Here is a 164,435-nt window from a genome sequence, read left to right on the forward strand (position 1 = left end):
GCCGTCAGAAGAGGCTGAGCAAAGCCTCCGCCGGGTCCGTCAGGCCCGTTTCGCCGTCCGGCAGGGGGAGTTCGAACCAGACCGTCTTGCCTCGCGGGGTGCGCCGGGAGCCCCAGGCCGCGCTGAGCAGGCCGACGAGTTGCAGGCCTCGGCCGCCCTCGTCGGTGTCCCGGGCCCGGCGGCGGCGGGGCTGGACGAGCCCCGCGTCCCAGACCTCGCAGACCAGGGTGCGGTCGAGCAGGAGGCGGAGCCGGATGTCGCCCTCGCCGTATCTGAGGGCGTTGGTGACCAGTTCGCTGACCAGGAGTTCCGTGGTGTCGACCAGGGGCTCCAGGTCCCAGTCGAGGAGTTGGCGCCGGGCGTGCTCCCGCGCGCGGCCCACGCTGCGCGGCTCGCGCGGCAGCGTCCAGTCGCCGACGGACTCCGCGGGCAGGCCCTGGACTCGGGCCATGAGCAGCGCGATGTCGTCCTCGCCGTGGTGGGTGTCGAGGGTGTTGAGGACGTGGTCGCAGACGTCCTCCAGCGGGCGGCTGGGATCGGTCAGGGCCCCGACGAACGCCTGGAGGCCCTCGTCCAGGGGGTGATCGCGGCTTTCGACCAGTCCATCCGTGTAGAGCGCGAGCAGGGCGCCTTCGGGCAGTTCGACCTCCACCTCCTCGAAGGGCTCGCCGCCCACGCCGAGCGGCATCCCCGGCGGCACGTCCAGCATCAGCGCGTCCTCGCCGGGTTCGACCAGGACCGGCGGGAGATGGCCGGCGTTGGCGAAGGTGCAGCGGCGGGTCACGGAGTCGTAGACCGCGTACACGCAGGTGGCCAGGTACACCTCGGACAGGTCGGCCTCGCGGGGGCGGCGGGCCGCCCGGGTCGCCTGCTGGACGCCGCCCGGGGCGCCGAGCCCGCGGGCTATCTCGTCCAACGCGCCCAGTACCTCCGCCGGTTCGAGGTCGAGCAGGGCCAGGGTGCGTACGGCCGAGCGGAGTTCGCCCATCGCCACCGCGGCACGCAGTCCGCGTCCCATGACGTCGCCGACCACCAACGCGGTGCGGTGACCGGGCAGTTCGATCACGTCGAACCAGTCGCCGCCGACCTCGCTGGGCCGGTCCGGGGAGGCGTTGCCGGGCAGGTAGCGGCAGGCGATGTCCAGGCCGGAGGCGACCGGGTCGCCCGGCGGCAGCAGGGACCGCTGGAGTATCAGGGCGCGTTCGTGCTCCCGCCGGTACAGCCGGGCGTTGTCGATGCAGACCGCCGCGCGGGCCGCCAGTTCCACGGCGAGGTCCCGGTCCCGGTCCCCGAACGGTTCGCTGCCCTTGGTGCGCGAGAACTGCACGAGTCCGACGACCGTGTCGTGGGCGACCATCGGCACGGCCAGCGTGGACTGGACGAGGCCGCCCTCCTCGGCGGGCACGAACCGGGGCCGGGCGGTGCGCAGGGCGTCCGCGCACGGGGAGTTGAAGGGGTAGTGGTGGACCGCGCCGATCGCGACGGTGGCGCCGCCGCCGAGGAAGGGTGCGTCGGAGACCGCGCTGGAGTAGGCGACCCGGCGCAGTTCCGCGCTGCCGTCGGCGAGCCCCGGCGGGGTCTCGTCGCCGGCCAGCAGCCCCTGGTAGAGGTCGACGGTGGCCAGGTCGCAGAAGCCAGGGACGACGACGTCGAGCAGTTCGCGGGCCGTGGTCTCCAGGTCGAGGGAGTTGCCGATCCGGGCGCCGGCCTCGTTGAGCAGGGCGAGGTTGCGCCGCGCGGCGGCCGCCTCGCGGGCGGCGGCCCGGCGGGCGGTGATGTCGGTGCCGAGCCAGGCGATGCCGATGGGGCGGCCGGAGCCGCTGTGCACCCGGTAGAGGTTGACGGACCAGTGCCGGCGTTCGTCCGAGTCCGGCAGGAAGCCGGTGACGTGCATGTCCGTGATGGAGTCGCCGGTCTCCAGGACCCGGCGCAGGGTGGCGGTCACCCGCTCCGCCTCCGGCCTGGGCAGATAGTCCTGGACGCCCTTGCCCCGGTGGTCGTCGGGGGTGCCGCCGAACAGTGAGGCGAACCGATGGTTGGCGCGGCGGACCCGCAGGTCGCTGTCGATCAGCAGGAACCCGAAAGGAGATTGACCGAAAATGGCCTGCGAGGCGGCGAGGTCGGTCTCGATCCGGCGCAGGGTGCGCACGTCGACGACGATGCAGACGGCGGCCTTCTCGCCCTCCTCGGTCCGCGTCGGCATCACGTAGACCTCGGCGAGGGCCTCCTCCCCGCGGCCGTCCGGGTCGGCGTCGGCGCCCGTGTCCCGCTTACGGAAGGGGACGACGCCGGTCCACTCCCTGCCGTCGAGGATCTCGGCCATCTTCCGGTGGCCCAGCTCGCGCCGGTCGGGGTCGATGAACGCGGCGATCGGGTCCATCCCGACGGCGCGGTCGGCCGGTATCCCGAAGAGCTGCTCGGCGCGCAGGCTCCACTGGTCCACGAGGCCGTCGGGGCCGATGGAGAAGGACGCGACGCGGATGTAGTCGTACATGGAGCCGGGCGGACTGCTCTGCCACATGGCGTCGGCGAGCGGCGACTCGCCGTCGCCGTGGGCCCGCGTCGCATCGGCCGCCGCCACCGCGGCAGCCGCGGTCCCAGCCCTCGCGCCGCCCGACGGGTCCTCGGACTCCGTGGCCTTCGCTGGTATCTCGCTCACGCGAACCGTCCCCTCCAGCTCACCGCGTCCGGCACCGGTCACCGAAAGGCGGCTGCCCGCAGTATCCAGCACTACGGCGCCGCACAACACGGTGTTCACGATCACAGCACGTTCCCGATCGTTTCTGGACCGGACCGTGGAAACACTTCCAGTCTTCTAACCAGCCAACACACTGTCGAATCACACCCTTCGACAACCGCCAGTGGCCTGAACCGACCGGTCGACGGGACCACCGCGGCCGTACAGCGCGTGAGGGCCCGGTTCAGGGCACCGCGAGTTCGAACCAGACGGTCTTCCCGGCCGCCCCGGGGCGGGTTCCCCAGCGGCGCGAGGAGTGGGCCACCAGTTGCAGGCCGCGGCCGCTCTCGTCCTCGGGACGGGCGACGCGTTCACGCGGCAGGTCCGGGATCGGGTCGGATACCTCCACCCGCAGCACCCCGTCGAGGCGGGACGGCCGGACCAGGCGGACTCCGATGGGGCCGGTGGCGTGCCGCAGGGCGTTGGTGACGAGTTCGCTGACCAGGAGTGCCGCGATGTCGGCGAGGCTCTCCAGGTCCCAGTCGTGCAGCCGGCCGCGGACGGCGGCCCGGGCGGCACGAACGGCACCGGGCTCGGCGGAGAAGGTCCACTCGACACAGTCGCCTTCGGTGTCGGTCACACCGATCACTTCCCGGGCAGCAGACCCACCGAATGTCCGGTTTCGTGGGGTTAATGGGCACATACCCGATAATCGGGAGCCTCTATCGCCTCGGCGGGAGCACTGTGGCACGAACGGCGTACGCGGCGCACGCGCCCGTGCGCGCCTCACGCCAGCCGGGCCGCCACCTCGCGCACCGCCGGCACGTCCTGCTCCAGCCACGGGACGTCCCACAGTTGCGCCGGGGTGAGCCAGCGCAGTTCGTCGTGGTCCTGGAGCGGCTCGGGCGCCGGGGAGTCCGGGAGGAGCCGGGCGGTCCAGACCCGCAGGGCGTACGGGGAGCGCAGCGGCCACTCCCCCGGGACGCGCTCGACCGGCTCGGTCTCCACGCCCAGTTCCTCGCGCAGTTCGCGGACCAGGGCCGCCTCCGGGGTCTCGCCCGGTTCGACCTTGCCGCCGGGCAGTTCCCAGCGGCCGGCCAGTTCGGGGGGGTGCGCTGCGGCGCGCGGCGAGGAGGCGGCCGTCGTCCAGCAGCGCGGCTCCCACCACCACGATCGGTTCGGTCATGCGCCGGAGCCTACGGGACCGAGGAGGCCGCTCAGTTGGCGGTCGCGCTGCCGCCCTGGCCGATCCGCTCGACCCAGTAGAGCTGCTTGTGCCCGCGGGAGTCGAGGCTGTCGGCGATCTTCTGGGCCTCCGCCCGGGTCGCGAACCGGCCCACGCGGTAGCGATTGCCGTTGTCGTCCTGTCGTATGACGAGCCAGGGAAGTGTGATCGTGCTGTCGTTCATCGCGCCCCACCGCTCCTTCCCGCCCGCGGCCTGTGCCGTGCCCCGTCCGCTAAGGAAACCGCAATCCGCATATGCCCGAGCCTACGCCTAACCTTCACGCAGCGAATACGCCTTTTCACAAAGAGGTACGCAACCGGCCAGGACGCAGGGGGCGCACGTCATCGCACGCGCCGTCCGCGCACCTCGATGCGTCCGGTCAGCGGCATGGTGGACGCATCGGTGACGACCTGCGAGAACGACCAGATTCCAACCCCGGTCGGCGCGGCTCCGGTTGAGCCGGCGCCGGGGGCAACCGCCCCGGAGTTGTGCGCTACTTCACGGGGAGGTGGTAGGAGACCCGGTACCGGTCGGCCGGGACGACCACGTCGGCGGTCTCCACGGGGCGTCCGGAGGCGTAGTACGTGCGCTGGATGACGAGGACGACATGGCCGGGCACACCGCCCAGGGCGTGCAGTTCCTCGGCGAGGCCGGGGCGGGCGCCGACCTCCTCGGTGACGTTGTCGACGACGAGGTCGATGGCGCGCATCCGCTCGACGACGCCCATGCCGCCCAGCGGGCCCTCCTCGGGCAGCATCACGGGGGTGCGGCCGGTGACGGCGAGGGGCTCCCAGGAGGTGGAGAGCATCATCGCCTCGCCGGCCTCCCGGAACAGGTATCTGGTGCACATGACCCGGTCGCCGGGCTTGATGCCGAGCCGCTCGGCGACCGACACCCCCGCCTCCGTCTGGAGGCTGCTGGACTCCCAGGTGCCGCGCGCCTCGCCGTCGGCCTGCTCCTGCCGGAAGGGGGTGGCCCCGCCGGTCGGACGGAAGCCGGAGCGGGCGATCCGGCGCGGCACCGGACGCTCGCGCACATAGGTGCCCGATCCCGAACGGCCCTCCACCAGACCCTCGGCCATCAGCACCTTGCGGGCCTCCAGGGCGACGGTGTCCGAGACGCCGTACTCCTCGCGGATGCGGGCCTGGGACGGCAGCCGGGTGTGCGGGGGCAGTGAACCGTCGACGATCTTCTTGCGGAGATCACCCGCGACGCGCAGGTAGGCCGGCTGCTCACCGAATGTCACTGGCCGCTCCCATCAGGTTGTACAGACAGCAACAGCGTGGCAACCGTGGGTTGTGCCGTGCAAGCAAAGGCCAGAGAATCACTCGATGTGATGACTTGTGGTTGCTGCGGGCTCTACGCAGGCACTTTCTCCCCGTTATCGTGGCGATCACACATCGAGTTCCCCGCCGTCCGCGATCTCCCCGCCCTCCTCGTACTCCTCGTCGTAGGACGGCACCGTGGTGGCGAGGCCCAGAGCCTCGCGGGCGGTGACCGTGGTGGGGCCGTCGACATAGCCGTAGCCCGTGTCGTAGTGCTCGTAGAAGGTGTCCACGTCGTCCGTGGCGGCGGCCTTCGCCCAGTGGGCGCGGGCGTCCTCCATCTCCGCGACCAGGTCCGTGACGGCCTCCTCGGCGCCGCCCCGCCAGCCGTGCCCCTCCAGCGCCTCGATCTGCTCGCCGAGCACGGCCTCGACGTCCTTCGCCCAGGAGGTGTTGGCGGCCAGGTCGTCCTCGGGGTAGTCCTCCGGCTCCTCGTAGAGGACCTCGTCCACGGCGTTGACCGCCTCCAGCAGGGCGATCTGGTCCGCGTCGAGCGTGGTCCGGTCGCTGCGCAGGGAGCCGGTGAGGGTGCCCTTGTCGTCGAGGCTGCCGTACAGACAGGTGATCTCGCGGTCGCCGAAGGCCCAGCCGTCCCGGGACGGCACGAGGTAGTAGACGCCGACGTCCTCCGGTACGGCCCAGGTGTCCATGGCGTACTCGGGCTCCAGGACGAAGCACTTGTCCTCGGCGGTCCGGGTCACCGAGTCGTCGCCGGGGAAGCGTCCGCCGGGCAGCGTGATCACGGCGAAGACCTCGCCGTCGTGCCGCTGGGCGCAGGGCACCTCCGTCACGTCGTAGGTGACCCCCTCCAGGGAGTCCTGCGGGGAGTCGAAGCAGTCGCCCTTGGCGAGCGCGTAGGCGGTGCCCTCACCGCTCGCCGCCTCCTCGACGGCGTCCACGGCGTCGGAGACGACACCGGTGGACAGGGTCACCGTCCACAGCACCAGGCCGACGGTGGACACCACGGCCCCGGCGATGGCCATGCCCCTGCCGCGCTCGCCCCTCTTCCGGATCTGGGCCAGCGCGACCAGGCCGAGGAGCAGCCCCACGGCCGGCAGGAAGCAGAGGATGCCGAGGACCAGGGCGGCGATGGCGAGGCCGTTCACCGGCGCGGGCACGCCGTACGGGCCGTAGGGGTGGTACGGGTAGGGCGCGTAGGGGCCCGGCGGATACGGTCCGTGCGGTCCCGGGGGCTCCTGGGGCCCGTGCGACGGAAGGGGCCCGGGGGGCGGGGGTATGGACACGAGTACCGTGCTCCTGGTTCGGGCGGCGGTGCCGGGGTGCTGGGAACTGACGTACGAAGCGACGCACGCATGGTAAGCGGGGCGGGGGCGGGGGCGGAACGCGGTTTTCCACTCCGGTCGCGGACTCCTCCCCGCCCGCCGGAAACGCGGCTCGCCCCCGCCGCGGGCCGGGTCGGGGACCCGGGCTCCTGCGACGAGGGCGAGTGCGGCCGACCCCTTCGGGGCGCCGTCAGAGCGTCAGAACTGGAGCGCCCAGGCGTCGATGCGCCCGGTGTCCAGGTTCGCGTTGTCGCTGACTCTCAGCTTCCACGTGCCGTTGGCGACCTCGGAGGAGGCGTTCACCGTGTACGTGGTGTTGATGTTGTCCGAGCTGCCGCCGGTGCCGTACGCCTTCAGCGTGTACGCCGAGCCGTCGGGGGCGATCAACTGGACCTGGAGGTCACCGATGTAGGTATGGATGATGTTGACCTGCACCGCGAGCGCCGAGGGGGCGTTGCCGGTCACGCCGGAGACGGTCACCGGGGACTCGACGGTGGAGTTGTCGCTGATCGCGTAGTCGCCGGTGTTCTCGAAGCGCGGTCCGGGCGGGGTGGTGGTGCCGCCGCCGACGTAGAGCAGCCGGTTGGGCGAGCCGGTGCCGGGGCTGGTGACGACGTTGGGGGTGGCCGCGGTCGTCAGCGCCGTGGAGACCTGCGCGGGGGTGGCCGTCGGGTTGGCGGCCAGGTGGAGCGCCGCCGCGCCGGCCACGTGCGGGGTCGCCATCGAGGTGCCGGAGATGGTGTTGGTGGCGGAGTCGCTGGTGTTCCAGGCCGAGGTGATGGACGAGCCGGGCGCGAACAGGTCCAGGACCGTGCCGTAGTTGGAGTAGCTGGCCTTGGCGTCGGTCGAGGTGGTCGCGCCGACCGTGATCGCCTCCGTCACCCGGGCGGGGGACCTGGTGGAGGCGTTCGTGGACTCGTTGCCCGCCGCGACGGCGAAGGTGACGCCGGAGGCGATGGCGTTGCGGACCGCGGTGTCGATCGCGGTGTCCGCGCCGCCGCCGAGGGACATGTTGGCGACGGCCGGCTTGACCGCGTTCCGGGCGACCCAGTCGATACCGGCGACGACCTGGGCGGTGGTCCCGGAACCCGAGTTGTTCAGCACCCGCACCCCGACGATCCGCGCCTGCTTGGCGACGCCGTACGCGGTGCCGGCGACGGTGCCGGCGACATGCGTGCCGTGGCCGTGGCCGTCCTGCGCGGTGTTGTCGTTGTCGACGGCGTCGTAGCCGTAGGAGGCACGGCCGCCGAAGTCGCTGTGCGTGATGCGCACACCGGTGTCGATGACGTACGCCGTCACGCCCTGCCCCGCCGAGTCGGGGTAGGTGTAGGAGCTGTTCAGCGGGAGGGCCCGCTGGTCGATGCGGTCCAGGCCCCAGGAGGGCGGGCTGGGCTGCGTCCCGGCGATGCTGAAGGTGCGGTTCTGCACGACCGAGGCGACGGCCGGGTCGGCGGCGAACCTCTTCGCCTCGGCCGCGGAGGCCTCGACCGCGTAGCCGTTGAGCGCCTTCGTGTACGTGCGCTCGATGTCGGCCCCGTACTTCTGGGCGAGTGCCCGGCCCTCGGCGGAACCGGCGCGGGCCGCTTCCGGCTTGAGGGTCACGATGTAGCTCTCGGCGACGGCGTTGGCCGCGCCGGAGTACAGGACACGGCCCTCTTCGGCGGTCGGGGCGGCGCCGGCGGGGAGGGCGGAGACGAGGCCCGCGGTGAGCACCGCGGAGGCGGTCAGGCTGATCGCGGCCAGTCTTCGCCGGGTGGAACGCATCACTGCCATCTGAGGGATCCTCCTCAATAGGTGGTGCGCTGGTGGGGGGTGGTGCGGGCATGCCCGAGCCCGCCCAGACTGGGCGTGATCATGTCAAACTAGGCCTGGGCGAACTCTGTGCACCAGCCGAAAGATTGAGGCTTCCACAGGAATTACACAAGGGCCCTGCACGGACGTAACACAGGTGCCATGAAGCCGACATGACCCGCCGTCACCTCCCGTGCGGGTCAGCGGCGGCCTATCTGGCGGCTGATGGTCACGTCCGTGATCTCCGTGTCGGCCGCCAGCAGCAGCGCCTTGCTGAGGATCAGGGAGAGGCGCTCGTCCTCGAAGGGCAGGAACACCCCGCCGCCGCCCCCGCTCCCCCGGACGGCGGGGACGACGCACAGGTAGGCGCCGTCCGGGTCCATCAGGACGTTGGCCGAGCCGAGGTGGATGCGGTAGGTGCGCAGATCCCCGCGGACCACCAGGAAGCGGCCGTCGAGCGCACAGCGGTCGGCGATCCTCAGCCGGGGCACGATCCGCTCCAGGACCTCGCGGCGCGCCTCGGCGCTCGGGGTCAGCTCGCCGAACGAGGCCCGTTCCCGGTAGGCGCGCCGGGGACCGCCGTCGCCCCAGTCGGGGTCGGTGGCGATGGAGGTGACCCCGACGAACAGGTCCACGTCGCGCATGGCCTCGCTGAACACCAGCTCGGGCACCTCCGCGAGCGGCACCTCGCGCCAGCCGTCCCCGGGGCGGTCCTCGTCCCGCGCGCGCCGGTCGAACCGCACCTGGTCGGTCACCGCGAGTTCGTCCTCGCCCGACAGGTCGGACCAGTAGTGGTGGAAGCGGATCCGCCACTCACCCGCCGCCAGCACCCGGTCGGCCGCGTCCCCGTCCCCGGCGTCCCACGGGCCGAGCCGACGGCTCGACCAGCCGCGCGCGCGGAACAGCGCGAACAGCCGCCGGTAGTGGACGATGTGCCCGGCGAACCGGCCGGAGCGGACACGGCTCTCCTCCTCGGCCGGGGTCGGCCGGTAGATCTCCCGGAACGCCTGCTTGAACGGCTGTCGCAGCCGCGCCTCGGTGAGCAGGTCCCGCCACTCCCGGACGGCGTCGGCGTCGGACCTGAGGGGGTGCCAGAGACGCACCGCCGCGTCGTCGGGCGCCTCGGGCAGCCCGTCCGCCGTCGCCGGGAGCACGGCCCGCCAGTCGCCGGGCGCCACCTCGACCTCCCAGATCAGCCGGGCGACGACAGCCTTGGCCAGTGGGTGCCCGGCCAGCTCGTCCCGCCACCGCCCGTACGGGGGGACGGAGTCCACCGTGAAGCCGCCCTCCAGCGCGCGGGCGAGGGTGCGGAGCTGCGCGTCCACCCGCTTGACCAGTTCACGCACCTCCGTCACCAGCGCGGGGTGGTCACGGCGGACCGGTGCCGGGGTACCGCGCAGCGGGCGGCCGTCCTTCTCCCAGGTCAGCGCGGCGCTCTCGGTGACGGTGACGACGGCCGTGCAGGCGCCCGCGGTCCGGCGCAGGACGCCGTCGTCGCCGAAGTCCAGCCGGGGCAGGCGCAGTGCCACGTCGGTGCGCTCGGCGAGGGCCGCCTCCGCCTTCTTGAGCATCTTGTCCAGCTGTTTGGGCACGCCCGCGTGCCGGACGGCGCGGCGCACGGTGCGGACCGTGGTGATCAGCTCGGGCGTCGGGAAGTCCTGGGCGCAGCGCATCAGTTCGTAGAGCATCGCCTGCGAGGGCAGGGTCCGGGCCGCGGTGGGCGCGAGGGCGACGCCGGGCAGCAGCCGGTCGAACAGGGCGGGCAGCCAGGGCTCGTCGCGCAGCAGCGCCACGCGGGCGGCCAGGCCGACGGCGATGACCTCCCGGTCGGTGAACGCCTTGTCCGCGCGGTAGGGGATCTCCCCCGACCGGATGGCGTCGGTGCGGTCCGCGGCGGCTTCGAGGGCGCGCCGGGCGAAAGCGACGTAGGCGGAGGTGCCGGCGGCCGCGCGCCAGGCGTCCTCGGACGGCGGGGTGCCGAACGCGTGGTCGCGGTCGACGGCGACGAGCGGGAGCTGTTCGGCGAGGGGCAGCGCGGCGACCACCGCCGTCTCGTCCGCCACGATCGGTCCCGCGTCCCGGACCAGGCGGTCCACGGCCGCGCGCAGGGTCTCCTCGCCCCCGAGCCGGGCGACCGCGAGCAGCGCGTACGGCAGGCTCACCCGGTCCTCCGCGAGCCTCGACGCGACCAGGGCGCGGACCGGCCCGGTCAGGTCGGGCAGCGGGCCGGTGCACCGCTCCACCGCGGACAGGCCCAGGGCGAGGTCCGCCGCGGTGCCCGACTCGGTCCGCGCGAGCAGCGCCTCGAACATCCGGCGGCACGCCTCGGGCGTGTACCGCGGCCGGCGGGCCTCGGCGGCCCGCTCCACGACGGCGCGGGCGCTGGCCGCGGCCCCCGTCCACTCGGTGACCGCCTGCAGGGCGGCGACCAGCGCGCCGAGTTCCGCGTCGTCGATCGACGTCGGATCGGGCGACGCGTCCTCGTACGCGGAGTCCGGGTCGGTCAGCGCGTTCATCAGCCGGTCGGCGAGGTTCATCGGCGGTGCCTCTCGTGGAGCCTGCACGGATCATGGCAGCCGCCACTGACAACGGCCTCAGCTTCGCCGGGCTGGACCCGATGACCGCCTCCGAGCTGCTCGCCGACCTGACGGAGGTGACCGCGCGGTAGGGGGAGGCGCGGTTGGGGTAGGCGCGGCGCCTCACGTCCCGGACCCGCGTGCGCGGCGGTTGCGCAGCCAGGTGACCAGCCACAGCACGTTGATCCCGCCCAGGACGACGAGGACGGCGACCGCGTCGGCGTTGCCCGCGAGGCCGTGTTCCGGGCCCAGTCCCCGGGCCGCGCGGACCAGCAGGACGAGGTCGGCGGGGAGCGTGACGGCGGCCATGAACGCCAGGCAGGCCGCCGTGCCGGTCACGAGGACGGTGCTGTAGAGGCGGACGGCCCGCCGTTCGTGCGGGGGCAGCCGCAGGCTCGGGTCGGCGGTCCGGGCGGGGCGCGGCCACCGCACCGTACGCCGGAACACGTACCGGGCGTGGGCGAGGCCGTCGCCGTACAGGTCACGGCAGCCGGTGAGGTCCTGGAGGACGAAGTAGAGGTCGGTGCGGGTGAACAGCAGGCACTGGAACGGCAGGGGGAGCAGCGCCAGCAGGAGGGCGGCGGCCAGCAGGCGGTGTGCCGTCGAGCCGGTGTCCGTCACCGCCAGGGCCAGGACCAGGCAGGAGGCGACGGTGAGGTTGAGGGCGATGCCGGAGAGGTAGGCGGTCAGCCGGTGGCGGCGGGGGGCGAGTTCGATGCCGCTGATGTCGGTCTGCATCACGAGGAACTGGAGCCGGGTGCCCAGCCGCATGCGTCCCGGTACGCCGGTCGCGCGGGCGGTGACGAGGTGGGCCAGTTCGTGCGCCAGCAGCAGGACCCACCCGGCGGCGGCTCCGCCGACCAGCACCAGGCTGCCGTGCGGGCTCCACAGCAGGTCACGGTAGTGCGGGACCAGCTCGGGGCGCCGGATCAGGACGGCGACGGCGGAGGCCAGCAGGAGGAGGACCAGGACGGGGAGGGCCGGGTGGAGGGACCAGCGGACGTGGTGGGGGCGCAGCCGGGGCAGGGACGCGCGCGGCGGTTCGGCCTCCGGGACGGGCCGCTCCCCGATCCGCGCCACGAAGCCCAGGGCGGTCAGGTCGCCGACGAACTCCGCGATGCCGAACTCCTCGCCGGTCTCGGCGCGCAGTTCCCGCTCCGTCGCCGCCACGCTCCTTCCCTGGCCGAGGAGTTCCACCGCGCGTGCCCCGGCGGCCGGCAGGGCGACGAAGGTACGGGTCGCGGCGCGGCCGACGATCCACTCGTCCCGGTCCCGGCGCACCGCCAGCTCGTGCAGTTCGACTCGGGTCGAGGGCTCGATCCGGGGACCGTCGTTTTCGGCGGCGGTGCCGGTCATGGGCCGCTGCCCGGTTCCGAGCGGGGCCGCTCGGGAACGGCCGCACCGGGGTCGGCCCGCCCGGAGGACGCCCGCCCGGAGGCGGGGGTATCGGAGACGGCCCGCTCGGCGACGGCCCGCTCGGAGGTGGCCCACGCGGGGACGGTCGGATCGGGGGCGGCCGGATCGGAGGTGGCCCGCGCGCGGACGGCCGCCCGTGCGGGGGCCGTCGTCGGGCGGGGGCCGCAGGCGGGGCAGTCGGGGCGGCGGGGCGTGCGTTGCAGGACCGGGTCGCCGGGGACCATCAGGTTGAGGCCGTACCGGAAACCCGGTTCGGTCCGCGGGATGTCGCACAGCAGCATGTGGGCGGCGTGTGCGAGCAGGCCGCCGGACAGGCCCGCCGTCACGGCGTTGACCGGGTTCCACGGCATCCGGGGTGAGGCGACGTCCTCGTCCTGGCCGGGCGCGAGCCGCAGGTCGCGGCGTTCGATCTCGGCGTCGCGCAGGCACTCCCAGCACGCGCCCCGTCCCGGGGTGAACACCCCGACGCCGACCAGCGGGCCGCGGTAGCCGGCCTCCGCCCACGGCGTGCCGGAGGCGAGACAGACCTGGTTGGCCCAGCGGCGGATCACCGCGGGCCGGTCCGCGGCCAGCAGGAGTACGTCGTAGGCGGGCCCGCCGCCGTGCACTCCGCCGCCGGTCAGCAGGTCCTCCAGGTCGGCGGGGCCGCGGACCTCGCGGCGCTCCGCGGTCACCGTGGTGTCGGAGTTCAGGGCGCGCAGCGCGGCCAGGGCCGCGTCGGCCTTGGGGGTGCCGACGTCCTGTTCGCGGTAGAGGGTCTGCCGGTTGAGGTTGGACAGTTCGACGACGTCGGGGTCGACGCAGTGCAGCCGCCCCACCCCGGAGGCCACCAGGTCGCGCGCGGCGGCTCCGCCGGTGCCGCCGACGCCGATCAGCAGGACCCGGGAGCGGCGCAGGCGCAGTTGCGGTTCCCAGGGGCTCTCCCTGGGCCGCAGGTCCATCCAGCGCAGCAGGGTCATGCCCCGGCCGTAGCGCTCGCGTTCCCGTTCGGACAGCCCGGCGGGCGGCGGGGCGCCGGCGTCCTCCACGTATCCGGCCTCGGTGAGGTCGGACAGGGCGGCCGTGATGTCCGGTGCGGAGAGGCGCAGTTCGGGATGGACGCGGGACACCTCGTCGACGACCTCCGCGGGGCTCCGGCTGCCGTCCAGCGCGCCGACCAGTGTCCAGAGCCATCCGTCGGGGTCCTTGACCTCGGCGCCGATGCCGAAGACGACGCTTCCGATCCTGATGTTCCCCTCGACCGTGCGGTACGCCCGGTGCTCCGGCTTGATCCGCGGTCTCCGCATCGACTGCACCGTCACCTTCGCGCCAATCTCGTCAGCCCCAACTCCCTCAGTGGCAACGCACGTTGACAACAGTGACCCGATGAGCGAACGCTGGCAAGAGCACATCCGATCACCGCACGCCCACCCCACCGAAGGGACACGGTATGCCGAACAAGATCGAGATCCGTCCGCTGGACAAGAAGGAGACCACAGGCGACTCCGGGGGCAACGGCGGTTCCTGACCGGACACGGCCGATGGACCGATATCCCACGGTCGCGGAAGTGACCGAGTCGGCGCGGCGGCTGGTGGACCGGTTCCCCGGAACCGGCCGCCTGCGCCGGGTCGGGACCTCCCGGGCGGGCCGTCCGCTGCTGATGCTGTCCGTCGGGCACGGGCCCCGCCATGTCCTGGTGGTGGGCCGGCCGCACCCCGACGAACCGGTCGGCGGCGCCACGGCGCTGGCGGTGGCGGAGCTGGTGGCCCGCGGTGACGGGCCCTCCCCCGCGACCGATCCCACCTTCGCCACCTGGGACATCCTGCTCTGCCTCGACCCGGACGGCGCCGCGCTGAGCGAGGGCGTCGCCCGTGTGTCCTCCGGCGGCGCCTCCCCCACCCTGGCGGGCTACTACCGCGCGGCCTTCCGTCCGGTGGCGGCGGAGCAGCCCGAGTGGGCGCCGATCGTCGAGCGGCAACTCCCGGAGAGCCAGGCCCTGTTCCAGGTCATCGACGAGGTCCGCCCCTTCCTCCAGTGCTCGCTGCACAGTGTCGACGCGGGCGGCAGCTGGACGCAGTTGACCCGCGACCTCCCCGAACTGGCCGCGCCCTTCGCTAAGTCCGCCCGCGCCTTGGGCGTCCCGCTCCAGCACGGCACCTACGACGCCCTGTACTGGGACAACCCCGCCCCCGGGGTCCATGTGCTGCCCCCGCCGGGCAGCACCGCCCGCCTGGCGGCCGGTTCGGAGAACTTCGAACGGTCCACCTGGTGCGCGCCGGCCCGGTACGGCGGAGCCACCGCGATCATCGAGGTGCCGATGTGGGCGACGGACCTGGCCGACGACACCTCCGCGCACCCGGACGCCGCGCGCGCCCTGCGGAACCTGTCCGGCCTGGTGCGCGAGGGCGGACGGCGGGTGACGGCCGTGTTCGACAAGGCGCGCGGATTCCTGCCGCCCGCCGGGGAGAGCCCCCCGCGCCGGGTGCTGGAGTGGATGGCCGAGGACCTCTACGACCTGGTCGCCGACTCCTGGGCGCCCCTCGCCCGCCGGGCGGCGGACCCCGCCGGGGGCCCCGCGCACCGGCTGACGACGGCCCAGGTCTGCGCCCTCGACGTGGTGGCCCGCCGTCAGCCGCTGCGCGCCGCGGGGCTGTTGCTGCGCCTGCTGGAGGAGGCCGACGACCGGTCCGCCCCGGCGCTCCACCGCGAACTGGAGGAACTCTTCACCACCTGGTGCGCTGAGTTCGAGCAGGCCCTGGACCTGCGCTGGGTCCCCGTCGCCACCCAGGTCGAGCACCAGACCCGCACGGTCGTGGCGGCGGCCGACAGCGCGCTGAGGGCGCTGGGCCACCAGGGGGCCGGGCCGGCCGCCGGACCCCGGGCTCAGGCCAGCTCGTAGAAGCCCTCGCCGTCCAGCCAGCGCGTGGTCAGCGCGTCGCGGGCGACGGTGGCCGCGGCCTCGTGCAGGAGGTAGACCCGCATGGGGAAGGTCCAGTCGTCGGTGGAGGGCAGCACGGGGTCGCCCGGGTGGGCGCGGAACAGCACGTCGTGGAAGCTGTCCAGGGCGCGCAGCTCGGCCAGCCTGGGGTAGGAGGCGAGGGTGCCGCCCCGGGGGGCCACCATGTTGACGATGCGGGCGTGCCGGCCGACCCGGTAGTCCTCGTCGGCGGCGGCCAGGAAGGCGTCCGGCTCGGTGCAGGCGTCGACGGTGAGGTCGAGCTGGCTGCTGCCGAGCGCGGCCGTCACCGGCACATGGACGTCCGCTCCGCACACCCGCGCGCCCGTCTCGACCAGCCGGGGGCCGTCCGGGGTGAGCTTCAGTTCGGTGTGCGCGGGCCCGTGCGCGATGCCGAGGGCGTCCAGCACCCGGAAGGTGTGCTCGACCAGGCTGTCCTGTTCCGGACCGCGCCGGGGCAGCAGTTCGGCGCCGGCGGCCAGTTCGGCGACGCCGTTGGCGCTCAGCGTGTGCATCTTCCAGATGTCGGAGACACGGTGCACGCCGTCCCGGCTGACCGTGTTGACGATGTACTCGTGGCCGACCAGGTACTCCTGGGCGAGCACGGCGTCGTTGGACTGGCCGAGCACGCTCGTGGTGCCGTGCAGGGCCCGGAAGGCCGCCTCGACCTCCGCCGCCCCGGAGCAGTAGTAGACGCCGTCGCTGCCCGCGCTGCTGACCGGCTTCAGCACGACCCGGCCGCCGTCCGTCTTCTCGTACCAGCGCAGCAGTTCGTCCCGGTCGGAGGTGTGGAGCTGCTCCACCGCGGGCAGGCCCGCCGCCCGGACCGTCTCGATCATGCGGTACTTGTCGCGGCGGGCCGGGCTGAGCGCGGTGCCGTTCGACGGCAGCCCGAGCCGCTCGCCGAGGGCGTCCGTCAGGAGCACCGCGCGTTCGACGCCGGCGACGAGGGCGACGGGCCGGTGCGCGCTCAGCGCCCGCAGCGTCTCGTCGAGGTCGCCGTCGTGGACGAGGTGCGCGTCGAAGTCCTCGGGACGGTAACCGCGCGTGTAGTTCGCGGGGATGTCCGGGGTGCTCTGAAGGTGCACGCAGCTGTGGCCGCGGGCGCGGAAGAGCGGTGCGAGACAGCGTGCACTGGCGTAGGCGTCGACGATGACGACCACCGGGGCGCTCGCAGCATTCATGGGTACCTCACGGGTGTGGTGGCTCGGGACGCGGGTCTCAGGCGGCGGGGCTGGTCCGAATGCGTACCCGGGCGGCCGCGGCCTCGGCGCGGTCGACCGCTTCCCCGGCGTCCCGGCCGACGGCGATCACATCGCCGCACAGGCGTTCGGCGGACCAGGTGACCTGCGGTATCACCATGCCGGGCTGCGCCTTCACGCCGAGGGTGACGCCCTCCAGACCGTCCGCGGGCAGGTCGACGTCGGTCACCACGCCCGGCTCGGCGGACAGGAACCGGATCGCCGCGCCGCCGACCGGGGCGGGGACCTCGTTCTTCCAGGGTTCCAGTCCGAGCGGGACCGCGACCGCGGCGCGGACCAGGTCCACTCCGTAGGCGAGCCGGACCAGTTCGGGGATGTTGTCGCCGCCGGCCCGGTTGTGGGACTCGATGACCCGCAGCCCGTCGGCGGTGATCATGATCTCGGTGTGGGAGGGGCCCTCGACCAGGCCGACCGCGTCCAGCAGCCGCCCGGTCAGCTCCGCGATCTCCGCACGGACCCGCTCGTCCACGGTCGCGGGGACGGAGTGGCCCGCCTCCACGAACCCGGAGCCGAGCAGCTTGTCGGTGACGGCGACGACGGTGTGCGCGCCGTCCGCCGAGAAGCCCTCCACGCTCACCTCGCGGCCGGTGAGGAACTCCTCCGCCAGCATCTGCGCGCGCCCGGCGGCTTCGACCAGGGACCAGATCCCGGCGGCGCGGTCCGGACCGTCGACCTTGTGCACATCGCGGCTGCCGCCGAAGTCGAGGGGCTTGACGATGCCGGGCCCGCCGATCTCCGCCAGGAACGCGGCGAGTTCGGCCGCGTCCCGCACGACCCGGAACCGGACCGGGGAGAGGCCCACCTCGGCGAGCCGGGCGCGCATCGCCGCCTTGTCCTTCAACAGCGTCACCGTGCGCAGGGAGTTGCCGCCGAGCGCGAACTCCTCGTTGAGCCGGGCCGCGACGACCAGTCCCAGCTCCGCCGGTGAGAAGAACCGGGCCACGGGCAACCGGGCGTGCAGCGCGCGCCCCGCCTCCAGAACCGCCCGCTGGTCGCCCAGGTCCACCTCGACCACCTCGGCGCACCAACGGCTGGAGACCTCCGGGTCGTACATCCCGGGTTTGGCGAACTGGACGATCTCGCAGCCGAGTTCCGCCGCGGACCTCAGCACGCTCGGGCGCCCGCCCAGCAGGGCAATACGCGGAGCCATCTCTCGTACCTCTCCGATCTGTTCGTGGGGGTGGCCGGCGGCTGCCGGAGCGGTCACTGGCCGAGCAGGGTCACGTTGTCGCCGAAGCGCATCAGCGGGCGGTAGTCGGCGGCGCGGGTGTGCCGCATGGTGCGCAGCATGGCGATGGCGCTGCCCCCCGCGTCGTCGGCCGCGATGATCGAACTGTCGTCGCCGACCAGGGTGGCGGTGATGGTGATGTGCTGCTCGATGTCCTGGAGGTCGGCCTCCAGGAGCGCGTCCCGGGCCAGCGCCACCTCGGGGGCGTTGGCGGCGAGCTTGTCGAAGGAGTCGGTCCACGTCCTGGCCAGGGTGCGCATGGCCTTGCGGAAGGCCTTGTGCTCCGGCTGGGTGCGTCCGGTGAGCGCGGCGGGGACAGCGGGCGGGCTCATGGTGGGCCGGACCTCGGCGTCGTAGCAGGGCGCGGACATGTCGCCGGAGTGCATCATCGCGGCGGTGAAGGCGCGGACGTACACCGCCGCCTCGCGCAGCGCGTCCCGGGCCGCCTCGGTCTCGCCGTCCTTGTTGCGGGCGAGCGCGCGGGTCACCGCCTCGGCGGCGGCGAGGTTGAGCACGAAGTAGAAGTGGTGGGTGATGACCCAGCGGGTCAGCTCGTCCTGGGCGGGCACGACGGGGGCGGGGCCGGCGGGGGTCTCGGGCGAGGCGGGGTCGCGTTCGGCGTCCCGGGGGGCGAGGCCCCGCAGCACCTGGATCACGGAGAGGACCTCGGCGGCCTGCTGGTTCAGCGTCAGGCGCGCGATGCGCAGGTCCGCCAGGGCGCGGGCGAGGACGACGGTGACCTCGGAGACGAGCCGGGCGTCGTCCAGCGGGGCGGTACGGACGCCGAAGTAGTCGTGGTTGGGGACGATCGGGGTGAGCGCCGCGGCGTCCGTCGGTTCCACCTGGGCGAGCGCGGCGAGCCGCTCCGTGGCCGTGACGGCGCTCTCCAGGGCCGCCCGGATCTCCTCCGGGCGGGCGCCCCGCGGGTTCAGCAGTTCGGTGTGCAGGGCCTCCAGGGCGGTCACGGCGTCGTCCAGGGCGGCCTCGACGGGCGCGCACGGCCGGGACCCCGCGCGGACCAGGTTGTTCGCGGGGAGGACGACGAGGGGGAGGTCGGGGCAGGCAGCAGACATGTCGGACACCTCGGTGCGTCGTGGCGTGGAACGGTGGAAGAGGGGGGGCGCCCGGTGCTCGGCCACGCGCCTCGGTGGGCTCGGCCGCGGGCGTGGCCGCGGGCTCGGCCGCGGTCGCGGTAATCGGCCGCGCGCCTCGGTGGGCACGGCCGCGCGCCTCGGTGGGCACGGCCGCGGGCCTCGGTGGGCTCAGCCGCGCGCGTGGCCGCGGGCCTCGTTGAGGAACTGCCCGAGGTAGCCGTCGTGCGGCAGGTACGGGTCCTGCCACCACCGGGCGACCGGGCCCTCGACGACGGTGCGCACACCGGGCAGGGCGAGTGCCTCCTCGACGAGGTCTGCGTCCGCGGTGAGCAGGCCGAGGGCGAGCGAGTCGTCCAGCGGCGCCGTGCCGTCGGACTTCCGCCAGGGCGCCACCCAGGCGCAGGGGAAGGGGAGTTCGGCCCCGAGCGCCGGATGGTCCGGGCGGTCGAGGACGAACACGGCGGGGTGCAGGGCGACGGCCTGCGCGCCCACGGAGGTCAGGGCCCCCTCGGGGAGCCGCGCGGCGACGAGGTCGGGAGCCGGTCCGGCGGCCGCGGCCGCGGCGGCGCGCAGCGCCTCCGCCTCGGGCCGGGGCCGCACCGGCAGCACCGCGCGGGCGTCGGTGACCGGGTGGGCGGGGAGCGCGGCCAGGCGCTCGGCGAGCCGCTCGGCCAGCAGCCGGTGGTCGCCCGAGGTCAGGACGGCGGTCGTGTTGGTGCAGCGGACTCCGCCGTCCCCCGCGATCTCGGCGACGAGATGGTCGAGGAGGGCCTCGTCGGCCTCGGTGTCGACGAGGATCTTGCTGCGTCCCGGCCCGCGCACCAGGACCCGGTCGTTGCCGCGCAGCCGGGCGACGGTGTCCTCGCCGCCGTAGACGAGGGCGAGGTCGCCCGCCTCGGTGAGGGCGTCCGCGGTGGCGTGCCCGCCGGGGAGCAGGGCGACCCAGTCGGGGTGGAGGCCGGCGGCGAGCAGGGCGCGGACCAGGCGCAGCGGGGTGAACGGGTCCCGGCCGCCGGGCCGTACGGCGACGCGGTAGCCCATGGCGATGGCCTGGAGCCAGGCGCCGTGGGTACCGGGGTGGTTGCTCGGCGCGACGACGGAGAGGATCGTGCCGCGGCGTACCCAGCGTGCCGTGGCACCGGCGCCGGCCGGGATCTGGCGGCGGACCGTCTCCCCGAGCGACTGCCCGTCGCGGGCCACGCGCTCCAGCACCCCGCGTGCCACGGAGACGGGCACACCGGAGGCGAGCGCCTGGAGCCGGCAGTACTCCTCGGGGCTCTGGCCGCCGAGGGTCGCCTCGGCGAAGAGCCGGCCGGCCTCGGCGAGCACGGCGAGGCGTTCGGAGAGGTCGAGTTCGGGCGAGCGGCGCATGGCCTTGACCGTCAGCCGGGCCACCAGGGGCGGGACCTCGTGCACGGTCGCCAGGGGTTCGCCGGTGACAGCACGCAGGACGCGGGTGTCGCGGGAGGTGCGTTCCTCCCCGGCGCGCAGCGCGGGAACGGATTCGCGCAGAGCGGGAACGGATAACAGCACGCGATCAACTTCCTTGTGTCCGGGCTCGGTTCGGCGTCTCTCCGGCCGGCCCCGGGCGGACCGGGACCGGCGGTGGAGCGGGTGCGGTCGGGTCAGAACGGCCAGCCGTCGAAGACCACGGCGCGGGCGGGCGCGGCCTCGACGTCGGCGACCTTGATGGGCAGCGCCATCAGCTGGACGACGGGGTTGGTGATGCGGCCGAGGTTCTGGATGTTCTCCAGGATCGGGATGCCGGCGGCGAGCAGGGCGCGGTGCACCTGGCCGCTGCGGTCGTCGGGCCGCTCGGTGATGCAGTCCATGCCGACCAGCACGGTGCCGTTCTCGGCCATCCACTCGGCCGCCGACACGGTGAGGTACGGGGGCTTGTCCCAGTAGTCCTCGCGTCCGAGGTAGCGGTCGGGGTGGTCGGTGCGGATCAGCAGGCGGTCCCCCTCCTGCCACACGTCGCGGACGGCCTTCTCCAGGTCCTCGCCCGTCACCGGTTCCAGGTCGCCCTTGTGGGAGAGGTCCGCGACGACGGCGCGGCCGACGAAGGTGCTCAGCGGCACCTCGTCGATCTTCTCCCGGTCCTCGAAGAAGTGGTACCCGGACTCCACGTGCGTCCCATTGTGGGGAAATATGTCCAGATTGGAGAAGGTCCTCCCGATCCCGGACGGGTCGGAGGCCGGCGTCATGGCGCGCCGAATGTGGAATTTCGGATACCACGGGGCGTCATAGGAGGGCATGCCCTCGGACCAGCCCTGACTAATGTCGATCAGCTCCACACCGCACTCCGTCACCTGGGCGAAATTAATCCCGCCGGGACGACGGGACCGGGGAGAAGGTAGCACGCCGAGGAGAAAACTCCAGAAGAAATATATTGGCTGAACGTTCAACGGAATGGGGATTCTTTAATTCCGGAAAGATGGCCATCCCAATGAGGCGCAATATTGGTTGAGCCTTTACCGATCTCCCCCAGCTTATTACTTTTCCTTTACTGTTGATGCTTAAATTTGTTCCGATTCGCCCCACTTGGGCGGTTGGTCTGCCGTGATACGCACTCTTTACACCTTCAAAACGGTATACGCGCAGGGATACACATTGATGACTAAAGATGCTTGATGTACCTTTTGCGCACTTCATGACGTTCCGCGGCTCTCCAGATTCCCGCTTGCGGGTCGGCGACAGGCTCGGCTACTGTCACCGACGGCTCAATAAGGGAAACGTGCAATTAGCTCATGGAAGGCCAATTCCGTGATCGTGATAATGGATTCGACGGCACCCCGAGAAAGTGCCGACAACGTCGCCGATACCCTTTCGAGAAACGGAATCGAAGCTTTCTTAACGATTCTCGACAAGGCCGCGGTACTCGTTTCGGAGAGCGCCGGCACACCGGAGCTGGCGGCCGCGGTGAGCGACCTCCCGGACGTCGCCCGGGTCCTGCGGGTCCCGGGGCCGCAGCGGCTCACCAGCCGGATCTTCCGCGAGGAGAACACCCGCGTCAGGGTCGGGAAAAACGTTCAGGCCGTTTTCGGCGGGACGGATTTCGTCGTCGTCGCGGGACCCTGCGCGGTGGAAAGCGCCGAACAGATGACCGGAATCGTCGACCTGGTGCAGGCCGCGGGCGCGATCATGCTGCGCGGCGGCGCCTTTAAGCCCCGCACCTCGCCGTACAGCTTCCAGGGGCTCGGACTCGCCGGGCTCGCGCTCCTCGCCGAGCAGCGCCGGCGCACCGGACTGCCGGTGGTCACCGAGGTCGTCACCCCGAAGGACGTCGAGTGCGTCGCCGAGGAGAGCGACATGCTCCAGATCGGCGCGCGCAACATGCAGAACTTCGAGCTGCTGCGCGAGGTCGGCGCGGCGGGCCGGCCCGTCCTGCTCAAGCGGGGCATGTCGGCCACGATCGAGGAGTGGCTGCTGGCCGCCGAGTACCTCCTGCACATGGGCAACGACGACGTCGTCCTGTGCGAACGCGGTATCCGCAGCTACGACCGCAACACCCGGTTCACGCTCGACCTCAGTGCCGTCGCCGAGGCCAAACGCCTCACCCACCTCCCGGTGATCGTCGACCCGAGCCACAGCACGGGGAAGCCGCACCTGGTCGGCCCGATGTCACTGGCCGCTGCCGCCGCCGGCGCCGACGGGCTCATCATCGACGTGCACAACGACGCCCGCGCCGCGCTGTGCGACGGCGCCCAGGCTCTCGACGGCGCCCAGTTCGCCACCGTGATGGACCAGTTGAGCCCGCTCCTGGAAGCCGTGGGCCGCAGGCTCGCACCGACCGCCCACCCCGCCGGTTCCCTCGCCTCGGCCTGACACCCGACTGGAGACCCCAGCATGTCTCGCCCCACCCACGACCCCTTCACCGCGGACCTCGCCCCGGAGGAGTTCGTGCCCGCCGCGATGCGGTGGCACTTCTCACCCGAGACCGGCTCCCCGTTCTGGCTCAAGCGCGCCGACGACCTCGGCTTCGACCCGCTCACCGACATCCGCACCTGGGACGACCTCGACCTCTTCCCCGACGTGAGCGAGGAGTGGCGCGCCGTCCCCGTCGACGACCTCGTACCGGCCGGAACCGCCGCCGAGCCCTGGGAGTTCCAGGTCTTCGACAGCGGCGGCACGACCGGCTCGCCCAAGCGCATCGTGGAGTCCCGCTCCCGCCGCAACGGCGTCCACTGGGTCAGCGAGGTCCTCGCCGAGCACGGTGTACCCGGCCACGGCGCCGGCCACTGGCTGCACATCGGCCCCACCGGGCCGCACATCGTGGGCCGCTCCGTCGGTCTGCTCGCCCAACTGCGCTCCACCTTCTGCCACTACATCGACTTCGACCCCCGCTGGGTCAAGAACTGCGTGCGCGAGGGCCGGGGCGAGGAGGCGGGGCGCTACGTCAAGCACATCCTCGCCCAGGCCGGCGACGTGCTCGCCACCCAGCCCGTCTCCGTGCTCTTCGCCACCCCGCCGGTGCTGGAGGCGCTCTGCGCCGACGACGCCCTCCTCGACCTGGTCCAGCGCAAGGTACGCGGCATCGTCTGGGCCGGCACCAGCGTCAGCCCGGAGACCCTGCGCGCCTTCGAGGAGGACCTCTTCCCCGACGCGGCCGTGGTCGGGCTGTACGGCAACACCATGATGGGCATCGCCCCGCAGCGGCCCCGCGAGAGCGACGACAGCCACCCGTGCGTCTTCGTCCCCTTCCACCCGTACAGCCGGGTGAAGGTCGTCGACCCCGAGCGGCCCACCGAGGAAGTGGCCCACGGGGAGCGCGGACAGGCCCGTATCAGTCTGCTCTCCCGCGACCTGCTGGTTCCCTGGACGCTGGAGCGGGACTCGCTCGTCCGGGTGGCCCCGACCGCGCGCTACCCGCAGGACGGGCTGGCCGACATCCAGGTGCACGCCGGTGACAGCGGGAAGACCGTCATCGAGGGGGTGTACTAGGCATGACCGTGGACACCGCGGCGGCACCCGCCGCGTTCACCCTCACCGCCGACGAGCACACCGACCTCGTGGACGTCTGCCGCGCGGGCGTCGAACGGGCCCGCGCCACCGGGCGCCACGCCCTCGTGAGCTGGGCCCGTCCCTGCGAACTCGCCGATCCCCTCGCGACCTGGGCGGGGGCCCGCACCCGCACCGGACGCTCGCTCTACTGGCGGTCGGCGTGGGACGGCACGACCGTCCTGGCCTTCGGCAGCGCCCACGACCTGCGCGGCACCGGCGCGGGCCGGCTGCCCGCGATCCGCTCGGCGTGGAACGCGCTGGTGCGCGAGACGGTCACCGGCGGTCTGCCCGGCCTGGGCCGAGGGCCGCTCGCCGTCGGCGGTTTCGCTTTCGCCGGACCCTCCGACGCCGGCCCCGGCGCACTCCCCGAGGCCCTGCTCTGGGTCCCCCTGCTGCAACTGCGCCAGTCGGCTCCGGCCGGCGCCGCGGACCCGGCCCCGCCCGGCACGACGGAACTGCGGCTCAACGCCCTGGTGGACGGCAGTGACGACCCCGAACTCCTCGCCCAGTCCCTGACCTTGCGGGCCGAGCGCTGCCTCGCCGCCCGGGACGGCACCGGACCGCGCACCGCGCCCCGCCCGGTCGCCAGCGTCGAGACGCCCGCCGCCGAGGAGTGGAAGGCCCTCGTGCGCCGCGCCACCGACCGGATGCGGGCCGGCGACTTCGAGAAGGTGGTGCTCGCCCGGCGCCTTGACGTCACCGCCGACCGGGACTTCGACGTGCCCGGGGCGGTCCGCCACCTGCTGGAGACGTACGCCGGGACGACCGTGTTCGCGCTCGGCCACGGCAGCACGACGTTCCTCGGCGCGACCCCCGAGTACCTCGTCCGGGTCGAGGACCGGGAGGTCGAGGCGCTCGGCCTGGCCGGCACCACTCCGCGCGGGGCCACCCCCGAGGAGGACCTGACGCTGGAGGGCGAACTGTCCGGCAGCGCGAAGCTCCGGCACGAGCACGAGGTCGTGGTGCGGATGCTGAGCGAGGCGCTCGCCGAGTCCTGTGTCGGCGTCACGGCCGACACCGAGCCGCGGGTGCTGAAGCTGGCCAACGTCCAGCATCTGTCCACCCCGGTGCGGGGCCGGCTGCCCGAGGGCTCGGCGGAGGGAGCCCTCGACCTCGCGGCCCGGCTGCACCCGACACCCGCGCTCGGCGGCCACCCGCGGACCGAGGCGCTGGAGTGGCTGGCCCGCAACGAGGGCTTCGACCGCGGCTGGTACGCCGGGGGCGTCGGCTTCACCGACGGCAGGGGCGACGGCCAGTTCGCCGTGGCCATCCGGTCCGCGCTGGTCCAGGGCGCCTCGGCCGCGCTGTACGCGGGGTGCGGACTTGTCGCCGGGTCCGACCCCGAGACCGAGTACGCGGAGACCTGCGCCAAGCTCCGTCCGATGCGCACCGCTCTCGGCCTCGGCCTCGGCTGATCCACACGGGCCCGGCGCGGTCCTCCCGGCAGGAGGCCGGCGCCGGGCCCCCTTCCCCTTCACGCCATCCGCCCTTCGGCCCACGAGAGAACGGTCACCGTGACCCTGGAGAACATCGTCGTCGTCGGCGGCGGGCTGGCCGGCGCGCACACCGCCGCCGCACTGCGCGCCCGCGGCCACCGAGGCGCGCTCACCCTCGTCGCCGCTGAGCCCCATCCGCCCTACGACCGCCCGCCGCTCACCAAGACGGTGCTGGCCGGTGCGGAGGAGGACACCTCCTTCCCCACCGACTGGGCGGCGCTCGGCGTCGAACTGCGCCTGGGCGAGCGAGCCGAGGCCCTCGACCTGCACGACCACGCCCCGGGCGGCGTCCTGAAGACCTCGGCGGGCGCCCTCGCCTTCGACGGACTGGTCCTCGCCACCGGCGCGGAGCCCGTCCGGCTGCCCGGCACCGGGCGACAGCACCTGGTCCGTACCGTGGACGACGTCCGCGCGCTGCGCCCGCTGCTGCGCCCCGGTATCCGTCTGGCGCTGGTCGGCGCCGGGTGGATCGGCGCCGAGGTCGCCACGGTCGCGGCCGCCCAGGGGTGCCGGGTCACCGTGGTGGAGGCCGGACCCGCCCCGCTCGCCGCGGCGGTGGGCGCCGAGGTCGGCGGCCGGACCGCCCCCTGGTACGCGGCGGCCGGCGTCACCCTGCGCTGCGGCACCGCCGTCACCTCGGTCGACCCCGGTGGACTGCGCCTGGCGGACGGGGAGTTCCTCGCCGCGGACGTGGTGGTCGTGGGCGTCGGCGCCCGGCCCGCGGTCGACTGGCTCACGGACTCCGGGCTGGAGATCGCGCGCGGCGTCGTGGTCGACGAGTCCCTGCGGACCGGGCGCCCCGAGGTGGTGGCGCTCGGCGACTGCGCCGCCTGGTGGTCACCGCGCTACCGGCGGCACATGGTGGTCGAGCACTGGGACACCGCGCTGAAGGCGAGCGAGCAGGCCGCCGCCGCCCTGCTCGGCGAGGACGTCCGCCACGACCCGGTCCCGTACTTCTGGTCGGACCAGTTCGGCCGCACCGTGCAGTACGCGGGCGATCACCGGGACGCGGACCGGACGGTGCTGCGGGGCTCGCCGGAGGACCCCGCCTGGGCCGTGCTGTGGCTGGCGGGCGACCGGCTGTGCGCCGTGCTCGCCGTGGACCGCCCCCGCGACCTGGTGCAGGCGCGGCGCGCCCTCGCCCGGGGCTGCGAGGTCGACCTCCCCGCCGCCACCGACCCCGGCACCGCGCTGCGCGACGCCCTGCGCGCCGCCTGAGAACCACGCCGCCCGCTGTCCGCGCGCCCGGTGACATCCGCGCCGCCTGCGAACCCGGAGAGGACACCCCGCAGATGACCACCACGCACCAACCACCCCGGTTCCGTACGGCACTTGACGGGCTCACCGGCTATCGGCCCGAGGAACCGGCCCGCTCCCCCGACGGCCGTTCCTACGCGCTCGCCGCCAACGAGACACCGTTCGGCCCGCTGCCCGAGGTGGCACGGGCGATCCAGGAGGCGGCCCAGGGCATCAACCGCTACCCGGACAACGGCGGCCGGGCCCTCGCCGCCGAGCTGTCCACCCGCTTCGGACTCGACCCGGAGGGCATCGCGCTCGGCTGCGGTTCGGTCGGCGTCACCCAGCAACTGCTCACCGCAGTCGCCGAACCGGGCGCCGAGATCCTCTACGCCTGGCCGTCCTTCGAGGCGTACCGCCTGCTGACCCGGCTCGCCGGGGCCACCTCCGTCGAGGTGCCCCTGCGCGAGGGCCGGCACGACCTCGCGGCGATGGCGGAACGGATCACCGGACGCACCCGGCTGGTCTTCGTCTGCAACCCCAACAACCCGACCGGCACGGTCGTGGGCGGCGCGGAGTTGGAGGAGTTCCTGGACCGGGTGCCGGCCGACTGCCTGGTCATCCTGGACGAGGCGTACCACGAGTACGTCCGCGACCCCGAGGTCCCCGACGGCCTGACCCTGCTCCCGCGCCACCCCCGGCTCGTCGTCCTGCGCACCTTCTCCAAGGCGTACGGGCTCGCCGGACTGCGCATCGGCTACGCGGCCGGACATCGCGAGGTCATCGGCACCCTGCGCAAGGCGTACCTGCCCTTCAGCGCGGGCAGTGTGGCCCAGGCGGCGGCGATCGCGGCACTGCGCTCGGGGGACGAAGTGGCCAGGAGGACGGACGTCATCACGGCGGAGCGCGCTCGCGTCACCGCCGCGCTCACCGCGCACGGACACCCCGTGACGCCGAGCGAGGCCAACTTCCTGTGGCTGCCGCTCGGCGAGAGCGCCGCCGCGTTCGGGGCGCACTGCGCGAGCGCGGGCGTCTCGGTACGGGCCGTGGCGGGCGCCGGTGTCCGCGTCACCCTCGGTCTGCCCGCCGACAACGACGCCTTCCTCGCGGCCGCCACCGTCTTCCCGCCGACCTGATCTGGCCCGACCCGGGCTGACCCGGGCTTACCTGATCCGACCTGATCCGACCTGACCCGTACCTGTTCGTATGCGAGCGACGAGCCGGCGGCGCCCCGGCTCGCTCTTGGGAGATGTATGTCCTTCCTCCGTCCCCGGTTCCCGGGCGAACGCGCCCTGGTCTCCGGAATCGCCGTGGACGCGGTCGGCTCCGGCATGTACGTGCCGTTCAGCCTGGTGTTCTTCGCCCATGTGACGGGCCTGCCCCTGCCGCTGATCGGCCTGGTCCTCACCGTCACCGGACTCGTCGGCATCGCCGCCGTCCCCCTGGTGGGCATCGTCGTGGACCGGTTCGGCGCCCGGGTCACCCAGATCTCCCTGTACGTCGTGCGCGGTGTCAGCTTCGCCTGCTTCCCGCTCGCCGACACGCTCCCGCTCTTCGTCGTGGTGGCGCTGCTCACCTCGGTCGGCACCCGCGCCTTCCGGCCCGCCCAGGACGCCCGGCTCGCCGAACTCGCCGAGGGCACCGACCGCGACCGGCTCCAGGCGCTCAGCCGCAGTCTGAGCAACGCGGGCCTCGGGGCGGGCACCCTGATCGCGTCCGTGGTCATCGCCACCGCGGGCGACTTCGGCTACACGGTCACCGCCTGGGTCAACGGCGCGAGCTTCCTCGCCGCCGGCTTCCTCGCCTCCCGCACCCCGGCCGCGCCGCCGCGCGCACCGGCAGCGCCGCGGGCCCGCGGCGGCGGCTACCGGGTCGTCGCCAAGGACCGGCCCTTCCTGACCCTGGTCTGCGCCAACCTGCTCGTCGCCCTCGGCTTCTCGGCGCTCACCTCGCTCCTCCCGCTGTACGCGACGGGCTGGCTGGACCTGCCGGAAGGGCTCCTCGGCAGCGCCTTCCTGCTCAACACGGTGGTGTGCGCGACCCTCGGCGTCCCCGTCGCCGCCCTCGCCCGGCGCCGCTTCACCTCCCGGACCCGGGCCGCCGCGGCCGGCGCCGCGCTCTTCGCCGTCGCCTTCCTCGCGCAGGCCGCGCTCGGCACCGTACGCCCGGACGGCGTTCCGCTGCTCATGGCCGGGCTGCTGGGCGCGGTGCTGGTGATGACGGTGGGCGAGATGCTGTACAGCCCGTCCTCCGGTGCGCTGTCGCAGTTCGCCGCGCCGCAGTCGCTGCGCGGCCGCTACCTCGCCACCTACCAGCTGTCCTGGTCGCTGGCGTACGCCCTGGGCCCGACTGTGTTCACCTCGCTGCTCACCGTCGACGGACGGCTGCCCTGGCTGCTGGTGGCGGCGACGGCGGCGCTCGGCGCGCTGCTGATGCTCCGTCTGGAGCGGCGTCTGCCGGCCGACGCGGTCGCCTTCGTCCCCGCGCCCGCACCCGGCAAGCCGGCCTCCACCGCCACCGCCTGACCCCGAATCCGCCACCGCCACCGCCTGACCCCGAATCCGCCACCGCCCGACCCCGCCCCCGGAACCGCCCGACCCCGCCCCCCGCACCACGATATGGAGAGTAGACATGGACCGCGTCACCCTGACCGAGGCATACCTGGCGGAGTTGGAGTCCGCCGGGCTGTCGAGCGAGGAGTTGCTCGGCGGCCTGCCGCAGAACAAGATCCTCAACAGTGACAAGCCGAACGGGATGGGCCTGTGGCTCGCCCGCCCGGTCTTCCTCGGCGGCGAGGAACTCGCCCGGCTCGCCGGGGACCTCGACCATCTGCTGACCGCGCTCGACAGCCTGCCCGAGAAGCTGTTCGGCGGTGACTTCGGCGCCTTCGCGCGCGCCGTCGGGCTGAGCGAACCGCAGGTCGAGGCGGTGCTCCAGAACCGCGGCGAGCGGATGACCCGGCAGAGCCGGGCCGACCTGGTCTGTGACGGCGACGGCTTCAAACTGCTCGAACTCAACATCGGCAGCGCGATCGGCGGCGTGGACAACGTCGACGTCTGCCGGGAGCTCCTGGAGGTCCCGGTCCTCGCCGAGTTCGCCGAGCGGCACGGGCTGACCTTCGTCGACTCGCTGCGCGAGCAGGTGCACAACATCCTCACCGAGACCGGGTTCTCGGCCGGGGACCACCCGGTCGTCGCGCTCACCGAGTGGCCCACGGCCTTCTCCGACGAGCTGCCCTACATGACGCAACTGTGCGAGCGCTGGAACGAGTTGGGCCTCGACGCCACCCCCTGCCACCTCGGTCAGCTGGAGGTGCGCGAGGGCCGGGTGTGGCTCGGGGACCGGCCGGTCGACATCATCGTGCGCACCTTCCTCATCCGGGACGTGACCACCCCCGACGCCCCCGCCCTGACCGGCCCGGTCTTCGACGCCGCCCGCCGCGGCGAGGTGAAGGTCTTCACGCCGCTGGACACCTCCGCCTACGCCAGCAAGGCGGCCCTCTCGCTGCTGTCGGAGGAGGGCAACCGCCATCTGTTCGCGCCCGAGATCCTGGAGAGCCTCGACCGCATCCTGCCCTGGACCCGCCGGGTGCGCCGCGAGGAGGTGACGCTGGAGAGCGGCGAGCGCGTCGACCTCGTCGAGTACGCCCTGACGCACGCGGAGGACCTGGTCCTGAAGCCGACCTCCCTCTCCGGCGGCAAGGGCGTCGTCCTCGGCTGGGCGGAGGACCTCACCCCCGAGGCGTGGCGTGCCCACGTCCTGGCCGCGCTGGACAGCCCGCACGTGCTGCAACGCCGGGTGCGGCCCGCGCAGGAGACCGTCCCGGTGCCGGGCGGCGGGGTGGACCGGTTCCGTCCGGTGTGGGGGATCATCACCGGCGTCAACGGCTTCATCGGCGGCAGCGTCCGGGCCATCCCGTCCGCCGCCGGTGACGTGGTGGTGAACGTCGCCAACGGCGCCCATGTCGGCGCGCTCCTGCACGAGGCGCCCGCCCCGTCCGTCTGACCCGGGGCCCGGCCCCCTCCCCCAGCCCGTCCTTCCCAGGGAGACCACCGTCATGAGAGCAGCCGTATTCCACGGCAGGCGCGACATCCGGGTCCAGGAGTGGCCCGACCCGCCGGCCCCCGGGCCCGGGGAGATCCAGCTCGCCGTGGTGCGCGCGGGCATCTGCGGTACGGACGTGGAGGAGTTCGCCTCCGGCCCGCACCTCATCCCGCTCACCGCGCCGCACTTCGCCAGCGGCCACCAGGGGCCGCTGGTCATCGGCCACGAGATGGTCGGCGAGGTGGTCGCGACCGGCCCCGGCGTCGACACCTTCCGGACGGGGGACCTGGTCGTCCCCGGTTCCGGGGTGTCGTGCGGGCAGTGCCGCTGGTGCCTGCGGGGGCGGACCAACGTCTGCGGGCGCTACTACACGCTGGGCCTGCACGTCGACGGCGGTCTCGCCGAGCGGGTCAACGTCCCGGCGCGGATCAGCCGTTCGGCGGGTGGCCTCGACCCGGACGTCGCCATCATGGCGCAGCCGCTCGCCGTCGCCCTGCGGGCGGTACGCGGCATCGCGCCCGAGCCGGGCCGTACCGTCGTGGTGATCGGCCTGGGCAGCATCGGGGCCCTCGCGGTGGCCGCCTGCGCGGCCAGGGGCGTGGAGACGATCGGCGTCGACGTCACGGCCGGCCGGCTGGAGACGGGGCGCCGGGCCGGTGCCGGGCTGCTCGTCGACGCCTCGCGGGAGGACGCCGCCGCGGTGATCAGGGCGGCCACGGACGGCCACGGCGCGGACGTGGTGATCGAGGCGTCGGGCGCCACGGCCGGTCTCGCGACGGCGATGAACGCGGTGTGCCGGGGCGGGCACGTGCGCCTGGTCGGCCTGCACCGCGACCCCTCACCGCTCGATCTGACGCGGCTCGTGCTGGAGGAGATCACCCTCGACACCTCCAAGGTCCACATCTGCGACCAGGACCTGCCCGAGGCGCTGGCCCTGCTCACCGCGCACCCGGAGATCGCCACGACGGCGCTGGACGACGTGATCCCCCTGGACCGCCTGGTCCCGGACGGCTTCGCCCGAGTCGAACGGGGTGACGTGGCGGGCAAGGTGGTGGTCCGGCCGATGTAGTCGACGCCGGGTGCGAGCGGCCCGCCCGCACCCGGTGACGACGAAGTCCCCGTCCGCGTCGTTCAGTTCGGGCGGGCGCCCAGCAGTTCGTCGATGTCGTTCAGTTCGGGCGGGCGCCCAGCAGTTCGTCGGCGACGGAGGTACGCGCGTACAGCACGGACCGGCCGACCCGGTGCGCGCTGACCAGGCCGGCGTCCCGCATCGCGGTGAGGAACTGGGATACCCCGGCGGGCGAGATACCCGTACGGCGGGCCAGTTCGGTGGTGGAGGCGGGCGCCTCCAGCTCGGTCAGCAACAGGGTGCGCGAACGGCCGAGCACGGCGGCGACCGCGGCGGACCGGGAGGGCGCCGACCGCTCCCACAGCACGCCCACCCCCCGCGCCGGGTAGGCGAGTTGGAGCGGCTCGGCGTCACGGACCACCGTCAGCAGACCCGGTCCGGCGAACACCGACGGGATGAGCAGCAGCCCCGCCCCCTTGGTGGCACGGTTCAGCGTCTCCGGCCGGCGCACCAGGCGCAGCGTGTTGTCGTCCCAACTGACCTTTTCGTGCAGCCCGTTGAACAGGGCTCCCGCGCCGTGCTCGGCGACCTGCCGGGCCCGGTGGAAGACATCGGCGTCCAGAACCGTGCGCATCCGCTGCCAGTACGGCGCGAGCGCCAGCTCCCAGTACTTCTGGATCTCCGCGGCGAGGTCGGCCAGCCGGTCCTCGGGGTCCGCTTCCAGGGAGCGCCGCCGCGCGGAGGGCCCGCCCACGTGCCGCTCCAGATGGTCCAGGTCCCGGCGCACCGTCTCGGCGGCCGATCCCCGTACCGCGTCCAACTCCTCTTCCAGCGTGGGGGCGTGGCCGGCGGGGACGGGGTTGAGGAAGTCCGGGAGGTAGCCGCTCGGGGGGATCAGCGCCGCCAGCCAGCCGCGGTCCAGTTCGGCCGCCGCGAGCCGCGGGCGCACCTGCTCGACCCAGGGGAAGTGGACCGCTGCCGTACGCGCGGAGCGCAGCAGCCGGTAGCTCGTGACGACCTCCCACATGGGTGAGATCGCGAACCGCATCCGAGCCAGGTCGCTGGCCGAGAACTCCATCTCCGCCAGGGCGGATCGCCTCCCGCATTCAGTCACCACTGAATCATTTGTCGGGCTAGCGCGGGGCCGCACATCATGCGGCCATGTTCTCCTCGTACAAGGGCCTGCCCCGCACCGCCTGGGTCATCTTCGGCGGCGTGATCGTGAACCGCCTGGGCTTCATGGTGGTGCCGTTCCTAGTTTATTACCTCGGCTCACGGGACGTCAGTACGTCCCAAACCACCTGGGTCCTGGGCTGTCTTGGCATCGGCACCCTCGTCGGGCCGCTGCTCAGCGGGGTGCTCGCGGACAGTTGGGGCCGCCGCTCGACCATGGTCACCGGGCTGGTGGGCACGGCCGTCGCGCACGGTCTGCTGTTCGCCGCGCCCAACCTGGTGACGCTCGCGCTGGCGGCCTCCGTGCTCAGTGTCTGCGGCACGATGGTCAGCCCCTCCGCCAACGCGCTGCTCGCCGAGTCCGTGGACGCCGAACGCCGTCGCAACGCGTTCTCGCTCGTCTACTGGGCCGTCAACATCGGCAGCGCCGGCGCCGGCATCCTCGGCGGCTTCCTCGCGGAGAACGGCTACTGGCTGCTCTTCACGGTCGACGCGGTCAGTTCCCTCGCCTTCGCGGTGATCGCGGTGAGCCTGCTCCCCGCGGGCAAGCGGTCGACGCCCGCACCGGCCGGGCAGGGCGGGGGCTACGGCGTGGTCCTGCGCGACCCGCTGATGCGCGGGCTGCTGCCGCTGTTCGGCGTCACCCTCGCCATCTACTCCCTGACCGAGGCGGGCCTGCCGCTCGCGATCCGCGACGACGGCCTCTCCCCGAAGGTCCTCGGCGTGATGGCCACCCTCAACGCGGTCCTGGTGGTCGTCCTCCAGCCGCTCGCCACGACCGTCCTCGCCAAGGCCCGCCCGCTCGTCGTGTACGTCTTCGCGGCCGGCCTGATAGCGATCGGTGTCGCGCTCACCGGTATCGCCGACGACATGTGGACCTACGGCGCGACCGTCGCGGTCTGGTCCCTCGGCGAGGCCGCCATCGGCGGCATCCACTCGGCGACGGTCCAGAGCATCGCCCCGGAACACGCGCGGGGCCGCTACCAGGGCGCGTTCCAGTGGCTGTGGGGCTCGTCCCGCTTCCTCGCGCTGACCGTGGGAACGGCCGTCTACGCCCACGCGGGCCCCGCGTACCTGTGGTGGTTCTGCGCGGTGGCGGGCATCCTGGCCCCCCTGGGCGTCCTCGCCCTGGCCCCGGCCATCGACCGGCGCACGGCGGAGATCGAGAAGGCGAAGGCGGAGGAGGCCGAGGGGGCTGCGGCGGTCGCGTCGGACTAGGACCTGACGCCCCCTGCATCCGGCGGTGCGTACGCTCAGTCAGCGTACGCGCACGTTCGGTGGACCGTACGTGTCACCGTCGGCGACCATGGCCGAAGTCGAAGCGGTCGGGCGGCGGGTGGCACAAGGAGGTGTCCGGCGGTGGCTTACGAGAACACGGGGGCGGCGGGCGGCAGCACGGGCGCGGAGGTGTCGGACAGCCTGCGCACCTTCGGCGCGGTCGTCCAGGCCTTACGGGAACACGCGGGCCTGAGCCGAGAGGAGTTCGGCGCGGTCATCGGCTACTCGAAGCACACCGTCGCCTCCGTCGAACAGGGCCGCCGCATGCCCGACCGCGACTTCGTGGAACGAGCCGAACCCGCACTCGGCGACACCGGAGCCCTGCGCAGAGCGGCACCGCACCTCTCCCGACAGGCCGGACTGGCCAGCTGGTTCCGCCAGTGGGCACGGCTGGAGGCACAGGCGGTGACCCTGTGGACGTACGAATGCCGGGTGATTCCCGGCCTGCTCCAGACCGAACGGTACGCGCGAGCGGTGACGGAGAGCGTGCCGCCCGTGAAGGACGAGGAGCAGGTGGCCAAGCAGGTCGCGGCCCGACTGGAACGTCATCAACTCTTCGACCGCAGGCCGCCGATCGCCTTCAGCTTCATCATCGAGCAGGCACTGATCGAGCGGGGCACCGGAGGCCCCGAGGTGACGCGGGAACTGCTGGACAGCCTCCTGGAGAGGTCGTCGCAGTTCAATGTGGAGTTGCAGGTCATGCCGAGCTACCAGCCCGAACACGCGGGCTTCGACGGTCCGTTGATGCTCCTGGAGTCTCCGGACAACCAGTGGTTCGGCTACGCCGAAGGACAGCGTGGCGGGATGCTGATCACGAGCTCCAAAGAGGTCAGCATCATGCTCCAGCGGTATGCGAAACTGCGTTCCCAGGCTCTCAACTCGGACGATTCCAGGAGCCTGCTGAAGCGACTGCGAGGAGCGCTATGAGCAGCATCGACGAACGGGCCTGGTTCAAGAGCAGCTATAGCGGCTCGGACGGCGACGCCTGCGTCGAGGTCGCGACGAGCACCGCGGCGATCCACGTCCGGGACTCCAAGGACCACCGCAGCCCCGAACTCGCCCTCTCCCGCACGGCCTGGCAGGAATTCGTCACCCACACCGCCCGGAGCTGACCGTCGGCGGTGCCGTAGGCCGACCCGCTAGCCGACCCCGGCGGACGCGCCGCCCCTCATGCCCAGGCGTGCCTGCTCCTCCTCGACGATGCGGCGGGCCAGCTCGGTGTCCGAGACGTCGACCGCGTCCGGGGTGGCCTCGGCCACGGCGCTGCGGCGGGCGTAGGCGTCGAACAGGCGGGTCTTGTCCTCCAGCATCCGCACCATGCGTTCGTCCACTCCCCCGGTGGCGAGCAGGCGGTGCACGCGGACCGGCCTGACCTGGCCCATGCGGTGGGCGCGGGCCACCGCCTGGTGCTCGATGGTCGGCTTGATCTGCGGTTCGCAGATGATGACGACCGAGGCGGCCTGCATGTTGAGGCCGACACCGGCCGCCTGGATCTGCGCGACGAGCACGGCCGGCCCGGGGACCCCGGCGAAGTCGTCGACGATCTGCTGCCTGCGCGCGGCGGCGACACTTCCGGTGAGCGGACCGAAGACCGGACCGAGGACCGCGGTGCCGGACGCCGGGCTCTCCTCCAGTGCCGCCTTCACCACACCCAGGACGTCCTTGAAGTAGGAGAAGACCACTGTCTTCTGCCCGTTCTCGCCGGCCTCCTGAACGATCTCGCGGAGCCGGTCCAGCTTGGCCGACTTCTCGGGGCTCAGGTACGCGGCCCGGCGCATCGCCATGAAGTTGCCCGCGCGCACGGCGTCGCGGTACGCCTCCTCGTCCGCCGCGCTCAGCTCCTCCCACTCGTCCGTGTGCTGAAGACTGGGCAGTTCCGTCAGGACGTCCTCCTGGTTGCGCCTGAGATAGACCGGGGCGACGGCCTTGCGGAAGGCGACCGAACCCGCCAGCGCGTCCCGCTCGCCCAAGGAGTCGGCGACCCCCGCGTCGAGCATCCGCACCAGGTTGCGGAACTCCGCGACCCGGTTCTCCATCGGCGTCCCGGTCATGAACAGGCTGCGCTCGCAGCGCTCCGTCCACAGCGCGACCGACTGGGACCGCTTCGTCTTGGGGTTCTTCACCGAGTGAGCCTCGTCGACGACCAGGAGTCCGACCTCCCCGCCCCCGGGCGCCGGAAAACCGCGCAGGGCGTCGAACGTGGTCACCCCCACCCCGCCGCGCCCCTTCCAGTCGGCGAACGCTTCGTGCCGGTCGGGACCGTGCAGCACCGTGACGCGCAGGGCGCTGCGGGCCTCGATCTCCCGGGTCCAGTTCACGAGCACGCTCGCCGGGCAGACGACCATGAAGTGGCTCTGACCCTCGGCGGCCAGGTGGGCCAGCACCGCGATCGCCTGGATGGTCTTGCCCAGGCCCATCTCGTCGCCGAGGATCACCTTGCGCTGCGCGAGCGCGAACCGCGCCCCGAACGCCTGGTAGCCGCGCAGGGAGACCCGGCGGTGCGTGTCGTCGAGGTGCTGGGTGCGCACCCGCTCGGCGATCTCGTCCGGCAGGAAGCCCTCCGCGGCGGCCGCGTCGGGCAGTCTCCCGGAGATCTCGGCGAGCAGGCTGTAGTACTCGGCGGAGCGGAGTTCGAAGTCGACCCAGGCCGCGATGTCGGACGGGGGGCCGCGCAGCAGGTCCACCGATGCCTGGGCGATCAGTTCGGGCAGGCCCGCCCGCTCCGCCTCGTCCGCCAGCGTGCGGATGCCGTCGACCGCCGCGAGGGCGCGGGCCCGCTTCTCCTGGCCGGCCAGCAGCATCCTGAGGCGCCCGGCCGCGGGCCTCGCGTCGGACAGCAGCGGGCCGATCCGTTCCGCCAGGTCCGCGGCCCGGTCCACGGCGCGCCGGGCCTCCGGTCCCGCTTCCACCAGGACGTGCAGGGCCGTGACGAGTGCGGTGGTGCTCGGCTCGGGCCGGTCCACGTCGATGTGGACGGCCACCGTCTCGTGCACGGCCTCGGAGAGCCGGCGGGCCGCGGCGAGCATCTGGTCGACCGTGCGCTGACCCACGCCCGGAATCTGGCGCAGCCGGTACGGGCCGGCGTCGAGGACACGGCCCACCGTGCGCAGGCCGCTCTTCTCCACGCTCCCGAGCCGCAGACGCCCTTCGGTGACGTCCTGGAGCCGGGCGACGGGAATGGCGTCCAACTCCCGTGCGACCGCGGCGTCGTGGATCGGCCTGAGCGCCGCCCGCACCGCATCGACCGCCCGGGTGTGGTCACCGGCCACCGCCAGCGCCGCCTCGTGGAGTCGCGCGCCCCTCGCGACCGTCTCCCGCTCACCCCGCCCCACGTGCCCGCCCCTCTCTCACCGTCCCCGCATCCTCCCACCACGCAGCCCGTCCGGTACGCCGCCCAGGGCGCCGGGGTCGCTCCGGCCCCGCACCCGCCTTCCGCCGCTCACAGCGCCCAGGCGGTCAGGAGATCGCCGGGGCCGTAGGCGGCGTCGAGCCCCGGGCAGTCGACTCCGCTGCGCGAGACCGCCACGACGGGAACAGGACCGTCGGTGAGGGCCGCCCGGTGTCGGTGGAGGGCCGCCAGGTCGTGCCGGTCGAAGGGCGACCTCTCCAGCCACTTGACGGAGCCGACGAAGAGCAACTCCTTGGCGACGGGGGCCCGGTCGGCCCCGACGATGTCGATCTCGACGTCGTTGGTGCGGGTCCAGTAGCCGCCCACCGCGGGGGCCGCGGGCAGCTCGCCGTCGGGCAGGATCCGCGCCAGGGCCTCGCGGACGAGGGGTTCGACGGCCCGTCCGCGCCAGCTGGTCCAGCTCTCCCGGATCCGCGCCAGGGTCAGATCGCCCCGCCCGCGCTCGATCTCCTCCATGGACGGGCCGAGCAGGTGCAGCCAGAACCGCAGATAGGGATCCGCCACCCGGTAGCGACGGTCCTTCGACGGACGGAGCGACACGGGCAGTTCCGCGGCGACGATCCGCTTGTCCGTGAGCGACTCCAGCGCGCGTTGCAGGGGCGTGGCCCCGATACCTCCGGCCGCGCGGGCGATGTTGGTGAAGGTGCGCTCGCCGCTGCCGATGGCCGCCAGGACCCTGCGCGCCTGGGCCTGCGGGGGGAACTCGGCGGCCAGCGAGCGCTCGGCCGACACCAGCAGGGCCGAGACCGGGTCGCTCAGCGCCTCGCCGAGGAAGTCCCAGAGCCCCGCGCCCCGTGGCCACTCCGCGCAGATCAGCGGCAGCCCGCCGGTGACCAGCGCGGCGTCGAAGGCGTCCGGCGGAGCCAGCCCGAGCATCCGCCCCACCTCGGCGGGGTTGAGCGGCCCCAGCACCATCTCCCGGCCGCGCTGGTGGAAGGGGCGCCCATAGCTGTTCAGCGCCTCCATCATCGACAGGTCGGAACCGATGAGGACCAGCAGCACCGGCTTGGTCTCCAGCACCCGGTCCCAGGCCCGCTGGAGCATCCCCTCGAAGGCGCCCTCGGCATCCATCAGATACGGCACCTCGTCGATGACCAGCACGCTCGCCCGGTCGGCGGGCAGCGCCGCGGCCAGCACGTCGAACGCGGCGTCCCAGCTCTCCGGCCGAGCGGCCGCCACCAGCCCCGCCGAAGGCAGCGTGGACGCCTGGGCGTCCCGGGCCAGCCGCGCCAGATCGTCCCTGGGGGACGCCCCGGTCGCCGCGTAGAACAGGAACGGGGCCCCGGAGTGCTCCGCGAACCGTTCGACCAGTCGCGACTTGCCCACCCGGCGCCGCCCGCGCAGCATCACGCACCGCCCGGGCCGCTCCCCACCGACCCCGGCCGCCACCTTCCGCAGCTCCCGCTCCAGCGTCACCAACTCCTGCCGACGCCCCACGAACTCCACCACGCCCGCCGACCTCCCCGCATGACACTAACAATGATGTTACTAACGTTTACGTTAGCATCATGGACGGCAACGCAAAGGGTCCGACCCCTCAGGAGTCGGACCCCAGCAGCGACGCGCCGTCGGCTAGACGTTGAAGCGGAACTCCACCACGTCCCCGTCCTGCATCACGTACTCCTTGCCCTCCATGCGGGCCTTGCCCTTCGCGCGGGCCTCGGCGACCGAGCCGGTTTCCACCAGGTCGGTGAAGGAGATGACCTCCGCCTTGATGAAGCCCTTCTGGAAGTCGGTGTGGATGACACCGGCCGCCTCGGGGGCCGTGGCGCCCTTCTTGATGGTCCAGGCGCGGGATTCCTTGGGGCCGGCCGTGAGGTAGGTCTGGAGGCCGAGGGTGTTGAAGCCGACGCGGGCGAGGGTGGCCAGGCCGGGCTCCTCGGCGCCGACCGACTCCAGCAGCTCCATCGCGTCCTCCTCGTCCAGCTCGGCGAGGTCCTGCTCCAGCTTGGCGTTGAGGAAGATCGCCTCGGCGGGGGCGACCAGCGCGCGCTGCTCGTCCTTGAAGGCGTCGTCGGTCAGCTCGTCCTCGTCGACGTTGAAGACGTAGAGGAACGGCTTCGTCGTGAGCAGGTGCAGGTCGTGCAGCAGCTCGGCGCGCTCGCTGCCCTGGACGATGCCCGCGGAGAACAGGGTGTCGCCCTTCTCCAGGATCTCCTTGGCCTCCTCGACCGCCTTCACCTTCGGGGCGATGTCCTTCTTGATCCGCGAGTCCTTCTGGAGGCGCGGCAGGACCTTCTCGATGGTCTGGAGGTCGGCGAGGATCAGCTCGGTGTTGATCGTCTCGATGTCGTCCTTGGGCGAGACCTTGCCGTCGACGTGGACGACGTTCTCGTCCTTGAAGGCACGGATGACCTGGCAGATCGCGTCCGACTCACGGATGTTGGCCAGGAACTTGTTGCCCAGGCCCTCGCCCTCGCTCGCGCCGCGCACGATGCCCGCGATGTCGACGAAGTCGACGGTCGCCGGGAGCACGCGCTGGGAGGAGAAGATCTCGGCCAGCTTCGTCAGACGCGGGTCCGGGACGCCGACCACCCCGACGTTCGGCTCGATCGTGGCGAACGGGTAGTTGGCCGCCAGCACGTCGTTCTTGGTCAGGGCGTTGAACAGGGTCGACTTGCCGACGTTGGGCAGACCGACGATTCCGATCGTGAGCGACACGTTGTTTCCCGTACGTGAGAGGAGAGGACTGGGGGCGGGTGGGGCCGATCCACCAGTCTACGGCGTGACCCGCCCGGCACCGGCTGCGTATCGAACGCTTGGCCAAGGTGGCCCCCTCGGCGTGTCTGAAGGGCGATTCGGCACATAAACAGACCTAAGTTGGTCCAGTGGAGCAACACAGGACGCGACCTGCCCAGGACCGACCGCGACGCGGCGGCTCCGCCCTGCCTCCGCAGGCGGCCCGCGGGGGCGGCAACACGGCGGCCGGCCGGGGTACGGAGGGCGCCCCGCCCCGTACCGTACGGCCCCGGCGCCCCCAGGCCCAGCGCGACGCCGGACCGCGGCGGCCCGCGGCGGCGCCCCGGCGGCCCACCGCCCCGCTGCCGAAGGCGCTCGGCCGGATGCCCAACCCCCGTCTCACCGGGCTCGGCGTCGGACTGTTCTGCACGGTCCTGATGCTCACGCTCGGTTCCCTGACCGCCCTGCTGTTCGGCTCCTCGCTCACGGTCTACGGCGTGCTGTTCCTGCCCGTGTGCGCGCTGACCGCGCTGTGGGTGCGCCGGGCGGACCTGGTCACCGCGGTCATCATCGTGCCGATCGCCTTCGCGGTCGGGCTGGTCCCGGTCGCCGACGGCGGCAGCGGCACCGGGGACCGGCTGATGAGCCTGTTCACCGCCCTCGCCACCCAGGCCGGGTGGCTGTACGGCGGAACGCTGGTCACGGGCCTGCTGATCATCGCCCGCCGGACGCGGCTGGTGGCCCACCGGGCCGCCGCCCGGCGAGCGGCGGCCGAGCAGCCGGGGCCCGGCGGGACCCCGACCCGCTAGGTCACGGACAGGGCCCAGGACCGGCCTACGACTCCTTCGCCGCCCGCATCGCCGCGCCGACGATGCCCGCGTTGTTCTGGAGCTGGGCGGGGACGATCTCCGCCCTGATGCCCTCGATGTGGGGCAGGAACTTGTTCGCCTTGCGGCTGACGCCGCCGCCGATGACGAAGAGTTCCGGCGAGAACAGCATCTCCACATGGGCGAGATACTTCTGCACCCGGTGCGCCCAGTGCTCCCACGTCAGCTCGTGGTCCTCCCGGGCCTTGCTGGAGGCGCGCTTCTCGGCGTCGTGGCCGTGCAGCTCCAGATGGCCGAGTTCGGTGTTGGGGACCAGGACGCCGTCGACGAACAGGGCGCTGCCGATGCCGGTGCCGAAGGTCAGCAGGATCACCGTGCCGCTGCGGTCCCGTCCGGCGCCGAAGGCGATCTCGGCGACGCCCGCCGCGTCCGCGTCGTTGACGACGGTGACGGGCAGGCCGCCCAGGCGTTCACCGAACAGCGCGCGGGCGTCGGTGTCGATCCAGCTCTTGTCGACGTTGGCCGCCGTACGGATCGTCGATCCGCCGGTCACCACGCCGGGGAAGGTCAGGCCGACCGGTCCCGTCCAGCCGAAGTGGTCGACGACCTCTTTGACGCCGTCGGCCACCGCGTCGGGCGTCGCCGGATGCGGGGTCAGCACCTTGTGACGCTCCTGGGCGAGGTCGCCCCTGTCCAGGTCCACAGGGGCGCCCTTGATGCCCGACCCGCCGATGTCCACGCCGAAGATCTGCATGGCTCCACGTTACGACGGAGGACTGACCGTCACTCCCGGGAGGCGCCCTTGCGCTCCGCGATCAGGGCCGCGGCCTCCTCGCGCAGGTCCCGGCGCAGCTCCTTGGGGAGCGAGAAGGTGATCGACTCCTCGGCGGCCTTCACCAGCTCGACATCGCCGTAGCCGCGCTGGGAGAGCCACTCCAGGACCTCCTCGACGAGGACGTCCGGTACGGACGCGCCGGAGGTGACGCCGACCGTGGTGACGCCCTCCAGCCAGGCCTCGTCGATCTCGCTCGCGAAGTCCACGAGGTAGGCCTCGCGGGAGCCGGCCAGCTTGGCGACCTCGACCAGCCGCACGGAGTTGGAGGAGTTGCGCGAGCCGACCACGATGACCAGCTCGGCCTCGGCGCCCATCTGCTTCACGGCGAGCTGACGGTTCTGCGTGGCGTAGCAGATGTCGTCGCTCGGCGGCGAGATGAGCTGCGGGAACTTCTCCTGGAGGGCGTCGACGGTCTCCATGGTCTCGTCGACGGAGAGGGTGGTCTGCGACAGCCAGACGACCTTGGAGGGGTCGCGGACCTCGACCTTGGCGACGTCCTCGGGGCCGTCGACCAGCTGGATGTGGTCGGGGGCCTCGCCGGAGGTGCCGATGACCTCCTCGTGGCCCTCGTGGCCGATCAGCAGGATGTCGTAGTCCTCGTTGGCGAAGCGGACGGCTTCCTTGTGGACCTTGGTGACGAGCGGGCAGGTGGCGTCGATGGTGGCGAGCTGTCCGCGCCGGGCCTCGTCGTGGACGACGGGGGCCACGCCGTGCGCGGAGAACATCACGATGTTGCCCGGCGGCACCTCCTCCGTCCGCTCGACGAAGACGGCGCCCTTCTTCTCCAGGGTCTGGACGACGTACTTGTTGTGCACGATCTCGTGCCGGACGTAGATCGGAGCCCCGTACTGCTCCAGGGCTTTCTCGACGGCGATCACGGCGCGGTCCACACCCGCGCAGTAGCCCCGGGGGGCGGCGAGCAGGACACGGCGGCCAGGCGAAGCAGTCATGCGTCCCATCGTAAGGCCGCGTTCGGCGGCCCGAAGATCGCGTCGGGGACGACCACTCAGGACGATGGCGGCATGTCCGACATTGGTACGGCGTCCGCTACGCCCGCCCCGGAGGGCCGCCGCGGGGTGGCGGGCCGGGCGGGGGTGAGTCGGGTGCCCGTGCCCGGGGGACGGTTCCGGGCACGTCAGGGGGCGGTTCGATGTCGGTGGGGGCGGATACGCTCACCGGCATGGCGCTCAACACGTCCGCGGAATCGCCGCTGCCCGTCGGTGAGGTGTCGCGGCTCATCGGAGGGTGGATCGACCGGCTCGGGGCCGTGTGGGTGGAGGGGCAGATCACCCAGCTCTCGCGGCGGCCGGGCGCCGGCGTGGTGTTCCTGACGCTGCGGGACCCCTCGTACGACATCTCGGTGAGCGTGACCTGCTACCGGCAGGTCTTCGACGCGGTCGCGGACGTGGTGAGCGAGGGCGCCCGGGTCGTCGTGCTGGCGAAGCCGGAGTGGTACGCCCCGCGCGGGCAGTTGTCGCTGCGGGCCGCCGAGATCAAGCCGGTCGGCGTGGGCGAGCTGCTCGCGCGGCTGGAGCAGCTGAAGAAGGCGCTGGCCGCGGAGGGGCTGTTCGCACCGGAGCGGAAGAAGGCACTGCCGTTCCTGCCGCAGTTGGTCGGCCTGGTGTGCGGGCGGGCCTCCGCCGCCGAGCGGGACGTGCTGGAGAACGCCCGGCACCGCTGGCCCGCCGTCCGCTTCGAGGTGCGCAACGTCCCCGTGCAGGGCGTGCACGCGGTGCCGCAGGTGGTGCAGGCGGTGAAGGAGCTCGACGCGATGGACGACGTCGACGTGATCATCGTGGCGCGCGGCGGCGGCAGCGTGGAGGACCTCCTGCCGTTCTCGGACGAGCAGCTGGTGCGGACGGTCGCCGCGTGCCGTACACCGGTGGTCTCCGCGATCGGGCACGAGCCGGACAACCCGCTGCTGGACCACGTCGCCGATCTGCGCGCCTCCACGCCCACCGACGCCGCCAAGAAGGTCGTGCCGGACGTGGGCGAGGAGTACGAGCGGGTCCGGATGCTGCGCGACCGGGCCCGGCGCTGTGTGCGGGCGGTCGTCGAGCGGGAGGAGCGCGGGCTCGCCCACGCCCTGGCCCGGCCGTCGATGGAGGACCCGCACCGGATGATCGACGAGCGCGCCGACCAGGTCGCGGCCGTCCTGGAGCGGGGCCGCCGCACCCTCGGCCATCTCCTGGACCGCGCCGACTCGGAGCTGACGCACACGCACGCGCGCGTGGTGGCCCTCTCCCCGGCGGCGACCCTGAAGCGCGGTTACGCCGTGCTCCAGCGGGCCGACGGGCATGTGGTGCGCGATCCGGACGAGGTGAGCGGCGACGAGGTGCTGCGGGCGCGGGTCGCCGAGGGTGAGTTCAGTGTCAGAGTCGATTCTTAGGGTGAGGGCATGACCGGCAAGGTGGATGAGGCGCTCGGCTACGAGCAGGCGCGGGACGAGCTGATCGAGGTCGTACGGCGGCTGGAGGCCGGCGGTACGACGCTGGAGGAGTCGCTCGCGCTGTGGGAGCGCGGGGAGGAGCTCGCGAAGGTGTGCCGGCGCTGGCTGGACGGCGCGCGGGCCCGGCTGGACGCGGCACTCGCCGAGGAGGGGGCGCGGGAGGAGGCCGAGGGCGAGGAGTAGCGCCCCCTTCGCCTTCGGCGCTCCGTCAGCCGCCGCACGGGGCCCGGTGGTCCGCCCTGTGAAGCGGATCACCATACTCCAGTTTTTGTTGAACATTGAACATCACTCGCCTATGGTCGTGATGTCAGCCGATCCGGCACCCCGGATCCGACGCACACCCCGAGAAGGTTCACGCATGTCTCTCGTTCTTGACCCCGCCGCCCAGGACCTGCTGTTCCGCGAGGCCCGCACCGCGAACACCTTCACCGACGAGCCGGTGACCGAGGAGCAGGTGCAGGCGATCTACGAGCTGGTCAAGTTCGGCCCGACCGCCTTCAACCAGTCGCCGCTGCGCGTCACCCTGGTCCGCTCCCCCGAGGCCCGCGAGCGCCTGGTGCGGCACATGGCCGAGGGCAACCAGGCCAAGACCGCCACCGCCCCGCTGGTCGCGATCCTCTCCGCGGACAACGAGTTCCACGAGGAGCTGCCGCAACTCCTGCCGCACTTCCCGCAGGCCAAGGACGCCTTCTTCAGCGAGCGCCCGGTCCGCGAGGGCTCCGCCACGCTGAACGCCGCCCTCCAGGCCGCGTACTTCATCATCGGCGTCCGCGCCGCCGGCCTGGCCGCCGGGCCGATGACCGGCCTGGACTTCGAGGGCCTGCGCAAGGAGTTCCTGGACGACGACCACACCCCGCTGATGGTCGTCAACATCGGCAGGCCGGGCGAGGACGCCTGGTTCCCGCGCTCCCCGCGCCTGGCGTACGACGAGGTCATCACCACCGTCTGAGCCCTCGCACGGACATGACGAAGGCCCCTGGCTCGATCGCCGGGGGCCTTCGTCATGTCCGCGTGGACGGGTGAGGGCCTCACTCCGTCCTGAGCGCGCCCGCCATCTCCGCGAGCTGCCCGAACGAGCCCGTGCCCGCGACCACGGTCGTGGAGCCGTCCGCCTTCAGCACCAGGGCGTCGTAGCGGCCGCCCGCGTAGCGGGTCCAGGTCTCGCCGCCGATCTCCTGGGTCGCCCTGGTCTCCTTGGCGCCCTGGGTGGCCTCGTCGATGAAGACCTTCGTCTTCTCGTGAGCGGACTGCTCGACCTGGACGTACTCCCCGTCGGGAGCGTGGTAGCCGAGGTGCCACAGGTCGGCCTCGTCGCCCCGGAACCGCACCGAGGTCGCCTTCCACTCCTGGGCCAGGCCCTCGGGGGCGGCCACCGGGTACGACGCCGCGCGCCGGGCCGTGAGCAGCTCGACCCGGTAGTCGACCCGGGGGACGTCAGGAGCGGAGTCGTCGTGCGGAATGAAGACGTAGACGACTCCCGCCGCGAGGATGGTCACCGCGAGGGAGAGGACCATGTTCCGGACCGACTGCTTCTTAGCGTTCGTACCTGCCACGCCCCCTATCGTCGCAGGTGCCCCGGTCCGCTCATCCGTGGGGCCCCCTGCTCATTTTGTCGACCTGACGATAGAGTCTGGGCCACACCCTCATCCGGCCGTCGTCGTATCAGAAAGGTGCGCTCCGATGACCGAAAATCATCATCTGCCGTCCGAACTCGATGTCCCCTCCGAGGCTCCCGACCGCAACCTGGCCCTGGAGCTCGTCCGGGTCACCGAGGCGGCCGCCATGGCCGCGGGCCGCTGGGTCGGGCGCGGCGACAAGATCGGCGCCGACGGTGCCGCCGTGCGCGCGATGCGGACCCTCGTCTCGACCGTGTCGATGAACGGCGTCGTCGTCATCGGCGAGGGCGAGAAGGACGAGGCGCCGATGCTCTTCAACGGGGAGCGGGTCGGCGACGGCACCGGCCCCGAGGTGGACATCGCCGTCGACCCGATCGACGGCACCACGCTGACCGCCAAGGGCATGCCCAACGCCATCGCGGTCCTGGCGGCCACCGAGCGCGGGGCGATGTTCGACCCGTCCGCCGTCTTCTACATGGACAAGCTGGTCACCGGCCCCGAGGCCGCCGACTTCGTCGACATCGACGCCCCGGTCTCGGTGAACATCCGCCGGGTCGCCAAGGCCAAGCGCGTCACGCCCGAGGACGTCACCGTCGTCATCCTCGACCGGCCCCGCCACGAGGGCATCATCAAGGAGATCCGGGAGGCCGGCGCGCGCATCAAGCTGATCTCCGACGGCGACGTCGCCGGATCGATCTACGCGCTGCGCGAGGGCACCGGCGTCGACCTGCTGCTCGGCATCGGCGGTACGCCGGAGGGCATCATCTCGGCCTGTGCCGTGAAGTGCCTCGGCGGCACGATCCAGGGCAAGCTGTGGCCGAAGGACGACGAGGAGCGGGCCCGCGCGGTCGACGCCGGGCACGACCTGGACAAGGTGCTGACCACCGAGGACCTGGTCACCGGCGAGAACGTGTTCTTCGTGGCGACCGGCATCACCGACGGCGAGCTGCTGCGGGGCGTGCGCTACCGCTCGGAGACGGCGCTCACCGAATCGATCGTGATGCGCTCGAAGTCGGGGACGGTCCGCCGGATCGACTCCGAGCACCGGCTGAGCAAGCTGCGGGCCTACAGCGCGATCGACTTCGACCGGGCCAAGTAGCGCCCCTGCCACGGGGGCCGCGGTGCGGCGCGGCAGAGGAGTGGGGCGCCCCCGGTGCGGTGGGGGCGCCCTTTTCCCTGTTGGTGGGAGCCGTCGGGTCCTCGGCTCAGCCGGCCTGCGCTATGCGGTCGGCCGACCTGGCCGCCTTCTTCAGCTCCACGTCCCGGCGCCGCCGCCGGGCGAGGACGACCCGGCGCTCGGCCGCGGTCAGGCCGCCCCAGACGCCGTACGGCTCGGGCTGGAGCAGGGCGTGCTCGCGGCACTCGACCATGACCGGACAGCGGGCGCAGACCCGCTTGGCCGCCTCCTCGCGGGAGAGCCGTGCCGCTGTGGGCTCCTTGGAGGGGGCGAAGAACAGGCCGGCCTCGTCGCGTCGGCACACCGCCTCGGTGTGCCACGGGGCTTCTTGGTCCCTGTCTCGCACCGGCTCCCGCTGGGCCGGAACGGCGGCTACCTGCAGGGACGAATGCGGCGGTTGCAGCACGGTCTACTCCTGACGACGGCTTCGCGAGCGAGAGACGATGCAGCAAGGTCTACCCGCTGTACGCGTGCCTATGCAGTCAGTTCCGAACCGCCGGCCCACGGGACCGCGGAGCGGACGGACGGGCGGACCGGCCGCCCTCGCCCCGGCTCCGGTTCGCGACCGTCAACGGCCCAGGTGCTTGCGCAAACTCCGGTCGACCTTGTCGTGGACCCGGTCGAGGATGTCCGCCACCAGCTTGCCGCGCCGGGCCCGGCCCTCGACGCTCCCCAGCACGGCCCACCCGTCCACGTAGACCACCGGCGCCGCAGGGTCCTCCGCGTCCAGGCTGTCCACCTCGAAGCTGCCGAGGACACCGCCGCCGGCGCCGCGCAGCGACACGTTCTCCGGGACGCGCACCTCGACACTGCCGAAGACCGCGAACGCCTTGATGACGACCTGCTGGTACTCGAAGATCGCCTCGCTGAGGTCGATCTCGACACTGCCGAAGACGGCGTACGCGTGGATCCGGCGCCCGGCGCGCCGGCGTCCTCTGCGGACGGCGCTGCTGAAGACGGCCACGGCGTGGTCGTCGGGGTCGTCGGGGAGGTTGCCGGGGCGGTTCGGGACGGAGGTGTGGGTCGGCCCGGTGCGGGGGGCGTGCGCCGCGGGCAGGTCCTTGATGAAGACCTCCAGCTCGCCCACCGTCTTGGCGTTCAGCACCCCCTCGACCCGCTCACCGTGCTCGTCGGGGGTGAGGCGCCCCTCGGCGAGGGCCTCGCGCAGGATGTCGGCGATCCGGTCGCGGTCGGCGTCGGAGGCGCGCAGGTCGGCGGAGGAGGCGGTGGTGGGCGCGGTCTGCTTCTGAAGGTCCACGACAGCAGCGTACCCAAACACGATAGATCGCGATAGCCCCCGCCGGCCCGAGCCCCGCTCGAACTGAGCCTTACCTCACAAGCCCGGCGCGGACGGCAGGTTCTACGCTGGTGGGCGCTGCCCAATGGAGGGCGGTCGCCGCATCAGTCGAGTGAGGAATGGCATCGATGCCTGAGTTCGCGTACACCGACCTGCTCCCCATGGGAGAGGACACCACCCCCTACCGGCTGGTGACCTCCGAGGGTGTCTCCACCTTCGAGGCCGACGGGCGGACGTTCCTCAAGGTCGAGCCGGAGGCGCTGCGCAAGCTCGCCGCGGAGGCCATCCACGACATCCAGCACTATCTGCGCCCGGCCCACCTCGCCCAGCTCCGCCGGATCATCGACGATCCCGAGGCGTCGAGCAACGACAAGTTCGTGGCGCTGGACCTGCTGAAGAACGCGAACATCGCGGCCGCGGGCGTCCTGCCGATGTGCCAGGACACCGGCACCGCGATCGTCATGGGCAAGCGCGGACAGAACGTGCTGACCGAGGGCGGCGACGAGGCGGCCCTGAGCCGCGGCATCTACGACGCCTACCTCAACCTCAACCTGCGCTACTCGCAGATGGCTCCGCTCACCATGTGGGAGGAGAAGAACACCGGCTCCAACCTGCCCGCGCAGATCGAGCTGTACGCCACCGACGGCGGCGCCTACAAGTTCCTCTTCATGGCCAAGGGCGGCGGCTCCGCCAACAAGTCCTTCCTCTACCAGGAGACCAAGGCCGTCCTGAACGAGGCCTCCATGATGAAGTTCCTGGAGGAGAAGATCCGTTCGCTCGGTACGGCCGCCTGCCCGCCGTACCACCTGGCGATCGTCGTCGGCGGCACCTCCGCCGAGTACGCGCTGAAGACGGCCAAGTACGCCTCCGCGCACTACCTCGACGAGATCCCCGCCGAGGGCTCCCCGCTCGGCCACGGCTTCCGGGACAAGGAGCTGGAGGAGAAGGTCTTCGAGCTGACGCAGAAGATCGGCATCGGCGCCCAGTTCGGCGGCAAGTACTTCTGCCACGACGTGCGGGTCGTGCGGCTGCCGCGGCACGGCGCGTCCTGCCCGGTCGCCCTCGCCGTCTCCTGCTCGGCCGACCGGCAGGCCGTCGCGAAGATCACCGCCGAGGGCGTCTTCCTGGAGCAGCTGGAGACCGACCCGGCCCGGTTCCTGCCGGACACGACCGACGAGCACCTCGCCGCGGGCGACGACGACGTGGTGCAGATCGACCTGAACCAGCCGATGGAGACGATCCTCGCCGAGCTGACCAAGTACCCGGTCAAGACCCGGCTCTCCCTCACCGGCCCGCTGGTCGTGGCCCGTGACATCGCGCACGCCAAGATCAAGGAGCGGCTGGACGCGGGCGAGGAGATGCCGCAGTACCTCAAGGACCACCCGGTGTACTACGCCGGTCCGGCGAAGACGCCCGAGGGGTACGCCTCCGGCTCCTTCGGCCCGACCACGGCCGGCCGCATGGACTCCTACGTCGAGCAGTTCCAGGCGGCGGGGGGCTCCAAGGTGATGCTCGCCAAGGGCAACCGGAGCAAGCAGGTCACGGACGCGTGCGGGGCCCACGGGGGCTTCTACCTCGGGTCGATCGGCGGTCCTGCGGCCCGGCTCGCCCAGGACTGCATCAAGAAGGTCGAGGTCGTCGAGTACGAGGAGCTCGGCATGGAGGCGGTCTGGAAGATCGAGGTCGAGGACTTCCCGGCGTTCGTCGTGGTCGACGACAAGGGGAACGACTTCTTCCAGGATCCGGCTCCGGCGCCTACGTTCACCTCCATTCCGGTGCGGGGGCCTGGGCTGGTGTAGTGCCGCGGGGGCGGGCGGGGGTGGGTTTTCGCCCCCGCCGCCCCTTCCCTTCCCGTCCCTGGGGGCTGTGCCCCCAGACCCCCCTTCGGCCCCTAAAGGGCCTTGTCCTCAAACGCCGGACGGGCTGAGAGATCACCCCGGACGGGCTGAATGAGACCCGTCCCGGAACATCCGGGACCCGTCGGTCGCTGTATCGGGTATGAGCGACGACTATCGCATCGAGCACGATTCCATGGGTGAGGTCCGGGTTCCCGTGGGCGCCAAGTGGCGGGCGCAGACGCAGCGGGCCGTGGAGAACTTCCCCGTCTCCGGGCAGCGGATCGAGCGGGCGCACATCGAGGCGCTGGCTCGGATCAAGGGCGCCGCGGCGAAGGTGAACGCGGAGCTGGGCGTGCTCGACAAGGACGTGGCCGCCGCCATCCAGGAGGCCGCCGCGGAGGTCGCCGAGGGCCGGTGGGACGAGCACTTCCCGGTGGATGTCTTCCAGACCGGTTCCGGCACCTCGTCCAACATGAACACCAACGAGGTCATCGCGACCCTCGCGAGCGAGCGGCTCGGCCGGGACGTGCACCCCAACGACCACGTCAACGCCTCGCAGTCCTCCAACGACGTCTTCCCCTCCTCCATCCACATCGCCGCCACCGCCGCCGTCACCCGCGACCTGATCCCGGCCCTGGGCCACCTGGCCGCCTCCCTCCAGCGCAAGGCGGAGGAGTTCTCGGACGTGGTGAAGTCCGGGCGTACGCATCTGATGGACGCCACGCCCGTCACCCTGGGGCAGGAGTTCGGCGGGTACGCGGCCCAGGTGCGGTACGGCGTGGAGCGGCTGGACGCCTCACTGCCCCGGCTCGCCGAGCTGCCGCTGGGCGGCACGGCGGTGGGCACCGGGATCAACACCCCGCCCGGGTTCTCCGCGGCCGTCATCGAGGAGGTGGCGCGGGCCACCGGGCTGCCGCTCACCGAGGCCCGGGACCACTTCGAGGCGCAGGGCGCCCGGGACGGGATCGTCGAGGTCAGCGGGCAGCTGCGGACGATCGCGGTGGGGCTCACGAAGATCGCGAACGATCTGCGGTGGATGGCCTCGGGGCCGCGCACCGGGCTGGCGGAGATCTCGCTGCCCGATCTGCAGCCCGGCTCCTCGATCATGCCCGGCAAGGTCAATCCGGTCGTCCCGGAGGCCGTGCTGATGGTCGCCGCGCAGGTCGTCGGGAACGACGCCACCGTGGCGACCGCGGGCGCCGCCGGCAACTTCGAGCTGAACGTGATGCTGCCGGTCATCGCCAAGAACGTGCTGGAGTCCGTGCGGCTGCTCGCGAACGTCTCCCGGCTGCTCGCCGACCGCACGGTCGACGGCATCGTCGCCCACCGCGAGCGGGCCCGCGAGTACGCCGAGTCGTCACCCTCCGTGGTCACCCCGCTCAACAGGTACATCGGGTACGAGGAGGCGGCGAAGGTCGCCAAGAAGGCGCTCGCGGAACGCCGGACCATCCGTCAAGTCGTGCTGGAGGGCGGATATGTGGAACGCGGCGACCTCACCCTCGCTGAGCTGGACGAAGCCCTGGATGTCCTGCGGATGACACGGCCGTGACGTTTTCCGTCGCGACCGCGAACCGTGACGTTCGCCGCAGCGTCGTCCGGGGGTGACACCTAATATCTGTGCATGGCAGACGGCGGAGCGATGACGACGACGGAAGCGGGCGGATCCACGACCTACTGGGCGCCCGGGAGTCACATCCTGTGGCGGTACCGGCAGAACGCCGGTGCGCGCTTCCACATCGTGCGCCCGGTCACGGTGGTGCGCGACGACGCCGATCTGCTCGCCGTGTGGCTCGCGCCGGGCACCGAGTGCCTCAAGCCCACCCTCGCCGACGGCACCCCCGTCCACCAGGAGCCGCTGCGGTCGCGCTACACCAAGCCCCGCACGGTGCAGCGCGACCGCTGGTTCGGCACCGGGGTACTGAAACTGGCCAGACCCGGTGAGCCCTGGTCGGTGTGGCTGTTCTGGGAGCCGGGCTGGCGGTTCAAGAACTGGTACGTGAACCTGGAGGAACCGCTGGCCCGTTGGGCCGGCGGGGTGGACTCCGAGGACCACTTCCTGGACATCTGCGTCTACCCGGACCGCAGTTGGGGCTGGCGGGACGAGGACGAGTTCGCGCAGGCCCAGCAGGACGGCCTGATGTCGGCACCGGCGGCCGAACGGGTGCGGGAGGCGGGCCGGGCCGCCGTGGAGACGATCCGCGCCTGGGGGCCGCCTTTCTCGGACGGCTGGCAGCACTGGCGCCCGGACCCGTCCTGGGCTGTACCGTCTCTGCCGGAGGACTTGGACCGTACGCCCGCGCACGTGTCCTCATGAGACCCTTGATGCGCCCCCGGGCAGGAAACGTAGGATCGTCCTCCGCAAGAGCGCGCGGTGGCAACGACCGGAGCGCGTACTGGGCTTGACCGATCGTCACCGAGGGGCGGCAGGACGTGAGCGAGGGGTACGAGGGCAACACCGGTACGGGCGGCGCACAGCCCGCCGGCGGCACAGGAACAGCCTCTGACCACGCGGGAATCCCGTTCCCCGGGCACGTATTGCGGGTATCGGGACTTCGGCGGGACGAACCACACGGCCCGGACGGATGGATGCGACACGCGTGACGGAGCAGCCGACCTCCTTCGAGCGCCCCCCGGGCGCCGACCCCGCGGACGCACGCGGGGGGCTTCTGCGCGCCCCGAGTCCCTCCCGCGCTTCCGCCGGCGCCGCGTTACCCCCGCAGGCGCGTACCGGCGAACCGCCCTCCATCCCGGGCACGACCGCACCGTCCGGCAACGACAAGGCCCTCGTGAGCAACGGTCCCGAGCATGCGCAGCCCTCCTCCGCCACGGAGGCGGACACCCACCGTCCCCGGCCGGTCCCGGAGGCCATTCCGGCCCAGCCGGGCACCGACCAGGACCCGGCGGCCGCCGGTCAGGAGCGGCGCACCGGGCAGTCCCTGACACCGGGTCGGCCCACGCCGATGCGCCGGGACGGCGACCGGCTGCGGTTCGTGGGTGCCGCGACCCGGCGGATCGCCCGCGGCCTCGATCTCGACGAGATCGTGATGGGCCTGTGCCGGGCCACCGTGCCGACGTTCTCCGACGCGATCCTGGTCTACCTGCGCGATCCGCTGCCGGTCGGCGACGAGCGGCCCACCGGACCGGTCGTGCTGCGGCTGCGCCGCACCGACCGGATACCCGAGGACCGGGACACGGAGAGCGGCTTCCTGCCCGCGCAGGGCGTGCCGGAGCCGACCGAGCTGGCCGAACTGTCCGCCGTCACCGCCGAGTTGTGCGAGGTACAGCCGGGCGGCGCGCTCGCCGAGGTGCTGCGCGGGGTCCGTCCGGTGTTCGCCGACGCGCCCGCTGCCCGCGCCGCGCTGCCCGAACTCCTCGGCAGCGACGGGGAGTCGGTGGTGCCCGAGGGGCAGCGCGCGATCCTCGCGCCGCTGCGCGGCCGGCGCCGGGTGATCGGCGCGGCCCTGTTCCTGCGCCGCCCGGAGCGCATCGCCTTCGAGGCGGACGACCTCCTGGTCGCCGCCCAGCTCGCCACGCACAGCGCCCTCGGCATCGACAAGGCGGTCCTGTACGGCCGTGAGGCGTACATCGCGGACGAGTTGCAGCGGACCATGCTGCCCGAGAACCTGCCCCGGCCGACCGGGGTCCGGCTCGCGTCCCGTTATCTCCCGGCCGCGGAGACCGCGCGGGTCGGCGGCGACTGGTACGACGCGATCCCGCTGCCGGGCAGCCGGGTGGCGCTGGTGGTGGGCGACGTGATGGGCCACTCCATGACGTCCGCCGCGATCATGGGGCAGCTGCGCACGACCGCCCAGACCCTCGCCGGCCTGGATCTGCCGCCGCAGGAGGTGCTGCACCACCTCGACGAGCAGGCCCAGCGGCTCGGCACCGACCGCATGGCGACCTGCCTGTACGCCGTCTACGACCCGGTCTCGCACCGGATCACGATCGCCAACGCCGGCCACCCGCCGCCCGTGCTGCTGCACCTGGGCGGCCGGGCCGAGGTGCTGCGGGTGCCGCCGGGCGCCCCGATCGGCGTCGGCGGTGTCGACTTCGAGGCGGTGGAACTGGACGCGCCCGCCGGGGCCACGCTGCTGCTGTACACCGACGGGCTGGTGGAGTCGCGGCTGCGGGACGTGTGGACCGGGATAGAGCAGCTGCGGGAGAAGCTCGCCGCGACCGCCCAGCTCACCGGCCCGGACCATCCGCCGCCGCTGGAGGCGCTCTGCGACGAGGTGCTCGACATGCTCGGGCCGGGCGACCGGGACGACGACATCGCGCTGCTCGCCGCGCGGTTCGACGGGATCGCGCCGAGCGACGTCGCCTACTGGTTCCTGGAACCGGAGGACGCGGCCCCGGGCCGGGCCCGGAAGCTGGCCCGGCGGGCGCTGTCGCGCTGGGGCCTGGAGGAACTCACCGACTCGGTGGAGCTGCTGGTGAGCGAGGTCGTCACCAACGCGGTGCGGTACGCCTCCCGGCCGGTCACGCTGCGTCTGTTGAGGACCGATGTGCTGCGGTGCGAAGTCGGCGACGACGTACCGCAGTTGCCTCGGCTGCGGCAGGCCAGGGCGACGGACGAGGGCGGCCGTGGGCTGTACCTGGTGAACCGGCTCGCCCGGCGGTGGGGAGCCACCCGCCTGAGCACCGGCAAGGTCGTCTGGTTCGAGCTGAACCACGGCTGACCGCACCGCGCGGCGACAACGGGACGAAGAGGAAGGGCGCCCGGTGATCACCGGGCGCCCTTCGGCTATCTCTCCTCGTCCGGTTCGACCGGGTCCTCCGGGATGTCGTCCGTGGGAGGTGTCGTCGTCGGCGCCTCGGTGGTCGGCTCCTCCGTCGGCTCCCCGGTCGTCGGGGTGTCGGTGGGCGTCTCGGTGGGCGTCTCGGTCGGGGCCTCGGTCGTCGGGGCCTGGGTGGTCGGCTCCTCGGACGGCGTCTCGGACGGCTCCTTCGTCTTCGTCGGCGTCCAGGTCGGCTCCACCGCCGCGCCCTGGTCGGTGTCGAGGTCGAACTCGGCGTCCGGGTCGGTCACCCCGAACATGTAGGCCGCCCAGACCTGCGCGGGCAGTCCGCCGCCGTTGACGCGTCCGGTGCCCGGCAGGGTGCCCGTGGCGCCCTTCATGTTGACCTGGTTGCCCGTCTTGGCGTCCTCGCCGAACAGCCCCACCGAGGTCACCAGATCCGGTGTGTAGCCGGTGAACCAGGCCGAGCGGCCGAAGTCGGAGGTACCGGTCTTGCCGGCGACCTCCTGGCCGTCGCGGGCCGGGTTGTCGCGCACCGAGGTCCGGGCCGTACCGTCGTCGACCACACCGGTCAGCACCGAGGTGACGGTGTCCGCGGCCTCGCGGCTGATCACCTGGTCGCCGATCGGGTCGGGCATGGTGACCGTGCGGTTGTGCTGCTCGGCCGACTTGATCAGGGTCGGGGTGACCTGCTTGCCGTGGTTGTCGAGGGTGGCGTAGACCCCGGCCATCTGGAGCGGGCTCGCGCCCATCGTGCCGAGCGTCTGGGCGGGCACCGCCTGGAGGTCGTCGTCCATGCCGAGGGCGGCGGCGGTGTCCATCACGTCCTGCATGCCGACGTCCACGCCCATCTGCGCGAAGACCGAGTTGACGGACTTGTTCATCGCGGTCTGCACGGTGACGTCGCCGTAGTCGACGTCGTCCTCGTTCGGCGGGGAGAAGCCGACCTTGTTGCCGTTGGCGTCGACCACCGGGCGCCTGCTGGTGCCGTCGTAGACCGTCTTGGCGCCGATCAGGTCGCCGTCCTGGGTCTCGGCCTCGTTCTCCAGCGCCGCGGCGAGGATGACCGGCTTGAACGTGGAGGCCGGCTGGTAGTCGACCCGGGTCGCGTTGGAGCGGTAGTGCTTGAAGTAGTCCTGGCCGCCGTACAGGGCGACGATCTTCCCCGTCTTGGGGTCGACGGAGACGGCGCCCGCCTGGATGTCGGCGTCGACGGAGCGCTTCTTCGGGTTCAGCTTGCTGGTCAGCTGGGTCTTGGCCGCCTTCTCCAGCTGCGCCTGCTTCTTGCGGTCGATGTTCAGGGTGATCGTCCAGCCCTGGCTCTTGACCTGGGTCTCGGCCTCGGAGCGGGAGATGCCCTCCTGCTTCATCAGCTGTTCCTCCAGCTGGCTGTTGGCGAGGTCGACCAGGTAGCCCTTCTGTCCGTCGAGGCCGGCCACGGCCTTGGGCTCCTCGGGCACCGGGAACTTCATCGACGCGCGTTCGGATGCGTCCAGCCAGCCCTCCTCGACCATGTTGTCCAGGACGTAGTTCCAGCGCGCCTTGACCAGCTTCTTGCCGGTCTCGGAGGCGACCGCCCAGTCGTACTGGCTCGGCGCCTGGAGCAGGGCGGCGAGGTAGGCGCCCTGCTCGATGTCGAGGTCCTCGGCGTCGACCCGGTAGTACGCCTGGGCGGCGGCCTGGATGCCGTAGGCGTTGCGGCCGAAGTAGCTGGTGTTGAGGTAGCCCGCGAGGATGTCGTCCTTGGACAGCTGGCGGTCGACCTTCAGCGAGATGACCAGCTCCCGGAGCTTGCGGGTGACCGTCTGCTCCTGGGTGAGGTAGTAGTTCTTGACGTACTGCTGGGTGATCGTCGATCCGCCCTGCGCGCCCTTGCCGCTGAGGGTGTTGACCACGCCGCGGGCGGTGCCCTTCAGGTCGACGCCGGAGTCCTTGAAGAAGGTCTTGTTCTCGGCGGCGACGAAGGTGTACCGGACGTCCTCGGGCACCTTGGAGAGGTCGACGATCTCGCGGTTGACCTCTCCGTCACGGGCCAGGACCGTGCCGTCGCTGTACTTGTAGACGTTGCTCTGGAGGCGTGCGGCGGCGTTCCCCTTGGGGATGTCGACCATCATGTACAGGACGATGAAGCCGCCGATGCCGAGCAGGCAGAGCCCGAGGAAGGTGCCGAGCACCTTCTTCCAGGTGAACAGCCGGCGTATGAGGCCGCGGCCGTCCGCGTTCGACGAGCGGCGACGCCCGGGGGCGGCGCGGCGGCCACCGCGCTGCCGTGCTCGTCTCTCTTCCGCTCGTCCCATGAGTCCGATCCGCTCCGCTTCGCTCTGGTGTGCACTCGTGCCACACAGGTTCGCCGCTCAGGTCAGCTCAGAAAACTAACACCGAGAGATGTGACAAAGGGCCGCCGATCCGGTCTTTTACGGACGTGACAATCAGCACCCGTTTCACCGGAACCGACCACCGAGAGGTGCGGAGGGTTGCCTCGGCGATTAATGTGATATCACTTGGCTAGGAACTAGCTAGTATCTGAAACGGGGGACACACTCATGCCCGACCACCAGACGCCCGTCGCCGCCGACCTGCCCGAGATGCCCGCCCCGCGGGTGCGGGAGTTCGCCGCGCACAGCATCGGCGGCGGCCTCGCCCTGCTGCTCGGCCTGCTGGGACTGGCCGCCGGGGCCGGCTGCGTCGTCGCCGCGACCGCCATCGACGCGACCGGCGTCAAGGCCCTGCTGATCACCGGCGGCGTCCTGGTCGCCCTCGCCGCCTTCCTCGCGATGTGCGGACTGAACATGGTCGCGCCGGGCGAGGCCCGGGTGGTCCAGCTCTTCGGGCGGTACCGGGGGACGATCCGGCAGGACGGACTGCGCTGGGTGAACCCCTTCACCTCGCGGACGAGGATCTCCACCCGGGTGCGGAACCACGAGACGGCCGTCCTGAAGGTCAACGACGCCTACGGCAACCCGATCGAGCTGGCCGCGGTCGTGGTCTGGAAGGTGGAGGACACCGCGCAGGCGAGCTTCGAGGTCGACGACTTCCTGGAGTTCGTCTCGACCCAGACCGAGGCCGCGGTCCGGCACATCGCCATCGAGTACCCCTATGACGCCCACGACGAGGACGGCCTGTCGCTGCGCGGCAACGCCGAGGAGATCACCGAGAAGCTCGCCACCGAGCTGCACGCGCGCGTGGAGGCGGCCGGAGTGCAGATCATCGAGTCGCGCTTCACGCATCTCGCGTACGCTCCCGAGATCGCCTCGGCGATGCTCCAGCGGCAGCAGGCCGGGGCGGTCGTGGCGGCCCGGCGGCAGATCGTGGACGGAGCCGTCGGAATGGTCGAGGCCGCTCTCGTGCGGATCTCCGAGCGGGACATCGTGGAACTGGACGACGAGCGCAAGGCGGCGATGGTGTCGAACCTGATGGTGGTGCTGTGCGGGGACCGCGCGCCGCAGCCGGTGCTCAACACGGGGACCCTCTACCAGTGACGACCGCTCCCCAGGGCCGGCCGCAGCGCAAGCAGGTGCTGCTGCGGCTGGACCCGGCCGTCCACGAGGCGCTCGCCCGGTGGGCCGGCGACGAGCTGCGCTCGGCCAACGCGCAGATCGAGTTCCTGCTCCGCAAGGCCTTGGCCGACGCGGGGCGGCTGCCCGGAGGGGCCGGGCCGATCCCGCGCCGCGGCCGTCCGCCCGCGGAAGCGGCGGCGCCGGTGGAGCAGGCGAAACCGGTGGAGCCGGCGAATCCGGCGGAGCCGATGAATCCGGCGGATCTGCCCGAGTCCCCGTAGCCCCCCGATCGATCCCCCGATCCCCGGTAGCAGAACCGTGACAATCGGCCCCCACCTGGGCCGCCGCACTCAGCGCCCCGGGCTGTGCACTCGGCGTATACACACCGCGTATACACCCCGTGTAGAGTTCCCGTCATGTCCATCGGTCACACCCTTCTGGGGCTCCTGGAGTCGGGCCCGCGTCACGGCTACGACCTGAAGCGGGCCTTCGACGAGAAATTCGGTCACGACCGGCCGCTGCACTACGGCCAGGTCTACTCGACGATGTCCCGCCTGCTGAAGAACGGACTCGTCGAGGTCGACGGCATCGAGCCCGGCGGCGGCCCCGAGCGCAAGCGGTACGCGATCACCGACGCCGGCGTCACCGACGTCCAGCGCTGGCTGGCCACGCCCGAGAAGCCCGAGCCGTACCTCCAGTCCACGCTGTACACCAAGGTCGTCCTCGCGCTGCTCACACGCCGCGACGCCGCCGACATCCTGGACACCCAGCGCGCCGAGCACCTGCGGATGATGCGGATCCTCACCGACCGCAAGCGCAAGGGCGACCTCGCCGACCAGCTGATCTGCGACCACGCCCTGTTCCACCTGGAGGCCGACCTGCGCTGGCTGGAACTGACCGCCGCGCGGCTCGACAAGCTGGCGGAGGTGGTGGTCAAGTGACGGCCCCTGCGGGTGCCCTGCTCGCGGCCCACGAGCTGCGCAAGGCGTACGGTCCCACGCTCGCCCTCGACGGCGCCGAGTTCTCGGTCCATCCCGGAGAGGTCGTCGCCGTGATGGGGCCGTCCGGCTCCGGCAAGTCGACGCTGCTGCACTGTCTCGCCGGGATCGTGCCCCCGGACTCGGGGTCGATCCTGTACGCGGGGCGCGAGCTGGCCACGATGAGCGACGCCGAGCGCAGCGCGCTGCGCCGCTCCGAGTTCGGTTTCGTCTTCCAGTTCGGCCAGTTGGTGCCGGAGCTGACCTGCGTGGAGAACGTGGCGCTGCCGCTGCGGCTGAACGGCGTCTCCCGCAAAGAGGCCGAGCGGGCCGCGGTGTCCTGGATGGAACGGCTGGAGGTCGACGACCTGCGCGGCAAGCGGCCCGGGGAGGTCTCCGGCGGTCAGGGGCAGCGCGTCGCGGTGGCCCGGTCGCTGGTCACCGGCCCGCGGGTGGTGTTCGCCGACGAGCCGACCGGCGCGCTGGACTCCCTCAACGGCGAACGCGTGATGGAACTGCTGACGGAGGCGGCCCGGTCCACCAACGCCGCCGTCGTCCTCGTCACGCACGAGGCGCGGGTGGCGGCCTACTCCGACCGCGAGATCGTCGTACGGGACGGGCGGTCCCGGGACATGGAGCGGATCGTATGAGGTCCGGACGCTGGGCCGGGGACCTGGCGATGGGGATGCGGTTCGCCTTCGCGGGCGGCCGCGAGGGCTGGACCCGGGCCGTGCTGACGGCCGTCGGGGTGGGCCTCGGCGTGGCGCTGCTGCTGCTGACGACGGCCATCCCGAACGCGCTCTCCGCCCGGGACGACCGGGGTAACGCCCGTACCGACATCACCTACAACCCCGACGTGCCGCCCCGGGCCGAGAACACCCTGCTCGTCGCGGACGCCGACACCCGCTTCCACGACCAGGACATCCGGGGCCGGGCGCTGGAGCCGGAGGGGCCGCGGGCGCCGCTGCCGCCCGGCGTCGACCGGTTCCCCGCGGTGGGCGAGATGCTCGTCTCCCCCGCGCTGAAGCGGCTGCTGGAGTCCGACGGCGGAGCGCTGCTGCGCGAGCGGCTGCCCGACCGGATCGTCGGGACCATCGGCGAGGCCGGTCTGATCGGCTCGGCCGACCTGGCCTTCTACCGGGGTGGCGAGGACCTCGCCCGCTGGGCCGACGGCGCCCAGGTGGCCCGTATCGACCGCTACGGCGATCCGAACCCGTACCGGGAGAAGACCGATCCGGTGCTGGTGCTGCTGATCCTCGTCGTCCTCGTCGCGCTGCTGCTGCCGGTGGCGGTGTTCATCGCGGCGGCCGTGCGGTTCGGCGGCGAGCGGCGCGACCGGCGGCTCGCGGCACTGCGGCTGGTGGGCTCCGACAGCCGGATGACCCGTCGCATCGCGGCCGGCGAGGCGCTGGCGGGAGCCCTGCTGGGGCTGGTCCTCGGCACCGGATTCTTCCTGATCGGACGTCAGATCGCGGGCTCGGTGGAGGTGTTCCGGTTCAGTGTCTTCCCGAGCGACCTCAACCCCTCCCCCGCGCTCGTCCTGCTGGTGGCCCTGGCGGTGCCCGCGGCCGCGGTGCTGGTGACGCTGCTGGCGCTGCGCGGGGTGGTCATCGAACCGCTCGGCGTGGTGCGCACGGCGAAGCCACCGCGGCGCAAACTGTGGTGGCGGCTGCTGCTGCCGCTCGGCGGACTGGCGATGCTCGCGCCGATGATCGGCCAGGGCAACGACAACGGCGACTTCAACCAGTACCTGGTCATCGGTGGCGTGCTGTTGCTGCTGGTCGGTGTGACCGCGCTGCTGCCCTGGGTGGTGGAGACGGTCGTCGGCCGCCTCGGCGGCGGCTCGGTCGCCTGGCAACTGGCCGTACGCAGGCTTCAGTTGAGCAGCAGCACGGCGGCCCGGCTGGTCAACGGCGTCGCGGTCGCGGTGGCCGGCGCCATCGCCCTTCAGATGCTGTTCTCCGGGGTGGAGAGCGAGTACACCAAGGACACGGCGTACGACCTGAGCAAGGCGCAGATGCAGGTGACCGTGGGCGGCGGGGTCGAGGTCGACCGGGTCGCCGAGCGGTTGCGGGGCACCGAGGGGGTGCGCCGGGTCGTCGCCCACTCGGAGAGCTACCTGGGCGACCGGCGCAGCGACCCCGAGCACAGTGCCGCGGTGACCGTCGGCGACTGCGCGGCGCTGCGCGAGATGGCGAAGCTGCCCTCGTGCCGGGACGGCGACGTCTTCGCCGTGCGCGACGCCGAGTACGACACCGACACCCCGGAACTCGCCACGTCCGGACGGACCTTGTACGTGGACCCGAGTTACCAGGGCTCCACTCCGGGCCGCGAGGTCGCCTGGCGGGTGCCGTCCGGGATCCGCCTGGTGGCGGCGCGCGCCGACCTGAGCGGTATGGAGCGCGGCGGCTTCCTGCTCACCCCGAAGGCACTCCCCGAGGCCGCTCTGCCGACCCTGACCGGCCGGGCGTACGTGGGGCTCGACCCCGCTGTGGCCGACGGCCGTGAGCTGGTGCGCAACACCGCGGCCGGGCTCGGCCCGCTGGTGCGCTCCCAGGACTGGGCGGCGACGGAGCGGTCCGACCGCTACGACTCCATCCGCACCGGGCTGTTCGTCGGCGCGGTCTGCGTGCTGGTGCTGATCGGGGCGAGCCTGCTGGTGTCGCAGCTGGAACAGCTGCGGGAGCGCAGGAAGCTGCTGTCGGCGCTGGTCGCCTTCGGCACCCGGCGGCGCACGCTGAGCCTGTCGGTGCTGTGGCAGACGGCGATCCCGATCACGCTGGGGCTGCTGCTGGCCTCGGCGGTGGGGCTGACGCTGGGCGCGGTCCTGCTGCGGATGACCGACACCGCGGTACGGGTGGACTGGGCGAGCCTGCTGTCCATGACCGGCGCGGCGGCCGGGGTGGTCCTCGCGGTGACCCTGCTGAGCCTGCCGCCGCTGCTCAGACTGATGCGGCCGGACGGACTGCGCACCGAGTGAGGGACGGGCCCCCCGCCGTGAAGTCGGCGGGGGGCCCGGTCCGTTCACAGCCCGTACTCCTTCACCACCCGCCTGACCTGGGCGAACAGCATGCCCACGTTGACCGACTTGCGGCAGACGACCACGGCGACGACGTCCTGCTGCTCGCTCATCCGGATGAACAGATGGGTGAGGTTCTCGCTGTTGACGAGGATCTCCTCGAAGAAGTGCCGGTCGGTCTCGATGCCCCGGCGTTCCTTGAAGACGTCCTCGATCATCACGACCGTCCGGCCCTGGAAGAGGTCGAGGGTGGCGCCGGCCAGCAGGTCCAGGACCTCCGGCGGATGGTTGTCGACCGTCTCGTAGGACAGCAGCATGCCGGTGCTCATGTCGACGACGCCGGAGGCGACGCAGTCGGGGGCATCGGTGCGCAGGGACTTGACCAGTCCCATCACCTGGTCGGAGAAGCCGGCGGTCATGCGTTTGGTCGCCATCGGTTCAGACACCTTCCGTCGCTTTCTCGCTGCGAATGACATCGCCGCTGTTCAGATCGGTACTGTTCGGTGCGCCGGCGGCCGGGTCGGTGCCGGTCAGGATCGAGTCGATGCGGCGCAGGGCCGGCTGGGACTCCTGGTGCAGCCGGTCGAGGTCGAGCCCCTCGTCGCCGAGGACGGCCATCAGCGCGGTGTCGCCGACGGCGTAGACGACCGCGCAGCCGCCGCTGCCGTGGGTCACCGCCCGGCGCAGGGTGCCGCGTCGCGCGGCCTGCGCGGTGCGCCGGGCGAGGCCGAGTCCGGCCGCGGCGAGGGCGGCGAGCGGCTCGGGGTCGATGGAGTCGGCGGTGTCGGCGGCGATGAGCAAGCCGTCGGCCGCGGCCACCACGGTGTCGGTGATTCCGGTGACCTGTTCGCGCAGACCGCGCATTTCCCGCGCCAGCGCTTCGTGGTCCATGTCGTCAACTCCCCTGTTGCTGTGCGTTTCTGTTCATGGGTCTATCGGGCCGTTCCGTTCCGCAGGCGGAAGAACCATTTCCGGTTCGCTTCGGGGCCTTCCGGGGCGAGCGCCTCGGGGTCCTCCGGGACGGCGAGCGCCTCGCCGATCCCGCTGGCGCCGGGCCGTCGGCGGGGCAGGGTTGCCGGCGCGGGCGGTTCCTCGGGGGGCGGCGGGGGGAGCGCCGGGGCTCTGCGGCGGACGCCCTCGGAGGGGGTGCGGACCCGGACGGGCGCGGGGTCCGGGGCGCACTCCAGCTGTCCTTCGGCGAGCATCCGGGCCACCTCGACGGTGACGGTGTAGACGCCGCGCCCGGTGCGGAAGGCGAGATCGCGGGCGGTGCTGCGGCCGTCGGCGTGGGCGAGCAGCTCGGCCTGGAGCGGGGTGAGCGGGTCGGGCCGGCGCGGTGCGGGCTGTGGGCGTTCACGGTCGGGGTGCACGGGGTGCGGCAGCGTCCGGAGGGCGGCGATCCGGCGGGCGGTGTCCTGGAGCAGCCGGGTCGGCCGCTCCCCGACCGCGAGCGGGGCCGTGGGGCCGGGTCCGCCGGTGGCGCGCAGGCAGTCGTCCACGAGGCCGGCGGCGACGGCGAACACCGCGTCGTGCAGCGCCATCAGGCAGACCACGCGCAGGGTGGCACCGCCCACGTGCCCGTGCGCGACGAGTTCCGCGACCGGCCAGGGCGCGCCGCCGGACTCCCGGGTCAGCTCGGCCCACTGCTCGCCGCTGACCCGCCCGGAGCGCAGCAGCAGCGCCTCGGGGCCGGGCGAGCCGGGTGACTCGGCGGCGACGACCAGTCCGTTGCTGAAGTGGACGGAGCCGCCCGGGGTGCCCGCGACGCGCAGTGCCCCCGTGAATCCCTCGCGACCGCACCCGGCCAGGGCCGGGGCCAGCTCGTGGTAGCCCGACATCACTCCCCTTGGCCTTTCGTACACACGCCTGACGCGTAGCACTGAGGGGTGAAGGTCTAGCAGCCGGGGCGGGAGTTGCGACGGTGGATTACCGAGCTGCCCCTAGTTGGCGGAAGTTGAAGTTCCCGGCCGTTCAAAACTCTTTGTTCGGCGCTCATTTGACCGAATGGGAATGCGGTTCCTGATTCAGTCGCCGCCGTCCAGCACCCGTACCGGCAGCGGTTGCAGGGCCTCGCGCAGGGCCGTCGCGAGTTCCCGGTACTCGGTGCCGCGGGCCGCGCCGGTGCGCATGGCGAGGGCGATCCTGCGGGTGGGCGCGGGATCGGCGAAGGAGCCCGTCATCAGCCGGTCGCTGCGGGTCGTCTCGACCCTGACGGCGGTGCGCGGCAGCAGGGTGACGCCGAGTCCGCCGGCCACCAGCTGCACCAGCGTGGCCAGTCCGGCGGCCGTGGTGGTGACCGGGGCGTCCTCGCGGCCGGCCTCCCGGCAGATGTCCAGGGCCTGGTCGCGCAGACAGTGCCCCTCGTCCAGGAGCAGCAGGTTCAGCTCCCGCAGCGCCTCGCGGGGGATGCCGGCCCGGCCGCCGAGTTCGTGGTCCAGCGGGGTGACCAGGACGAAGTCCTCGTCGAAGAGCGGGAGTTCGACCACTCCGGGCACGCCGAGCGGTACGGCGAGCAGCAGCAGGTCGAGGCGGCCGGTGTGCAGCCCGTCGATCAGGGAGGCGGTCTGCTCCTCGTGGACCTGGAGGTCGAGGTCGGGGTAGCGGTCGTGGACCAGCCTGAGGACGGTGGGCAGCAGGTAGGGGGCGACGGTGGGGATGACGCCGAGTCGGAGCACCCCGGTGAACGGCGCCCGTACCGCCTCCGCCTCCGCCATCAGGGCGCCGACCTCCTCCAGTACGGCACGGGCGCGCACGGCGAGGCGCTCGCCGGCCGGGGAGAGCAGCACCTTGCGGGTGGTGCGTTCCAGGAGGGTGACGCCGAGGGTCTCCTCCAGCGCGGCGACGGCGCCGGAGAGCGCGGGCTGGCTCATCCCGAGGGCGGCGGCCGCGTCCCGGAAGTGCAGGTGGTCCGCGACGGCGGCGAAGGCCCGCAACTGGGCGAGACTGGGCAGCCTTCGCCTGGCCGAACCATTACTGACGGTCACTGATAATCGCCTCCGATCAACACCTCCGAGTGTAGCGATTTCTCTAATCAATGCACCTTGTGCCAGCATCGGGCCCGTCCAACCCAAGGGAAGCGTCCGCGATCCGGACACTTCCTCGCTGCAAGGAGAGCGTGTGCTCACTGTTGGTGACAAGTTCCCCGAGTTCGAACTGACCGCCTGTGTCTCGCTGGAGAAGGGCCGGGAGTTCGAGCAGATCCACCACAAGTCCTACGAGGGCAAGTGGCTCGTGGTCTTCGCGTGGCCGAAGGACTTCACCTTCGTGTGCCCGACCGAGATCGCCGCGTTCGGCAAGCTGAACGAGGAGTTCGCCGACCGCGACGCGCAGATCCTCGGCTTCTCCGGCGACTCCGAGTTCGTCCACCACGCCTGGCGCAAGGACCACCCGGACCTGACCGACCTGCCGTTCCCGATGATGGCGGACTCCCGGCACGAGCTGATGCGGGACCTCGGCATCGAGGGCGAGGACGGCTTCGCGCAGCGCGCCGTGTTCGTGGTCGACCCCAACCGCGAGATCCAGTTCACGATGGTCACCGCCGGCTCCGTGGGCCGTAACCCCAAGGAGGTCCTGCGGGTCCTCGACGCGCTCCAGACCGACGAGCTCTGCCCGTGCAACTGGAGCAAGGGCGACGAGACGCTGGACGCGGTCAAGCTGCTGGCCGGGGAGTGACCTGACGTGTCACTCGACTCCCTGAAGTCCGCCGTCCCGGACTACGCCAAGGACCTGAAGCTGAACCTGGGTTCGGTCATCGGCAACTCCGACCTGCCGGCGCAGCAGCTGTGGGGCACCGTGCTGGCGACCGCCATCGCCTCGCGCTCCCCGATCGTGCTGCGTGAGCTGGACCCGGAGGCGAAGGCGAACCTGAGCCCCGAGGCGTACACCGCGGCGAAGGCCGCGGCCGCCGTCATGGCGATGAACAACGTCTTCTACCGCACCCGGCACCTGCTGTCGGACCACGAGTACGGCTCGCTCCGGGCCGGCCTGCGGATGAACGTCATCGGCAACCCCGGTGTCGACAAGGTCGACTTCGAGCTGTGGTCCTTCGCGGTCTCCGCGATCAACGGCTGCGGCATGTGCCTGGACTCGCACGAGCAGGTGCTGCGCAAGGCGGGCCTGGAGCGCGAGGTCGTCCAGGAGGCGTTCAAGATCGCCTCCGTGATCCAGGCGGTCGGCGTCACGCTGGATGCCGAAGCGGTCCTCGCCGCCTGATCCCCCGTGCCCCGTGGGCCCCGTTCACCCTTGGTGGGCGGGGCCCTCGGCGTTCTCGACGGCAGGCTCCGAGGTCTCGGGCGCCGTCTGCGGAGGCGCCTGCTCCTGCGCGTAGGCCCGCAGATAGCCGACCACGGTGTTCGTCACCGCGACCAGCGGCACCGCCACCACCGCGCCGCCGATGCCCGCGACCATGCCGCCCGTCGCGACCGCCAGCACCACGGCCAGCGGGTGGACCCGCACCGCGCGCCCCAGGATGAACGGCTGGAGGATGTGCCCCTCGATCTGCTGCACCGCCAGCACCACCACCAGCGTCATGACGGCGGTGAACACCCCCTGGGTGACCAGCGCGACCACCACGGCCAGCGCCCCGGAGGCCACCGCGCCGACGAGCGGGATGAAGGAGAACAGGAAGATGAACACGGCCAGCGGCACAGCCATCGGCACATCCAGGAAGTAGATGCCGATACCGATGAAGACCGCGTCGATCAGGGCGACTATCACCGTGCCGCGCACGTACGCGGTGAGGGTGCGCCAGGCGGCCGGGCCCGCGCCCGCCACGCCCGGCCGGGCCGCCGCGGGCACCAGCTTCAGCGACCACTCCCAGATCCGCTTGCCGTCGTAGAGCAGGAAGAGCGTGGAGAAGGCCGCGAGGAGGATGCCGGTGAGCGCCTCGACGATGACCGTGACGCCCTCCAGGCCCGCCGAGGTGATCTCGTCGGTGTTGGCGCCGACCGCGTCGCGCAGGTTCTCCGCGATGTCGTTGATCTGCTTGTCGGTGACGTGGAAGGGGCTGTTCAGCAGCCAGTTGCGCAGTTCGTCGATGCCGTCCTGGACCTGGTCGGAGAGGTTGTCGAGGTTCTCCATGACCTGCCAGGTGACGAACCAGCCCATCAGGCCCATCACCACGAACCCGAGGATCGCGGTGAGCGCGGTCGCCAGCCCGCGCGGAACGCCGTAGCGCCGCAGCCGGGTCACCGTCGGCTCCAGCAGCGCGGTGATCAGCAGCGCCGCGACGAAGGCGAGCACCACCAGCTGTACGGCGCTGATGACCCGCATCAGCACCCAGACCGTGCCGGCCAGCACCAGCAGCCGCCAGCCGGCCTCGGCGGCGACCCGCACGCCCCACGGCACGGCCAGCGCCGGATCGGGCCGTTCCGGATGGGTGGGCAGGGAAGGGGCGGTCGGGGGGACCCGTTCGGCGGGCCGGGGCGCGGCCTCGCCGGCGCTCTCGCGCTCCACCTCCGCGCGGCGCTCGTCCAACCGCTCACCCATCTGCGTCAGTCCGGTCCCGATCCGGCCGAGCCACTTTGGCACTCGCGACATGAAGCGTCCTCTTCCCCCGTCTTTCCCCACCACTCCCCCCGGAGTCGTCCGCTCCGAACCGTACATGGCGACAGCCCCTCACCGTAGGACGGTGAGGGGCTGTGCGAGGTTGAGCGGGGGCCGGCTCAGTACCAGTGGTTGGCCTGCCAGAACGACCAGGCGTCACAAGGACTGCCGTAGCGCTCGTTCATGTAGTTGAGGCCCCACTTGATCTGAGTGGCGGGGTTGGTCTGCCAGTCGGCTCCGGCGGAGGCGTACTTGCCGGCCGGGAGAGCCTGGAAGAGACCGTAGGCGCCGGAGGACGGGTTCACGGCCTGGTAGTTCCAGCTGGACTCGTGGTCCACGATGTTGCTGAAGCACTGGTACTGACCGGACGGCACCATCTGCTGAGCCATCGCCTGGATCTGCGCGATCGTGTACGAGCTCTGCACCGGGAAGCTGGAGGAGGACCGGGAGGCCTTCGCCTCGGCCTCTTCGCGCTCCTTGGCCTCCTCGGCCGCCTTGGCTTCCTTGGCCGCCTTCTCGGCGGCCTCCTTCTTGTCGATCGCGGTCTGGGCGGCCGCCTTGCGAGCCGACTCCTCCGCGTCCTTCTTGGCGCTGGCGTCCGCGGCGATGGCCTGGACGTTGGCCTGCTGAGTCAGGGACGCGGTCTGTACCTGGGCCTGCTGACCCGTGGGTATGTCCGCGAGGAGCGTCGCGTCGGCTGCCGTCGCCTGGGCGTCGTTGTTCTGCGCGGTGCTGCCCGAGGCAACGCCGACGACGCTTCCGACAGCGGTGACCGCGGTGGCCGAGGCCACTGCGAATCCCCGGACCGAGATCCGGCTCACACGGTTTCCTTCCAGCATCGCCCGCTTCGGTGACCCTGGCGGACGCAATCGTGCCCCTGGCACTGGCCTCCAACTGCGGGGTCACAGGAGGCGCGGGCCCGGTGGGCAACTCCCCCGTGGGGAGCGCCGCGTGGTGCGCGGGCGGCATACGACGACTTTATGGAGTTGGCGGTGCTTCTCAAGTGGTCCCGTACCGCTGGGGGTACGGATGTGCCGTATGCGGGGCCTGACAGGAGTGAGACTCTGCCGTACCCGGACACCGCAAGGCAATTCTGTGTTGCGTGTGAAAGCTCACATCCTGTTTGCCCCTGGGAGTTCTGAGAAACAGCGACGCGCGAAGGCGCCGCCCGGCTAGGCTCTCGGCCTTTGCCCGACGGCGCCAACTCGACGGTAGCTATCCCAAGTTCGACACTCGGGTCAGATCTGCCCGTCCTCCAGCATTTCGGTCACAAGCGCGGCGATCTGGGACCTCTCGGACCGCGTCAGCGTGACATGGGCGAAGAGCGGATGCCCCTTCAGTTTCTCCACGACGGCGACGACACCGTCGTAGCGCCCGACCCGCAGATTGTCCCTTTGCGCCACATCGTGGGTCAGAACGACCCGCGAGTTCGCGCCGATTCGGGACAGAACGGTCAGCAGGACGTTCCGCTCCAGCGACTGCGCCTCGTCCACGATCACGAACGCGTCGTGCAGCGAACGGCCGCGGATGTGGGTGAGCGGCAGGACCTCCAGCATCCCCCGAGCGGTGACCTCCTCGATGACCTCACGGCCGGCGACCGAGGACAGCGTGTCGAAGACCGCCTGGGCCCAGGGGCTCATCTTCTCGGCCTCGGTGCCCGGCAGATAGCCCAGCTCCTGCCCGCCGACCGCGTACAGCGGCCGGAAGACCATCACCTTCTGGTGCTGACGGCGCTCCAGCACCGCCTCCAGACCCGCGCACAGCGCCAGCGCCGACTTTCCGGTGCCGGCCCGGCCGCCCATGGACACGATGCCGACGTCCGGGTCGAGCAGCAGATCCAGCGCGATGCGCTGCTCGGCGCTGCGGCCCTTGATGCCGAACGCCTCCCGGTCGCCGCGCACCAGACGGACATTGCCCTCGGCCGTCACCCGGCCCAGCGCCTTGCCGCGCTCGGACTGGATGGTGAGCCCGGTGTGCACGGGCAGGCCGGCGGCTTCGGGCACATACGCGTGCCCTTCCTCGAAGAGGATGTCCACCTGTTCGCCGGGGAGGGTCAGCTCGGACATTCCGGTCCAGCCGGAGGAGTCCGTGATGGCGAGTTCGGCGCGGTACTCCTCGGCGAGGAGACCGACGGACGAGGCCTTGATCCTGAGCGGGAGGTCCTTCGACACCACGGTGACGTCGAACCCCTCGGCCTGCAGATTGCGGGCGACCGCGAGGATGCGGGAGTCGTTGTCCCCCAGGCGGTAGCCGCTCGGCAGAACGCTGGGGTCCGAGTGATTGAGCTCGACACGCACCGTCCCACCGAGCTCCCCGATGGGGATCGGTGCATCGAGACGGCCGAACCGCATCCGGAACTCGTCCAGCAGGCGCAAAGCCTGCCGGGCGAAGTAGCCGAGCTCGGGATGGTGCCGCTTGGCCTCCAACTCCGTCACCACGACGATGGGGAGCACGACCTCGTGCTCGTCGAAGCGGCTCAGGGCGTTCGGGTCGGCCAGCAGGACGCTGGTGTCGAGTACGTAGGTGCGCCGGTCGGACTTGTGGCGCTTTGTGCTGGTCACCACGGAAGGACGTACCCCCTCGGAAGAGGTCGGGGAGCGACGGAGAGGAAGCAGGGCCGGGAGGGCGAAGGGAACCAGACCGGTCGGCGGCCGCGACGCACGGGCCGAGAACCGGCCCTTGACTGCTTCGTCCGTACGGTGACCGCACGTTCGGGCTGGTGCAAAGGGCCTCCCGGGCGGACGGCCCCGTGCCGTCCGCTGAGATCCGACACCCGTGATTCGGGCGTCGACCTGCTTGCGTTATGCCCTCGAACAGGCGCGGCCATGCAAAGGCACATGACGGCGCGCTGATGAACTCCTTGTTACTTCCGCACCAAACGGGGCAGACGGGGTGACCCCGGGTCAGCCGCCGAAGCGCCGGTGGCGGGCGGCGTAGTCGCGCAGGGCGCGCAGGAAGTCGACCTTGCGGAAGGCCGGCCAGAACACATCACAGAAGTAGTACTCGGAGTGGGCCGTCTGCCACAGCATGAATCCGGACAAACGCTGTTCCCCGCTGGTCCGGATGACCAGATCCGGGTCGGGCTGGTCGCCGGTGTAGAGGTGGCGGCCGATCATCTCGATGTCGACGGCGTCGGCGAGCTTCTCCAGCGAGGTGCCCCGCTCCGCCGCGTCGAGCAGCATGGAGCGCACCGCGTCGGCGATCTCCTGGCGTCCGCCGTAGCCGATGGCGACGTTGACGACTATCCCGTCGACGTGCGCGGTCCGCTCCTCGGCCTCCTTGAGGGTGTCGCGCATCTGCTGCGGCAGCAGGTCCCGGGTGCCGACGTGGTGGACGCGCCAGCGGCCGTCGGCGGCGAGGGTGCGGACGACGTCCTCGATGATGCCGAGCAGCGGGACCAGTTCGTCCTGGGGGCGGTCGAAGTTGTCCGTCGACAGCAGCCAGAGGGTGACGACCTTCACGTCGGTCTCGGAGCACCAGCCGAGGAATTCCTCGATCTTCTCGGCGCCGGCCCGGTGGCCGTGCACGGTGGTGGACCCCGCGGCCTTCGCCCAGCGGCGGTTGCCGTCCATGATGACGCCGATGTGCCCGGGCACCTGAGCGTGGTCCAGGTGGCCTTCCACCCGGCGCGCGTACAGCCTGACGAGCAGGCCGCGCAGCTTGTCGCGCAGGTTCACGTGATGGTCAGTCCCTCCGTGCGGATCGGGCGGCCGTCGCCTCGGCCGCCTCGGCCCGGTCGCCGTGGGCGGTTCCCGCCCGGTGGCGGCCCCGGGGGCCGAAGCCTACCTTCGGAGTTTCGCCGCGGATGCCGGAGGGGCGTTCTGGGGGGCCGGAGGGGTGTTCCGGGGGCCGGAGGGGCGTTCCGGGGGCCGGAGGGGCGTTCCGGGGGCGCCTTCCCCGGCCGCGACGCCCGTACGCGCCACCCGTCCGCGAACAAAAGAAAACGGGCCGGTCCGTGGGGGGGGGAGACGGACCGGCCCGAGGGGGGGGCTTCCACCATAACCCTTCGTAAGTGATGCTGCGTGCATCGGCGTGCCACAACTACTCTCCGAAGTCGGTCGGCGACGCCACGGTGACCCGGAAGAGGTGTTTTCACAGCGTGCTCATGGCCTGAACTCAGCTGATTCTCAAGGGAGTCGAGCGGGGCGAGGCGGCGAGCGACCCGCTTTGGCGACGCTTGCGTCATGTCCGGCGAGTTGTCCGGGTATCCCCCACCCGGGTGACCCGGGCGCGAACGGCGCCTTGACGCCCCGACGGGGCCGCACCTCGGAGCATCGGCCGCAGGTGGGCACAGCACCGCGCAGCCCCCTCCACTGCGCGGTGCCGCCCGCGCAGCTTTGCTGACGCGAATTACCTTGGTCTGAACTTACGCGAGTTGCGCATGGGGCGCGAGTGGCAAGCGATAACAATGCGGATACCTCGTGAAGCCTTGGATGTGCGGGACGCTTCGCCCCTCCATGTGCGATTTACCCCCTTTGCTGTGAAGAGCCGGCGACAGTTCGGGCAGTTCGCGGGTCAATGAGGACAGAAACTGACCCACATCCCCCCTACCGTCACCTCATGACGGTGACGATCTCCTGGCACGAGGCGAGCGCACGGCGCCTCGAACGACAGTTCCTGGCCAATCCCGCGCCGCGGGACATCCCGGCCCCCGACATCGTGGCGGCGATGCTCGGCGCGCACGCGCAGGCGCTCTCCGCGGCCGAGCTGTCGATCAGTGTCCGGTCCACCGGCCTGACCCGCGCGGACGTCCGCGCCGCGCTCTGGGACGACCGCACCCTGGTGAAGACCCACGGCCCGCGTGGCACGGTCCATCTGCTCCCCGCCCGCGACCTCCCCCTGTGGTGTGCCGCCCTGCCCGCCGTCCCGTCCGGCGCCGCCTCGTTCGCCCCGGACGTCCGGGTCACCGAGGAGCAGGCCCGGCAGATCGTGACGGCGATCGCGGCGGCGCTCGACGGCACGCACCTCACCCTCGACGAACTGAGCGAGGAGGTCGTGGCCCGCACCGGCCCGTGGGCCGGGGACCGGGTCATGCCCGCCTTCCAGGACCTGTGGCCGCGCTGGCGCCAGGTCATGCACCGGGCGGGCCAGTGCGGCGCGCTGTCCTTCGGCCCCAACCGGGGCCGCAAGGTCACCTACACCCGGCCGCCCCGCTTCACACCCCTGCCCCCGGCCACCGCGGTGGCCGAACTGCTCCGACGCCATCTGTACGCCTACGGACCCTCCACCCCGGCGTACTTCGCGAGGTGGCTGGCGGCGCCCACCGCCTGGGCCACCCGGCTCTTCACGGAACTGGCCGCGGAGGGCTCGATCGAGGAGGTCGTCTTCCAGGGCGCGCCGGCCTGGGTCGTGACGGGCGACACCGAGTTCCCGTTCGGGGGGCCGGGCCCGCGGGGCGTCCGGCTGCTGCCGTACTTCGACGCGTACGCCATCGCCGCGCAGCCCCGCGAGGCACTGTTCCCCGGGGACGCCAGCCGGAGGGCACTGGCGGGCGGGCAGGCCGGGAACTTCCCGGTGCTGCTGGTGGACGGGGTGACGGCCGGGGTCTGGCACCAGCGCCGCCAGGGCCGGCGGACGACGGTCACGGTCGAGACGCTCGTCGACCTGACGGCACGGCAGGAACGGGAGCTGGCGGTGCAGGTGGAGCGGGTGGGCGAGGCGCTGGAGGCACGGGCGGAGCTGGTGCGCGGGGTGGTGGCGGTGGGGCCGCACGCGTAGGGCGCCCTGTGGGCCTGTGGTGTGTGTGGTGCCTTTGGTGATCGCCGGGATTGTGGTGCCTTTGGTGATCGCCGGGATTGTGGTGCCCGCCGCGGTCAGGTGGGCTTGCGGGCCTCGATGAGGTGCCGGGTGCTGTGGGCCACGTAGGGACCCTCGTTCTCGATCAGCTCGTGCAGGCTGCGCAGCTGCGGCTCGTACGCCTCCACGGTGAAGTCGGGCACCATCCAGATGACCTTGCGCAGGAAGTGCACGACCGCCCCGATGTCGTGGAACTCCATGCGGAGTTCCTCGGCCCGCAGGTGGACGACCTCCAGCCCGGCCGCCTCGGCCCCGGCCCGCTCGCGGTCTGGGTGCCGGGCGATGCGCACCTCCTCCGGCTGTGCCCCGAGGAAGTGCTCGACGAGCCGGAAGACGCTGTGCGGTCCGACGTGCTGGGCGAAGTAGGTGCCGCCGGGCGCCAGCACCCGGGCGATCTCCGTCCAGTGCGCCCGTACCGGATGCCGGCTCGACACGAGGGCGAAGGCGCCGTCGGCGAAGGGCAGCGCCTCCGGTTCCGGCGAGGCGACGACCGCGACTCCGCGCGGCGCGAGGAGAGCGGTGGCCTTGGCGACGTTCGGCGGCCACCCCTCGGTGGCGACGGCGAGCACGGGCGGCGTGCCCGCGTGCCGGAGGGCAAAGTCGAGGACCTCCCCTCCCCCGGTCTGGAGGTCGAGGGCGGCGGATGCCCCGGACAGCCGCTCCGCGAGACGAAGGGCATACCCCCAGCTGGGCCGTGCCTCGGTCGCCCGCCCCTCGAACCAGGAGAAGTCCCAGCCCTCGGTGGGCACGGCCGCGCCCTCGGCGACGAGTTCCTCGAAGTCGCGTCCACCGCGTCCACCGCGTCCACCGCGTCGCTGCTGGCCCATGCGCCCGATGATCGCAGCCGTTGTCGGTGACCGCTGATAATTTCCGCGCCATGACGCAACCCGAGAGCAGCCACGACGCCTCCGACGACCGGCACCACGAGCGGGGCCAGGAGCGGGGCCAGGAGCAGGACCCTCAGTACACGGCGGACGACAAGGCCACCCTGCACGCGAGCCTGGACCGGATGCGGGACGCGGTGGTGGGGAAGCTGGCGGACCTGGACGACGAACAGCTCCGCCGCCCGCTGACCCCGTCGGGCACCAGCCTGCTGGGCCTGGTGAAGCATCTGGGGTCCGTGGAGTACGGCTGGTTCGTCTCCACCTTCGGCGGCGAGGTGGAACCGCTCTGGTTCGACCCGTACAGCGACGAGGACATGCGCGCGGACCAGGGCGAGACGCCCCGGCAGATCACCGACTTCTACGCCCGCGCCCGCGCCGCCGCCGACCGGACGATCCGCGAGCGGTCCCTGGACGACCTGGGCCGGCCGTCCTGGCGGGACCAGGACGTCTCCCTGCGCTGGGTGCTGGTCCACATGATCGAGGAGACGGCACGGCACGCGGGGCACATGGACATCGTGCGGGAGCTGATCGACGGCGCGACGGGGGACCGGCGCCCGGGGTCATGAGCCCGCTCCCCTACTGGAGCACCAACAGGACGTAGCCGTCCTCGTCGTGGGGAAGGGTCCCGGTGCGCCGGAAGCCGTGCTTCTCCAGGAGGCGCACGGAGGCGGTGTTGTCCTTGAAGGGGTCGGCGTAGAGGGGCCGTGTGGTCTCGCACTCCAGGAAGAGCCCGAGGGCGCGGGAGCCGACACCGCGTCCCCAGTACGCCCGGCCGAGCCAATACCCGACGAACCGGCGGTCGCCGTTCCACCAGGACCCGAAGTTCCCGGCGACGGCCCCGCCGACGGTCACCGCCTGCGCGTAGCACTCGGGGTCCCCGAGGATCCGCTCCTTCCAGTGCCGCACGAACCGCTCCCGGGGCCGCGGCACGAACCGGGACCGCCGCACGGCCTCGGCATCGTGCTCGAACGCGAAGAACACGTCCAGATCCGCTTCCACCACATCACGCAGACCTACGGTGTCGTCATCCATGACGTGGAGTGTGGCAGGGGGGTCTGACAGTGAGGCGTGCTCCGTTGCGCCTCACGGCTGGCAGGTCTCGCTCCCTCGGTCCGACGTGACGTCGGTGGCCTGCCAGACTCCCTCAGCGTTCTTGGCGAGGCTGGTGCTGTACAGGACATACGAGTCGGCGGTGGCTGGATTCCTGTCGACCTTCCCTGTCCCGAGCTCCTTGATGTAGGACTGGCTCTCGTCGGAGCAGTACCTGACGTTCGCGCCGCTCTCCCCGGAGAGGGTCACCTGATAATCGAAGTACCGGGTCTCGCCTACCCAGGTCTCGTTGTCGTCGATGTACTTCTGCACGTACGTGAGGTACGCCTCCAACGCCTCGTCGGTGTTGTAGAAACCGAGCGCCTCGGTACTGGTGCTCCCTTCGAAGATCGCCTCGTCCACGGCGTTGACGCCGAGCGTGCTGTCCTGGAGAACGGCGTCCTTCGTGGCGTTGCCGGTCCTCTCGTACTCGAAGACGTTCTCGGCGTCGGACGGGAGGGTGATCTCCGGGCGACCCGCGATGTCCGAAGGGCCTGGGCTCGGCGAGGAGGGCTTGGTGCGTGTGGCGTCCGCGCCGACGGTCTTCTCGTTGCCCTCGCGCGTCGAACTGCCGTCGTCACCGCCGCACGCGGAGAGCGTCAGGGCGGCGGCGGTCAGCGCGACTGCTGCGAGGAGGGCGGGACGGCGGGGGTTCACGGTCGACTCCTGAGGGGACGAGGCCTGGTCAGGGTGAATGTTCGCTACGCAGGGGGGCGTTGGGCACACATGCTGAGGCGTGTGCCATCGCACCCAACACAGCGAATGCACGATGGCACCGCCCAGGTTGCGCTCCCAGTGACACCGAAGCGGTCCTTGATCAGGTCAAGGTCGGCTTGGATCCTGTCACCCAAAGGTGAACCCCCTTCCGCGTGGTCAGCGGTTGACGGCCTGGATCTCCTGTACGACGACGTCCTGGGTCGCGCCGAAGGTGCCGTCCGGGAATGGTCCGCCGGCGCCGCCCGTGCCGGTCCAGTTGATCTCCCAGGTGATGGTGGCCTGTAGGGGGAACGTGTCATCTCCGGACGAGCGGAGGTACTTCACGCCGCAGGGCGGGGTCTGGTCCGCCTTGCCCCTCGCGTAGGGCTCACCGATACGGCCGTTGTTGATCTGGCAGACCCCCGACGCCGGGTAGGTGATCGCGTCGCCCGTACCCGGATTGATCTCCAGCGAGACCGGTTCCGCCGTGGCCGTCGCCTCCAGTCCCAGCACCGGCACCGAGGCGGTCACCGACACGGGCTGGAAATCAGCACCGTCCAGCCATGCCCAGGTCGGAAGGTTGACCTTCGAGGCATTCTCGGGGCGCAGCGTCACTTCTGTGCCGCGCACTCGAATCTCGGCGTAGGCGAGTCCGGCCAGGATTTCGGGAGTTATCGCATTCTCGACATTCGCCGGAGGAGCGTCGCCTGTGTCCACCCAGAAGTAGTCATCGTCGTAGCAGGAGTCCCAGCCGGGCGGGAAGCTCTCGTTGACGTATGTGCCCCACCAGTACCCGTCCCCTGACTTGTCCTTGTTGAAGCCCTTTTCCTCGTCGTTCGCGTTGTACTTCTCCCGCTGACCGGCGTCCCACTCATGACCGGTCGACCCCGCCTCCCAGATCGGCTCCAGGTAGTTCTGGAGCTGCTCCGGCGTGTACTTCGGGGCGTACCAGCACGCGGGCGGCGTCCAGTTGGAGGCGGCGGTCAGGGGGCCTGCCGATTCGCCGCTGCCGTTCTTCGAGCGGTCGAAGACAACGCCGCCGGCGGTTACCGAGACCGTGTCGCCATCAACGTCAGCTCCAGTGCCCGGAGGCGGTTGGCCGTCCGTGTCGCCGAAGCCCTTCTCTGCGTGGGCAGGGCCGGCCATGGCCAGCATCATGGCCATGGCTCCCGCTATGACGAGAAGGCGCCTTCTCTGGATCAAGGCTGGCACTTCGCACTCCCCCTTTGCGAATTCAGGGTCTCAGTGACCCAGACGCCGTTCTTGTTCTTGCGCAGCGTGGCGGCGTAGATGACGTAGCTGTCCTTCGTCACTGGGGTGACGTCGGTCTTGCCGGTCTTCAGGAACTTGTTGTAGGCCTTGCTCTGGTCTTCGCAGTACACGAGTGCGGCCGTGCCGTCGTCCTTGATGGACAGCGTCTCGTTGTAGTAGCGGGTCACACCAGTCGTACGCGCCTTGTGGTCAACGAAGTCCTGGATATAGCTCTGGCTGCCCGCAGCGGCCGTTCCCTCGGAATAGAACCGGTATGCCTCGTGCAGTGGGTCCTGTTCGGCAATAGCCATGTCCACGGCTCTGATGCGCTGCTCGGCGTCTCCGAGCAGCGCATCCTTCTCTGTGTCGCCGGTGTCGTTCCACTCGAACTTGTACGTGACGTCAGAGGGCAGCTCGATCTTCGGACGCTCGGCACTGGACGACGCAGATGCGCTCGGCGACGCCGACTTGCTGCCCTCTACGTCCGCGCCTGCGATCTTGTCGTTGCCATCAGAGCTGTCGTCGTCGCTGCCGCACGCGGACAGCGTCAGGGCCGCAGCGGCGGTCAGCGCGATCGCTGCGAGGAAGGTGGGGCGGCGGTTCACGGTCGGCTCCCGGTGGGACGAGGCTTCTCTTCAGCGAAGCAACGCTATCCAGGGGGGTGTCGCGACACCAGCGTGAAGACTGTCACTGTACGGGATCAGTCGGTCAAATCGGTTCAACGTGAAGCCTGTTGGGACTCAACAGTTACATGTGGCGGCGGGTGGGGCGCGCGATGGGTGCGTTCCGTTTATGGACGTGCAAAGGAGAACCGCGCGTAAGCGTGAATAGCGGGGTGCAGACCGGGGAGGTACTCGGCCATGACTCGGAAATGGGCAGATGGCCGAGGGGTGTTGGTTTCAGGGGTTCTGGGTGATGTCCACGTGCCGCTGGAGATCGCCTCGTCTTATCGGGCCCGCACGCGTGGGCTCCTGGGGCGGGACTCCGTGGACGGGGCTCTCCTCCTGTCCCCCGCCAACAGCGTTCACACCATCGGCATGCGGATACCCATCGACGTCGCGTACCTTGACCGCCATCTGCGCGTGCTCTCCGTCCGCACCATGAAGCCCGGACGGCTCGGGCTGCCTCGGTTGCGCGCGCGGCATGTGCTGGAGGCCGAGGCCGGAACCATGGCGGGCTGGGGGTTGCGGGTAGGCGTCGCGGTCGAGGTCAGGGAGGGCGTGACTCGGGAATCGGGCCGACCGTAGCGCGCATCACGGACTGAAGGCCCCCCACAACTCTCAGTTGTCCGATCGGGGGAACGAGACTTCTACTCGGCGGTTCTTCTTGCGGCTGGCTTCTGTGGTGTTGGAGGCGATCGGGTAGTCCTCGCCGTAGCCGCGGACCTCGTATGTGATGTTCGGGTCGTTCAGTTCCGATTTGAGGATGTCCTCTACGGCATTGGCGCGCTGCTTCGACAGGACGTCGCCGTGGGCCGCCGAGCCCAGGTTGTCGGTGAAGCCGAAGACTCGGATCTTCGTCGCGTTCTGCGTCTTGATCTCTTCCGCGATCGCCGCGATGCGGGCCTTCGCCTCGCCGTTCAGCTTGGCGCTGTCCTTGGGGAACAGGACCTCCGCCTGGAGGGCGAACTTGACGTCCGCGTTCGTGTCCTCGCGGCGTTCGTCGCCGCTCTGCTCCTCCACGACCTGCTTGATGTCCAGCACCTTGGCCTCGGCGAGCGTGGCGCCCTCCGGGAGCTTCAGGTCCGGGTCGTTGGGGTCCACTTCCACAGGGGCCGAGGCGGTCGCCTCAGTGCCGGGCGGCACGCTGGGGCTCTCGTCTGCATGGGCGGCCGTGGCGCCGTAAAGGGTCGTTACGAGGACGAGGGTCGCGGCCGTCATGGCTGGGGCTGTGTTCTTGGGTGTCATGGCGGCCGCCTCAGCCGGAGATCTGGATCGTAGCTGCGGCGAAGGTGGGGAGCTGGAAGCTCACTTCGCCCGTTTCGTTCGGCGGAGCCGGGAACTGCATGAAGACGGGGATCGAGTCACCTGCCTTGATCCTCGGCATGCCGGTGGTCGTCAGCGGGCGGCCGTCGGTGTCCCGCAGCACGTAGTACCGCTTCTTGCTCGCGGAGTCGACGAGGGTTGCGCCGCCGAGGGACGAACCGTGCCTGATGATCTCGGTCTCGTCTCCCGCCGTACGGACCGATACACGGGCCGGTTCGTCGCCGTCGTTCTTGATGGAGCCGCTCACGGTCACGAATCCGCCGGAGTCCCGCTGGGCGGAGGTGATCTGAAGGACGAGGCCCTCCTCGCCCCGCAGCTCGGCCAGGGGCTCGTCCGTGCCCTCCTGGGCATCCGGCTTGGAGCCCGGCTCGTCGGGAGCGGAGGTCGATGCCTCGGGCTTGCTGTCGTCGCCGCCGTCTCCGCCGCTGCATCCGGCCACTCCGACGGCCAGTCCGGCCGCCACGGTCAGCGCGACCATTCCTCTGCGGGCCTTCGTCGTGAACCGAGTACTCATTCCCCAGCTTCCTTCGTCACTCGTCGTTCGGTGGTCAGTCGGCCAGATGAACCTCGAAGAGGTCCTCCGGGCCAGGAAGGCCGTCGAGGTCCTCCGGGTCCAGCTCCCAGTCCTCGCCGTCACAGGTGAGCGTCGGCAGGTCTTCTTCCTCGGCGCCCTCACCCGGGAGTTCGAAGCCACACCGGGACTCGATCACGGCTTTGGCGGACGCCTTCGCGTACTTGCCCTCGGTGCCGGGGACGATGGAGTCCCCGACCGGCTTGTCCATCTGGACCGTGACCTCGAACTCCAGGGGGCCCGTCTGTGCGCATGCCTCGACATGAGCGTCGTTCTGAGCCGCAAGCTGATCAGCGCGCCAGCACGACGGGGTGAGTCCTGCCGCGATGCCGTCGAAGATGTCCTGCCATGCGGCCGGATCCTCAACAGCCTTGACCCATGCGCCGGCCAGCTGATTCCGGGTGTCCTGGGCCGCCGCCAGGGCCGCCGCGTCGGCGGCGGTCTGGGCGCTGTTCCGGTTCGCTGCGGCCTGGCCGACGGCCAGGTATGCGAACGCAAGAAAGAGCAGGGCCCCCACCACGGTGATGTAGATGGGGAACGCCTGCCCTGCGTCGCCGTGCCTGCGGAGTCCGATCAGCCGGTGACCTCGTCGATCTTGTCCACGATGGCGTCGTAGATCGACTGCCCGATGTCCGTCCCCGTAATGGCCAGCACGATTGCCACCACCACCGCGATGATGCCCAGGTACTCCACCGCCGTCTGGCCCTTGTCGTTGTGGGCGGTGTGGGTCTTGAGCCTGTTGGTCATGGTGGGCCCCTTTGGTCGTGGCTGTGGTGGGGGCACCGTAGGGGGCGGTGGGTTGGGTGGGCGAGGGTCCTGGGGCCCAAAGGTGGGCCCAAACGCGGGGCATGTCAGGTCACCCCCAGCCACTTGGCGGTGGCCTGCGCGCGGGTCGTGCTGTGGAGCTTGGCGAAGATGCGGTTGATGTGGTTCTTCACCGTCTTCTCGCTGATGAAGCAGGTCGCGGCGATCTGAGGGTTGGTCATGCCGGAGGCGATGAGGTCCATGATCTCCGCCTCCCGCGCGCTCAGTTGAAAACCGCCCCTGCCCGAGGACTGTCCCACAATTGGTTGCACTTGCGAAAGGGGTTCTGGGGAATTGGGGGGTGGAGCCCCGTACTCCGTATGCTGTTGCGAATTGGCCGCTCGGCGGAGTTGGGTGAGGAGCGCGTCCGCCGCCGTCGCGGTGAAGTGGGGTCTGCCCTGCTTGATGTCCTTCACGGCGTCCACCAGCTGGGGTGCCGTGAACTCGCCGTGCACCAGGTAGCCGTTGGCGCCCCTGCGCAGCGCCTCCTCCACCGTCGCCGACTCCCTGCTGTACGTCAGCATCATCACGGGAGCAATGTCCACCAGGTACGGGAGTGCCGAGATGCCGTCCACTCCGGGCATCTGGACGTCCAGCAGGACCACGTCCGGTCGGTGCCGGCGCGCCTCCTCCACCGCCGCGCGGCCGTCCGCCGCCTCCGCGACGACCGTGATGTCCTCGCGGCCCGTCAGCAGTGCCGTCAGGCCCGCCCTGACCACCGGGTTGTCGTCGGCGACCAGCACCCGAAGGGGCGCTGATGTGATGTCCGGGTCTTGCATGGGGGGTCCTCCGTCAGTTCCTCAGAGCCGGCAGGGGGAGTTCCAGGAGGACCTCCGTGCCGCGCGTGTGGTGGCCCCGCCCCATGCGGATGCGGGCGCCGACCGACGCGGCACGTTCGACCATGCCGACCAGTCCGAAGTGGCCTGTGCTGCGGAGCTGTTCAAGGGTGGTGTCCGGGGGGATGCCCGGACCGTCGTCGTGGACGCTGATGCGCAGCAGGTTCCCGTGGACCCCCGCCCGCACCTCCACCGTGGTGGGGGTGGCGTGGCGGTGGGCGTTCTCCATGGCCTCGGCGGCGATGGAGAGCACCTCCACCGCCATGGGCGGCGGGACGGCCGCGGGGGCGCTGCCGGTGGGGTGGTAGGTCGTGGGGATGCCCGTGCGGGTGGTGAAGTCCCTTGTCTGGGACCTGAGGGCGGTCAGTACGTCGGTGGTCCCCTCGGGCGGGGTGGCCGACCTGAGGTCGGTCAGGAGGGTGCGGGACTCCCGCGCCGCCTGGCGGGTGGCCCTCGCCACCAGTTCCGCCTGCTCCTTGACGAGGGCGGGGTTCAGCGGGGTCCTGGACGCCGTCGCTGCGAGGCCGTCCGCGGCGAGGGCGACGCCGTGCAGGGTCTTGCCCACCGAGTCGTGCATCTCCCGTGCCAGACGCGCCCGTTCGGCGTGGACTGCCTCCGTGGCCGCCAGCCGGGCCCTGGTGACGGTCAGGGCCTGGGTCGCCTCGCCGAAGCGCAGCATGAGGTTGCGCAGTGCGGAGCCGGCCGCGCCCGTGATCACGCAGAAGCCGGGGAGCAGCAGCTTCTCCGCGAGGCCCGTGCCGGCGTCGGCCGTGGTGGCGTAGACGAGGAGGAGTATCAGCGACTGGAGGCTGGCGAAGAGGGCGGCGGCCCGGTAGCCGTAGGCGATGCCGGCCAGGAGCGGGGTGCACACGCTGACGTACGCGAGCGTGGTGTCCGGGCCCGCCGACACCAGCAGCAGGGCGCCGAAGAGGGTGTCCGCCAGCAGGAGGGTGGGGTGGCGCAGGAGGAGGGGGCCGAAGCGCTCCCAGTCCCGGAAGAGGGCGTAGCTCGCCATGAAGGTGACGATGGCGGCGGCGCCGACCAGGCGGGCGCCCAGGCCGGGGGCGGCGTTGAGGAGGGCGGCGGGGGCGGAGAGGGCCAGCATGGCGAGGCGGAAGGCGAAGACCATGCGGGTGGCTGCTTGCAGCGCGTTGATCTGGAGAGGGATCGTGGCCGTGGTGGCCGTAGAGGGCGTGGTGGCCGCAGTGGCCGCCGGAACGGCGGTGGTCGCCACCTCGTCCGGAGCCCATGGCTCCCGTACCGGCTCCACCGGCGGGCGCGGCTCCCCCAGCCCCCGCGGCTCGTTCAGCGCCGGCGCCGTCGGTGAGGGCGGTGGCGTCAGGCTGTGCCGCCTCGCCCTCGCGCCCCTGACTCCCGTGACCATCCCCATGCCCATCGCTCCGCTCCCCCTACTCCCCCGTGATGGAACCGAAGTCGGTGCCGGAGCCCAGGAGCAGGCCCGCGCCGAGCAGGATCATCGTGGCCGGGACCATGAAGGTCGTGATCATCATCGTGGCCTTGGGCACGGCCCTGGCCGCCTTCCGGCGGGCGTTCTGGGCGTCCGTACGGCGCATGTCCTTCGCCAGGGCGACCAGCGTCTCCACGATCGGGGCGCCCAGTTCCTCGCCCTGCTGGAGTGCCGTCACGAACATCGCCACCTGTTCGGAGTCGTTGCGGCGGCGCAGTTCCGCGAACGCCTGGCGGCGGCTCATGCCGAGGTCCATCTGGCGCAGGGTGATGCGGAGTTCGTCGGCCCAGGGGCCCTCGTAGCGCGTGGCCACCCGGTCCAGGGCCTGGCGGAAGCCGAGGCCCGCGCTGACCACGACCGCCAGGACGTCCAGGAAGTCCGGCAGGGTGCGTTCGATGACGTCCTTGCGGATGCGGATCGCCGACCAGATGCCGACCTCCGTCCAGAACGCGCCGAAGGCCAGGAGGATCAGGGTCACCACGAACTGGCCGCGCATCAGGAAGACCAGGCTGCCCACGAGGCCCAGGAAGCCGTAGACGGCGCGGCGGGCGGCGTAGCGGTCGATGGTGAGGCCGCCGGGGTTGCCCGCGAGGTCGATGCGGCGACGGTACTTGGCGACCTGTTTGGGGCCCATCAGGCGCAGTACGGCGGGGGCGTACCGCATGCCCATGCGGTCGACCAGGGAGTCCACGGCGCCGGTGCGGGTGGCGCCGACCTCCAGGGCCAGTTGCAGGTCCCCGGGGAGTTTGACGTCCGCGCGGTACATGCGGATGCCCGCGAAGACTCCCCAGACGCCCACGCCCATCAGCAGGGCCAGCAGCAGTGCCATGTCAGCGCCTCTCAGACGTCGATCCGGGACAGGCGCCGGATCAGGACGAAGCCGATCACGTACAGCACGAACGCCACGAGGACCGCGGCCTGGCCCGCCGGGGAGCCGGTCATGCGGTCCAGGGCGCCGTCCTTCACGCCGTTCATCAGGAACAGGGAGCCGATGCCGAGGGCGGGGACGGCGTAGGCCGTCATGGTCACCTGGGAGAGCTGGGTGCGGATCTCGCGCCGGGTCTCCTTGCGCTCCTCCAGCGTCTCGGTCAGGTTGCGCAGGGCGCTGACCACCTGGCCGCCCGCCTTGTTCGACAGGACCAGGGTGGTGACGAGGACGACCAGTTCGCGGGAGGGGAGCCGCTCGGCGAGTTCGCCCAGGGCGTCGTCCATCGAGGCGCCGAGGGCCAACTGGTTGGCGACCTTGCCCAGTTCCTCTCCGGCCGGGGCCTCCAGCTCCTCGGCGGCCATGCCGATGGCGGTGCGCAGGGCGAGGCCGGCCTGGGTGGCGTTGGCCAGGATGCGGGCCAGTTCGGGGAGTTGGCCGATGAAGCGCTCGATGCGCTTCTGGCGCTGCCAGGTGAGGAACTGAAGTGCCGCCCAGATCCCGAGGAGGCCGGCGATCGGGCCGAAGAAGGGGGCGAGGGTGGCCTGGCCGACCAGGAACAGGCCGGCCACCGCGGCGAGCATGTAGACGAAGAACTCGCCGGGGGTGAGGTCCAGTCCGGTCGCGGCCAGCCGGAGTTCCAGCTTGCGGCCCGCCTTCGTACGGCGCAGGCGGCGGTCGAGGCTGCCGAAGCGGCGGGCCCGGCCCGGGGAGGTGATCTGTCCCGTGGCGGACAGGCGTTCCACCAGTGCCTGGCGCTGGGCCCGGCCGGCGGAGTAGGCGTGCAGGCCGGCCACCGCGAGCCCGAGGGTCAGTACGGTGATGCCGGTGGTCAGGGTGATCAGCTGCTCAAATTCCATCGGTCGCCGCCTACCTGGCCGCTCGGAGGGCCAACTGCTCCCGGTGCTGGGCCACTCCGAACGCCTGCGGTACCGGCTGGTTGGCCATGTAGAGCCGGTCCGCGGTGCGGCGCGGCAGCGGGAAGTACTCGAAGGTGCCGTACACCCGGCCGTCCGCCGCCATGGGCCGGGCGTTGAAGCGGGCGACCGTGGCGAGCCGGTACGGTTCGCCGCCGTGGCTGTCCAGGACGGCGATCTCGGTGATGCGGCGGACGCCGTCGGCGAAGCGGGTGAGCTGGACGATGACGTCGACGGCACTGTTGATCTGGTCGTGCAGGGCCTCGAAGGGGACCTCGACGTCGGACATGGAGGCGAGGGTCTTCAGCCGCATCAGGGCGTCCTCGGTGCTGTTGGCGTGGACGGTGGCGAGGGAGCCGTCGTGGCCGGTGGACATCGCCTGGAGCATGTCCAGGGACTCGCCGCCGCGGACCTCTCCGACGACGATGCGGTCGGGGCGCATCCGCAGGGAGTTGCGGACCAGGTCGCGGATGGTGATCCGGCCCTGGCCCTCGACGTTCGGGGGGCGGGACTCCAGCCGGATCACATGGCCCTGCTGGAGCTGGAGTTCGGCGGAGTCCTCGATGGTGATGATCCGCTCCACCTCGGGGATCAGCCCGGAGAGCGCGTTGAGCAGGGTCGTCTTGCCGGTGCCGGTGGCGCCCGAGACGATGATGTTGAACTTCGCCTGCACCAGGCCGGCCAGCAGATACACCATGGGTTCGTCGAGCGAGCCCATGCCGATCATCTCGTGCAGCGTGAAGGAGCGGGGGAAGCGGCGGATCGTGAGGGTGGCGCCGGTCAGCGAGAGCGGCGGGATGATCACGTTGACCCGTTCGCCCGAGGGCAGGCGGGCGTCGACCATCGGGTTGGACTCGTCCACGCGGCGGTTGACCGTGGAGACGATCCGCTCGATGGTCTGCATCAGCTGCTCGTGGGAGGCGAAGCGGACCGGCAACTGCTCGACGCGGCCGCCCCGTTCCACGAAGATCGCGTCGGGTCCGTTCACCATGATCTCGGTGATCGACGCGTCCTCCAGCAGGGGTTCCAGGATGCCGAGACCGAGGGCCTCGTCGACCACTCTGCGGATCAGTTGCGCGCGTTCGACCGTCGACAGCACCGGGCCCTCGCGGCTGATGATGTGGCCGAGGACGCGTTCGAGCCGGGCCCGGCGCTCGGCCGCGGCCAGTGAACTCATCTCGGCGAGGTCGATCTCCTCCAGGAGCTTCGCCCGGTAGGAGGCGACCAGACTGCCGTCCTCGCCCCTGCTTCCGTTCTCCTCGGGGGAGTTGATGCGTGCCCGCAGGCTCATGGCTCTCGGTGCTCCTCAGTGGTCGAGCGGCATGGTGGCGGACTTGGTGGCGTCGCCGAAGTCCCAGCCGGGGACCACGGACGGGATGACGACGGTCGCGGTGACCCGTACCTCGTCGCCGAGCCCGGCGCTGGTGCAGCCGGTCCCGTCGGCGAGCCAGCCGCTCACCGCGGCCTGGCAGTCCGCGGCGAAGGGCCCGTCGAGGGAGGCGCTGCGCGCTCCGGCGCGGGCCGCGGTGCCGGCCTGCTGGGCGGTGTAGGCGATCAGGCCGATCTGTACGGCAGCCAGGGCGACGAGGACCAGTACGGGGATGAACCCGAGGTATTCCAGGGCCACCTGGCCGCGGTCGCGCCGGCTCCCGGCTGGGGCGCGTCGGCTCCCGGCACCGGCCCACCGGATCCCGGCACGGGCGCGTCGTCCAAGGTCGTACGGCATCTCAGCCCGTCGCCTCCTCTACGGCTCCCGCGTGGCCCTCCACGGTGAAGGGGAAGCCGATCGAACCGGGAAAGAGGACCGGCACCTTCAGCCGTACCTCGGCCGTCACGTAGCCGCCCCCGGTCGCGCAGTTCACTTCGGCGCCGCCTTCCCACGCACCCGGCAGTTTGTCCATCCCGGCGGCCTGGCATGCGCCCTGGCGTGCCCCGGGTTCGGCCGCGGTGGCCGCGCGCACGGCCTCGTCGGCGGCGTTGCCGGCGAGCGTGAAGGTGTAGCCGAGCAGCGCGCACTGCCACAGCAGCACCAGCGTCAGGATGATCAGCGGGGTCATGCCGAGGAACTCGATGGTGACCTGGCCCCGGTCACGGCCCCGGTCACGGCCCAGGTCACGGCCCCGATCACGGCCCCGGTCACGGCCCCTGCCGGTGCCCAGGTCACCGCCCCGGCCGCCCCGTCGGGCACCGCCCGCGTTCCCGTCCCTGAGGAACACGCCCACCCCTACCCCCCGATCTCCTTGCGGCGCCGGAAGCCCACCGCGGACCGTCCGGCCCTGCGGTCGACGGCCGTGGCCTTGACCAGTCCCAGCTCCCCGGCGAGCGTCCACAGCGCCTGCTTGACGGTGCTCCGGGCGTCGAGTTCGTGGAGCCGGCCGGCGTCCACCGCCGCCTGGAGTTCCTTGAAGTTGGCCGGGACGACGGTGCCGGCGATCCCGGTGCCGGTGATCCGCTGGATCAGCGAGGGCTGGATCTCGGTGCCGCGGGTGTGCCGGTTGACGACGACCGTGGTCTCCTCCGCCTTGCGGATCTGGAGCCGGTCCCACATGCGCACGGCCCGTTTGGCGCCCCGGACGGCGACCACGTCGGGGGTGGTGACCAGCAGGGCGGTGTCGGCCATCTCCACGGCCGCCGCTCCGGCGCCGCTGAGCTGGGCGCCGCAGTCGACGACGACGACCTCGTAGCGGGAGCGCAGGGCGCCGACGATCTGCCGGGCCGCGCGGTCGGTGACCTCCTCGCCGCGTTCGCCGTCGCCGGGGGCGAGCAGCAGGGCGAGGCCGGTGTCGTGGCGGAAGACGGCGTCGGCCAGGACGCGGGGGGTGATGTCGGTGATGGCGGCCAGGTCGACGACCGAGCGGCGGAACTGGACGTCCAGGCAGGAGGCGATGTCGCCGGTCTGGAGGTCCATGTCGAGCAGGGCGGTGGGGCGTCCGGACGCCTGGGTGGCGAGGGCGAGCTGGATGGCGGTGAGGGTGGTCCCGACGCCGCCCTTGGCGCCGCTGACCGTGACGACGGTGCCGCCGACGCCGGTGAACACCTCCAGGGCGCCGCCCAGATGGCGTCGTACGCCCGCCGACCAGGCGGCGACGGCCTGGACCCGGACGGCGAGCTCCTCGTAGCCGAGGGGCAGGGTCACCAGGCCGCGCGCGCCGTAGTCCATGGCGGCCTGGAAGAGGCCGGGCGAGGCGTCGGAGGTGACGAGGACGACGCCGACCGCGGGGAAGCGCAGGGCGACCTCGCGGATGAGTTCCAGGGCGGGGACGGGGCCGATGCGCTCGTGGACGATCACGACCTCGGGCAGTTCGTCGACGGACTCGGCGGCCAGCCGGGCGAGGGTGTCGACGAGCTGGGTGGAGTCGGTCACCGGGGCGACCGGCTCGGCGTCCGGGAGCTGGCTGAGCAGGGTCGTGACCGCACGGACCGCGTCCGCGTCGCCGACCGCCGGGAGGATCCTCGTGGGCATGCGGGCCTCTCACCTGTCCTTAGCGAGTTCGTACGTCCGGTCCGACTCGGGGACCGTGGTGTCGCTGCCGGGTGCCACCAGCGCGAGCCGGACCCGCTGGGCGAACGACTCGGCGTACGTGAGGCGCTGGGCGTCGAGGGTGGAGAGCGCGAAGGTGATCGGGACGGCGTCGGTGGGCTGCCGGCCGCGGTCGTCGGAGTCGGGCTGGAGCGGGGTCAGGTCGCCGACGTCGAGGACCTTGGCGTTGGTGACGATGATCTTGGACTGGGCGGGCCGGCCCTCCCGCTCGCCCTCGAAGGTGGCGTAGACGTTCACGGTGGAGTTCGGCGTGATCTTGCCGGCCACCCCGGTCGCCGCGTCGATCATGATGGCGACCTCCTGCTGTCCGGGGCGCAGTTCGGGCTGGGCCACGATCATGTCGCTCTGGAGCAGGGAGCCCTTCTTCAGGGGCGTCACCGCGATCCTGCCCTCGACGTCCCGCAGGTCGGTCACCGCGTTGTCGGAGAGCCACCGCTCGGGCATCGAGATCTTCTCGAACTGGGCGGCGCCGAGCGGCTCGTAGGGCTCCACGTCCGTCTTCAGCCGGTAGGCGGTGACCTCGGGTCCGACCTTGGACTCGGCGTCGTTGATGACGGACAGCACGCCGGCGAAGGCGCCGAGGGCGCAGACGACCGACAGGATCAGGAGTATCACGCCGCGGCGCTGACGGGAGTTCATGAACCGTGCAACCTCATTGGGGGAATCGGTCGGGATCGGTCGGATGCGGCTCGCGGGGCCGGTCAGCCCGCGCGGGTCTCCGGTACGGGCGGGGTCGCCGAGCAGAACACACAGCGGTCACCGATGACGTCGATGCCGCACCAGTGGCAGGCGCTCTGCCGTACCGAGGTGACGAGTTGGTACAGCACGGACAGGTCGGACAGGTAGGCGCAGAACTCGATCAGCCGTCCGGTCCCCCACCACTGGGCCGACTCGGCGGGCAGCGGCGCCTCGCGCAGGCCCTGGACGCTCCAGGACTTGGCCAGGGTGTCGGTGACCCAGTCGGACTGGAGCTGCCCCTTGGCCACGACCATGCGGGTGCCGAACTCCGGGCCGGTCAGGGCGGCTTCGGAGCCGATCCGGACGAGCTGCGGTTCGGGGTGGGCGAGGACGCCGAAGTGGCTGCCGGGGACCCAGGACTTGGCGTGGGACTTCAGACCGACCGGGACGCGGTCGAGCTTGGCGACGGAGCCGAGGAGGGCCCCGGCGTGGATGTAGTGGGTGAGCAGCCGGCCCGCCGAGGCGAGGACGCCGGGGCTGAGGTCGCAGGAGGCGAGCTGGCGCAGCTGGCGGGCGAGGACGGCGAGTCCGAGCGGGGGCAGTCCGGGCCGGAAGAGGGCGATGCGGTCGCTCTCCATGAGGGAGCGCAGGGTGTGCAGCCGGCGTTCCACGGCGGGGTCGAGGGTGTCCGAGCAGACGACGATGAGGTGGCCGTGCTGTTCGAGGACCGTCTGGAGTGCGGCCAGGGACCGTTCGAGGGGCTGCCGGTCGAGGCCCTGGAGCACGACGGCGGGCACGGTCCGCTCGTCCTGTGGCGGCAGCGCCAGGTCGGCACTGGTCACGGCGATGGCAGTTGGCACGCGCAGCTCCCCACTCCCCATGCCCGCCGGCCCGACCGGCGTCACTCCGGTACACCCGGTCGACTTCACTGAGTGACTACCTGAGCACTGTATCCACGGGTACGTGACCGGAGAACAGCGTTTCTGTAGCTATGAGGGAACCGATGTTTCACAAGGTGCGCCAAATCGGGGCAGGTTGAGCATCTCGGCGGCATCTCTTGACAGCGGGATTGGTCTGGACCAACTTATTTGACATGTCCATACGCATGCCCTTCCCCCGTCGCATGTCCCCGCGCGGCCGATCGACCCGTCTGTGGACGGGCGCCGTCGCCCTGGCGCTCGGCCTCTCCCTCGCGGGCACCGGCCAGGCCTCCGCCGCCGACGTCAACAACGCCCGCAACGCCGGCTTCGAGTCCGGCCTGACCAACTGGACCTGCTCCGCGAGCAGCGGCGCGACCGTCTCCTCGCCGGTGCACGGCGGCACGGCCGCGCTGAAGGCCACGCCGGCCGGCCAGGACAACGCCCGCTGCACCCAGTCCGTCGCGGTGCAGCCCAACTCCAGGTACACGCTGAGCGCCTGGGTGCAGGGCGGGTACGCCTACCTGGGCGTGACCGGCACCGGCACCACGGACGTGTCGACCTGGACGCCCGACTCAGGCAGCTGGAAGCAGCTGACCACCACCTTCACCACCGGCTCCGCGACCCGCTCGGTCACGGTGTACACGCACGGCTGGTACGGCACGGCCGCCTACTACGCCGACGACGTCTCGGTGTTCGGCCCGGACGGCGGCGGTGGCACCGACCCGGTCCCGACCGTGCCCGGCGCCCCGGCCGGACTGACGGTGTCGGGACGGACCTCGTCCTCGGTCTCCCTGGCCTGGAACACGGTCTCGGGGGCGACCGGCTACCACGTCTACCGGGACGGCACGAAGGTCACGGCGGTGACCGGGACCTCGGCGACGGTGACCGGGCTCGCGGCCTCCACCTCGTACTCCTTCCAGGTCACGGCGGCCAACTCGGCCGGTGAGTCGCCGAAGTCGGCGGCCGTGACCGGTACCACCACGACCGCCCCGACCGGTCCGGCGCTGCCCAAGCACGCGGTGACCGGCTACTGGCAGAACTTCAACAACGGCGCCGCCGTGCAGAAGCTGTCGGACGTCCAGGCGCAGTACGACATCATCGCCGTCGCCTTCGCCGACGCGACCGGGACGCCGGGCGCGGTCACCTTCAACCTGGACTCGGCCGGGCTCGGCGGGTACACCGTCGAGCAGTTCAAGGCGGACGTCAGGGCGAAGCAGGCCGCGGGCAAGAAGGTCATCATCTCGGTCGGCGGGGAGAAGGGCACGGTGTCGGTGAACGACTCCGCCTCGGCCGCGAACTTCGCCAACTCGGTCTACGCGGTGATGCAGGAGTACGGCTTCGACGGTGTCGACATCGACCTGGAGAACGGGCTCAACGCCACCTACATGACGCAGGCCCTGCGGTCGCTGTCGGCGAAGGCCGGCTCGTCGATGATCCTCACGATGGCCCCGCAGACCATCGACATGCAGTCGACGTCGAACTCCTACTTCCAGACCGCGCTGAACGTGAAGGACATCCTCACGGTCGTCAACATGCAGTACTACAACAGCGGTTCGATGCTCGGCTGCGACGGCAGGGTCTACAGCCAGGGCTCGGTCGACTTCCTGACCGCGCTCGCCTGCATCCAGTTGGAGGGCGGCCTGGCCCCGTCCCAGGTGGGCCTCGGCCTGCCGGCCTCGACCCGGGGCGCGGGCAGCGGGTACGTCGCCCCGAGCGTCGTGAACAACGCCCTCGACTGCCTGACGAAGGGGACCAACTGCGGTTCCTTCAAGCCGTCGAAGACCTATCCGGACCTGCGTGGCGCGATGACCTGGTCCACCAACTGGGACGCCACGGCGGGCAACGCCTGGTCCAACGCGGTGGGACCGCACGTCCACGCCCTGCCGTAGCGACCGCCACCCCCCTGGCCGTGGTCGGAGACGTCAGAAGAACTCCGACCACGGCTGGTCCCAGACCTGCTTCACGCACAGCACCAGGAAGAGCAGGCCCGCCAGCGCGAGCATGGTGTTGCTGAGCACGCCGTTGCGCCACTGGGCCGGTGTGCGGGAGGAGTTGAGCAGGCAGAGCAGGGTGCCGGCGAGGAAGGGCAGGAAGGCCGCGCCGAGCACGCCGTAGATGATGATCAGACGGAACGGCTGGCCCTGGAAGAGCAGGACGATCGGCGGGAAGGTCAGCCACAGCAGATAGAGGCGGAACGGCAGGCCGCGTTCCCGGGATCCGGCGGCGATCTCCTCGCCGCGTCCGCCCTCGCCGCCGCGGTAGCGCTCGACGAAGTCGGCGAACATCAGGCTCACCCCGTGCCAGACGCCGATCAGCGAGGTGAACGAGGCGGCGAAGAAGCCGATCAGGAAGAACTTCGCGGTCGCCGTGCCGTACCGGTCCGCCAGGATGTCGCTCAGCTGGAGCAGTCCCTTGTCGCCACCGGCGAGGGCGATGCCGGCCGAGTGCAGCAGCTCGGCGCCGACGAAGAGCATCGCCACGACGAAGACGCCGGTGGTGGCGTAGGCGACGCGGTTGTCGAACCGCATCACCTTCATCCAGCCGGTGTTCGTCCAGCCCTTGGCGTTGACCCAGTACCCGTACGCGGCCAGCGTGATGGTGCCGCCGACCCCGCCGATCAGGCCGAGGGTGTTGAGCACCGAGTCCTTCTCGTCGGGGAGCACCGGCAGCAGGCCCGCGAAGGCGTCACCGAGGTTCGGGGTCACCCGGACGGCCAGGTACACGGTCACCACGAACATGACGCCGACCAGGACCGTCATCACCTTCTCGAAGACGGCGTAGCGGTTGAACCAGACGAAGACCAGGCCCACCAGGCCGCAGGCCACGCCCCACCATTCGAGGTCCATCACATCGGGGAACAGCGCCTGGAGCGGCAGCGCGCTCGACGACATCGCCGCGGCGCCGTAGACGAAGCCCCAGATCACGACGTACCCGACGAAGAACCAGGTGGTCCAGCGGCCGAGGCTCGCCCAGCCGTCGAAGAGGGTGCGGCCGGTGGACAGGTGCCAGCGGCCGGCCGCCTCCGCCAGGGAGATCTTCACCAGACAGCCGATGACCGCCGCCCACAGCAGGGTGTAGCCGAAGCTGCTGCCCGCGATCAGCGTGGCCACCAGGTCACCGGCGCCGACGCCGGTCGCGGCGACCACGATGCCGGGGCCGATGTACTTCCAACTCGATTTACGGGGAGGGGAGTCGTCCGCGTGGGCGTGTGTGGTCCGAGTGTTTCCCGAGTCGTCCGCCATGCAGATCAAGAAACCGCAGCCCGCCGGAGCCGACAAGAGGGCTCGTCGGAGTTCACAGAACCCGCCCGCCGGGCCCCACTTCTGTTCGGAGCTCTTAGCCCGCGCGGAGGGTACGGGCCCCCGGGGGCGCGCCGGTGCCCGTGGCTCGCGCACTCCGCCCGTACAGTCGCGGCGCACGCGCGGGGAACGGTTCGCGCCATCGCGACCGTTTTCGCTCTTGACCGGGTCATGCCAGGCGCGGACGATGAGCGCCACCCGCACCAGCACGTCGCTGAACCACCCCCCGCTCCACTCCCCACCTTCCGGAGATCCCGGAATTCCTGGAGACACAAGGAGAATTCATGCGACTTCGCATCCGAGGTTCGGGCGCCCGCGGCGGCAAACGCACCGCCGCGCTCGCCACCCTCGTCGTCCTGGCCCTCGCGGCACCCCTCTCCGCGAGCGTCACGGCCAGCGCCGACAGCGGCACCCGGGCCGCGCCCTCGGCCGACGACATCCGTCAGTACGAGATCCACACCCACTCCAGCGCCAAGGACCGCACCGCGATCCAGCGCGCGGGCGTCAGCGTGGACGAGGTCGACGACCACGGCCTGGTGGTCTCCGGCCGCGCCGACCAGATCCGCAAACTGCGCCAACAGGGTTACGAGGTAACACCGTTGGCGGCGGTCCCGGACCGGTCGAGCAGCGCCGACGACATCCGGCTGCTGGACTTCCCGTCGGCCGACTCGCGGTACCACAACTACGCGGAGATGACGAGCGAGATCAACTCGATCGTCTCGGCCAACCCGTCCATCGCCAGCACCCGGGTGATCGGCACCTCGTACCAGGGCCGGAACATCACCGCCATCAAGATCAGCGACAACGTGGCGACGGACGAGTCCGAGCCCGAGGTGCTGTTCACCCACCACCAGCACGCCCGCGAGCACCTCACCGTCGAGATGGCGCTGTACCTGCTGCGCGAGCTGACCTCCGACTACGGCACGGACTCCCGGGTGACCGGGCTGGTCAACAGCCGCGAGATCTGGATCGTGCCGGACATCAACCCGGACGGCGGCGAGTACGACATCGCGACCGGCTCGTACCGCTCGTGGCGCAAGAACCGGCAGCCCAACTCCGGTTCCTCGTACGTCGGTACCGACCTCAACCGCAACTGGAACTACCGCTGGGGCTGCTGCGGCGGCTCCTCCGGGTCCACCTCGTCGGAGACCTACCGGGGTACGGCGGCGGAGTCGGCGCCCGAGGTGCGGGTGGTGGCGAACTTCGTCCGCAGCCGGGTCGTCGGGGGCGTGCAGCAGATCAAGGCGGGCATCGACTTCCACACCTACAGCGAACTGGTGCTGTGGCCCTTCGGGTACACCTACTCGGACACCACGACCGGGATGACGGCCGACGACCGCAACGCCTTCGCCACCGTCGGCGGGAAGATGGCGGCCAGCAACGGCTACACCCCGGAGCAGTCCAGCGACCTGTACATCACCGACGGTTCGATCGACGACTACCTCTGGGGCGCCCACAAGATCTTCGGGTACACCTTCGAGATGTACCCGAGGTCGAGCTCCGGGGGCGGGTTCTACCCGCCCGACGAGGTGATCGAGCGGGAGACCTCGCGCAACCGGGACGCCGTCCTGCAACTGCTGGAGAACGCCGACTGCATGTACCGGTCGATCGGGAAGGAAGCCCAGTACTGCTAGCCCGGTACCGCTAGTCGGACTCCTCGAAGTAGGCGTCCAGCACGGCGTCGAGCTGTGACTCCCACTCGCTGAAGCGGCTCCTGGCCGCCGCCTCGATCTCGATCGGGTACCAACGGCGGTCAGGAGTGTGCACGGTGACAGTGAACCGCTTGCCGAAGCGGGCGGTCTCCGTCTCCACCGCGCCGATCTCGTCCCAGCGGAACTCGCACTCCTGGTCGTCCAGGACGAGCCGGACACCGGCCCGGTCGGCGACGATCCGCGCCCGGCGGTCGGCCGCCTCGAAGACCGGCCCGTCGGCGGCGTCCCCGGCGTCGTCATCGGCACCGGCGCCCTCGGCGTCCTCCGCCGACTCACCGTCCGCCTCGGCCACTTCGACCACTTCGGCCGCGTCCGCCGCGTCCGCGGTGACCTCCTCGGCCGCTTCCGACGGGGACTCCGGCCGGTCCTCCGTGTCCTCCGGCTCCGAATCCCTCGGCTCCGTCTCCTTGGACACGGGCGAGGTGAGCCCGGGCACGAAGGCCGGGTCGAATCCGGCGCCCTCCAGGGGCTGGCTGCTCGAACCTATGCGCTGCTCCACAGCGGGCAGTATGGTCGACGATCCTGTGTCGCACACAGCCAGCCCCTGCATCGTTATACGAATCTGGCTGGACGACGACGCTCAGCGCCGCCGCCACCCCGAAACCGGCCACCGGCCACCGGCCACCGGCAGCACGCTGTCTCCAGGACGGTCCCGGTCGAGGAGGAAGGGGCGTCAGCCGAGTACGGCCAGCGCGTCGATCTCGACCAGCAGCCCGGCGGGGAGGCCGACGTAGACCGTCGTGCGCGCGGCGGGCGGGGCCGTGAGTTCCTGCGCCTCGAAGTAGGCGTTGTAGATCTCGTTCATCTCGGCGAAGTGGGCCACGTCCGTGAGGTAGACGCGGATCATCATCACGTCGTCCCAGGAGGCGCCGCCCTCCTCCAGGATCGCCTTGACGTTGGCGAGGGTCTGGAGGGTCTGCTCGCGCAGGGTGGGGCCGGCCGGGGTGGGCGGCCTGCCCTCCTCGGCGGGCAGGAAGCCGACCTGCCCGGCGACCTGGAGGATGTTGCCCTTCCGCACACCGTGCGAGAACTTCGCGGGCGGGGTGGTGTGGGTGCTGGGCGTGAGGGCGGTCTTGTCCGTCATACGGGCTCTTTCGTCGGTGTCTTGCCGGAGTACTCGCCGCTGATGTCGTCCGCGGTGCGGCGGACCAGCGGCAGCAGGGTGAGGAGTTCGTCCGCGGTGACGACGACGTTCGGCGCGGAGACCGACATCGCCGCGACGACCCGGCCGTCGGCACCGCGGATCGGTGCGGCGACGCAGTTGATGGACTCCTCGTGGCCGCCGAGGTCGGTGGCCCAGCCCTGTTCGCGCACCTTTTCCAACTCCCGCAGGAAGGCGGGGGCGTTGGGTGTCGAACGGGACGTGTACAGGGGGTAGTCGAGCTTCTCCGCGAAGGCCCGGCGCTCCGCCTCGGTGACGTCGGCGAGCAGCAGCTTGGCGACGGCGGCGACGGTGATGGCGACGGGCTTGCCGATCCGCGAGTACATCCGCACCGGGTAGCGGCTCTCGACCTTGTCGATGTAGAGGACCTCGTCCTCCTCGCGGACGGCGAGGTGGACGGTGTGGCCGCAGGTCTCGTTGAGGCGGGCCAGGTGGGGGTGGGCGATCTCGCGGATGTCGAGGTTCTCCATCGCCTCCTGGGCCAGGGCGATGAGCCGGGCGCCCAGCCGGTAGCGCTGGTCGGACTGGCGGTAGACCATGCCGTGTTCGTGCAGGGTGCGCAGCAGCCTGAGCGCGGTGGACTTGTGCACTCCGAGCCGGTCGGCGACCTGCCCGAGGTCGGCGGGCCCCTCGGCGAGCAGCGGCAGGATGCTGAGCGCACGGTCGACGGTCTGGCTCATGGGGTGGGTACCTCCTCCTCGGCCCGCTGTTCGGCCTGTGTCCAGCCGGGGCCGAGTCGAAGTCTCCCCCACGCGTCCTCGGAGAGGGCGGTGAGCCGGTCGGTGGTGTCGCGGGCGGGGGGTGCGGCGAGGTCGCCGGGGGTGGTGAGGGCGGCGGCGGCCCAGAGGTGGCCGTGCCGGGCGCGGTCGCGCAGCGGGAGGGCGCGGAGGGTGGCGGAGAGGAATCCGGCGGCGAAGGCGTCCCCGGCGCCGGTGGTCGCGACCACGTCGACCCGCAGGCCGGGCTGGTGGAGGGCGGTGTCGCGGGGGGCGGTGTCGCGGAGGGCGGTGTCGCGGGGGGCGGTGTCGCGGTGGGCGGTGTCGCGGTGGGCGGTGTCGTGGTGGAACACGGTGACGCCGGCGGCGCCCTCCTTCACCACCAGCAGCGCGGGTTCCGGGAGCAGCGCCCGGATCGCCGCGGGGCCGCCGGTGACGCCCCAGGCATGCTGCGCCTCGTCCTCGCCGACGAAGACGAGGTCGGCGCGCCGGGCGAGGTCGAGCAGGACCCGCGGGTCGGTGCCGTCGCCCCACAGGCCGGGCCGGTGATTGACGTCGAAGGAGATCAGCGGGCGGTCCGCGCGGGGGGCGGTCAGTTCGCGCAGCAGGTCCAGGCAGCTCCCGGAGAGGGCGGCGGTGATGCCGGAGAGGTGCAGGACGCGTCCGGCCCGTGCCGCCGCCAGGTCCACGCCACGCGGCGACATCGCCGAGGCGGCCGAACCCGCGCGGTAGTAGGCCACCTCGTGCGCGTCCGTGCCGCGGTCCCCGGCGGTGCGGAAGTAGACGCCGGTCGGCCGCTCCGGGTCCCGGCGGACCGCCGACACGTCGACCCCGTACGCGCCGACGGCCGCCACCAGGTGGTCGCCGAAGCCGTCGGCGCCGACCCGGCTGACCCAGCGGGCGGGGTGTCCGGCCGCGGCCAGCGCGCAGACCACGTTGGACTCGGCGCCGCCGATCGACCGGTCGAAGGACGGCACGTCGGCGAGGCGTCCGGGCCGGGTGGGCAGGAACGCGACCATGGACTCGCCGAGCGCGACGACGTCGACCGGTCCGGCAGCGCCGTCCACGCCGGGGGCGTCAGGGGTGTCGCGGTGTCCTGTCCTGGTCACGATCGTCGTAGCTCCCCAACCTTGTGTTCGTGTTGGCCGAGATGTTAGACAGCAAGAAGCGCTATACGCAATGGGCGTTGCAGCAATCGCAACGCTACTGATCAGGGAGGTCTCATGGCCGCTGAAGCCCTCGCCCGACTGGCCGAGGAACGCGTCGACCACCGTTTCAAGGGCCTCCCGCCGGACGCCGTGGGCCGCACGGTCGGTGAACTGGCCGCCGAGCGGCGCAACCTCTTCACCGGCGGCTTCTCCACCCCCGTACTGGCGCTGTCCGCCGAGCGCCTGGAGCACAACCTGCGACTGATGGAGACGTACGCCGAGCGCCACGGCCTCGCCTTCGCCCCGCACGGCAAGACCTCCATGGCCCCCCAGCTCTTCCAGCGGCAGATCGAGCACGGCGCCTGGGGCATCACCCTCGCGGTGCCGCACCAGGTCTGGGTGGCCCGGGAGTTCGGCGTGCGGCGGATCTTCCTCGCCAACGAGCTGGTGGACGCGGCGTCCCTCGTCCGGCTCGCCGCGGAACTCGCCGCCGACCCGGCCTTCCGTTTCGTCTGCTACGTCGACTCCGTGCGCGGCGTGGAGCTGATGGACGCGGCGCTCCGGGGCGCCGCCCGTCCCGTGGACGTGGTCGTGGAGCTGGCCGCGGGTGACGGCGCTCGGACCGGGGTGCGCACCGAGGCCGAGTGCGCGGCGGTCGCCGACGCCGTGGCCGCCACCGGCACCCTGCGCCTGGTCGGCGTCGCCGGGTACGAGGGCGAGGTGCCGCAGGCCACGGCGGAACGGGTGGGCGCCTGGCTGCGCCGGATGACGGCGCTGGCCGTCGAGTTCGACAAGGCGGGCCGCTTCGCCGACGCCGAGGAGATCGTGGTCAGCGCGGGCGGCAGCGCCTGGTTCGACACCGTGGCCGAGGTGTTCGCGGAGATCCCCGGGCTCTCCCGCCCGGTGCTGAAGCTGCTGCGCTCGGGGGCCTACGTCTCGCACGACGACGGCCACTACCGCCGGCTGACCCCCTTCAACCGGGTCCCCGAGGAGGGCGCGCTGGAGCCCGCGTTCCGGCTGTGGGCCCAGGTGGTCTCCCGGCCCTCCCCGGACCAGGCCTTCCTCAACGCCGGCAAGCGGGACGCCGCCTACGACCTCGACCTGCCGCTCGCCCAGGTGGTGCGCCGGGACGGCGTGGAGCGCGCGGCGACCGGGATCGAGGTGACGGGCCTGTCCGACCAGCACACCTGGCTGCGCACCGGCCCGGAGGCGGACCTGGAGGTCGGCGACTGGGTGGGGCTCGGCCTCTCCCATCCGTGCACCTCCTTCGACAAGTGGCAGCTGATCCCGGTCGCCGAGGCGGACGGCACGGTCGTCGACTGCGTCCGTACGTTCTTCTAGGAGGCCCGCGGTGGAGGACCTGGTCATCCGGGACGCGGAGGTGGTGGACGGCTCCGGCGCCGACTCCTACCGCGCCGACGGGGTCGTCGACGACGGCCGGATCGTCTCGATCGTGCGGGAGGCCGCGGCGGCCGGCTGCCAACGGCCGCGCGCGACAAGGGAACTGGACGCCGAGGGCCTGGTCCTCGCGCCCGGCTTCATCGACATGCACGCGCACAGCGACCTGGCGCTGCTGCGCGACCCGGACCACAGCGCGAAGGCCGCGCAGGGCGTGACGCTCGAAGTGCTCGGCCAGGACGGGCTGTCGTACGCGCCGGTCGACGACCGGACGCTCGCCGAGGTGCGCCGCGCGATCACCGGCTGGAACGGCGACGGCGACGACATCGACTTCGACTGGCGTTCGGTGGGCGAGTACCTGGACCGCCTGGACCGCGGTACGGCCGTCAACGCCGCCTACCTCATCCCGCAGGGCACGGTCCGCGCGCTCGTGGTCGGCTGGGAGGACCGCGAGGCGACCCCCGCGGAGCTGGACCGGATGCGGCGACTGGTCGCCGAGGGCCTGGAGCAGGGCGCGGTCGGCATGTCCTCGGGGCTGACGTACACCCCGGGCATGTACGCCAAGGACGCCGAACTCACCGAGCTGTGCCGGGTGGTGGCGCGGTACGACGGCTACTACTGCCCGCACCACCGCTCCTACGGCGCGGGCGCGCTGGAGGCGTACGCGGAGATGGTCGCGCTGACCCGGGAGGCGGGCTGCGCGCTCCATCTGGCGCACGCCACCATGAACTTCGGGGTGAACGAGGGCCGCGCGCCGCTGCTGCTGGACCTGCTGGACGGGGCACTGGCGGCCGGGGCGGACATCAGCCTCGACACCTACCCGTACACACCGGGCTGCACGACGCTCGCCGCGCTGCTGCCGAGCTGGGCGAGCGAGGGCGGACCGGAGGTGGTGCTGGCGCGGCTGCGGGACGAGGGGAGCGCCGAGCGGATCCGGCACCACATGGAGACCGTCGGCTCGGACGGCTGCCACGGGGTGCCGGTGGAGTGGGACACGATCGAGATCTCGGGGGTGGGCCGGCCGGAGCTGGGCGGGTACGTCGGCGAGCGGGTGGACGGCTGGGCGACCGCCCGGCGGCTGCTGCTGGCGGACGAGCTGGGCACGACGATCCTCCAGCACGTCGGCCACGAGGAGAACGTCCGGGCGATCATGCGCCACCGCGTCCACACCGGCGGCTCCGACGGCATCCTCCAGGGCACGAAGCCGCACCCGCGGGCCTACGGCACCTTCCCGGAGTACCTCGGCCGGTACGTGCGGGAGCTGGGGGTGCTGTCGCTGGAGGAGTGCGTGGCGCATCTGACCTCGCGCCCGGCGGCCCGGCTGCGGCTGCCGGACCGGGGCCTGGTCCGCGAGGGGTACCGGGCGGACCTGGTCCTGTTCGACCCGCGGACGGTCGCCGCCGGCTCGACGTACGACAACCCCCGGCGGCTGCCCACGGGCATCCCGCACGTCCTGGTCGACGGCCGGTTCGTGATCGAGGACGGGCGCCGGACGGACGTCCTGGCGGGGCGGGCGGTCCGCAGGACGCCCGCCCCGTGACGACGGGCGTCAGGGCTTGGGCAGGACGCACCCGGTGGCGCTCAGGTCCAGCTTGTTGTCGATCCCGAAGCAGGCGGGGAACTGGTGGGTCTGCTGGGCGTAGTTGATGCCCTGGCGGACCGTGACGTTCCCTGCCGCGTCGACCTCGCAGGGGTTGTTGACGGTGCAGCTCTGGCCGTCCTCGTTGCCGGTGTTGTTCACGGCGACGACCCGGCCGGTGGCCCGGTCGAGGACGGGCGAGCCGGAGGTGCCGCCGATGGTGTCGCAGGCGGAGGTGTAACGGAGGGAGTCCTTCCAGGTCCAGCCCCCCTCCTTCAGGCGGTACGCGAAGCCGTCGACGGAGCAGTTGTAGATCCGCTTCCAGTAGCCCGAGACGACGCTGATGGCGGTGCCGGTGACGGGGCGGGTGTCGTTCAGGGTGAGCGCGCTGATCCCGTACGAGGAGCTGATCTGCGCGTAGGTGCGGGTGAGCTGGTAGATCGCGGCGTCGGTGTCGGTCATCGTCGCGTAGGCGATCTTGCTGGCGCGCAGGGTGGCGACGCGGGTGCCGGCGGAGTTGAGCAGCCCGAAGGAGCGGGTGGACGCCCGGTCGACGACGACCTCGCCGGGTTCGGGGAATCCGCCCTCCAGGCAGTGGCCGTTGGTGAGGACGAGCGCGGGGTCGTCGGCCTCGGAGTCGGGCATCCGGACGACCGAGCCGGAGCAGTTGCTGAGCGACACGGTCCCGGCGAAGTCGACCGCCTGGATCGCGGGTGCGGCGCTGTCGGCCCGTTCGGGAGCGGCGGCCGCGGGTGCCACGCCGGCCCCGGCGGTCGCCAGGGCGATGAGCGCGACGACGAGAGGCTTTCTCATGTGGGGGTCCCCTCTTGCGACGAAGGCGACCGGAGATCTTCCGGTCACCCGCTGACGAGCCGGACGTGGACATGCCACGGCAGACTTGTCATGCGCATTGTTATGTGAGGGGCCTGTGGGAACAAGGAGCCGTTTCCGGCCACGCGAGGCAGGGCCCCGGACCCGGCGACAGGGGCTCCCCCGGCGCGGCGACCACCGATACCGCCGCAAATCACCCGTCTCACGTGGTGGAAAACACGGCCCAAGGGGCGTTACCGGGCCGTAAGCTCCCTGACATGCAGGTGATCCAGTCGACCAAGCTCGCCAATGTCTGTTACGAGATCCGGGGCCCGGTTCTCGAGGAGGCCATGCGGCTTGAGGCGGCGGGCCACCGCATCCTCAAGCTCAACACCGGCAACCCGGCCGCCTTCGGGTTCGACTGCCCGCCGGAGATCCTTGAGGACATCCTGCGGAACGTCTCCTCCGCGCACGGCTACGGCGACGCCAAGGGGCTGCTCGCGGCCCGCCGCGCCGTCGTCATGCACAACCAGACCCTCGGCATCGAGACCGACGTCGAGCACGTCTTCATCGGCAACGGCGTCTCCGAGCTGATCGTCATGGCGATGCAGGGCCTCCTCGACGACGGCGACGAGGTCCTCGTACCGTCGCCGGACTACCCGCTGTGGACCGCGGCCGTGTCGCTGTCCGGGGGCACGGCCGTGCACTACCGCTGCGACGAGCAGGCCGACTGGACGCCCGACCTGGCGGACGTGGAGCGGAAGATCACCGACCGCACCAAGGCGCTGGTGATCATCAACCCGAACAACCCGACGGGCGCCGTCTACGACGAGGCCGTGCTCAAGGGGCTCACCGACATCGCCCGCCGGCACAACCTGCTGGTCTGCTCCGACGAGATCTACGACAAGATCCTCTACGACGGCGCCACCCACACCCCGACCGCGGCCGTCGCGCCGGACCTGCTCACCCTCACCTTCAACGGCATGTCGAAGGCGTACCGGGTCGCGGGGTACCGGGTCGGCTGGATGGCCATCTCCGGGCCGCGGGCGCACGCCGACTCCTACATCGAGGGCCTGACGATCCTGGCCAACATGCGGCTGTGCGCCAACATGCCGGGGCAGCACGGGGTGGTCGCCGCGCTCAGCGGACGGCAGACCATCAACGAGCTGGTGCTGCCGGGCGGCCGGCTCAAGGAGCAGATGGACGTCGCCTACGACCTGCTCACCCAGATCCCCGGCGTGAGCTGCGTACGGCCCAAGGGGGCGCTCTACCTCTTCCCGCGCCTGGACCCGAAAGTCTTCAAGGTCAAGGACGACCGGCAGCTCGTCCTGGACCTGCTGCGCCGCGAGAAGATCATGGTGGTCCAGGGCACCGGCTTCAACTGGAGCGAGCCCGACCACTTCCGGGTGGTGACCCTGCCGACCGCGGGGGACCTCAGGGACGCGGTGACCCGGATCGGGAACTTCCTCGACGGCTACGGCCAGCCCTGACCGGTGATTCCGGGGACGACTCAACTTTAGACGAAATCTAAGCTAGGATGGCTTCCTGTCAGCACAGGAGGCCATCCCCATGTACGAACCGATCCGCAGCAAGTCGGTCCACAGCACGATGGCCGGCACCACCTCCGACTTCCCCCACCGGACGCGCGAGGAGGAGCTGGACATCCAGCTGGCGGGCCATCTCGCCGCGCTGCTCGCCGTCACCGACGAGCTGCGCGCCCTGGCCCCCACACCCGACCTGGACACCGCGGCCGACCGGCTCGCCGAGCAGGTGACCCGGCTGCGCGGCGGCCTGGTCCGGGCCGTGCCCTCGGGCGAGGCCCGCGAGCCGGCCGCACTGCACCGGCGGGCCCACGCGCTCGCCGGACGCGCCCTGGTCGTCGCGGCCTCCCGCGCCGACACGGCGGCCGCGATCCTGTCCGCCGAGCGCATGGACGCCCACGCGAAGTCCCTGGACCCCCGCGAACTCGCGTCCCACTGAGCCCCGCCCCAGGGCTCACCCCCGAACGGCCCCGGTCCGCGTGCACCCGCAGCGACGCGCGTACCGGGCGCCATGACCGTCAGTAGCCTGAGCGGCATGGGCATGGACTACGCGAAGATGCGCGTGATCGCCGAGAAGCTCGAGTCCTTCGCCGAGCGGCTCGAAGGTGCCTGGAGCGTGGAGATCGGCCCCTCCGGACCGGTCCTGGCCATGGCACGCCGACCGACCCGCCACGAGGGCACGATCCGGCGCATCTGCGAGCAACTGGACCAGCAGCTCTCCACGACGCACCCCGGTCACGTCTGTGCCAACGGCCCCGAGATCGAACACCCGGCGATCGGACGTATGCGCCTTCCCGACGCGGTCGTGATCCCGGTCGAGGTCCTCGACGAGGAGGGCCTGGCCGTCGACGCCACGCGGGTCCTCGCCGTCGTCGAGATCGTCTCGCCGTCCAACCCCGACAACGACTACGTCGACAAGCTCGCCGACTACCCGGCCATGGGCATCCCCCCACTACCTGATCGTCGACCCCCGCAACGGAACCGTCCAGGTCTACTCCGAGCCCTGGGGGGACCGCTACCGGCACCACGATCCCTATATCTACGGGGACCTGGTGCCCTTCGGCCCCTGGCAAGTGGAAACCACCGATTTCCGGCGCTACGGCAAGGCGGGGGACGTCACGGAGTGAGCCTCGGCCGGAGGCTGCGGTTCCCGTTGTGATCCGGGTCGGGGGCTTCACCCTTCGTTCATGCGCGACACCCTGGAACGTCCCCTTCCGAGAGCACGCTCCCCCGCGTGAGACGCATCATGGGAATCGTCCTCGCGGTCCTGCTGATCGGCGGCGTGGTGGCAGCCGTCGTGGCGGGCCGGGAAACCGGGGACAAGGGCACGGCAACGAAGACCGTGCAGGCAGTCATCGGATCGGAGAAGGCCGAGTTCTTCGCCGATCCCGACGTGGTGGAAGCCCTCGCCGCCAAGGGCTACACCGTGCGGACCGAGACGTCCGGGTCCTGGGCCATGGAGGGACTGGACCTGGAGGGGTACGACTTCGCGTTCCCCTCCGGCAAGGCCCCCGCCGACGAACTCGCGGCCAAGTACGAGGTGCGCCAGCCCCTGCCGCGCCCCTTCTACTCGCCGCTGGTCGTCGTCGCCCACCGCTCCGCGGCCGAGGTGCTCGCCGCGAACGGCCTGGTCGCCCTGGACGGTGAGCACCGCGGCACCCTCAGGATGGACGCCTATCTCGACGCGGCCCGCGCGGACCGGACCTGGCAGCGGCTCAAGGGCGCCGAGAAGTACGGGGAGCTGACCGGCACCCTGTACATCGCCTCCACCGACCCCGAGACCTCCAACTCCGGCGCCCTCTACCTCGCCGCGGCCTCCTACGTCGCGAACGGCGGCCGGGTCGCCGCGAGCGGCGGGGACGTCGACGCGACCGCGCCGCTGATGCGGAAGCTGGTCAGCGTGCAGGGCGCCCAGCAGTCCAGCTCGGACGCGGCGTTCCGGGACTTCGTCAGCGGCGCCGGCAACCCGCTGGTCCTCGTCTACGAGTCCCAGGTCGCGGCGCTGCTCGGCCAGGGCCAGGGGGTGGACGACCTGACCGTCCTGTACCCGGACACCACCGCCAACAGCGACCACACCGTCGTACCGCTCACCGAGGAGGGCCGCGCACTGGGCGAACTGCTCGGCTCCGACCCGGAGTTGCGCAGGCTGGCGGTCCGGCACGGATTCCGGCCGCAGGGCACCAACGCCGAGTTCACCGCGGCCACCGCCGCGCACGCGGCCTACCTCAACCAGAAGCTCGCCGGTGTCCGGCAGGCGCCCGTGCCCACCTCCGAGGTGCTGCACGACATGGCGCGCCGGGCCGGTTCCTAGGGGGAGAACACACATGACCGAAGACACCTTCACGCTCACGCCGCCCGAGGCCGTCGCGCCCGTGCCCCGGGAGAAGGCCGGCGGGCTCGTCCCCGTCGACGAGGGCGTCCGGGCGGGCATCGCGCAGAAGGCCGCCGACTACGTCCGGTCGCTCGCCGTACTCGACGCCCGCTCCCCGGAGTTCGCCGGCAAGGTCGGCGAGATCACGGCGCTCGGCGCGGGCGAGATGCGCAGCGCCGCCGCGCAGTCCAACCGGATGCTGGAGCGGACCGTCCGCAGCCTGCCCGACCAGGGCGGCGACGCCCAGTCGCAGGTCGCGGGGTCGCTCGTCGCACTGCGCCGGGTGATCGAGGACCTGGACCCGCGGGACCTGCCCGCGTCCAAGGGCCGCAAGTTCCTCTCCCGGCTGCCCGGCGGCAACAAGCTGCGCGACCACGTCGCCAAGTACGCCTCCTCGCAGACCACGCTGAACCGGATCGTGGGCTCGCTGCGCGGCGGGCAGGACGAACTGCGCCGGGACAACGCCGCGTTGCAGACCGAACGGGTCCGCCTGTGGGAGACCATGGGCAAGCTCCAGGAGTACGTGGTGCTCACCGAGGCCCTGGACACGGCCGTCGAGCAGCACATCGGCGGTGTCGGGGACCCCCAGGCCGCCGACACGCTCCGCGCCGACGTGCTCTTCCCGGTCCGGCAGAAGCACCAGGACCTGCTGACCCAGCTCGCGGTGTGCGCCCAGGGCTACCTCGCGATGGACGTCGTACGGCGCAACAACGAGGAACTGATCAAGGGCGTCGACCGGGCCGCCACGACCACCGTCTCGGCGCTCCGGATCTCCGTGATGCTGGCCTCCGCGCTGGACAACCAGAAGAAGGTCATCGAGCAGGTCAACGCCCTGCGCGGCACCACCGAGGACCTGGTGCGGGCCAACGCCGAGATGCTCTCCACGCAGAGCGGGGAGATCCAGCGGATCGCGGCGGACCCCGCGGTCGGCGCGGAGACGCTGCGGTCGGCCTTCCAGCAGATCTACCGCACCCTCGACGCGATCGACACCTACAAGGTCCAGGCGACCGAGGTGATGGCCACCACGGTGGAGAACCTGACGGCCGAACTCCAGCACGCCTCGGTCTACTTGGAGCGCAGCCGCACCCAGGGCGCCCTCGAAGGGGGGCTCGGATGAGACGTACCGCCCTCCGGCGCACCGCCGCGCTGCTCTGCGCGGCCCTGTTCGCCGCCGCCTGCACCGCCGAGGACGGCAAGGACCCCGAGGCCCCCGAGCCCGGCACCCTGCGCGTCCTCGCCTCCAGCGAACTCGCCGACATGACCCCGGTCCTGGAACGCGTCGAGCAGGACACCGGCATCCGGGTCGAGGCCACGTACACCGGCACCCTGGACGCCGTGGAGCTGCTGGCCGGGGGTGGGACGGACGGGAAGTACGACGCGCTGTGGCTGTCCTCCAACGACTATCTGCGGCTGCGCCCCGAGGCGGCGCGGAAGGTCGTCTCGGAGACCCCGGTGATGAGCAGCCCGGTCGCCATCGGCGTCCGGCAGCGGACCGTGGACAAGCTCGGCTGGAAGCCCGACCGGGTCACCTGGTCGCAGGTCGAACAGGCCGTGCGGGACGGGCGGTTGACGTACGGCATGACCGACCCGGCGCGCTCCAACTCCGGCTTCGCCACGCTGGTCTCGGTCGCCTCGGCGCTCTCCGGCGCCCAGTCGGCGCTGACCGACGAGGACGTCTCGGCGGCGAGCGGCCGGCTGAAGGAGTTCTTCGGGGGCCAGCGGCTGACCTCGGGCTCCTCGGGCTGGCTGGCCACGGCCTACGAGCGGCGCGAGGACGTCGACGCGATGCTGAACTACGAGTCCGTCCTCATGGGCGTTCCGGGCCTGACCGTGATCCGCCCCGGCGACGGTGTCGTCACCGCCGACTACCCGATCTCCTCGCTCGCCTCGACGGACCCGGCCACCCGGGAGAAGGTCCGCCGGCTGACGGAGGCCCTGCGCCGCCCGGACATGCAGCAGGAGATCACCGACCTCACCCACCGCCGTCCGGTCGTCGCCTCGGTCTCACCCGGCGCGGGCCTGGACCCCGGACGCAGGCGCGAACTGCCCTTCCCGGGCAGCCGTTCCGTCGCCGACGGCCTGCTCGACGCCTACGAGAACGACCTGCGCCGCCCCTCCCGGACGGTGTACGTGCTGGACACCTCCGGCTCGATGGAGGGCGACCGCCTGACCGGGCTGAAGTCCGCCCTCACCGACCTGACCGGTGACTTCCGGGAACGGGAGGAGGTGACGCTGATGCCGTTCGGCTCGGCGGTGAAGAGCGTGCGGACGCACGTCGTGGACCCGGCCGATCCGCAGGCCGGACTGCGCGCGATCCGCGCGGACACCAAGGCGCTGACCGCCGAGGGCGACACCGCGATCTACACCTCGCTGCGGGAGGCCTACGACCACCTGGGCGCCGGGCGGGACACGTTCACCTCGATCGTGCTGATGACGGACGGCGAGAACACCGCGGGCGCCCGGGCCGGCGAGTTCGACGCCTTCTACGCCGGGCTCGACGCCGAGCGGCGCCGCACACCCGTCTTCCCCATTCTCTTCGGCGACTCCGACCGGTCCGAGCTGGAGCACATCGCCGACCTGACCGGTGGCCGCCTCTTCGACGCCCGGCAGGGTTCGCTGGACGGCGCCTTCGAGGAGATCCGTGGCTATCAGTAGGTATCTGGAGTCCCGCAAGAACATCGCCGGCAGTGTGTGCGGGCTGGCCGGGCTGGGGCTGACCTTCACCGGGGTGGCGGGCCCGTACTGGCCGGTCGTGGTGGCGGGACTGTACGGCGCGGGTGCGCTGATCGCACCGCCGGAGCGGCCCGCGCCGCCCGATTTCCCGGATCCGACGGCCCAACTGGACGAGCTGCGCGCGGACTTCGAGAAACTGGGCGAGTACCTGGCCGAGGTGGAGCTGGCGCCGGCCGCCGCGGGCCGGCTCACCGAGCTGACGGACCTGCTGACCGCGCTGCTCGCGCCGGGCTGGGCCACCCAGCTCCTCGCCCAGGACCCGGAGGGGCTGCACACCCTGTCCCGGGCGGTCCGGCAGGACCTGCCCGAGGCGGTCGACAGCTATCTGCGGGCCAGGTGGTGGACGCGGCTGACCCCGGGCCAGGAGCCGCCGGAGCGGCATCTGGAGCGGCAGCTCGGTGTGCTGCGGCAGGAGGCGGAGCGCCTGGCGGCGAGCCTGCGGGACGCGGAGGCCCGCCGCCAGGAGACCCACACCCGGTACCTGGAGGACCGGGGCGGGGGTGAGGGGATCAGCGTGTGACGGTCACCGTCACCGAGGCCGTGGCGGCCTGGTGCAGGTCGTCACCGGGCCAGCTCACCGTGTAGGTGTTGGCCCGGCGGGCGCGCGGGATGTCGTTGATGGTGAAGGTGCCGTCGGCGGCGACCGTCACCGACGACAGCGTGCCGGTGCCCTGGCGGTCGGTGCGCTGCACCCTCAGCACCGCGCGCTCCGGCAGCGTCTTGCCCTGGGCGGTGAAGGTGCCGGTCAGTTCGACGCCGGTGCTCAGGGACGCCTCAGCGGGGCCGGTCAGCGCGATGGCGGTGGGCGCCTTGCCGACGGACACCGTGCGGGTGACGTCGGTGGCCGGGCGGTGGGTGAGGTCGCCGAGGTAGGAGACGGTGTAGGCGGCCTCCCCCACCAGGTCGGGCTCGTCGAGGAGGGTGTAGGTGCCGTCCGCCTCCACGGTGAAGGGGCCCAGGTCGCGGGTGCCGGTCGCGTCCGTGCGGGTCGCGCTCACCTTCAGGGGCTCGGCGGGCACCGGTCCGTCGTGCTCCAGCCGGCCCCGCACGGAGAGCGGCTCGCCCGCGACGGCCTGGGCGGGGCTGTGGGTGAGGGTCTCGCCCAGCCGGACGTCGTACTGGACGGCCGGGGGCTGGATGACGTGCAGCCAGTACTGGGTGCCGGCGGTGTTGGTGGTGACGGTGAAGAGCCGGGAGCCGTCGGCCGACCACTCCATGCCGCGCGGCGCCACCCGGTCGCCGTCGAGGGCGCCCTCGAAGACGAACTCCAGCGGGGCGGTGGATCGCCCGGATCGGCGGGCTGCACCAGCAGGTCCGGGGTGGCGCCGGTGGCCGCGGAGCCCCGGGCGACTTACTTGCCGTCCCCGCCGAAGGCGACCGCGGAGGCGGTGGCGCCGGCGGGCAGGGCCGGGTAGCCCTCGGCGGCGTCGGAGAGGTCGGCGGTGTTCAGCAGCCGGTGCCCGTAGGCCGCGTCGGCGAGGGCGACCTTCTCGCCGTCCGCGGAGAACGACAGGTCCTTGAGGTTCAGGGCGCCCTTGCCGTCGGCGTCGGCGAAGCGGCGGGTAGTAGTCGGTGCGGGCGTGCTGTATTCAACTGTGCCCCCCCACAGGCTGTGTTGAGGGTCCCACGGGATGCGTGAGACACCTGTAAAGGGCGTGAAACATTCGTGAAGATCGGCATCGCAAGCAGGAAACGCCGTAGTTCCAGGGGCAGTTGGGCGGATTCCCTCGTTCTACGGGCGGTGGCGGCAGCACGGCCCCGCACGCCGTTGTGCGGGGCCACGGTTCGTGACGATGTGCCGCCACCCGCGGCCGGCCGTGACGATCACTGGTCAGGGCTCCCATCGGGCCGGCCGCGGGGGATCTCGGGGTGGGCGGGGCCCACCGGTGGGCGTCAGCCCAGGCGCGCCACGAGCGCCCGGTACTCGTCCCACAGTTCCTTCGGGGTGTGCTCACCGAAGGTGTTGAGGTGCTCGGGGACCAGCGCCGCCTCCTCGCGCCAGACCTCCTTGTCGACCGTGAGCAGGAAGTCCAGGTCGGACTCGGCCAGTTCCAGGCCCTTGGTGTCGAGCGCGTCCTTGGTCGGCAGGATGCCGATCGGGGTCTCGACGCCCTCCGCCCGGCCCTCCAGGCGCTCCACGATCCACTTCAGGACCCGGGAGTTCTCGCCGAAGCCCGGCCAGACGAACTTGCCCTCGTCGTTCTTGCGGAACCAGTTGACGTAGTAGATCTTCGGGAGCTTCGAGGCGTCCTTGTCCTTGGCGACCTCGACCCAGTGGCCCATGTAGTCGCCCATGTTGTAGCCGCAGAACGGCAGCATGGCGAAGGGGTCGCGGCGCAGCTCGCCGACCTTGCCCTCGGCGGCGGCGGTCTTCTCGGAGGCCACGTTGGCGCCGAGGAAGACGCCGTGGTTCCAGTCGAAGGACTCCGTCACCAGCGGGACGGCGGTGGCACGCCGGCCGCCGAAGAGGATCGCGGAGATCGGCACGCCCTTGGGGTCCTCCCACTCGGGCGCGATGATCGGGCACTGGGCGGCGGGGACGGTGAAGCGGGCGTTGGGGTGGGCGGCGGGGGCCTCGGCGGACGGGGTCCAGTCGTTGCCCTTCCAGTCCGTGAGGTGGGCCGGGGTCTCCTCCGTCATGCCCTCCCACCAGATGTCGTTGTCGTCGGTGAGGGCGACGTTGGTGAAGACGGAGTTGCCCCACAGGGTCTTCATGGCGTTGGCGTTGGTGTGCTCGCCGGTGCCGGGCGCGACGCCGAAGAAGCCGGCCTCGGGGTTGATGGCGTACAGCCGGCCGTCCTCGCCGAACCGCATCCAGGCGATGTCGTCACCGATGGTCTCGACCGTCCAGCCGGAGATCGTGGGCTCCAGCATGGCGAGGTTGGTCTTGCCGCAGGCGGACGGGAAGGCGGCGGCGACGTACTTGGCCTCCCCGGAGGGCGGGGTCAGTTTCAGCACGAGCATGTGTTCGGCGAGCCAGCCCTCGTCGCGGGCCATGACGGAGGCGATGCGCAGGGCGTAGCACTTCTTGCCGAGCAGGGCGTTGCCGCCGTAGCCGGAGCCGTAGGACCAGATCTCGCGGGTCTCGGGGAAGTGGGAGATGTACTTCGTCGAGTTGCACGGCCACGGCACGTCCTGCTCGCCGGGGGCCAGCGGGGCGCCGAGGGTGTGGACGGCCTTGACGAAGAAGCCCTCCTCGCCCAGCTCGTCGAGGACGGGCCGGCCCATGCGGGTCATGGTGCGCATGGAGACGGCGACGTAGGCGGAGTCGGTGATCTCGACGCCGATCGCGGACAGCGGCGAGCCGAGGGGGCCCATGCAGAAGGGCACCACGTACATCGTGCGGCCCTTCATCGAGCCGCGGAACAGGCCCTTCTCGCCCGCGAAGATCTCCCGCATCTCGGCGGGGGCCTTCCAGTGGTTGGTGGGGCCGGCGTCGGCCTCCCGCTCGGAGCAGATGAAGGTGCGGTCCTCGACCCGGGCGACGTCGGTGGGGTCGGAGGCCGCGTAGTAGGAGTTCGGGCGCTTGATCGGGTCGAGCTTCCGGAAGGTTCCCTTCTCCACGAGCTCCCCGCACAGGCGCTCGTACTCGGCCTCGGAGCCGTCGCACCAGACCACGTTGTCCGGCTGGGTCAGTTCGGCGATCTCGTTGACCCACGAGATCAGTTCCTGGTGGTGGGTGGGAACGACGGAGGGAGCCGCGTTGTCGCGCGCCACGATTGCTCCTTGATGAGGGATTTTTGGTTGGAGGCCCCGTGGGGGCTGCGACCCGAATGCTTGCCAGAGGGGTACCTGGCGCTCATCCGGTGCCGACCGCACTCATTTGATCATCCGACGGTCGCGCCCATATGTCCAGAGGGCGTCACAGGTGAGCGAACGTGAGGATGGCCACGTCCGCTTCAGAGCGAGGTCACACGGCCGTCAACTCCCATGAGACGATGGCCACTCTGTGTGCCGCACTGATATGTAACCTACGGTTCCGTAGGTACGATTCGGCCATGACTGCGTCCGTCCCTGACGCGCCCGTGGACCTGCCCGCCGCCGGCCGCGGTCCCGTCGCGCCTTCCCTGCCGCAATTCGTCAAGCCCAAGCTCCGGGGCTGGCTGCACCTGGGCATGTTTCCGGCCGTACTCGTCGCCGGCCTGGTGCTGACCGCCCTCGCCGACTCCTCCCGGGGCCGTGTGGCCTGCGGGATCTACGTCCTCACCGCCTGCCTGCTGTTCGGCGTGAGCGCGCTGTACCACCGGGGTGACTGGAGCCCGCGGATGGACGGCATCCTGCGCCGGCTGGACCACGCCAACATCTTCCTGATCATCGCGGGCACCTACACCCCGCTGACCATGCTGCTCCTGCCCGGCGCCAAGGGTCAGTGGCTGCTGTGGGGCATCTGGGCGGCGGCCGCCGCGGGCATCGTCTTCCGGGTCTTCTGGGTCGGCGCCCCGCGCTGGCTGTACACGCCCTGTTACATCGCGATGGGCTGGGCGGCGGTGTTCTTCCTGCCCGACTTCATGCGCACGGGCGGCATCGCGGTCCTGGTCCTGGTGATCGTCGGCGGACTGCTCTACAGCGCGGGCGGCGTCATCTACGGCATCAAGCGCCCGAACCCCTCACCCCGCTGGTTCGGCTTCCACGAGGTCTTCCACTCCTTCACCCTGGCCGCCTTCGTGGTCCACTACGTCGGCATCTCGCTGGTGGCGTACCAGCACGCCTGAGCCGTCCCGCCCGCACCGGGGCCACGGTCCGTGCGACCGTGGCCCCTCTCCGTGTCCGCCCACCCCCGGCCGGTGCCGGACAATGAGCCGTATGACGGCCGCACGCAGCACCACCACCGCCGGTCCGGCCCGGCCGGGACTGCGCGAGCGGAAGAAGATCAGAACCAGGGCGGCGATCCGCGCGGCGACGTACGCGCTCGTCCGCGAGCAGGGCTACGACGCCACGACCGTGGAGCAGATCGCCGAGCGTGCCGAGGTGTCCCCCTCCACGGTCTTCCGCTACTTCCCCGTCAAGGAGGACATCGTCCTGCCCGACCGGCCCGGCCCGGTCCTGTCCGCGGAGATCCGCGAGCGCCCGGCCGACGAGCCCTGGCGCGACGCGCTGCGGCACGTCCTGGAGCGGGCCGTCGACCGCGCCCTGGCGGAGGACCCCGAGGTGCTGCTGCTGCGGTCGCGGCTGGTGGTCACCGTGCCGGCGGTCCGCTCCCGGCTGCTGGAGTCCCTCTCGGTGACCGGGCGGGCGCTCAGCGGGACCCTCGCCGAACGCGGCGGCCTGGATCCGGACGGCCTGGAGGTCCGCGTGCACACCATGGCCCTGGTCGGCGGAGTCACGGAGGCCGCCCTGTACTGGGCCGAGCACGGCTTCCGCGACGACCCGACCGTGCTGCTGCGCCGCGCCCTGGACGTCCTGGAGCAGGGCCCGCCCGGAAAAAAGCCCTGAGCCGGAGCCCCTCCCCCATGGCATCCTGACCGCGTGACCGCAGCGGAGATCCACCTCGAAGTAGCCCCCGAACTGGCCCTGTTCGTCCCGCACGGACGGCGGACGGGCGTCACCGCGCTCACCACCGACGGCGTCTCCTCGCTCGGCCACGTCGTGGAGTCCCTCGGCGTACCGCTCACCGAGGTCGGCACGCTGGAGGTGGACGGCCGCGAGGTACCGGTGTCGTACGTGGCCCGCCCCGGGGAGTCGGTCCGGGTACGGGCCGTCCCGCGCCCCCAGGAGGTCCCCGGCGCGCCCCTGCGCTTCCTGCTCGACGTCCATCTGGGCACCCTCGCCCGGCGCCTGCGCCTCCTCGGCGTCGACGCCGCCTACGAGTCCACCGACATCGGCGACCCGGCCCTCGCGGCCCGCTCGGCGGCCGAGCGGCGGGTCATGCTCAGCCGCGACCGGGGCCTGCTGCGGCGGCGCGAGCTGTTCGCCGGGGCGTACGTCTACAGCACGCAGCCGGAGGAGCAGCTCCGGGACGTCCTGGAGCGGTTCCGGCCCGAGCTGCGGCCGTGGACCCGGTGTACCGCCTGCGGGGGGCTGCTGAAGCCGGCGACGTTGGAGGACGTCGCCGATCAGTTGCACGACGGGACGCAGCGGAATTACGACGTGTTCGCCCAGTGCGGGGAGTGTGGGCGGGCGTACTGGAAGGGCGCGCACCACGATCAGCTTGTCGCGATCGTGGAGCGCGCCCTTGCGCTCCGCGCGGAGCGGTGGTGACGGGCGGGGGCCGCGGGAAGCTGCGGCGCCGTCGTGGCTGGTCGCGCCCACGCGGCGGAGCCGCAAATCGATGCGGCCCCGCGCCCCTGGGGGCACGCCCCTAGCGGCGCGCCCCCAGGTCCTTCTTTCCGCAGGCCACGCCGTCCTTGTTCCTGTCCAGTTTCAGTGGGTCGTCCTTGCCGTTGAGCTTCAGGCGGCCGTAGTCGTTCTTCTTGAGCCAGTCGCAGCGGGACTTGGCCGTCGCCTTCACGGTCGGCGGGAAGTGCGTCGGAACGCAGACGTTGGCGGAGCCGTAGTGCCGGTCGCAGCCGGAGACAGTCGGGCTGACCTTCTGCGCGGCCCGCTTCTTGCCCGGCTCGGTGACCTTGCCGGACAGGTCGTCGGCGAAGGAGTGGACGTGCGCCGAGGCGTCCGTCGCGCTCAGGGCCGCGGGGCCCTGCAGATGGACCCACTTGGCGACCGAGGGCACGCCGTTGGCGTCGACCGCGAAGAGCATGTACCAGCCGGGCGGGGCCAGGTTGGGGTTGCTCGTCACATTGAGGTCGATGTTGTTGCCGTCGACGGACAGCGGCAGGTCGACGAACCGCTGGTTGGGGTCCGAGGAGTGGGTGACCGCCGCCGGACGGATCAGCTCCGCCTTGGCGATGGGCCGGTCCACGGTGATCCGCTGGGTGTCGCCGTACGTCCACTCGGTGTCGATCACCGAAGTGATCGTCGGGCGCTGGCCCTTGAGGAGGTAGGGCGGGGTGTAGATGGACACGTTGTGGTTCCAGGAACCGTTGCCCGGGTTGTCACCGGTGGTCATCACCCGGCCGTCCGGGAGCAGGAACGCCGAGGAGTGGTAGCCGCGGGCCTCCGGGTCGGCGGCGACCTGGTCGAAGGTCTCTGTCTCGGGGTCGAAGATCGACGTCTCGTAGACGGGGTCGGCGCGGTTGTGCAGGGCGCCGCCGGTCTCCAGCACCTTGCCGTCGGGCAGCAGGACCGCCGAGACGTACATCTTGCCCTGGGCGCCGGTCTGCGGCACCGGTCCGTTGCCGAGGTCGACCGTGCCCTGCGGGATCGGCGGCCCGGCCACGTACGCGGGGCTCGGCTGCTTGAGGTCGATGATGTCGGTCAGCCGGTTGCCGTCCGGGTTGGAGTCGATGTTGCCGCCGCCGAGGGTGAGGACCTTCTGGTCCTGCGCCGGGGGCAGCAGCACGCTCGCCGACTGGTCCCGCTCGTCCTTGTTCTGGAGCCCCGGCACCTGGGTGACGGTGTTGGCGCCGTAGTCGTAGATCGCGGAGCCGGTGCCCGGGATGTTGTTGCCGAAGACATGGCTGCCGGAGTAGAAGAGCCGGCCGTCCTGCATGAGGATCATGGACGGGTACAGGCCCCAGTACGACCAGGTCTGGTTGACCTTCCACAGTTCGAGCCACTTCTGCTCGGCGTCCGACCAGAGTTCGGCCGTCACCGAACCGGTGGAGTCCTCCTTCAGTCCGCCGAAGGAGATCACGTCACCGTTGCCGAGGATCGTCGCCGAGGGGTACCAGTGACCGTCGTTCATGTCGTTGGTCTTGGAGTAGGTCTCGGTCGCGGGGTCGAAGATGTACGAGTCCTTGTATCCCTGGTAGCCGATCGTGCCGTCCGCCGACGGATAGCCCTTGTTGCCGCTCATCACCAGCACGCGCCCGTCCTGGAGCTGGACGTGGCCGGCGCAGAACATGTCCTTCGGGGTGGGGACGATCTTGTAGGTGCCGTTGACCGGGTCGTACACCGCGGAGGTGAAGGTGCCCGCCTCGAACATCTCCTCGCTGTTGCCGGAGCCGGCGATCAGCAGCACCTTGCCGTTGTGCAGCACGACGGAGTGCATCGAGCGCACCGGGTTCTGCACCGGCAGCACGTCCCAGCGGCCGTTGGCGCACTCCGCGGCGGTCCCCGTGCACTGGGGCGGCGGGGTGACGTCGGGGACCTGCTCCATCGTGTAGTCGTCGGTGGTCGCCGAACCGGTGCCGTACACGGAGACGCCCCAGCTGATCCGGTCGGTGCCGGCCGGGACCTCCGGGGTGCGCACGGTCGCCTCGGTCCACGCCGAGGCCATGTCCAGCGTCTTCAGGTCGGTCCAGTACTGCCAGCCGGCCGTGGTGTCGTGGCGGAACAGGGTGAGGTTGGCGTCCGGGGTGGTGGTCTTGTACCAGAGGCCCAGGTCGTACTGCTTGCCCGGCGACACCGCCGGCGCGCAGGACGCCGACTCGGTGATCAGTGCCTTGCGGTCGCCGTCGACCCGGCGGGTCAGGGTGACCTTCATCGCCTTGGAGCCCGAGTGGGCGTCGGCGACGGTCTCGAAGCTGAAGTCGTTGTCGCCCCAGCCGGACTTGGACCAGCAGAAGGGCATGTCGCCACTGCCGGCGGTCTCGAAGCCGGGGTTCTGGACGAGGTTGGCGGCGGAGGCGGACTGAGGTGTGGTCAGGAGAAGCCCGGCGGTGAGGGTACCCACCGCGATCAGGGCCGTTCTCCGTCTGTGTCTCATGCGGTGCTCCTTGCTGTGCGGCTCCTGTGCTGCTCCCCGCCGGAGGTCCTGCGGGGCAGGTAGACCAGCGCCTCGGTGGCTGCGAAGCGCAGGACGAACGTGGTGACCAGGGCGAGCGCGGTCGCGGACAGGGCTCCGAGGTGCAACTGGTGCACGAACAGGGCGATCAGCGGGATGCGCAGCACGAGATCGGCGTTGGCGAGCAGCGCGAACCGGCCGGCGCGGTCCCACCAGCGCCGGTGCACACGTCGGTCGCGGAAGAGCAGGTGCTCGATGAGCAGGAAGTTCCAGGCGACCCCGAACTGGTTGGCGACGATCTCGGCGGGCAGGTAGTGCATGCCGAACCCGGTGAGGATCCACAGGGCGAGCAGGTTCGGTACGAACCCGGAAGCGCCGATCAGGCCGAAGCCGACCATGCGGGCGGCCGGGGTCGCGGTGCGCAGGCCCGCCAGGTGACGCAGGAAGCGCAGGCCCTCCTGGGCGGTCGACTTGGACTCGCCCGCGAACCGGTCCTGGAAGACGAACGGGACCTCGGCGACCTGGCGCGGGCGGCTGCGGACGGCGAGTTCGAGGAGGATCTTGTACCCGAGCGGCTTGAGGACGTCGGCGGTCACGGCCTGGCGGCGCAGCGCGAAGAAGCCGCTCATCGGGTCGCTGATGCCGTGCAGCCGTCTCGGGAAGAGGGACTTGGTGAGCCAGGTGGCGCCCCGGGATACGGCGACCCGGTAACTGCCCGCTAGCCCGGCCCGGCTGCCGCCCTTGATGTACCGGGAGGCGACGACGAGTTCGGCGTTGGACCGCTCGCCGGTGGCCACCAACTCCGGTACGAGGGACGGCGGATGCTGGCAGTCGCCGTCCATCACGACGATCCAGTCCGAGGTGGCCGCTTTCAGTCCCTCCACCACCGCGCCGCCGAGTCCGCCGACCGGCTCGTCCCGGTGGATGACGGCCACCGGGAACGGGCAGTCCTGCGCGGCCGCCTTGATCACCTCGGGGGTGTCGTCGGTGGAGTCGTCCACGAAGACCACCTCGCACGGCAGCCGCGAGGGCACCGACTCGGTGATCTGGTGCAGCAGTTGACGGATGTTGGCGGACTCGTTGAAGGTCGGTACGACGATCGTGACCGCACCGGGCTCCGGGACCTCGGCCGCCTCCAGATCCGCTGCCGGTGTCGTGTAGTCCTGGCTCATCGGACGCCTCCCGCGGGCTGGATCTGCCGGATCTCGATGCGGTCGTCGCCCTTGCCGAAGACGGCGACGGGCGTCGAGTGCTCCATGGCCGCCTTCACGTTCGGCAGGTCGGCCGCGTCGCGCCGTACGGTCGGGGAGGCGACGACGTAGTCGATGTCGCGCCAGCCGCGGGGCATGGTCTTGGTGACGGCCGGGTCGAGGTCGGCCTTGTAGAACCAGATGACGCCTTCCCCGGGCCGGTACCCGGCGTGCACCAGGTCCAGCCAGAGCGCGTCGTCGACCAGGACCCGGGTCTTCGCGGGCTCCTCCACCTCGGTGCTGAGCCACTTCGACGCCTCCCGGTAGGGGGCGTTGGCGTCGGCGGTGACGGCCGTGCGGGCGCCGTCGTACCAGCGGGGCACGACGTAGGCGCCCGCGCCGAGGGCGAGGACGGCCGCGAGGGTGTAGCGGCCCGCGGGGTGGATCCGGCCCTTGCGCAGCACGGCGTGCGCGACGGAGGCGGTGCCGCCGGCGAGGACCAGGGCGAGGAAGGGCAGCGCCTGGATGATGTACATCGCGGGCAGGTAGCCGCTGGGCCGCATCGCGACCAGCGCGAGGATCGCCACGGCCGCGCAGGGCCCGGCGAGCGCGCGGGCGGTGACCGACCAGCGCCAGGTGGCGAGCAGCAGCAGCGCGCCGGCCAGGCCGCCCAGGGGCAGCACCCGGTCGTAGTACAGCCACGACTGGAGCACTCCGTAGGAGCCGGACCCCTCGTCGAGGATGAAGCCCGAGCCCGGCCGGGTCATCTGGTACTGGATGCCGTCCCACAGCGACACATGCCCGCTGCCGGGGAACAACTCCCCCTTGAGCAGGGCGAAGAGGGGGTACGACAGGCCGATCAGGGCACATGCGGTGATCGCGCCGGTGACGGCGAACTTACGGGTGTCGCGGTGGCTGTGGCGCCACATGGTGACGAGGATCGCCGGGAGGACGAAGAGCATCGTCTCCTTGGTCAGTACCGCCGTCGCGGCGGCGATGCCGGCGCCGAAGTGGTGCCAGAGGTGCCGGTTCGGGGAGGCGGCGAGGGTGAACGCGAGCAGCGTCCACATCACGGCGAGGTTGTCGAGGAAGATCTCCCGCTGGAGGACGACCGACAGCGGCGACAGCCCGAACAGGACCATGCCGAGGCCCGCCGCCCAGCGCGGCAGCGACAGCCGGCGGCCGAGCACGTACACCAGCACCGCGCTGATGCCGCTGACCACCAGCATCACGGCCCGCATCGAGCCGACGGTCATCGACTCGGGGCTGATCAGCGAGGGTATCCAGGTCAGCAGGGCGATCTGCATCCAGCCGAAGGGCGGGTGGTCGTACCAGTAGGTGTAGTGGGCCAGGCCGCGGCCCTCCTGGACCGCCCAGGCCTGGGCGAGATAGGTGCCCTCGTCGTCGCTGAGCGTCGGGTAGTCGGCGATGTTCCAGCCCTGGACGACGAGGATCGCCACGAGGAGGACGCCGCAGAGTATGAGGTCGGGCCGGGAGGCACGGAGCCTCTTCGGCGGGGCCGTCCGGCCGGTCGAACCGGTCTTGGGCGCAGGCTGCCGCTGCGCGGGGACCTCGGTGGTCACCGCGGGGAGGGTGGACGTCACGCGGGGATGTCCTCTCGGATCACTTCGGCCGGGGTGAGGTGTGCGCCGACATGGGTGGTCAACTCCCAGTCGTTACGGCCGCGTTGCTCGCGCCAGACGGCGCGGATCGCGGCACCGGCGAGCAGCACCTGGTAGAAGGGGCCGCCGATGATCAGCTTCAGGTAGTGCACGAAGCGGACGCGCAGTCCGTACTGCTTGCCGAAGTCGTGCAGTCCGACGAGCTCGAAGACGAAGGTGACGAGCGCGGTGACGGCCGGCAGGAAGGTGATGAAGGCGACGGACACCGGTACGTCGAGGAAGAGGGCGATCGCCACGTTGAGCGGGATGATGATGCCGGAGAACGCCTGGAGGAACGGTGTCATGAGGGTGTAGCGGGCGAGCAACCGCTGGCCGAAGCCGGGCAGTTGCTTCCAGTCCTTCTTCCGGTAGACCTGGAGGAAGCCCTGGTTCCAGCGGGTGCGCTGCTTCAGCAACGACATCAGGCTGCCGGGCGTCTCCTCCTTGGTCACCATGTCGGAGTCGTAGGCGACGACGACCTTCTTGCCGACGCTGGAGAGGCGCACGCCCAGATCGCAGTCCTCGGCGAGGCAGTTGGGGTCCCAGCCGTCGGCCTGGCGCAGGACGTCGGTGCGGACGAAGACGGTGTTGCCGCCGAGCGGGATGAACCCTTTCTGCGCATGCAGATGCAGCCGCGAGCGGAACCAGAAGAAGTACTCCAGGCAGTTGCGCAGGCTGTACCAGCTGGAGTGGAAGTTGATCAGCTGCACCCCGCCCTGGACCACGTCGGCGCCGGTGGAGCGGAAGGCGTGGTCGACGTGGGCGAGCAGCTCCGGGTGGACCTGGTCCTCGGCGTCGAAGACCCCGACGACGTCGCCGCGGCAGTGCGGCAGCGCCGTGTTCATGGCCTTCGGCTTGTTCTTCTTCTCATGGGTGTCGACGACGACCCGGACCCGCGGATCGCGGTCCGCGGCCCGTTCGGCGACCGCGGTGGTCTCCGGGTCGTCGTGCCCGACGATCACGATGATCTCGAAGTCGGTGTGGCTCGACTCCAGCAGCCGCTGGATGGTGTGGTCCAGCACGGCCTGTTCGTGCCGGGCGGGCAGCAGCAGCGAGAACGACAGATGCTCGCCGCCGTCCGGTCTGCTGAACCGGGTGGAGGCGAGCACCTCGGGCGTGCGCCAGGCGTGCATCTGCCACCACAGGGTGAACGCGGCCATCCAGAACAGGGCAAGCGAAACGACAGCGATGAAGACAGACGTGAGCAAAAGATCCCCCCAGATCCCCAAATCCCCCTGTCGCAACGGGCAGTTACACCCGTCGCGTCACTGTGCAGAGATTAGGGGGGAACTGTGAAGCGCGAGAGCTGTTCCGATAAATAGCGTGTTTCGGAACGGTGCGGCGCCTAGCGGGATCTAACCGAACACATGCGCAATCTGGGCAGGGAAATTTCGCCCCTGCCCATCTCGGATCGGACCGTCTCAGCCGCTCAGCGCCTCGCGCAGGCGCTCCGGATCGGTCGTCGGGGCGTCACAGGTGAAGTTACGGCAGACATACGCGGCCGGTTCACCGCCGACCAACGGCCGCCCCGCCAGCAGCGGCAACTCGTCACTCTCCGCAGTTCCGGCGGCGACCACCGCGCCGGGAGCGGTGCCCAGCAGCGCCGTCCGGTGCAGCGCGCGGGTCGCCGGATCGTCCAGCGAGGGACCGACCACCGCGACCTCCCTCGGCCCGTCCAGCCACGCCTCGGCGGCGGCGAGACCCCAGCCGATGAACCGCGGCACCCGCGGCCCGAGCGCCTTCACCACCCCGAGCGCCCGCTCCGCCGCGCCGCGATGCGGCTCCGCCCCGGTCTGCGCGGCATAGCTCAGCAGGGCGTTCGCCGCGGCCGTCCAGCCCGAGGGGGCCGCGTTGTCGGTGGGGTCCTGCGGCCGGCGGATGAGCCGCTCGGCGTCCGCCGCCGTGTCGAACAGCGTCCCGGACTCCTCGTCGACGAACCGGGTCAGGACATGGTCGAGCAGAAAACCGGCGAACTCCAGCCAGACGCCCTCCCCCGTGACGGACGCCAGCGCGAGGAAGCCCTCGGCGACGTCCGCGTAGTCCTCCAGCACCCCCGCGTTGGCGCCGACCTTGCCGTCCTTGCTGGTCCGGGCCACCCTGGCGTGCTCGTCCAGATGCACCCGCACCAGCAGATCCGCCGCGCACACCGCGGCCTCGACCAGGTCGGGGCGGTCGAAGTAGGCGCCGGTCTCGGCCAGCGCGGCGATGGCCAGCCCGTTCCAGGCGGCAACCACCTTGTCGTCCCGGCCGGGCGCCGGCCGCTCCGCCCGCGCGGCGAGCAGCCGCTCCCGGATCCCCTCGATCCTCCCTGCCTCGAACACGCCCTCCTGCTGCGGGAGTTGAAGTACCGAGGCGCCGTGTTCAAAGGTGCCCTCCTCGGTCACCCCGAAGTACCGGGCGGCGAGTTCGGCGTCGTCACCGAGCACCTCGCGCAACTGCTCCGGGGTCCACACGTAGAAGGCGCCCTCGACGTGCTTCCCGCTGCCGTCGTCGCTGTCGGCGTCGAGCGCCGAGGCGAACCCGCCCTCGTTCGTGCGCAGTTCGCGCACCATGAAGTCGGCGGTCTCCAGCGCGACCCGCCGGGCGAGTTCGGAGCCGGTGGACCGCCACAGGTGGGCGTAGACCCGGCACAGCAGCGCGTTGTCGTAGAGCATCTTCTCGAAGTGCGGCACGACCCACTCCCGGTCCACCGAGTACCGGGCGAAGCCGCCGCCGAGCTGGTCGTAGATGCCGCCCCGGGCCATCCGCTCACAGGTGTCGGCCGCCATCTGGAGCGCGCCCTCGGCACCGGTGCGGGCGTGGTGGCGCAGCAGGAACTCGATCACCATGGACGGCGGGAACTTGGGCGCGCCCCCGAACCCGCCGCGCTGCTCGTCGTACTCCCGGGTGAGCCCGAGCAGCGCCTTCGCCAGCTCCTCATCGCCCGGCACCTGCGCGTCGCCGTAGGAGATCTCCCGCCCGGCGAGATCCCGCACGATCTTCCCGGCCACCTCGGCGACCTCGTCCCGCCGCCCGGTCCACGCCTGCCGCACCCCCTCCAGCACCTGCCGGAAGGAGGGCATGCCGTGCCGCGGGGCCGGCGGGAAGTAGGTACCGAAGTAGAAGGGCTCGGCATCGGGCGTGAGGAACACGGTCATGGGCCAACCGCCCTGCCCGGTGGCAGCCTGCACGGCCTCCATGTAAACGGCATCGACGTCGGGCCGCTCCTCACGGTCGACCTTGACGCTGACGAAGTGCTCGTTCATGTAGGCGGCGACCGCCTCGTCCTCGAAGCTCTCACTGGCGAGTACATGGCACCAGTGGCAACTCGAATACCCGACGCTGAGCAGCACGGGTACGCCCCGCTTCCGCGCCTCTTCGAATGCCTCCGCCGACCAGGGCCACCAGTCGACCGGGTTGTCGGCGTGCTGGAGCAGATAGGGGGACGTCTCGTGGGCCAGTCGGTTCGCCATGGACCCATCGTGCCCGATGGGCGTCCGAAGACGTGGGACGGCCTGCCTCTGAGCCCCATTCCGTGTGCCCTGCCCCGACCACGTCAGGGACGTACCGGCTCCAGCCGGGAACGGTCCCAGGTGTGGTCCGCCTTCCGCCCTGGTCGCACGAGACAGTACGCGAAGGCCGACGCCACGAGGCTCCGCTTCTCTTCGAGCGTGATGTCGCCGGCCTGCCACCGCCGCCTCGCTTCAGCGGGGAGACCTCCGCGCTGGACGCTCTCCTCGAAGAGCAACTGTTCGAGTGTCTCGTCCGCCAGCGGCCCGCTGATGCTGCATCTCCCGCAGTCACGGCAGGAGTAGACGTACGGCTGCGTCGGCTTCTCCCCTTCTGGACGCAGAGGGCACCGCGGCACACCGTCCCGTCCGCGCCCTGTGCCCCGCAACGGAGGAAGCCGGTGCCGAGGTGCCGAGCCGCGGTTCGCGGAGTTCCGGTGAGCCGGGGAGCGCCACTGCCCCGATGCATGAACAGGCTCCCAGGGGAGAACGTGGAACACACCAGGCGCCACTGCTCGGGTCCGATGATGGGTTCCCACAGGCCGAGCACCGGCTCACCGGTCTCCGGTACGAGCAGCAACTCTCCTCTGTTCGCGCGAAATCCGCACACCCTGGGCGCGGTGATGATCTGGGTGACGGTCTGCCCGTTGGGTCTGCCGCCTCGCGTACCGGTGACTCCGGACTCGGCCCACTCACGGGCAATGGCCCGAACGGCCTTCCCCGCGATGCGTTCCGCGACCGCGCGCTCCACCAGGCGCGCCTCCTCCGCGTGCAGGGTGATCCGGTCCTCTCGCCAACCGAAAGGTCGTGGCCCGCTGTGCGGTACCCCTTCGACCGCTCGGGCCCAGTGCCAGTTCGCCAGCCGCCTGCTCCTGACTTGCGTCTCCGTCACGGCCGCGTCCAACGACCGTGCCGCCGCGAGAAGCCCTTCCGGGGAGCAGGGATCTCGAACACCCTGCGGATCGAGGTAGATCCGCCCCGGGACGCTGGTCAGTGCGGCGAGGAACCGGGCGAAATCCTCCGGGCGGCGATAGAGGCGGTCGTCCGCCACGCAGGCGACGCCTTCGATCTGCCCGCCGCCGTCCACGCAGCCTCGCGACAGGTCGGTGAGCAAGCGCTCGAATCCCGGCCGCGCCGCTCCCGCCTTCGACGCGCTGCACCCGTTGTCGCTGTAGACGGCGATCACTGTGCAGCCGTGCTCCCGCGCGGTCCGCTCGTTGACCCGAAGTTGGTGCCGCACACCGTGTCCGTCACGCCGGCGAGAGTCCTCGGACGTCCGCGCATAGGAAACAACAGGGATCAGACCGTCGGCCCCACCCACACCATCGCCACACATGGCCCGGCCCCCAGTTCGTCATTCTGTCCGACAGCCAGAAGAACGAGCGGACTACCCCGTCGTTACTCGTAGGCCTTTGCGTTGATCGCCCTCTCGCGCTCGCGCCTCGCCCGAAGGACACTCGTGGACAGGGAAGTTGCCGCCGGAGGGGGACGTGACATGCGGGACGGCCATCGGGCGGATGCCGAGCGGCTGTTGGCTCGGGCCGTGGAGGAGGAGGTGCGTCGTTCGGGCGGGCGTACCGACGGAGGTGTGCTGCTGTCCCGGGCGCGGGGCGCGCTGGAGGCGATGGCGCGGACGGCGGAGGAGGAGTACGAGGCGTACACACGCGCGCTGGACGCGTCGGAGGCCGGACGGCTCACCTTCGGGCAGCGCTACGCCCGCGAGGGCGGAGGGACTCCGCTGCTGGTCGCGGGGGTGGCCGGGGTCGCCGCCGTGGTCGCCGACCTGGCGCTGGGCACCGGTACCGGGACCGCGCTGGGCGCGGGGGTGGCGGTGGGCGTGGTCGGCGCCGCCGCGACGGTGGTGAAGGTGGCCGGGACGCATCTGCCGGCCGCGCATCACCGGGCCGGGGAGGCGGGGCAGCCCGGCGGGGCGGAGCAGTTGCGCCTGCAGTGGCTGACCGCGCTGGAGGTGCGCGGCATCCGGCCCTTCCTCGATCAGCAGCGGGTGCTGAGCGCGTCGACCGGACCGAAGCCGTCGGGGCCGGCGCTGCGCGGCACGGACAAGAGCGCGGCGGCGCGCGGTCGGCGCGTGCTGGAGCAGTCCTTCGCCCAACTCCCCGAGCCGGACGATCCGTTCGCGGGCCGGCGGCAGGAGCTGGCGCGGATCCGGCAGTGGGTGCAGGCGGCCCGCGCGAGTACGCGGACCCGCCCGACGGTCGTCGTCCTGCACGGCGCGCCCGGCAGCGGGCGCACGGCGCTGGCGGTGCGCGCGGCGCACGATCTGCGGGACCAGTTCCGCGGCGCCTGCGTCGTCGACCTGCGCGGCGACGCCACCGAGGAGGCGCCGCTGTCCACCCGGGACGCCCTGCTGCACCTGCTGAACCGGCTCGGCGCGCCCCGCGAGCAGTTGCTGTTCCGGGAGCGCTCCTCCCCCGACCAGCAGGTCAAGCGGCTCGGCGAGCTGTACCACCAGCATCTGACCGGTCTGCCGGTCACGATCGTGCTGGACGACGCCAGTGATCCGGAGCAGGTCCGCGCCCTGCTGCCCGAGCGCTCCGACAGCCTGGTCCTGGTGACCGCCCGCCGCCCCCTCGGCCTGCCCGCCGATCTGCCGGCCCGGGTGCACGAGCTGCCGGTCGAGCCGCTGGCCGCGGCGGGCGCGGAGGAACTGCTGGGCTCGGTGGCCCAGGACGCCTCGGGCCCCTACGACGCCGAATCCGCCGACGACATCCACCGGTTGTGCGGCGGTCTGCCCCTCGCCCTGCGCATCGCCGGCTCCTCCCTCGGCCCGCGCTCCCCGCGTCGGCTCGCCGCGGACCTCGGCGCCTACGGCCCGGTGGAGCCGGTCGAGCGGGTGCTGTGGCTGCGCTACACCGACCAGTCCGAGACCGGAAGACGGCTGCTGCGCCGGCTGGCGCTGGCCGGCCGGACCTCGCTCGGCGCGGCGGCGGCCGCCGCCCTGCTGGCCACGGACGAGGCGGAGGCCACCCGTCATCTCGTCGCGCTCGCCGGGGCGGGCCTGATCGACCACGTCCGCGGCAACCGCTACCGGCTGCACGGCCTGGTCCGCGCGTTCGCCCAGGCGCGGCTCCTGGACGAGGAGGAGCCGGCCGAGCGCACCGCGGCGCAGGAACGTCTCATCGTCAACTACGCCGACCTGGCCGACTCGGTGCTCCGCCTGGTCGACGGCAACATGTCGACCCGCTCCGACCGGTTCAGCCCGCACGGCTTCACCTCCCTGGACGAGGCCCTGCGCTGGCTGGACGACGAGTCGAGCTTCATCACCTCGGCGCTGCGGCACGCGGACGGCGTCAACCAGGCGGCGGTACTGGAGCTGCTGGGCGCGCTGTGCGACTACTGCCTGCTGCGCGGCGACCTGTACCGGCTGGGCGAGATCAGCGAACTGGCCCAGGCGGTGGACCAGGGCCTGCTGCTGCGCTCGGTGCAGTGGCGGACCGGTATCGCGGCCCGGCAGCTGGGCGAGCTGGACAAGGCGCGGACCACGCTGACCTCGGTGGTCGACCTGTACATGGAGGCCCACCACGACGCGGGCGCGGCTCGTGCCCTGTGTTCGCTGGGCATCACCCTGCACCACCAGGGCCAGCTGGCGGAGGCGGCCCGCAAGCTCCGCGAGGCGCTCGACCTCCAGGCGTCGCCGCACCTGGCCACGGACCGCGCCTGGACGATGCACGCCCTGGCGGCCGTCGAACGCGACCGGGCCCATCTCTCCGAGGCTCTCGACCTGCTGACCCGTTCCCTGGAGCTGCACCGCGCGGGCGAGTCCGTGCACGGCGAGGCGTGGGCGCACTTCCAGCTCGGCCAGCTCGGTCTGCGCATGGGCGACGTCCCGCGGGCGGAACGCGAGCTGCGTACCGCTCTGGACCTGTACGGCCGTACCCACGACGCCCGCGGCGAGGCGTGGGCGATGACCCAGCTGGCGCGGGCCCGGCTGGTCGACGGCGACGCCTCCGCCGCGCTGGACGGGCTGCGGCAGGCGGCGTCCCGGCACCGCGAGAACGAGGACGCGCGCGGCGAGGCGTGGACGGTCTACTACCTGGGCCAGTCCCTGGAGGAGACCGGGAGCCTCGACCAGGCGGTCCGCGAGCTGGAGCGGTCCCGCACGATGTTCTCCCGGATGCGTGACGTGTACGGCCTGGCCTGCGCCCGCCACCACTCGGCCCGCGCCACCCGGGACCTGCGCGCGGCGCAGACCGGTTCGCTGCGCAACTCCGGCTTCGCCCGGCAGCTCCTGGTGGACGCCCGCGCGGACTTCCAGCGCATCGGCGTCGCCCACGGCGAGGCGTGGACCTGCCTGGAGCTGGCGGTGGTGGAGGCCGGGAACTCCCGCACCCCGCAGGCGCTCGCCCTGTGCGACGAGGCGACGGGCCTGTTCACGTCGTACGGCGACCGCCGCGGCGAGGACTGGTCCCGCTTCCTGCGCTGCACCCTCCTGCCGTACGCGGCCCCGGGCGGCGTCGAGGTCGGCACGGCGGTGGCCCAGGAGGAGCTGGCCCAGCTGTCCCGCGGCGGCCACGCGCTGCGGGACGGGAAGCTCGACGAGTACGTGGCGGCGTACCGCCTGCTGCTGGAGCGGGGCGTGAGCCTGGACACGGACTGGCAGGCCTGGCGCCTGGGCATGGTCCCGGACCGGCACGCGCGGGAGGTCATGGGGGTGGCCGTGGCGGGGTGAGGGGATCGCCTGACGGCACGGGGTCCCGGCTGGGAATGTGGTGGGGTGACCGATTTCGGGAGGAGTCCGAGTGGCACGTGATCTGCGCGCGCCCACGGGTCCGCCGGTAGTGAGCGGGTTCGTGGGACGCGAACGGGAGGTCGCCGAGCTGCGGGCGCTGCTCGCCGTGGACGACGAGCACCCGCCGCCCCTGATCCTGCACGGCCCGGCCGGCGTCGGCAAGTCCGCACTGGCCGCGGAGGCGACCCGCGATCTGGGGCTTCCGGTCCACTGGATCACGTTCGGCGACACGGTCGACGTCGAGGGCACACTGTTACGACTCCTGGCGGAGTGCGGGGCACCTCGGGCGCCGATCGTGCGGGCGGCTGGGATGACCGCGCGGAAGTTCGGCCGAGTGCTGCGGGATCAGTGCGCCGAGCTTGCCGTCGACCGTGTCGTGGTGCTGGACCATTTGAGTTCCTCGGTCGCCACCAAGCTGCTCGCGGTGTTACGGCGCTGCCCCCGGCTGAGGGTCGTCCTCACCGCCCGCAGGCCCTTCGTCCTGCCCAGGCGGAGCCACCTGCGGGAGGTCCTGCCGCTGGAGGACGTGGACGCCTTGTTGGTATCGGCCACCCTCGCCCGAACGTCGACGACCGAGCCCCTGACCGAACTGACCGTCGCCGCACACGGCCTGCCGTATCTCACCCGCATCGCCGGGGCTCTCGTGCGGGACGGACTGGAGGAGGTTCCGGAGGGAGTGTCCGGGCCGGACGGACTGATCGACCTCGCGTTGAAGCGGTGCACTTTGGACGAGTACCGCGCCCTGGAAGTCCTCACCCGGCCACAGTCCAGTGCTCCCTTTTCCCTGCGCACGGCCCTCAGCATGTTGCAGGTGCTCCCTGACCTGGTCCCGGGGAAGGAGATGGTGGACAGGCTGGTCGTGCGGCAGTTGGTTCAGTCCTGGAGCGGAGAGCACGAGTTCGTGCTTCCGGATCCACTGATCGGCGTCGTGCGTGCCCGAGCCCGGATGACCTCGGCGGTCAATCCCGTGCTGGCCGAGAGCGCGCGACACACCCTTCGGCACGCGGCGAGCCTGCTCGACGGCCGTCCCTCGGAGGGGCCGCCTGCGAGATCCGCCGACCGGCTCGGTCCGGTCGAACTGGCGGACCATATCGACGAGTTCATGCGTCTTGCCGTACGAGGGGGGCCGGACATCTCGGAGCCCCTGGCGACCGTCCTCGCCGTCCTCGGCGACGCCCACCGGCTCGTATACCTCCGCCGGAGGGCGGCCACGCCGTCCGTCACTCGTGAACTGGCCTCTCTGGCACGCGATCTGGGGCTGCCTGATGAGGCTCGGGCGCTGCTCATGGACGACGCGAGTGCCCGGGCCGTCCATGAACGGGCTGCGATCGAACACGAGTCGGGGCGTTTGAACGCCGCCCTGTCCACACTGGACGCCGGTCCCCCCACTACCGGCCACGCCACCCTGGAAGCGTGGCACATGCTGATCCGCGGAGCCGTGCTGTGCGACCAGGGCGACGCGTACGAGGCCCAGCGGCTGCTGAGCACGGCCGCCGAGCAGCACGACCGGTTCCAGTGTCGCCGCGGTCACGGCTGGGCCCTGCTCCATCTCGCGCGGACCCAACTGCTGCGCGGCCTGGCGGCAGAGGCCGAGGCACTGCTCGCCGACGCCGAACTGGAGCTGCGGTCCGTCGGCGATCAGCGCGGGCTCAACTGGGTCGCCACGGAGCGCATCCGGCTGCCGGAAGGGCTGCGCGACGACCCGGACGGGCGCGCCGCACTGGCCGCCCACCGGAAGGCGGACGACCTACGGGGCGTCGGCTGGACAGAGCTGTACCTGGCCCTCCGGTACGCCGTGGTGGGCACCATGGGGGCCGCGCACTCGACGCTGGACCGGGCGGACCGGACCTTTGTCAGGTGTCAGGACGCGCTCGGCTCGGCCTGGGCCCGCCACCGGCTCGCACTGTTCGGACCCACGGACACCGAGGCCGACTTGGGACGGTGGGAGGTGATCCACGAGCAGTTCCAGGACACGGGCTGCACCATCGGAACGGCATGGACGCTGCTGGAGTGGGCCTCCCGCGCCACCCCTGCCGAGCCGACGCAGAACCTACTGGCGAACGCGGCATCCCAGTTCCGAGCCGTGGCCAACGTGCGTGGCCTCGCCTGGGCGGAAGCCGTACGCGTGGTGCTGGTCGAGTGGAACACTCGTTCCGACCGCTCCACTCTCACCAGCGTGCTCCCTCCAGCCCTTCCCGACCGAGATCAACTGCTGCACCAGATCATGGCGTTCTGCGACGCCGGCGGCCCCCGCCACGGCCACCCCATCCCCTTCCACGCCCGCGACATCCCCGTCACCGTCTCCACCGGCTCCGATCCGATGAGCTTCCCCGGCGGCCCCCGCTGCCGGGTGCGGATCACGTTGCTCGACGAGTCCCCGACCGCCGACAGCACCGCCCGCCTCCTGCTGCGCGTCGCCCCCGACCCGGGACACCCCTGGGCGGCCGGAGGCGACGCCGCGCCCTGGCTGACGGTCACCGCGCTGCCCCTGACCCGCGCCTCCCTCGAACCGGCCTCCGCGCATCTGCGTCCCTCCGAGGAGGAGACCCACGGAGCGGAGTTCGACTTCACCCCGCACCGCACCGGAACGCACCGCCTCCGGTTCACCCTCGCCCTCGAACGCACCGGAACGGTCCTGCAACAGGTGGAAACCGAGCTCGACATCCTCGACCACGACCAGCCGGGCAGCCACGCCGCTCCGCACGCCGTCACCCCGCGCGGACGGTAGCCGCCGATGCCCACCGAACTCCATGTGCACGTAGTGCAGGACCCCAGCCGTGGCTTCACCACGCTCCCCGACCGGCTGACCCGCGGCCCGGACGTCACCGTCTGCCTGGACAGCCTGGGCGAGGACCGCATCCGGGCCCGGCTGTACGGTCCCGCCGTACCGCAGCTGCACGGCACCGAGCACCGCGTGGACCTCCACGTGCGCCCCGCCGACGTACGGGCCGCGGCGGCCCGTCTGTGCCGGCAGTGGAAGGAGCACTTCGTCGACCACCGGCCGGCGGGCGACGCCGAGAACGCGTACGTGAACCTCGTGGACCTGCGCTCCCGCCCGCCCGTCGAGGTGTTCGACATCGTCAACGAACTGGCCTTCGTCGGCTCGGAGTTGCTCTACGGCACACTCCTCGGCGGCACCGACGAGCGGGTCGTCCGCTTCCGTGACTACCTCACCGAGGCGCTGAGCGGCCGGGAGGGGCTGCGGGTCCGCTTCGATTCCGATCTGCACGTGCCGTGGCCGATGGTGTGCCTGGAGCAGCAGCTGCCGATCCAGCGAGGCGTACTGCGACCGCTGTTCGGCCTCTTCCTCGGCCACCGCCACCAGATCGAGCAGACCGGCGGCGCCTACCCGTGGCTGACCGGACTGCGCGAGGCCCCGGACGTTCCGGTCGTCAGTCTCAACCACGACGACCGTGTGGACCGCAAGGGCCGCACCCGCGCCGCGGACGTCGCCGCCGTCCTCGCCAAGGGCACCCGGTTCGTGGAGCGGACGACGCACGGCGAACTGGTCCGGGCGCTGGCCCGGCAGGACCTGTGCGAGCAGCTCATGTACTTCTGGTGCCACGGCCACTTCGTGGCGAACGGCTCCCAGCCCGCCTCCCTCGCCCTGAGGCTGACCGACAACAAGACCATCGACGCCCAGACGGTCCGGGACCGCAGGCGGCGCTTCGGCAGCGAGAGTCCCTTCCAGCCGTTCGTGGTGCTGAACGCCTGCCACGCCGGTGTGCCGGAGGGCGGTGGTGATCACAAGTTCCTGAGCCACGCGCTGATCGACTCGGGGGCCAGGGGTGTCCTGGGACCGCAGATCGAGATGCCGCAGGCCTTCGCGGCGGAGTACGCCCTGGAGTTCCTGACCCGGTATCTGCACGGCACGGAGACCGCCGGCGACATCGCGCACGCGGTCGCCCGGCACTTCGCCGACACCCTGCACAACCCCCTCGGCCTCGCCTACGCCCTGCACCACGGGATGGACACCCGCCTGGAGCGGGCCGACGCGCACACCTCCGACGCCGGTCAGGAGGTCGCCGTATGAGCGGGGTGCACATCGTCCGGCTCGGGGACGACGGCCGGCTCCTGGAGGAGACCCGGGGCGGCTTCGCCCCCGTGCCCGGCGACCGGCTGGCCGATCACTTCGCCGAGGAGCTGACTCCGCCGGAGTGGGCCACCGATGTGGTCGTGTACGCGCACGGCTGGCGCACTCCTCCGGAGGACGCGCGCGCCGCGGCCGAGGGGTTGCTGGCCCACGCGGCAGGACAGTACGAGCCCGCGCGGTACCCGGGTCTGCCGGAGTGGCGGCCCTGGACGGTGCTGCTGTGCTGGCCGTCGGGTAAGCGGCGCACCCCGGGCGAGTACCGCGGGATGCGGGACCGGGCGCACGCGCTGAGCACGGACGGGGACGCGGGCCGGGTCCTCGGGCAGTTGCTGGGGTATGTGGACGCCTCGCGGGGCGATCCGGCCGCGCCCGCGGTGCTGGGCAACCGCGAGGGGCAGTATCTGCACCTGGTAGGGCACTCATTCGGCTGCCGGGTGCTGTGCGAGGCGGTGCGGTGGGCGGTCGAGGAGCCGGCCACGCTGGGCTGGAGCACGCCCCGGCCACCGGACCGGCCGTTCACCGCCGACTCGATGCTGCTCTTCCAGATGGCGGCGCCGCGGGACGCGTTCGCGACGCTCTTCGACTCACTCGACGAGGCGCCATTGCACGGTCCCGTCGTGGCCACGTACGCACAGGCCGACCTCGCGGCCGGATTCTGGCATGTGCGCGCCGAGAAGCGGACCGGGATCGGGTACGCGGGCATCGGAACGGCGCCCGCGCCGGTGTCCGGGATCCGGATGCGCGGGACGACCGAGCCGTATCCGCGGGGCGACCTCGACCACCGGTTCGTCAGCGTGGACGCCTCGGAGATCTTCGTGCGCCGACGCGGCTGGTCGGGCGCCCACTCCGACCACGTACGGCCGGAGTCGGCGCACCTGCTGCTGTCACTGGCGGAACACGCCCGGTGAGGCGGGCCTGAGGTCAGCCCTTCGCCGCGGAGTCGCCCGGAGCGTCCGCCGGGGCTTCCGCCTTCGGGTCGGGGGCCTCCGTGAAGGCGACCCTGCCCATGTGCTTGTTCATCGACTTCATCAGGCCCCACACGGCCAGGGCCATCACCGCGAAGACGATGAAGCCGAGGACACCGGGGGTGACCTTGTCCTCGTCGACCTCCTTGGCGAGGGTGGCCAGGTGCGTCATTGCCAGGCTTGCGCTTGCGCTCATGTCAGGCATTGTCGCGGACGCCCGCGAAGAGGTCGTCCTCGGGGAGGGAGGTATCGACGAGGGACTTCGCCAGCTCGTACTCCTCCGTCGGCCAGACCTCCCTCTGGAGGTCCATCGGCACTCGGAACCAGCCGCCGTCGGGGTCGATCTGCGTGGCGTGCGCGATCAGGGCCTTGTCGCGGATCTCGTAGAAGTCGGCGCACGGGACGTGCGTGGTCAGCGTGCGCTCGGTGCGCTCGAACTCGTCCCAGCGCTTGAGCCAGTCCCCGTACGGCGACTCCATGCCCCGGTCGAGCATCGCCTGGTGCAGCGCCTCGGTGCGGGGGCGGTTGAAGCCCTGGTTGTAGTAGAGCTTGACCGGCTGGTACGCCGGGCCGTACTCGTCCTCCGGGTACTTCTCGGTGTCCGCCGCGCCCTCGAAGGCCACCATCGAGATCTTGTGGGTCATGATGTGGTCGGGGTGCGGGTAGCCGCCGTTCTCGTCGTAGGTGGTGATCACCTGGGGACGGAAGGAGCGGATCTTCCGGACCAGTTCGCCGGCCGCCTTCTCGACGTCCTCCAGGGCGAAGCAGCCCTCGGGCAGCGGGGGCAGCGGGTCGCCCTCGGGCAGGCCGGAGTCGACGAAGCCGAGCCACTCCTGCTTGACGCCGAGGATCTCGCGGGCCTCGTCCATCTCCTTCTTGCGTACCTCGTGGATGTGCTCCTCGATGTACTTGTCGCCCTGGAGCTTGGGATTGAGGATGGAGCCGCGCTCCCCGCCCGTGCAGGTCACGACCAGCACGTCCACCCCCTCGGACACGTACTTCGCCATGGTGGCCGCGCCCTTGCTCGACTCGTCGTCGGGGTGGGCGTGGACGGCCATCAGTCGCAGCTGGTCAGTCAAGACTCAATCCTCATAGGTCGGCGCCCCCGGTGTGAACGGGCGCATAAGGCAGCTTCTATAGTGACCGAATCGGGGGCCGAATAATTCCGGGGCCCGGCCCCGCCGAGAGGACGATCATGACCACGGCGAGCACGCGTCCGCCCAAGGGCCGCTACGGGCGTTCCTCGGACGAGCGCGCGGACCGCACGCTCAAGGTCGCCGCGGTGGTCCTGGGGACCCTGTTCCTCGGTCTGGTCGGATACTTCGGTTATCACTACGTGGCCCAGAACGAGATCAGCGCCGAGATCATCAAGTACGACTTCACCGCGAGCGAGGTCCAGGTGCATCTGGAGGTCCACAAGGACTCCGGCACCTCCGGCTACTGCACGGTCCGCTCCCAGGCGGAGAACGGCGCCGAGGTGGGCCGGGCGGACTTCCGCTTCGAGGGCGACGCCACCCGGATCGACGAGGTCGTCACGCTCCGTACGACGTCCCAGGGGTCGACGGCCGAGCTGCTCGGCTGTCACGCGGACTGAACCGCGGACCGACCCGCGGACCGACCCGCGGACCGAACCGCGCCGGATCCCGTGGGTTCCGACTTCATCACACCAGCGCTGACCAGCGTTGACGTAATTCTGATGGCTTATGTCCTCCCCTTGGCGCCATTGAATTGTTAGGCTCGTGGTTTCGCCCATCCGAGAGAGAACATTCTTCTGGGTAGGGCGATGCTTTGTATTCCCAGTACCGACGAGGAGCACCTGTGACCCAGACCAGCGAGTCCGTCACCTGGCTTACCCAGGAGGCGTACACCAAGCTCAAGGACGAGCTTGAGCACCTTACTGGTCCTGCGCGCACGGAGATCGCCGCCAAGATCGCGGCCGCGCGCGAGGAGGGCGACCTGCGCGAGAACGGCGGGTACCACGCGGCCAAGGAGGAGCAGGGCAAGCAGGAGCTCCGTGTGCGCCAGCTGACCCAGCTCCTGGAGAACGCCAAGGTCGGCGAGGCGCCCGTGTCCGCCGAGGGCGAGGTCGCGCCCGGCATGGTCGTCACGATCGCCTTCGACGGCGACGAGGACGACACCCTCTCCTTCCTGCTGGCCTCCCGCGAGTACGCCAGCTCCGACATCGAGACCTACTCCCCGCAGTCCCCGCTGGGCAGCGGCGTGATCGGGCACAAGGTCGGCGAGGACGCGGAGTACGAGCTGCCGAACGGCAAGAAGGCCTCGGTGCGGATCCTGAAGGCCGAGCCCTACAGCGGCTGACCCCGGCCCGCACACACCTGACCGTGCCCCCGGCGCCCCCGTGGCGCCGGGGGCACGGTCGTGCCGACCGGCTCAGTCGATGACCGTGTACCCGGCCACCCGCAGGGCCTGGCCCAGCTCGGCGCAGTGCGCCGGACCCTTGGTCTCCAGGTGCAGCTCGACCTCCGCCTCCGTCAGCCGGAGCCGGGGATCGGTCCGTACATGACCGACGTCCAGGACGTTGGCGTCGGCCGCCGACAGCACCCCGAGCAGGGTGGCGAGGGCTCCCGGGCGGTCCGTCAGCCGCAGCCGTACGGCCAGGTAGCGGCCCTGGGCGGCCATGCCGTGCCGCAGCACCCGCTCCATCAGCACCGGGTCGACGTTGCCGCCCGACAGCACCGCGACCACCGGGCCGTCGAAGGCGCCGGGGGCGCTGAGCAGGGCCGCGACCGGGCTGGCCCCGGCGGGCTCCACGACCAGCTTGGCCCGCTCCAGGCAGAGCAGCAGGGCGGTGGACAGCTCGTCCTCGGTGACCGTGCGGACCTCGTCCACCAGCTCCCCGATGATCCCGAACGGCACGTCGCCGGGCCGCCCGACCTTGATGCCGTCGGCCATCGTCGCCGGGTTCCGCACGGAGACCGGGTGCCCGGCCGCCAGCGAGGGCGGGTACGCCGCCGCGCCCTCGGCCTGCACCCCCACGATCCGTACGTCGGGCCGCAGCGCCTTCACCGCGACGGCGATACCGGCCGCGAGTCCACCGCCGCCGATGCCGACGACGATCGTGCGCACCTCCGGGCACTGGTCCAGGATCTCCAGGCCGACCGTGCCCTGGCCCGCGATGACATCGGCGTGGTCGAAGGGGTGGATGAACACCGCGCCGGTCTCGGCCGCGTACTCCTGGGCCGCGGCCAGCGTCTCGTCGACCACCTGCCCGTGCAGCCGGACCTGGGCCCCGTAGTCCTCGGTCGCGCTGATCTTCGGCAGCGGGGCGCCCTTCGGCATGAACACCGTCGAGGCGACGCCGAGCAGGGTGGAGGCGAGCGCGACGCCCTGCGCGTGGTTGCCTGCGCTCGCCGCGACGACCCCGGCGGCCCGCTCCTCGGGCAGCAGACCCGCGATCCGGACGTAGGCGCCGCGCAGCTTGAACGAACCGGTTCGCTGGAGGTTCTCGCACTTGAGGTGCACCGGTGCGCCCACCAGCTGGGACAGGTGCCTGCTGCCCTCCATCGCCGTCACCCGCGCCACGCCCGTGAGCATCTTCTGGGCGCCGCGCACGTCGTCCAGCGTGACCGGCGGCAGCAAGTCGACCTTGCGGTAGTTCATGACGCAAGTCTCGCAGTTCACACGAGGGGGCGCCGGTGTGACCAACCACCGAGACCGGTTTGCGCAGCGCCGGTACGGTCCGCCCCCCGGCCGCGTAACCTGTCCCCCATTCCTGCACCCCTGATGAAGTGAGCCCCCGGCCATGCCCACAACACCTGGAATGTCGATGGACATGTCGACCGCCGGCGACACCGGTCTCCTGGACACCTTGCAGCACGAGGTGGCGGTGTTCGCCCGCCGTGCCGAACAGACCCGGCTCGGCGGGGTCGGGCAGGTGCGCAACTCCATGGACCGCGCCGCCTACCTGCTGCTCAACCGCCTGGACAAGGAAGGCCCCATGGGGGTCAAGGCGCTCGCCGCGAGCATGGGGATCGACTCCTCGACGGTCACCCGGCAGGTGGCGCCGCTCGTCGACACCGGGCTCGTCAAGCGCACCTCGCACCCCGAGGACGGGCGGGCCGTGGTGCTCCAGCTCTCCCCGCGCGGGCAGTCCCGGCTGGAGGAAGTGCGCTCCTCGCGGCGTCAGTTGATGGCCGAGCTGACACACGACTGGGCGCCGGAGGAGCGCGAGGCGTTCTGCACGCTCCTCACACGCTTCAACACCGCGCTGTCCACCCGCATGGCCGCCCACGGTGTGCCGGGGGCCGAGCCGACGCCGACGCCGGCCTCCTGAGCGGCGCGCCGCCCGGCGGGCGCCGGGACGTCCGCCGCCGCACGGACTCGCCCACGCACGTGCCGCCCGGCTCTTGACCCCGGGCCGCCGCTGGCCTCATATGAGACCGGGTCCTGTTCGTACGTCCGTACGTGGCCGGGATCCGACCACTGAGGGGGCAGTCCCAGGCGGGAGGCGCGATGCGAGAACGGCATGCGTCCCAGGACGCCCGCCGGGCCCGGGAGTTCGAGGCGTTCGTCGCGGGTGCGGCGGGCCGGCTGCTGCACACCGCCACGCTGTTCACGGCGGAGTCACCGGCCGACAACCCGCGCGCGCGGCGGCTGCTGGCGCTCGCCCTGGCCCATACGTACGCCGCCTGGGACCGGCTGCGCGGGGAGGACCCCTACGACCACGCCCGGCAGTATCTGGCCACCCGCTTCGCGCGCGGCGCGTGGCATCAGTACGGCGGTCCCGGCCGGGCCCGCCCGCACGCCGACAGCGCGCTGGCCGCGCTCGGCCCCCAGGAGCGGCTGATCCTGGTCCTCCGGCTGTTCGAGGGGGTCGCCGAGGAGCAGACGGCGGCGCTGCTGGGCCTGCCCCTGGAGCGCGTGCGCACGATCTGCGACCGGGCGACGGCGACCGTGCTGCATCCGCCGCGCGGACCTGCGCCCGCGGTCGTCCGGGCGAGGGCGGCGGCGTCGTGAACCGGAGCGAACGGGAGGCCGCGGCACGGCGGATCATGGAGCGCACCGCGCCCGTCGTACCGCCCGACCTGCACGCGGAGGCCGTCCGGCGGGGTGGCCGGCTGCTGCGCCGGCGTCGGGCCGCACGCCGGCTGCTGTGGACGCTGGCGTTCGTGGCGGTGGTGGTGTTCGCGGTGTGGGCGCTGAGCGTCCAGCCGTGGGTGGAGCCGCCGTCGGAGACGACTCCACCGCTCACGGACTGGTGACCGGCCGGGGCCCGCTGGTCGGCCGACCAGCGGGCCCGCCGGTGACCGACCAGGCCCGCCGGTGACCGACCAGGCCCACGGGAGATCCGCCGGGGCCTTCGGACGACCTAGCCGAGGGCCTGCTGGAGGTCCTCCAGGAGGTCCTCCACGTTCTCGATGCCCACGGAGAGGCGGACCAGGTCGGCCGGGACCTCCAGGGCGGAGCCCGCGGCCGACGCGTGCGTCATGCGGCCCGGGTGCTCGATCAGCGACTCGACACCGCCGAGGGACTCACCGAGCGTGAACACCTTGGCGCGGTTGCAGACCTCGACGGCCGCCTCCTCGCCGCCCTCGACCTGGAAGGAGACCATGCCGCCGAAGGCGCGCATCTGCTTGGCGGCCACCTCATGACCGGGGTGCTCGGGCAGGCCCGGGTAGAGCACCTTGGTCACGCGCGCGTGCCGGGAGAGCATGTCGGCGACCTTGGTGGCGTTCTCGCTGTGCCGGTCCATGCGCACCGACAGCGTCTTCGTGCCGCGCAGCACCAGCCAGGAGTCGAACGGTCCGGCGACCGCGCCCATGGCGTTCTGGTGGTAGGCCAGCTCCTCGCCGAGACCCTCGTCGCCCACGATCAGGGCGCCGCCGACGACGTCGGAGTGGCCGCCCATGTACTTGGTCAGGGAGTGCACGACGACATCGGCGCCGAGCGACAGCGGCTGCTGGAGGTAGGGCGTGGCGAAGGTGTTGTCGACGACGAGCCGCGCGCCCGCGTCCCGGGCGATCTGCGCGACCGCGGCGATGTCGGTGATGCCGAGCAGCGGGTTGGAGGGGGTCTCCACCCACACGGCCTTGGTCTTCGGGGTGAGGGCCGCGCGCACGGCGGAGGGGTCGCTGGTGTCGGCCACCGACCACTCCACGCCCCAGCGGGCGACGACCTTGGCGAAGAGCCGGAACGTGCCGCCGTACGCGTCGTTCGGGATCACCACGTGGTCGCCGGGGCTGAGCAGCGTACGCAACAGGCAGTCCTCGGCGGCCAGTCCGGACGCGAACGCGAGTCCGCGCCGGCCGCCCTCCAGGGCCGCGAGGTTCTCCTCCAGGGCGGTCCTGGTGGGGTTGGCGCTGCGGCTGTACTCGTAGCCGCCGCGCAGGCCGCCCACGCCGTCCTGCTTGTAGGTCGAGACCTGATAGATCGGCGGTACGACCGCGCCGGTGAGGGGGTCCGCCGTGTTGCCCGCGTGGATGGCGAGCGTCTCGAAGTGCTGACTGATGTGCCTGTCGCTCATGGGTCACGAGCGTAGTGCGCCGACGGCTCCGATGACGGACCGAGGCGGCGGCTCCGCGTCGGCCGGGAGAAGTTGTCCACAGGTCGGCGACCGGGTTGGCCAATTGTCACCGCCGTCTGGAACGCTTGTGTCATGGAGATTCTCTGGGTCCTGGTGGCGCTTCTCATGATCGGCTTCGTGGCCGTGCCGTTCATGCGGCGCCGGCGGGGCATGATCGAGCAGGTGCCGCCCGGCCACCCGGACGCGGCGGACCCCGCGAACTACGGCTTCGTGCGGCAGGAGGAGCTGGACGTCCGAATGCCGGGCCCCGACCAGGACCTGCTGGACGTGCTGGACCTGGTGCAGCGCACCCAGGACTACCGCGCGGCGGCGCAGCTGCTCGCGGGCACCGAGAGCGAGGGCGAGCGGCGCTGGCAGCGGGTGCAGGCCTTCGCCGGAGCCGCCTCGCTGGAGCTGGCGCAGCGGCCCGGCGGGGTGAGTGAGAACCCCGGCGGGCAGTGGCTGCGGGTGTGGCGCACCGAGCAGCCCAAGGACGCGGGCGGTGCCGCGGTGCACGCGGAGTTCCTGGTGCAGCAGGCGTGGCGCACGGCCACACCGGGGACGGACGAGTTCCGGATCATCATGGAGGAGGCGCGGGCGGCGCTCGGTGAGGCGGCGCTGCTGGCTCCGGGCGATCCGATCCCGTACATCGTGGAGCTGTCCGTGGCCCGCGGGCTGGCCTACAAGCAGCCGGAGTTCGAGCAGGTCTGGCTGAAGATCCTTGACCGCGCCCCGAACCACATGGGCGCCCACCTGGCCGCGCTGCACTACTGGTGCGCGAAGTGGCACGGCTCGCGGGAGCAGGCGTACGGCTTCGCCGAGGCCGCCGCGGCACGCGCCCCGCAGGGTTCGCTGCTGGCCGCGATGCCGCTGTTCGCGGTGTTCGAGCACCTGCCCGAGGTCAACCTGGTCAGCGGGTTCTACCAGAGCGAGGTCGTCAGCAAGGCGATGCACGGCGCGCTGCACGCGGTGCACTCGGCGCGCGCGGACGACCCGATGCTGGCGCACGTCCGCCATCTGCTGGTGTTCTTCCTGGTCCGGGCGGAGCGCTGGGCGGAGGCCATGAACGAGCTGATCCACATCGACGGTCATGTGGGCGCCCTGCCCTGGACGCTCTCCCCGGACCCGGCTGCGGAGTTCGCCGTGTACCGCGCGCTGGCGGTCGCCGGTTACGAGGCGAACGGCGGCAGCCCGGCGACGCTGCCGCACTGATCCGGCGCACTGATCCGGCACGCCCGGGGCGTGGCCGTGGCCGCGCCCCGCCCGCGTCAGCCCTCCGCGCGGGCGGGAAGCTTCCAGCCCGGCCGCGGGAAGTGGCAGGTGTACCCGTCGGGGTACCGCTGGAGGTAGTCCTGGTGCTCGGGCTCGGCCTCCCAGAAGGGGCCGACCGGCTCCACCTCGGTGACGACCTTGCCCGGCCAGATGCCGGAGGCGTCCACGTCGGCGATGGTGTCCTCGGCGATCCGCTTCTGCTCGTCGTCGACGTAGTAGATCGCCGAGCGGTAGCTGAGGCCGATGTCATTGCCCTGGCGGTTCCTGGTGCTCGGGTCGTGGATCTGGAAGAAGAACTCCAGCAGGGCGCGGTAGTCGGTCTGCTCCGGGTCGTAGAGGATCTCGATGGCCTCCGCGTGCGTGCCGTGGTTGCGGTACGTCGCGTTCGGCACGTCGCCGCCGGTGTAGCCGACCCGGGTGGCCGTCACTCCCGGGAGGTGGCGGATCAGTTCCTCCATCCCCCAGAAGCATCCGCCCGCCAGCACGGCCCTCTGCGTCTGCGCGGCCATCACGACCCCTTTCCCTGTCTGTCGGCTCGATGAGGGCGGGCCGCCTCCGGCGCTCCCTGCCCGCTCCCCTCAACACACCGGACCCCCGCCCCATTCCGCACCCGCCGAGCCCGCCCCGCCACCGAAATCGGCTGGCCCGCGGGACGGGGCCGCCCCCACGCTGTACCCATGGACGTACCGCACCGCGTGATCCGCGCGGCCCACACGGATGCCACGATCACCGTCTACCAGGCCTACTCCCCGGAGATCGGCCTGCCCGCGGCCCGGGAGAACCGGTTCCCGCCCACCTGGAAGCGCGACCGCATGACCTGGATCACCAAGCCGCGTTCGCAGACCTCTTCCATGCCGTCGGCGCGACTGTGAGCTCTGTCGGAGCGCTGCTCCTCGCAGGTGGGACGGCCAGCGTCCCTGTGGCGGGTGAGTGAAGCCAGCCGCGGTGTCCGGACCGCCGGTCAGGAACGCAGGTGGGCCAGCTGTTCGTCGCCGGTGGGGTAGCTGTGTTCCTCGGGGAGCAATCGGGTCGCTGCGTCCAGTTCGCCGCTGCTGACGCGTGCGTGGATCTCGTGGGCGAGCGGGGTCACGTCGCGGATGGACACGATCCACTCGTTCGCGTAACGCGACGATGCCTCGCCCGACAGTCCCAGTTGCAGCGAGCGGTGCGGCAGGGGACGCAGGTGCAGATCGCGTTCGGGATCCCACTGGACACGGGCCGGTGAGCGCTTGAGGTCACGCTGCCAGGCGGCGCGATCGGGGTGCAGGCCGCGGACGTAGTGCGAGAGACACGCGTGGCGCAGCGCCCAGTCGAAGCCGTCGCGAGTGATCTCGACCGCGAGGACGGTCTCCTGTCCCTCCTTGGCACCCCAGCCACAGCGGTACATCATCCACAGGAAGCTGGGCTTGATCCACGTCATGCGGTCAGGCTTCCACGCGGCGGGAAAACGCCCGTCACGGATGGCGGGCCGTCCGATTTCAGGGCGGTAAGCCTGGTAGACGGTGATCGTGGATGCCGTGTGAAGCGCGCGGATCCTTTGGTGCGGTTCTTCCATGGCGTACAGCGTGGAGGCGGCCAGGTCAGGGGGCCACCGATTTTCGATCGTCGCGCGTTGCGACGGTGCCCGTCGGGCGCGGCACCGTGCGGGGTTGTCGGTGCCGCCTCTTGTCCTCAGACTCCTGAATCCAAGCGGCTTGACGTGGTTCACCAGGCCGCGTTCACCGCCCTCATCCAAAGCAGCAGATCAGGAACCAGGTGGAGCTACTCCACCTCGATACCGAAATCCTGAACGAGTTCCCCCAGGCCGCCCGTGTAGCCCTTGCCGCCGAGCACGAAGTCCCAGTCTCCGTTCGCCCTTCGGCGGAAGGAGCCGAGCACCAAGGCGGTTTCCTGCGACCGGCCGTCGGATACCTCAAGCCGTCCCATCTCCGCCAGCTCCGGGTCGAGGAGGCGGATGAACGCGTCCGTGAAACCAGAGAGGTCGGCGTCCGGGTTGACCTCCGGGTCGATGGCTGCGACGAGCACGAACCGGTCGGCTTCATCGGGCAACCCGTCGAAGGAGACACAGATCGCGGCCTTGTCGGGTGCGGTGGCGGGGAGGGCACGAACTGAGCCGTCCGGCGTCTGAGGGTTGTTGAAGAAGACGAAGTGACTGTCGCTGAGGACCCGGTTGCCACGGCAGACGAGAGCGCACACGTCCAGGGCGACGCTTCCGGTCCACGACATGCCCAAGACGTTGTAGTCGTCTGGCAGCCGAGTGTCCGGCGCTGAGGGCGTCGGCTCTGCCGGGACTTGCCGGCCGCCGTCACCGAGCCGCCCACGCAGGCCATGACGATGCAACAGGTCCACGAGTTCGGCGCCCGAGATGAGTTCGAGCGGCTTGCCGTTGGCGAAAGTGTGTGAGCCGGGGCCGAACCCTGACGTCGTCACGAGGACACCCTTGTTGGCGCCGGCGTCCTGCACGGTTCCGTACAAGTCACGCACAGCGGTGGGGGGCACCGTGTTGCGGTAGCGCTTCACCTGGACGACTATCTTGCCGCCTCGGATCGGTGCCGGATCCAGTGCGTCGACGTCCACGCCACCATCGTTGGAACGTTGGGTCGTCACCGCCTGCATCCCCATGGCCCGGAAGAGATCGGCCACAAGATTCTCGAAGGCGATCGGGTCCATGGCCAAGAGGTCCGGTTCCTCGTCGCCGCCGTGGGAGACAACACGGTTCCCGACATCCTGAGGCCGCCTGCTCGGGCGTACCGGTGTGAGCTGATCCGGTCGGGCCGAGAGCTGTCCGCGGAGTGCGTCAGCCAGGCAACTGCCTGCGTCCACTTGCGCCAGGTGCAGGTCGAGGAACGAGGAGCGCGCGGCCATGACGGTTGCGAGGAATATCTGGCCCGGCCGGCCGGTCGTCGGGTCGTGCCCGTCGACGAACCCGTTCAAGGTCACCGACTCCAGCGCACCCAGCTCATCCGCGGCGAACAGCTCATGGAGAACAAGCAGCATGCACTGGGCCAGGACCTCCGTGTACAGAGCACGGCGCTGGCTCACTGGTCGCGGAGTTTCCTTGTCCTGGTCGACACCGGACATGTACCGGACGGCCTTGACCTCCGGCACAACGCTGTAGGCGGGCAACTCCCAGTCCAGGACCAGTTGCCGGGCGTGTGGGTCGTAGGCTGCTGCCACCTGACGGGGGAAGCCTTCCGGCCATGCCGTCGAGGCGTAGAGAGCCGCGGAGAAGTACTCGATCACGGCATCGGGATCCCGGCTCCTCACCCCTTCGGTTGTCGCGACGACGCCCGCGTTGTGCCGCCGTACATCAGACAGCTGAGTATCGACCCACTGCTGGTACTCCCGCTGGTACGTGGCCAACTGTTGCTGTCGCTGGGCCTCCGCGGCTTGGGCGGCCTGCCAGTCCCGCTCAAAGCGCGCTCGTGCTTCGGCCTGAGCCTGGGCCCGGCGACCTGCGGTCCAACCGCTCTGGGTCTGGTAGTTACTGAAATCCGGCATGGGTACCGGCTGTGCCAACGGTCCGGGAGCAAAGGGCTGCACCTCCTCAGATCGCATGAGGGAGGCGGCCCTGAAGACCGGCGCCTGGCAACCCGAGGCAAGAAGACCTTGCAGGGATGCAACCTGCGCGTCCAGCTCCTCTGTTCGCCGCAGAGCCTCTGCCTGCCGGAACTCGCGGTGGCTCTGGGCAGCTCGCCGCTGATAGGCCCGCGCCTGTTGTTCTTGCTGTCTCCGCCGTCTGGCTTCGGCTTCCATCTGGCGCTGTTGTTGCCGTTGCATATCGGCCCAGACACCGACAAATCCAGAGCGACGACTCATATGCTGCAGGCCCTCCCCAGGACGTTGGCAGCCGAAAGGCACCATGGTTGTCCCCACAACCAGCTGTAACGAGACGACTCTAGCCAGCAATCGCGGTCTCGCACATCCACTCTTCAAAGGAAGCACGGTGGGCGCATCCCCGCAGGTCAACGTGACTGGAGGGTAACCAGGACCGTGCCGGGCCGCAGGGCTCGAACGGTCGCATGAGCCAGCATCGATCTCGCGGTGTGCACCGCAACCTGAAAGGTCTGTGAACTCGGCTTGGCCTGGGTCAAGCCCAGCTTCCTGTGGATGATGTACCGCTGTGGCTGGGCCCTGAAGGCCGCGCAGGAGACCGTGCTCGCGGTCGTGATCGATCGGGCGGGGTTCGAGTGGGCGCTCGGGAACGCCTGTCTGTCCAGCTATGTGCCGGGGCTGCACGCCAACTGGCCGGGCTGGCAGCGGCAGTTGCGGCGGGCACCCGCGCGGGTGCAGTGGGATCCCGAACGGGATCTGCGGCTGCGGCCGCTGCCGTACCGGTCGTTGCAACTGGGGCTGTGCGGTGAGGCGGTGCGCCGCTACGCGGACGAGTGGATCGTCTCGATACGTGACGTGACACCGCTCGCCCACGAGGTGCACGCCCTGGTCGGACGCGGGGACCTGGAGTCGGCAGCCCTGCTGTTGCCCCGGGAGGACCCGTACCCCGCCCCGGAGAAGACCCTTGCCCAGCTGCGGGGATGACCCCACGCCCACCGACCTCGGCGCGCCCTGGCGCCCACCGGCCCGGCCGGGCACCCCTCGCCCCGGGCCGAACTGCACCCGCGGGGCGTCCACTGGTGGACCGAGTCGCGGTGGGACGAGGACGGTCCCGAGTTCGACATCCACTTCCGTCTCCACGCGGACCGGCGTCCGTGGCGCCGGGGCTGTGTCGACGCGCTGCTGCGGGCGGTCGCGGACGGGGCGCTCGCCGAGGTGTTCGTCACCGACACGGAGCTGGAGCGCATCCATCACCCCTACGACGGCGGCGCGGACGTCGTCCTCGCCACGCCCGCGGAGCGCGACGCGCTGCGGGAACGCCACGCAGGATGGCTCTCCGCGCATCCCGATGGTCTCTGAACCGCGGGCCCGGTTGGTTGGAGCCTTGTCCCAGCGGTTCCTGGAGATCCAGGCGGCGGTGAACACGGCGCGCGGTCGAGGGGGCGGGGAATTGGGTTGCGGGTGTTCGGAAGGGGCGGGCTTGATGGGTGTATGGCCGATATCCATGGCGCCTTCGACGATCTCTTCGCCGCCGTGCCGCGGGCGCTGGCGGACCTCCTGGACGCCGGTGACGCCGGCGGCTCGGTGGCGGTCCTCGTGGACGGCGTGCCCGTGGTGAACGTCTGGGGCGGGTACGCCGACGCGGGGCGGACCGCGCCCTGGCGGCGGGACACCCTCGTCAACGTCTACTCCGTCACCAAGACGATGACCTCGCTGTGCGCGCTGGTCCTAGCCGACCGCGGGGTTCTCGACGTGGACGCGCCCGTCGCCCGTTACTGGCCCGAGTTCGCGGCCGGCGGCAAGGAGCGGGTGCTGGTGCGGCACGTGCTGGCGCACACCGCGGGGCTGCCGGACTGGGATCCGCCGCTCGCCACCGAGGAGCTGTACGACCGGGCGGCCGTCACGGCACGGCTCGCGGCGCAGGAACCGCTCTGGGAACCCGGTACCGCCGCCGGGTACCACTCGCTGACCCAGGGGTTCCTGGTGGGTGAGCTGGTCCGGCGCGTCACCGGCCGCCCCCTGGGCACGTTCTTCGCAGAGGAGGTCGCCGGGCCCCTCGGCGCCGACTTCCACATCGGGCTGCCGGCCGAGCACGATTCCCGGGTCGCGCTCACCGTTCCGCCGCCGGACCGGGACGAGGAGTACGCGAGCGGGCCGGGCCCGGCGACGCGGCTCCGGGTCCGGGACGGCAACGGGCCGGCCTGGCGCCGGGCCGAGATCCCGGCCGCGAGCGGGTTCGGCAACGCCCGCTCGGTCGCCCTGGTGCAGTCGGCGATGGCCTGCGGCGGGACCGTGGGCGGGGTGCGGCTGCTGTCGCCGGACGGCTGCGCGCGGGCGTGGGAGGAGCAGTTCAGCGGCGAGAACCGGGTGCTGGGCATGCCCACGCGCTGGGGTCTGGGGTACGGGATGTTCGGCAGTACGTACGGGTGGGGCGGCTGGGGCGGCTCGCTGGTGATGATCGAGCCGGAGACCCGGTCCGTGGTGGCGTACATGACCAACCAGATGCGCGAACCGGCCGAGGACACCAGAGGACTGGAGATCGTGATGTCCGCCCAGGACGGGATCGGGGCGATGCGGAAGTGATCGGGGCGATGCGGAAGTGATCAGCTCGTATCAGCGGGGCCTGCGCGACCGGCTACTCGCGGCTCCGGTGGTGCCCGCCCCGGAGCCGTGGCGGCCGGTGTTCGGCGCGTACACGGCGAACGGTCACCCGCCCTGTGCCGCTGTCGGCGGCCTGCTCGGGATCGGTTTCGCCGTGCACCCCGAGAGCGGGCGGGACCTGGTGATGGTCGTGTCGCACGACGGCCACGGTCTCTTCGACGCCGTGACCGGCGAGCGGATCGCCCGCGACCGCGACCCGGACGTCGAGGACGGCACGCCCGACGCGGCCGCCGACCTCACCTGCCCGGGGCTGGGGCCCGTCGCCGGCACCCGGGTGCACATCGCCGGGGTGTACGGGGGCGGGCTCCATCTGGGCACGGGGGACGGCTGGACGCTCGCCGTCGAGACCCCGGAGTGGCCGGAGGAGCGGGTGCTGCTGGAGCACGGCGGGCGGTTCTACTCCACGCCGCACGAGGAGGGCTGGTGGCACGTCTTCCACTCCACCTGGTCGACCTTCCGGACCGCGGGCTTCTCCCCCACCGGCCGGACACTGGCCGTGGCGACCAGCAGCGACCTGACCCTGTGGACGCGCGACGGGGACGGCCCCACCGCCCGGTGAGGTGACCGGGTGGCAGGGCCGTCCCACGCCCCGGATACGCCCCGGATACGTCCCGGATACGCCCCGGACCGTCAGATCAGATCGTCGCCGTGTCGATCACGAACCGGTACCGCACATCGCTGGCCAGCACCCGCTCGTACGCCTCGTTGATCTCGCTCGCGGCGATCAGTTCGATCTCGGCGCCGAAGCCGTGCGCGGCGCAGAAGTCGAGCATCTCCTGGGTCTCGGCGATGCCGCCGATGGCGGACCCGGCGAGGGTCCTGCGGGCGCCGATCAGGGAGAACAGGTTGAGGGAGATCGGCTCCTCGGGGGCGCCCACGTTCACCAGGGCGCCGTCGGTCTTCAGCAGGGACAGGTACGAGCCGAAGTCCAGCGGGGCCGAGACGGTGGAGACGATCACGTCGAAGGTGCCGGCCAGTTCCTCGAAGGTCTTCGGGTCGCTGGTGGCGTGGTAGTGGTCCGCGCCCAGCTTCAGCCCGTCCTCCTTCTTGCGCAGGGACTGGGACAGCACGGTCACCTCGGCGCCGAGCGCGTGCGCGATCCTGACGCCCATGTGGCCGAGGCCGCCCATGCCGAGGATCGCGACCTTCTTGCCGGGGCCCGCGCCCCAGTGCTTCAGCGGGGAGTACAGGGTGATGCCCGCGCACAGCAGCGGCGCGGCCACGTCGAGGGCGAGGCCGTCGGGGATGCGGACGGTGTAGTTCTCGTCGACGACGATCTGCTGGGAGTACCCGCCGTAGGTGGGCTCCCCGTTCCTGTCGAGGGCGTTGTACGTGCCGGTCATACCGCCGCCCGTGCAGTACTGCTCCAGGCCGGCGCGGCAGTTGTCGCACTCGCGGCAGGAGTCGACCATGCAGCCGACGCCCACCCGGTCACCGACGGCGAACCGGGTGACGCCGGAACCGACCTCGGCGACCACGCCCGCGATCTCGTGGCCGGGCACCATCGGGAAGATGGCCTCGCCCCAGCCCTCGCGGGCCTGGTGGATGTCCGAGTGGCAGATGCCGGCGAACTTGATGTCGATCAGCACATCGAACTCACCGACGGCACGGCGCTCGATGGTGGTGCGCTCCAGCGGGGCCTTGGCAGAGGGAGCGGCGTACGCGGCGACAGTGGTCATGGGAGTGGTTCTCCTAGGGGTCGCGTGCCCGGCCGCCTTCCGCCCGGGCACGGACTCCAGCCTGCCCCCGTGCTGGGCATCCACCCAGGCCACGGCTTTGCGTACGTCCGCTGTGCCTACCACTGGCGGGGTCAGGCTCGTGTGCGTACGACCGGGAATACTGGACGTATGAACGAGCAGTCCGCACCCTCCCCCCTGGACCGGCGCGCCGAGCTGAGCGAGTTCCTGCGCACCCGGCGCGCCCGGCTGAAGCCGGAGGACGTGGGGCTGCCCGACTTCGGACGGCACCGCCGGGTGCCGGGGCTGCGGCGCGAGGAGCTGGCGCAGCTGGCCGGGGTGTCGGTGGCGTACTACACGCGTCTGGAGCAGGGCAACGGGCGGAACGTGTCGGCGGAGGTGCTGGACTCCATCGCGCGGGCGCTGCGGCTGAGCGACGCCGAGCACGCGCATCTGACACATCTGGCGAAGCCGAAGCAGCACAAGAAGAAGTCGGTGGGCCGTCCGGAGCAGGTGCGGGGCGGGCTGCGGCAGCTGCTGGAGTCGATCGACAGTGTCCCCGCGTACATCAGCGGGCGGCGCTCGGACATCGTCGCCTGGAACCCGATGGCGGCGGCCGTCTTCGGCGACTGGGCCGAGCTGCCGGCGGCGGAGCGGAACTGGGCGCGTCTGGTGTTCCTGAAGCCGGAGTACCGGGAGCTGTTCGTCGAGTGGGACCAGAAGGCGTACGACATCGTCAGCTATCTCCGGATGGACGCCGGCTGCCACCCCGACGACCCGAGGCTCTCCTCCCTGGTCGGTGAACTGTCGCTGAAGAGCGACGAGTTCAGGCGCCTGTGGGCCACCCACGACGTCAAGGAGAAGAGTTACGGCATCAAGCGGCTGCGGCATCCGCTGGTCGGCGAACTCACCCTGAACTTCGAGACGTTCGCGCTGACGGACGGCTCGGAGCAGCATCTGGTGACGTACCACCCGGAGCCCGGGTCGCCCTCGGCGGAGGCGCTGCGGCTGCTGGCGAGCTGGGGTGCGGACGCCACCCGGGCCGGGTCCGCGGCACCGTCCGCACCCTGAGCCTCAGCCCTGGTACGGCGGGGCGGCTCCCCAGGTCCACTTCGGCACCGGCTGCGGTGCCGGGGCCTGCGCGTCGGGCCCGGAGAAGTACACGGCGAGCCGGGTGCCCCATTCGACGTAGGCGAGGAAGGCCGAGCGGAACTCCGCGTCCGTCGGCAGGCCCGCCTCGTCGGCCGCATCCTGGACGAGGTTGACCCAACGGCGGCGCTGGGCCTCGGTGATGGCCAGGCCCCGGTGCTTGGCGACCATGTGGTCGTGGCCGCCCTGGGTGCCGGAGTAGGCGGGCGGCCCGCCGAAGACCTCGCCGAGCCAGAGGGCGACGTGTTCCGCGTGGTCCGGGTCGAGGCCCTCGAACAGCGGGGCCAACAGGTCGTCCTTGCGGACCCGGTCGTAGAAGGCCGTGGTCAGCCGGGAGAGGGCGGGGGCGCCGCCCGCCCAGGCGTAGAGCGTAGGCACCGCCGATCCGGTGCCGCGCACCTCGGTCGGCCGGTAGTGGCGCATCTCCTCGATGTTGCCGATGTACGGGCGGATCTCGGCCAGGAAGCCGGGGAAGAGGTCCGAGGTGCGGAAGCCCTCGACGTGGTCCTCGGTCGAGGTCCAGGTGATCCGCAGGACGAAGTGCTCGGGGTCCTCCTCGCAGCGGGTCAGTTCGTAGTCGACGCATTGGGGGGCGGCCGCGAGCGAGGCGGCGGCGCGGGTGTAGGCGGCGAGGAACTCCGCCGACTGCTGCTCGGGGACGCGGTACCGGACGTATTCCACCGTGTGAGCCGTCATGGGCCCACACAAGCACGGCAAAAGGACGGAAGCTGCCCCTCCGGCGGGGCACGGGACCGTGTCAGCGCTGGGCGAAAACGGAAGCCGCGCTGACAGTCCCGTGCGGGCTGGTTCCTGGGTCGCGGACAGCCTTCTCATCCTTCTCTTATTTCGGCCTTATCCCTTCATCACAAGCTGTCCCTAGCTTGCGGCGCATGTTCTTCACCTACCTGAGGCGCGAGCTGCGCCGCCGCAGAAAGGCGGCCCTCGTCGTCGCCTCCGGGCTCGCGCTGGGCATCGCGCTGGTCATCGTGGTCAACTCCGTGTCCTCGGGCATGGGCAAGGCCCAGGACAAGGTCCTGGAGTCGCTGTACGGGCTCGGCACCGACATGACCGTCACGAAGGCGGCGCCCGCCGAGGGGAGTCAGCAGGAGCGGCCGCGCTTCGAGTTCGACGCGCAGGACGAGGACTCCGACGAGGAGCAGAGCAGCGACCGGGTCATGGTCCAGGGCTTCCAGACGCTGGCGAGCTCGACCGTGGAGAAGGTCGGCGGGCAGAGCGGTGTGTCGGACGCGGTCGGCGGGCTGAGCCTGCAAGTCATCAAGGTCAGCGGCGAGTTCCGCCGGGGCGAGTTCCAGCAGGACGGCGACGGCGGCCGGCAGCAGGGCGGTCCCGGCGGCGGGACGCAGATGCCCGAGGGCCGGGTCGAGGGCGGCGGCGCCACGTTCGACGTCAACAACTACTCGGTCTACGGCACCGATGTCACCGAGCCCGCGCTGGGCCCGCTGACCTCCTCGAAGATCACCAGTGGTCGTACGTTCAAGACCTCGGAGACCAACGCGAAGGTGGTCGTCGCCGACGCCTCCTACGCCAAGGAGAAGGAGCTGAAGGTCGGCTCCGAGGTCACCGTCAAGGGCACCGAGTTCGAGGTCATCGGCATCGCCACGCCGGAGAGCGGCGACGCGTCGGCCAACCTCTACATCCCGCTGAAGCAGGCGCAGACCCTCAGTGACTCGAAGAACAAGGTCACCACGATCTACGTCAAGGCGACGGACTCGCAGCGGATCGACGCCGTGAAGTCGGAGATCCAGAAGAACATCTCGGGTACGACGGTGACGACTTCGGCGGACCTGGCGGACACCGTGTCGGGTTCGCTGTCGACGGCGTCCGACCTGGCCACCAGCGTCGGCAAGTGGCTGTCCGTCGCGGTGCTGGTGGCGGCGTTCCTGGTGGCGGGCCTGCTCACCTCCTCGGCGGTGTCGCGCCGGGTGCGGGAGTTCGGCACGCTGAAGGCGCTCGGCTGGAAGTCGGGCCGGGTGACCCGGCAGGTCATCGGTGAGGCGGTCGTCAACGGACTGGTGGGCGGCGTCCTCGGTATCGCGGTCGGTCTGGCCGGCGCGTACACGGTGACGGCGATCAGCCCGACCCTGGAGGCCCAGATCGCGTCGGGCGGCGGCTTCGGCGGCGGCCCCGGCGGCGGGATGGGCGGTGGCCCCGGCGGCGGGATGGGCGGCGGCCCGGGTGCCCAGCAGGCGTCGAACGCGCTGGAGGTGGCCCTCACCGCCCCGGTGAGCGCCACGACGATCGCCCTCGCGGTGGGCCTGGCGGTGGCGGGCGGTCTGATCGCCGGCGCCTTCGGCGGCTGGCGCGCCTCCCGGCTGCGTCCGGCGGACGCGCTGCGCCGGGTCGAGTAGCGGCCGCGCCACCACCCCACCCCGAATCCACCAGGAGCCACCTCATGTACGAACTCAGAAATGTCACCAAGGTCTACAGCCGGGGCAAGGAAACCGTGCGCGCCCTCGACGGGGTCGACCTCACCATCCCCGACGGGGACCGGCTCGTCATCCAGGGGCCCACCGGCGGCGGAAAGTCCACTCTTCTCCAGATGCTCGGCGGACTCGACCGTCCGACGTCGGGAGAGGTGGTTCTGGATGGCACGGATCTGGCCAAACTCTCCGAGGGCCGGCTGACCGGCGTGCGCAGCGAGAACATCGGATTCGTCTTCCAGAGTTTCAATCTGATCCCCACGCTCACCGCGCAGGAGAACGTCGAGACGGCGCTCGTTCCGCTCGGCGTGAAGGTGAGGGAACGGCGGGAACGGGCCGCCGAGGCGCTGAAGTCCGTCGGTCTCGGCGAGCGCCTCTCGCACCTGCCCTCGGAGATGTCCGGCGGTCAGCAGCAGCGCGTCGCGATCGCCCGCGCCCTGGTCAAGGAGCCCAAGGTACTGCTGGCCGACGAACCCACCGGCAATCTCGACGAGTCGATGCGCGACGAGATCATGGACGTGCTCCAGCGGATGTGGAAGGAGTTGGGGCTCACCTTCATCATGGTCACGCACGATTCGTCGATCGCGAAGAAGGCCCCCCGCGTCGCGACCATCCGCAAGGGGAAAATCTCCGTGAAGGAGAACTCCCACAACGCCGCCTCGTAACAGGCCGATTCTGTCCGTCGCCCGTCTATTGAGGTAACTGATCACCCCCCGGCATACTTGCGTATTCCGGGGGGTGCGCGTACGTGTGCGCAGGACTGCCCCCGGCCGGGTGAAAGGGGAAATTCACCCGGCACTTCAGCAAGGGGGAAACTTGCGCAGACAAGTGAAAAAGGCATGCGCGGCCACTGTCGCCACAGCGGCCGCCGTCGCCCTCGCCGCCGGCATGACCAGCCCGGCGTCGGCGAAGCAGGGGCAGGGGCAGGGGCAGGCTCAGCGGGCGGGTTCCGCGGATCGACTCGGCTCCCACCACCGCATCACCCTGATCACGGGGGACCGGGTCGGCGTGGACGCCAAGGGCCGGGTCGTCGCCCTGGAGCGGGCGGAGGGGCGGCAGCACATACCCGTCCAGATCCGGAAGATCGAGGGGCACACCCTCGTCATACCCGCCGACGCGGCCCGGCTGATCGCCGCCGGCAAGCTCGACCAGCGGCTCTTCGACGTCACCGAGCTGAACAAGTCGGCCACCCGGAAGTCGCAGGCCAAGGGCCTGAAGGTGATCGTCGGTTACCAGGGCGCCGCGGCCGGCGCCAAGGCCGACGTCCGTGACGCCGGTGACCTGCGGCGCACCCTGAAGTCCCTGAACGCGGACGCGGTGCAGACGCCGTACGCGGAGACTCCCGAGCTGTGGGATGCCGTCACCAACGGCGACCGGACCGCCTCGGGCATCGCGCACATCTGGCTCGACGGCACCCGCAAGGCCACGCTCGACACGTCCGTGGCCCAGATCGGCGCCCCGAAGGCGTGGTCGGCGGGGTACGACGGCAAGGGCGTCAAGATCGCGGTGCTGGACACCGGTGTCGATGTGAACCACCCGGACCTCAAGGACCAGGTGATCGCCTCGAAGAACTTCACCCCGGCGGCGACCGCCGAGGACAAGGTCGGCCACGGCACGCACGTCGCGTCCATCGCGGCGGGCACCGGCGCCAAGTCCGGCGGCAAGTTCAAGGGCGTGGCGCCCGGCGCCCAGGTCCTCAACGGCAAGGTCCTGGACGACACCGGCTCCGGTGACGACTCCGGCATCCTCGCCGGCATGGAGTGGGCGGCCGAGCAGGGCGCCCAGGTCGTCAACCTCAGCCTCGGCGGCATGGACACCCCCGAGGTGGACCCGCTGGAGGCGGCGGTCAACAAGCTGTCCGCGGAGAAGGGCATCCTGTTCGCCATCGCGGCGGGCAACTCCGGCCCGGAGTCGGTCGGTTCGCCGGGCAGCGCGGACGCCGCGCTCACCGTCGGCGCCGTCGACGACAAGGACGCGCTGGCCGACTTCTCCTCCACGGGCCCGCGGCTCGGGGACGGCGCCATCAAGCCGGACGTGACCGCGCCGGGCGTGGACATCACGGCCGCCTCCGCCAAGGGCAGCCTGATCGAGCAGGAGGTCGGCGAGAAGCCGGCCGGCTATCTGACCATCTCGGGTACGTCGATGGCGACGCCGCATGTGGCCGGTGCCGCCGCGATCCTGAAGCAGCAGCACCCGGAGTGGACGTACGCCGAGCTGAAGGGGGCGCTGACGGCGTCCACGAAGGGCGGCAAGTACACGCCGTTCGAGCAGGGTTCGGGCCGCATCCAGGTGGACAAGGCGATCAAGCAGACCCTGATCGCCGACCCGGTGTCGCTGAGCTTCGGCGTGCAGCAGTGGCCGCACACCGACGACACCCCGGTCACCAAGGAGCTGACGTACCGCAACCTCGGCACCGAGGACGTCACCCTGAAGCTGACCTCGACCGCCACCGACCCCAAGGGCCGGCCGGCCCCGGCGGGCTTCTTCCGGCTGGGCACCACCACGGTGACCGTCCCGGCGGGCGGCAGGGCCACGGTGGACGCGACCGTCAACACCAAGCTGGGCGGCACGCTGGACGGCGCCTACTCGGCGTACGTGACGGCGACGGGCGGCGGCCAGACCGTCCGCACGGCCGCGGCGGTGGATCGCGAGGTGGAGTCGTACGACCTCACCCTGAAGGCCGTCAACCGTGACGGCACCCCGGCCAAGGAGTGGAGCGCCTTCCTGGCGGGCGTCGCCGGCCTGGGCAAGCACCGGTTCTACTTCCCCTACGACGCCGACGGCACCGCCACGGTGCGCGTCCCCAAGGGCCAGTACGTCCTGGACTCCAGCATCTCCGTGGACCCCGAGGACAGCACCAAGGGCCTGGACTGGCTGGCGCAGCCGAAGCTGACCATCAGCAAGAACACGACGGTCACGCTGGACGCCCGTACCGCCAAGCCGGTGGACATCACCGTCCCGGACGCGGCCGCCAAGTCCGAGTTCGCCTCTCCGGGCTACGACGTGACGGTCGGGGACTCCGGCTTCGGCTTCAGCTGGTTCCTGGACAGCTACGACAACTTCCGCACCAAGGGGCTCGGGCCGAAGATCACCGACGGCTCGCTGAGCCAGCAGTGGGACGGCCACTGGAGCAGCGGACCGGCCGCCGAGTACAACACGGTCGCCGGCAGCACGGTGCAGCAGCTCGCCACCGGTTACACCAAGCACTACAAGGCGAGCGAGTTCGCCACGGTGAAGGTCGCCATGGGCGCCTCGTCCGGCGGCAAGAAGGGCGCCGTCAACGCGGTGGGCTGGCTGCCCGGTTCCAGCAGCGCGTCCTCCATGGGCATCCCCCAGACCCTGCCCGGCACCCGCACCCTGCACCTGTCCACCGCCTCCGGGGTGAAGTGGGGCGTGGACTTCGAGCAGATCGGCGGGCTCGACGCGGAGGGCTGGCCGATCAGCGAGGCGTACTACACGCTCGGCGCGGACCAGACCTTCAAGGCCGGCCAGACCTACTCGAAGACGTTCAACACGGCCGTCTTCGGCCCGCGCCTGAACGCCGACTTCGGCCTGTACCGCGACGGCAACGACATGTACGGCATCGTGCCGCTGTTCGCGGACGGCAAGGCGCACGCCGGCTCCTCCGAGTTCACCTCGGTGAAGACGGAGCTGTACCGCAACGGCACGAAGATCGGCTCCAACGCCGACCCGCTGTTCGGGGAGCCGTTCAGGGTCCCGTCCGCCGAGGCCGAGTACAAGCTGACGACCTCGGTGAAGCGGAGCGTCAAGGTGGCGGCCGCCTCCACGCGGATCGACGCCAGCTGGACCTTCAAGTCCAAGAAGCCGTCGGCCGACTTCGCCAAGCTGCCGGCCTCCAGCGTCCGTTTCGCTGCCACCACGGGCCTGGACAGCCGGGTCGTGGCGGGTCACACGAAGACCGTCCCGGTCGTCGTGGAGGGCGCGGCCAAGGGCTCCAACCTGAAGTCGCTGTCGGTGTACGTGTCCTACGACTACGGCCAGACCTGGAAGAAGGTCACCGTCACCGGCGGCAAGATCAAGGTCAAGAGCCCCGCGAAGGGCAAGGCGATCTCGTTCCACGCGAAGATCACCGACAAGAAGGGCAACAAGAGCACGGTCTCGATCTACAACGCCTACTACGGCAAGTAGCCCGCGACCGGTAGCGAAGGGAGCGGCCCCCGGGACTCAGGTCCCGGGGGCCGCTTCTCGTTGTCCGTCGGACGGGGGGCGGATCAGACCGCCGAGCCCGCCTTCCAGTCCGCCCAGCTCAGGTTCCAGCCGTTGAGGCCGTTGTCCGGGGAGACCTGCTTGTCGCCGGTGTTGGCGACGACCACGACGTCACCGACCATCGAGTTGGTGTAGAACCAGTAGCCCTCGGTGCCCTTGTCGTTGGCGCCCTTGGTGTCGTTCAGACCGACGCAGCCGTGGCTGGTGTTGACGTTGCCGAAGACCGAGTCGGCACCCCAGTAGTTGCCGTGGATGAAGGTGCCGGAGTTGGTCAGGCGGATGGCGTGGGGGACGTCCTTGATGTCGTACTCGCCCTTGCCGTCGTCGTCGGTGAAGCCCACGGTCGCGCCGTTCATGCGCGTCTCCTTGAACATCTCCGACATGACCATGGTGCCCTCGTACGTCTTGTTCTCGGGCGAGCCGGCGGAGATCGGGATGGTCTTGACGACCTCGCCGTCCTGCGTGACCTTCATCTGCTTGGTCTTCGCGTCGACGTAGGAGACCTGGTTGCGGCCGATCTTGAAGGTGACCGTCTTCTGCTGGACGCCGTAGACGCCCTCGGAGCCCTCGACACCGTCGAGCGCCAGGTTCAGCGTGACGGTGGAGCCCTCCTGCCAGTACTCGTCGGGCCGGCAGTCCATGCGGGTGTCGTTGAACCAGTGGCAGACCACTTCCTGGCCGCTGCTGGAGGTGACGGTGACGCCCTTCTGGACCTCCGCCTTGTTGCTGATCGCCTTGTCGAAGTTGAGCGACACCGGCATGCCCACGCCGACCGTGGAGCCGTCCTCCGGGGTGAAGTACCCGAGGAAGCTGTTGTCCGGGGAGACGGTGCTGAACGAGGCGTTCTCGTGGGCGACGCGGCCGTCGGCGTCCTCGGCCTCCACCGCGATCTTGTAGGTGGTGGAGCGCTCCAGCTGGCCGTTCGGCTTCCAGGTCTTCTTGTCGGCGGATATCGCGCCCTCGACGGCGGCACCCTCGGCCGTGGTCATCGTCACCTTGGTGAGCGTGCCCTTGCTCACGGTGACGGCGGCGGAGTTGTTGATGGAGGCGTTGTCGGTGCCGTCCTTCGGCGTGATCTTGATCTGCGCCTCGGAGGTCTTCTGGGCCGCCGCCTCGTCCACCTCGGCCTGCGCGGTGGCGTCACCGTCACCCGCGGAGGCTTCACTGCCACCGGAGCACGCCGAGAGCAACAGCACGCTGCCGAGCATGGCGGACGCGACCGTCAGGCCCCTGCGCCGCTTACCGACCGTCATCACACGCTTCTCCATCGTTGCCGAAATCCCCAAAACCCCGAGAGTCCCCGTTAAGAATCTTCAACGCTACGACCGGTTCGTCCCGTTCCACATCCCTTGAATGTGTGGGGCACACCACGTCCGCCGGGGCGGGTGGTGCCGATGTGCGGCCAGTGCGCCCGTTGAGACGACGAAACCCCGGACGGCGGTTGCCGTCCGGGGTCACGATTTCCCCAAGCGTGCTCAGCCAACCGTCTCTTCTTCGTCGTCCTCGTCGCCATCATCGTCGTCGAGGTCCCAGTCCGGCGAATCGGGGTCGTAGTCGATCCGCTCGCTGGACCAGGACGCCTGGGCGAGGTCGACCCCGGGCACCTCGCTGACCAGGTCGAACGGGTCGACGAGATAGGCGAGGGCCTCGGCGGTGTCTTCCGTCACAGCGCCCTCGGCGTGGGCCCGCTCCTCGGCCGGCATGCCGGGGTCGTCCGCGATCCGCTCCAGCGCGGCCTTGGTCACCGCTCCCGCGTCGTCCACTTCCAGGAAGAGCTCCACCCGAAGCCGGACAAACCGTGATGTCTCTTCTGCGCTCATGCTCGGAGCGTACGTCCCCGGCCGGGCTTGAGGCTCCCACGACTTTCCCGCGACCCGACCCTTTCATTAGCATCGCCCCACACGGCCAATTCGCCAGCGCCACAAGGGGATCGATATTCCGTGTCATCCGCTCGCCGACCGTTGCTGACCGCCACCGCCGCGGGGACGCTCCTGTGCGCCCTGTGGTTCGTCCCGTCCGCGAAGGCGTCGGGGGACGAGCCGGCCAGACAGACGCCCTCGACGGCCCCCGCGACGCAGGCGACCCAGCAGGCGCGGGCCGCCTCCGCCGACACCTCCGAGGTCCAGCTGGCCGACACCGGCAGCTTCGACACCACCCCGTACGTTCTGGGCGGAACCGTCTCACTCGCGCTCGGTGCCGGATTCGTGGTGTATTCGATACGCCGCGAACGCCACGGCTTCTGAACCGACTTGACGATTCGTTGAACAAACGTTCATAGTCCGCCCCATGAAGAGATCATCGAGGGCGCGCATAGGCGCCACGGTCGCCGTGGGCGCGGTTGCGCTCGCCCTCATCACGGGCTGCTCCAGCGAGGAGTCCGACGGCTCCAAGTCCTCGGACGCGGGGGACGCGGGGAAGGGCTCCGGCACGGAGGCCGCGAAGGCGCTCAGCGCGGCGGAGCTGAAGAAGCTGCTGCTCGTGCAGGGGGACCTGGACGCGAAGAAGTTCAAGATCGAGGACACGAGCGATCTTCCGAAGTCCAAGTCCGAGGCCGAGGTGAGCAAGGCCGAGTGCGAGCCGCTGCTCTGGTCCATGGTCGCCCTGCCGCCGGGAGACACCGACGCGCAGGCGTCCACCGGCGTCTCCGAGGTGCCGTCGGGCGCCGCCACGGCCGACCCCGAGAACCTCGAAGCCGCCTTCGACGTCAACGCGACGTTCGTGGGCCTGTCGTCCTACGAGGGCGACGGCGCCGAGAAGGCCCTGAAGGCCGTCTCCGACGGCGTCTCGGCCTGCGCCGGCGGCTACAGCTTCACCGGTGACGGCGAGACCACGAAGGTCAACAAGGTCTCCGCGGCCGAGGGTTCCGGTACGGGCGACGAGTCCGTGGCGTACACCCAGGAAGTGGCCATGGACGGCGCGAGCGCGGCCGGCTTCACCATCGAGGTCGTGCGCAAGGGCAACACCGTCGCCACCTTCTACACGATGAACCTCGCCGCGCTGGCCGGGGAGTCGACGAAGCCCGCCGCGACCTCGGCGGAGCTGGTCACCGCCCAGGTGGAGAAGATCAAGTAAGTCCCGCGGAGCCCCGCCGTCACGTCCGGACGGCGGGGCTCCGCGCTGTCCGCCTACTGGAGCGGACCGGTGACGCTCTCCGCGGCCGCGACCAGCAGGCCGTCCCGTACGAAGGCGTCCGCGGCCGCGAGGTCGGGCGCGAGGAAGCGGTCCGGTCCGGGACCCTGGACCCCGGCCTCGCGGACGGCGTCGATCACGGCCCGGGAGGCCGGTGCGGGGGCGAGGCCCTCACGCAGTTCGATGCCGCGGGTGGCGGCGTACAGCTCGATCGCGACGACCCGGGTGAGGTTGTCGACCGCGGTGCGCAGCTTGCGCGCGGCCGACCAGCCCATGGACACGTGGTCCTCCTGCATCGCGGAGGACGGGATGGAGTCCGCCGAGGCCGGTACGGCCAGCCGCTTCATCTCGCTGACCAGCGCGGCCTGTGTGTACTGGGCGATCATCAGGCCGGAGTCGACGCCCGCGTCGTCGGCGAGGAACGGCGGCAGGCCGTGGCTGCGGTTCTTGTCGAGGAGCCGGTCGGTGCGCCGCTCGGCGATGGAGGCGAGGTCGGCGGCGGCGATGGCGAGGAAGTCCAGGACATAGGCGACCGGGGCCCCGTGGAAGTTGCCGTTGGACTCCACCCGCCCGTCGGGGAGCACGACGGGGTTGTCCACGGCCGAGGCGAGTTCCCGCTCGGCCACCAGGCGGGCGTGCGCCATGGTGTCCCGTCCGGCGCCCGCGACCTGCGGGGCGCAGCGCACGGAGTAGGCGTCCTGGACCCGCGGGGCGTCGTCCATGTGGTGGCCGGTGAGCTGGGAGTCCTTCAGCACGGCGAGCATGTTGGCGGCGGACGCGCCCTGGCCGGGGTGGGGGCGGATGGCGTGCAGCTCCGGGGCGAGCACCTTGTCGGTGCCGAGGAGCGCCTCCAGGGACAGGGCGGCGGTGACGTCCGCCGACTTGTACAGCGTCTCCAGGTCGGCGAGGGCCATGACCAGCATGCCGAGCATGCCGTCGGTGCCGTTGAGGAGCGCCAGGCCCTCCTTCTCGCGCAGCTCGACAAGGGCGATGCCGTGCGCGGCGAGCAGCTCGCCCGCCGGGCGCACGGTGCCGTCGGGACCCTCCGCGTCCCCCTCGCCCATGAGCGCGAGGGCGCAGTGGGAGAGCGGGGCCAGGTCCCCGGAGCAGCCGAGGGAGCCGTACTCGTGGACGACCGGGGTGATGCCGGCGTTCAGGACGTCGGCCATGGTCTGCGCGACCTCGGGGCGGACGCCGGTGTGACCCGAGCAGACGGTCTTCAGGCGCAGGAACATCAGCGCGCGCACGACCTCGCGCTCGACGCGCGGTCCCATGCCGGCCGCGTGCGAGCGGACGATGTTGCGCTGGAGCTGAGCGCGCAGCTCCTGGCTGATGTGCCGGGTCGCCAGGGCACCGAAGCCGGTGGAGACGCCGTAGACGGGTTCGGGCTTGGCCGCGAGCGCGTCCACGATCTCGCGGGCGGCGGCCAGGGCGGCCACCGCATCCCGGCCCAGCTCGACGCGGGCGCCGCCGCGCGCCACGGCGAGAACGTCGGACGCGGTGACCCCGGACGTCCCCACCACCACAGTGTGCATATCCATATTCAGGAGCGTACGCAGTGAATTCGAAGATGTCACCAGTGGGGCCCGGGATTGCCCCTTACCGATCTCCGCGCTCAGCGGCGCCCCCGGAACCGGCGCCGCTCGGCGGTCGACGGCTCCCCGGAGGGCTCGTCGGCGAGCTGTACGACCGGGTCGTCGGGGCCCTCCCGGCCCGCGACCACCGGCTTGGCCGCGCGTACCGCCTTCGCCCGGTACTGGGCGGCGTCGGCGAGCCGGAACAGGCGGCGGGCGGAGCGGACCGGGCCGATCGGGTCGCCGGTGGAGGCGACCCCGCAGGCGACGCCGTCCCCCAGCTCCAACTCGGCCGCCCGACGGCACAGTTCGTCGGCGGCGCGGACCACCTCGTCGGCGGACGGGCCGACCGCCAGCAGACAGAACTCGTCACCGCCCAGGCGCGCGGCGAGGGTGCCGGGGAGCATCGCGCCGCACAGCGAGAGGACGGAGCCGAAGCGCTCCAGCAGCCGGTCGCCGACCGCGTGCCCTCGGGTGTCGTTGACGCGCTTGAGGCCGTTGAGGTCGCACACCACGAGGCTGACCACCACGCCGTCCCGGCGGTGCCGTTCGACGGCCTCGTCCAGCCGCCCGTCCACGGCCCGCCGGTTGGCGAGGCCGGTGAGCGCGTCGGTGAACGCCAGCCGCCGGACCTCCTCCAGCCGTTCGGCCTGGGCGATACCGGCGGCCACGACGGCGGCCAAGACGGTGGCGAAGTCGGCGTCCGCGCGCTCGAACACGGGGGCGCCGGCCGGGCGGGCCACGTACAGCTCCCCCCAGGCCCGGCCGCCCAGCACGATCGGGGCGACGACGCAGCAGCCCCGGCCGCGCCGGCGCAGTGCGGCGACCCGCTGGTGCACGTACCCGGGGCGGCGGCCGGCCGCGGGCCCCTCGGCGGTCTCCACCCAGGCGTCGGGCTCACCGCCCCCGGCCCACCGCTCGTGCAGGAACTCGGTGATCTCCGGGAACTGGTGGACGGGATAGGCCTCGTCGTCCGGGAACTCCGCCTCGCCCGCGGTCCGGTCCCCCACGTTCACCAGGACCCGGAGCCGCCCCAGGTCCCGCTCCCACACCGACAGCGCGGCGAAGCTGCCGCCGAGCGCCCGGCAGGCCCCACCCGCTGCGGCCCGCCAGGCCTCCCGTGAACCATGGGCCGCCGCCATCCCCTGCGCCAGCCCCACAACGGCCGCCAGCCGATCGTCCTCTCCCATCACCCCAGGCTAGGGAGGTTCACGACAAATAGGGACATTGATACGGCGAACAGGTGGTCACTCCCGACCGGACGAGCCAGGCCGGACGGGGCGGGCCGGACGAGCCTGGCCGGGTCACTCCCCCGGCCAGGCGGGCTTGCGCTTCTCGTTGAAGGCGGCCACACCCTCCGCCCGGTCCCCCGAGAAGGCCACCGACCGCCAGGCCGCGTCCTCGACCTCCAGACCGGCCCGCAGATCCAGTCCGTGCCCGAGCCGCAGGGCCCGCTTCGCCGCCCGCAGCCCCACCGGCGAGTTCGCCGCGATGCGCTCGGCCAGCGCCAGCGCCTCCGCGCGGTCCCGCCCGGCCTCGACCAACTGGTCCACCAGACCCAACTCCCGCGCCTCCGGGGCCTCCAGCCGCCGCGCCGTGAAGATCAGCTCCGCCGCGCGGGCCGCTCCGACCCGGCGCGGCAGCAACTGCGTACCGCCACCGCCCGGGATCACCCCCACGGACACCTCGGGCAGGCCGACCACGGCCGTGGCGTCGGCCACGATCAGATCGCAGGACAGCGCCAGCTCGAACCCGCCGCCCAGGGCGAACCCGTGCACCGCCGCGATCGTCGGCACCGGCAGCTCCAGCACCCCGGTGTAGGCGCCCCGCGCCACCGGCCGCTGGCGCACCAGGTCGGCGTCGCTGAAGGAGTTCCGCTCCTTGAGGTCCGCGCCGACGCAGAACGCCCGCTCGTGCGTCGAGGTCAGCACCACGACCCGTACGTCCCGGTCCGACCCCAGGGCGGCGCAGGCCGCGCCGACGGAGCGGGCCATCTCCGTCGAGACGGCGTTCATGGCCTTGGGCCGGTCCAGGGCGAGTTCCGCGACATGCCCGCCGTCCCCGTGCCGCCGTACCAGCACGAACTCCCCGAACCGCTCCTCGCTCATGACACCCTCCGGTTAACGCGGGTTAACAACAGCCGTCCCGATCATCGCAGCCCGGCCGCCCCGGCGGAAGGCACCCCGTTCGGGTGACATGCCCGGCAACCCTCCTCCCCGGGCCCGCGGGAGCGCATAGCGTGCCTCCGCCACGGCGCACCGGGGGCGCGAGCGCATCGGGAGGATCGTGATGGCGGTGACGACAGCACCGGAGTCGGTGACCACGGACGACACCTCGGCCACGGCCGTGCCCCGGCTCTTCGGCCCGCGCGGCCGGCACCGCAGGCCCCGCCCCCGCAAGGTCCTGCTCGCCGCGGGCGGCCTCGCCCTGGCGGCCGGCGCCCTGACCCTCGTACGGCTGCCCCCCGCATCGGGGCCGGGCGGCCTCGCCGCGCCGGAGGCGGAGCCCCGGG

The 164,435-nt window shown here is 71.5% G+C and carries 143 protein-coding genes and 4 pseudogenes; 67 read left to right on the plus strand and 80 right to left on the minus strand.

The window, feature by feature from the left end; all coding sequences use genetic code 11:
• Positions 1–4 precede the first annotated feature (4 nt).
• The 10 genes and pseudogenes from AB0E07_RS12380 to AB0E07_RS12425 all read right to left on the minus strand — a co-directional run bounded on the left by AB0E07_RS12380 (position 5) and on the right by AB0E07_RS12425 (position 13,580).
• Positions 5–2,659 carry a SpoIIE family protein phosphatase gene (locus AB0E07_RS12380; protein WP_362249282.1) on the minus strand — a complete coding sequence of 885 codons (2,655 nt, stop codon included), beginning with the start codon at positions 2,657–2,659 and terminating at the stop codon, positions 5–7.
• 262 nt (positions 2,660–2,921) lie between these two features.
• On the minus strand, positions 2,922–3,380 hold the full coding sequence (locus tag AB0E07_RS12385; protein ID WP_362249285.1) for an ATP-binding protein: 459 nt from the start codon (positions 3,378–3,380) through the stop codon (positions 2,922–2,924).
• Between the two features lie 83 nt (positions 3,381–3,463).
• Positions 3,464–3,863: pseudogene (locus AB0E07_RS12390) on the minus strand ((deoxy)nucleoside triphosphate pyrophosphohydrolase).
• Positions 3,864–3,894: 31 nt separating this feature from the next.
• Complete coding sequence (locus tag AB0E07_RS12395) at positions 3,895–4,086, minus strand: SPOR domain-containing protein (protein ID WP_362249288.1); 192 nt, start codon at positions 4,084–4,086, stop codon at positions 3,895–3,897.
• A gap of 310 nt (positions 4,087–4,396) precedes the next feature.
• Positions 4,397–5,149: a GntR family transcriptional regulator gene (locus tag AB0E07_RS12400; RefSeq protein WP_362249291.1), complete on the minus strand. Its 753-nt coding sequence runs from the start codon at positions 5,147–5,149 to the stop codon at positions 4,397–4,399.
• A 147-nt stretch (positions 5,150–5,296) separates the two neighbouring features.
• Positions 5,297–6,472: a septum formation family protein gene (locus AB0E07_RS12405; RefSeq protein ID WP_362249294.1), complete on the minus strand. Its 1,176-nt coding sequence runs from the start codon at positions 6,470–6,472 to the stop codon at positions 5,297–5,299.
• 237 nt (positions 6,473–6,709) lie between these two features.
• Entirely contained in the window at positions 6,710–8,284 is a 1,575-nt protein-coding gene (locus AB0E07_RS12410) for a S8 family peptidase (protein WP_362249296.1), read from the minus strand.
• Between the two features lie 218 nt (positions 8,285–8,502).
• Entirely contained in the window at positions 8,503–10,839 is a 2,337-nt protein-coding gene (locus AB0E07_RS12415) for a DUF4132 domain-containing protein (protein WP_362249299.1), read from the minus strand.
• Between the two features lie 162 nt (positions 10,840–11,001).
• Positions 11,002–12,234: a hypothetical protein gene (locus tag AB0E07_RS12420; protein WP_362249302.1), complete on the minus strand. Its 1,233-nt coding sequence runs from the start codon at positions 12,232–12,234 to the stop codon at positions 11,002–11,004.
• Positions 12,231–13,580 carry a ThiF family adenylyltransferase gene (locus tag AB0E07_RS12425; RefSeq protein ID WP_362249305.1) on the minus strand — a complete coding sequence of 450 codons (1,350 nt, stop codon included), beginning with the start codon at positions 13,578–13,580 and terminating at the stop codon, positions 12,231–12,233. Before AB0E07_RS12425 ends, AB0E07_RS12420 begins: the two co-directional genes overlap by 4 nt.
• 234 nt (positions 13,581–13,814) lie before the next feature.
• On the opposite strand from AB0E07_RS12425, the gene AB0E07_RS12430 reads away from it, so the two are divergent.
• On the plus strand, positions 13,815–15,173 hold the full coding sequence (locus AB0E07_RS12430) for a M14 family zinc carboxypeptidase (RefSeq protein WP_362249307.1): 1,359 nt from the start codon (positions 13,815–13,817) through the stop codon (positions 15,171–15,173).
• Here the strand turns inward: AB0E07_RS12430 and AB0E07_RS12435 are convergent.
• The 5 genes from AB0E07_RS12435 to AB0E07_RS12455 form a co-directional block, all read right to left on the minus strand.
• Positions 15,158–16,414: an ATP-grasp domain-containing protein gene (locus tag AB0E07_RS12435; protein ID WP_362249310.1), complete on the minus strand. Its 1,257-nt coding sequence runs from the start codon at positions 16,412–16,414 to the stop codon at positions 15,158–15,160. The two genes, AB0E07_RS12430 and AB0E07_RS12435, sit on opposite strands and share 16 nt — an antisense overlap.
• A gap of 37 nt (positions 16,415–16,451) precedes the next feature.
• Entirely contained in the window at positions 16,452–17,642 is a 1,191-nt protein-coding gene (locus tag AB0E07_RS12440; RefSeq protein WP_362249313.1) for an ATP-grasp domain-containing protein, read from the minus strand.
• Positions 17,643–17,695: 53 nt separating this feature from the next.
• Positions 17,696–18,793 carry a hypothetical protein gene (locus tag AB0E07_RS12445; protein WP_362249316.1) on the minus strand — a complete coding sequence of 366 codons (1,098 nt, stop codon included), beginning with the start codon at positions 18,791–18,793 and terminating at the stop codon, positions 17,696–17,698.
• A gap of 189 nt (positions 18,794–18,982) precedes the next feature.
• Positions 18,983–20,347 carry an aldehyde dehydrogenase family protein gene (locus AB0E07_RS12450; RefSeq protein WP_362249318.1) on the minus strand — a complete coding sequence of 455 codons (1,365 nt, stop codon included), beginning with the start codon at positions 20,345–20,347 and terminating at the stop codon, positions 18,983–18,985.
• A gap of 92 nt (positions 20,348–20,439) precedes the next feature.
• Positions 20,440–21,177: a cyclase family protein gene (locus tag AB0E07_RS12455; RefSeq protein WP_362249650.1), complete on the minus strand. Its 738-nt coding sequence runs from the start codon at positions 21,175–21,177 to the stop codon at positions 20,440–20,442.
• Between the two features lie 415 nt (positions 21,178–21,592).
• Between AB0E07_RS12455 and aroF the strand changes: the two genes are divergently transcribed.
• From aroF to AB0E07_RS12495, 8 genes are all read left to right on the plus strand, one after another.
• Complete coding sequence (gene aroF / locus AB0E07_RS12460) at positions 21,593–22,642, plus strand: 3-deoxy-7-phosphoheptulonate synthase (protein WP_362249653.1); 1,050 nt, start codon at positions 21,593–21,595, stop codon at positions 22,640–22,642.
• A 21-nt stretch (positions 22,643–22,663) separates the two neighbouring features.
• Positions 22,664–23,758, plus strand: coding sequence for an AMP-binding protein (locus AB0E07_RS12465; protein ID WP_362249321.1), 1,095 nt, complete (start codon positions 22,664–22,666; stop codon positions 23,756–23,758).
• A 2-nt stretch (positions 23,759–23,760) separates the two neighbouring features.
• Positions 23,761–25,233: an isochorismate synthase gene (locus tag AB0E07_RS12470; RefSeq protein ID WP_362249324.1), complete on the plus strand. Its 1,473-nt coding sequence runs from the start codon at positions 23,761–23,763 to the stop codon at positions 25,231–25,233.
• Positions 25,234–25,332: 99 nt separating this feature from the next.
• The gene (locus AB0E07_RS12475; protein WP_362249327.1) at positions 25,333–26,532 is read left to right on the plus strand and encodes an FAD-dependent oxidoreductase; all 1,200 of its coding nucleotides are present in this window, start codon (positions 25,333–25,335) and stop codon (positions 26,530–26,532) included.
• A gap of 74 nt (positions 26,533–26,606) precedes the next feature.
• On the plus strand, positions 26,607–27,686 hold the full coding sequence (gene hisC / locus AB0E07_RS12480; RefSeq protein ID WP_362249329.1) for a histidinol-phosphate transaminase: 1,080 nt from the start codon (positions 26,607–26,609) through the stop codon (positions 27,684–27,686).
• A 117-nt stretch (positions 27,687–27,803) separates the two neighbouring features.
• Entirely contained in the window at positions 27,804–29,075 is a 1,272-nt protein-coding gene (locus AB0E07_RS12485; RefSeq protein WP_362249332.1) for an MFS transporter, read from the plus strand.
• A gap of 106 nt (positions 29,076–29,181) precedes the next feature.
• Positions 29,182–30,555 carry a hypothetical protein gene (locus AB0E07_RS12490; protein WP_362249335.1) on the plus strand — a complete coding sequence of 458 codons (1,374 nt, stop codon included), beginning with the start codon at positions 29,182–29,184 and terminating at the stop codon, positions 30,553–30,555.
• A 52-nt stretch (positions 30,556–30,607) separates the two neighbouring features.
• On the plus strand, positions 30,608–31,663 hold the full coding sequence (locus AB0E07_RS12495; protein WP_362249338.1) for an alcohol dehydrogenase catalytic domain-containing protein: 1,056 nt from the start codon (positions 30,608–30,610) through the stop codon (positions 31,661–31,663).
• A gap of 100 nt (positions 31,664–31,763) precedes the next feature.
• Here AB0E07_RS12495 and AB0E07_RS12500 read toward each other — a convergent pair whose 3' ends face one another.
• Positions 31,764–32,741 (minus strand): DUF5937 family protein, encoded by a 978-nt coding sequence (locus AB0E07_RS12500; RefSeq protein ID WP_362249656.1) that lies wholly within the window; start codon positions 32,739–32,741, stop codon positions 31,764–31,766.
• A gap of 83 nt (positions 32,742–32,824) precedes the next feature.
• On the opposite strand from AB0E07_RS12500, the gene AB0E07_RS12505 reads away from it, so the two are divergent.
• From AB0E07_RS12505 to AB0E07_RS12515, 3 genes are all read left to right on the plus strand, one after another.
• Positions 32,825–34,054: an MFS transporter gene (locus AB0E07_RS12505; protein ID WP_362249341.1), complete on the plus strand. Its 1,230-nt coding sequence runs from the start codon at positions 32,825–32,827 to the stop codon at positions 34,052–34,054.
• A 141-nt stretch (positions 34,055–34,195) separates the two neighbouring features.
• On the plus strand, positions 34,196–35,041 hold the full coding sequence (locus AB0E07_RS12510; RefSeq protein WP_362249344.1) for a helix-turn-helix transcriptional regulator: 846 nt from the start codon (positions 34,196–34,198) through the stop codon (positions 35,039–35,041).
• Positions 35,038–35,226 (plus strand): DUF397 domain-containing protein, encoded by a 189-nt coding sequence (locus AB0E07_RS12515; protein WP_362249347.1) that lies wholly within the window; start codon positions 35,038–35,040, stop codon positions 35,224–35,226. The genes AB0E07_RS12510 and AB0E07_RS12515 overlap by 4 nt, the downstream gene beginning before the upstream one ends.
• Positions 35,227–35,253: 27 nt before the next feature.
• On the opposite strand, the gene AB0E07_RS12520 is transcribed toward AB0E07_RS12515, so the two are convergent.
• The 3 genes from AB0E07_RS12520 to ychF all read right to left on the minus strand — a co-directional run bounded on the left by AB0E07_RS12520 (position 35,254) and on the right by ychF (position 40,184).
• Entirely contained in the window at positions 35,254–37,446 is a 2,193-nt protein-coding gene (locus AB0E07_RS12520) for a DEAD/DEAH box helicase (RefSeq protein ID WP_362249350.1), read from the minus strand.
• A 107-nt stretch (positions 37,447–37,553) separates the two neighbouring features.
• Positions 37,554–38,972, minus strand: a complete 1,419-nt coding sequence (locus AB0E07_RS12525) for an ATP-binding protein (RefSeq protein ID WP_362249352.1) — start codon at positions 38,970–38,972, stop codon at positions 37,554–37,556.
• 123 nt (positions 38,973–39,095) lie between these two features.
• Entirely contained in the window at positions 39,096–40,184 is a 1,089-nt protein-coding gene (gene ychF, locus AB0E07_RS12530; protein ID WP_362249355.1) for a redox-regulated ATPase YchF, read from the minus strand.
• Positions 40,185–40,351: 167 nt separating this feature from the next.
• Between ychF and AB0E07_RS12535 the strand changes: the two genes are divergently transcribed.
• On the plus strand, positions 40,352–41,011 hold the full coding sequence (locus tag AB0E07_RS12535; RefSeq protein WP_362249359.1) for a DUF6542 domain-containing protein: 660 nt from the start codon (positions 40,352–40,354) through the stop codon (positions 41,009–41,011).
• Between the two features lie 25 nt (positions 41,012–41,036).
• On the opposite strand, the gene ppgK is transcribed toward AB0E07_RS12535, so the two are convergent.
• Positions 41,037–41,783, minus strand: coding sequence for a polyphosphate--glucose phosphotransferase (ppgK, locus tag AB0E07_RS12540; RefSeq protein WP_362249362.1), 747 nt, complete (start codon positions 41,781–41,783; stop codon positions 41,037–41,039).
• Between the two features lie 29 nt (positions 41,784–41,812).
• Complete coding sequence (locus AB0E07_RS12545) at positions 41,813–42,823, minus strand: 4-hydroxy-3-methylbut-2-enyl diphosphate reductase (protein ID WP_362249365.1); 1,011 nt, start codon at positions 42,821–42,823, stop codon at positions 41,813–41,815.
• 221 nt (positions 42,824–43,044) lie between these two features.
• Between AB0E07_RS12545 and xseA the strand changes: the two genes are divergently transcribed.
• The 3 genes from xseA to AB0E07_RS12560 all read left to right on the plus strand — a co-directional run bounded on the left by xseA (position 43,045) and on the right by AB0E07_RS12560 (position 45,262).
• Positions 43,045–44,253 carry an exodeoxyribonuclease VII large subunit gene (gene xseA / locus AB0E07_RS12550; protein WP_362249368.1) on the plus strand — a complete coding sequence of 403 codons (1,209 nt, stop codon included), beginning with the start codon at positions 43,045–43,047 and terminating at the stop codon, positions 44,251–44,253.
• Between the two features lie 9 nt (positions 44,254–44,262).
• Positions 44,263–44,496, plus strand: coding sequence for an exodeoxyribonuclease VII small subunit (locus AB0E07_RS12555; RefSeq protein ID WP_362249371.1), 234 nt, complete (start codon positions 44,263–44,265; stop codon positions 44,494–44,496).
• 175 nt (positions 44,497–44,671) lie between these two features.
• On the plus strand, positions 44,672–45,262 hold the full coding sequence (locus AB0E07_RS12560; protein ID WP_362249374.1) for a malonic semialdehyde reductase: 591 nt from the start codon (positions 44,672–44,674) through the stop codon (positions 45,260–45,262).
• A 79-nt stretch (positions 45,263–45,341) separates the two neighbouring features.
• Here the strand turns inward: AB0E07_RS12560 and AB0E07_RS12565 are convergent, their stop codons facing one another.
• Positions 45,342–45,866: a DUF4245 domain-containing protein gene (locus AB0E07_RS12565; protein ID WP_362249377.1), complete on the minus strand. Its 525-nt coding sequence runs from the start codon at positions 45,864–45,866 to the stop codon at positions 45,342–45,344.
• Between the two features lie 127 nt (positions 45,867–45,993).
• Here AB0E07_RS12565 and glpX point away from each other — a divergent pair, with 127 nt between their 5' ends.
• Positions 45,994–47,028, plus strand: coding sequence for a class II fructose-bisphosphatase (gene glpX, locus AB0E07_RS12570; protein ID WP_362249380.1), 1,035 nt, complete (start codon positions 45,994–45,996; stop codon positions 47,026–47,028).
• 106 nt (positions 47,029–47,134) lie between these two features.
• On the opposite strand, the gene AB0E07_RS12575 is transcribed toward glpX, so the two are convergent.
• Together AB0E07_RS12575 and AB0E07_RS12580 are read right to left on the minus strand one after the other, a co-directional pair.
• Entirely contained in the window at positions 47,135–47,512 is a 378-nt protein-coding gene (locus tag AB0E07_RS12575) for a WhiB family transcriptional regulator (RefSeq protein WP_362249383.1), read from the minus strand.
• Between the two features lie 162 nt (positions 47,513–47,674).
• Positions 47,675–48,364 carry a DUF1707 domain-containing protein gene (locus AB0E07_RS12580; protein WP_362249386.1) on the minus strand — a complete coding sequence of 230 codons (690 nt, stop codon included), beginning with the start codon at positions 48,362–48,364 and terminating at the stop codon, positions 47,675–47,677.
• Between the two features lie 167 nt (positions 48,365–48,531).
• Here AB0E07_RS12580 and AB0E07_RS12585 point away from each other — a divergent pair, with 167 nt between their 5' ends.
• The 4 genes from AB0E07_RS12585 (at position 48,532) to AB0E07_RS12600 (ending at position 54,920) form a co-directional block, all read left to right on the plus strand.
• On the plus strand, positions 48,532–50,202 hold the full coding sequence (locus AB0E07_RS12585; protein ID WP_362249389.1) for a fumarate hydratase: 1,671 nt from the start codon (positions 48,532–48,534) through the stop codon (positions 50,200–50,202).
• 199 nt (positions 50,203–50,401) lie between these two features.
• Positions 50,402–51,790, plus strand: a complete 1,389-nt coding sequence (locus tag AB0E07_RS12590) for a class II fumarate hydratase (protein ID WP_362249392.1) — start codon at positions 50,402–50,404, stop codon at positions 51,788–51,790.
• Positions 51,791–51,862: 72 nt separating this feature from the next.
• Positions 51,863–52,555: a DUF402 domain-containing protein gene (locus tag AB0E07_RS12595; RefSeq protein WP_362249395.1), complete on the plus strand. Its 693-nt coding sequence runs from the start codon at positions 51,863–51,865 to the stop codon at positions 52,553–52,555.
• Between the two features lie 268 nt (positions 52,556–52,823).
• Positions 52,824–54,920 (plus strand): SpoIIE family protein phosphatase, encoded by a 2,097-nt coding sequence (locus tag AB0E07_RS12600; RefSeq protein WP_362249396.1) that lies wholly within the window; start codon positions 52,824–52,826, stop codon positions 54,918–54,920.
• A gap of 65 nt (positions 54,921–54,985) precedes the next feature.
• On the opposite strand, the gene AB0E07_RS12605 is transcribed toward AB0E07_RS12600, so the two are convergent.
• Positions 54,986–57,277 (minus strand): transglycosylase domain-containing protein, encoded by a 2,292-nt coding sequence (locus AB0E07_RS12605; protein WP_362249398.1) that lies wholly within the window; start codon positions 57,275–57,277, stop codon positions 54,986–54,988.
• Between the two features lie 246 nt (positions 57,278–57,523).
• Between AB0E07_RS12605 and AB0E07_RS12610 the strand changes: the two genes are divergently transcribed.
• The 5 genes from AB0E07_RS12610 to AB0E07_RS12630 all read left to right on the plus strand — a co-directional run bounded on the left by AB0E07_RS12610 (position 57,524) and on the right by AB0E07_RS12630 (position 62,434).
• The gene (locus AB0E07_RS12610; protein WP_362249400.1) at positions 57,524–58,459 is read left to right on the plus strand and encodes an SPFH domain-containing protein; all 936 of its coding nucleotides are present in this window, start codon (positions 57,524–57,526) and stop codon (positions 58,457–58,459) included.
• Positions 58,456–58,758 carry a hypothetical protein gene (locus tag AB0E07_RS12615; RefSeq protein ID WP_362249403.1) on the plus strand — a complete coding sequence of 101 codons (303 nt, stop codon included), beginning with the start codon at positions 58,456–58,458 and terminating at the stop codon, positions 58,756–58,758. Before AB0E07_RS12610 ends, AB0E07_RS12615 begins: the two co-directional genes overlap by 4 nt.
• 135 nt (positions 58,759–58,893) lie before the next feature.
• Positions 58,894–59,418, plus strand: a complete 525-nt coding sequence (locus AB0E07_RS12620) for a PadR family transcriptional regulator (RefSeq protein ID WP_015658114.1) — start codon at positions 58,894–58,896, stop codon at positions 59,416–59,418.
• A complete protein-coding gene (locus tag AB0E07_RS12625; RefSeq protein WP_362249407.1) occupies positions 59,415–60,104 on the plus strand; it encodes an ABC transporter ATP-binding protein in 690 nt (229 codons plus the stop codon). Before AB0E07_RS12620 ends, AB0E07_RS12625 begins: the two co-directional genes overlap by 4 nt.
• Entirely contained in the window at positions 60,101–62,434 is a 2,334-nt protein-coding gene (locus AB0E07_RS12630; RefSeq protein WP_362249410.1) for an FtsX-like permease family protein, read from the plus strand. The genes AB0E07_RS12625 and AB0E07_RS12630 overlap by 4 nt, the downstream gene beginning before the upstream one ends.
• Before the next feature lie 44 nt (positions 62,435–62,478).
• On the opposite strand, the gene AB0E07_RS12635 is transcribed toward AB0E07_RS12630, so the two are convergent.
• The 4 genes from AB0E07_RS12635 to AB0E07_RS12650 form a co-directional block, all read right to left on the minus strand.
• On the minus strand, positions 62,479–62,907 hold the full coding sequence (locus AB0E07_RS12635; protein WP_362249413.1) for a hypothetical protein: 429 nt from the start codon (positions 62,905–62,907) through the stop codon (positions 62,479–62,481).
• 4 nt (positions 62,908–62,911) lie between these two features.
• Positions 62,912–63,364: a roadblock/LC7 domain-containing protein gene (locus AB0E07_RS12640; RefSeq protein WP_362249416.1), complete on the minus strand. Its 453-nt coding sequence runs from the start codon at positions 63,362–63,364 to the stop codon at positions 62,912–62,914.
• Positions 63,365–63,405: 41 nt separating this feature from the next.
• Complete coding sequence (locus AB0E07_RS12645) at positions 63,406–64,311, minus strand: MarR family transcriptional regulator (protein ID WP_362249419.1); 906 nt, start codon at positions 64,309–64,311, stop codon at positions 63,406–63,408.
• Positions 64,312–64,497: 186 nt separating this feature from the next.
• The gene (locus AB0E07_RS12650) at positions 64,498–65,457 is read right to left on the minus strand and encodes a LysR substrate-binding domain-containing protein (protein WP_362249421.1); all 960 of its coding nucleotides are present in this window, start codon (positions 65,455–65,457) and stop codon (positions 64,498–64,500) included.
• Between the two features lie 133 nt (positions 65,458–65,590).
• Here AB0E07_RS12650 and AB0E07_RS12655 point away from each other — a divergent pair, with 133 nt between their 5' ends.
• Positions 65,591–66,145 carry a peroxiredoxin gene (locus tag AB0E07_RS12655; protein WP_362249423.1) on the plus strand — a complete coding sequence of 185 codons (555 nt, stop codon included), beginning with the start codon at positions 65,591–65,593 and terminating at the stop codon, positions 66,143–66,145.
• Between the two features lie 6 nt (positions 66,146–66,151).
• A complete protein-coding gene (locus AB0E07_RS12660; protein ID WP_362249425.1) occupies positions 66,152–66,685 on the plus strand; it encodes an alkyl hydroperoxide reductase in 534 nt (177 codons plus the stop codon).
• A gap of 24 nt (positions 66,686–66,709) precedes the next feature.
• On the opposite strand, the gene AB0E07_RS12665 is transcribed toward AB0E07_RS12660, so the two are convergent.
• The 4 genes from AB0E07_RS12665 to AB0E07_RS12680 form a co-directional block, all read right to left on the minus strand.
• Positions 66,710–68,011 carry an AI-2E family transporter gene (locus AB0E07_RS12665; RefSeq protein WP_362249428.1) on the minus strand — a complete coding sequence of 434 codons (1,302 nt, stop codon included), beginning with the start codon at positions 68,009–68,011 and terminating at the stop codon, positions 66,710–66,712.
• 125 nt (positions 68,012–68,136) lie between these two features.
• Positions 68,137–68,838 carry a transglycosylase SLT domain-containing protein gene (locus AB0E07_RS12670; RefSeq protein ID WP_362249430.1) on the minus strand — a complete coding sequence of 234 codons (702 nt, stop codon included), beginning with the start codon at positions 68,836–68,838 and terminating at the stop codon, positions 68,137–68,139.
• A gap of 417 nt (positions 68,839–69,255) precedes the next feature.
• Positions 69,256–70,581 carry a PhoH family protein gene (locus AB0E07_RS12675; RefSeq protein ID WP_362249433.1) on the minus strand — a complete coding sequence of 442 codons (1,326 nt, stop codon included), beginning with the start codon at positions 70,579–70,581 and terminating at the stop codon, positions 69,256–69,258.
• 339 nt (positions 70,582–70,920) lie between these two features.
• The gene (locus AB0E07_RS12680) at positions 70,921–71,694 is read right to left on the minus strand and encodes an isoprenyl transferase (RefSeq protein WP_362249436.1); all 774 of its coding nucleotides are present in this window, start codon (positions 71,692–71,694) and stop codon (positions 70,921–70,923) included.
• A gap of 883 nt (positions 71,695–72,577) precedes the next feature.
• Here AB0E07_RS12680 and AB0E07_RS12685 point away from each other — a divergent pair.
• A complete protein-coding gene (locus tag AB0E07_RS12685) occupies positions 72,578–73,735 on the plus strand; it encodes a winged helix DNA-binding domain-containing protein (RefSeq protein ID WP_362249438.1) in 1,158 nt (385 codons plus the stop codon).
• 95 nt (positions 73,736–73,830) lie between these two features.
• On the opposite strand, the gene AB0E07_RS12690 is transcribed toward AB0E07_RS12685, so the two are convergent.
• A complete protein-coding gene (locus AB0E07_RS12690) occupies positions 73,831–74,640 on the minus strand; it encodes a methyltransferase domain-containing protein (protein ID WP_362249441.1) in 810 nt (269 codons plus the stop codon).
• 50 nt (positions 74,641–74,690) lie between these two features.
• On the opposite strand from AB0E07_RS12690, the gene AB0E07_RS12695 reads away from it, so the two are divergent.
• Positions 74,691–75,263 (plus strand): DinB family protein, encoded by a 573-nt coding sequence (locus AB0E07_RS12695; protein WP_362249444.1) that lies wholly within the window; start codon positions 74,691–74,693, stop codon positions 75,261–75,263.
• 10 nt (positions 75,264–75,273) lie between these two features.
• Here the strand turns inward: AB0E07_RS12695 and AB0E07_RS12700 are convergent, their stop codons facing one another.
• The 4 genes from AB0E07_RS12700 to AB0E07_RS12715 form a co-directional block, all read right to left on the minus strand.
• On the minus strand, positions 75,274–75,729 hold the full coding sequence (locus tag AB0E07_RS12700) for a GNAT family protein (protein WP_362249447.1): 456 nt from the start codon (positions 75,727–75,729) through the stop codon (positions 75,274–75,276).
• 51 nt (positions 75,730–75,780) lie between these two features.
• Complete coding sequence (locus AB0E07_RS12705) at positions 75,781–76,443, minus strand: hypothetical protein (RefSeq protein ID WP_362249450.1); 663 nt, start codon at positions 76,441–76,443, stop codon at positions 75,781–75,783.
• A 216-nt stretch (positions 76,444–76,659) separates the two neighbouring features.
• Positions 76,660–77,637 (minus strand): hypothetical protein, encoded by a 978-nt coding sequence (locus AB0E07_RS12710; RefSeq protein WP_362249659.1) that lies wholly within the window; start codon positions 77,635–77,637, stop codon positions 76,660–76,662.
• 44 nt (positions 77,638–77,681) lie between these two features.
• Positions 77,682–78,338 carry a hypothetical protein gene (locus AB0E07_RS12715; RefSeq protein WP_362249453.1) on the minus strand — a complete coding sequence of 219 codons (657 nt, stop codon included), beginning with the start codon at positions 78,336–78,338 and terminating at the stop codon, positions 77,682–77,684.
• A 255-nt stretch (positions 78,339–78,593) separates the two neighbouring features.
• On the opposite strand from AB0E07_RS12715, the gene AB0E07_RS12720 reads away from it, so the two are divergent.
• Positions 78,594–78,980, plus strand: a complete 387-nt coding sequence (locus AB0E07_RS12720) for a DUF192 domain-containing protein (RefSeq protein ID WP_362249456.1) — start codon at positions 78,594–78,596, stop codon at positions 78,978–78,980.
• A 33-nt stretch (positions 78,981–79,013) separates the two neighbouring features.
• Here AB0E07_RS12720 and AB0E07_RS12725 read toward each other — a convergent pair whose 3' ends face one another.
• The 14 genes from AB0E07_RS12725 to AB0E07_RS12790 all read right to left on the minus strand — a co-directional run bounded on the left by AB0E07_RS12725 (position 79,014) and on the right by AB0E07_RS12790 (position 90,339).
• Positions 79,014–79,613 carry an OmpA family protein gene (locus tag AB0E07_RS12725; RefSeq protein ID WP_362249459.1) on the minus strand — a complete coding sequence of 200 codons (600 nt, stop codon included), beginning with the start codon at positions 79,611–79,613 and terminating at the stop codon, positions 79,014–79,016.
• Positions 79,614–79,650: 37 nt separating this feature from the next.
• Positions 79,651–80,232: a hypothetical protein gene (locus tag AB0E07_RS12730; RefSeq protein WP_362249462.1), complete on the minus strand. Its 582-nt coding sequence runs from the start codon at positions 80,230–80,232 to the stop codon at positions 79,651–79,653.
• A 34-nt stretch (positions 80,233–80,266) separates the two neighbouring features.
• On the minus strand, positions 80,267–80,863 hold the full coding sequence (locus AB0E07_RS12735) for a pilus assembly protein TadG-related protein (RefSeq protein ID WP_362249662.1): 597 nt from the start codon (positions 80,861–80,863) through the stop codon (positions 80,267–80,269).
• Positions 80,863–81,036, minus strand: a complete 174-nt coding sequence (locus tag AB0E07_RS12740) for a hypothetical protein (protein ID WP_362249665.1) — start codon at positions 81,034–81,036, stop codon at positions 80,863–80,865. The genes AB0E07_RS12735 and AB0E07_RS12740 overlap by 1 nt, the downstream gene beginning before the upstream one ends.
• A gap of 104 nt (positions 81,037–81,140) precedes the next feature.
• Positions 81,141–81,872 (minus strand): response regulator transcription factor, encoded by a 732-nt coding sequence (locus AB0E07_RS12745; RefSeq protein WP_362249464.1) that lies wholly within the window; start codon positions 81,870–81,872, stop codon positions 81,141–81,143.
• Between the two features lie 13 nt (positions 81,873–81,885).
• Complete coding sequence (locus tag AB0E07_RS12750; RefSeq protein WP_362249668.1) at positions 81,886–83,058, minus strand: histidine kinase; 1,173 nt, start codon at positions 83,056–83,058, stop codon at positions 81,886–81,888.
• A gap of 280 nt (positions 83,059–83,338) precedes the next feature.
• Positions 83,339–84,226, minus strand: coding sequence for a DUF5936 domain-containing protein (locus tag AB0E07_RS12755; protein ID WP_362249467.1), 888 nt, complete (start codon positions 84,224–84,226; stop codon positions 83,339–83,341).
• An 11-nt stretch (positions 84,227–84,237) separates the two neighbouring features.
• Positions 84,238–85,182, minus strand: coding sequence for a type II secretion system F family protein (locus tag AB0E07_RS12760; RefSeq protein ID WP_362249469.1), 945 nt, complete (start codon positions 85,180–85,182; stop codon positions 84,238–84,240).
• A gap of 10 nt (positions 85,183–85,192) precedes the next feature.
• On the minus strand, positions 85,193–86,530 hold the full coding sequence (locus AB0E07_RS12765; RefSeq protein ID WP_362249472.1) for a CpaF family protein: 1,338 nt from the start codon (positions 86,528–86,530) through the stop codon (positions 85,193–85,195).
• A gap of 15 nt (positions 86,531–86,545) precedes the next feature.
• Entirely contained in the window at positions 86,546–86,965 is a 420-nt protein-coding gene (locus tag AB0E07_RS12770) for a TadE/TadG family type IV pilus assembly protein (RefSeq protein WP_362249475.1), read from the minus strand.
• Between the two features lies 1 nt (position 86,966).
• On the minus strand, positions 86,967–87,296 hold the full coding sequence (locus AB0E07_RS12775) for a pilus assembly protein (RefSeq protein WP_362249670.1): 330 nt from the start codon (positions 87,294–87,296) through the stop codon (positions 86,967–86,969).
• 167 nt (positions 87,297–87,463) lie between these two features.
• Positions 87,464–88,702 carry a P-loop NTPase gene (locus AB0E07_RS12780; RefSeq protein ID WP_362249477.1) on the minus strand — a complete coding sequence of 413 codons (1,239 nt, stop codon included), beginning with the start codon at positions 88,700–88,702 and terminating at the stop codon, positions 87,464–87,466.
• Positions 88,703–88,711: 9 nt separating this feature from the next.
• Positions 88,712–89,419 carry a Flp pilus assembly protein CpaB gene (gene cpaB, locus AB0E07_RS12785; RefSeq protein ID WP_362249480.1) on the minus strand — a complete coding sequence of 236 codons (708 nt, stop codon included), beginning with the start codon at positions 89,417–89,419 and terminating at the stop codon, positions 88,712–88,714.
• 62 nt (positions 89,420–89,481) lie between these two features.
• Positions 89,482–90,339 (minus strand): hypothetical protein, encoded by an 858-nt coding sequence (locus AB0E07_RS12790; RefSeq protein WP_362249673.1) that lies wholly within the window; start codon positions 90,337–90,339, stop codon positions 89,482–89,484.
• Between the two features lie 242 nt (positions 90,340–90,581).
• Between AB0E07_RS12790 and AB0E07_RS12795 the strand changes: the two genes are divergently transcribed.
• Positions 90,582–92,267, plus strand: a complete 1,686-nt coding sequence (locus tag AB0E07_RS12795) for a glycoside hydrolase family 18 protein (protein WP_362249676.1) — start codon at positions 90,582–90,584, stop codon at positions 92,265–92,267.
• Positions 92,268–92,300: 33 nt separating this feature from the next.
• Here the strand turns inward: AB0E07_RS12795 and AB0E07_RS12800 are convergent, their stop codons facing one another.
• Entirely contained in the window at positions 92,301–93,620 is a 1,320-nt protein-coding gene (locus AB0E07_RS12800; RefSeq protein ID WP_362249483.1) for an Nramp family divalent metal transporter, read from the minus strand.
• Between the two features lie 341 nt (positions 93,621–93,961).
• Here AB0E07_RS12800 and AB0E07_RS12805 point away from each other — a divergent pair, with 341 nt between their 5' ends.
• Positions 93,962–95,311, plus strand: coding sequence for a M14 family metallopeptidase (locus tag AB0E07_RS12805; protein WP_362249486.1), 1,350 nt, complete (start codon positions 93,962–93,964; stop codon positions 95,309–95,311).
• Positions 95,312–95,321: 10 nt separating this feature from the next.
• On the opposite strand, the gene AB0E07_RS12810 is transcribed toward AB0E07_RS12805, so the two are convergent.
• From AB0E07_RS12810 to AB0E07_RS12825, 4 genes are all read right to left on the minus strand, one after another.
• The gene (locus AB0E07_RS12810) at positions 95,322–95,888 is read right to left on the minus strand and encodes a hypothetical protein (protein WP_362249489.1); all 567 of its coding nucleotides are present in this window, start codon (positions 95,886–95,888) and stop codon (positions 95,322–95,324) included.
• Positions 95,889–96,062: 174 nt separating this feature from the next.
• On the minus strand, positions 96,063–96,473 hold the full coding sequence (locus tag AB0E07_RS12815; protein WP_362249492.1) for a RidA family protein: 411 nt from the start codon (positions 96,471–96,473) through the stop codon (positions 96,063–96,065).
• Entirely contained in the window at positions 96,470–97,231 is a 762-nt protein-coding gene (locus AB0E07_RS12820) for an IclR family transcriptional regulator (protein WP_362249494.1), read from the minus strand. Before AB0E07_RS12820 ends, AB0E07_RS12815 begins: the two co-directional genes overlap by 4 nt.
• Entirely contained in the window at positions 97,228–98,334 is a 1,107-nt protein-coding gene (locus AB0E07_RS12825; protein WP_362249679.1) for a sugar kinase, read from the minus strand. Before AB0E07_RS12825 ends, AB0E07_RS12820 begins: the two co-directional genes overlap by 4 nt.
• 156 nt (positions 98,335–98,490) lie before the next feature.
• Between AB0E07_RS12825 and AB0E07_RS12830 the strand changes: the two genes are divergently transcribed.
• Together AB0E07_RS12830 and AB0E07_RS12835 are read left to right on the plus strand one after the other, a co-directional pair.
• The gene (locus AB0E07_RS12830) at positions 98,491–99,756 is read left to right on the plus strand and encodes an amino acid deaminase (protein ID WP_362249497.1); all 1,266 of its coding nucleotides are present in this window, start codon (positions 98,491–98,493) and stop codon (positions 99,754–99,756) included.
• Positions 99,757–99,766: 10 nt separating this feature from the next.
• Positions 99,767–101,353: a D-aminoacylase gene (locus AB0E07_RS12835; protein ID WP_362249499.1), complete on the plus strand. Its 1,587-nt coding sequence runs from the start codon at positions 99,767–99,769 to the stop codon at positions 101,351–101,353.
• A gap of 9 nt (positions 101,354–101,362) precedes the next feature.
• Here AB0E07_RS12835 and AB0E07_RS12840 read toward each other — a convergent pair whose 3' ends face one another.
• On the minus strand, positions 101,363–102,205 hold the full coding sequence (locus AB0E07_RS12840) for a serine protease (protein ID WP_362249502.1): 843 nt from the start codon (positions 102,203–102,205) through the stop codon (positions 101,363–101,365).
• Positions 102,206–102,480: 275 nt separating this feature from the next.
• Between AB0E07_RS12840 and AB0E07_RS12845 the strand changes: the two genes are divergently transcribed.
• The 7 genes from AB0E07_RS12845 (at position 102,481) to AB0E07_RS12875 (ending at position 109,367) form a co-directional block, all read left to right on the plus strand.
• Complete coding sequence (locus AB0E07_RS12845; RefSeq protein ID WP_362249506.1) at positions 102,481–103,692, plus strand: pyridoxal phosphate-dependent aminotransferase; 1,212 nt, start codon at positions 102,481–102,483, stop codon at positions 103,690–103,692.
• A 79-nt stretch (positions 103,693–103,771) separates the two neighbouring features.
• Positions 103,772–104,182, plus strand: coding sequence for a hypothetical protein (locus AB0E07_RS12850; RefSeq protein WP_362249509.1), 411 nt, complete (start codon positions 103,772–103,774; stop codon positions 104,180–104,182).
• A 72-nt stretch (positions 104,183–104,254) separates the two neighbouring features.
• Positions 104,255–104,902 carry a Uma2 family endonuclease gene (locus AB0E07_RS12855; protein ID WP_362249512.1) on the plus strand — a complete coding sequence of 216 codons (648 nt, stop codon included), beginning with the start codon at positions 104,255–104,257 and terminating at the stop codon, positions 104,900–104,902.
• A 75-nt stretch (positions 104,903–104,977) separates the two neighbouring features.
• Positions 104,978–106,054: a hypothetical protein gene (locus tag AB0E07_RS12860; RefSeq protein ID WP_362249515.1), complete on the plus strand. Its 1,077-nt coding sequence runs from the start codon at positions 104,978–104,980 to the stop codon at positions 106,052–106,054.
• 13 nt (positions 106,055–106,067) lie between these two features.
• Positions 106,068–107,231 carry a toxic anion resistance protein gene (locus tag AB0E07_RS12865; protein ID WP_362249518.1) on the plus strand — a complete coding sequence of 388 codons (1,164 nt, stop codon included), beginning with the start codon at positions 106,068–106,070 and terminating at the stop codon, positions 107,229–107,231.
• The gene (locus AB0E07_RS12870; RefSeq protein WP_362249521.1) at positions 107,228–108,769 is read left to right on the plus strand and encodes a VWA domain-containing protein; all 1,542 of its coding nucleotides are present in this window, start codon (positions 107,228–107,230) and stop codon (positions 108,767–108,769) included. Before AB0E07_RS12865 ends, AB0E07_RS12870 begins: the two co-directional genes overlap by 4 nt.
• On the plus strand, positions 108,756–109,367 hold the full coding sequence (locus AB0E07_RS12875) for a hypothetical protein (protein WP_362249523.1): 612 nt from the start codon (positions 108,756–108,758) through the stop codon (positions 109,365–109,367). Before AB0E07_RS12870 ends, AB0E07_RS12875 begins: the two co-directional genes overlap by 14 nt.
• Here the strand turns inward: AB0E07_RS12875 and AB0E07_RS12880 are convergent.
• Complete coding sequence (locus AB0E07_RS12880; RefSeq protein WP_362249526.1) at positions 109,357–110,064, minus strand: hypothetical protein; 708 nt, start codon at positions 110,062–110,064, stop codon at positions 109,357–109,359. The two genes, AB0E07_RS12875 and AB0E07_RS12880, sit on opposite strands and share 11 nt — an antisense overlap.
• A 676-nt stretch (positions 110,065–110,740) precedes the next feature.
• Positions 110,741–112,564, minus strand: a complete 1,824-nt coding sequence (locus AB0E07_RS12885) for a phosphoenolpyruvate carboxykinase (GTP) (RefSeq protein ID WP_362249529.1) — start codon at positions 112,562–112,564, stop codon at positions 110,741–110,743.
• Positions 112,565–112,845: 281 nt separating this feature from the next.
• On the opposite strand from AB0E07_RS12885, the gene AB0E07_RS12890 reads away from it, so the two are divergent.
• From AB0E07_RS12890 to AB0E07_RS12900, 3 genes are all read left to right on the plus strand, one after another.
• The gene (locus tag AB0E07_RS12890; protein WP_362249531.1) at positions 112,846–113,559 is read left to right on the plus strand and encodes a hemolysin III family protein; all 714 of its coding nucleotides are present in this window, start codon (positions 112,846–112,848) and stop codon (positions 113,557–113,559) included.
• Between the two features lie 91 nt (positions 113,560–113,650).
• A complete protein-coding gene (locus tag AB0E07_RS12895; protein ID WP_362249534.1) occupies positions 113,651–114,280 on the plus strand; it encodes a TetR family transcriptional regulator in 630 nt (209 codons plus the stop codon).
• 33 nt (positions 114,281–114,313) lie between these two features.
• The gene (locus tag AB0E07_RS12900) at positions 114,314–115,045 is read left to right on the plus strand and encodes a Mut7-C RNAse domain-containing protein (protein ID WP_362249537.1); all 732 of its coding nucleotides are present in this window, start codon (positions 114,314–114,316) and stop codon (positions 115,043–115,045) included.
• A gap of 100 nt (positions 115,046–115,145) precedes the next feature.
• Here AB0E07_RS12900 and AB0E07_RS12905 read toward each other — a convergent pair whose 3' ends face one another.
• The 6 genes and pseudogenes from AB0E07_RS12905 to AB0E07_RS12930 all read right to left on the minus strand — a co-directional run.
• A complete protein-coding gene (locus AB0E07_RS12905) occupies positions 115,146–117,551 on the minus strand; it encodes a galactose oxidase early set domain-containing protein (RefSeq protein WP_362249540.1) in 2,406 nt (801 codons plus the stop codon).
• On the minus strand, positions 117,548–118,741 hold the full coding sequence (locus AB0E07_RS12910; protein ID WP_362249543.1) for a glycosyltransferase family 2 protein: 1,194 nt from the start codon (positions 118,739–118,741) through the stop codon (positions 117,548–117,550). Before AB0E07_RS12910 ends, AB0E07_RS12905 begins: the two co-directional genes overlap by 4 nt.
• Positions 118,738–120,363: a phospholipid carrier-dependent glycosyltransferase gene (locus AB0E07_RS12915; RefSeq protein WP_362249546.1), complete on the minus strand. Its 1,626-nt coding sequence runs from the start codon at positions 120,361–120,363 to the stop codon at positions 118,738–118,740. The genes AB0E07_RS12910 and AB0E07_RS12915 overlap by 4 nt, the downstream gene beginning before the upstream one ends.
• Complete coding sequence (locus AB0E07_RS12920) at positions 120,360–121,628, minus strand: glycosyltransferase (RefSeq protein WP_362249548.1); 1,269 nt, start codon at positions 121,626–121,628, stop codon at positions 120,360–120,362. The genes AB0E07_RS12915 and AB0E07_RS12920 overlap by 4 nt, the downstream gene beginning before the upstream one ends.
• A gap of 213 nt (positions 121,629–121,841) precedes the next feature.
• The gene (locus tag AB0E07_RS12925; RefSeq protein ID WP_362249551.1) at positions 121,842–123,872 is read right to left on the minus strand and encodes a thioredoxin domain-containing protein; all 2,031 of its coding nucleotides are present in this window, start codon (positions 123,870–123,872) and stop codon (positions 121,842–121,844) included.
• A 538-nt stretch (positions 123,873–124,410) separates the two neighbouring features.
• A pseudogene (locus AB0E07_RS12930) lies at positions 124,411–125,244 on the minus strand (recombinase family protein); the annotation flags it as partial.
• A gap of 159 nt (positions 125,245–125,403) precedes the next feature.
• On the opposite strand from AB0E07_RS12930, the gene AB0E07_RS12935 reads away from it, so the two are divergent.
• The 4 genes from AB0E07_RS12935 to AB0E07_RS12950 all read left to right on the plus strand — a co-directional run bounded on the left by AB0E07_RS12935 (position 125,404) and on the right by AB0E07_RS12950 (position 133,659).
• The gene (locus tag AB0E07_RS12935) at positions 125,404–128,598 is read left to right on the plus strand and encodes a tetratricopeptide repeat protein (RefSeq protein WP_362249555.1); all 3,195 of its coding nucleotides are present in this window, start codon (positions 125,404–125,406) and stop codon (positions 128,596–128,598) included.
• A gap of 121 nt (positions 128,599–128,719) precedes the next feature.
• A complete protein-coding gene (locus tag AB0E07_RS12940; RefSeq protein WP_362249558.1) occupies positions 128,720–131,386 on the plus strand; it encodes an ATP-binding protein in 2,667 nt (888 codons plus the stop codon).
• Positions 131,387–131,392: 6 nt separating this feature from the next.
• Positions 131,393–132,691, plus strand: coding sequence for a CHAT domain-containing protein (locus AB0E07_RS12945; protein WP_362249561.1), 1,299 nt, complete (start codon positions 131,393–131,395; stop codon positions 132,689–132,691).
• Positions 132,688–133,659 carry a hypothetical protein gene (locus AB0E07_RS12950; RefSeq protein WP_362249563.1) on the plus strand — a complete coding sequence of 324 codons (972 nt, stop codon included), beginning with the start codon at positions 132,688–132,690 and terminating at the stop codon, positions 133,657–133,659. Before AB0E07_RS12945 ends, AB0E07_RS12950 begins: the two co-directional genes overlap by 4 nt.
• Before the next feature lie 13 nt (positions 133,660–133,672).
• Here AB0E07_RS12950 and AB0E07_RS12955 read toward each other — a convergent pair whose 3' ends face one another.
• Complete coding sequence (locus AB0E07_RS12955) at positions 133,673–133,921, minus strand: hypothetical protein (protein WP_362249566.1); 249 nt, start codon at positions 133,919–133,921, stop codon at positions 133,673–133,675.
• A complete protein-coding gene (gene mca, locus AB0E07_RS12960) occupies positions 133,914–134,795 on the minus strand; it encodes a mycothiol conjugate amidase Mca (protein ID WP_362249569.1) in 882 nt (293 codons plus the stop codon). The genes AB0E07_RS12955 and mca overlap by 8 nt, the downstream gene beginning before the upstream one ends.
• Positions 134,796–134,911: 116 nt before the next feature.
• Here mca and AB0E07_RS12965 point away from each other — a divergent pair, with 116 nt between their 5' ends.
• Complete coding sequence (locus tag AB0E07_RS12965; protein WP_362249571.1) at positions 134,912–135,310, plus strand: DUF4307 domain-containing protein; 399 nt, start codon at positions 134,912–134,914, stop codon at positions 135,308–135,310.
• 224 nt (positions 135,311–135,534) lie between these two features.
• Complete coding sequence (gene greA, locus AB0E07_RS12970) at positions 135,535–136,035, plus strand: transcription elongation factor GreA (protein WP_362249574.1); 501 nt, start codon at positions 135,535–135,537, stop codon at positions 136,033–136,035.
• A 72-nt stretch (positions 136,036–136,107) separates the two neighbouring features.
• On the opposite strand, the gene ilvA is transcribed toward greA, so the two are convergent.
• Positions 136,108–137,337 (minus strand): threonine ammonia-lyase, encoded by a 1,230-nt coding sequence (ilvA, locus tag AB0E07_RS12975; RefSeq protein ID WP_362249577.1) that lies wholly within the window; start codon positions 137,335–137,337, stop codon positions 136,108–136,110.
• A gap of 160 nt (positions 137,338–137,497) precedes the next feature.
• On the opposite strand from ilvA, the gene AB0E07_RS12980 reads away from it, so the two are divergent.
• The 3 genes from AB0E07_RS12980 (at position 137,498) to AB0E07_RS12990 (ending at position 138,938) form a co-directional block, all read left to right on the plus strand.
• Positions 137,498–138,010, plus strand: a complete 513-nt coding sequence (locus AB0E07_RS12980; RefSeq protein ID WP_362249681.1) for a MarR family transcriptional regulator — start codon at positions 137,498–137,500, stop codon at positions 138,008–138,010.
• Positions 138,011–138,189: 179 nt separating this feature from the next.
• Positions 138,190–138,693 (plus strand): sigma factor-like helix-turn-helix DNA-binding protein, encoded by a 504-nt coding sequence (locus AB0E07_RS12985; protein ID WP_362249580.1) that lies wholly within the window; start codon positions 138,190–138,192, stop codon positions 138,691–138,693.
• Positions 138,690–138,938, plus strand: coding sequence for a hypothetical protein (locus AB0E07_RS12990; protein WP_362249583.1), 249 nt, complete (start codon positions 138,690–138,692; stop codon positions 138,936–138,938). The genes AB0E07_RS12985 and AB0E07_RS12990 overlap by 4 nt, the downstream gene beginning before the upstream one ends.
• 107 nt (positions 138,939–139,045) lie before the next feature.
• Here AB0E07_RS12990 and AB0E07_RS12995 read toward each other — a convergent pair whose 3' ends face one another.
• On the minus strand, positions 139,046–140,200 hold the full coding sequence (locus AB0E07_RS12995; RefSeq protein WP_362249586.1) for a cystathionine gamma-synthase: 1,155 nt from the start codon (positions 140,198–140,200) through the stop codon (positions 139,046–139,048).
• A 132-nt stretch (positions 140,201–140,332) separates the two neighbouring features.
• Here AB0E07_RS12995 and AB0E07_RS13000 point away from each other — a divergent pair, with 132 nt between their 5' ends.
• On the plus strand, positions 140,333–141,451 hold the full coding sequence (locus AB0E07_RS13000; RefSeq protein WP_362249589.1) for a hypothetical protein: 1,119 nt from the start codon (positions 140,333–140,335) through the stop codon (positions 141,449–141,451).
• Between the two features lie 56 nt (positions 141,452–141,507).
• Here the strand turns inward: AB0E07_RS13000 and msrA are convergent, their stop codons facing one another.
• Positions 141,508–142,020 (minus strand): peptide-methionine (S)-S-oxide reductase MsrA, encoded by a 513-nt coding sequence (gene msrA / locus AB0E07_RS13005; protein WP_362249592.1) that lies wholly within the window; start codon positions 142,018–142,020, stop codon positions 141,508–141,510.
• A 168-nt stretch (positions 142,021–142,188) separates the two neighbouring features.
• Here msrA and AB0E07_RS13010 point away from each other — a divergent pair.
• A pseudogene (locus AB0E07_RS13010) lies at positions 142,189–142,335 on the plus strand (DUF4291 family protein); the annotation flags it as partial.
• A gap of 137 nt (positions 142,336–142,472) precedes the next feature.
• On the opposite strand, the gene AB0E07_RS13015 reads toward AB0E07_RS13010, so the two are convergent.
• Entirely contained in the window at positions 142,473–143,066 is a 594-nt protein-coding gene (locus AB0E07_RS13015; RefSeq protein WP_362249595.1) for a DUF4291 domain-containing protein, read from the minus strand.
• A 206-nt stretch (positions 143,067–143,272) separates the two neighbouring features.
• Positions 143,273–145,330 (minus strand): restriction endonuclease, encoded by a 2,058-nt coding sequence (locus tag AB0E07_RS13020; protein WP_362249598.1) that lies wholly within the window; start codon positions 145,328–145,330, stop codon positions 143,273–143,275.
• Positions 145,331–145,591: 261 nt separating this feature from the next.
• Here AB0E07_RS13020 and AB0E07_RS13025 point away from each other — a divergent pair, with 261 nt between their 5' ends.
• The 4 genes from AB0E07_RS13025 to AB0E07_RS13040 all read left to right on the plus strand — a co-directional run bounded on the left by AB0E07_RS13025 (position 145,592) and on the right by AB0E07_RS13040 (position 148,286).
• Positions 145,592–146,050 carry a DUF4291 domain-containing protein gene (locus AB0E07_RS13025; protein WP_362249601.1) on the plus strand — a complete coding sequence of 153 codons (459 nt, stop codon included), beginning with the start codon at positions 145,592–145,594 and terminating at the stop codon, positions 146,048–146,050.
• A gap of 231 nt (positions 146,051–146,281) precedes the next feature.
• On the plus strand, positions 146,282–146,425 hold the full coding sequence (locus AB0E07_RS13030) for a hypothetical protein (RefSeq protein WP_362249604.1): 144 nt from the start codon (positions 146,282–146,284) through the stop codon (positions 146,423–146,425).
• A gap of 132 nt (positions 146,426–146,557) precedes the next feature.
• Positions 146,558–147,649: a serine hydrolase domain-containing protein gene (locus AB0E07_RS13035; protein WP_362249608.1), complete on the plus strand. Its 1,092-nt coding sequence runs from the start codon at positions 146,558–146,560 to the stop codon at positions 147,647–147,649.
• Positions 147,650–147,665: 16 nt separating this feature from the next.
• Positions 147,666–148,286: a hypothetical protein gene (locus AB0E07_RS13040; RefSeq protein WP_362249611.1), complete on the plus strand. Its 621-nt coding sequence runs from the start codon at positions 147,666–147,668 to the stop codon at positions 148,284–148,286.
• A gap of 76 nt (positions 148,287–148,362) precedes the next feature.
• Here AB0E07_RS13040 and AB0E07_RS13045 read toward each other — a convergent pair whose 3' ends face one another.
• Positions 148,363–149,406: an NAD(P)-dependent alcohol dehydrogenase gene (locus AB0E07_RS13045; RefSeq protein WP_362249614.1), complete on the minus strand. Its 1,044-nt coding sequence runs from the start codon at positions 149,404–149,406 to the stop codon at positions 148,363–148,365.
• 168 nt (positions 149,407–149,574) lie between these two features.
• Here AB0E07_RS13045 and AB0E07_RS13050 point away from each other — a divergent pair, with 168 nt between their 5' ends.
• Positions 149,575–150,474, plus strand: coding sequence for a helix-turn-helix transcriptional regulator (locus AB0E07_RS13050; RefSeq protein ID WP_362249617.1), 900 nt, complete (start codon positions 149,575–149,577; stop codon positions 150,472–150,474).
• Between the two features lie 3 nt (positions 150,475–150,477).
• Here the strand turns inward: AB0E07_RS13050 and AB0E07_RS13055 are convergent, their stop codons facing one another.
• Positions 150,478–151,248, minus strand: coding sequence for an antibiotic biosynthesis monooxygenase (locus AB0E07_RS13055; RefSeq protein ID WP_362249620.1), 771 nt, complete (start codon positions 151,246–151,248; stop codon positions 150,478–150,480).
• A 194-nt stretch (positions 151,249–151,442) separates the two neighbouring features.
• On the opposite strand from AB0E07_RS13055, the gene AB0E07_RS13060 reads away from it, so the two are divergent.
• The 3 genes from AB0E07_RS13060 (at position 151,443) to AB0E07_RS13070 (ending at position 157,142) form a co-directional block, all read left to right on the plus strand.
• Positions 151,443–152,921 carry an ABC transporter permease gene (locus AB0E07_RS13060; protein ID WP_362249623.1) on the plus strand — a complete coding sequence of 493 codons (1,479 nt, stop codon included), beginning with the start codon at positions 151,443–151,445 and terminating at the stop codon, positions 152,919–152,921.
• Positions 152,922–152,965: 44 nt separating this feature from the next.
• Positions 152,966–153,658 (plus strand): ABC transporter ATP-binding protein, encoded by a 693-nt coding sequence (locus AB0E07_RS13065; RefSeq protein WP_362249626.1) that lies wholly within the window; start codon positions 152,966–152,968, stop codon positions 153,656–153,658.
• A gap of 163 nt (positions 153,659–153,821) precedes the next feature.
• Positions 153,822–157,142 carry a S8 family peptidase gene (locus AB0E07_RS13070; protein WP_362249684.1) on the plus strand — a complete coding sequence of 1,107 codons (3,321 nt, stop codon included), beginning with the start codon at positions 153,822–153,824 and terminating at the stop codon, positions 157,140–157,142.
• A gap of 83 nt (positions 157,143–157,225) precedes the next feature.
• On the opposite strand, the gene AB0E07_RS13075 is transcribed toward AB0E07_RS13070, so the two are convergent.
• Positions 157,226–158,488, minus strand: a complete 1,263-nt coding sequence (locus AB0E07_RS13075; protein WP_362249629.1) for an Ig-like domain-containing protein — start codon at positions 158,486–158,488, stop codon at positions 157,226–157,228.
• 207 nt (positions 158,489–158,695) lie between these two features.
• The gene (locus AB0E07_RS13080; RefSeq protein ID WP_362249631.1) at positions 158,696–159,040 is read right to left on the minus strand and encodes a hypothetical protein; all 345 of its coding nucleotides are present in this window, start codon (positions 159,038–159,040) and stop codon (positions 158,696–158,698) included.
• Between the two features lie 120 nt (positions 159,041–159,160).
• On the opposite strand from AB0E07_RS13080, the gene AB0E07_RS13085 reads away from it, so the two are divergent.
• Positions 159,161–159,463 carry an LPXTG cell wall anchor domain-containing protein gene (locus tag AB0E07_RS13085; protein ID WP_362249634.1) on the plus strand — a complete coding sequence of 101 codons (303 nt, stop codon included), beginning with the start codon at positions 159,161–159,163 and terminating at the stop codon, positions 159,461–159,463.
• Between the two features lie 43 nt (positions 159,464–159,506).
• The gene (locus tag AB0E07_RS13090) at positions 159,507–160,292 is read left to right on the plus strand and encodes a hypothetical protein (protein ID WP_362249637.1); all 786 of its coding nucleotides are present in this window, start codon (positions 159,507–159,509) and stop codon (positions 160,290–160,292) included.
• A gap of 53 nt (positions 160,293–160,345) precedes the next feature.
• Here AB0E07_RS13090 and hutH read toward each other — a convergent pair whose 3' ends face one another.
• The 3 genes from hutH to AB0E07_RS13105 form a co-directional block, all read right to left on the minus strand.
• The gene (gene hutH, locus AB0E07_RS13095; protein ID WP_362249687.1) at positions 160,346–161,884 is read right to left on the minus strand and encodes a histidine ammonia-lyase; all 1,539 of its coding nucleotides are present in this window, start codon (positions 161,882–161,884) and stop codon (positions 160,346–160,348) included.
• 80 nt (positions 161,885–161,964) lie between these two features.
• A complete protein-coding gene (locus tag AB0E07_RS13100) occupies positions 161,965–163,113 on the minus strand; it encodes a GGDEF domain-containing protein (RefSeq protein ID WP_362249640.1) in 1,149 nt (382 codons plus the stop codon).
• A gap of 114 nt (positions 163,114–163,227) precedes the next feature.
• Positions 163,228–164,031 carry an enoyl-CoA hydratase-related protein gene (locus AB0E07_RS13105; protein ID WP_362249643.1) on the minus strand — a complete coding sequence of 268 codons (804 nt, stop codon included), beginning with the start codon at positions 164,029–164,031 and terminating at the stop codon, positions 163,228–163,230.
• 187 nt (positions 164,032–164,218) lie between these two features.
• On the opposite strand from AB0E07_RS13105, the pseudogene AB0E07_RS13110 reads away from it, so the two are divergent.
• A pseudogene (locus AB0E07_RS13110) lies at positions 164,219–164,435 on the plus strand (hypothetical protein); the annotation flags it as partial.

Origin of the sequence: Streptomyces sp. NPDC048002 (assembly GCF_040653275.1) — a bacterium.
GTDB lineage: Bacteria > Actinomycetota > Actinomycetes > Streptomycetales > Streptomycetaceae > Streptomyces.

What these genes read in the sequence shown, in the direction of transcription:
- AB0E07_RS12385 (WP_362249285.1), bottom strand. Translation starts at nt 3,380, where the DNA reads ATGTGCCCATTAACCCCACGAAACCGGACATTCGGTGGGTCTGCTGCC.
- AB0E07_RS12950 (WP_362249563.1), top strand. Translation starts at nt 132,688, where the DNA reads ATGAGCGGGGTGCACATCGTCCGGCTCGGGGACGACGGCCGGCTCCTG.
- AB0E07_RS13050 (WP_362249617.1), top strand. Translation starts at nt 149,575, where the DNA reads ATGAACGAGCAGTCCGCACCCTCCCCCCTGGACCGGCGCGCCGAGCTG.
- cpaB (WP_362249480.1), bottom strand. Translation starts at nt 89,419, where the DNA reads ATGAACTCCCGTCAGCGCCGCGGCGTGATACTCCTGATCCTGTCGGTC.
- AB0E07_RS12700 (WP_362249447.1), bottom strand. Translation starts at nt 75,729, where the DNA reads ATGGATGACGACACCGTAGGTCTGCGTGATGTGGTGGAAGCGGATCTG.
- AB0E07_RS12415 (WP_362249299.1), bottom strand. Translation starts at nt 10,839, where the DNA reads ATGAACCTCGCCGACCGGCTGATGAACGCGCTGACCGACCCGGACTCC.
- AB0E07_RS12895 (WP_362249534.1), top strand. Translation starts at nt 113,651, where the DNA reads ATGACGGCCGCACGCAGCACCACCACCGCCGGTCCGGCCCGGCCGGGA.
- AB0E07_RS13075 (WP_362249629.1), bottom strand. Translation starts at nt 158,488, where the DNA reads ATGGAGAAGCGTGTGATGACGGTCGGTAAGCGGCGCAGGGGCCTGACG.
- msrA (WP_362249592.1), bottom strand. Translation starts at nt 142,020, where the DNA reads ATGGCCGCGCAGACGCAGAGGGCCGTGCTGGCGGGCGGATGCTTCTGG.
- AB0E07_RS12770 (WP_362249475.1), bottom strand. Translation starts at nt 86,965, where the DNA reads ATGCCGTACGACCTTGGACGACGCGCCCGTGCCGGGATCCGGTGGGCC.
- AB0E07_RS12850 (WP_362249509.1), top strand. Translation starts at nt 103,772, where the DNA reads ATGTACGAACCGATCCGCAGCAAGTCGGTCCACAGCACGATGGCCGGC.
- AB0E07_RS12965 (WP_362249571.1), top strand. Translation starts at nt 134,912, where the DNA reads ATGACCACGGCGAGCACGCGTCCGCCCAAGGGCCGCTACGGGCGTTCC.
- AB0E07_RS12555 (WP_362249371.1), top strand. Translation starts at nt 44,263, where the DNA reads ATGACCGGCAAGGTGGATGAGGCGCTCGGCTACGAGCAGGCGCGGGAC.
- AB0E07_RS12545 (WP_362249365.1), bottom strand. Translation starts at nt 42,823, where the DNA reads ATGGGACGCATGACTGCTTCGCCTGGCCGCCGTGTCCTGCTCGCCGCC.
- AB0E07_RS12945 (WP_362249561.1), top strand. Translation starts at nt 131,393, where the DNA reads ATGCCCACCGAACTCCATGTGCACGTAGTGCAGGACCCCAGCCGTGGC.
- AB0E07_RS12630 (WP_362249410.1), top strand. Translation starts at nt 60,101, where the DNA reads ATGAGGTCCGGACGCTGGGCCGGGGACCTGGCGATGGGGATGCGGTTC.
- AB0E07_RS12425 (WP_362249305.1), bottom strand. Translation starts at nt 13,580, where the DNA reads ATGCGGAGACCGCGGATCAAGCCGGAGCACCGGGCGTACCGCACGGTC.
- AB0E07_RS12560 (WP_362249374.1), top strand. Translation starts at nt 44,672, where the DNA reads ATGTCTCTCGTTCTTGACCCCGCCGCCCAGGACCTGCTGTTCCGCGAG.
- ilvA (WP_362249577.1), bottom strand. Translation starts at nt 137,337, where the DNA reads ATGAACTACCGCAAGGTCGACTTGCTGCCGCCGGTCACGCTGGACGAC.
- AB0E07_RS12610 (WP_362249400.1), top strand. Translation starts at nt 57,524, where the DNA reads ATGCCCGACCACCAGACGCCCGTCGCCGCCGACCTGCCCGAGATGCCC.
- AB0E07_RS12725 (WP_362249459.1), bottom strand. Translation starts at nt 79,613, where the DNA reads ATGACGGCCGCGACCCTCGTCCTCGTAACGACCCTTTACGGCGCCACG.
- AB0E07_RS12685 (WP_362249438.1), top strand. Translation starts at nt 72,578, where the DNA reads ATGACGGTGACGATCTCCTGGCACGAGGCGAGCGCACGGCGCCTCGAA.
- AB0E07_RS12395 (WP_362249288.1), bottom strand. Translation starts at nt 4,086, where the DNA reads ATGAACGACAGCACGATCACACTTCCCTGGCTCGTCATACGACAGGAC.
- AB0E07_RS12730 (WP_362249462.1), bottom strand. Translation starts at nt 80,232, where the DNA reads ATGAGTACTCGGTTCACGACGAAGGCCCGCAGAGGAATGGTCGCGCTG.
- AB0E07_RS12595 (WP_362249395.1), top strand. Translation starts at nt 51,863, where the DNA reads ATGGCAGACGGCGGAGCGATGACGACGACGGAAGCGGGCGGATCCACG.
- AB0E07_RS12600 (WP_362249396.1), top strand. Translation starts at nt 52,824, where the DNA reads ATGGATGCGACACGCGTGACGGAGCAGCCGACCTCCTTCGAGCGCCCC.
- AB0E07_RS12980 (WP_362249681.1), top strand. Translation starts at nt 137,498, where the DNA reads ATGTCGATGGACATGTCGACCGCCGGCGACACCGGTCTCCTGGACACC.
- AB0E07_RS12470 (WP_362249324.1), top strand. Translation starts at nt 23,761, where the DNA reads ATGACCGTGGACACCGCGGCGGCACCCGCCGCGTTCACCCTCACCGCC.
- hisC (WP_362249329.1), top strand. Translation starts at nt 26,607, where the DNA reads ATGACCACCACGCACCAACCACCCCGGTTCCGTACGGCACTTGACGGG.
- AB0E07_RS12880 (WP_362249526.1), bottom strand. Translation starts at nt 110,064, where the DNA reads ATGGAGTGGTCGGCCGACGGCTCCCGGCTCTTCACCGTCACCACCAAC.
- AB0E07_RS13100 (WP_362249640.1), bottom strand. Translation starts at nt 163,113, where the DNA reads ATGGGAGAGGACGATCGGCTGGCGGCCGTTGTGGGGCTGGCGCAGGGG.
- AB0E07_RS13065 (WP_362249626.1), top strand. Translation starts at nt 152,966, where the DNA reads ATGTACGAACTCAGAAATGTCACCAAGGTCTACAGCCGGGGCAAGGAA.
- AB0E07_RS12590 (WP_362249392.1), top strand. Translation starts at nt 50,402, where the DNA reads ATGAGCGACGACTATCGCATCGAGCACGATTCCATGGGTGAGGTCCGG.
- AB0E07_RS12995 (WP_362249586.1), bottom strand. Translation starts at nt 140,200, where the DNA reads ATGAGCGACAGGCACATCAGTCAGCACTTCGAGACGCTCGCCATCCAC.
- AB0E07_RS12890 (WP_362249531.1), top strand. Translation starts at nt 112,846, where the DNA reads ATGACTGCGTCCGTCCCTGACGCGCCCGTGGACCTGCCCGCCGCCGGC.
- AB0E07_RS13055 (WP_362249620.1), bottom strand. Translation starts at nt 151,248, where the DNA reads ATGACGGCTCACACGGTGGAATACGTCCGGTACCGCGTCCCCGAGCAG.
- AB0E07_RS13060 (WP_362249623.1), top strand. Translation starts at nt 151,443, where the DNA reads ATGTTCTTCACCTACCTGAGGCGCGAGCTGCGCCGCCGCAGAAAGGCG.
- AB0E07_RS12620 (WP_015658114.1), top strand. Translation starts at nt 58,894, where the DNA reads ATGTCCATCGGTCACACCCTTCTGGGGCTCCTGGAGTCGGGCCCGCGT.
- AB0E07_RS12795 (WP_362249676.1), top strand. Translation starts at nt 90,582, where the DNA reads ATGTCCCCGCGCGGCCGATCGACCCGTCTGTGGACGGGCGCCGTCGCC.
- AB0E07_RS12440 (WP_362249313.1), bottom strand. Translation starts at nt 17,642, where the DNA reads ATGGCTCCGCGTATTGCCCTGCTGGGCGGGCGCCCGAGCGTGCTGAGG.
- AB0E07_RS12955 (WP_362249566.1), bottom strand. Translation starts at nt 133,921, where the DNA reads ATGCCTGACATGAGCGCAAGCGCAAGCCTGGCAATGACGCACCTGGCC.
- AB0E07_RS12765 (WP_362249472.1), bottom strand. Translation starts at nt 86,530, where the DNA reads ATGAGCCTGCGGGCACGCATCAACTCCCCCGAGGAGAACGGAAGCAGG.
- aroF (WP_362249653.1), top strand. Translation starts at nt 21,593, where the DNA reads ATGGATTCGACGGCACCCCGAGAAAGTGCCGACAACGTCGCCGATACC.
- ppgK (WP_362249362.1), bottom strand. Translation starts at nt 41,783, where the DNA reads ATGCAGATCTTCGGCGTGGACATCGGCGGGTCGGGCATCAAGGGCGCC.
- AB0E07_RS13015 (WP_362249595.1), bottom strand. Translation starts at nt 143,066, where the DNA reads ATGGAAGAACCGCACCAAAGGATCCGCGCGCTTCACACGGCATCCACG.
- AB0E07_RS12435 (WP_362249310.1), bottom strand. Translation starts at nt 16,414, where the DNA reads ATGAATGCTGCGAGCGCCCCGGTGGTCGTCATCGTCGACGCCTACGCC.
- AB0E07_RS12505 (WP_362249341.1), top strand. Translation starts at nt 32,825, where the DNA reads ATGTTCTCCTCGTACAAGGGCCTGCCCCGCACCGCCTGGGTCATCTTC.
- AB0E07_RS12500 (WP_362249656.1), bottom strand. Translation starts at nt 32,741, where the DNA reads ATGGAGTTCTCGGCCAGCGACCTGGCTCGGATGCGGTTCGCGATCTCA.
- AB0E07_RS12695 (WP_362249444.1), top strand. Translation starts at nt 74,691, where the DNA reads ATGACGCAACCCGAGAGCAGCCACGACGCCTCCGACGACCGGCACCAC.
- AB0E07_RS12935 (WP_362249555.1), top strand. Translation starts at nt 125,404, where the DNA reads ATGCGGGACGGCCATCGGGCGGATGCCGAGCGGCTGTTGGCTCGGGCC.
- AB0E07_RS12740 (WP_362249665.1), bottom strand. Translation starts at nt 81,036, where the DNA reads ATGACCAACAGGCTCAAGACCCACACCGCCCACAACGACAAGGGCCAG.
- AB0E07_RS12420 (WP_362249302.1), bottom strand. Translation starts at nt 12,234, where the DNA reads ATGACCGGCACCGCCGCCGAAAACGACGGTCCCCGGATCGAGCCCTCG.
- AB0E07_RS13020 (WP_362249598.1), bottom strand. Translation starts at nt 145,330, where the DNA reads ATGAGTCGTCGCTCTGGATTTGTCGGTGTCTGGGCCGATATGCAACGG.
- AB0E07_RS12805 (WP_362249486.1), top strand. Translation starts at nt 93,962, where the DNA reads ATGCGACTTCGCATCCGAGGTTCGGGCGCCCGCGGCGGCAAACGCACC.
- AB0E07_RS12605 (WP_362249398.1), bottom strand. Translation starts at nt 57,277, where the DNA reads ATGGGACGAGCGGAAGAGAGACGAGCACGGCAGCGCGGTGGCCGCCGC.
- AB0E07_RS12710 (WP_362249659.1), bottom strand. Translation starts at nt 77,637, where the DNA reads ATGCTGGCCATGGCCGGCCCTGCCCACGCAGAGAAGGGCTTCGGCGAC.
- AB0E07_RS13045 (WP_362249614.1), bottom strand. Translation starts at nt 149,406, where the DNA reads ATGACCACTGTCGCCGCGTACGCCGCTCCCTCTGCCAAGGCCCCGCTG.
- AB0E07_RS12775 (WP_362249670.1), bottom strand. Translation starts at nt 87,296, where the DNA reads ATGACCCCGCTGATCATCCTGACGCTGGTGCTGCTGTGGCAGTGCGCG.
- AB0E07_RS12490 (WP_362249335.1), top strand. Translation starts at nt 29,182, where the DNA reads ATGGACCGCGTCACCCTGACCGAGGCATACCTGGCGGAGTTGGAGTCC.
- AB0E07_RS12855 (WP_362249512.1), top strand. Translation starts at nt 104,255, where the DNA reads ATGACCGTCAGTAGCCTGAGCGGCATGGGCATGGACTACGCGAAGATG.
- AB0E07_RS12985 (WP_362249580.1), top strand. Translation starts at nt 138,190, where the DNA reads ATGCGAGAACGGCATGCGTCCCAGGACGCCCGCCGGGCCCGGGAGTTC.
- AB0E07_RS12865 (WP_362249518.1), top strand. Translation starts at nt 106,068, where the DNA reads ATGACCGAAGACACCTTCACGCTCACGCCGCCCGAGGCCGTCGCGCCC.
- AB0E07_RS12585 (WP_362249389.1), top strand. Translation starts at nt 48,532, where the DNA reads ATGCCTGAGTTCGCGTACACCGACCTGCTCCCCATGGGAGAGGACACC.
- AB0E07_RS12445 (WP_362249316.1), bottom strand. Translation starts at nt 18,793, where the DNA reads ATGTCTGCTGCCTGCCCCGACCTCCCCCTCGTCGTCCTCCCCGCGAAC.
- AB0E07_RS12745 (WP_362249464.1), bottom strand. Translation starts at nt 81,872, where the DNA reads ATGCAAGACCCGGACATCACATCAGCGCCCCTTCGGGTGCTGGTCGCC.
- AB0E07_RS12845 (WP_362249506.1), top strand. Translation starts at nt 102,481, where the DNA reads ATGCAGGTGATCCAGTCGACCAAGCTCGCCAATGTCTGTTACGAGATC.
- AB0E07_RS12635 (WP_362249413.1), bottom strand. Translation starts at nt 62,907, where the DNA reads ATGGCGACCAAACGCATGACCGCCGGCTTCTCCGACCAGGTGATGGGA.
- AB0E07_RS12495 (WP_362249338.1), top strand. Translation starts at nt 30,608, where the DNA reads ATGAGAGCAGCCGTATTCCACGGCAGGCGCGACATCCGGGTCCAGGAG.
- AB0E07_RS12750 (WP_362249668.1), bottom strand. Translation starts at nt 83,058, where the DNA reads ATGGTCTTCGCCTTCCGCCTCGCCATGCTGGCCCTCTCCGCCCCCGCC.
- AB0E07_RS12760 (WP_362249469.1), bottom strand. Translation starts at nt 85,182, where the DNA reads ATGGAATTTGAGCAGCTGATCACCCTGACCACCGGCATCACCGTACTG.
- AB0E07_RS12645 (WP_362249419.1), bottom strand. Translation starts at nt 64,311, where the DNA reads ATGTCGGGCTACCACGAGCTGGCCCCGGCCCTGGCCGGGTGCGGTCGC.
- AB0E07_RS12410 (WP_362249296.1), bottom strand. Translation starts at nt 8,284, where the DNA reads ATGGCAGTGATGCGTTCCACCCGGCGAAGACTGGCCGCGATCAGCCTG.
- AB0E07_RS12790 (WP_362249673.1), bottom strand. Translation starts at nt 90,339, where the DNA reads ATGGGGAGTGGGGAGCTGCGCGTGCCAACTGCCATCGCCGTGACCAGT.
- AB0E07_RS12840 (WP_362249502.1), bottom strand. Translation starts at nt 102,205, where the DNA reads ATGAGAAAGCCTCTCGTCGTCGCGCTCATCGCCCTGGCGACCGCCGGG.
- AB0E07_RS12830 (WP_362249497.1), top strand. Translation starts at nt 98,491, where the DNA reads ATGGCCGCTGAAGCCCTCGCCCGACTGGCCGAGGAACGCGTCGACCAC.
- AB0E07_RS12820 (WP_362249494.1), bottom strand. Translation starts at nt 97,231, where the DNA reads ATGAGCCAGACCGTCGACCGTGCGCTCAGCATCCTGCCGCTGCTCGCC.
- AB0E07_RS13035 (WP_362249608.1), top strand. Translation starts at nt 146,558, where the DNA reads ATGGCCGATATCCATGGCGCCTTCGACGATCTCTTCGCCGCCGTGCCG.
- AB0E07_RS12925 (WP_362249551.1), bottom strand. Translation starts at nt 123,872, where the DNA reads ATGGCGAACCGACTGGCCCACGAGACGTCCCCCTATCTGCTCCAGCAC.
- AB0E07_RS13090 (WP_362249637.1), top strand. Translation starts at nt 159,507, where the DNA reads ATGAAGAGATCATCGAGGGCGCGCATAGGCGCCACGGTCGCCGTGGGC.
- AB0E07_RS12465 (WP_362249321.1), top strand. Translation starts at nt 22,664, where the DNA reads ATGTCTCGCCCCACCCACGACCCCTTCACCGCGGACCTCGCCCCGGAG.
- AB0E07_RS12515 (WP_362249347.1), top strand. Translation starts at nt 35,038, where the DNA reads ATGAGCAGCATCGACGAACGGGCCTGGTTCAAGAGCAGCTATAGCGGC.
- glpX (WP_362249380.1), top strand. Translation starts at nt 45,994, where the DNA reads ATGACCGAAAATCATCATCTGCCGTCCGAACTCGATGTCCCCTCCGAG.
- AB0E07_RS13000 (WP_362249589.1), top strand. Translation starts at nt 140,333, where the DNA reads ATGGAGATTCTCTGGGTCCTGGTGGCGCTTCTCATGATCGGCTTCGTG.
- AB0E07_RS12690 (WP_362249441.1), bottom strand. Translation starts at nt 74,640, where the DNA reads ATGGGCCAGCAGCGACGCGGTGGACGCGGTGGACGCGGTGGACGCGAC.
- AB0E07_RS12720 (WP_362249456.1), top strand. Translation starts at nt 78,594, where the DNA reads ATGACTCGGAAATGGGCAGATGGCCGAGGGGTGTTGGTTTCAGGGGTT.
- AB0E07_RS13105 (WP_362249643.1), bottom strand. Translation starts at nt 164,031, where the DNA reads ATGAGCGAGGAGCGGTTCGGGGAGTTCGTGCTGGTACGGCGGCACGGG.
- AB0E07_RS12910 (WP_362249543.1), bottom strand. Translation starts at nt 118,741, where the DNA reads ATGAGCCAGGACTACACGACACCGGCAGCGGATCTGGAGGCGGCCGAG.
- AB0E07_RS12430 (WP_362249307.1), top strand. Translation starts at nt 13,815, where the DNA reads ATGGACCGATATCCCACGGTCGCGGAAGTGACCGAGTCGGCGCGGCGG.
- AB0E07_RS12755 (WP_362249467.1), bottom strand. Translation starts at nt 84,226, where the DNA reads ATGGCACTGCTGCTGGCCCTGCTGATGGGCGTGGGCGTCTGGGGAGTC.
- hutH (WP_362249687.1), bottom strand. Translation starts at nt 161,884, where the DNA reads ATGCACACTGTGGTGGTGGGGACGTCCGGGGTCACCGCGTCCGACGTT.
- AB0E07_RS12815 (WP_362249492.1), bottom strand. Translation starts at nt 96,473, where the DNA reads ATGACGGACAAGACCGCCCTCACGCCCAGCACCCACACCACCCCGCCC.
- AB0E07_RS12665 (WP_362249428.1), bottom strand. Translation starts at nt 68,011, where the DNA reads ATGTCGCGAGTGCCAAAGTGGCTCGGCCGGATCGGGACCGGACTGACG.
- AB0E07_RS12905 (WP_362249540.1), bottom strand. Translation starts at nt 117,551, where the DNA reads ATGAGACACAGACGGAGAACGGCCCTGATCGCGGTGGGTACCCTCACC.
- AB0E07_RS12800 (WP_362249483.1), bottom strand. Translation starts at nt 93,620, where the DNA reads ATGGCGGACGACTCGGGAAACACTCGGACCACACACGCCCACGCGGAC.
- AB0E07_RS12780 (WP_362249477.1), bottom strand. Translation starts at nt 88,702, where the DNA reads ATGCCCACGAGGATCCTCCCGGCGGTCGGCGACGCGGACGCGGTCCGT.
- AB0E07_RS13080 (WP_362249631.1), bottom strand. Translation starts at nt 159,040, where the DNA reads ATGAGCGCAGAAGAGACATCACGGTTTGTCCGGCTTCGGGTGGAGCTC.
- xseA (WP_362249368.1), top strand. Translation starts at nt 43,045, where the DNA reads ATGGCGCTCAACACGTCCGCGGAATCGCCGCTGCCCGTCGGTGAGGTG.
- AB0E07_RS12640 (WP_362249416.1), bottom strand. Translation starts at nt 63,364, where the DNA reads ATGGACCACGAAGCGCTGGCGCGGGAAATGCGCGGTCTGCGCGAACAG.
- AB0E07_RS12870 (WP_362249521.1), top strand. Translation starts at nt 107,228, where the DNA reads ATGAGACGTACCGCCCTCCGGCGCACCGCCGCGCTGCTCTGCGCGGCC.
- AB0E07_RS12485 (WP_362249332.1), top strand. Translation starts at nt 27,804, where the DNA reads ATGTCCTTCCTCCGTCCCCGGTTCCCGGGCGAACGCGCCCTGGTCTCC.